Origin of the sequence: Nonomuraea sp. B1E8 (assembly GCF_039871515.1) — a bacterium.
Lineage (GTDB): Bacteria > Actinomycetota > Actinomycetes > Streptosporangiales > Streptosporangiaceae > Nonomuraea.
The window spans coordinates 1074056-1297348 of the sequence record NZ_JBDPLS010000001.1; the positions used below are offsets into that span (position 1 = coordinate 1074056).

The following is a 223293-nucleotide window of genomic DNA, read 5'->3' on the forward strand; positions in this document are numbered from 1 at the left end:
GTTTGACGTTCTTGTTGCCCTGGGTGGCGTCGTACTGGAAGCCGAAGGTCTTGGCCTGCTCGTCGCCGGCGCCGTCGATCATGCGGGCCATCAGGCCCTTGTCGGTGTAGGCGAAGGTGACCTTGCGGCCGGCGATGTCGGTGATGGACTCGACGTTGTCGATGATGTGCGGGTTGGTCAGCTTGGTGGCCTCGACGGGCTGCCAGGTGGTGTCGTCGATGTAGGTGTAGTCCTGGCCCTTGGCGTAGTAGTCCAGGGTGAGGGTGCGGCGGCCGGCGGCGTCGGTGATGTAGCGCAGGAACTTGGTGGGCTTGTTGCTGGATTTGCGGCGTTCGTAGGTGAACGACATGGTGTTGCCGTTCTTGTCGACGATCGCGGACTGGAAGCCCTCGTCGTCGAAGAAGAACTGGGTGCGGTCGGGTTTGGTGAACACCCACTGGCGCAGCGGGTCTGTTGAGCCGGTCTTTTGCAGGTACAGGTGCACGCCGCGCGGGTTCTTGTAGGCGCAGTTCTCCGTGCAGGTGGGCGGGTCGCGCTGCCACACGTGGGTGGTGCCGTCGCCGTCGGTCAGCCGCACCTGCTCGGGCCAGGGCTGGCCGGGTGGGTGGAAGGCCAGTTGCGAGCCGAGCTTGTTCAGCGTGGAGGTCTGCAGGGACCAGCCGTAGCCGAGCGAGGCGGTGCTCGTGTCGAGGCTGTTGTAGGTCATGCGGGCGAAGGTCTGCACGCCGCGGGAGGGGTTGGAGAAGGCGTTGTAGCCCCACACGACGTTGCCCGCGTAGGGGTTGGTCAGCGCGGTGCCGCCGGCGCCGGTGTTCTTGCCGGTGTAGGCGTAGAACTTCTCCAGCCCCAGCAGGTTGGAGGTCGGCGTGGTGAGGCGGATCTGTTGCGGCAGTTGCGGGATGTGGTGGCTGGCCGATTTCCATTCGTTGGTGGTGGTGTCTTGTACGTCCCACACCAGCGAGACCGCGTCGGCGAGGTTCGCACTGTTCAGCACCGGCGCTTTGACCTGGGCGGTGACGGTGACCGTGTTCTGGGGTTCCAGGTCGGTGGGCAGCGGGGTGAGCAGTTGGGTGTCGCCGGTGACGTCGCTGCCGTCGGGCAGCTTCCAGAAGTAGCCGAGCCGGGTGGAGGCGGCCGGCCAGATCTCGTCGGTGGTGTTGGTGATCGTCACCTCGATGGTGCGCTGCTCGCCGGCGCTCATGTCGGCGGGGGTGGCCTGCGCCTGATAGGACGCCGCAGGGTCGTAGTAGTAGACAACCAGCCACGGCCGTACCTCCGGCTCGGCCACCTCGCTGGAGGTCAGCGAGATACCCGCGCCGCTGGTCGCACACGCCGTGCTGTCCTCGCTTTCGGACTTCATCAGCAGCCCGTGATTGCTGGATGGATCGGCCACCCATTGCTTGACCAAGTCGCTGAACCCGTCCAGCGTGTGCCAGCTGGAGGAGTCGTGGTCGTCGTAGGGGTAGGCGATGATGCCCTCCCCGACCGAGGCGGCATCGAAGTCGCCGCCCGCCGTGGCCCATGGCACGCCGGGAGCGGCGTTGGTCCACGAGGCGTCCGCTTCGTCGAAGTCGCGGGTCAGCGGGTACAGCTCAAAGGTGGCTTCGCCACCGCGGTGGGCCACCTGATACAGCCGCAGACTGGCCCGCCCGCTGGTGACCGTCGACGGGATGATCGAGGTGTCGAATTTGAGCAGGCTGCGGGTGTTGCCGTAGGCGGCTCCACCCCATCCGGCGGACAGATTCGCCCGTTCGCCCAGCGTGTCGTGACCCGTGCCGGGCTGGCAGGACGACAGCGTGGTGTCCGCACTGGGCGGGATGGTCGCGTACGACACCCCGCCGTCGGGCAAGGCGACCCCGACCGGCCCCGACAGCGAGGTTTTCCCGTCGTCGCGGACGGCCACCACGCGGTAGTTCACCCACTCGTCGATCGGCGCCGAGGTGTCGACGTAGCTGGTCGTCTGCCCGTCCAGCGGCGCCACCAGCGTCGCCGGTGAGGGTGTGAAGGCGTCTTCCTGGCTGCGGTGCACCTGATACTCGACCACCTCGCCCGGCCCGTCATAAGCGCTCCAGGACAGCTCGGCGCCGGTGGAATGCACCACCAGCGGCCGGGCCAGCTGCACCGACGGCATGTCGTAGGTGAGCGTCAGCTTCGGCATCGGGCTCTCCGGGAACCCCGCCCCCCAGTCCCCGGCCGTATAGACCGGGCCGCCGGCGGCGACCGACTCGTTGACTGCCTTGACCATCACCCCGTGGTTCGGCGCCGACCCGCTGATCCAGCCCTGGGCCAGGCCCGTGATCGTGTAGGTGTGCCACACGTTGGCCTGCGCCGGCTCATAGGTGGCGGTGCCCGCCACCGCGCCCAGCGCGGCGTTGATCGAGTTCCAGGTCACCGTGGACGGCTCCCACGCCTGGGTGATCGCCCGCGCCTCCAGCGGTACTGAGGCGGCTGTGCCTGCCAGCGTCTGGTCGTAGTACAGACCCAGCTCGGCAACGTCCAGTTGCGCCCCTGTCGGCACCAGCGAGGCCACCTCGGGGAACTTGATCACGCCGCGGTAGACGGCGCCGCCGGACACGCCCGCGCCCAGGCGTCCGTCCCAGTCGTAGTTCACCCTGGGCGAGGAGGAGACGATCATCGCGTCGTTGGAGGTCTCGGCGTTGGACGCGACCACCACGGTCGGGTCGATGACCACCGGCCAGGCCCGCTCCGGCGCCGCCAGCCAGCCCGCGTCCGCGCTCACCGTGATCGTCACCTGATCGCCCTGCTGGCTCGCGGTCTGTGTGACCGCCGGCGAGTACCGCTTGCCATGTGGCGCGGCCGGATCCGCGGCGGCGTCGGTCATGAACGGTTTGGGGATCGTGAACACCGCCGGCCTGCCCGACGGCGGTGCGAAGGTGATCGACCCGTCCGCGTTCGTCGTGGCCCGCAGCCCGCCGGAGACGGTGACCGTGAAGGTGTAGGACGCCGGGCCCTGTGGAGCGCGGGCCAGCACGATGCTCTCCTTCACCCCGCTCGCGCTCAGCTCGTAGACCAGGTCGACGCCCTCACCCAGTGCGCCCGGGTAGGTGACCGTCGAGCCCTCCACCGTGGGGGTGAGCTGTCGTTCCTGGCCGGGCAGTCCGAGGGTGAGCCGCCGTTCGCCCAGCGAAACCTGCATCAGCTTGCCGGAGTCGTCGCCGAAGCGGGTGGAGAAGCCGTTGCTGTCGTTACCGTGGACGAACCCGTCCTGCGACATCTCCTTGATCCGGGTGTCGATCGGGCGCCAGTCTCCCTTGGCGTCCAGGTAGTGGGCCGGCTGGGCTGAGATCTCGGCCTGCACCCGGCCGTCCTCCAGCTCGTACACGCTGGCGAACCGGGACCGCTTGCCCTTCAGCTCCTTGACCCGTTTGCCGGGTGGCGCCGGCGGCTTCCGCTCGGCGACCGGGGCATCGCGCCCGGGCAGAACGACCTTCTCCTCCGACGGGCGAACCTCGCCCTTCGGCTCCTCGGCGAACCAGCCGGCCACCTGCGCGGCCACCCAGCCGGCTGCCCGGGAGATCAGGTTCGGCTCACCCGGAATCGAGGTGGCCGTCTGCGCCGTGGCGGGCGGCGCTGATGCGAGTGAGGCCACCAGGGCGAGCGTGGTGACAAGGACGACAGATCGGCGTAACCGTGTGTGACGCCGGGATCGGGGCCGTTCGGCCGGTTTCGGTCGAGGAAGGGGTAATTGCGGCACGGGCACACTCCACGACTCACGCGACCACACAGGCCGCACATAAGGCGGATCTAAAGATCCTGGGAGCAAAACATCCGCATCACGCCACAAAACGGCACATTCGGTCAATATGCACAGAAAGTGACCTACATCAGAAGTCGAACACACTGTTGAATAAGCCGCGAGACGGCACTCAAGCTGCGGGGACTCGCCTCAAGAACGAACCTCGGTCGATTTCCCTCGACAGTTACGGAAAGTGAGGGCACGTTGGCGAGACCACCACCCGGCGTAGCCGTGAGTCAATTCCCAGCAAACTCACAGCAATCGACACAGTCCGTAAACTCTCCCACCATCACGCCATCGCGCCCCTGACCTGCAGAAAGGCTCACCCAACAGTGCCACAACAGCGAATCCTCGCCAGACGGTCTTGACCACCGTCACCATCCATGTCTTGATCAATAAGGTTTGCCGTTGCCCGCCCCCGCACCCCCGGGACCACACGACATGACCGCGACCAGAACGCCCCCACGGTGACGACCCACCCCCACGAAACCACCACCGAACAGCGACACAGCCGCGGACCGGCGATCCGCATCGCCGCCGCCCTGACCGGCCTCCTCCACCTCGTCCTCGCCGCCCTCCTGATCGGCATCCCCGCCAACCACCCCACCCTCGACGAACTGCCCACCCCGCAAAACGACACCACCATCACACCCCCAGCCGCCCTCGCCGCCCACCCCACCGCCGCACCAGCCAGCCCAACCGCACACCCCCGCCCTGCCACCACGCCCACCGCCGCCCCGTCCATCACCGCCCCGCCCCCCACCGCCCCGACACGCACTCCGCCGTCGCCCCCCGCCACACGCCGACACCGCGCCACACCACCCACCGCCCCAGCCCGAATCACACCCCCTCAGCGTCAGACGACAACCGCCGCCGCGCTACCGGACACCCCCACACCAACCAAAACCGTCATCCGCCCCAGGCCACCTGACACGCAGCCAACGCCGCCGAGCGTGCCTCCCGAAACCAGCCGCGAACACACCCCGCCAGGCCAAACCAGACAACCACCAGGACAAGAGAAGAAACCAGCGCACTCAGCCACGGATGAACACCCCGCCCAGGACGTGCACACCCCACCCGGCCAGGCACGAAAGACGACCTCGCCGTAGCACAACTGATTCAGAGATGCATGGGGCACCCGGTCCGGTGTGGGACTCTGACGCGATGCGAACGAAAGCACGGCCATGACCCGTTACCTCTATCTCACCCGGCACGGCGACGCCACGCCCGACGGCGAGCTGACGGACGCCGGCCGCCGCCAGGCCGCGCTGCTCGGCGAGCGGCTCGCCGACGTGCCGCTCGCCGCCGTGCACCACGGCCCGCGCCCCCGGGCGGCCGAGACCGCCCGCCTGGTCGGCGAGCGGCTCCCCGGCGTCCCGCTGCGCGAGTCGCGGGCCGCCGGCGACTATCTCCCGTACGTCCCGGTCAGGGAGGAACTGCCGGAGGAGTACGCCGACCGCCTTCTGGGGTTCGTCGGCCAGTTCCCCGAGGACGAGCGCCGCGACGGCCCGGCGCTCGCCCGCGAGGCCATGGAGCTGTTCACGGGACCGGTGGCGCAACTCCGGCACGAGCTGGTGGTCACGCACAACTTCCTGATCGGCTGGCTCGTACGCGCCGCCATGGACGCCCCGGACTGGCGCTGGCTGGGCGTCAACCACTGCAACGCCGCCCTGACCGTCATCCGTTACGCGCCCGGCCGCCCGTCGTCTGTGCTCTTCTTCAACGACATGGCCCACCTGCCGGCGGAGCTCAGGTGGACCGGCTTCCCACCCGAGCTCCGCCTGTGATCACCGTCCGAGGTGGTCGCCCAGCAGCTTGAAGAAGACGTCGCCGCGGACGATCTCGAAGGGGTCGTCGAGCAGCGTGCCGAGCTCGGCGATGTCGCTCGGTGACCAGTTCCAGGCATTGACGGCGCCGGCGATGAACAGCGGCTGGCTCCCGTCCCACCCCTCGATGTGCTTCACCAGCGTGTCGTGGTATTCCTGGGCCCTGCCCTGCGGCATGAAGTTGCCGATCACGGGCAGGCCCGCGGGGTTGATCTGCAGGTCGCCGGTCTCCCACGACTGGATGATGCCGCGCAGGTCGGTGTTCTTCTTGTACGACCGCACGATGCGCTCGTCGAAGGCCACCCAGCCGTCGTCCTCCTCGTTGCGGTGGTTGTAGGCGTAGACGAGGTCCATGCCAGTCCTGCGCATGAAACGTCCTGACAGCTCCGTGTACGCGTCCAGCGCCTCCTTCGGCCACGACCCGGGGTAGGTGTAGCCGGCGCCCGACGGCCCGGCGATGAGCAGGTCGTTGGGCGTGGCCGTGCGCTGGAAGTAGGCGAGGATCGCGGGGCCGATCTCGGCCAGCAGGGGGCTGACGGTCCAGTTCGTGGGCACTTCGCCGCGCTTGTCGTCGTCCCAGATCTGCCGCATCCGGCGCTGGCAGTACTGGATGTTGTCGCCCTCGCCGACGGTGAGGGTGACGTAGACGCGGTTGCGGAGGGTGGCCTTCGGCCTCGGCGGCACCCGGTCGGAGACCTTGGCGCGCACGCCGGCGTGGACGGTGGCGTTCATGTAGTAGTCGGCGGGGATGACCTCGACGGCGTGCTGTGAGGCCCGGTCGACGCCGCCCCACTCGCCCGCTACGTCGTTGGAGAACCATCCGGCGTACGGCGTGGTCGGCTCGACCTTGCCGAGGATCTCGTCGAGCAGCTCGCCGGTCTGGCCGCTGGGGGGCAGCCAGAAGACCATGGCGCGCATGGCGACCGTGTAGTCGCGGAAGTAGGGGAAGGGCTCGACCCTGGTCGGCGCGGTGGTGGTGGCGGTCACCAGGAACTGGTTCCACAGGTCCACGTCGACGGTGAGCTGCTGGGTGCCTTCGGGCGCGGTGAAGCGGTAGACGAAATAGCCGCCGCCGTCGGAGAAGCGGTTGCTGTCGCCGCCGATGGCGGAGTTGAGGCCGTCGAAGAGGTACGGCGTCTCGGCGTCCGTGCCGGGGGTGAAGGAGGCGATCTCCTTGCCGTCGGCCTTGACCGTGACGGCGCCGACCGAGGCGCCCCAGCCGTCGTCGCCGAACGAGTCCTGGAAGCGCAGGTAGACGCCGTCCTCGCCGGACAGTTCCTGGCTTAAGTCGAAGGTGCGCACCTCGCGGTTGGAGGTGTCGCGGATGCGCTCGGTCTCGCGGGCGACCTCGCGCCACTGGACGTTGTCGACGCTCACCGTCCTGGTCGGCGGCAGGCCGCTGAGCAGGGCGTGGGTGCAGCGCGGGAAGAGGTTGGCGAGCTGCCACCGGTACGTGCCCAGGATGTCGTCAGGGTCGAACTTCCCGCGCAGGTCGGTGATGGTCTTGAAGCCGTGCTCGGCGGCCTGCTCGGCCGTGGCGGCCACGGCGCCTTCCAGGCCGGCGAGGGTGGTGGCGACGTTCACCGAGTCGGGGACGTCGGGGTCGTGCAGGATGGCGCCGCGGGCCTCGCGGCCGTAGCGGGCGACCAGGTCGAGGGCGTTGTCGTGGCGGGTGACGCGGGCGCCCGTGCTGTCCAGCCAGGGGACGTCGAAGTTCTCCTTGTTGTAGTTGAAGTAGAGGCGCGGGCTGCGGCGGTTGACCACTCCTTGGAGGGTGGTCAGGAGCAGCTGGTCATTCCCGTGGAGGGCACTCACGTCGGCGTAGTCGAGCCTGGTGGGGCGACCGAAGTTGGGGAGGAGGGGCCGGGTGGCTGCGGTCGTGGCGGCGGCGGGGGTGGAGAGGCTGACTCCGAGCCCGCCGGCGGCGAGGACCGCGGTGTTGGCCAGCAAGAAGTTACGTCGTGACACCATGAGCGATCTCTGCTCCTGCGAGGGGGGGACCAGGAATGACATCGTTGTCATCTGCCAGAGAACGTAACAACCTGACGTAAGGATGTCCATGGCGTAAACCGCGCAATTCCCCCAGCAGCCCCCGGTATCACGCGCACCCGGGTTCCCGCAGGAGCTCACCGCGCCCGGCTCACCCGGCCGGCAGGGCGAGCCCGCGCAGCTCCTTCCGCGACGGCAGGCCCAGCTTGCGCAGCACGCTGGAGATGTGGCTCTCCACGGTCCGCCGCGACAGGAACAGCTCCGTGGCGATCTCCTGGTTCGTCTTGCCCGCGGCGGCGAGCAGCGCCACCTCGCGTTCCCGCGCCGACAGCGCGCGCCCGTGCGAGGGCCGCCCGCCCCGCCACGGGTAGGGGATGGGCACGCCGTTCTGCCGCATCGCGCGGCACACCCGCGCGATGTCCCGGTCCGCGCCCATCGACCCGTACAGGCGCAGCGCGCTCTCCAGGCAGTCGCCGCCCGCGGCGCCGCGCAGGCGGCCCAGCCGCTCGGCGGCCTGGGCCTCGTCGTAGCGCAGCCCGGCCTCCCCCACCGTGGCACGCGCCGCGTCCAGCAGCCGGTCGGCCTCGGGGTCGTCGCCCCGCGAGCAGGCCAGGACGGCCCGCGCGGTCAGCAGCGCGGCCTGCGCGGCCGGCGCGCCGGCGCCCTCGATGCCGGCGGCCAGCTCGGCCACCAGCCCGGCCGCCTCGCCGGCCTCGCCGAGCGCGTCCATGGCGTCCACCAGGCACAGCACGGTCTCGGCGCCCCACACCCAGTTGCCCTTGGCCCGGACCAGGGCGAGCCCGGCGGTGGCCTGCTCGGCGGCGGCCGCGGGGTCGTCCAGGGTGAGCAGAAGCCGCGACAGCGCCATCCGCGCCGGGATGAGCGGCCAGACCGCGCCCACCCTCTCGGCGACGGCGATCACCTCGCCCAGGCACGCCGCGGCGTTCTCGACCGGCCCCATGGCCGCCAGCAGCGTGCCGTGCAGCAGCCGCGAGTCCAGGAACGCCGCCGCGAACGTGGCCGACGGGCCCGCCAGCCGGCGGGCGCGGGGCTCCAGCCCGTCCCAGCGTCCCGCGGCCCGGTCCACGGCGGCGGCGACCAGTTCGACGACCTCCGCCACGCGCAGGTACTCGGCCTGGTCGGCCACCCGGCGGCCCTCGGCGAGCAGGGCCTCGGCGCGGTCGAGCCGCCCGATGTGCAGTGCCCCCTGCGCCCAGTTGAGGCAGGCGCGGGCGTGCTCCCTGGGCACGGCGCGGAGCCGGTCGTCACGCAGCAGGTCGTCGATCAGCCGCCAGCTGCCCGGTTCGCCCTGTTCGAGCAGGAGCGAGGCCCGCGCGATGCGTACGGCGATGTCCACGTCGCGGTCGCCGCTGCGGCGGGCCGCCCGCTCCGCCTGGTCGCAGCGGGCGGCGTGCTCGTCAACGTGCCGGTCGGGGACGGTCTCGGGCGCTGCGAGCACGGCGAGCGCCCGTCCCAGAAGGGCGGGCCGGTCGCCGAGGTCCTCCACCGCGCCCTCGATCTGCAGGTAGCCCGCCCGCGCTTCGCCCTGCTGGCGCAGCAGGCGGCCGAGCGCGAAGCGCAGCTCGCCGCGCAGGTGTGCGGGGAGCGGCTCGGTCGCCAGCAGGCGTTCGAGAATGGGTACGGCCTCCGCGTGCGCCAGCCCGTCGACCGCGGCCCGGCCCAGCTTGACGGCCAGCCGCACGCGCACGTCGCTGGACAGCTCGCCGGTCTCCAGCGCCTGCAGCAGGAACCTCGCCGCGGTGGCGTCGTTGCCGTGGGCGAGCGCCGTGTCGGCGGCGGCCTCGGCGTTGCCGACGAAGTCCGCCGTGCGGCCCGCGAGCCGGTAGTGATGGGCGAGCCGGGCCACGGGCCTCGGGCCCGGCCCTCGTTCCAGGGCCTGCGCGGTCCTGAGATGCAACCAGCGCCGCCCGGAGACGGGCACCGACTCGTACACGATCTGCCGGGCCAGCGCGTGCCTGAACCGACAGCGGCCGTCCTCCTCGTGCAGCAGCCCGGCCGCCTGCGCCGTCGCCAGGGCCTTGGCGACCTCCTCCCCGTCGCGGCCGGTGACCTCCGCGAGCACCCGGTCGTCGGGCGTCACGCCGATGACGGCGGCGGCCCCCAGGATTCCCCGCGCCGGCTCGTCGAGCGAGGTCAGGCGCCGCACCACCACGTCGCGCAGCACGGTCGGGACCGCGAGGCCGGCCAGCACGTCGGGGCGTCCGGGGATCTCGCTCGCGGGCAGCCGCTCCAGCAGCGTGCGGAGCACCTCCTCCACGACGAACGGTATGCCGCCGGTCGTCTCGTGGAGCGGCGCGGCGAACGCAGGCGGAAGATCGGTCTTCAGGATGCCGCCCGCCAGCTCCTCCACCTCGGGCGGGCTCAGCGGCGTGAGGCTGATCGCCCGCGCGGGCCCTGACGGCGCTCTGGCCAGGGCCTCGCGGATGGGCAGCGGGCCCGTCTCGGTGCGGGTCGTGAGGATCACCGACAGCTCGCGCGGCTGGTGGGCGGCGAGGAAGGCGAGGAAGTCGTGCGTGCCGCTGTCGGCCCAGTGCACGTCCTCCAGGACGAGCACCAGCGGGCTGAGGTGGTCGAGCAGCGCGACGGCGGCGCGGAACACCCGGTGCCGCTCCGCCCGCTGGTCGGGTAAGGCGGGCAGCGGCGGCGGCAGGTGCTCGGCGATCTCGGGCAGGAGCGGCGCCAGCGCCCCGATCACCGGGTTGGCCGGGCGGGACGCGGCGAGCTCGTCGCCGGCCAGGCGGAAGGCGTCGAGCAGCGGCGACAGCGGCAGCGGCTCCTGGAGCTGCTCGCACTGTCCCACCAGCGTGCGAACCCGGGCCGATCCCCTCCTCAGCGCCCCGGCCGGCGCTCCGGGCACTTCCGGCGCGGCGAGCAGTTCTCCCACGAGCCGGCTCTTGCCGATCCCCGCTTCGCCCTCGACCAGGGCGAGGGACGGCGGGGCGGCGATGACCGTACGGAGCAGGGCGAGCTCGGCCTGGCGCCCGACGAGGACGTCGGACAGGGAGCCTGAGGGGGCGACGCGGGCCTGGCCGGAGGGCATGCTTCACCCTCCCACCTGCCCCGATGGCGATATATCAGCTTTAACAGGCTACCGGATCGAGTGATGGTCAAAAATCCGTATGCGTTACGGATGTCCCCTTCCCCGCCCGTCACTAGCGTCTCGACCGTCCGCGTGATCGGCGGCGACGCACTGAGGGGCGACGATGGACCTGTCCACATCTCCTGGATCTCCTGGATTCACGACGTTCAGACGCCGGCTGGCGGCGGCCACGGCGCTCACGGGGCTGGCACTGGCCGGAGTGACCGCGCCGGGCCAGGCCACCGCGGCGGCCGGCTCGGCTGAGCAGAAGACCTACATCGTGCAGATGACCCCCGACCCCGTGGCGACCTACGAAGGGGACGTCGCGGGGCTGGCCGAGACCAAGCCCGAGCAGGGCGAGAAGATCGACCCCGGCTCCAGCGAGGTGACGAGGTACGCCGACCACCTGCGCGGCAGGCACGACGCCGCGTTGAAGAAGGTGGGCGGCGGCACGAAGGTCTACGACTACGTCTACTCCTACGGCGGCTTCGCGGCCCGGCTGACCGAGGCGCAGGCCGCCGGGTTACGCGCGCTGCCCGACGTCGTGGCCGTGACCGAGGACAGGAAGGTGCCGGTGGCGACGTCGTCGACGCCGTCGTTCCTCGGCCTCGACAAGCGCGGCGGCCTGTGGGACGAACTCGGCGGCCCCACGGGCGGCCGGCGGGGCAAGGGCGCGGGCGACGGCCTGGTCATCGGCGTGATCGACAGCGGCATCTGGGCCGACAGCCAGAGCTTCGCCGACCCGGGGCCGGGCGGGAGGCCGTACGGCAAGGTGTCCGGCTTCCACGGCACATGCCCGGGGAGCAGTCCTGACGAGTCGTGGACCGCCGCCCTGTGCAACGGCAAGCTCGTCGCGGCGCGGCACTTCAACGCCGGCTGGGGCGGCGACGAGGGCGTCAAGCAGGCGATGCCGTGGGAATACCTGTCGCCGCGCGACTACAACGGCCACGGCACGCACACCGCCTCGACCGCGGCGGGCAACCACGGCGTCGAGGTGACCGGGCCGGCCGCGGTGTTCGGCTCGATCAGCGGCATCGCGCCGCGCGCCAGGGTCGCCGCGTACAAGGCGCTCTGGTCGGCCGAGGACGCCTCCACGGCCAACGGCTTCTACTCCGACCTGGTCGCCGCCATCGACCAGGCGGTGGCGGACGGCGTGGACGTCATCAACTACTCGGTCTCCGGCACGAGCTCGGACCTGCTCGACCCGGCCGAGGTGGCGTTCCTGTCGGCGGCCGAGGCGGGCGTGTTCGTGGCGGCCTCGGCCGGCAACAGCGGCCCGGCCGCGAGCACCGTCGCGCACCCGTCCCCCTGGGTGACCACGGTCGCGGCGGGCACGCACGACCGCGGCACGCGGGGTTCGGCCACGCTCGGCGACGGCACCACGCTGAGCGGCGCCTCGCTGGCGGCGGTCAAGGCGGGGCCCGCGCCTCTCATCGACTCCACCGCCGCGGGGCTGCCGGGCGCGGACGCGACCCGGCTGGCGCAGTGCCACGCCGCCAGGGACAACGGCGGCCAGGCGGTGCTCGACCCGGCCAAGGTCAAGGGCAAGATCGTCGTCTGTGACCGAGGGGAGACACCGCGCGCCAACAAGAGCGTCGCCGTGGCCGAGGCGGGCGGGGTCGGCATGATCCTGGCCAACACCGACGACAACTCGCTCAACGCCGACCTGCACGCCGTGCCGACGCTGCACGTCGCGCAGAAGGACCGGCAGGCGGTCAAGGACCACGCCGCCGCGGACGGCGCGACGGCCACGATCGAGCAGGCGAAGATCGTCGATGACGCGCCCGCCCCGTACGTGGCCGCGTTCTCCTCCCGGGGGCCGCTGACCGCCGCGGGCGGCGACCTGCTCAAGCCCGACCTGACCGCTCCCGGCCAGGACATCCTGGCCGCGTACGCGCCGCCGGGCGCCAACGGGTCCGCGTTCAACGTCGCGAGCGGCACGTCGATGTCGGCGCCGCACGTCGCGGGGCTCGCCGCGCTGCTGAAGGACCTGCACCCGCGCTGGTCGCCGATGGCCGTCAAGTCGGCGCTGATGACCAGCGGCTCCGACGTGCTCGACGGCCCCGGCCACGACCCGTCGGTGATCTTCGGCCAGGGCGCCGGCCACGTCGTGCCGAACAGCGCCGCCGACCCCGGGCTGGTCTACGACAGCGACATCGAGGACTGGCTGGCCTTCCTGTGCGGCTCGACCAGCGGCGTCGAGGAGCGGACCTGCGAGCACCTGGCCGGGAAGGGCCACTCGTTCGAGGCCGCCGACCTGAACGTCCCGTCCATCGCGGTCGGCCGGCTGCCCGGCACGCGTACGGTGACCCGCGAGGTCACCAACGTCGACCGCCGCACCGCCACCTACACCGCCTCCACGACCGGGCTCGAAGGTGTCGACGTCACGGTCAAACCGCGCCGGCTCACCCTGCGGCCGGGGCAGACCAAGTCGTTCACGGTGACCCTCAAGAGGACCACCGCCCCCATGAACGCCTACGTGGGCGGGCAGCTCACCTGGAAGGACCGCCGGCACACCGTACGCGTGCCCGTCGTCGTACGGCCGGTGCCCGAGGCGTGGGCGGCCGTCCACGGGGTCGCGGGCGGGGAGGACACCGCCGGGCACATCGCGCTCGACCCCAAGGGCGAGCGGGTCTACGTGTCCGGCGCGAGCTACGGCTCGCAGCCCGGCGTGCGCAGCGCGCGCATCTCGACCGTCGCCCACGACGCCGCCACCGGCGCCGAGGTGTGGAGCACCGCGTACGCGGGACCGGCCGGCACCTTCGACGAGCCGGCGGGGATCGAGGTGAGCCCCGACGGCGCCCGGCTCTTCGTCACCGGCATCAGCGCCGGCCAGGACACCGGCAACGACGCCGTCACGATCGCGTACGACACGGCCACGGGCGAGGAGCTCTGGGTCGCGCGGCACAACGGGGCGGCGAACGCCTCCGACCGCGCCGACGCCCTGACGGTCGGCCCCGACGGCACGCACGTCTACGTCACCGGCATGACCTCGCTGGGCGTGGGCGGCAAGGACGACTACGTCACGGTCGCGTACGACGCGGGCAGCGGCGAGCAGAAGTGGGTCGCGCAGTACAACGGGCCCGGCGACGGCACCGACTCCGCGCGGGTGGTCAAGACGACTCCTGACGGCTCCAAGCTCCTGGTCACCGGCCAGAGCCAGGGCGCGCCCGGCACAGGATGGTCCGACTGGGGAACCGTGGCCTACGACGCCGCCACCGGCGAGCAGCTCTGGACGGCCCGGCACGACGGCCCGGCGCACGGCTGGGACATCCCTGGCGGCATGTCCGTCGCCGCGGACGGCGGGTCGTTCTTCGTCATCGGAACCAGCGCCGGGGAAACGAAGACCGACATGACCACGATCGCGTACGACACCGCCACGGGCGGGGAGCTCTGGGCGGACCGTTTCGACGGCCCCGCGCACGGCAGCGACACCCCGCACGACGTCACGACGGGGCCGGACGGAACGGTGTACGTCACCGGCAACACCGAGGGCGAGGGGACCAGAGGGGACTTCACGACGGTCGCCTACGACCCGGCGACGGGCGAGCGGACGTGGGTGCAGCGCTACAGCGGCAAGGCGAACCACCAGGACTTCGCCTGGGACGTCGCCGTGACGCCGGACGGCGGCAAGGTCGTCGTCACCGGCCAGGGCATGAACGATCCGACGGGAACCGACGAGTTCCTGATGAAGGTCGACTACGTGACGATCGCCTACGACGCCGCGACCGGCGAGCCCGTCTGGACCGGCGAGTACGACGGCCCGGCCGGCGCGTCGGACATCGCGCACGCGCTCGCCGTGGACGCGACCGGCGACACCGGGGTGCGGATCTTCGTGACCGGATCGAGCACGACGTCCGGGGACCTGTTCTCAGGAACGGAGGTCGATTTCACCACGGTGGCCTATTTCGAGCCGTGGAAGAAGCCATGACCCGTTGACCACGCGCCCCTGACCTGCCGGGTCAGGGGCGCACTCCCAAGATCTGCCGTAAACCTCACCACCGTGGACGCCGGCACCCGGATGGGACGGTTCATGCTCCAGGACACCATCGGCAACGTGTGGAAGCCGATCTCGCGGGTCAGCTGGTGGCCGGGACTCATCGTCACCAGCGCCGTCGTCGTGGCCGCCTGGGGGTACTTCCTCTACCAGGGCGTCAACGACCCGCTCGGCGGGATCAACCAGCTCTTCCCGCTGTTCGGCATCGCCAACCAGTTGCTCGCCGCCGTGGCGCTCACCGTGGCCACCACCCTGCTGATCAAGAGCGGGCGGCTGAAGTGGGCCTGGGTGACGGCGATCCCGCTGGCCTGGGACGCCGCCGTCACGCTCACGGCCAGCTGGCAGAAGGTGTTCTCGTCCGATCCGACACTCGGCTTCTTCTCCCAGCGCGACCGCTACCAGACGGCCCTGGACCAGGGGCAGTTGCTCGCACCCGCCAAGACGCGGGGCGAGATGGAGCAGATCGTGCTCAACTCCACCGTCGACGGCATCCTGGCCGCGCTGTTCGCGATCCTCATCATCGTCGTGATCATGGACGCGCTACGGGTGTGGATCCGGGTGATCAGGAGCGGGGAGACGTTGCCGACCGCGGAGGCGCCGTACGAGGAGTCCAAGATCTTCGCACCGGCCGGTCTCATCGCCACCCGGGAGGAACGCGCGATGATGGCGAAGTCGTCACCCGACGGCTGACCGGGCCGCTGTTCCGCCCGTTCACGCCTCACCAACAACCTGGCGACTCCCGGCCAACGACAACGGCGCGAATCTCCTGAAACGCTTGAGCGGAGCGCTTCACGACGAGGGGAGGAGTGCCATGCGCACGAACGGCTGGCAGTAGGAACAGGTGAGACGACAGCACTCGGGGTCCCGTCCTCGAGTGCTGTTCACCACGCACGCAGCCGCCGTGGGCGGCGTGCACGCCTGGCCTACGAACTGTGCACTCCATGCCGTTGCCCACGGCAACGGCCGCCCAGCATGGTGAAGCCATGCCGACAACGAGAAGGCCGGCGGTCCTCGGAACCGTCGCGGCCGCGAGCGCGCGGACTGAGTGATGGCCACCTTCGCCGGCCTTTTCACGGTGCGGGAGTTTCGCTACCTCTACCCGGCCTATGCGCTCTCCTACATGGGCGACCAGCTCTCGTCCGTCGCCGTGGCCATTCTGGTGTTCGACAGGACCGGCTCACCGGCGGTCACCGCGGTCGCGTTCTCCGCGGCGTTCCTGCCGTCCGCGCTCGGCCCCGTGCTGGGTTCGCTCGCCGACAGATTTCCGCGCCGGGGCCTGCTCATCGTCTGCGACCTGGCCAGGGCGATACTGGTCGCGGCGCTGGCGCTGCCGGGCATGCCGATCGGCGCCGCGATCGCCCTGCTCTACCTCGCGCACCTGTTCACCCCGCCGTTCATGAGCGCTCGCGCCGCGTTGATGCCGGACGTGCTCAGCGGCGAGGCCTACATCGCCGGCAACGGCCTGACCAACCTCACCTACCAGATCAGCCAGGTGGCCGGGTTCGCGATCGGAGGCGCCGTCGTCCTGCTCGTCACACCCGCAGGTGCGCTGCTCGCGAACGCCGCGACATTCGCGCTCTCCGCGGCGCTCATCTGGCGGGGCATCCGGCCCCGGCCCGCGCCCGAGAGGGGGAACGCCCGCTGGTCACCCCTCAGGGACGCGGCGGCAGGGGTGCGCCACGTGTTCACCGACCCCTGGCTGCGACAGTGCCTACTCCTGGTCTGGCTGGTGCCGGCCTTCGCCTTCAGCACCGAGGCGATCGCCTATCCCCTCGCCCGCGAGCTGGGCGGCGGCCCGCCACTCGCCGGAGTGCTCATGGCCTCCATCGCCCTCGGCTACGCGGCTGGGGCGGCGGTCCTCACCCGGTGGACGCGCCCGTCCGTTCGCGACCGCGTCACGGTGCCGCTCGCCCTGCTCTCCGGGCTCGCCCTGCTCCCCATGCTCGCGCACCCGCCCGCCCCCGTGGTGCTCGCCCTGCTGTTCTGCTGCGGCCTGGGATGCTCGTTCAGCACGCCGCTCAACGCGATGTTCATTCAGCGGGTCGCGCCGGCCTACCGCGGACGCGCCATGGGAGTCGCGATCGCCGGCATCTCCGCCGGCCAGGGCGGCGGATTCCTCCTGGCGGGATGGGTCACCGAACTCGGCGTCACCGCCTCCACCACGGTGGGACTGTGCGGGATCGGCGCCCTCGCCTCCGCGGTGTGCTGCGGCGCCGCCTACACGTCCGCGGCCGCTACTCCAGTGCCGTCCGAGCCGTCCGGGACCTGAACTCCCGCGGCGACTCGCCATAGACCTTCCGGAACGTACGGCTGAACTCCGCCGGCGCGCCGAAGCCCCACCGGGCGGCGATCTGGCGGATCGGGACGTCGGCCAGAGTCGCGTCGGCGAGGTCGCGACGGGTACACCTCAGCCGCTGATCGCGTATCCAGCCGCAGACCGTGTCGCCCTGGTCCTGGAACAGCCGGTGCAGGTAGCTCACCGAGATGTGGTACGCCGCCGCGACGGAGCGCGGGGACAGCTGGTGGTCGTGCAAGTGGCGCTGGATGTAGGCACGTATCCGCCGGTCGAGGTCCTGCCGCCGGTAGCTCTCCCGCCCGCCGGGTCCGCATTCGAGCAGGCTGGAGAAGCACACCGACACGAGATCCACCAGCACCATCCCCAGCCGCTGCCCGTCGGCCGGGCTGAGCGACAGCTTCTCGTCGGACAGTGCCTCGATGAACTTCTTCAACAGCTCGTACACCCCGCCGTCGGCGGAGACGCCATGCCCGAGCACCGCGTCCACGGCCGGGGCCCGCAGCGGCAGCACCGGCTTCGGGATGGTGACCACGGCCACCTCGAGGCCGCCGCGCCCGTCGGCCCGCAGAACCATCTCGTCGAGCCGGGCGAGGTCGTGCGCGTAGAGATCGCCGGCCGTCACGGTGTCCTGCCGCCCGGCCCACGTCGCGCTCACCGTGCCGCGCACGGGCAGGACGAGCTGGATCACGTCCTCGCCCTCCGCCCTCCCCCAGCCGGCCTCTCGGCGTAGGCGTACCGGGCGGTATCTCCCCACCTCAAGCACGGCCACGCCGAGATCGACGACACGCCCGCCGATGAAGGGCGTCCCACTCCCGCGCACTCGTGTCCTCCACACGCAGCGTCACGGCACGACCCGACACCTCGACGGCTCCCACCGTGATCCCTCGCGGGTCCGCCCGGGAGGCACGCCCTGCCGGGCTGGGAACGCCTCCGCCACGCGCGGCACCCGGAGTCATGTGTAGGGCGGCGCGCGTTTCCTCAGCGTTTCGTCCTGGGACGCCCCGGACCACTCACGAGGAACGCATCAGGAAGCGCAGCAGGTCACGGAGCCCCGCCTCGAAGATCCTTGATCCAGACCTCGCGACCGGCCGAGCAACCCTGACCTATCGTTCTCCCATGACCGCAGACGCCCTCCGGCTGGTGCCGATCACCCCTGCCAACATCGAGACGGCCCTCGCCGTGCGGGTCCGCCCCGACCAGGAACGGCTCGTCGCGCCCGTGGCGAAGTCGCTGGCGGAGGCGTACGTCCACCAGCAGGTCGCCTGGCCCAGGTTGATCCTCCACGGCGATCGTCCCGTGGGATTCCTCATGGCCTTCCTCGACATCGACTGGAACGGCAAGGGGGTCGACTTCCGGTCGGGCCTGTGGCGGCTCAATGTAGCGGCCGACGCGCAGGCGCGCGGGGTCGGCCGCTTCGCCGTCGAAGCCGTGGCCGGGCACCTCAGGCGCCGCGGCTGCACGCGGATGTACGTCACCTGGCACCCCGGCGACGACGGCCCCGAGAGCTTCTACCGCAAGCTCGGCTTCCATCCCACGGGCGAGGAGAGCGACGGCGAGACGGTGGGGGTGCTGGACCTTTGACGCGGCCCTGACGGGCGGGTTCCGCGTCGTGATCGCGGCGGTTATGGTCGTGAGCCGTGACCGAGAGCCCCGACGCGCCGGTGTTCGTCCGGCCGGGCGCGTCTCCGGAGGAGATCGCGGAGGTGTCGGAGGGCGGCGTACGGCCGGTGCTGCTGGTCGCCTCGGCGCCCCGTCGCATCGCCGGACGCCTGCTCGACCTGCTCGTCCTCGTGGCGGCGTGGGGCGTCACGGTCATCACCGTCATGCTGGCACCGTCGGTGCCGGCCCACCAGATCACGGGCGGCGGGCCGATCGCCGTGCTCACCGTCGTGATCGTCGTGATCGCCGGCTCCTCCGTCTTCCTCCGGATCATCCTCGTCGCCTGGTGGGGGTGCACGGCCGGGCAGCGGATCGTCGGGCTCCGCGTGGTCCACCACCCCGGAGGGACACCTGCCCGCGGCTGGAGCACGGCGTGGCGGCGCTGGCTCAACATCCGCAGCCTGCACTCCGACCCCGTGGACGACCTGTGGACGATGCTGGAGGATCGCGACCTGCGGCGGTGCGGCCACGACGTCAGGGCCGGAACGGTCGTGGTGCGCGCCCAGGCTCCGCTGCTGCCCGGCACGTGGCCGCCGGTCCCCGACAGGTCCTGGGTGATCGCCGAGCGCCTCCGCCGCGCCGGCCTGGTCACGCTGCTCGGGCTGGCCGGGCTGGCACTCGTAGCTGTGGCGACCGTGCCCGCCGTACAGCGGCAGATCGAGGAGCTGCAGCGGCCCCCGTTCGCCCTCGCGACCTTCTACGACGAGCGCACCGAGTTCAGCGTGCGCTCCCCCACCGGCCGTTCGGGCGGCTTCCGCCGCACGGCGGGAAGGGTGCTCGACGACGAGGCCGGCTGCCAGGCGGGCGGCGCCGGCGACCAGGAGCGGCGCCTGCTGCGCCGGCTCGGCTGCCTGGGTCGTATCGAGACGGCCTTCGTCACCTCCGACGGCGTCGTGCAGGCGAGCGGTCACCTGCTCAGGTTCGCCGACGCAGGGGCGGCCCGCGCGGCGGCCGGCCGGCTTTCGTGGACCGACCTGCGCTTCGTCCCCGGCGGGCCCGCCGACCCGCCGGGGAAGGTGCGCGGCGGGCTGGTGGACCACAACGACCGCTATGTGCTGGTCACGTCGGTGCTCGCCCCGAAGGGCACCCCTCAGGAGGAGGCGAAGAACGCCCTGGTGCTGCTGCACGCGCCCACCCTGAACGTCATCGAGTTCATGTGACCACGCGCCACCCGGCGGTCCTGCGGGAACGTCGTTCAGGCACGGGTCCACTTCTGGTTGGACGCGCCGGTGCAGTCCCACAGTTGCAGCCGCGCGCCGTTGGCGGTGTTGCGGTCCACGACGTCCACACACCGGTTGGCCGCGATGTTGACGAGGTCGCCGGCCGGGCTGAGCGTGAAGCGCTGGGCACCGGTGCCGTTGCAGGTGTAGAGCTGGATCGGCGTGCCGTTGGCGGTGCCGGCCGCCGCGGCGTCCATGCACTTGCCCATCGCGCGGACCGTGCCGTCGCCGTTGATGGACCACTGCTGGGCGACCGTTCCGTTGCAGTCGTACATCTGCAGCGGGGCGGCGTCCACGGGGTCGGCGCCGGGGATGTCGATGCAGCGGCCGTTCAGGCTGGATTTGAGCGCGGTGCCGGATCCCGGCCCGCCGTCGGTCCACGCGGAGACGCGGACGTAGTCGATCAGCATCGTCTGCGGGAACGTGGTGCCGGCGTTGGGAGGGCCTGGCCAGTTGCCGCCGACCGCCACGTTCATGATCATGAAGAACGGGTGGTCGAACACCCACTGGTTGCCGCGGAGGTCGGCCGGGGTGATGCGGAAGTATTCCGAACCGTCCAGATACCAGACGATGAGGTTGGGTGACCACTCGACCGCATATCTGTGGAAGGCGTCGCCGAGCGGCCCGCCGATCGTGCGGCTGCCGCCGATCCCGCTGCCGCCGGAGTAGCCGGGGCCGTGGACGGTGCCGTGCACGGTGTTCGGGACGCTGCCGATGTTCTCCATGATGTCGATCTCGCCGTCGCCCGGCCAGTTGCGCCCGCCGAGCATCCAGAACGCGGGCCAGATGCCCTGGCCCCGGGGGATCTTGATGCTGGCCTCGAAGCGGCCGTACGTCTGGGTGAACTTCTCGGCGGTCAGGATCCGGCCGGAGGTGTACTGGCAGGTGCCGTAGTGGCACTGCAGGTTGGACGGGTTCTCCCGGCGGGCGGTGATGGCCAGGTGGCCCTGCCCGTCGTGATAGACGTTGCGGGTCGAGTCGGTGTAATACTGCAGCTCGTTGTTGCCCCAGCCCCCGCCGCCGATGTCGAACTTCCACTTGGAGCCGTCGACGGACGTCCCGGCGGCGGCGTTGAACTCGTCGGACCAGGTGACCGGGCCGATGTCGGCTTCGGCCGGTGGGGCGCCGGTAACCAGGCCGCCGGTGAGGGTGACGAGCAGGGCCGTGGCCGCGAGAAGGAGCCGGGGTTTGCGCATGGAGACCTCCGGTGTGTGGTCCTTGCCCCCCGATCAACAGGATGTAATCCCAGCGCCGTTTCGTTGTCAACAAGAAGCTTTACTTATTATTCGCCGGGCTGTCCGTGCGGCTGGACTCTCCCCCCATGGGAGGCCTCATGCTGTATCCCGGCGGGAGGGTGCGGCCGTACGCCGCGTCCGCATGAGGAGAGCGACACATGACCATCGTGAAGGGCGTCGAGGCCCGCGGCATGCACCACTGCGAGACGACCGCGCTGGGGGTGCTGTTGCGGCATGAGGGGCTCGACCTGTCCGAGCCCATGCTGTTCGGGCTGGGCTCGGGCCTGTCGTTCCTCTATTGGGACGGCAAGAGCATGGCCTTCCCCTTTCTCGCCGGCCGCGTCAGGCCTTTCGACCTCACCAGGAACCTGGCCGCCAGGCTGGGGCTGACGTTGCTGGTCAAGGAGACCGCCTCGCCGCGCAAGGCGTGGGAGAACGTGGCCGCCCCCATCGACGCCGGCCGGCCCGTGGGCCTCCAGCTCGACTCGTACCATCTTGACTATTTCCGGTCCAAGGTGCATTTCGGCGGTCACGTCGTCGCCATGTACGGCTACGACGAGCACGACGCCTACCTGGTGGACACCGACCAGCAGGGAGGAGCGGTGCGCACCAGCCGGGCCGGCCTCGCCAGGGCGCGCGCCGAACGCGGCCCGATGACCGCCAGGAACCGATCCTTCACCATCACCCTGCCGGCTCACCCGCTCGCCTGGCAGGAGCAGATCATCCCCGCCATCAGGCACTGCGCCGACGCCTTCCTCGCCGCCCCCATCGCGAACCTGGGCCACCGCGGCATCGCGAAGGCCGGCCAGAAGGTGCCCGGATGGCTGGGGCGGGCCGGCGAGCCGCGGCAGGATCTGCCGCAGGCCGCCCTGCTCATGGAGAGAGGCGGCACCGGCGGCGCCCTGTTCCGGGCCCTCTACTGCGACTTCCTCGACGAGTGCACCCGGCTGATCGACGACGACGACCTCCGCGCAGGGCACCGGCTGTACGCCGAGGCCGCCACGCTGTGGACCGACGTGTCCGCCCTGATCGCGAAGGCCGGGGAGAGCGGCGACGCCGGGCACCTCCAGCAGGCCGGCGCCATCCTGCACGATCTTTCACGCATCGAGAGGGACGCCATGCAGGCGCTGCGCCGGTTGCAGCCCGGCGGGGAGGCCGTACGAGCACGGGCGCGCACGACAGGAAGCCGGCTTCCGTCGTAGGCTCGATCGCGCACGTGACGGACGGGAGGCTGAGGTGGCCGAGACGACGGTGGGCGAGGTGCTGGCCGAACTGGCCGGGCTCGAGGACCCGAAGGCACGCGCGGTCAACGAGAGACACGGTGACGACCACGGCGTCAACCTCAGCAAGCTGCGCGCGCTCGCGAAGCGGCTGAAGACGCAGCAGGAGCTCGCGCGCCGGCTCTGGGAGACGGGTGACACCGCGGCACGACTGCTGGCGCTCCTGATCTGCCGCCCGAAGGCGTTCGAGCGTGACGAGCTTGACGTCATGATGCGGGAGGCGCGCACGCCCAAGGTGCACGACTGGCTCCTGAACTACGTGGTGAAGAAGAGCCCGCACGCCGAGGAGCTGCGCCTGGCCTGGTTCGCCGACCCGGATCCGGCGGTCGCGAGCGCGGGCTGGGCGCTGACCGCCGACCGCGTGGCGAAGCAGCCCGAAGGCCTCGACCTCCCCGGACTGCTCGACGTCATCGAGGCGGAGATGAAGGACGCCCCGGACCGCCTGCAGTGGGCGATGAACACCTGCCTGGCCCAGATCGGGATCGAACACGCCGGACTCCGCGCCCGTGCCATCGACATCGGCGAGCGCCTGGAGGTGCTCAAGGACTACCCGACCTCCCCGGGCTGCACGTCTCCGTTCGCGCCCATCTGGATCACCGAGATGACGCGCCGGGCCGGGCAGGGATCCGGCCGCGGCTGAGCGCGACCTCCAGGCGCAGCGTGGTGAAGCTGCCGGCCGGGTACGCCACCGAGGACGGCGTCGCCCTCCACTATGTGGGCACCGGGCTGCACGAGGTCGTGAGCGTGCTCCCCGACCGGAACGCATGGTTCGTCGAGCCTGACGGCGCGGGCGGGACCAGAGAAAAGGCCCTTCCCGCCCGCTGCTGGGTTCCCTGAGCATTGGAGCTGAGCCATGACCGGTCTTTCGCGTAGCGTTGCCTGCCATGACCGACTTCGTCTCCCTCCCCTTCTATGACCTGTTCCACGAGAGCGGGCATGTGCCAGGCATCCGTGAGAAGCTCCCCTCGCTTCTCACGGGGGTCCAGCGGAGCATCCTGGAGATCGGTGCGGGCAGCGGCCTGATCACCACCTCGATAGCCGACTGGACACCGGCCGAGATCTTCGCGCTGGAGCCCTCGGCCGGCATGCGCGGGATGTTGTTGTCCCGGCTGAACTCCCGTCCTGAGCTGCTCAAGCGCGTGACCGTGCTGCCCTATGACGCGCTGAGCGTGGACCTGGACGAGCCGGTCGAGGCCATGGTGATGATCAACGTGCTGTACGCCCTGGATCCGGACTACCGCAGGCGGCTCTGGCCGGTGCTGGCGACCCAGCTGGAACCCGGCGGCCTCCTGGTCTTCACCTGGCGCGACGGCGGGCCCCCGGCGCCGAGTCCCCTCGAGGAGCTGGAAGCACGGCAGGTGGGCCGGCACACGTACACCATCCTGTCGGAGATCACCGAGTCGGACGGGGAGAGGTGCGAGGCCCGCTACGTCTACCGGGTCACGGGAAACGACAAGGTCATCAGCGAAGAGGAGATCGCCGGCTACGCCTACCGGCCCGTACGGGACGTGATCGAGGCAGAACTGGTCGGCGCGGGTTTCGTCCGGGCGGACGCGCCTGACGGGCTCCTCGCCTGGCGGCTCGGGCTCCAGCAGTTCTGATCGATCTCGGCACCGCCTCCTGATCATGTGTTCCCGCCCCGGCGGAGGTCAGAGGGTCGAGGTGAGCCCTTCCGCGATCTTCTTCAGCTCGGCGCTGACGGCCTCGGCGCCGGAGAACTCCTTGGCGTACACGGGACTGAACATGATCTCGGCGCGCTGCCGGTCGCCCATCCTGAGGAAAAGCGTGGGGGTGCCCTTCATGCCGTCCTCACCCACGTCCTGGATGACCAGGTAGCCGGTGCGGTCGCCGACGGTGATCTCCTCACCGTCGTCCTCGTCGCGGTACTGCTTGATCCGGTCGTCGACCTCCTGGACGGCCGCTTCCTCGTACATGTAGATCTGGACGCAGTAGAAGCCGTTCCTGTCGCCGTCGAAGTTGTACGAGGTCGTGTACCGGTCGCCGAAGTCCAGCGACCAGTTCGACCATTTCAGCCGCTCGGGCAGATAACCCACCTTGACGTGCCCGAACTCCTTCCCGTCGCCCAGGTCTCCGAAGTCCGGCGTCGGGGAGGGGGCCGGCGGGGTGTCGTCGATGGCGGGCGGCTCCAGCGTCGCGGAGGTGGTGGGCTCCGGCACCGCGGAGATCGCGGGCTCCGGCCCGGTGGTGGCCATCGAGCCGACGGTCACGTACCCGATGGGCGCGGCGGCGATGACGGCGACCGACGCGGCCAGCGCCGCCACCCTGGTCCTCTTCCGCTTGCCGCGGGAGGAGCGCATGACCCGCTCCGCCAGGTCGGGCGCGGCCTGCAGCCTCGCGGTCTCGTCCGCCATGATCTGACGGATCTCTTCCTCAAGCGTGGGCATTCCTGATCACTCCTTCCACCGATTGACGGCCAAGCGCCGCGCGGAGTTTGGCTATGGCCTTCGACGCCTGGCTCTTGACGGTGCCGACCGAGCATCCGAGCACCTCAGCGGTCTGCGTCTCGCTGAGGTCCTCCCAGTACCGCAGCACGACCACCGCGCGCTGCCGGGGCGGCAGGGCGCGCAGCGCCTCCATGAGCACATGGCGCAGGTCGACGTCGGTCGCGCGGGCCGCTCTCTCCGGCGGGCTGTGCATCGGGATGATGTTGAGGATGGCCCGGCGGCGGGCGCGGCTGATGGCGGCGTTGATGATGACGCGGCGCACGTAGGGCTCGGGGCTGTCGTGGAGCACCCGGTCCCAGCTCCTGTACGTACGCTCCAGCGCTGTCTGCAGCAGGTCTTCGGCCTCTGTCTCGTCACCGCAGGCGAGATAGGCGACCCGCAGCAGGCTCGTGGCACGCGCGGCCACGAAAGCGCTGAATTCGTGCTCCACGCCGCTCACCACTGTCTGTCCGATTTCACGCCTTCTAGTACGCCTCGGCCGCCCCAAAGCGTTGCCCGCCGGGCGAAGAAAGGTCCACGGGCAACCATCCGGGCGGTCCCAGGCGTATTGCAGATCGTCACATCGAATCCACGGAGGAACCCTATGAAGTTCGCGACCGCACCGATCCGGCGGCTGAGTTCCCTGGGCATCGGCCTGGCCGTGGGCGCCACCGCTCTCATCGGCGCGCCGTCGGCGGCCGCGGCGGCTCCGCCCGAGGGCGCCTACTGGCATTCCCGGGCGCTGATGACGACCACCCACGCTTGGCGGTTCGGCTCCAAGCCGGACCCCTACTCGCTGGTACAGCGGCGGATCTCGGAAGACTGGCAGGCGCCCGACGGCAGGGCGTGGTTCGGATTCCGCGAGCTCGGGACAGTACCGAAGAGCGCGGCGGACAAAGAGGCGTGGCGGCGTGACGGCTCCCCGTCCACGTGGAGCAGGTCGATCGACGGCAAGGTCGTGAAGCTGTCCGCCAAGCCCAGCAACGGCAGCGTGAACCCCGTACGGAAGAAGAACTCGTTCGGGCTCGCGCAGCAGCGGCTGACGTACGACGAGGTGCAGCGCCTGCCCGCCGACCCGAACGTCCTGAAGGACTGGCTCAGGAGGGCGGGCAAGGTCAGCCGCGTGCCGGACGGCTCCCTCGACGGCTGGGTCGCGGGTTCCCTGCCGGAGATCCTGTACTCCATACCCGCCCCGAAGCAGGTTCGCGCCGCCGCCTACCAGGCGCTGCTGACGATGCCGGGCGTCCGCGCCGACGGCAACGCGAAGGACACCCTGGGCAGATCCGGCGCCGCAGTCGTGATCGACAGGACGAGCAAGGGAAAGAGCGGTACGAGCTCGTCCCGAATCAGGCTGATCGTGGACACCGGCACGATGGTGCTGCTGTCACGGGACCAGATGGTCACGCACGACGGCAAGACACTCGGGGGCAAAACGCACAACACGACGCTGGTCAAGGTCGGCTGGACCAACTCCCAGCCCGCCGTCCCAGCCCTGCCCTAGCACCCGGGCGGACACCCGCGAGCAGGGTAGGGCTCCCTGCACGAGGCGCGGCAGGGCAGGCACGAACAGCGCTTTCAACCTTGAGGTTGACGGGCTGATGCCTTCGCCTCTACAGTTTCAACCACTGAGTTGAAAGTAGAGGAGCCGATGACCACGGACACGCTGTCGCGCGTCTTCGCCGCCCTCGCGGATCCGACGCGGCGCGACATGGTGGCCCGGCTCTCGGAACGCGACGCGACCGTGAGCCAGCTGGCCGAGCCGTACCGGATGACGCTGCAGGCCGTCTACAAGCACCTGCGGGTGCTGGAGGACGCCGGGCTCGTCAGCCGGCCGCACGGGCCGCAGCCCAGGCCGGTGCGCTTGGAGGCCCAGGCCTTCGACCTGATGGACACCTGGATCGAGCGCCACCGGCGCCGCGTCGAACAGCGCTACCGCCGCCTCGACGCCGTCCTCGCGGAAATGAACGGAGACGAACCATATGAGCACGACCAAGGAGACGGCCATCGAAGCCGACCCGGGGGTGCCGATCATCCGAACGACTCGTGACTTCGCGGCAACGCCCGAGCAACTGTTCCGCGCCCACACCGATCCCGCCCTGTTCGCCCGGTGGGTGGGCCCCGACGACACCGCCACCCGGATCGAGCACTGGGACGCGCACACCGGCGGCAGCTGGCGCTACGTCTCGGTGCACAACGGCACGGAATACGGGTTCCGCGGCTGCTTCCACGAGGTACGGCCGGACCGTATCGTGCAGACCTTCACCTTCGAGGGCGACCCCGACGGAGTCACCCTGGAGACGTTGTGGTTCGAGGACCTGGGCGACGGCCGTACGCGGTTGCGGTCGCAGTCGCTGGTCGACAGCTTCGAGGGCCGCGACGCGTGGCTGCGCAGCGGTATGGAGGTCGGTGTCGATGAAGGCTACGCCAAGCTGGAAAGGATGATCATCGATGGCGCTGTCTGACCACCCCGCCGAGCGACACCGGCAGATCGCCGGGCTGTTCACCGACCGGGTCCGCGCCACCAAGTCGTGGGACGGGCCGTCCCCGGTCGCCGGCTGGACCGCCCGCGACATCGTTCGGCACCTGACCGAGTGGTTCCCCGGGTTCCTGGCCTCCGGCTCCGGCATCGAACTGCGCCGCGGACCCTCGGTGGACAAGGACCCGGTCGCCGCGTGGCACGTGCACAACGACGCTGTGCAGGCGGTGCTGGACGATCCGGAGACCGAGCACCGCACATTCACCAACCCGCACATCGGCAGCCTGCCCCTGGCGACCGCGATCGACCGGTTCTACACCGCTGACGTGTTCATGCACACCTGGGACCTGTCCAGGGCAACCGGCCAGGACGACCGGCTCGACCCCGACTTCTGCGCTCAGCTCCTCGACGGCATGGAGCAGATGGAGGAGGTTCTCCGCTCCTCCGGCCAGTACGGCGCCCGCGTCGAGGTGCCCGCCGGCTCGGACGTCCAGACCAGGCTGGTGGGCTTCATCGGCCGGGACCCGTTCTGGCAGGGACAGTGATCCGGACGCCCTCGACCTGACCGGACGCCGAAGCCACCGGCGTCCAGCAGAGATCGCGTGATCCACGTCAGCGAAACGCGAGCGACCCCGCTTCAGACCATCTGGCTCGGAGCCGGCAGCCAGCCGGTCTCGGCGGCGTCTTCCAGCTTCCTGGCCAGGTGGTGTGCCCCGGCTTCGGTGGAGTCCATTCAGATCGATCCCGGCGCAGTTCATCCACACCCTGGCCTCCTGCGAGTGGGTGAAGAAGGGCGAGCCGCGTCGGTCATGGTCGCCACTTCCCGGTGATCGCGGTCAGCGCCTGCCGGCTCGGGCCAGCGCTTCCTCGGCCTGGGCGCCCGCCTGCCGCCAGCACCGGCGCCGCCAGATCCACCACGATGGGCACGAACGGCAACGTGGACCGTCCGTGCCGGGCGCCGTGCCCGCCGGCTTCGGTGCCCTGTGCCACGATCACATCGGCGCCCAGGTCCACCGCTCTGCGGGCTTCCTCCAGGTCGGTCACCTGAATGATCAGCGCCGTGTCTCCCCTGTGGATGCGCTCCACGAACGGGCTTGGGTCGCCAAAGGACAACATCACCGCCATCGGATCGTGCTCCAACGCCCGCGCGATCACACCGTCGTCGATCGCCCACGTTTGGAAGCCGATCCCCCAGGGCTTCCCGTTGCGCTTGTCGGCCAGGACAGGCAGTTCGCGAGCCAGCCAGTCCTGGTCCCCGTTCCCACTGCCCAGCAGTCCAAGGCCGCCACCGCGCGAGACCGCCGCCGTCAGGGCGCCACCGGCCGACCCGCCCATCGGGGCCAAGGCGATCGGATGCTCCACACCGAACAGCTCCGTGAATGCTGTCGACAATCCCATGATCCCCATGCTCGCCCACCCGTCATGCCGGTCGCAGCGCATTCGACAGACTGTCGCAGGCGGCAACAGGCCGATCCCGTGAAGCGGGCTGAGCAATCAGGCTCGGTAGAGACTCGGCCACGGATCACTCACCGTGACATACGTGGCTCGCTACTTCCCCGTGGCCGCCACCCGCACCACCGTACGAACCGGCTCCCTTCGGCACCGTAACGTCCTCCATCAGAGTCTCCCGAGGGACCGTCGCCTTGAGGCCGGCGTCGAGTTGGGCGGTGCCCTCCGGTGGCTTCGGCTCGGGGAACGCGGTAGACAGGTGTGGGCACCAGACGCCAGGAGCTCCCGTCCCAATGCCGGGCGGCCGCCGTGTAACCGTCGATGACCCAAGCGTCGCAGGGGCCGAACACCTTGACGTCGGCGGTGATCCCGGTTTCCAGCCCGGGCGCGTCCTCCTGCCAGGCCAACCCGTCCCAGCGGTGCACCGCCGCGCTCTCGACCTCGAACTTCCGCCACCGCTTGGGCGTGACCAGCCAGACATTGTCCGCCGCCGAGACGGGAAAGGAAGGTGGGTGTACTCCCTGGCCATGTGCGGCATCTTCGGCACGTCAACCGGCCGGCCCTGGAGTGGACGCTTTCCCGCCTTGCCGTCGAGCCGGTCACCGAACCAAATCGCCCGCCACGCCGCGACGCTCTTGTCCGACGCCAGCCTGCACAGGCACAAGTACGCCGTCGATGCCATGCTCAGTGCCACCGCCCTCGCTGCCCCAGGCCCCATCACGATCCTCACCTCCGACCCCGACGACCTCGCCGCGCTGTGCGGCGTACGCGTCACTGTCGTCAAAGTTTGAGCCATCCCCTGTCCTGCTGGTTCCCGACAGGGCGTACGGCCCCGGGTTCGCCGTGGTACCTGCGAAGAGGAACAGAGGTCTGGCACGGCGGAGCGCGTCGTGTTCGGCGATCAGCCCGTCCACGTCGTCCAGGGTTAAGAGCTGCCGCGGCTCAACACGAACGCCTGTCCTCCGAACGTGCCTGCCAGGTTAGTCATCGCCGGAGACAACGAGACGGAGATGACTGATGGACGACGGGGTTCGCCGAGTACGTGGCACACCGCCATCTACGGCTGTGCCGGATGGCGTACCTCCTCGCCCGGGACTGGGGCACGGCCGAGGACCTGGTACAGACAGCGCTGGCCAAGGCCTGGGTGGCCTGGCGGCGGATCGAAGGCAACCCCGATCCGTACGTCTATCGCATAATCGTGAACACCCACGCCACCTGGTGGCGCCGGCTGTGGCGCGGCGAGCAGCCGGTCGAAGCGCTGCCCGAGACGGCCGACCCGCATGACCACGCCGCCGCCGTAGACGACCAGGCGGCGCTGTGGAATGGGAACTGCATCGATCACGGTCCCTGTGGCAGGGCGTTGCTGGTCGCACGGGATGTCGGCAAGGCCATGAGTGACCGTGGTTGACCGCTTGTCACCCTGCTTAATGGCCCGCTAATGGGCCCGAGGATCACGCGCTGAAGTCTTGCTTCGCGGACCTGGCCGTGGTGGGCTCTCGCCGTGAGTCACGATCGCTTCCCCGGCCAGCTCTCGCTTCCTCTCAGTTTCCCGGATCGCCGCTTCAGGCTGTGGAGCTACATGCCCTCGCATAGCGAGCTCGTAATACGGACGGAGTTCGACTCGACCGCGCCTCACATCGAGCTGCTATTCAAGCCCGTCCGCCAGATCAACCTTCCGGTGACGATGGACGGTGGACTTGTCATCGGTATCGAGGATCGCCCCCACGACAGAGTGGATGCCGTGACCTTCGCTGTCAGTAACGATCACTTCTCCGGCCAGGTCATCGCCGGCTACCTGGTCCTGCGTCAAGAAGAGCGATCAAAATACAGCCCGTTCTCCCTCTTCCACGGATACCTGCGAAGCGAGTTCACAGGTTGACGACGCGTTCGCTCGTGCCTTGATCATCCCGTCTGCCGTCGACCCGCCCGAAGGGAAAGCGGGACAAGGCCAGGGGGTCAAGGTGGAGCGCCCCACTGGACGAACGACCTTGCCCCCCTGGCCTTGGTCTGCTCGGCTTGTCCCGGGTCGGTGGCGGGCGGGATGATCAGGCTTCCACCTCAGTCATCTACGGACCTCGACCATCTCGCCGCGATCATCCCGGAGCCTGAGGCCCCCGCCGGAGGCATCAAAATTCAGCCCTCTGCCATTCACGGGCAGCCTGCGGTTATGTCGGTGCGGGCAGCCAGCACAGGCAGAACGGATGACCAGCGGGATCAGCGTAGACCTGGACTCCCCTGGGCGCGGTGCGATCGTCGGCCGCCTTGAGTAGCCGCCCGCCCAGCGCGATCACCTGTTCGTGTGCCGCGTCGAAGTCGTCGACGTAGAAGTCGAGATGGATCTGCTGCGGAGTACCGTCAGGCCAGTTGGGTGGGACATGATTTGGCGCCAACTGAACCCCGAGTTGCCACCCGCCGTCGACCCAGATGTTGTGCCATCCGTCGCCCACCTCGACGGTACCGTCCAGGAGCCCGGCCCAAAACGCGCTCTCCGCATCGATGTCGGCGGCGTCTAAGACGATCATCCGATGCCTGATCTTCACGAGGTCCCCTCCTCAGGCCTGTGTCGTACTCGTCACGTGCTCACTCTGGTCCTGACATGCGAGATCAGTCAGCACCCTCCTGAGCCCTGTTCCCTGCGCCGCAGCGACGGATCTCGCATCGCTGCGTATCTTGCCGTCGATCACTGTAAGGCGCGGCGGTGTGCCGGTGGTCGGCAAGTTCGAGGGGCGCGGCAGGGCCGCGTCTACGGCGATGCCCCGCGCGGCGACTGTGCCGCGACCGGCCCCAAGGCCGCAGCGCGGCACGGGGACGCTGGCGCGGGGCTGCGGCGGCGCGGCGCGGCGCCGCTTGATACCTAAGAGAGCTACTCGTCAATGCTCCGGTCGAACGCCGCAGCCTTGTGGGTTTCAGCGATAAGTTCGACCAGATCAGCCACGAGCGCGGGACTGGCGGCGCTCGTCGCTTGTGCGGTCATGCTGTGTGGGCTGCCGTCGAGATCGACCACTGTTGCTCCCGCTTCTCGGGCGATGATGACCCCGGCTGCGGTGTCCCATGGGTTGTTGCTGAGCATGACGTTGGCGTCGATCCTGCCGTCAGCCACCCATGCGAGATCGATCGCGGCTGAGCCGAACATCCGTGTGCGTTGGACGCGAGCGGCGAGTTCTTGGGTCAGGGCGAGCCGTGGCCGGTTGCGCTCGTCCGCGTTCTCCCCCACGGCGTAGTCATCGATCGCCACGATCGCGGTCCGCAAGTCGCGGGCATCGCTCACACGGATTTCGGATTCGTTGACGACAGCGCCAGCACCTTCGGCTGCTGAGTAGCGGAGGTTGAGGAGCGGCAGGTCGATCACGCCGAGTGTGGGCGTGTCCTTGTCGACCAAGCCAAGGGAGACACCGCAGAGCGGGATACCGTGCAGGAAGTTCGCCGTTCCATCCACGGGATCCAGCGCCCACATCAGGCCGTCGCCCGTGTGGCTGACGCCTTCCTCCTCGCCAAGGAATCCGATCTCAGGCGTTTCCCGGGACAGGGACTCTCGCACGGCATGCTCGACGGCGTAGTCCACCTCCGTCGCCATGTCGCGGTCACCCCTGGCCGTGACAACACCGGGAGCCTTGGTACGGATGATCTCGCTGGCGATCGACACGGCGCGCTCAGCAATGGGGAGAAGAGTCCGGGCGTCGATGGTCATACGGGTTTGCTCCGCTCCCACATATCGTCGTAGACGTGTAGTTCAAGGCGCTGGGCCGACATGGTGTCGAGCCGATCGCGCCACGCGATCGATGCCTTCATGTTGTGGCATCGTCGGCCGAGGCTGGCAGCATGCATCCTTATGGACGTGGACGACTTCAGGCTCTTCCTCCAGCGGTCCCGCACGCGGAGTGCAGATCATGACCGAGGATGAACTTATCGAAGCGATACGGTCAGAGGCTGGGCCCGATGTCCTACCGGTGGCTTCGTCCGAGGCGGTCGCTGAGGCTGAAGAGACCATCGGGTACCCGCTTCCTTCGCTGCTACGGCGGTTGTATCTGGAGGTGGGAAACGGAGGTTTCGGCCCTCGGGGTGGCATCATCGGTGTCCGGGGCTACGACTTCTGGAGCAGCGATATCTTCGCGGACATCACTGAATCGGCTGTGGGGTTTCACACCGGGTCCTACGGACGACGGGCAGGCATGATCCAGTTGTTGGACTGGGGGTGTGCGATCGCGTCACTGCTGGATTGCCGTGATCCTGAGGGCGCGATGTGGGGATGGGATCCCAACCTGTGCTGCTTGAATCATGCGCTCTTTCCTCAGGACATCACCTTCGCGTCGTGGCTCGCGGAGTCGATCGGCCGCGACTTCGCCGAGCCCTTCTATGACGGCTACTTCGAGGTCTCGTCGCAAGGTGACGCAGGGAGCGCGGTGAGCACCTTCGGAGAAGAGGATGAACCGTGCATGTGGGTGCCACCCGTCTGGGTGAAAGGCAGGAAGGCCGGCGTCTGGGAGCGCCGTCACCAGTCCGATCAGTGACGGGTTCGCTTCGTGGCGAGTGCGGGGCCCAGCTCCGGAGGAACGCTGCCACCAAGACCTGGCCAGGCGATCAAAGAGCCCAGGTCTCGGATCAGACCTGGACTCTCGCGCTGAGAGCGGGTGACGGGAATCGAAGCCGCGCTGTCAGCTTGGGAATCGGCTACTGATCTTGCCGTTCTGAGCTGGGAGAACGAGTGTGCAGGCCAGGGTGAATGAAGTGACCGTGAGTATCCATCAGAGACTCCCGAGGGGACCGTCTCCTTGAGGCGACGGGTGAATCGGGAGCGGGAGGGCCGTCAAGGCCCGAGCGTGCCCTGACTTGTCAGGTCCGCGCATCACAGATGTCCTTCCCGGTTTTGTCGGCGCCAGCCGGTATCGTGGTGGTGTCGTTACCGAACGTGACGGGAGGTGGGGTGTGCGCAGGTCGTTCAGATTCCTGCTGCGCCCCACGGCCCGGCAGGCGGCGGCGCTGGCGGCGTGCCTGGAGGATCACCGGCAGCTCTACAACGCCGCTTTGGAGCACCGCCGCACCGCCTATGCCAGGGCGGGGGTGAGCGTCCGGTACGGCGAGCAGTCGGCCGAGCTGAAACACATCCGCGCCGATGACCCGGAGGGGCAGGGGCGTTGGTCGTTCTCGTGCCAGCAGGCCACGCTGCGACGGCTCGACAAGGCGTTTCGCGCGTTCTTCGACCGGGTCAAGGCCGGGCGCACGCCGGGCTTCCCGCGTTTCAAGGGGCGCGGCCGGTTCGACACGGTCGAGTGGCCGAAGGACGGCGACGGCTGCCGGTGGGACTCCCAGCCCGGCCACCCCACCACGACCTACGTGCGGCTCCAGGGTGTCGGGCACGTCCGCGTCCACCAGCACCGGCCCGTGCGCGGCCAGGTGAAGACGATCAGCGTCAAGCGCGAGGGCTGCCGCTGGTTCGTGGTCTTGTCGTGCGACGACGTGCCCGCCGAGTCCTTCCCCGTCACCGGCGCGGTCGGGGGGATCGACGTGGGCGTGGCGTCGCTCGTCACGACCAGCGACGGGGAGCATCTGAGCAACCCCCGCCACCTGGCCGCCTCCGCCGGCCGGCTGGCCGCCGCGCAGCGGGTTCTGGCCCGGAAGGAACGGGGTTCCAAGCGGCGGCGTAAGGCGGTGGCCCGCGTGGCCGCGCTGCACGCCAAGGTGCGCAGGCAACGTCTGGACGGCGCACACAAGGCCGCGCTCGCCCTGGTCCGCGCCTATGACGTGATCGTGCACGAGAACCTGCGGATCGCGAACTGACCCGCTCGGCGTCCGGCACGATCGAAGCTCCCGGCCGCAACGTCGCCGCCAAGTCCGGCTTGAACCGGACGACGGATACCCTCTCAGCGTGCGCACCTCGACCGCTTCGGAGGCTCTCACCCGGCGGCCACTATCCTTCCTGCGATCAATCTGGCCCTGGCGGTCGCTTGCCTACTTACTGGCAAGCGTCGTGCCTGGGATCGCTGTTGTCGTGGCTGCGGTCTCGATATCTTTTCTGGGACCGGCACCGCTGATGACCGTCGCCGGACTCATCGTCGCGGGTCTGCTGACACCGCTCGTGGCGAGGTTCGAGCGGTGGCGGCTTCGGTTCGTCGACCTCGCTCCGCCGGTCCGAAAGAGGGCCGTGCCACAGCGAGAGACGGTGCTGGGCGTGGTCTCCTTGCTCGCGTTCTGGTGGATCGATCTGGTGGTGGCCTGCCTCGCCGTGGCGGGTCCCGCAGTATTGATCTTGTCGCCCGTTTTGCAGCCCATGGAGGAGGACTGGGCTCTTGAGGCGGCCTTGGTCGCCTCCGCGGCGGGATTGCTGCTGCTCCCAGTGGCCGCTTACATCGTGACGGCTTGGGCGGGGGCACGGGGAGCCGTGACCAGGGCGCTGATCGCCCCGGACGAGCTGGCCGAGGTGCTGCGCTCGCGTGCCCGGCTGCTGGACGCCTTCGAGACCGAACGCCGCAGGATCGAACGCGACCTACACGACGGTGCCCAGCAGCGGTTGGTCGCGCTGAGCATGAGACTGGGTCTCGCCCGGCTCGACCTTCCTCTGGACTCCCCGGCCGCGGACGAACTCGCCCAGGCGCACGAGGAGGCTCAGCGCGCCCTCGCCGAGTTGCGGGAGCTGATTCGCGGCGTGCATCCGCAGGTGCTCACCGACCGGGGCCTCGCCGCCGCCGTACGGGATGTGGCCGGCCGTTCACCCGTCCCGGTCGACGTGAACGTCCGCTCACCGCGACTGCCCGACGCCGTCGAGGCGACGGCCTACTACGTTGTGGCCGAGGCCCTCGCGAACGTCGCCAAGCACAGCCGGGCGAGCCGGGCCCGCGTCCACGGCCGCCTGGTCGGAGATGTGCTCGTCGTGGAGATCCGGGACGACGGAGTCGGCGGCGCCGACCCAGCGAGCGGCACTGGCATGGTGGGACTGGCCGACAGAGTCTCGGCGGTCGGCGGCAGACTGGCGCTGTCGAGTCCGGCGGGAGGGCCGACGACGATGAGCGTGGAGATCCCGTGCGCGTAGTGATCGCCGAAGATGCCGTCCTCCTCCGCGAGGGCATGGTCAGCCTGCTCGAGCGCTTCGGGCACGCGGTCGTTGCCTCGGTCGCGGACGCAGACGCGCTGACCGCCGCGGTGCACCAGCATGATCCGGATATCGCGGTGATCGACGTACGCATGCCGCCGAACTTCACCGACGAGGGACTGCGGGCGGCGTTGGCGCTGCGTACGGCACGGCCGGATCTGGCCGTACTGGTGCTCAGCCAGTACGTCGAGCAGACGTACGCGGCCGAACTGCTGGCATCCGGCCGCGGCACCGGAGTCGGCTACCTGTTGAAGGAACGGATCGGGAAAGTCACCGAGTTCGTCGACGCGCTCGCCCAGGTCGCAGGCGGCGGTACGGTGGTTGACCCCGAGGTGGTGCGGCAACTTCTGAGCAGGAGGCGCGACCCGCTGGAACGCCTCACGCCCCGGGAACGGGAAGTGCTCGCCCTGATCGCCGAAGGGCGGTCCAACGCGTCGATAGCACGGGCTCTGTTTGTGACCGACGCGGCGGTTGCCAAACATATTGCCGGCATCTTCACCAAGCTCGATCTCCCGCCCACCGTCGACGGCCACCGCCGCGTGCTTGCTGTCCTCGCCTACCTGCAGGCCGAGCCGGGGTAGTGCCAGGTCTACCCGGAAGGCTCGCCCTTGCGCCAATGTGCGACGAGGGTGCCACCGCTTGGATCGACGGTATGACACTCGCCTCGTTCGAATTCCCCGGTCGTTGGGTTGAAGCGGCCGGGCTGCTCCTTGGGCCGGTTCTGATGCTCGCCGGCGTCCTCCTCCGCGCGGACATCGACGACTTCTTCCCCGCACAGCTCGCTGCCTTCGCCGCCAGCCCGGCCCGGATCAGCCTGTCGTACAGTGCCTTCGCCGCCGGGAACGTTCTGCTGTGGCCCGCGGTCATCGCCCTCGTCCGGCGCGTGTGGGCGGCACAGCCACGCTGGGCGCTGTGGGGCGGCGTGCTGATCCTGCTCGGCCTGTTCGCCCGAACCTTCCACGCCGGGGTCAACCATCTCGCCTTCCAACTCGTCGACGTCCAAGATCTGCAGACGGCGCAGAAGGCCGTTGCCGACTCCTACGGCGCCTTCCACGTGTTTCATGCGCTGTCCTTTTCGATCTTTTTCGGCTGGATCGTGCTGGCGGTGGGGACGTGGCGGGCGCGCGTGCTGGGACTCACCAGATCCGTGGCCCTGGCCTCGATGAGCGCCTTGCCGATCGGCGTGCTCAAAGGCACCGGACCGATGTCCGTCGTCGCCACTGTCGGCCTGTGCGTGGCGTTGGTGCCGCTAGGGGTGCATGTTCTCAAGGACGGCCCAGCTCCGCGATGGTGGGCCTACCCTCTGGCACTCGTCATGGGCACCGCAGCGGTGCTCCTGGGCATGGCTGGTTGAGCGGGCAGCCGCCGCTTGGCCACCGACACGACGGTGGTCACTGTGCCGACAGCCCAGCCATGACACCGGCCGAAGGGAAGATCGAACCCGGCATGGAAACCGCTATCGCCTGAGCTTGAACACTGAGAGCGGGCGACAGGGATCGAACCCGCGTTGTCAGCTGGGGAATCGCAGGGATCTTGGCTCGTAGAGGCGTTGACCTGGGGCTGGGGCCGGTCGTGAGTGACCGTGGTTGACCCCTCGTTAACGCCCCTAATGGCACGGCGATCAACCTGGGACCCTAGTGTTTGCCGCGCGACGCGCGCACCCTGCCTGCCTGATCATCCCGTTTGCCGTCGACCCGCCCGCAGGGAAGCGGGCCAGGGCCACGGGACAAGGCGGAGCGCCCCACTGGACGAACGACCCTGGCCCCGTGGCCCTAGTCTGCTCGGCTTTGCCCGGGGACGATGGCGGGCGGGATGATCAGGCTTCCGCCTCAGCCGCCTACGACCTTGGAAGCGCACGTCCCGGAGCCGGAGTACCCCCGCCGGAGGCGTACGATCATCGCCTGCGCTTCCATAGCCAGGGTCTCTTCCGCCCAGGCTGAACCTGAACGTACAGAGGCGTAGCGAGGACTACACGCGTCGGCGTGAAATCGCAAGTGATGTTCGCGAGAACCTGGGCTATCCCCGTAGCTGCCCCAAATTGGCGTCGCGGATGCTCGCGTTGTGACCACGGCTTCCCGGGAGGATTAGGGGTAGGATAAGGAGCATGAGCGAGCCTACAGGCAAGTATTCGATCACCATGCCGCGCGACATCGCAAAGGCCGCCCGGTCCCGGAGCGGACCTTCTGGCTTGTCCGCCTACGTCACCGCCGCCGTCGCCCGCCAGATCGAGCGCGACAACCTCAACGAACTCATCCAGGTCGCCGAGGCCGAGCATGGCCCTATCACTGACGACGAGGTCCAGGCACTGCGGGACCAACTCCGCCAGACCCGGCAGGAACAAGCCCACGACGCCGCATGACCCGTTCTTCCGCCACTCCCGGTGGCACCCTCGTCCTCGACAGCGAAGGGCTGGCCAAGGCCGTCCTGCGCGACCGTACGGTCACCGCATGGCTTGCTCTCGCGCGTGCCGACGACCTTCGCGTCATCACCTCTGCCGCTACCCTCGTTGAGGTGGTCCACCCCCGCGTCAACCGGCCGGCTCTGGAGTGGACGCTATCCCGCCTTGTCGTCGAACCAGTCACTGAGCCAATCGCCCGCCATGCCGCCACGCTCTTGTCCGACATCGGCCTGCATGGGCACAAGTACGCCATCGATGCCATGCTCTGCGCCACCGCCCTCGCGGCCCCGGGTCCCGTCACGGTCCTTACCTCCGACCCCGAGGACCTCGCTGCTCTGTGCGGCGGACGCGTCACCTTCATCAAGGTCTGAGTCATGCTTCCCACCCTGCTTCGCGCAGATCACGTAGTCGCCAGTTGCTCCCCCGTCGTACGCCGCGCAAGGGGAGCGGTTCACGAAACCTAACCATGATCATCAGCGAAGCCCGGCGGTATTGAACGCCCTACTGCTCGACCAGGCCCGAAGCCGGCACCCGTAGCGGCAACCGCGCCCGCAGATCGAGAAGCCGTACGGCGGGGGTGGCACGCGAGAGGCTCGGGGGGCGTCCCCCCGAGCAGCACAAAAGCCCCGCCGAAGCCGACAGGATAGGTCGGCGAGCAGGGCTCTCCGAGAGCGGGTGACGGGAATCGAACCCGCGCTGTCAGCTTGGGAACTCTTTCAAGATCATGACCTTTGCGCAGGGGAAACGCTGACCTGGGCATGTGCCGGTCGAGTGACCGTGAGCCCCGTGACTCCCCGCTGGTCGCTACAAGAACGCGCACGCAGCGGGCACGGGCTTACGGCCATTCAATGCGGACAAGGTAGACCTCGCGCTGCCGGTCCAGAACCACGTACGTGGCAAGGCCGCGCTCTCCGAACGGGTGCGTAAGCATGTTCGCCCTGGGATCTGCAGAGTTGTACGGGTCTCCACTCCAAGGAGCGGTCTCCAGCAGGGCGAACAGATCCGCCAGCGGATGCAGTGCGTGATCGGGGAGCGCGGCGATCTGTTCCTCGGCTACGGGATCGATGATGAGCTTGAACACCTAGACATCGATCCCACGAGCAGCAAGGATCTCCCGCCACGGCCTCCCATGAGGAATGGGTTCGCCGGCCAGAGCCTGCTGGGCGCGGAGGTGCATCTGACGCCGCCCCTCGGGGTCCTTTGCGGCGTCACACGCGGAGATCCACCAGCGGTGCACGAAAGCGTTCAGCGCTCCAAGATCCAGGCTCACCCTGACCTCGTCGAGCACGGCCTTGAGCCCGGCGTCGAAAGCTTCGCGATCTTCTGGGATGACCAGCGCGGCACGGATGGCCCGCAGGTTCTTCTCAGGCAGAGGCGCGCCGACGGAGATGAAGTCCTGCGGTTGTGCGGTCATACCCGCTCCCTTCCTTGTCCTCTAGAGACTACAGAGGAAGGGCGACATCCTTTACGCACACGCATGGGAGGTAGGCCTGTCACAGGGGGATGAAGTGGAGCGGGTGACGGGAATCGAATCCGCGCTGTCAGCTTGGGAACTCTTTCGAGATCATGCTCTCTGAGCAGGGGAACGCTGACCTGGGCGTATGTCGGTCGGGTGACCGTGAGTCCCCGTGACTCCCCTTTGATCGCTCTGAGAACGGGCACGCAACGGGCATGTCTCGGGAGTCCGCGCTGATGACTCCGGAGGCATCTCTGATCACCGGGACCTTGGGTTTGATGTAGAGGCTGATCGGGTGATGTTGATAGTCGATTCGGTTGATCGGGGCGTGTTGGGATTGCTGGAGGGTGAGTCGCCACCCTTCCAGCTTGTTGAACATTTGTTATACGCTGGTGTCATGAGCACTCCAAGCACTGTGGGCTTCCGACCCACCAACGACGACAGTCGGATCATCGACTCACTTCGCCGCGAAGGTGAGTCCAACTCTGACGTGCTGCGCCGGGGGCTGCGCGCACTGGAGCACGTGGAGTGGGAGCGGCAGGCCCGTGCCGACATGGCGCGTCTGGCCCATGAGGGCGAGGACCTGTCGCAGCTCCCCGATGAGTGGGAATACACCGAGGACGGCGACATCCGGATCATCGACACCGGCATCGTGGTTCCGGCTCGCCGTGAGGCCGGACGGTGATCCGCGGCGGCGTCTATCCAGTTGATCTCGGCGACGCCAAGCGCGGCCACGAGCAGCGCGGCAGACGCCTCGGCATCGTCGTCAGCATCTCGCAGGACCACTGGTCCACAGTGACGATCGTGCCTACGTCGACTAGTGCCCGACCGGCTGGCTTTCGGCCCAGACTGACCATTCAGGGGCGCGAGACGTGCGCGCTGATCGACCAAATCCGCACTATCGACACCCAATATGTCCTCGGCGGGCTGTACGATCACCTGGACTCCGTCGCCATGGGACAGGTCGAGTATGCGCTGGTCCGCTATCTCGGCCTGGACGCGAACCTCGCCCTGTGGGGCAGTTGAATACCTTGCCTGTAATGCCCGACTTCTCGGCCTCGGAAGACGGAAGAAGCGGAAGCCGGAGCTGTCACGGTGCCAATCAGAGCCGAGGGTGCAAGTCGAGCGGGTAGGCGATGATGACGAGGACGACCCATCCGACATGGTTCCCGTCGAGTGATCCCGATGAGTCCTCTACCAGGTGAACCGCACAGTTGATCGTTTTGTCACACGGACCCGACGGCACGCTAATGACATGCAGAGATCACAGGCTCCGAGGAAGATCGAAGCCTAGGTACCGGATCAACCGGTCTACCTGGGCTTTCGCTATGAGAGCGGGTGACGGGAATCGAACCCGCGCTGTCAGCTTGGGAACCATCTACTGATCTTGGTGTCCTGAGCTGGGGAAACAGGGTACTGGTCAGAGCGGGCCGAGTGACCGTGAGTATCCGTGAATCACCTCGGCTGACCGTCTGTTCTGGCACGGATCTGGCACGTGGATCATGCCGACTTCAGCGCAGAGGGAGCGCCCGGACGCGGATGCCTCCGGTGGTGAAAGCCGCGATCGCGCCTGTTTGAAGGTGCTGCTCGAGAACCTCGAGATTTGCCAAGATGATGTTGACCAAGTCGGGTGGACGAAGCTCCACCAGCTCTCGCACGAGGATCACGGAGGGTTCAGTCGCTCGGGCGTGGGCCAGGAGCGCGCCGAAATCGGTGTCGGCGGAGATGATGGTTCGACCGTCCGCGACGGCGAGTTCCATGATCGTGATGTCGGGCGCGCTCGTTGCCGGAGATCGCGCACATGGACCGCATTGTGACCAGCCTTGGTCAGCAGCTCGGCAACGCGGGGTGAGAGGTTCTCATCGACCAGAAAGTTCACGCCGGCTCGCGGAGACGGTAGAAGTGGACATTCGTGGACGCTGCTGCGTACTCAAGCGCCTGCTTGATGTCCTCCCGCTCCAAGTCCGGGTAGTCCGAGAGGATCTCCTCGAAGGTCCATCCGCCGGCGACGAGCCGTACCACCGTCTCCACCGTGATGCGCAGGCCACGAACGGAGGGCTTGCCTTCGAGCTTGTCAGGCTCGAAGGCGATCCGATCGAAGTTCATGATGCCTCCCTCCCTTGCTGATACTGCCAGGTTGGCCAAGAGGGAGCGACCGAGATAACCCACAAAGGGCAGTGCGTTTTGACTCCTCGCCGTCATCATGACGACGGCATCGCATGTGGAGCGGGTGACGGGAATCGAACCCGCGCTGTCAGCTTGGGAACTCTTTCAAGATCACACGGGCTGAACTGGAGAAACACTGACCTGGGCGTATGCCGGTCGAGTGACCGTGAGTCCCCCTGAGCCTCCGTAGATCGCTCTACGAACGGGCACGCAACGGGCACGGCCACCGCCTGCCTCGCCCTGGACAAATGGTCAGGGAGACAAGCCTGGCGAGGCGTAGACTGCGAGCATGAGCGCGATGCGTGAAGAGTTGCATGCTCTGGTCGATCGGCTTCCGGATGACCGTGTCCAGCCGGTTCTTGCCCTTGTCCGCGAGAACCTCGAAACGGCTGGTCGGCGCGAGCGAGCGCTGGCCGTTATGGAGCAGGTTCAGGAGAGGATGCGCGGTGTGACGGGCGTCGACGAGGAACTGGACCGTCTCCGGGAAGGCGCGCGTGGCTGACGCGTACGTCGTGGACACTGGTGTGTTCCTACGGTGGTTCGTCGATCAACCTGGCTACGGGCATGCCCGCCAAATCCGGGACGACTTTCTGTACGGCCGGGTAAGGCTGGAGACAGCGGACTTCGCGCGGATTGAGGTTGCCGGAGTGTTGCGGAAGAAGGGCCTGCTCGCGGGGCGGCTGTCCGCAGATGAGTTCATTGCAGCCGTTCGAATCATTGACGAGCTCGGTGTCCGGGTTCATCCCGTGGACGCCGACCGGTTGGAGCGGTCCGCCGCCCTGGCGGTGCGGTTGACGTTGCGCATGTATGACGCCGTCTTCGCACAGCTTTCTCTCGATCAAGAGATTCCATTGCTGACGACCGACGCAAAACTCCACCGGGCGCTTGATGGCGTCGTCGAGACTGAACTTCTCAAAGACTCAAGCCGTCAGTGATCACCGCTGAGCGGTGGGACTGAACGCTGTCACACAGACACTGGAGCGGGTGACGGGAATCGAACCCGCGCTGTCAGCTTGGGAAGCTGATGTTCTGCCATTGAACTACACCCGCGTACGACCCGAAGTCGCGTCCCCCACTGTAGCGGAAACTTGCCCCGGATCAGCAATCCCCGCCCCTCAGACTTTCACCTCGGACGGTAGGTTGCTCTGCGTGCTGCTATCTGACCGTGACATCCTCGCCGAGATCGACGCCGGCCGGCTCGTCCTCGATCCTTTCGACCAGGACATGATCCAGCCGTCCAGCATCGATGTGCGGCTTGACCGGTTCTTCCGGGTGTTCGAGAACCATCGTTACCCTCACATCGACCCGTCCGTGGAGCAGCCGGATCTTACGCGGATGGTGGAGCCGGCCGGGGACGAGCCGTTCATCTTGCATCCTGGGGAGTTCGTGCTGGCGTCCACGTACGAGATGATCACGCTGCCCGATGATCTGGCGTCACGACTGGAGGGCAAGAGTTCGCTCGGCCGGCTGGGGTTGCTGACGCATTCGACGGCGGGGTTCATCGATCCGGGGTTCAGCGGGCACGTGACGTTGGAGTTGTCGAACGTGGCGACGTTGCCGATCAAGTTGTGGCCGGGGATGAAGATCGGGCAGTTGTGCGTGTTCAGGCTCAGCTCTCCTGCCGCGCATCCGTACGGGTCCGACAAGTACGGGTCGCGCTATCAGGGGCAGCGGGGGCCCACGCCCTCACGGTCGTTCCGCAACTTCCATCGAACGAAGATCTGACCAAAGGTGAACAGCAGATGAACAGTCGGGGAACATGTCGGTACGCGATGTGGGGGCACCCCGGGTCGAGGCGATCCGGACGGGCCGTTTAAGGTCAGCTAGAGCTGCAAAAAGCGCCCAAACTACCGGGGTTTCCGGTGTCACACAACCTGCTCCGGGTAGCCATTAGGCGAAGGGGACATGAAGTTCGTCTTTCGCCTGGCTACCCGTACCCTCTTCCACGGACCATCCCCGCACATCTGGAGAACGACGTGCGCCTGCGTCTCACGCCACGTGAGGACAGCTACTACGACCTGTTCGCCGACTCGGCGAACAACCTGGTCACCGCATCCCGGCTACTGGTAGAGATCATCAGCGACGGATCGGACAGGGAGGCCCTGGCCGAGAAGATGCGTGCCTGCGAGCACGCCGGCGATGAACGTACTCACGCGATCATGAACCGGCTCAACGAGAGCTTCATCACCCCCTTCGACCGGGAGGACATCTACCGGCTCGCCTCCAACCTCGATGACGTGATGGACGCCATGGAGGCGGCCTCCGACCTCATCGTGCTGTACCAGATCGACCACCTGCCCAAAGACGTCGTCAGGCAGGTCGAGGTGCTGGAGCGGGCCGCGGAGCTGACCGCGGAGGCCATGCCGCGGCTGCGTTCGATGAAGAACCTCAACGAATACTGGATCGAGGTCAACCGCCTGGAGAACCAGGGTGACCAGGTCTATCGGAGGTTGCTGGCCAAACTGTTCAGCGGCGAGTACGACGCCCTCACGGTCATGAAGATGAAGGAGGTCGTCGACGCCCTCGAAGAGGCCGCCGACGCCTTCGAGCACGTGGCCAACACCGTCGAGTCGATCGCGGTCAAGGAAAGCTAAGCCCGGTGGACCTCACGCTCGGCCTCGTCATCGGCGTGGTCGTCATCGCACTGGCCTTCGACTACACCAACGGGTTCCACGACGCGGCGAACGCCATCGCGACCTCCGTCTCGACCCGGGCCCTCACCCCCAGGGCCGCGCTGTTCATGGCGGCGGCCATGAACTTCATCGGCGCCCACCTGGGCACCCAGGTCGCGCAGACGGTCGGCAAAGGCATCATCGACGCGCCCGACGGCTCACATGGTCTGGTCATCGTGGCCTCGGGACTTATCGGCGCGATCGCCTGGAACCTGATCACCTGGTATTTCGGGCTGCCCTCCTCCTCCAGCCACGCCCTCATCGGCGGCCTGATGGGCTCGGCGCTGGCCTCGGCCAGCGTGGTGCACTGGGACGGCGTCCTGGAGAAGGTCGTCATCCCGATGATCTTCTCGCCCCTGGTCGGTTTCAGCCTCGCCGCCGCGATCATGATCGCAATTTACTGGATCTTCCGCAACAGCCAGCCGGGCAAGACCAACCGCGGCTTCCGCTACGCGCAGACCGTCTCGGCCGCCGCCATGGCGCTCGGGCACGGGCTGCAGGACGCGCAGAAGACGATGGGTGTGATCTTCCTGGCGCTCACCGTCGGCGGTTTCGCCGAGCAGGACGACCCCATCCCTCAGTGGGTCATCCTGGCCGCCGCGGGGGCGATCTCGCTGGGCACGTACGCCGGCGGCTGGCGCATCATGCGAACGCTGGGCCGGCGCATCATCGCGCTCGACCCGCCCCAGGGCTTCGCCGCGGAGTCGGCGGCGGCGACCGTGCTCTACGGGGCCGCCATCGGGTTCGGGGCGCCCATCTCCACCACGCACACGATCACGTCAGCGATCATGGGAGTGGGGGCCACCAAGCGGCTCAGCGCCGTGCGGTGGGGCGTCGCGGGCAACATCGTGACCGCGTGGATCCTCACCATCCCGGCCGCGGCGCTCGTGGCGGCCGTCTCCTACTTCATCCTTCACGCGATCATCGAGTAGGCGTCTCGGGAGCCGCGTGCACCGGCCTCGGGAGCCGCCGTACAGCAGTCTCAGGAACCCTGTGCGGCGGCCTCGGGAGCCGCGTACATCACGTCCACGTCCCACCGGTTGAAGCCGAGGGACTCGTACAACCTGATCGCCGCCGTGTTGGCCTCGTCCACGTACAACATCGCCTGGGCGAGGCCGCGCGCGCGGAGGTGGTGCAGGCCGGCCAGGGTGAGGGCCCTGCCGAGGCCGGTGCCCTGCTGTGAGGGGTCGACGCCGACGACGTACACCTCGCCCAGGGGCTCGTGGCCGTGCTCGGACGAGCCGTGCACCTTCGTCCAGTGGAAGCCGGCCAGCCGGTCGCCGTGGAAGGCCAGGAAGAAACCCTCGGGGTCGAACCAGGGCTCCTGCTCGCGCCGCAGCAGGTCGTCCATCGCCCACGCGCCCTGCTCGGGGTGGTGAGCGAAGGCCTCGGCGTTGACCTTGAGCCACGCCTCCTCGTCCTGGCCGGGCACGAACGTGCGCAGGGTGACGCCCGATGGCAGGTTGAGGGGATCCAGCGGGGCGAACAGGGAGCGGCGCATCTGCCAGAGCGAGCGCACCCGTTCGAAGCCGAACGCGGCCGCCAGCGCCCCCGCCCCCGGATGCCCTCCGTGGGCCCACAGGCGCGGCCTGCCACCCGTCAACTCCGTCACGGACGTCAGCAGCCGCGCGCCGTTCCCGCGCCGGCGGTGGGCGGGGTGGACGACGAGTTCCACGCTGGGGCCCTCGACCTCGTCGGTGGGGTCGACGTGGGCGTAGCCAGCCAGGGTGTCGCCCTCCATGAGCAGCAGGGAGCGGGCCTGCGGGTCGCCGCCGTACCGCAGATGGAGCATCACGTGTTCGTTGAGCGGCCGCACGCCGTCGGTCTCCGTCGCCGCCTGGACCAGGCCGAGCACGTCGGCGATCTCCTGGTCATCGAGTACTTGCCGAACTTCCACGCGCACACTCACAGAACGAACTCTAGGCCTATGACTGGCAAATAACGCCATGGGACGGCCCGGCAAATCGTTACCTTTGCGACATCGGCTGCACGGACAACGGTCGTAACGTCTTGGGCCATGACGTCTCGTTCCTTACTCCGGCTGGCGCTGGCCGGAGCCGTCGCCTCGGGAGCGGTCACGCTCGCCGCCCTTCCGGCGGACGCGAGCAGGCCATCGAGTACGGTCCCCGTACGGCTGCTCGCCCTCAACGACTTCCACGGCAACCTCGAGCCGCCGACCGGCTCCTCCGGCCGCATGGTCGACGAGCACGGCAACACGGTCGACGCCGGCGGCGCGGCCTACGTCGCGACCCATATGAAGGCCCTGGCCGACAGGAACACGATCGCGGTGGCCCAGGGCGACCTCATCGGGGCGACACCGCTGATCTCGGCCGCGTACCACGACGAGCCGTCCGTCGAGTTCCTGGGCAAGCTGGGGCTCAAGGTCGCCGCGGTCGGCAACCACGAGTTCGACGAGGGCTACGCCGAGCTGCGGCGGATCATGAAGGGCGGCTGCCACCCGGTCGACGGCTGCTCGCCCGCGGGCGAGTGGAAGGGCGCGACGTTCGACTACGTCGGCGCGAACGTCCTGTTCAAGAACCCCCATGAGAAGACCGACGCGCTGGCGGCGCTCGGCGGCGCGAACGCGGCGAAGGTCAGGCAGGCGCTGTCCGGCTGGGGCGTGCCCGCGCTGCCGCCGGTGAGCGTCGAATGGATGAACGGCGTGCCGATCGGCTTCATCGGCCTGGTCACGCAGACGACACCGGGCATCGTGTCCAGCGAGGGGATCAAGAACCTCACGTTCACGGACGAGGTCAAGGCCGCGAACGTGGCCTCCAAGCTGCTCAAGCTCGTGGGCGTCAAGGCCCAGGTCGTGCTCGTGCACGAGGGCGACCAGGTGAACCAGGGCCAGTCGCCGGACGCGTGCAGCGCGGTCCCTGGGGCGGGCAACCGCATCGCGACGCAGGTGGACCCGGAGATCGACGTGGTGCTCAGCGGCCACTCGCACCAGGCGTACGTGTGCACCGTGAAGGACCCGGCGGGCAAGGACCGGCTCTTCTCGCAGGGCGGCTCGTTCGGGCGGGTCATCACGCAGGTGGACCTGAAGGTGAACGCCAGGACGCGGGACATCGACCGCGCCTCGATCGTGGCGGACAACCACGTGGTGACCCGGACAGTCACCGCAGATCCCGAAATTTCGGCGTTCGTGGAGACGTGGAGGGACCGCGTCGCCCCCGTCGCCAACAAGGCCGTCGGCACGATCACCACCGACATCACGAACACGGCCGGCCCTTCCGGCGAGTCACCCCTCGGCAACCTCATCGCCGACGCCCAGCTCGCCGCCACCAGGACCGGCGGCAACGCGCAGATCGCGCTGATGAACCCGGGTGGGGTGCGGGCCTCGCTGTCGCACGCGTCGTCACCGGCCGGCGAAGGCGACGGGACGGTCACGTACGGTGAGGCCTTCACCGTGCAGCCCTTCAACAACCTCATGCAGGTCGTCACGCTGACCGGCGCCCAGCTCAAGACGGTGCTGGAGCAGCAGTTCACCGGCGGGCCCAACAACCAGGCGTTCACCAAGATCCTGCAGCCCTCGGCGAACTTCACCTACGCCTACGACACCAGCGCGCCCTGGGGCTCGAAAGTCTCGGACATGAAGATCGACGGGACGCCGGTGACCGACACGCAGAGCATCCGGGTCGCGGCCAACAACTTCCTGGTGGGAGGCGGCGACGCGTTCCTCGCCTTCAGGGACGGCACCGACCTGTGGAGCGGGCCGCTGGACATTGACGCCTTCGTCGACCACCTCGGCAAGGACAACCCGATCGCGCCGCCCGCGACCGACCGCATCACCGTGACCGGCTGACCGCCCGCGCCCGCCCCCGCTTCTCTGGTGGGCGGGCCCCATCCCGTACGGCACCCCCGCCGCACACGGCCGGGCCACCCCCATCCCGTACGGCACCGCCGACGTCACCCACCCGCCGCACGCGGCCGGGGGCCTCCAGGGAGACGCGATCTGACCCCGCACGGGGCCGGCCGCCGCAACGGCGCCCCGCCGGCCCGCCGGCGGCCTGACCTCTTGCCCGTCACCCGGAACCTCACACGCCGGCGGACCGGACTCGTGTCTGTCAGGGGTTGTGCACGAGCCACTTCCGGTCGATCTCCGCCGTGCGGGCTCAGGAGCCCTCGTAGCAGGGGAGGACGAGCACGAAGCGGGCGCCGGGGTAATGGTCGGCGACGGTGAGCGTGCCGCCGTGGGACAGGGCGATCTCCCTGGACAGGGCCAGGCCGAGGCCGCTGCCGCTCTGGTCCTTGGCCTTGGCGCTGTCCAGCCTGGTGAACCGTTCGAAGACCCGTTCCCTGTCCTCGGGGGCGATGCCCTCGCCGTCGTCGGTCACCGTGGTGACCACCTTGCCGTTCGTCACCGCCACCTCCAGGTCGATCCTGGTTTCGGCGTGCCGGGTGGCGTTGTCCAGGAGGTTCGTCAGGAGCCGGTCGATCTGCACGGGCGAGCCGTACACGAGGGCCGACGCGCAGAGGTCGGGGACGATGACCACCCTGGAGCCCTCACGGCGGCGTACCTGCTCGACGCACAGGCGGCACACGTCCACCACGCGTCGGGGCGCGACCGTGCCCGCGTCGAGCCTGGCCAGCATCAGGAGCTCGTCGATGATGCCGGTGAGCCGTTCGGCGGCGGTCAGCGCCACCGCTCCCGTGGCGGGCCAGTCGGTCTCGTCCGGGATGGCGTTGGCCACCTCGAGCTGGGTGCGCAGGGCGGCGATGGGGCTGCGCAGTTCGTGCGAGGCGTCGGCGACGAAGCGCCGCTGGGTCTCGGCGGAGCGTTCGAGGCGGTCGAGGGTGTCGTTCGTGGTGGTGGCCAGGTCGGTGATCTCGTCTCCCGTGTCGGGCACGGGGACGCGCCTGCTGAGGTCCTGGCCGGTGATCTCGGCCAGCTTGGCGCGGATGCGCTCGACCGGGCGCAGCGCGAACCCGACCACGAGCCACGTGATGCCCGCGACGCTCGCCAGGATCAGCGGGGTGACGACGAAGGTCTGGGCCTCGAACCATGTGATGGCGCGGTCGACGTCGGTGAGCGACGACGCGCCGTACACGGTGACGGGGCCGTCCCGGGTCGGCACGGTCATGGACATCACCAGGAAGTGGGTCTGGTCGCCGTTCTGCTCCTGCGGCGCCCACGTCTCCGACATGTAGAGCTTGTCGAGCTCGGAGGGCCGGAACGCCCTGAGCTTCCGGTCGACGTGGCGGCCGGTGGTGGCCGCGAGCACGTCGCCTTCCGGGGTGACCACCTCCAGGAAGTGCACGCGCGGCGGGGCTTCGAGGGCCGTGGACAGTTCTCCGGCTCTGGCGTCGCTCGCGACCCTGCGTACGGACACCTCGACCCTGTCCCGGACGACGTCGCGCAGGCTGCCGGGGACGGTGGCGAGCATGAAGGCGGACGTGGCGAAGAGGACCAGCGCCGCTATCGCGGTCGCGATCGCGGTCAGGCGCGCCCGGATCGAGCGGGGAAACAGTCGTATCACTAGCGTATGAACTCCCATGTCACTATGGGTGACATTTACCCGTATGAGGCAATCACAACATTCACGACCCTGATCTGCTGCTATACCCTGCCCCCACATCGATCGAACAATGATCCGGTTACGCACGGTGCAGCGGATACGCTCAGGGCGATTCCGCCGAGAGCATGACCCCCTGTCGCCCGCGGGCTCCGGCGGCCAGGGTGAACGCCATGAGAGTTCTCGTACTGGGCGGCACGGAGTTCGTCGGGCGGGCCGTCGTCGAGGAGGCGCAGGCCCTGGGGTGGGACGTCACGACGTTCAACCGGGGCACCCACGACCCCGCGCCGGGCGTGACCGCGCTGCGCGGCGACCGGTCGGCCCCCGGCGGCCTCGCGGCGCTGGCGCGCGGCGAGTGGGACGCCGTGCTCGACACGTGGTCGTGGGCGCCGTCCGCGGTGAGAGACTCCGCCTCCCTGCTGGCCGGCCGGGCGGGCCACTACGTCTACGTGTCCAGCAGATCCGTTCACACCTTCCCTGCGCCGTTCGGCGCCGACGAGAACGCGCCGGTCGTGACGGGGTCGGCCGACGACGGAGACGGCGACTACGCGAAGAACAAGGCCGGGGCGGAGCTGGCCGCCGTCGCCGCCTTCGGCGACCGGGCGCTGCTGGCCAGGGCGGGGCTCATCCTGGGCCCCTACGAGAACATCGGGCGGTTGCCGTGGTGGCTCACCAGGATCGCGCGCGGAGGGCCGGTGCTCGCTCCGGAGCCCCCCGACCTCGGGCTCCAGTACATCGACGCCCGTGACCTCGCCGTGTGGTGCCTGCGCGCGGCCGAGCAGGGGCTGGGCGGGGCGTACAACGTGGTGAGCCCGCCGGGCTTCACGACGATGCGGGAGCTGCTCGAAGCGTGCGTGAAGGTGACCGGGTCCGACGCCGAGCTGCGCTGGACGCCGGAGACGCGCATCCTCGAAGCGGGCATCGAGCCGTGGACCGACCTGCCGATCTGGCTGACGGGCGAGCTCCACGACTTCATGCACGGGGCCGACGTGTCCAGGGCGGTGGCGGCAGGGCTGCGGGTGCGCCCGGTCGAGGAGACGGTCGCCGACACGTGGGCCTGGCTGCGGAGCATCGGCGGCGTGGCGCCCATGCGGCCCGACCGCCCCGCCGTCGGCCTCGACCCCGAGACGGAGGCGCGCGTCCTGGCCGGATGAGCCCCCGAGGTCATGGGCGGCGGGCCTCCCCGCGGGTGCGGACGAGGTCGTAGGCGGCGGCCGCCAGGGCGATCACGACCGACACCAGCACCGCCGTCAAGCCGTGGCGGAAGGCGGTCGCCCAGCCCTGGCCCAGCGCGCCGAAGAACGTGGAGCCCGCCACGGCGATCCCGATCGCCGACCCCAGCCGCTGCCCCGTCTGCAGCACGCCCGCCGCGCTCCCCCCGCCCTCTGGCGGCACCTCCGACAGCGTGATCGCCTGGTTGGGCGAGATGACCAGACCGCTGCCCATGCCCGCCAGCAACAGCGGCAGCACCGTCGCCAGGCCCACCGCCCGCCCGGGCACCAGCACGCCGGTCGCCAGCATCGTCGCGCAGAGCCCGGCGATCACCATCGTCAGGCCCACCGCCACCACGCGCCGGCCGGCGCGCGACACGAGCCGCCCGCCGACCACCGAGGCCGACGCCGAGCCGAGCGCGAAGGGCGTGATCGCCAGCCCGGCCAGCAGCGCGCTGTAGTGCAGCCCGACCTGCAGGTAGAGGGTGAAGATGAAGAAGATGCCGGTGAAGCCGGAGAAGTAGAACATCGCGATGGCCGTGCCCAGCCGGTACGAACGTCTGCCGAACAACGACAGGTCCACCAGCGGCTCGCGCGGATAGCGCCGCTCCCAGAGCACGAAGCCGGCCAGCACCACCAGCGAGGCCGGGATGAGCAGCCATTTCGTGTTCCCCTCCCACTGGTGCCGCTGGATGAACGGCAGCAGCAGCCCCACCACGCCCATGCCGAGCAGCAGCACGCCCACCGGGTCCATGCTCTCGCGCCGCCCGGTCCCCGGCCGGGCCGGCAGCGCCCTCCAGGCCAGCGGCAGCAGCACGATCCCGATCGGCACGTTCACCAGGAACACCCACCGCCACCCGTGCTCTGCCCCGGCCAGGCCGACGAGCAGGCCGCCGATCAGCGGCCCCGCGGCCGTGGACACGCCGATGGTGGCGCCGAGCGCCCCGAACGCCCGCCCCCGCTCGGCCCCGCGGAACATCTGCTGGATCAGCCCCGACACCTGCGGGTTGAGCGTGCCGGCCGCCAGGCCCTGCACGAACCTGGCCGCGATCAGCACGTTCATGTTCCAGGCGAGCCCGCACGCCGCGCTGGAGGCGGTGAAGAGGGCCACGCCCGTCATGAAGATCGTGCGCCGGCTCCTGGCGTCCCCCAGCCGCCCGGCGGGAACCAGCAGCAGCCCGAACGCGAGCGCGTACCCCGACACCGTCCACTGCAGCCCGTCCTCCGACGCGTCCAGCGCTTCGCGGATCGACGGGACGGCCACGTTGACGATGCTCACGTCCAGCCCGCTCATGAACGCCGCAACCAGGCAGATGGCCAGCGCGTGCTTGCGCGGGTCACCCCCCAATGCCCTCATCACGGGAGTCTCACCGCAGACCAGCGGCGGAAACGTGCCCCCGTACCAGAGGTAAGGGTTCGTTTCTTCGCATAAGGCGAGTAACGTCCGATCATGGACACGATGGCCGTGGAGCAGAACGGCATCAACGCGGTACCCGAGTCCGAGCGGCACGGGCGTCCGAGAGATCTCTTCTGGCCGTGGGCGGGCTCGAACCTGTCGCTGTTCGGCGTCGCGTTCGGTGTCTACATCGTCGGGCTGGGCCTGGGCGTGGTGCCCGCGATCATCACCGGAGCCATCGGGTACGCGCTGTCGTTCCTGCTGGTCGGCCTGGTCGCGATCGCCGGCGCCAGATCGGGCGTGCCGACCATGACGCTGGGCCGGGCGCCGTTCGGCTACCAGGGCAACAAGCTGCCCGCGGCGTTGTCGTACCTGTCGAACGTGGGCTGGGAGATCGTGCTCGTCACGCTGGCCGCGCAGAGCGGCGCGGCCATCCTGGGCCGGCTCGCGCCCGGTGTCCCGCCCGCGACGGCCACCGCCGTGTGCTTCGCCGTCGCGGCCGTGGTGGTGATCGCGGTCGGCGTGTACGGCCACGCGATGATCATGGTGGTGCAGCGTTACCTGACGTACGCGTTCGTCGTGCTGACCGTCGTCTACATGATCCTCATGGCCCCGCGGCTCGGCGTGTCGCTGGAGACCACAGCCGGCCCGGGCGGCTGGGTCGGCGGGATCATCTTCGCCATGACCCTGCTCGGTCTCGGCTGGGTCAACTGCGGCGCCGACTACTCCCGCTACCTGCCGTCGCGATCGCGCCCGCGCTCGGTGGCCCTGTGGACGATGCTCGGCGGCGCGCTGCCGCCCATGGTGCTGCTCGTGTTCGGCGTGCTGCTGGCGGGCGGCGACCCGACGCTGGCCGAGGCCGCGGGCGGCGACCCGGTGGCGGCGCTGGCCGGGGCGCTGCCGACCTGGTTCCTGCTGGCGTACCTGCTGACCGCCATCGGCGGCTTCCTGGCCGGGGCGATCATGGACATCTACTCGTCGGGGTTGTCGATGCTGGCGCTCGGCGTGCCGATCAGGCGGCACTACGCGGTGCTGATCGACGGGCTGCTCATGGTGCTGGGCGGTTACTACCTGCTGTTCGTCTCCACCAGCTTCCTCGCCACCTTCCAGGCGTTCCTGGCGATCATCGGCGTGGTGATGGCGGCCTGGGCCGCGGTCTTCCTGGTGGACATGTGGCGGCTGCGGGAGGGCGGCCGCTCGTACGGCGGGCCGGGCGGCGCGGACCGCGAGCGGCTCCTGCGTCCCGGCGCGCCGGCGCTGCACTGGCCCGGCCTGGTGTCGCTGGTCGTGGCGTCGATCGTCGGGCTCGGCCTCATCACCTCGGCCGACGAGAACATCGCCAAGGTCCTCGGCTTCCTGATGAGCGACGAACTGCGGACCGGCACGTTCGGGGCGGCGAACATCGGCGTGGTGGTCGCCCTCGTGGTGGCCGGCGCGCTGTACCACCTGTTGACGGCGTTCACCCGGCGTGGCGGCCGCGGGACACGCTGACCCGGCGTACACCCGGCGTTACGCTGGGTGGACATGTGCAACCTTCCGTTGCGGCTGCTGCAGTGGGCGACGCACGTCACGGCGTGCGGGCTGCTGCTCATCGCCGTCGTCACCGTGCTGCGCGACGGCCTCGTGACCGTGGCCGCCGGAGGTGTGCTGCTCGGCCTCGTCTACTCCACCGGCCCGGTGATCGAACGCCGGCCCATCCCGGCGCTCGTGTGGCTGGGCGTGGTGACGGGCGGCTGGGCCGCGCTGGCCGTGACGGCGTCGCCGTTCGTGTGGCCGGTGTTCGGGCTGCTCTTCGCCTACCTGCGGATGTTGCCGCTGTGGGCGGCCATGTTCGGGGTGACGGTGCTGACGTCGGCGGCGGTCGCGGCGGCGGCCTGGCACGCGGGCGAGCTGACGGTGCCGCTGGCGCTGGGGCCGGTGATCGCGGCGGTGCTGGTGACGTTGCTGGGGCTGGCCTGCGAGGCGCTGCACGCCGAGGCGGCCCGTACGTAGCCTCAGGCCGTCACGATGGCGAAGTCCGGCACCGGCCGGTCCAGCACGGCGACCAGCCGCTGCAGCACCGCCGTGTTGCCCTCGCGTTCGACCCCTTCGACGCCCTTGCCCGCCAGCAATCCCACGAGCTGCTCCTTCGTCAGCCGCAGGGTCAGGTCGGCCGCGGCGTCGCGCGGGTCGCGCTGCTGGACGAGCACGCCGTTGCACAACGTCGTACGGTGCCGCTCCCCCAGGTCGGTCAGATGCCAGTCGATGGCCAGCCGCTCGTGCCAGGCGCGCGGCCCGTCGACGCGGATCGCGATGGAGTCGAAGATCTGCTCGACGCTCAGCGCGGCGAGCAGGTCCGGAGAGGTGACGTCCATGGTGGCGGGCACGATGCCGTCGGCCAGCTCCAGGGCGCCCATGAGGTAGAAGTTGCGCCACGTGGCGTTCTCGGCCCCGTGGCCCAGCCGGGTGTAGACCTCGGCGAGCAGGTCGCGGGCCTCCTTGTTGCCCTCGTCGGCGAAGACCGCGTGGTTGAGCAGCTGGGCGGCGAAGCGCAGGTCGTTCTCGCCGATGTAGCGCCGGGCGAACTCCACCACGCCGGCGGCGCCCCCCAGGCACTCGACGTAGCGGATGGCGCTCTCCCTGGGCGGGTGCTCCCACAGGTGGGCCGGGTTCCCGTCGAACCAGCCCAGGTAGCGCTGGTAGACGGCCCTGACGTTGTGGGAGACCGAGCCGTGATAGCCGTGGGTGTGCCAGGCCTGCTCCAGCTGGGGCGGCATGGTCATGGCCTCGGCGATCTCGGGGCCCGTCAGGCCCTTGTTGATCAGGCGCAGCGTCTGGTCGTGCAGGTAGGCGTACATGTCGCGCTGCTGCTCCAGGAAGCGCACGATGGCCTCGCCGCCCCAGGTGGGCCAGTGGTGCGAGGCGAAGGCGACGTCGGCCCGGTCGGCGAACAGGGAGACGGCCTCGGTCAGGTAGCGTGCCCACGCGCGGGCGTCGCGCACCGCGGCGCCGCGCAGGGACAGCAGGTTGTGCTGGTTGTGGGTGGCGTTCTCGGCCAGGCAGAGGGCGCGGTGGTCGGGCAGGAGCAGGTTCATCTCCGCGGGGGCCTGGGCGCCCGGCGTGAGGTGGAAGATCATACGGATGCCGTCGATCGTCTCCTCCTGGCCGGTACGCGTGAGGTCCAGCGTGGGCGGGATGAGCGACACGGTGCCCGTGGAGGCGGTCATGCCGAGGCCGCAGCCGATCTGCCCCTCGGGCGAGCGGGGCAGCGCCCTGCCGTACAGGTAGACGGCGCGGCGGGTCATCGCGTGGCCCGCGTAGACCCGTTCGGACGCGGCGTGCTCCAGGAACCCGGCGGGGGCCAGGATCGGCACGCCGCCGTCGGTGACGCCGCGTACGCCGCCGAAGTGGTCGACATGCGTGTGGGTGTAGATGACGCCGGTGACCGGGCGATCGCCGCGGTGGGCGCGGTACAACTTCAGCGCCGCGGCGGCGCACTCCGTGGAGATCAGCGGGTCGATCACGACGACGCCCCGATCGCCCTCGACCAGCGTCATGTTCGACAGGTCCAGGCCGCGCACCTGGTAGACGCCGCTGGTGACCTCGTACAGTCCCTGTCTGGCGCAGAGCCGGCTCTGCCTCCAGAGGCCGGGATGGGCCGTCTCCGGGCAGTCCTCCTGGAGGAAGTCGTAGGAGTCGCCGTCCCAGACGACCCGGCCGTCCGCCGCTCTGACCACCGCCGGGCTGAGCTTCGCGATGAAGCCGCGGTCGGCGTCCGCGAAGTCGCCCTGGTCGTGAACTGGAAGGTCTGCCATGCCGTGTGGCATGCCCGGGAATCACTCCCGATAGCTCAATAGACTTCCCTAATAGCATGAATCTCGGGCAATAAGGACATACGACAGCCGGGCTTTGCCGGTCGCCGTTCGCGTATTCTCGCGGTCGTGAGAGCTTGCGTGTTCGACCTCGATGGCGTGCTGGTGGACTCCGAGCCCGTGTGGGAGGAGGTGCGCCGGGCGTTCGTGGCCGAGCACGGCGGCGCCTGGCAGCCCGAGACGCAGTCCAGGCTCATGGGCATGAGCACCGCCGAGTGGGCCGCCTACCTGCACGAGCTCGGCGTACGCAGGCCGCCCGCCGAGATCGCCCGCGGCGTCGTCGACCAGATGGCCGCCCGCTACCGCGACGGGGTGCCGCTGATGCCGGGGGCGGTGCAGGCGGTGCGGCGCCTGGCCGAGCGCAACACGCTGGGGCTGGCCAGCTCGTCCCCGCGCACGCTGATCGACGTGGTGCTGGACGCCGCCGAACTGAAGGAGTGCTTCGCCGCCACCGTGTCCACCGAGGAGGTCGCGCGCGGCAAGCCCGCCCCCGACGGCTACCTGGAGGCGGCCCGGCGACTGGACGTCGACCCCCGCGGCTGCGTGGCGGTCGAGGACTCCAGCAACGGGCTACGCTCCGCCCACGCCGCCGGCATGCACGTGATCGCCGTACCCCACCCGCGTTACCCGCCGGCGCCCGACGCGCTCGCCCTGGCCTGGCGCGTGCTCCCCAACCTCGACGCGCTCACCCCCGAGCTGCTCTCGTGAACGCCGGGCCGGGGTGGCTAAGCTTAGGGAACCGTGCGAGACATCACGGTTTTCAGCGGCAGCGCCCACCCCGAGCTCGCGGAGGAGATCTGTGCCCACCTGGGCACTCCCCTGCACCCCGTCCAGGTCCACCGGTTCGCCAACGACGTGCTCGAAGTGCAGTTGCAGGCCAACTGCCGCGAGCGTGACGTCTTCCTCATCCAGCCGCTCGTCCCGCCGACGCAGGAGAACCTCGTCGAGCTGCTGCTGATGCTCGACGCCGCCCGCGGCGCCTCCGCCGCCCGCACCACGGTCGTCCTCCCCCACTACGCCTACGCGCGCAGCGACAAGAAGGACGCTCCCCGCATCTCCATCGGCGGCCGGCTGGTCGCCGACCTGATGGTGGCCGCCGGGGCCAGCCGGGTGCTGGCCATGACGCTGCACTCGCCGCAGGTGCACGGCTTCTTCAGCGTCCCCGTCGACCACCTGCACGCCCTGCGCGAGCTGGCCGCCCACTTCCGCCGGTACGACCTGTCCAACACGGTCGTCGTCTCCCCCGACCTCGGCAACGCCAAGGAGGCCGCCGCCTTCGCCCGCCTGCTCGGCACCGACGTCGCGATGGGCGCCAAGCAGCGCTACAGCGACGACCGCGTGGTGATCAGCTCCGTGATCGGCGAGGTGGCCGGCAAGGACGTGATCATCCTGGACGACGAGATCGCCAAGGGCTCCACGGTCATCGAGCTGCTCGACCGGCTGCGCGAGCGGGGCGTCAGGTCGGTCCGCGTGGCCTGCACGCACGGGTTGTTCTCGGCCGGGGCGCTGGAGCGGCTGGGCGAGCTGCCGGAGGTCGAGGAGATCGTCTGCACCAACACCGTTCCGCCGCCCAAGCCCTGCGACAAGCTCACCGTCCTGTCGATCGCGCCCGCCCTGGCCGAGGCCATGCGCCGCATCCACGACGGCGAGTCGGTGAGCGCCCTGTTCAACACCGGCCAGTAAGGAACGCCGGGGATCCGCCGGGGCTTCGCGGAAAGCCGTCGCCCCTGGTCCCGCGCAGCCGGAATGGACGTTCGCTGAACGTACGAGCATGCCCGCTCTGACGTGACGCCGAGGGCCGGCACGGCTCCGGCGGGGCCGGAGAAGCGAGCGCCTGTCGTCGATCTTGACGTACAGTGCGGTCGCGGTGGGCGAGGAGGAACGCGAGCGTCATGCTGATTCGAGTGCTCGGGCCGGTGGAGGTGGAGCGGTCAGGCCGGCGGCGGCCTGTGCGCCCCCCGCAGGTCGCGACGGTGCTTGCCGTACTCGCCCTGGTGCGCTGCCAGCGCCGTCGCCTATCCGCAGCGCGAGGCCCTGAAGCCGGAACGGCCGGCGCGGGGTGCGGCGATCGAGCGGTTCGACGAAGCGGCGCAGGCGCTGCGCTGGTTAGGGGAGGAGTCGGCGGCGCTGCCAGCACTGCTCGCGGAGGCTGCCGAACTCGGGCTGCATAAGCACTGCTGGCAGCTGACGTGGGGGTTCGCGGAGTTCATGCAGCGCCGCGGCTTGTGGAGGCAGACGCTACGCGCCCAGGCGGTGGCCTTGGCTGCGGCCGAACGGCTTCGCGACCGCCTGGCTCAAGCGCTTTGCCACAACAGCATCGCCCGCGCGCACGCCAAGCTCGGCCGCGACCATCAGGCCATCGAGCACTACGACCAGGCGTTGGAGCTGCACCGCGGCCTGAACGAGCCGGCCTGCACGCACATGTCCATCTGGGGCTGACCGTGTCGCTGAACAGAGCAAGGCCCGGCCGCGAGTTGGAGCACTCCCTGCGCGCGTGGGCGCTGTTCCGGCAGGCGGGCGATGCCATCGGAGAGGCGCGCGCGCTGAACAACGCCAGCTGGTGCCCCGCCGCCGAGACGTCGCTCCGCCTCGGCGAGATGCGGTTGCTGGCGGGCGACTCCACGGCCGCGCTCGACGCCTGGAAGAGGGCCGCGGAGTTCTACGATGCCCTCGGTGATGTGAAAGGTGAGGCGGTCCGCCAGCGCATGGCGGCTCTCGACCGTCCCTGACCCGTCCGTCCGCCTCCGCCGAGCTGGGCATTGAGAATTCGTTGAGGGTTCGGGCGCAGACTTCAGCTCATGGCGCGGGAGACGCACGACATCGTCGCTCACCACCTGAGCGCCGTGGTGATCGATTCGGACGGGCCGCCGCTGTGTTGCTGGATGAGGACACGGCCGCGGCCGTCGCGGCGATCCGGTGCTCCGGCCGGGCCGCGCTGGCGGAGCTTGCGCGAGCGCGCCGAGATGCTCGGCGGCACGGCACATGCGAGACCGCTCGCGACAGGCGCTCTCCGGGCTGACGCGACCCTGCGCGGGATGTGACGCGTGCCTGAGGCGATCCGCGTTCTCCTGGCCGACGGTCAGGAACTGGTGCGCACGGGAGTACGGCTGATCCTCCGCCGCGAACGCGGGATCGAGGTCGTCGGCGAGGCAGCGGACGGCCAGGAGGCACTGGACCTCCTGGAGAGCGTCGCCGCGGACGTGGTGGTGATGGATGTGCGGATGCGAGGCATGGATGGGATCGAGGCGACCCGGCGTATCTGCGCCCGGAGCGGTCCCCGGGTCCTGATCCTGACCACCTTCGACCTCGAGGAGTACGTCTACGACGCGATCAGGGCGGGAGCGAGCGGATTCCTGTTGAAGGACACCGGCCCGCGATCCCTCATCGAGGCGATCCGGGTCGTGCACGCGGGTGACGCGGTCCTCGCCCCATCCGTCACCAGGCGCTTGATCTCCCGCTTCCTGCGGGACTCCGCGTCCGGTCCGGCCCGCTCTCCCGGCCGAGGGCCGGACAAGGCGCGTGACCACCGGGCGGGCCTGCTCAGTCAGCGCGAGCGCGAAGTGCTGGCTCAGATCACCACCGGCATGTCCAACTCCGAGATCGCGGCGCAGATGTGCCTGTCCGAGGGCACCGTCCGCACTCATGTGAGCAACATCCTGGCCAAGCTCGGCCTGCGCGACCGCGTCCAGATCGTCGTCTTCGCCTACGAGAACGGTCTCGTCGGCCGGGATACGTAGCAGCCGCTCCCGGACTACGCGGATCGGCGGAGTCACAATCCGCGCTGTGGCAGATGTGCATGAAGTGGCCTTTGTCCCATGCTGTGCCTGTCTGCTGCGCGGGCAGCACTCGCTGGGGCGAAAGGTGACATCGTGGATGTGAGCCGTAGTGGCATGACGGCTGCCTCAGGCACGTCAAGGGCGGGGCGGCGGACGGCACGACGGGTGACCGTGATCGCGCGATGGATCGTGTCGCTGGTCGTCGTGCTCTCGATGCTGCCATTACCGCGGCCCGCGCTCGCGCGGGCCGGATCCGCCGAGCCGGCCGCCCGGCAGGCCGCTCAGCAGGTTGTGTCGGCTCCGGGGCAGTACCACGCGACGCGGGCCAGGGTGCTGAACAACATCGCGATCGCGGCGAACGCGACCACGACGATCAAGGTGGCCGGAGCAGGGGCGGTCCCGGAGAGCGGTGTCTCGACCGCCGCGGTGAACTTCGCCCTCAAGGGCGCGAGCGCGGCCGGAGGGGTGATCGTCTTTCCCTCCGAGTTGACCGCCGCGCCGGCGGTCACCGGTGCCCGCTATCGTTCCGGGTCCTGGGATGACCATCTGCTGATGGTCAAGGTCGGCACCGACGGCCGGATCAAGGTGAAGAACACCGGATCCGCGGCGGTGACCGTCTATGCCGACATTCATGGATATTTCACCAGCAGCGCCGCCGACGACGGCGCCTCGTACGTGCCGCTGGACACGTCCCGGATCATCAGCAACAAGAGCGTACCGGCCGGCTCCAGCGTCTCGTTCACCGCCGTGGGGATCGGCGGCATCCCGGCGACCGGAGTGGCCTTCGTGGCCATGACCCTCATCGTCAAGAGCACGGGATCGGGCAAGGTGATCGTCCATCCCTCCGGCAGCGCGCTCCCGACCGGGTCCAACATCGATTACAGACCGCCCAACTTCCTGTCCAACCTGGTGATCGTCGCCCCCGGACCCGATGGCAAGATCACCGTGAACAACAACGGCGCGGCAGCGCTGACGGTGTACGCGGACGTGGCCGGGTACTTCGCCACTCCCGGGGCGGAGACCGTCGCCACCGTCTCCACCGAGGTTGCGCTCACCCCGGCCAGGATCGCCAACAACGTCTCGATCGCCGCGGGGGCCGTTCACACGATCGAGCCGCTCGGCGCGGGCGGGGTACCGCTGCGTGGCGTGAGCGGCGTGGGGGTGAACCTGACGGCGCGGAGCACGGCCGGTGGCCTCCTGCGGATCTACCCCACGGATCAGGCCGCCATCCCGAGCGGTGGTTCCATGGCCTTCCAGGCGGGCGACTACTGGGCCAACTTCGTGCCGGTGAAGCTGGGCTCCGACGGCACCTTCACGATCAGGAACGCCGGAAGCGCGGCGGTCATGCTGGCGGTGGACACCTTCTCCTACTTCACCCCGGTCCGCGTCCCCGCGGCGCCGACCGACGTGATCGCCACGGCCGCCGGCAGCAGTGCAAGCGTCACCTGGAACGCCCCGGCCGACACCGGAACGTCACCGATCACCGCGTACACGGTGGCCGAGGTCACCACCGGCAGGACCGATACGGTGCACTCGACCACGGCTCTGTTCCCCGGCCTGGCGAACGGGCGACGCTACAGTTTCCGCGTCAGAGCCACCAGTGATGTCGGCGATTCGGGCTGGTCAGCGGTGTCCAACGTGGTCAGCCCGCAGCCGTTGCCGGTTCCCGAGCGAGCGCTCGTCACCGACGTCGATCCCGGTGATGGGAGGGTGCGGCTGTCGTGGGCGCCGCCGCCCTCGGGCGGCGCGGCGGTGGCGACGTACCGGATCACCGTCCAGCCGGGCGACCGCTCCGTGGAGGTGGCCGGAGACCTGACCACGACCGTGGTCGAGAAGCTGGACAACGGCACCGAGTACACCTTCACCCTCGTTGCGGTCAACGGCAACGGCGCGGGAGAGTCGTCCCTTCCTGCCCGGGCCACTCCGCGGCCCGGGCAGGCGCCACTGCCGCCGATCATCACGCGTACCGTCGTCGGGGACGGCCGCCTCACCCTCCACTGGCTGCCCGCCGGCGACGGCGGCGCCGCACTGACCGGATACCGGCTCTCGGCGGATCCTGACGTTCCCGCCGTGGACCTGCCCGCCGACGCGACCACGGGGACGCTGACCGGCCTCACCAACGGCACCGCGTACAGCGTGCGACTGACCGCCTCGAACGCGATAGGCACCGGCGAGGCGAGTGTCGCCGGCCGACTCACCCCCACCGCCCGCCAGGTTCCCGGTCCGCCCTCCGACCTGGAGGCGGCCGCGATCGCGGACGGACAGGTCGAGGTGACCTGGAGTCCGCCCACCGGCACCTCGAGCGGGCCGATCAGCGCCTACACCGTCGCGGCCGACCCTGGCGGCGTCACCTCCACCCAGCAGGAGTGCACCGGCGAGCGGGAACGCTGCAGCACCGTCGTCACCGGTCTCGACCCGGCCACCGAGTACACCTTCACCGTCACCGCCACCGGTGCGGACGGCACGGGTCCCGCCAGCGCCCCCACGGCACCGATCAGGCCCATGCTCCGTACGACGGGCGACGTCTGGCAGTTGTCCCCGGCGGCCGCCGGGTCCCTTACGGCAGCCGGCGACGACGGGACCCTGATCTTCGACAACGGCCCGGCGGAGATCACCGAGCTGACCCCAGGGCGATACGTCATCATTCCGGCCACCCCTGCCGCGCCAGACGGCCTCATCCGCAAGGTCGTCACCGTCAACGCGTCCGGCGACCGGGTCTCGCTCACGACCGTGCCCGCCGCGCTCACCGACCTGCTGGCAGAAGGCGACCTGGCCGGCGAGGTCGCCCTCGACGGCCAGGACCTGGCCGCCGCCTCGGCCGGGCCCGCTCCGTCCGCCCAGGCAGCCGACGGCGAGATCCCGGCGGGGCCGCCACTCCACTTCCCCCTCCATCGGAGCATCGGATCCGGTGGCCGCCTGGACGCGGACCTCGTCCTGGCCCCGAAACTGGTGTACGACCTCAAGATCCGCGCCGGATCGATCTCCGGCACCGTCGCCCTGCACAACCGGCTGAGCGGCCCCATCCGGGTCTCCGCCGCCCATCAGGCGGACCGGACCTGGGAGTTCAGCCTCGGTAAGAACACGTTCAACCGGATGGTCAAGGTCGGAAAGCTGCGCCTGCCCATCGTCGTCACCCACGTGCTCACGGCCACCGCGCGCGTCGAGGCCGACGGCGCCCTGACCCTGTCCGGAACCGCCGACATCACCTCCGGGGTGCAGGTGTCCATCGCCGGCCGCAACGGCGCCGTCAGCCCTGTCTTCTCCGACCGCTCCGCCGCCGATCCTCCGGTCCTGAACGGCTCGGGATCGGCCCGGGTCGGACTGACCGGCTCGGAGTTCGTCTCGCTGGCCGGCACCATCGGCGTCGGCGTCGAGGCGAACCCCTACCTGGCCGCCCACGCCGACGTCGCCGCGAATCCCTGGTGGCAGGTTCGCGCCGGGGTGTTGATCCGGGGCTGCTTCTCCTGGTTCGACACCTGCACTCCGGCCCAGGCGTCGAAAGACCTGTACGTCACCCTCGCGTCCGCCGACGGCCCCTTCCGCGGCATATCCGTCATCCCCGCCCACGCCACCGTCGGCCGCGACCAACCGATCGACTTCGACACGGTCACCCACAACGCCGCCGACGGCCCCGTACGGTGGGAGGTCGTCCGAGGCCCCGGATCCATCGACGCCGACGGCGTGTACGTCTCGCCCGCCGGCGGGCAGGCCGTCATCCGCGCTACCCGCACGGACGGCGGCGTGGACGACCCCACAGCGGAGGCCGGCGTCGAGGTGGACCCGTACGTCCCGGACGTTCCGGTGGACGTCAGGGCCGCCGGAGGGCCGCTGTCGGCCAACGTCAGCTGGCAGCCGCCACCCGACAGTCTCGTCGGCATCACCGGGTTCGCGGTGGTGGCCACCCCGCTCGCTCAGGACGCGCTTCCTGTGACGACCTTCGCCAGCCCTTCCGAGCGCGGCACGACGGTGTACGGCCTGGCACCCGGAGTGCCCTACGCCGTGCAGGTCCACGCTACGGGTCAGAACGCGGTCGGCCCGCCCTCGGACGCGGTCACCGTCACCCCGGCGGCAGGCCTGAACCTCGACGGCGACAGCCGCAATCTCGCCGTCGACGCCTTCGGCAACCCCGACAGCATGCGAGATTCGGCCTCCTACCAGTCGCAGATCTCAGGCGACGGGAGGTACGCCTTCTTCGCTCTGCGCGCGGGTAGCAATCTGATGCCGAGCGAGGCGTACCTGTCCGGCAGCGACGCGCTGTACCTGGTGCGCAAGGACATCGATACCGGCGAGATCAAGCTCGTCTCGCGCCGCCCGGACGGCCGCACCCCGGCTCCGGTGGACCCACTGCGAGACTACGCGGTGACCTGGGACGGTTCACGTGCGGCGTACATCACCCTGCCCGACGGCACGCCCGGCCCGACCATGCCGCCCGGATGGGACGACGACATCGACCTGATCGTCAGCGACGTGGTCGACGGCGAGACCTGGGTCGCAGAGGACGGCACGGCCGACGTAGTGCCGACCATTGTCGCCGGCATCAGCGGGGACGGCGACATCGCCCTGTTCGAAAGGGATCGGCCGGAAGTGAACGCGACCGGTGGACAGGACCTGATTCTCGCCGAAAGGGACGGAACCCGGTACACCGTTGCTCAGCGAATATACGAACCAGGGATGGAGTCCACGTCCATTGCCGGAGCCGACATATCGGCGGACGGTGAGACCGTCGTCTATGCCTATGCGAATTGGCTGGACGAGCAGGGCATATGGGCGGGCGAATTAAAGATCTTCAGCACCAGCACCCGAAAGTACAAGACCCTGCTCCGGACCGGGGACGCCGAACCGTACGACAACCTCCAATGGCCACGCATATCCCCCGACGGCACAACAGTTACCTATATGGCCCAGCAAATCCAGAACGGCCCCTTCACCTCTTTCACCAAGAAGGTCACCGCCGTGGAGAACTGGGGAACGCCCATCGCGCAGGGCGAAGCCTTCCAGGCCACGACCATGACCGCGAACGGCAGGTACATAGGATTCACCACGCGCGGTGGCCTCGGCGGCGTGTACGACACCGTCGCCGGCAGCGTCACCCGCCCCACGACCGGTGGCAGCCATTCGCTCACCTACGACGGCACCGCGGGCGTCCGCGCCAGCAGTTGCCTGGGCCAATGCACCCCAGGTGTCTGGTACCAGCGCTACGACGTGCCGGGCCTGCGCGGGAACCTGCACTCGTGCAACACACCCGACTACGGCTACATCGGTCAGCACGAACGACGCACCGGCATGCGCGTCAAGCTCTGCTCCCCCATCCCGGAAGGCACGCCGGCGGCCTCCGGCATCAAACCGCCGGGCTGGCCGGCCAAGAACGAGAAGATCCCCGGCACGGAGGAATGGCGCTATGCCCGGGGTCATCTCCTCGGCAAGCAACTGGGCGGGGCGGGCACCGACCCGCGCAACCTCGTCACCCTCTTCCAGCTCGCCAACCGTGAACTGATGGATCCGGAGGAGGACAAGGTCCGCGACACCGTCGAGGACGGCGAAGACCTCTACTATTACGTGGCCCCCGTCTACACCGACGACCCGCCGCCCGAGACCGAGCATGATCTGTCCAAGCGCATGCCCGACAAGATCCACCTCGTCGCCAGCGGGGACAAAGGCTTCTTCCTGGACGCCTGCGTCCCCAACGAGGAAGGGGGAACGGTCACCTATGACGACCCTTGCACGGCTTGAGCAGCTCATCGGGCCGCCCCGAGGCCGGTCGGCATCGGTCGACTGGGGCGAGCTGCACCGCCGCTACGGCCTGCGTTTCCCGCAGGATTACCGGGCGCTGGCCGCCCGCTATCCCGACCTGGTCATCGCCGAGTTCCTGTCCGTCTTCCACCCCGCCTCCCGCGAGACCGCCTGGAACGACCGGATGCTGGACATCCCCCGCTCGTGGCAGCCCAGACTGCTCGGCTCCTGCACCCCCGGCGAGAACGCCATCCCGGTGGACTGGACGGGCCCGTTCCTGGTCCATCCCGAGCCGTACGGCGTCTTCCCGTGGGGGATCACCGAGAACGGCGACTTCTGCCTGTGGGCGACCCGGCCTGATCCGGCCCTGTGGACGGTGCTGATCGCCGATCGTCACGAGATGTGGCATTACCGGGGGACCCTCACCGGGTTCCTCTGCCAGGTTCTCGCCCGGGAGATCTCGTGCCCCATCTTCCCCGCCGACTTCCCGCTCGGGGACGACTGGCAGGCGGAACAGGACTTCGGCGACCAGCAGTAGGCACAGCGGTGCCACCGAAACCTTCCTTCGAGGAGAACGAATGCGCTTACCCCAGGCCCTGACCCTGGCCCTCAGCGTGCTGGCCCCGCTCGCCCTGGCGGCCTCCCCCTCCGCGGCCACCGCCGTCGCCCGGGACGGCATCGCGCCCGTCGCCGACACGTACGTCGTGGCCGAGTCGCCGGACACCTCGTACGGAACCGCGACCAAGCTGGCGGCCTCCAACTGGAACACCCCCTGGCACAGCCAGGCGTACCTGCGATTCCCGGTGCCCGCCCCGCCCGCCGGCCAGAGCATCGCCTCGGTCCGGCTGGAGCTGCTCTACCAGAAGACCGACCAGCAGGCGTCGGTCACCGAACTGCGTACGGTGACCGACAACGCCTGGTCCGAGTCGATGACCTACGCCGGCCGCCCCGCGCTCGGCCCCGTCGTCGCGACCGCGGACCTGCCCGCGCCCGGCGCCACGAACCTGTCCTTCGACGTGTCCGGCACGGTCCGCGCGGCGGGCACGTACTCGTTCGCGCTGACCAATCCCACCGCCCAGTCGTCCACCGTCGTGCACTCGCGCGAGGCGGGCGATCTCGGCCCGCGGCTGGTCGTCACCTACACCGTGCCGGCGCAGGCGACGCTGTGCGGGGCGTCCTTCATCCAGGAGGGCAGCGAGACCTACCAGCAGGCGCTCGCCCGCGAGGACTCCCTGTTCGGCGGCCTGAAGGCGGTGCGGGTGTTCTACGGCGGCCTGCCGCAGAGCTGGCCGGGCAAGCTCGACGCCGGCAAGCGGCCCATGGTCATCTCGTTCAAGGCCGACCCTCGCGACGTGATCGCCGGCACCCATGACGCCGCGATGCGCGCCTGGTTCCGCGGCGCGCCGACCGACCAGGACATCTACTGGACCTTCTACCACGAGCCCGAGGACAACATCGCCGGCGGCGAGTTCACCGCCGCCGACTTCCGCGCGGCCTGGCAGCGCCTGACCGCCCTGTCCCGCGAGATGAGCAACCCCCGCCTGCACGCCACACTGATCCTCATGGGCTGGACGGTCGACCCCGCCTCGGGCCGCGACTGGCGCACCTACTACCCCGGCCGAGCCGCCCTCGACGTGCTGGCCTGGGATATCTACAACTACGACTCCAAGGCCGCCAAGGGTCAATACCTCGATGCGGGGACCCTGCTCGACGCGAGCCTCGCGGTCAACCGGTCCCAGAACCTGCCGTACGGGGTGGCCGAGATGGGCAGCCACATCGCCTCGGGCGACGACGGCACGGGCCGCGCCGCCTGGGTCCGCCAGATGACCGCCTACCTTGGCGCACGCGGCGCCCTGTGGGCACTCTACTTCGACATAGACTGGTCCACTGGCGACTACCGTCTGCGCGACGCGGGCAGCCGCGCCGCCTGGACCGATTTCTGCGCCTAAAAGAATGTCTACCAGGTTGCGTTGCTTGTAGGTCAAGGCGTCCGGACGGCCTGCGCGGCTGCCCTCACGCTTGCGTTGGCGATCCGGTCGTGGCGTTCGGGGAGGACCGCCTTGATGCCGCGCCGGCGCAGGTCGAGACGGATCTCGCGGGTGGAGTAGCCCTTGTCACCGGTCAGCGTGTCCGGGCAGGCGAGGGGTCGGCCGCCATTGGAGCGGCGGACTCGGAGCTTGGCCAGCACGACGGGTCGCCGGGTCGGGATAACGTCGATCGGAAGCGTACTGCTGGTCGCGGTGGTCGCTACAGGTTCCCGCGCAGCCGGAATGGACGGACGCCTGCACGTACGAGCATGCCCGCTCTGACGTGACGCCGCTCAGAACATCCTGACGGTCTGCCCGGTGACCCTCCTGCCCTGGTGGGAGACCAGGAAGGTGATGACCTCGGCGACGTCCTCCGGCTGCGCGACCTCCCGCAACACGCCGCTCTCCGCGACCAGCCTCTCCACCTCCGCGTTGACCCAGCCGGTGTCGGTCACGGGCGGATAGACCATGTTGGCCGTGATGCCGTACGCGCCCAGCTCGTGCGCCGCCGACATGGTGTAGTTTCCCTGGGCCGCCTTCGCCGCGCCGTAGGAGACCTCGGTGGGGAAGCCGTCGGGGCCGCCGGAGGTGAGGCCGATGATGCGGCCCCAGGTCGCGCCGCGTTCGACGTGGCGCCGCGCGAACTCCGCGATCAGCAGTGCCGGAGCCCGCACGTCGACCGCGAACTGCCGCTCGTGCGACTCGGCGTCGACCGGCCGCAGCGGACGCCCGACGGCGTCACGGCTCGCGGGGGTGAAGGTGTCACTCAGCCAGCCGCTCGCGTTGTTGACCAGGATCTCCACCGGGCCGAAGGTCTTCTCCACCTGGTCGAACAGGGCCTTCGGGGTCTCCGGGTCGGCCAGGTCGGCCTCGGCGGCCTGCGCGGTGCCGCCCGCCGCGCGGATGCGCCGCAGCACCTCGTCGGCGTCGGAGCCGCGGGCCTGGTCGTACGCGGGTGGAGTGGCCGGATCGTTCAGGGGGGCGAGCCGTTTGTACGTGAGGAAGACCGCGACACCCTCGGCGGCCAGCGCGACCGCGGTGGCGGCGCCTATGCCGTGATTGGCGCCGGTGATCAGTGCGACCTTCCCTGCGAGGCCTGGATCGATCATGTCGCCATCATGCCCGCGGCGGCCGCGCGCCCGCCAAGGTTTTTCCGGCGGCACGCACCGGCCGCACCCCTGCCGGGACACCGCTGGCCTGGGACGATGCTCATCAGCCGAAGCCGCCGTTGCTCATGAGCAGCTGGCCGTTGATCCACTGGCCCTGCGGCGAGCAGAGGAAGTCGACGAGGTCCGCGGTGTCCTGTGGCGTGCCGAGACGATTGAGCGGCGTCTGGCTGATGCACTGCTCGCGGACCTCGTCCGGCATCCACCCGGTGTCCACCGGTCCTGGGTTGACCACGTTGGCGCTGACGCCGAGGTGGGCCAGCTCGTGCGCGGCCGCCAGCGTGATGCGGTCGAGGGCGCCTTTGCTCGCGCCGTAGGGCAGGTTGCCGACGGTGTGATCGCTGGTGAGGGCGACGATCCGGCCGGTTCCCTGGGCGCCGCGGAAGCGGCGGCCGTATTCGCGGATCAGCAGCCAGGTGGCCCGCGCGTTCACCGCGAAGTGCCGGTCGAAGCTCTCCACGGTGGTGTCGAGCAGGCCCGAGTCGACCGACTCGCAGTGGCACATGACCAGCGCGGTGACGTCGCCCAGCGCCTGCTCCGCCTCGTCGAAGATCCTGGCGGGGGTGGCCACGTCGGAGAGATCCGCCTCGATCGCCACCGAGGCCGCGCCGGCGTCCGCGAGGGCCGCGGTGATCGCGTCGGTCGCGCCCGGCTCGACGCCCCAGGCCATGCGCTCGTCGTAGGGGGACCAGTGGGAGAGGGCGATGTCCCAGCCCGACGCCGCCAGCCGCCGGGCGATCCCCGCCCCGATGCCGACGGTGCGGCCCACGCCTGTGATCAGCGCGACCTTTCCTGTACGCCGTGGATCGATCATAGTGGCCATCATGCACGCAGCGACCGAACGCCTGCTGAAGGATTTTCTCGACAGGATCGAACCGGCCGTCCCTCTGGTCGCACTCTGGGCACACGGCTCGCTCGGGGCCGGCGACTACCGTCCGGGCCGCAGCGACCTCGACCTGATCGCGGTGCTCGACTCGCCCGTGACGATGCAGCAGTGGTGCGACATCAAGTAGGCGCTCGGGAGCGACCCGGTGGGCGCCGTCCGTCAGGCGCGCAACGTGCGCGCCCAGGGCGCGTCGACGGCGGCGGCGTCGATCGCCACCACGACGTTGCTGAGCAGGGCGTCCGCGAAGTAGCGGCGGATCTGCTCGTCGGAGGCGCCGGAGACGGCGCGGATGTACTCGATCTGTCTGGCGTAGCAGTTGCGCACCGCCTCGCCGATGACCGGCTCACCCGCGCAGCCCTGGGCATGCATGAGGATCATCAGCACGTCCCGGTCGGCGATGACCTCATCGTACGAGGCGGCCAGCGCTCGCAGGACCGCCTCCGGCTCGGTGCTCCGCGCCGTGGCCGCCGCGGCGGCCACGGACTCTCGCAGGCGGTCCGAGCAGTAGTCGACCAGGGCCGCGAACAGCGTCTCCTTGTCCTTGAACAGCCGGTACAGGTAGCCCTGCGAGATGCCCGCGGCCTTGGCCACGTCCATCGTCGAGGTCCCGTAGTAGCCGCGCTCGGCGAACGCCTTGATCGCCGTGCGCATGACCGTGGCCCGGCGTTCATCGGCGGTGGAACGCTGTCGTGTCCTGGTGTCCATAGAAGTAATCAACCTATCTCCAGCAGAGGCGTCAAACCGCCTTGGTCCGCTTCGGAGCCGAACGGGCCGTCCGACGCCCCCGCCGGGTGACGTACGTCTTCAGTCGTCGCTGAACGCCGAGACCAGGTCGTCGGCTACCCCGCCGAGGGCTTCGGCGGCCACCTGGGGGTTCCAGTAGTCGACGTACCGGCTGATCTTGCTGTTCTCCGTCTCGACCACGGAGATGTAGGTCTGGTTGTAGGGCCGGCCGGTCCCCAGTGCGATGCCTTCGCTCTTGAGCTCCGCGATGACCAGCGAGGGGTCGGTGGTCTCGTGGAAGCGCACGTCGGTGAACTTCACCCGGAAGTTCTCGGAGAAGCTCTTCAGGTGCCCGAGCAGGTCCTGCTTGCCCGCGACCTGGGCCGGGTAGCCCTTCGGGGCGTAGGGGAACTCCAGCACCCCGTCCTCGGTGAACAGGTCCACCCATTCGGCGAACCGCCCGGAGGACAGGTGATCCAGGTGGCTCCTGAACGTCTGCTGCGCGGCGGCCCGGACGCTGTCGGTGCTCTGCTGAGTGTCGCTCATGACTGAAACCTTCACTTCCCCTGACGTTAGCCAGACATAGAAGCGGTTGACCGCTTTCTTAAGAGGGCAGCACCTTGCACGGGAACGACAACGCACCACAGCTGGCTCCCTCTCTTGGATGTAAGTAATAGACCACTTTCATTTGAAATGTCAAGCAGGGCGGTCATGTGATCATCGCTCGGAAGCCGATTCGCGATCTCAAGGTGCTCCAGAGCCGCCCTCGTATGAGGGTGGTTCGCACATCGCTGATGGCCCCGGCCTACTCGTCCCGCTCGCCGGCTGCGCGGGCGAACCGGCGTCATCCACGCCTGTCGGGGCGATACCCGTGCATGGCCATGCCCGTGGACGGCCAGCGGACGACAGGGCGTGTGATCAAGTGACCGCCCTGCCAGCGGCTGCTGTCAGCCCTGGAGCAGGCGCTCGCTCAGGTCCCAGAACCGCCGGGCGATCCCCGCCCCGATGCCGACGGTGCGGCCCACGCCTGTGATCAGCGCGACCTTTCCTGTACGCCGTGGATCGATCATAGTGGCCATCATGCACGCAGCGACCGAACGCCTGCTGAAGGATTTTCTCGACAGGATCGAACCGGCCGTCCCCCTGGTCGCACTCTGGGCGCACGGCTCGCTCGGGGCCGGCGACTACCGTCCGGGCCGCAGCGACCTCGACCTGATCGCGGTGCTCGACTCGCCCGTGACGATGCAGCAGTGGCGCAACATCAAGGCCGTGCACCGGTCGCTCGAACAGCCTCTCGCCGGCCTGCTGCACGCCTCCTACATGCCCCGCCAGGAGCTGGACGATCTCGCTGCCGAGCATGTGACCTGGGCCCACGAGCGCATCTTCCGCCGTCCTGTCACCGCCGTCACGCGGCGCGAGCTGCACACCGCGCCCCTGCGGCTGTACGGCCCGCCACCCGGCGAGGTGCTGCCTCCGGTGTCGGACGAGGAGCTGAAGGCGTTCGTCCGGTCAGACCTGCGGGACTTCTGGCTGGCCAAGACCCGGGCGCGGCGGCGCTGGCTGCAGGACGTCTGGGTCGACCTGGGCGTGCTGACGGTCGCCAGGGCCACGGTCACCCTGCGGGAGGGCCGCCTGATCAGCAAGCGCGAGGCTTTCGACGTGCTGGCCGGGATGGACGCGCCGGAGAACGTGGTGGCCGACATCCACGCCCGCAGGTACGGCACTCCACCTCCGGTGCTGAGCCGGTTCAGGAGGGCGCGGCTGGCGCGGGCGTTCGTCAGGTCGGCCACCAGGAAGGCCCTGGCCTGAGGGCCGCAGCCGCGCACCCGGGAGCCCCTGAAATGCGGTGCACGGCTATCGTTGGCGCGTACTACCTAAATTAGGGAAAGGGCGGCAAATGGGGGAGATCAGGCAGTCCTATCTGGTGGCCGCGACGTCGGCGGTGTCGCTCCTGCGCCACCCCGCCGTGAGCACGTCGTGGGACAAGCCGAGCGCGCTGACGGAGTTCGGCGTCGCGGGACTGGCCGGGCACCTGGCTCACCAGCTCGTCAGGGTAGGCGACGTGCTCCCGGCGGACGGCGAGGTCCAGGAGCCCATCGACCTTATCGAGCACTATTCGCGCTCGCCGTGGGTGCAGGCCGGCCTCGACCACGAGAGCAACGTGGGCATCAGGCGCGGCGGCGAGGCGGCCTCGGCCTGCGGGCCCGCTGCGCTGGCGGACAAGGCTCAGGCGCTGCTCGACCACCTGGGCGCCGCGCTGCCCGCCGAGCCGGCCGACCGGGTGGTGTCGCTGCCCTGGGCCGGCTGGTGCCTGCGGCTGGACGACTTCCTGCTCACCCGGCTGGTGGAGCTGGTCGTGCACTCCGACGACCTGGCGGCCAGCGTGGGCGTGGACACGCCCGAACTGCCGCCGGCGGTCATCGAGCCCGTCGTGGACCTGCTGGCCCGCCTGGCCGTGCACCGCCACGGAGCCACCGCGGTCATCCGCACCCTGAGCCGGGCCGAGCGCGCACCGGCGGCGATCAGCGCCTTCTGACCGAGGTCGGCACGGGCGCCCTCCGGTCATGACGTGCTCCCGAGCCGGGGCGCCGCCATGACGTGCTCACAAGCAGGGCCGTGACCAGTCGCGGCCCTGCAGCGCGTTGCCCGGACAATTCATGGAATAAATCGTTCCGTTCTGGTAGCATAAGAGCAGAACGTTCCGTTCCAATGTGTGTGAAGGGGTTCGCATGACCATGCTCGTCACCGGGGCCACCGGGACCGTCGGCCGTCACGTCGTCGAGGAGCTCCTCGAGGCCGGTCAGGAGGTGCGGGCCCTCACCAGGAACCCTGCCAGGGCCGCCCTCCCCGAAGGCGTCGAGGTCGTCGCCGGAGACCTCGCCGATCCCCGCTCCCTGCACGGCGTCTTCGACGGCGTCACCGGCGTGCACTTCATCAACTTCGCGGGCGACGACTACGCTCCCCTGCCCGACGGCGCCGAGCTCGTCGCCCTGGCCGTCAAGGCGGGCGTGCGGCGGGCCACGGTGCTCGGCGGACGCGAGGACGGCAGCCTGGAGCAGGCGCTCGCCGCGAACGACCTGGAGTGGACGCTGCTCCACCCGGTCGAGTTCATGTCCAACACGCTGCGGTGGTGGGCCCACTCGGTCAGGACGGAAGGCGTCATCAAGGAGCCGTTCGGCGACCGGCTGAGCGCGCTGGTGCACGAGCGCGACATCGCCGCCGTGGCCGCGAAGGTGCTGGTCGATGGGGGACACGGCGGCAAGGCGTACACGCTGACGGGCCCCGAGGCGATCACGACCAAGGAGAAGGTGGCGATCCTGGGGAACGCGATCGGCAGGGACGTCACGTTCGTGGAGCTGACGGTCGACGAGGCCAGAACGAAGTGGGCCGCCGACGGCATGGGCGAGCAGACCATCGAGTTCCTGGTGGACGCGCTGGGCAACACCCCCGAGGTCGGCTACACGGTGGTGCCGACCGTGCGTGAGGTCACCGGGCGGGAGGCGCGCGGCTTCGCCCAGTGGGCCTCGGAGAACGCCGGCGCCTTCCGCGCGTGATCCATGCCCTCGACCGGCGCCCGCGCAGCAGGCGGGCCCCGGTCGAGGGAGCTCGGCGCCCTCTCGATCGGCGTCGGCGGTTACTACTTTCGTCGTCATACATCTCGCCGCCCGCCCCATACGCTGTGGACATGCGGTTCGTCCTGCTCGGCCCCGGTGTGTTCGCGGCCTCGCTGCTCGTGGTGCACGGGCAGGCCGGGGTGGCGTCGAGCCTGCCCCTCCCGGTGCTGGTCGCGATCGCCGCCGCCGCGGGCGTGGCCGCCTGGCAGGTCAGGCGGTCCTGGTGGCCGCTGGCCGTCGTGGGCGCCGTCGGGTACGCCTGGCTGGTGATGTGGCCGCCGCTGATGGTCGCGTCCTACTACGCGGGCCTCACGCTGAGCAGGAGCCGCGGGATAGCCGCCTACCTCGGCGGCTGCCTGGCGGTGTGCGGGATCTCCGCGCTGGTCGGCGAGTGGCAGGACGGCCCCCACCGGCTCGCCACCGCGAGCCCGGCCAACGCGGTGGCCATGGCGCTGGCCGTGATCGGGCTGCCGCTGGCGCTCGGTCTCTGGGTACGCGCCCGCCGCGAGGTCCTGGAAGCGGCCAGGGAGCGGGCCGAGCGGCTGGAACGCGAGCAGGTCATGCGCGCCGAGCAGGCCAGGGCTCAGGAGCGGGCCAGGATCGCCAGGGAGATGCACGACGTGGTCGCGCACCGGGTCTCGCTGATCGTCCTGCACGCCGGGGCGATGGAGATGCGCGCGGCCGACGACGAGACCGCGCGGTCGGCCGCCATGATCGCGGGGATCGGGCGGGAGGCGCTGGCCAACCTGCGCGACGTGCTCGGGGTGCTCCGCTCCCCTCCGCAGAGCCTGCTGGGCGCGGGCTCGCCGGGGGACTTGCGGCCGCCGCCCACGCTGGACGACCTCGACCGGCTGCTCGACCAGACCCGCGCCCTGGGCATCGCGGTGACCAGGCACGACGAGGGCGAGACGCGGCCGGTGGAGGCGACCGTGGAGCGGACGGCGTACCGCGTGGTCCAGGAGGCGCTCACCAACGTGCACAAGCACGCCGGGAACGCCGGCGCGGACGTGCGCATCCGCTTCGGGAGCGACGCGCTGGAGGTGGAGGTGCGCAACGAGGCGCCCCGGCCGCCGCACAAGGAGCCGGGGGCGCCGCACGAGGAGCTGCCCGGCGCCGGCTGGGGCCTGATCGGGCTGCGGGAACGCGTCGAGCTGCTCGGCGGCACCCTGCGCGCCAACGCCGAGGACGGCGGCGGCTTCCTGGTGAGCGCCAGGATCCCGGCATGACCCGCGGCGCATGGAGGTTCCGGTGATCAGGGTGCTCGTCGTGGACGACGAGGAGCTCGTACGGTCGGGGTTGCGGCTGATCCTGGAGGCCGCCGGTGACATCGCGATCGTCGGTGAGGCCCGTGACGGCGCCGAGGCCGTGGCGGCGGCGCGGCGGCTGCGGCCTGAGGTCGTGTTGATGGACGTGCGCATGCCGGGCATGGACGGCCTGACCGCCGCCGCCCGGCTGCTGGCCGTGCCCGACCCGCCCAAGCTGGTCATGCTGACGACGTTCGACCTGGACGAGTACGTGCACGAGGCGCTCCGCCTGGGCGCGGTCGGGTTCCTGCTCAAGGACACCCCGCCGAGGGAGCTGGCCGGCGCCGTGCGTACGGTCGCGGGCGGACAGGCCATGCTCTCCCCGTCGGTGACCAAGCGTCTGCTGGCCTCGTACGTGGATCGTGCCCCTTCACGCGCCGAGGCCGCGCGCAGGCAGCTCGCCGGGCTCACCGGACGGGAGGAGGACGTGGTCAGGGCCGTGGCCCGCGGCCTGTCCAACGCCGAGATCGGCCGCGAGCTGCGCCTGACGGAGGCCACGGTGAAGGCTCACGTGAGCCGGGTGCTGGCCAAGCTGGGCCTGGCCAACCGGGTCCAGGCCGCCATCCTGGTCCACGACGCCGACCTCGGCTAGAGCCGCCGTCCGGGCCGACCTCGGCCAGAGCCGCCGTCCTGGTCCACGAACGCCCGGAGGTCGCTAGGTGTTCGCGTAGTGGCAGGCGGCCTGGGCCCCTGGCACGGCCGGCAGGATGTCGAGGAGCTCCGAGCGGCACTTGCCGTCGACCCCGGCCTCGGCCGCCCTGCCGGAGGCGAGCACCTGGCAGCGGGCGTGGAAGCGGCAACCGCCGGGGATCCTGGTCGGGTCGGGTGGCTCGCCGGTCAGCACCACCCGCTCCGGCGACTCCGGCAGCACCGACATCAGCGCCTGCGTGTACGGGTGGCGCGGCGCGGTCAGCACCTGTTCGACGGGTCCCGACTCGACGATCCTGCCGAGGTACATGACCGCGACCCGGTCGGCGATGTTCCAGGCCAGTCCCAGGTCGTGGGTGACGACCAGCGCCGACAGGCCGAGGTCCTCCCTGAGTTTGAGCATCAGGGCGAGGATCTCGCCGCGTACGGAGGCGTCCAGCGAGGCGACCGGCTCGTCGGCGACCAGCACCTGCGGGTTGAGTGCGAGGGCCCCGGCGATCACCACGCGCTGCCGCTGTCCGCCGGAGAGCTCGTGCGGGTAGCGCAGGAAGAACCGCTCGGGCGGTCGCAGCCCGGCTCTGGACAGCGCCGAGGCGACGGCGCTCTCCTCGTCGGCCAGGCCGTGGATGCGCGGCCCCTCCGCCACCGCCTCGTAGACGGTGTGCCGGGGGTTGAGCGAGCCCGTCGGGTCCTGCAGGACGAGCTGCACCCGCCTCCGGTAGGCCTTGAGCGCCTTGGAGCCGTAGTCGAGCGCCGTGCCACCGTAGCGGACCTCGCCCGAGGTGGGCCGTTCGAGGCCGAGCAGGGTGCGGGCCAGCGTGGTCTTGCCGCAGCCGGACTCGCCGACCAGGGCCACGATCTCGCCCTCGCCGACCGACAGGTTGACGCCGTCGACCGCGCGGGCGCGCCGGCCACGCGCGACGAACTCCACGTGCAGGTCGCGGGCCTCCAGCAGGCTCGGCCCCGCCGTCGAGACCTTCTCCTTCGTGGCCTGCGTCTCCGTCATGAGGCCTCCTCCTTCGCCCTCACGTGTACGCAGGCGGCCGTGCGGCGCTCGCCGGCCGGCCACAGCTCCACGTCGAGGGTGGCGCACTCGTCGAGCGCGACCGGGCAGCGTGGGTGGAACGAGCAGCCGGTCGGGAGCTGCATCGGGTCCGGCGGGTCGCCGCCGAGGCCCTTCGGCGCCAGCCGCGCGGCCGGGTCACCCACCGTCGGGAACGCCGCCGCCAGCGCCTTGCTGTAGGGATGCCGGGCGTCGTGGAAGACCTCGCGTGACGGGCCCTGCTCGACGATGCGGCCCGCGTACATCACGGCGAGCCGGTCGCAAACGTCGGCGAGGACGGACAGGTCGTGCGAGATCATGATGAGCGAGATGCCGTTCTCGGCGACCAGGTCCTTGATCAGGGTCAGCACCTGGGCCTGCACCATGACGTCGAGCGCGGTGGTCGGCTCGTCGGCGATGATCAGGCGGGGCGAGCAGGCCAGGGCCATCGCGATCATCACGCGCTGCCGCTGCCCGCCCGACAGCTCGTGCGGGTAGCTGCGGGCCCGCCAGGTCGGCAGGCCGACCTGGTCGAGCAGCTCGGCCACGCGCTTGCGGGCCGCCTCCGGCTTGGCCTGGCCGTGGACCAGCAGCGGCTCGGCGACCTGGTCGCCGATCTTGCGCACCGGGTTGAGCCCGTGCTGCGCGCCCTGGAACACGATCGAGGCCTCGGCCCAGCGTACGGTCCGCATGCGGCCCCACTTCATGGTGAGCACGTCCTCGCCGTCGAGCAGGATCCGGCCACCGACGCGCGCGTCCCGCGGCAGCAGCCGCAGCAACGCCATGGCCAGCGTCGACTTGCCGGACCCCGACTCGCCGGCGACTCCGAGCGCCGCTCCGGAGTCGAGCGTCAGCGACACCCCGCGTACGGCCGGCACCTCGCCGGAGGCGATGCGGTAGGTCACCGAGACGTCGTCGAGTTCGAGGAGGCTCATGCGGCCTCCTTCGTCGGCCGCATGAGCCAGACTGCTGTGTCCACGGTTCGTTCGCTCCGCTCTCTCACGAAGCCCTCCTCAGCCGGGGGTTGAGCACGGCCTCCAGGGCCCGGCCGACCAGGGTGAACGCCATGACGACGGCGAGGATGGCCAGGCCGGGGATGAGGATGTACCACCAGGCGCCCTCGTTGGCCGCGCCGAAGTCGTACGAGCCGCGAAGCATGGTCCCCCACGAGGTCTTGTTGGCGCTGGCGCCGAGGAAGGCCAGCGTCGACTCGGTCACGATGGCGCTGGCCACCTCCAGCGTGGTGCTGGCCAGCAGCAGCGGCGCCACGTTGGGCAGCACGTGGCGGGTCGTGATGTGCCAGTGGCCGGCTCCGAGCGCCTTGGAGCGCTCGATGTACGGCCTGGACTCCACGGCCAGCGTCTGCGCCCTGATCAGCCGGGCGGTCGACGGCCAGGTGGTGATGCCGATGGCCATGATGATCGTGAACGTGCTGCCGCCCAGGATGGCCGCCAGCACCAGGGCGGTGACCAGCGAGGGCAGGACGAGGAACCAGTCGGTGACGCGCATGAGCACGGCGCCGAGCCAGCCGCGGAAGTGGCCGGCGGCGATGCCGACGACCATGCCGATCACGATGCTCAGCAGGGCGGCGAGGAACCCGATGAGCAGCGACGTGCGCGAGCCCCACCAGACCATCAGCAGGATGGAGCGGCCGGACTCGTCGGTGCCGAACGGGAACGCCGGGCTGGGCGCGTCGAAGTCGTCGCCGGGGGCGTCGACGACGCTGGTCACGCTCTCGTCGATGAACAGCGGCGCGACCAGCGCGAGCACCACGGCGGCGACGAGCACGACCACGCCGGCGACGCCGGCCCGGTGGCCGCGGAAATCGGCCCAGAAGCGGCTCAGCGCCTGCCGCCTGCGGGTCGTGGCGACACTGGTCATGCCGATCTCACTCTCGGGTCGAGCATGTGGTAGACCACGTCGGCCAGCGTGTTCATGACGATCACCGCCACCGTGATCAGCAGGAACGTGCCCTGCATGAGCGTGAAGTCGGGCACGCTGATCGCTTCGTAGAACAGCTGGCCGAGCCCCGGCCAGGTGTAGATCGTCTCGACGGTGACGGCGCCGCCGACCACGAACCCGACGCGCATGAACACCAGCGTCACCGTGGGCAGCAGGGCGTTGGGCACGGCGTGGCGGCGGCGTACGTCGTCGTCGCGCAGCCCTTTGGCCCTGGCCACGGTCACGTAGTCCTGGCTGACCTCCTCCAGCAGCGACGAGCGCATGACCAGGAGGTATTGGGCGTAGACCACGGCGACCAGCGTCAGGCACGGGAGCACCATGTGGGAGGCCACGTCGAGCACGTAGGCGAACCCGTCGGGCGCGTCCACGCTCTCGATGCCGCGGAACGGGAAGATGCCGGGGATCGGCCCGATGCCCACCCCGAAGACCATCATGAGCAGCAGCCCGAGCCAGAACGTCGGCACCGACCACAGCAGCAGCGACGTGCCGGTGGAGAAACGGTCGAACGCGCTGCCGCTGCGCCAGCCGGCCCGCGTGCCCTGCCAGATGCCGAGGCTGACCGCGATGACCAGGCCCGTTCCCGCGAGCAGCAGGGTCGGGCCGAGCCGCTCGCCGATCAGGTCGAGGACGGGCCGCTTGTACTCGTACGACATGCCGAGGTCGAGGCGGAGCGTGTCGCCGACGAACTTGAAGAACTGCTCGATCAGCGGCTTGTCCAGGCCGAGCCGGCTGCGTTCGAGGTCGAGCTGGGCCGGGGTCATGTTGCGGCCCTGCGCCAGGCTGCGTACGGGGTCGCCGGGCAACATCCGGAACAGGAAGAACGTGCCGACGATCACCATGGCGATGCTGAACAGCGCCCCACCGGCCTTCGACAGCGCGTAGCGCAGCGTGCCGCCGCGGGTGGGGCGCTCGTCACCAGGGCCCGCCGCCTGCGCGGCGGCGGGCTCTGCCGCTTCGAGCGGAGCGGTCATTCGCGCTCGTCTGCGACGCTCTTACGCCGCCTGCTCAGGAGGAAGCCGCCCACTCCGATGACCACCACGGCGCCGACGATACCGGCGATGACGCCGGTGTTCGATCCGCCGCCGCCGTCGCCGCCGGCTGCGCCCGCCCCCGTGGCCTTGACGTCGACGGTGTAGAACGGCCAGTAGCCGCTGCCGCCGTAGAGCAGGCCCTTGTTCTCGGGGATGGGGGTGATGCTGGTGATCCGGTCCTTGCGGTAACCCTCGAGGTCGTTCGTGTAGTAGATCGCGATGACCGGGGCGTCGGTGTAGAGGCGCTCCTGCATCTGCTTGATGATCTCGGCCCGCTTGGGCCGGTCGAGCTCCGTCAGCTGCTCCTTGTAGAGCTTCTCGAAGGTCTCGTCACAGTAGAACGACTCGGTGCCGCCGCCCTCGCCGTCCTTGGTGGGCCGGCGCGAGCACAGGTGCGTGGCCAGGACCTCCTCGGGGTCGGGGTTGACCGACCAGCCGCTGATCGCGATGTCGAACAGGCCGGTGTAGCCCGTCTCCTCCGTGAACTTGCTGGATTCGAGCTTCTTGGTGGTCAGCGTGATGCCGATCTCCTTGAAGAAGCCGGTCAGGTATTCGGCGAGCTTGTCCTCGAGCGGGGTGTCGGTGTGGATGCTGAAGCGGAACTCCAGCTTGCGGTCACCGTCGGGCATCGTGCGGACGCCGTCGGCGCCCTTCTTGTAGCCGGCGTCGTCGAGGATCTGGTTGGCCTTGGCCGGGTCGTAGGTGACCTTGGTGTCGCCGGTGGCCTCCCAGAAGAAGTCCTTGTACATCGGCGGCACGATCGAGCCGTCGGCGGGGGCGGCCAGGCCGTCCCACACCTCGTCGACCAGCTTCTGCTTGTCGATGGCGTAGTGCAGCGCCTGGCGCACCTTGACGTCCTTCAGCGCGGGGTGGCCGTCGCCGAGGGGCTTGTCGTCGGTGGTGGTGGCGCCGTGGTTGATCTGCAGGTAGGCCGCGCGCCGGCCCTGGGTGTTCCAGGCCTCGATGTTGGGGTCGTTCTGGATGGCCTTGAACTCCGGCGGGTCCAGCCGGCCGATCAGGTCGATCTCGCCCTTCTGCAGCGCGGCGATCGCGGCCTGCGGGTTGTCGTAGAAGATGACCTGCAGCTCGTCGACCTTGGCCTTGCCCCGCCAGTAGTTGGGGTTGGCCTGCAGCTTGACGTACTGGTCCTTCTTGTGCTCGGTCGCGAAGTACGGGCCGCTGCTCACCGTGGGGTACGTCTCGGCGTCGTGGTTGGCCATGTCGGTGACCGACTCCCAGGCGTGCTTGGGCACGATCGGGACGGGGTTCTCCAGCATGGACGCCTGCGGCGACTTGAGCTTGATCGTCAGCTCCTGGCCGTTGGCCGTGACGCTCTCGAAGTTCTCCACCGCCGGGCCGTTGGCGGTCTTGGCCGCCTCGTCCGTCATGATCTTGTTGAACGTCCAGGCGGCGTCCTCGGCCGTGATCGGCTTGCCGTCGGACCACTTGGCCTCACGGATCTTGAACGTCCACGTGAGGCCGTCCTCCGAGGTCTCCCACGACTCGGCCAGGTCGGCGCTGGGCTGCAGCGTCTTGGAGTCGGGGACCGTGAGGAAGCCGTACATCCAGCGGTGGATCGACGTGGAGACCAGGCGGACCGCCAGGAACGGGTTCATGGAGTCCATCGACTGCGTGGCACCGACGCGAACGATCTTCTTCCCCGCCGTCGGTTCCTGAGCAAGGGCCATTGTCGTGCCCTGACCTGCTACTAAGAGCGCGACGCCCAGCGCAGCCAGGCGTGCGAACCATTTCCTCATACGTGCCTCACCTTCAGGCGGGGGGTTCCTGTGTAGAGAAAGGCACACCATACGGAGACCGTGTGTCAACGCGTGGCGGAAAATTGTTTCATCTTCGTTTCCTTCGGCGGTGTAAATTTTCAACCCGCCGTGCACACCCGTGACCTGGCATCCCACCCTACGGCGGCCCTTCCGGGCACGCGACCGCATACATCCGAACCCACCGGATAGGGGGCGGGAAACAGCCGAAACCAAGGGGGAGATCGCATGATGCAGGGCAAGACCATCGCGTTCCTCGTCGCTCCTGAGGGAGTCGAGCAGGTCGAGCTCACCGAGCCATGGAAGGCGGTCAAGCAGGCGGGCGGCACGCCCAGGCTGATCTCCACCGCGCCCGGCCAGATCCAGGCGTTCAACCACCTGGACAAGGCCGACACGTTCGCCGTGGACTACACGGTGGACAACGCCGACGTGGGATCCTTCGACGGCCTCGTGCTCCCCGGCGGCGTAGCGAACCCCGACTTCCTGCGTACGGCGCCGCAGGCCGTGCAGTTCGCGCGGTCGTTCTTCGACGCGGGCAAGCCGGTGGCGTCGATCTGCCACGCGCCGTGGACCCTGGTCGAGGCGGACGTCGTACGCGGCCGCACGCTGACGTCCTGGCCGAGCCTGCAGACGGACCTGCGCAACGCCGGCGCCACATGGGTGGACCAGGAGGTCGTGGTGTGCACCGCCGGGCCCAACATGCTGGTCACCAGCCGCAAGCCGGACGACCTCAAGGCCTTCTGCCAGGCCTCGGTCGACGCGTTCGGATAGGAGCGCGGAACTGACGGAGAGGGAGGGCGCCGGATCCGGCGCCCTCCCCCGTCGTCGAAGCGTCGTCGAACCGGCGTCAACGCCTTGTCCCCTGGAGAGAAATGGTCTAGGTGTAGACCAAATGGGAGCGTCCTCCATCCCCCCAGGGAGACCTCAGTGACCACTGAAGAGGATTCCAGGCGACTCGCCGAACTCGGCTACAAGCAGGAGCTTGCCCGCACCTGGAGCGGATTCTCGAACTTCGCCATCTCCTTCTCGATCATCTCCATCCTCGCCGGCTGTTTCACCACCTTCGGACAGGCCTGGAACAACGGCGGCCCCATCGCCATCTCCTGGGGCTGGCCGCTGATCTCCGCGTTCATCCTGATCATCGGCTTCTGCATGTCGGAGCTGGTGTCGGCGTACCCGACGGCGGGCGGCATCTACTGGTGGGCCGCCAAGCTGGGCAAGCCGATCCACGGCTGGTTCACCGGGTGGCTCAACCTGATCGGCCTCATCGCCGTCACCGCGTCCGTCGACTACGGCTGCGCGACGTTCCTCAACATCACCATCAACCGGCTGACCGGCGGAGCATGGGAGGGCACGCTCCCGCAGGCGTTCCTGCTCTTCGTGATCGTCCTCGCGCTGCACGCCCTCATCAACATCTACAGCCACCGGCTCATCTCGCTGCTGCAGAACGTCTCGGTCTGGTGGCACGTCGCGGGCGCCGCGATCATCGTCGCCATCCTGATCTTCGCGCCGGACGACCACCAGTCGCTCGGCTTCGTCTTCGGCGGCACCAACGACAGCTCCTTCGGCACCGGCTCCGAAGGGCTGCCCTTCTGGCTGTACGTGCTGCCGCTCGGCTTCCTGCTCACCCAGTACACGATCACCGGCTTCGACGCCTGCGCGCACGTGTCGGAGGAGACGCAGGGCGCGGCCAGGAGCGCCGCCCGCGGGCTGTGGCAGTCGATCTTCTACTCGGCCATCGGCGGATGGATCCTGCTGCTGTCGTTCCTGTTCGCCGCGACGAACGTGGACGCGCTCAACGAGCAGGGCGGCTTCGTCGGCGCCATCTTCGAGACGGCGCTGTCGTCCCCGCTGGCCACCGCGATCTTCGCGATCTCCACGGTCGGCCAGTTCTTCTGCGGGATGAGCTGCGTGACGTCGATGTCGCGGATGACGTACGCGTTCGCGCGTGACGGCGCCATCCCCGGCTGGCGGCTGTGGTCGCGGGTCGACCGCAACCGCACCCCGGTCAACGCCATCCTCGGCGGCTGCGTCACCGCCGCGCTGATCACCCTGCCCGCCCTCTACGCCCCTCCCGGCCTGACCACGCCGGTCGCGTTCTACGCGGTCGTGTCGATCGCCGTCATCGGGCTCTACCTGGCGTTCCTCATCCCGATCTGGCTCCGCCTGCGCATGGGCGACGCCTTCACCCCCGGCCCGTGGACGCTCGGCAGGAAGTACAAGGCGCTGTGCTGGATCGCCTGCGTCGAGATCGTGATCGTGTCGATCTACTTCGTCATGCCGTTCTCGCCCGAGGGCGTGCCCGGCAACCCGGACTTCACGTGGACATCGGTCAACTACGCGCCGATCGCGGTGGGGGTGGTGCTGATCGGCATCGCGCTGTGGTGGGTGCTGTCGGCCCGCCACTGGTTCACGGGCCCCCGCCGTACGATCGACGAGGTCCCCGTCCCCTGACGCTCATCGTGGGTACGGCTCCCCGCGGGCCGTACCCACTGCTAGCGTCCTGCCCATGGCAGCGCTTTGACATCCTCGCAGCGCTTTCGGAGGGTCGATCCCGGGGCATCTGACCCGGTCAGGAGGCTTCGAAGGCGGCGGCCACGGCCGCGCGGACGTCGGCCATCGAGGCGGCGCCCAGTTCGCGCCTGAGCGAGGTCATGTCGACGTCGGGCATCCCGCAGGCGACCGCCCAGTTCCACGGCGTGAGGTCGCCGTCGACGTTGAGCGCGAACCCGTGGCTGGTGACGCCCCGGCTCTGCCGCATCCCGATGGAGACGACCTTGCGGCCGGTCTCGGCCGTCCAGACGCCGGTGAGCAGCTCGGAGCCGGGCGGCGTGTCGCGGCGCTCCGCCGGCAGGCCCAGCTTGCCCAGCGCCTCCACCATCCGCAGCTCCACCTCGCGGACGTAGTCGACGATGCCCTGGTCGTCGTCGAGCTTGACGATCAGGTAGCCGACGAGCTGGCCCGGCCCGTGGTAGGTGAGCTGCCCGCCGCGCCCGGTCTCGACCACGGGGATGCCGCGCGCCGGGTCGGGCAGGTGGTCGAGCGGGGTGCGGCGGCCGACCGTGTAGACGGAGGGGTGGCTCAGCAGCCAGAGCGTGTCCGGTCGTTCGTCCCGCTGGCGCTGCCCGACCAGGTCGGTCATGCGTTCCATAGCCTTGTCGTAGTCGACGAGCTCATCCTCGATGAGCGTCAGCGGCCTAGCCCTCATGGCTTCGAGGATATGCCGGGTCGCGAACGGGAAGTACACCGCCTTCCCGGCCCCCTGTCCATAACCCTGATCCGGCGCACGCAGCCCCTGGCTCGGGCCATGCGAACATCAGGACCCGTTGATCGGCTTCTCCGCCACGAACAGTCCACGGCCCGGCGCGGTGATCAGAAGGCCTTCCGCCTTGAGCACGTCGAGCGCCTTCTTCACGGTGTTCCGCGACAGACCGGTCATCTCTTCGAGCTCCGTCTGGGACGGCACCTTCCGGCCAGGCTGGAACTCGCCGGACTTGATCCGGGCGCGCAGAGCGTCCGCGAGTTGCAGGTAGGGCGCTTGCAGCCCATCCGGGTCAATCTTCACGACCAGGAGGTTAGGCGGCCAGGTTCGGGTCGAGATAGGCAGGCCCGGCCCTGGCCAGCCATGGCCTAGTTGCCTAGGATGCCGCTCGTCCACCGGACCCCCGGACCACGCGTATCGCGTCAGGAGATATGACTCATGGCCGAGCTTCCCGACTTCCACGGTCCGCATATCGGTCCTTATCGGGCCGATGCCGAGCTGGTCGACTGGCGTGACCCGTACCCACGCTTTGAGCGAGTGCGGATCAAGCGGCACACCTGCGGCTGCAAGGCACGCATCCTCGAGCTCTGCACGGCCGCAGGGCTGGCCTGGGTGCGCAAGACCGACCGGCTGGAGGCCGGTTCGCTGGTGTGGGAAACCCCTCCAGGAAGGTGGGTAACGTTGAGAAGCTTTGGACGAAGCTCCTCAACGGCCAGGCCAGGTAGCGCCGTCATCGCGCCCAAGGTCGCAGCCCTGCGGGACACCCATCCGTACCGGCAACGTCCAGCCTTGTAACCCTTCGGCCACTTCTCACCAAGCAGGGGTGTCAATCGACGAAGGGAGCATGGCCGGTGCGTCGCAAACAGCCGAAGATCGCCACGGATCCTGTGGCTTTCGAGGCCTTCTACCGGCGACATGTCGATGCCGTCACCCGCTTTCTCGCCCGCCGCGTCGACGACCCGCACACGGTCGCGGACCTGGTGGCCGAGGTGTTCATCGCGGTGCTCGACTCGGCCCACACCTACCGGGCCGACCTGGGCACGGAGATCGCATGGTTGTACGGCGTGGCCCGCAACACGATCTCAGCCGAGCGACGGCGGGCCTACCGGCAGCACCAGTTGACGGACCGCATGAGCGGCCGCCGGCAACTGGCCGCCGACGACGTCGCCAGGCTCGAGGAGCGCATCGACGCGGAGCGGGACGCCAGGAAGGCCTTCGCGGCCATGGAGGAGCTGCCGGAGGGGGAGCGCGCCATGCTGGAGCTGGTCGCCATCGACCAGCTCACGGTCACGGAGGCGGCGCACGCCCTCGGCATCCGTCAGGGCGCCGCCAAGGTACGCCTGCATCGCGCCCGCCAGACGCTACGCAACCTGTCCTTCGTCATGGATGGAGCACGATGAATTTCGAGGAGCAGTTGCTGATGGATCTGAAGACCGAGATCGCGGTCCGCGCCGACCGGCGTCGTCGCCTCACCCGCACGCGGTCCGTGCTGGGAGTGGCCGGAATGGCCGCCGTGGCCGCCGTCGCCGTACCCCTGCTGACCGGCACCGGGACACCCGCGTACGCCGTGAGCACGAACACCGACGGCACGATCAGCGTCGAGATCAACGAGTTCAGGGACGCCGACAAGCTGGAGGGCGACCTCAAGGAGGCCGGCGTCCAGGCCGACGTCAGCTACGTGCCGATCGACAAGCAGTGCGAGCCGGGGCGCGGGGCGATCGTCGGCGGGGAACCGGCCGGCATCGAGGAGTTCCGCAAGTCCGTGAGCTACAAGGCCGCCCGCGTCCGGAAGGGAGGCGTCGACATCGACCCCCGGTACGTCGCCAAGGGCCAGACCCTCGTCATGGAGTTCGCCGAGAACAAGGAGAGCTCCGGCGGGCCGAACATCACCGCGCGCTTCAAGGCTCAGGTGATCGCCGGGCCGGTCAAGCCCTGCACCCTCGTCGACTGGAACGTCACGCCGTAACGGACGCTTCACGGGAACTGCGTCGAAAGGGAGGGCCGAGGGTTCCGGCCCGGCGTAGCGGTGGCCCGGCTCCGGAATCGGGGCCGGGCCACCACGCCGTGAACGCCCGGCCGTTACTCCGGTGTTAGCGCAACCTCAGAAGACTGCCTCCTCGAAACCGGCCCCTCGGAAGGGAGCCGGACCGGAAGGAGCAGCAAGATGGAACACCTGCCCAGCGCTGAAGGCGCGGAAGTCCGTCCCAGCGGACGAAGAGCCTGGCACCGAGCGGCCCGGCTCATGAAAGATCATCCCCTCACCTGCTATTTCCTCATGACCTTCACTCTGTCCTGGTGCTGGATGGGCCTGGCGTTCGGCGTTCTGCGGCTCCCCATGATGGGAGTCGGCGGAATCCTGGGACCGCTGATCGGGCCGTGCCTGTCCGCCTCTCGGAGAGGAACCGGGGTGGCGCGGCTTCGCTCTGCCGGGCCTTCAGGACCGCCTCGGCCCCCTGCTCGGATCGCTGCTGCTCGGGGCGTTGCACGCCATCTGGCACCTGCCTGTCTTCCTGCTGGTTCCCGGCTACAACGGCAGCCCGACGGACCTGCCGGGCATGCTCGTCGTGTTCGCGTGGTTCACGGCCGGCGTCACCGCAGGGGCGGTGACCTTCACGTGGCTGTTCAACAACACGCGCGGCAGCCTGCTCATAGCGATGCTGCACCACGCGACCGCCGGCTGCGTGGGTTTCGTGGTGCAGGGCTTCTTCGCCGGCGCGGATGTACGCGACGCTCTGGGCCAGGTCCGTACGCCCTGCAGATCGCCCTGGCGCTGGTCATCATCGCGGCCACTCGGGGACGCCTCGGTTACGGACGCCACCGGCGCGAGATCGGCGCCCCCGGAACCGACGACCGGCGCTCCGAGGGCTACGCCGCCCGGTAACCCTTCGGCTCCTCGGGGACGAGGATCCACATCGCCACGTAGACCACCCAGAGCGGCCCCGGGATGAGCGAGAGCAGCAGCCAGAGGATCCGGACGAGGGTGGGAGGAAGGCCCATCTTGTCGGCGAGACCGCCGCAGACGCCGGCCAGAATCCTGTGCTCTCTTGAGCGGTACATGCTATGCCTCCGTGTGGTTACGACCTACCCGTACAACGGACGAGCGGCCCGACGGACTCCCGTCAGGAACCCTGAGAAAACCCTGTAAGGGTCAGCCACTCTTCTGCCATGCCCAGATGTCGGCTGGTCAGGCCCCGCATCGGGTCCACGTGGATGAGCAGGAAGTCGGTCAGCCCCTGACGCACCCTGAGATAGTTCTCGTCCTCTGCCCACACCTGGTCGTCGAACCACACGAACGGCCGCCGCCCGGCGTAGGCGGCCACGTGCGGGGTCTTGAACATCTCGCCGTGCTCGCTCGGGGGGTCGGTGGTCAGCGGGATGACGGGGAGCGAGGGCAGGCCGATCCTGGGCGCGATCCAGTCGTTGGCGTGCTGCTCCCACGTGGTCGCCCAGGCCAGCTCGGACCCGGTGGCGATGGCCAGGTCGAGCAGCCTGCGACCGTGCCGGGGGTTGAGGTGCACGGTGTAGACCTCGCCCCCGATCGTGCACCGGTAGCGCCGGTAGCCGGGCGTCGGCCGGCCCATCGGGTTGAGCACGCCGTCGACGTCGAGCAGCAGCAGCGGCTTCACAGCGGGGCTCCTGCCCGATGTTCCTGCGGGCTGACGCCGTGGACGCGCTTGAACGCCGCGCTCAGCGCGAACGGGCTGCCGTAGCCGACTTTCCTGGCGACCGAGCCGATCGTGGTGCCGGGCTCGCGCAGCAGGTCGGCGGCCAGGGCCAGCCGCCAGCCGGTGAGGAAGGCCATCGGCGGCTCGCCGACCAGCTCGGTGAAGCGCCTGGCGAGGGACGCCCTGGACACGCCCACCTCGGCGGCCAGCCCGGCCACCGTCCAGGGACGGGCGGGGTCGTTGTGCATCATCCGCATGGCCCGGCCCACCACCGGGTCGCCCATGGCGCGGAACCAGCCGGGCGCCTCGTGGGTGGCGAACCACGCCCGCAGCACCGCGATGAGCAGCACGTCGAGCAGCCGGTCGAGCACGGCCTCCTGACCGGGCTCGTCCTTGACGATCTCGTCGGTGAGCAGCGCGATGATCGGTCCGCCGGGCTGCTCGATCAGCCGGGGCAGCGCTTCGAGCAGCCTCCTGCTGACCGCGCCCTCCAGGTTGTAGGTGCCGGTCAGCAGGACGGTGCCGCCGTCGGGGTCGTTGCCCCACGTGCGCACGCCCAGGTCCATCGTCCCGGCGAGCGGCCGTCCGTCGGGCGTCGCGCAGTGCTGGCCGGGGTGGATGACGACCTGCGGCTCGGTGCCGGGATGGTCGGCCACGGTGTACGGCTCCGGCCCCCGGACGACCGCGACCTCGCCCGGCAGCAGGCGTGCCGGTGCGCGCCCGTCGAGCACGATCCACGACTCGCCCGACACCTGGGCGATCACCGACAGCGGGGCCTCGTCCTGGATGCGCAGCGACCAGGGCGGATCGAGGACCGAGCGGAGCAGGAAGGCGCCGCGGGCACGCGGGCCGTCGAGAAGCGCCGCGAGCTGGTCCATGGGTCAGACGATCGCATAGGGGGTTGCGCATCTCAACCACGGACAGCCGTACGGATATCGTCAGCGGACGGCCGCGGCCGGGCAACTGCTCGGCCCCCGTTTCCGCTAACCTCACCTCGTCACTCCCGCTTTCTCGGAAGGTTTCGTCGTGATCGGCTGGCTAGAAGCGGTGGTGCTGGGGCTGATCCAGGGGCTCACGGAGTTCCTGCCGATCTCCTCCAGCGCCCACATCCGTGTGGTCTCCGCTTTCGCCGGCTGGCAGGATCCGGGGGCGGCGTTCACCGCGGTCATCCAGCTCGGCACCGAGACGGCCGTGCTCATCTATTTCCGCACGGAGATCTGGGAGATCATCTCCACCTGGACCCGCTCCCTGTTCGTCAAGGAGCTGCGCGGCCACTGGGCGGCCCGCATGGGGTGGTACATCATCGCCGGCTCGCTGCCCATCGGCATCCTCGGCGTGCTGCTGAAAGACCAGATCGAGACCGTCTTCCGCGACCTGCGGCTGGTCGGCACCACGCTGATCGTCTTCGCCTGCATCCTGTGGCTCGCCGACCGCACCGCCCGCAACAAGCTCACGCTGGAAAAGCACCTGAGCCTCCCCCACGCCCTCGTCTACGGCTGCGCCCAGGCACTCGCCCTGATCCCCGGCGTGTCCCGCTCGGGCGGCACGGTCACCGCCGGCCTGCTCCTCGACTACCGCCGCGAGGACGCCGCGAAATACTCGTTCCTGCTCGCCATTCCCGCCGTCCTGGCCTCAGGCGTGTACGAACTGCGCGAGATCGGCGAAGGCCCCGCCCCCGCGTGGGGGCCCACCATCCTGGCCACGATCATCTCGTTCGCCGTCGGCTATCTGGCCGTGGCCTGGTTCCTGAGATACATCAGCACCCACCGCTTCACCCCGTTCGTGATCTACCGGATCATCCTCGGGTTCTTCGTCATCCTGGCGGTCACGTTGGGGTGGCTCCCGGCCAACGGCTGAGCGTGCGGGGATAGCGGCTGCACAGGGCGAAGACGGCGGCGAACAACGTCCAGGCGGCGACGTACGCGACGGGGTGGGCCCAGGCGTCGCCGACGAGGTCGGACAGCGCGGCGCGGCCCTCGAAATAGCAGACCAGACCGCCGATCGCGCCCGGGATCGCGCCCCACCAGCGCCGCCACCACACCTCGTGCGTGACCACCTCGAAGACCACGAGGGCGATCGGGCCGCCGAGGAGGAACCTCATCCCCGGCGGGTCCGACATGAGCGCGGCGATCACCATGACCGCCACCGCGGAGCCGGCCGTCAGCAGGACGACGGCCCCGAAGGGGGCGGGCTCGTCGCGCGGGTCGGTCTCGGGCGGTGAGGGGGCGCCTTCGGGCCGCGGGGCGCCGGCGGGCACGGACTCGTCACGGGGGTCGTTGTCGTCAGGCATGGCGACCATTCTGGCCGACGTCCCCGAGCGCCTCCGCGGGCTGCTCGCGGCCTCGCAGATGATCAGCATGGCTATGATGCGCTACATCCTCAAGGTCTGTCCGCTCGCCTCATTGCCCGCCCACCTGGTGCGGCCACGGTGGCGCCCGTCATCCTCTCCCTGGAGGAGATCACGGGGGTCGCCACGGCCCGGTAGGTGGCCAGCGTGAACAGCAGTGCCGCGAGCCCCAGCCCGGTGGACAACACGATCACGCCCGTCCTGCCGTACCAGCCGAGTGCCGCGCCGCCCGCCAGGCCGGCCACGAACAACCCGAGATACTGCGCCGACGACAGCAGGCCCAGCCCGACCGAGACGTTGTCCGGCACCGCGGCGACGGTCCTGAACTGCTGGGCGGGCGCGACCAGCCAGCCGAGCGCGCTCCACAGGAACGCCCACACCAGCGCGACGGGCAGCGCCAGGTTCGCGACGGGCACGAGGGCCAGGAAGACGGTGCCGGTCACCAGCGCGATCAGGATCATGCGGCGCGGGCCGTACGCGTCGGTGAGGCGCCCGCCGAGCGTGTTGCCGACCACGGCGCCCAACCCCCACGCCCACAACACGGCGGTCAGCGGCAGGTCGAACAGAGACCCGAGATAGGTGTAGGCGGCGAAGCTCGCGGCGAACATCAGCACGTGCGTGCCCAGCACCGCCAGCACCCGCCGGTCGGCCAGCGGCACGAACCGCTCCTTGAGCCGCCCCGACATCGGGATCGCGACGTCGGGCACCAGGGCGGCCACCCCGGCGAGCCCGGCCACCCCGAGCCCGGTGACCAGCCAGAGCGTGGCCCGCCAGCTCGTGGCGCCGCCCAGCCAGGTGCCGAGTGGCACGCCGACCGCGGACGCCAGGCTCACCCCGCCGATCACCAGCGCCAGCGCGCGACCCCGGCGTTCCGGCGGGCTCAGCGCGCTCGCCACGGCCGACGCGGTGGGCGTGAACATGGCGGCGCCCGCGGCGGCGAGCACGCGGGTGGCCAGGACCATCGCGTACGTCGGCGCCAGCGCGGTCAACGCGTTCCCCACCACGAACACGCCCATCCCCGCCAGCAGCAACGTCCTGCGGGGCAGCCGCGCGGTCAGGGCGGCGAGCAGGGGCGAGAGCACCGCGTACGCCAGCGCGAACACGGTCATGAGCTGGCCGGCCGCCGCTGTGGAGATGCCGAGGTCCGCCGAGATGGGCGGCAGGAGTCCGGCGGTGACGAACATGCCCGTACCGATCGCGAAATTTCCGGCGGCCAGCGGGTAGAGCCGTGTGCTCAAGGAAGCCTCCATCCGTACAGTTGGACGCCCATCAAACTGTCGCATTGTTTTATGGTTGTCAAACAATGCGACAGAGATAGGATGGGATCCATGCGCCTGCTCCCGCACCCGGCGACCGAGGACATCGAGCTCACCGAGGTCCTGCGGGCACTCGCCGACCCCGTCCGGCTGAAGATCGTCGCCCGGCTGGCCACGGTCGGCACGATGACGTGCGGAGAGGCCACCGACCACCTCGGCGTGCACAAGTCGACGGCCTCACACCACCTCCGGGCGCTCAGGGAGGCCGGCGTCGTCTGCACCAAGCAGGAGGGCCGGCTGAAATACATCAACCTGCGCCGCGGCGACCTCGACGCCCGATTCCCCGGCCTGATCGACTCGATCGTCACCGCCTCCCGCGACGACTCGGTCCCGGCCGACTCCGGCGACCGGCCGGTCCCCGCCGCGTCCGGTGACGACCCGACCCTCACCCCGACCCTCACCCCGACCCTCACCCCGACCCTCACCCCGACCCTCACCCCGGCCGGCGAGCGCGGCCGGCGCTGACCCGCTCGCAATGACCGGCCCCGACCTGCCCATCCGCCACGTCCTGCCCGAGCTGCTCGGCACGCTCGGCCGGCACGGCGCCACCGTCCTCACCGCCCCACCCGGCACCGGCAAGACGACGGTCGTCCCGCTCGCCCTGGCCGAGGCCGGGATGCGGGTGCTGGTGGCCGAGCCGCGGCGCCTGGCCGTGCGCGCGGCGGCCCGGCGCATGGGCGTGAGCTACACGATCCGCGGCGAGCGCCACACGGGCGCCGACCCCAGGGTCGAGGTCGTCACCACCGGCGTGCTCCTCCAGCGCCTCCAGCGGGACCAGGAGCTGGCCGGGGTCGACGCGGTCATGCTCGACGAGTGTCACGAGCGTCACCTCGACGCCGACACAGCGCTGGCGTTCCTCCTCGACGTACGCGACACGCTCCGGCCCGACCTGCGACTGCTGGCCACGTCCGCCACCGCCGACGCGGGCCCGTGGTCGCGGCTGCTCGGCGGGCCCGTCGTCGCGGCCACCGGCGCCACGCACCCGGTCGAGACCGTGTGGGTGCCGCCGCCGCGCCCGATCACCCCGCCGCACGGCCTGCGCGTCGATCCCGCCCTGCTGTCCCACGTCGCCGCGACGGTGCGCGTCGCGCTCGCGGAGCGGGACGGCGACGTGCTGTGCTTCCTGCCCGGCGTCGGCGAGATCGCGAAGGTCGCAGGGCTGCTGGCGGGGGCCGGGGTGGAGGTCCTGCAGGTGCACGGCCAGGCTCCGGCCCGCGTCCAGGACGCCGTGTTGTCGCCCGGCACCGCCCGCAGGGTGGTGCTGGCCACGTCGGTCGCCGAGTCGAGCCTGACCGTCCCCGGCGTACGGGTGGTGGTCGACTCGGGGCTGGCCCGCGAGCCGCGCACCGACCACGCCCGCGGCCTCGGCTCGCTCACCACGGTCAGGGTCTCGAAGGCGTCGGCGGACCAGCGGGCCGGGCGGGCGGGCCGCGAGGCGCCCGGCACGGTCTACCGCTGCTGGCCGGCGGCCGACCACGAGCGCCTCGCCGACCACCCGCGGCCGGAGATCGTGCTGGCCGACCTGACCGGGTTCGCGCTGCAGGCGGCCTGCTGGGGCACGCCGGACGCGTCCGGCCTTGCGCTCCTCGACCCGCCGCCGGCCGCCGCGATGTCCGCCGCCACCCGCGTCCTGGAGGCTCTCGGGGCCGTGGAAGGGCGGCGGGTGACCGGCCGGGGGCGGCGGATGGCGCTCGCCGGCGTGCACCCGCGCCTGGCCCGCGCCCTGCTCGACCTCGGGCCGCGCGCCGCCGAGGTGGTGGCCCTGCTGTCGGAGCAACCGCCGCGCGACGCGGGCGACGACCTGGTGGAGCTCTGGCGTACGGCCCGGCGCGGCGGCACCCCGTACGCGGCCCGCTGGCGCCAGGAGTCCGGCCGCCTCCGGCGCACCGCCACCACGGCCGGACCACCCACCCACAACGGAACCACCGAGCCGTCCACCCCCAACGGGACCGCAGAACCGTCTGCCCACGACGGAACCGCAGGGGCGGCCGCGCACGCGGGAGCCTCGGGGGCGGATGACGCGCTGGCCGGGGTGGCGGTGGCGCTGGCGTTTCCCGAGCGGGTGGCGCGCAGGCGGGGTGGCGGGTATCTCATGGCGTCAGGCACGCGGGCCCAGCTCGCCGAGGGTTCGAAGCTGGCCACCGCCCCCTGGCTGGCCATCGCCGTCGCCGACCGCCCGGCCGGGTCGGCCTCGGCCCGCATCAGGCAGGCGGTCGTGATCGACGAGGCCACCGCCAGGCTGGCCCACCCCGTCACCACGGAGGACGAGGTGGCCTGGCGGGTCCCGCCGGGTGAGCGCCGCGGTGACGTGTCCGCCCGCCGGGTGGAGCGCCTGGGCGCGATCGAGCTCTCCTCCACCCCGCTCAAGGACGCCGACGTCCGCGAGGCCATCCTGTACGGCCTGCGCACGGAAGACGTACTGACCTGGACGAAGCAGGCCAGGGACCTCAGAGACCGCATGGCCTTCTGCCACCGCGCGATCGGCCCGCCCTGGCCCTCGACGGACGCGCTCATCGACCTGGCCGACCAGTGGCTCGAACCCGAGCTGTCCAGGGCCCGCCGCCGCGCCGACCTCGAACGCATCGACGTGGCTTCAGCGCTGCGGCGCCTGGTCCCGTGGAGCGAGCGTCTGGAGACGGCCGCTCCCGAACGCGTCGAGGTCCCGAGCGGCTCCCGCATCCGCGTGGACTACTCGGGCGAGCAGCCGGTGCTGGCGGTGAAGCTGCAGGAGTTGTTCGGCCGGCAGGAGACACCGGAGATATCCGGTGTGCCGGTCCTGGTGCACCTGCTCTCTCCGGCGGGCCGGCCGGTGGCGGTCACGGCGGACCTGGCGTCGTTCTGGCGGGACGGCTACCGGTCCGTACGCGCCGAGCTCCGCGGCCGCTACCCCAAGCACCCGTGGCCCGAGGACCCCCTCACCGCGCCACCGACTAGACGTACGACGAGGCGCGGAGCATGAGCGACCGGCTGGCGGAGGCGGTTCGCGACAACGCCGGGTGGTGCGACCTGATGTGCCGCGCCCACGGTTCTCCCGGCACGTTCACCGGCAGGGCCTGGACGAACGCCGTCAGGACCCCGCTCTTCTATCCGGACGCCGTCACCCTCTCCCCCTCCGCGACGGCGGCCGACGTGCTCGACCGCATCGACTCCGGCCCCGGCGCCTCGGTCAAGGACAGTTACGCCACGCTCGACCTGCCCGGGTTCGACGTGCTGTTCGAGGCCCAGTGGTTGTGGCGGTCCGCTCCCGGACGGACGGACGCCAGCCGGACGGGCACCGGACCGGCGGCCCGGCGTCGCCCGGGTGCCGGAATCGGATGGGAGGTCGTCGGCGACGCGGCCACGCTCGCCGACTGGGAGCGGACGGCCTTCTCCGGCGAGGTACGCGGCCTCTTCCCGGCCTCGCTCCTCGGCCACGTGGGGATCCTCTGCGGCCGGATCGACGGTGAGGTCGTCTGCGGCTCGGTGCTCACCCCGAGCGGTGCGGTGGCGGGCGTCTCCAACGTGTTCGCCTCCGGCTGCGACCTGGACACCGCGTGGGCGGGCACGGTCGCCATGGCGGCCTCCCTGTTCCCCGGCCGCCCGCTGGTCGGCTACGAGAGCGACCACGAGACCGCCGTGAGACACGGCTTCACCCCGATCGGTCCTCTCCGGGTGTGGCTCAAGAGGTGAGCACGGCCGCCCGCCGAACCGAGGTGTACGGCGCGGGACCCTCGGCGGGCGGGGTCCCAAGGGGAGATCGGCCAGAGGGCGGTTCAGGGCAGGAGGTCGTCCAGGGTCGGGCCGGGCACGGCGGGGAAGCTCTCGGACCCCACCCCCACGTCCTTGAACCCGCTGGACGTGGCGATGCACACCACGGGCCCGTCGAAGTCGCGCCCGAGCCGCCGGTAACCGGCCACCCCCGCCGCCCCCGACAGCTCCTGCCACATCCCCTGCCGGGCCAGGTCGCGCTGCGCGGTGCGCAGCTCGTCGTCGGTCAGCAGCACCGCCTCACCGCCGCTGTCCCGCACGGCCAGCACCCCGCGGTGGCCGCCGACCGGCCCGGCGATGCCGTACGCGTCGCTCCGCCCGAGCTCGACGATCGCGGCGGGCGCACCGGTGGCCAGCGCCCTGGCGTGGGGGCCGCCCGCGGCGGTCTCGCAGGAGAACATCCGCGGCAGGGTGTCGGCGAGCCCGAGCCGCCGCAGCTCCGTGAACCCCTTCCACACCCCGTAGAGCAGCTCGGCGTAGCCGGTGGGCGCGAAGACGGCCGCGGGCGCCCGATCGAGCTGCCGGAACAGCTCGTACGCGATCGTCTTGTAGCCCTCGGGCCCGAACGGGTGCCCGGTGTGCGTCACGGTCTGGTTGCTGACAGGGTGGTAGCCGAGCCGCTCGACGACCTCCCGCAGCAGCGGCCAGCGCGCCTCGACGGGCACGGACACGACCTTGGCCCCGTACGCCCGCGCGAAGGCCTGGACGGCGGGCGGCGACGCGGCGGAGGTCAGCACGATGGCGGGCAGGCCGGCCCTGGCCGCGTAGGCGGCGGCGGAGGCGCCGTGGTTGCCGGAGGAGGCCACGACGATGCCGGGCGCGCCCGAGGCGAGGGCGGCGCTCACGGTGACCCGGTTGAGGCGGTCCTTGTGCGACCAGGTGGGGTTGCGCGACTCGTCCTTGACGTGCACGCCGTCGAACGCCACCAGCGGTGTCCCGCCCTCCCCCAGCGTGGGCGCCTCCAGGGGCGGCAGGAGCGGCGACCAGCGCGCGATGTCGGCGCCCGGCTCCTGCGCGAAGAGGCCCGGGTCGACCCGGTCGTAGTCGTAGTCGACGTCGAGGGGATAGGCGATCTCGGCGGTGCTGGTCCGAGGGCAGCCCCGGGTCAGCAGCGGGAACAGCGGATATTCCGCCGAGGGGTCACCGAGGGAACGCTGGCGGCGGGCGAGAGACGGTCCGTTCACGCGTACCGACTCTAATCAGACTCGCAACCGCATGGGAAAAGCTGCACACTCTAGTCATGTTGTGGGCAGGCAGGTCCGCTGTCGAGATCGCGACGGCCGTCAGGAGCGGGGACGTCACGGCCGCGACGGTCGTCGAGGAGCATCTCCACGCCATCTCGGAGCGAGATCCTAGATTACGGGCGTTCCGGCTGGTCCGGGAGCAGGCGCTGGACGAGGCACGGGCGTTGCAGAAGCGGCGCGACCTCGCGGAGCTGCCGCTCGCCGGCGTGCCGGTGGCGGTCAAGGACAATCTGGAGGTGGCCGGTGCTGCCATGCGCTCCGGGTCCAGGGCGACGCCGGACGTGCCCGCGCGGCAGGATCACGAGACGGTGGCGCGCCTGCGCGCGGCGGGTGCGGTGGTCGTCGGCCTGACGAACCTGCCCGAGCTGGGGCTGGTCGCGTTCGGCGACAGCGCCTACGGCATCGCGCGCAACCCGTGGGATCTGGCGCGCACGCCCGGCGGCTCGTCGGCGGGCAGCGCCGCGGCCGTGGCGGCGGGCATGGTGCCGCTGGCGCTCGGCAACGACGGCATGGGCTCGGTACGCATCCCGGCGGCGTGCTGCGGGGTGCTGGGCATCAAGCCGGGCACTGGGCTGGTGCCGCCGCCCTCCGACGACTGGGACCGGTTGTGCGAGAACGGCCCGCTGGCCCGTACGGCGCCGGACCTGGCGCTGGCGCTGTCGGTGCTGGCCGGGGACCCGTCGCTGGCCCAGGCGTGGCGGTCGGGGCGGCGGGAGGAGCCGAGCCCGCGCATGTTGCGCTCGGTCTGGGCCGACGACGACACGGTGTGGGAGCCGCAGCCGCCGTCCGACGGCCCGGAGCCGTTCGACCTGCGGGTGGCCTACGCCGCGCAGCCGCTCCCGCCGGGCCTGACCGTGGACAAGGAGTTCCAGGCCGCCGTACGCGCGGCGAGTGAGACGTTGCGCGTGGCCGGGCACACGGTGGTCGAGCACACCCGCAAGCTGCCCGGCTGGCTGGGCCCGGCGTCGGTCGCGGCGTGGCTGGTCAGGACCGCGGCGGCGGCGGACGGCCTGGACAGGAGCCGGCTGGAGCGGCGTACGCGGGCGCTGAGCCGCGCGGGCCGGGCCCTCGGCGCGCTCAAGCTGGACGGCGCGCGCGGTCGCGAGCGCTGGAGCGGCTACGGCGCCGACCAGTGGTTCGGCAACGCCGACGCCATGGTCATGCCCGCCCTGGCCGCGATCCCGCCCATGGCCGACCGCTGGGGCGGGCGCGGTTTCGTGCGCAACGCAGTGACCAACGTCAGGTACGCCCCCGCCACCGGCGCGTGGAACATGTGCGGCTGGCCCGCGATCACCGTGCCGATCGCCACGCATTCGACCGCGCTGCCCATCGCGGTGCAGATCGTCGCCCCGCCCGGCGGCGAGCCTCATCTGCTCGGCCTGGCGGCCCAGTTGCAGGCCGCCCACCCGCCGCTCCGCCCGCCGGGTCTCGGTTTCTGACGGCCGGCCCTTCCTGAGGGGCCGGTGGGGACCACGGCGTCCCCCGGCCTGGATCGGGAGACGCCGTGGGATGACGGGGTCAGATGCCGATCGGGTGCCAGACGGTCTTGGTCTCCAGGAACCGGGTCATCCGCCCGAGCCCGGGGTCGGCCGTCCAGTCCTCCGGCGCGGGCCGCAGCACGCGTTTGAGGTTCTCCGCCGCCGCCTGCTCGCACCGCAGCGCGAGGTCGGCGTCGTCGACCCCGGTCAGGTCGAGCCCGTTGACGTCCATGTGGGCGGCCAGCCAGGGGGCCAGCTCGGCCTGCGACCCGGTGAGGATGTTGACCACCCCGCCCGGCAGGTCGGAGGTGGCCAGCACCTCGGCCAGGGTGATCGCCGCGAGCGGGGACGGCTCGGAGGCCACCACCACGCACGTGTTGCCGGTGACGATCACCGGGGCGACCACCGACACCAGCCCGAGCAGCGGATCGGCGGGCGCCACCACGGCCACCACGCCGGTCGGCTCGGGCGACGACAGGTTGAAGTACGGGCCCGCCACCGGGTTGGCCGCGCCGTGCACGGCGGCGATCTTGTCGGACCACCCCGCGTACCAGACCAGCCGGTCGACCGTCGCGTCGACCCGCTCGGCCGCCGCCCGCCTGCCGCCGCCGAGCTCCTCGGCGAACTGGCCGCGCCGGCCCTCCAACATCTCGGCCACGCGGTAGAGGATCTGCCCCCGGTTGTAGGGGGTGGCGCCCGACCAGCCGGGGAACGCCTTGCGGGCGGCCACCACGGCGTCGCGGGCGTCCTTGCGCGAGGCGCGCGAAGCGTTGGCGAGGAAGTCGCCCTTGGCCGAGGTCACCGGGTAGGACCTCCCACTCTCCGAGCGCGGGAACGCCCCTCCGATGTACAGCTTGTAGGTCTTTCTGACGGACAACCTACTCATCGCCGCGCCCCCTCCACGTGGACTCCTGCGAGATCTGGACCTGCACGAAGACCTGGCCGCACCGGCTCACGCCGCAGCGGTGGGCGAACCAGCCGGTGCGCACGGGGCGCCCGACCCTGGCGAAGGCGTGCCCGTCCGCGGGCTGCGCGCGACGGGCGCGGCGCAGCCCGCACCTGGAGCCGGGCCTGCGGCCCGGTTGGTGACGCTCACACATCGAGGTACGCCTCCAGCCCGTGCAGCCCGCCTTCCCTGCCGTACCCGGACTCCTTGTAGCCGCCGAAGGGCGAGGCCGGGTCGAACTTGTTGAACGTGTTGGCCCAGACGACCCCGGCCCTGAGCCGGTCGGCCATCCACAGGATGCGCGAGCCCTTCTCCGTCCAGATGCCGGCGGACAGCCCGTACGGGGTGTTGTTGGCCTTCTCGACGGCCTCGGCGGGCGTGCGGAAGGTCAGCACGGACAACACGGGACCGAAGATCTCGTCCCTGGCGATGCTGTGCGACTGCGCGACCCCGGTGAAGACGGTGGGCGGGAACCAGAAACCCTTGTCCGGCAGCTCGCAGGCGGGCGACCAGCGCTGCGCGCCCTCGCTCTCGCCGAGGTCGCTCAGCGAGCGGATCTTCGCGAGCTGCTCGGCCGAGTTGATCGCGCCGATGTCGGTGTTCTTGTCGAGCGGGTCGCCCAGCCTGAGCGTGCTCAGCCGCCTGCGCAGCGACTCCAGCACCTCATCGTGGACGGACTCCTGCACCAGCAGCCGGGACCCGGCGCAGCACACGTGGCCCTGGTTGAAGAAGATGCCGTTGACGATGCCTTCGACGGCCTGGTCGACGGCGGCGTCCTCGAACACGATGTTGGCCGCCTTGCCGCCCAGCTCAAGGGTCAGCTTCTTGTCGGTGCCCGCCACCGCGCGCGCGATGATCCGTCCCACCTCGGTGGAGCCGGTGAAGGCCACCTTGTTCACGTCGGGGTGGCCTACCACGGCGGCGCCGGTCTCGCCCGCGCCGGTCACGATGTTGACCACTCCCGGCGGCAGGTCGGCCTGGCGGCAGATGTCGGCGAAGGCCAGCGCGGTCAGCGGCGTCGTCTCGGCCGGCTTGAGCACCACCGTGTTGCCGCAGGCCAGCGCGGGAGCGATCTTCCAGGCCAGCATGAGCAGCGGGAAGTTCCACGGGATGACCTGCCCGGCCACGCCGAGCGGCCGGGCGCCGCCGAACCCCGCGTAGGCCAGCTTGTCGGCCCACCCCGCGTAGTAGAAGAAGTGGGCCGCGACCAGCGGCACGTCCACGTCGCGCGACTCGCGGATGGGCTTGCCGTTGTCGAGCGACTCCAGCACGGCCAGCTCGCGAGCGCGTTCCTGGATGATCCGCGCGATCCTGAACAGGTATTTCGCCCGCTCGGCGCCGGGCAGTTCGCTCCAGGCCCCGAACGCCTTGCGCGCGGCCCGCACGGCCCGGTCGACGTCGTCGGAGGTCGCCGTGGCCACCTCGGCCAGCTTCTCCTCGGTCGCGGGATTGATGGTCGTGAAGGGGGTGCCGGAGCCGTCGGCGAACTCGCCGTCGATGAACAGTCCGTACGACGGCTTGATGTCGACGACGTCGCGCGACTCGGGCGCGGGGGCGTACTCGAAGATCGCCATCATCAGTCCAGGGTGAAGTAGTCGGGGCCGGCGTAGCGGCCGGTGGCCAGCTTCTGGCGCTGCATGAGCAGGTCGTTGAGGAGCGACGACGCGCCCAGCCTGAACCACTCCGGCGTCAGCCAGTCGTCGCCGGCCGTCTCGTTGACCAGCACCAGGTTCTTGATGGCGTCTTTGGTGGTGCGGATGCCGCCGGCCGGCTTGACCCCCACCTGGCGGCCGGTCGCGTCGCGGAAGTCGCGCACCGCCTCCAGCATGATCAGCGTCACCGGCGGGGTCGCCGCCGGCGACACCTTGCCCGTCGAGGTCTTGATGAAGTCGGCGCCGGCCAGCATCGCCAGCCAGGACGCCCGCCGGACGTTGTCGTAGGTGGCCAGCTCTCCGGTCTCCAGGATCACCTTCAGGTGGGCCGCCCCGCAGGCCGCCTTCACCGCGACGATCTCTTCGTACACCTTCATGTAGCGGCCGGACAGGAACGCCCCGCGGTCGATCACCATGTCGATCTCGTCGGCGCCCGCCGCCACCGCGGCCGCGGTCTCGCCGACCTTGACCTCGAGCGGGGAGCGGCCGCTCGGGAACGCGGTCGCCACCGAGGCGACCTTGACCCCGGCGCCGCCGAGCGCCCCGACCGCGACCGGGACGAGGTCGGGATAGACGCAGACGGCCGCCACCTTGGGCGCGTCGCCGCCGGGCCGCACGGCCTTGGTGCACATCGCGCGCACCTTGCCGGCCGTGTCGGCCCCTTCCAGGGTGGTCAGGTCGACCATCGAGATGGCCAGGTCGATGGCCTGCGCCTTGGCCGTGGTCTTGATCGAACGGGTGCCCAGCATGGCCGCCCGCTGGTCCGCGCCGACCCGGTCGACACCGGGCAGGCCGTGCAGGAATGCTCGCAACGCGGTGTCGGACGAAGCGACGTCCGTGAGCGAGGTAGTCACAGTTGACACCATCACAGCATCGCCGACCAGGGCCTCCAGCTCCAAACCAGACCACCTTAGGGCGATCGTGCCCCAGGTCCTAGGTACGCCTGGCGGGTCCGCGCACCAGAGATAAGGCATCCACCCGATGTGGGGTGCGGGGCCTTAGCACGAGTCTTAAAGGTGTCAGGAAGAAGCACGAAAAAGCAGGAGACACCGTGAATCCCGAGATCGAGTACGAGCTCATGAAGAACCACGCCAGCGAGCTGCGCAGGACGGCCGCCGAGCACCGGCGCGTACGCGAGGCGCAGCGGGCGAACAAGGCCGGGCGCCGGTCGATCTTCGGCAAGCGCCGTTCCTCATGACCGCCCCACGAGTGCCCGGCCACATCCTCCCTCGTGGCCGGGCCTACGTACCCCCATGAACGAGCGTAAAGACGTCGAAAGCAACCGATAAGGCATGACATGCTGGATGACATGCGGGGACGATCGGTCAGTCCCGTCTTCGTCGGGCGGCAGGAGGAGCTGAAGGCCCTCTCCGAGACGTTCGACGAGGCGCTCAAGGGCACGGTGACGGCCGTCCTCATCGGCGGCGAGGCCGGGGTCGGCAAGACCCGGCTCGTCCACCGCTTCGCCGAGCACTGCGCCGCCGGAGGCGCGCACGTGCTGTACGGCGGCTGCGTCGAGCTGTCCACGGAGGGCCTGGCCTACGCGCCCTTCACCGCCGCGCTCCGGCAACTCGTCAGGGAGCGCGGGCCCGGCACGGTGACCGGGCTGCTCCCCGACGGCGCCGAACGCGACCTCGCCCGGTTGCTGCCCGAGTTCGGGGAGTTCAACGGCGACGGCGAGACCGACGCCGGCCGCGCGAGGCTCTTCGAGCAGTTCCTCACCCTGCTCGAACGCCTCGCGGCCGGCCGTCCCACCATCCTCGTCATCGAGGACATCCACTGGGCCGACAGGTCCAGCCGCGACCTCATCGCCTTCCTCAGCCGCAACCTGCACACGCCGCAGGTCCTCATCGTCATGACCTACCGCTCCGACGACCTGCACCGCCAGCACCCGCTCAGGCCCGTGCTGGCCGAGCTGGGCAGGGTCAACGGCGTGCACCGGCTCGACCTGCCCCGCCTGTCGAGGGACGAGGTCGCCCAGCAGATGACCGGCATCCTCGGCGAGGTCCCCCAGTACGCCAAGGTGCAGAAGGTCTACGAGAGCAGCGAGGGCATCCCGCTGTTCGTCGAGGCCCTGCTGGACGGCGGCGAGGACTGCACGGTCCCCGACTCCATGCAGGACCTCATCCTCAGCGCCGTCGAACGCCTGCCCGAGGAGACCCAGCGCGTGCTCCGCGTCGCCGCGGCCGGCGGCACCAGGGTCAGCCACGCGCTGCTGGCCGCCGTGAGCAGCCTGTCCGACATCGAGCTGGAGACCGCGCTGCGCCCCGCGATCGCGGGCAACGTGCTGCAGATCGCCGACAACCGCGCCTACGTCTTCCGCCACTCCCTGATCCGCGAGGCCGTCCACGACGAGCTGCTGCCCGGCGAGCACCAGCGGCTGCACGCCAGGTACGCCGAGGAGATCTCCAAGGACCGCAGGCTGGTCCCGCCCGGCCGCGCCGCCGTCGAGCTGGCCCACCACTGGTACGGCGCCCGCAACGACCAGTGGGCGCTGATCTCCGCCTGGGAGGCGGCGCAGAAGTCGTTCAAGGCGTACGCCTACACCGAGGCCGTCCCCCTGCTCGAACGCGTCCTCATGTTGTGGGACCGCGTGCCCGGCGCGGGCGAGCTCATCGGCGCCGACCACACCGCCGTGCTGGAACGGGCCTCCGAGGCCGCCAACGCCGGCGGCGACGTCGACGCGGCACTCAAGTTCGTCAAGGGCGCGCTGTGCGACCTGGACGAGGCCGCGGAGCCGGCGCGGGTGGCCCAGCTGATCGTGCGGCGGGCCGGCATCAAGAACTCCAAAGGACACCCTGGGGTCATCGACGACCTCAGGCACGCGCTGCGGCTCGTCCCCGAGAACAGCCTCGACTGGGCCGAGGTCGTCACGCCGCTGAGCCGCCACCTCATGCTGAGAGGCGCGATCATCGAGGCGGGCGAGCTGATCGCCGACGGCCTGCGGCTGGTCAGGGAGCACGACGAACGCAGCCTCGAAGCCGACCTGCTGATGAACCTGGCGCTCGGCCACTCGCTCAACGGCGAGCTGGAGTCCACGATCATGGTCAACGAGCAGGCCCTGGAGCTCGGCAGGGCGGCGAACGCCGGCCGCATCATCACCAGGGCCATGGGCAACAACATCGACGCCCTGATGGACATGGGCCGCGACGACGATGCCCAGCGCATGGCGGAGGACGGCTGGCGGCTCGCCAAGCAGTACGGCAGGCTGCGTGGCAGCGGCCTGTTCATCCTGAACAACCGGGCCGAGGTGCTGGAGGCGCTCGGCCGCTGGGACGAAGCCATCGAGGTCGTCGAAACCGCGCTCGGCCACGGGCCCGTCCTGCGCACCCGGTACGCCCTGCTGCGGGTGCGCGCCGACATCGCGCTGGCCAGGGGCGAGCTGGAACTGGTCGAGGGCATCCTGTCGGAGATCGGCCTGCTGAAGCAGCGCCCGGAGGAGTTCGTCCAGGACATCACCAACAACGCCCGCCTGCTCATGCGCTGGCACCTCGCCAAGGGCGAGCCGGGCGCCGCCCTGGGCGTGGCCGAGGGGGTGCTGTCACGTCCCCAGCAGTCGAGCAAGGCCATGCTCGGCTGGCGGCTGCTCGCCCTGCTGCGCACGGTCTGCGACGCCGCCGAAGCCGCCGCGGCCGAGGGGGTCGCGGCCGTGCGCCGGCAGGCCGCCGAGGTCGCGGCCGAGTTGTCGGTCATCGGGCCCGTCGTGGAGGCGTACCGGCTGTCGTACTGGGGCGAGTTCGACGCCGCGGCGGCGGCCTGGGAGCGGCTCCAGCGCCCGCACAACCAGGCCATGGCGCTGCTGCAGGCGGCCGCCGTGGTGGCGCGCGGCGGCGACCGCGAGGGGGCGGCCGCGCGGCTGAAGACGGCGCTGCCGCTGGCCGAGGCGCTGCGCGCGACGCCGCTCGTCGAGGAGATCGAGACGCTGTTCCGCCGGGTGGGCGGGCTCTCGCAGGGGCAGGAGCAGTCGGAGCTGCTGACGCCGCGCGAGCTGGAGGTGCTGCGCCTGGTCACCCAGGGCCGCACCAACCGGGACATCGCGGCCGAGCTGTTCATCTCGGCGAAAACGGTGAGCGTGCACGTGTCCAACATCCTGGCCAAGCTGGGCGTGACCACCCGGGGCGAGGCGGCCGCGGCGGCCCACCGGCGGTCGCTGCTGGCGCCGTAGCCTTCCTGGGCGGCGCGGCCAGGGACACGGCTTCAAGGGGCGACTCAGGCCAGGGACACGCCTTCAAAGGGCGGCTGGGCCAGGGACACGACAGCCTCAGAGCAGCGGCTCGACCAGGAGAACAACGCCGAACACCGCGAACGCCGCGGCGGCGCCGTACCTGATGACCTTCTCGGGCAGGTGCCTGCCCATCAGCCGCCCCACGACGATGGCCAGCGCGTCCGCCGCCACCATGCCGACCGTCGAGCCGATCCAGGTGCCGACCCAGCCGTGCTGCGTCGCCAGCGTGATCGTGGCCAGCATCGTCTTGTCGCCCAGCTCGCTCAGGAAGAACGCCACCGTCACCGCGATCAGGGCGTTCCTGGTGGTGCGCCGGGCTTTCTGCGCCTCGTCCTCGGTCAGCTCGTCACCGCGCAACGTCCACACCGCGAACCCGAGGAAGGCCAGCCCGGCCACCACGGAGATGGCCGTCGTCGGCAGGGCGTCGCCGATCAGGCCGCCCACGGCGACGCTGAGCAGGTGCACGACGGTCGTGGCGATCGTGATGCCCAGGAGCACGGGCCACATCTTGAAACGGGTCGCGAACGTCATCGCCATCAGCTGGCTCTTGTCGCCGAGCTCGGCCACGAAGATGACGCCGAGACTGATCCAGAACGCTTCCAACGGTCCTCTTCCGCGCGACCGGGCCGGAAGCGAGAACCCGGGGAGACGCGGGCACGGCTTCGGCCCGGCAGCGACTTGTCGCATGCTGCCAGGCCGAAGGTCTCGTCCGCCCGTCTGAGGCCCGTGTGACCGGGCGCGGTGAAGCGCCAGTGTGTCGATCACACGATTGGGACTACTCCCCTTCGGTAATTCCGACACACCATAACAGACCGGATCGGGCCGCTATTCCCCGAGGGTGCAGCCGACCAGCACCGGCTCGTTGACCAGCGTGACCCCGAACTTCTCCCGCACCCCGTCGCGCACCTGCCTGGCCAGCGCCAGCAGGTCGGCGGTGGTGGCGCTCCCCGTGGGGTTGGTGAGGGCCAGCGTGTGCTTGGTCGAGATGCGTACGCGCCCGAGCTCGTAACCCTTCGGAAAGCCGGCCTGCTCGATCAGCCAGGCGGCGGGCACCTTGACCGAGCCGTCGGGCATGTCCCACCGCGGATGGCCGGGTGCGCGCACCGCCAGCGCTTCCGCCTGCTCGGCCGTCAGGACCGGGTTGGTGAAGAAGGACCCGGCGCTGCGCGTGTCGGGGTCGCCCGGGTCGAGCACCATGCCCTTGCCCCGCCGCAGCTCCAGGACCGCCTCACGCGCCCGGGCGAGCGGCACCCGGCTCCCCGGCTCGGCCCGCAGCCGGCCGGCCAGTTCCGCGTACGCCAGCGGGCCGGACGCCTCGGAGACGTCCAGCGCGTACGTCACCGCGAGCACCACGTGCCGCGCCAGATCCCGCTTGAAGACGCTGTCGCGGTAGGAGAAACCGCACTGCCGCGCCTCCAGGTCGACCACCTGCCGGGTGCGCCGGTCGTAGGCGCGCACGCACCTGATGGTCTGGGCGACCTCCTGGCCGTACGCGCCGACGTTCTGGATGGGGGTCGAGCCGACCAGCCCGGGGATCCCGGACATGCACTCGAGGCCCGACCAGCCCTCTGCCACGGCGCGGGCCACCAGCGGGTCCCAGTCTTCGCCCGCCTCGACGGTGACCAGCACCTGCTCGCCGTCGCGCGAAACGGTCACGCCCCGGGTGGCGACCTTGATGACCAGCCCGTCGAAACCTTCGTCGGCCACCACGACGTTGCTGCCCCCGCCGAGCACCAGGGTGGGCACGGCGTTCCTGTCGGCCTCGGCCACCAGGGAGACGAGTTGCTCCGCCGTGGACGCCTCGGCGAAATCGCGGGCGGGCCCGCCCAGGCCCAACGTGGTGTACGGCGCGAGCATCTCCATGAGCCCACAGCTTACTAACGGGCAATCCGCCCACCGGACCGCCGCTGGCGGCACGGTTTCCGCCAGGACACGGGCCGCAGCGGGACTCCCGCCAGGCCCGCCCGCAGAACCGTCAGGCGGAGGCGTGCAGGAGGCGGAGCACCCCGTCATAGTTGCGCCGCGACTCCCGCTCCAGATAGTCGCCGGGCACGTCGTGCCGGCCGAGGCGCTCCACGGGCGGCCGGTCGCGGGGCACGACCAGGGTGCCGTGCAGGGCGAGCGAGAGTTCCAGGTCGGCGTTCGTGCCGTGGCGGGCGCCCTCGGGCAGCGCTCCGAGCGCCGCCGACCGGCGTACCGCCATGAGGTCTCCGGTGAGCGCCCGCACCCGGCCCGGCCCCGCCTCGCGCCAGTTCCGGCCGTCGCCGAGCGGTTCCGCGCCCCACCAGCCGGCCGCGACGGCCCCTTCGACGATGGCCGCGACCAGCGGCGTCAGCGCGTCGCCGCGCAGCACGGTGGTCGTCTCCATCAGTACGTGGACCTCGGACGTGTCGAGCCGCAGCAGCTTGGCCCGGCTCTCGCCCCAGGTGGCGGTGCCGCCGCGCCAGTGGGGCCGCTCGGCGACGTGCCAGGTGGCGATCCGGTCGGGCCGGCGGCGGGCCAGGTCGTCCAGCACGTTGCCGGCGCCGTCGACGTTGCCCAGGTCGAGGGCGAGCACGCGAACCCTCGTGTGGTCGATCAGCGACTGCACGCACCGCTGCACGTCCTCGGGCCAGCCGTCCACGAGCAGGCCGACGCTCGTGGTGACGTCCGCGGTCTCGACGCGCTGCCGCTCGGTGTTGACGCCCAGGTCGTCGAGGCGGCTGGTGGCCAGCGAGGCGTCCCAGGTGCGCTGGGCGTGCAGCATGCCGTCGCCTTCGTCGTCGCCGTGCTGGCCGGGGTCGCCGGAGAAGCCCAGCTCGGCGGCGGGGTTCTGGCGTGCGTGCGTGCCACGCGACTTGGTCCCGGCCGTGCCGACACCGGTCGCCGTCGCGCCGGTGCCCGGACCGCCTGCGGTGTCGCGGCCGGAGCCCGAGGTGCCCGCCACGTCCTCGATGCGCGGGGGCCGGAGGTGGCCAGGGGGTTTGGCGTCGGTGACGGCGGAGACGGGGATCGATCGGACCGTGGGCCAGACTTCTCGCGCGGCTTCAGACATACCGTCACGGAGTACCCGAAAGCGGGCCGACTTATCATCCTGGCCCGCCGGGGTTCAGGCCAACTGCACCACCGCACGCGCCTTGGACAACACCTGTGCCTCGCCCGACCTGGCGACGAGCCCGACGACCACCCGCTTGTCCTCGAGCTTCTCCTCGATCACGCCGCTGACCGTGATCGTGGCGCCCTGGTCGTCATCGGGCACGACCACCATCGACGAGAACCGCACGCCGTAGTCGACCACCGCCCCGGGATCTCCCGCCCAGTCGGTGACGAACCGGCCGGCCTGCGCCATCGTGTACATCCCGTGCGCGATCACGTCGGGCAGCCCGACCATCTTGGCGAACCGCTCGTTCCAGTGGATCTGGTTGAAGTCGCCGGAGGCCCCGGCGTACATGACCAGGTTGGAGCGGCGCACGTGGTAGTCGACGGCCTCGATCTCCTGGCCGACCTCGACCTGGTCGTACTTCACCGTGGCGGTCATCAGGCGGCCCCTCCGCGCTCGACGATCGTGTTGTAGGTGACGCAGACGGGCTCGCCCTCGACGGTCGTCACGTCGCTGCGCACGGTCAGCAGTTCGTTGCTGCCGGCGGTGCGGATGTCGGTGATCGTCGCGGTCGTGACCAGCTCGTCGCCGGCGATGACGGGACGTACGTACTCGAAGCGCTGCTCGCCGTGGACCACCATGGCGAAGTTGAGCCCCAGGCCGGGATCGGCGAGCGCCTCGCCACCGCTCTGCAGGCTGAAGACGATCGGGAACGTCGGCGGCGCGATCACATCGGGGTAGCCGGCGGCCTGCGCGGCCTCTTTGTCGCGGTAGAGAGGGTTGTTGTCGCCGATCGCGGTGGCGAACTCCCTGATCTTCACCCGGCTGACCTCGTAAGGGGCGCTGGGCGGATAGCTCCGGCCCACGAAGTCACGGTTCAAGGCCATCGGTGGCTCCTCGTATGTCTCCAGCCGAGCGCTGCTGAGGGCGACGCTAACAGAACAACGTTCGGCTGTCGCGGGAGATGGCCGTGATTTTGCCGGGGTGCGAACACGACGAACCGGCGCCCTGCGAAGGGGACGCCGGCTGTGCGATGGAGCGTGTGGAGGGCCGAGGCCCCCTGCCCGGTGCGAACCTAGCGGGTCTCGCGGTGCGCGCGGTGGCAGCGGCAGTTGGGGCAGTATTTCTTCAGCTCAAGCCGATCCGGGTCGTTGCGCCGGTTCTTCCGCGTGATGTAGTTGCGGTGCTTGCACTCCTGGCAGGCCAGCGTGATCTTCGGCCTAACGTCGGTGGCAGCCACTTGGGAGTGCCTTTCTACGTTCGGGACATGGACACACCCGTGCCCAGGCCGTCGACCTGGGACTGGGCAGTAGCGGAGGCCGGACTTGAACCGGCGACACAACGATTATGAGCCGTTTGCTCTGCCTGACTGAGCTACTCCGCCTTTGAGCCGGTTAGCAACACCGGCCACCGTAGAGAATACCCGACGTGGCGAGCACATCAGCAACTCGCTCCAACGGGCGGGGTCTCCAGTATGCCTCAGCAACCCCGGCTACCGAAATCCGGAGCCCAGGAAAAAGGGGTCGCGTAGGGGCTCGTGCGTCACCAGCGACGATAGACCTCCTCCGCCCACCCATACAAGTCTGATATGTCTACGATCTCCCCGTCGTCGGCGACGACCGTGCCCCGGTAGCAGCCGAACGCCTGCGCCTCCCTGCTGCGCATGTACCCCATCCTGCGCACGTCGGACTTCCTGACATGCTCGGGGACGAACTCCAGGTCCACCCGCTCGCCTGTGACCCGCCAGGGCGCGTGCCAGTCGGAGGTGTCGTACCGCCAGACCAGCTCCTCGCTGATCTTGTGGACGCGGCCGTCCAGGATGAGCGCGTTCTCCACGCTGCCGGTGCCGTCGGTCCACTTGCCGCCGATCTGCACGGCCACGTCACGCCCGCCGGGCCGGCCGGCGGCGGCGCCCCAGTTCCAGAGGATGTCCGAGGGCCAGCGGCCCCGGCCGAGGTCGAGGGTGGCCAGCGCGTCGCCGGTCGTGAACGTGTACGTCCTGCCGTTGACGCGTACGGTGCCCTCGGCGGGCCGGCCGACGTCCTTGACGGTGTACTGGAAGCGCCGCGACGACCACGGCACGACCAGAGACAGGCTCTCCCTGTCCGGGACCCGGTGCACCAGGACGTCCGCCTCCATCTCGGCCGACTTGAGCCGCAGCCGCGTCCCCGCGGCCGTCTCGTCCACGCTGATGCGCACCGGCCCGGCGCCGATCCGCACGCTGCCCTCCCCGCAACGCTCGGAGAAGGAGACCTTCCTCGCGGGCACGAGCAGGCCCCGGCTGGCGACCTGCTCGCCGGTGCGCCGGTCCAGGAACCAGGCCGACTCGCCCGCCAGGTAGTCGAGGCTGCTCGCGCTGAACGCGAACACCTGCCCGGGGCTGGTCACGCACCAGTAGTCCCAGCGCATGGTCCGGCCCCAGCCGCGGAGGTTGGCCCGGTGCAGCGGGACCCGGCTCCAGCCGATGGCCGCCGGGTTGAGCCGCCCGTCAGGCAGGCACAGGTCGACCCGCGCGGTGATCTCCCGTTCGCTGACAGCGTGCGGACTCGTCTGCATGGTGCTCCCCGTCATCGCCCCAGCCCCACGCTGAGGTACTTGTAGTCCAGGTAGTCGGACACGCCGAGGCTGCCGCCCTCGCGCCCGTAACCGCTGTTCTTGACCCCGCCGAACGGTGCCTGGGGCGGGGCCAGCGGCCCGCCGTTCACGGTGACCATGCCGAACCGCAACTCCTCGGCCACGCGCACGGTCCTGGTCAGGTCGGACGTCCACACGTAGGCGGTCAGCCCGTACGGCGTCGCGTTCGCCCTGGCCACCACGCCCTCGACGTCCTCGAACTCGATCACCGGAGCGACCGGGCCGAACGTCTCCTCCCGGCACACGAGCATGTCGTCGGTGACCCCGGCCAGCACGGTGGGCGGGTAGAACGTGCCGGGCCGGTCGAGCGGCCGCCCGCCGGTCAGCGCCCTGGCCCCGCCCGCCAGCGCGTCGTCGACGTGCCGGGTCACCTTGGCCAGCGCGGCGGCGTCGATGAGCGGGCCCATGTCGACGCCGGGGGTGACGGCCTCGGCGTGGCCCACCAGCGCCGCGGTGAACTCCGCGGCCACGCGGCGGTGCACGAAGATACGGTTGGGCGACGTGCACGCCTGCCCGGCGTTGAGAAACTTGCTGCGCGCCACCGCGGTGGCCGCGGCGACCGGGTCGGCGTCGGGGAAGACGAGCACGGGCGCGTGCCCGCCGAGCTCCACGCTCATCCGCTTGACGTCGTCCGCGCTCTGCCTGATGAGCTCCTTGCCGACCTCGGTCGAGCCGGTGAAGGAGACCTTGCGCACCCGCCGGTCGGCCATCACCACCTCGGCGAAGCGGGCGGGTTCGGAGGTCGGCACGACGTTGAACACGCCCGGCGGCAGGCCCGCCGCGGCGAACGCCTCGGCCGCGGCGATCGCCGACAGCGGGGTCAGCTCGGCGGGCTTGAGCACCACCGTGCACCCGGCGGCCAGCGCCGGGCCCAGCTTGCGCGTGATCATCGAGACGGGGAAGTTCCACGGCGTGATGCCGGCCACCACCCCCACCGGCTCGGGCATCAGCCAGATGCGGTTGCCCTCGGCGGCGCCCGGGACCGTCTGCCCGTAGACGCGGCGGGCCTCCTCCGCGGCCCAGAGCAGGTGGTCGGCCCCGGACCGTACCTCGGCGACGGCCTCGGCGAGCGGCTTGCCCTGCTCGGCGGTCATCGTCGCGCCGATCGCCTCGGCGCGCCCGGCCAGCTCGTCCGCCGCGCGGCGCATGAGGAGGGCCCGCTCGTGGGCGGGCAGGGCGCGCCAGAGCGGCAGCGCGGCGGCCGCGGCGTCGACCGCCCGGCCGGCCAGCTCCGGTCCGCAGTCGGCGACCTCGGCGATCGCCGCTCCCGTGGCGGGGTCGTGGACGGTGAACGTCCGCCCGTCGGGCGCCGCGTGCCATGAGCCGCCGATCAGCGCGCCTCGCCTCGTGTCAGCCGTCTCCATCTGTCTCCCGCATCCCGTCGATCAGTGCTTGCATGGCGGCCTTCTCGTGTGCGTGCTGTAACTTGCTGGCCAGCGCGATGTCGCCGGCCACCAGGGCGTCCCTGATGGCGACGTGCTCGGCGTGTGAGCGGGGCAGCCGCCAGGGCACCAGCCGGAAGCCGCGCTGGGCGGTCTCCGTCCTCGCCCAGAGCCCCTGCAACATGCGGTGGGTCAGCCTGCTGTGCTCGGTGTCGCACAGCAGCGAGTGGAACCGCCGGTTGAGCGCGGCGAACGCGGCCACGTCGCCCTCACGGGCGGCCACCTCGCCGCGGGCGAGCACCTCGTCGACCTCCGCCAGCCGCGCGCCGGTCAGCCGCTCGCCGCTCAGTTCCAGCGCGAGCGCCGTCAGCGCTGCCCGCACGCTGTAGAGCTCGCGTACGTTCTCCACGGTGAACGCCGCCACCACCGCGCCCACGTGCGGCCGCTCCACCAGCCACTCTTCCGAGCAGAGCTGCTTGATGGCCTCGCGCACCGGCGTCTCGCTGATGCCGACGGCCTCCGCCACCACCCGGGTGATGATCTTCGTTCCCGGAGCCGCCTCGCCGGTCATGATCAGATGCTTGATGTGCTCCGCCGCCAGATCGGCCTTGGTACGAAAGCGGGAACGCGGTTCGGCCATGTCGACAGCCCTTCAGACCTGCTGGACGGTGAGCGGCTCGATCGCCGCGTAGTCCAGCTCTACACCGAGTCCAGGACCATCCGGAACGCCTACCAGACCGGAGGAGTCGGGCAGCAGCGGCTTGGTCAGCATCGTGTGGAAGACCTCCGGGACGATCACCGGCGGATCGTAGGGGTACTCCAGCCAGTCGCAGTTCGGCAGCGACGCGCAGAGCTGCAGGTTGCCGGCCACGCCCAGCCCCGTGGCCCACGCGTGCGGGATCACCCGCCGCTGCCTGGCCGCCGCCATCGCGCCGAAGTCCCGCAGGGCGCCGATCTCCTCGCTCTCGTTGGCGTCCGGCTGGAAGATGTCGAAACAGCCGTCCTCCAGCATGCGTACGAGCTGGCCGATGCCCCGGTTGTGCTCGCAGCCCGCGATGGGGATCGGCGAGGCGGCGGTCAGCTCGCACAGCGCCCGGTAGTCGTGCCGGGGCAGCGGCTCCTCCAGCCAGGCCACGTCCAGCGCGGCCAGCTCCCTGGCCGTCGTGAGCGCGCGTTCGTAGTCCCACACCAGACGGCTGCCGTCCGGCGCGTACCGCCAGCGGGAGGCCGCCTGGTTGGCGTCCACCATGATGGCCACATCAGGGCCGACCGCCTCGCGAACGGCCGCGACCTGCGCCACGTCCTCGGCGACGGTGGCGGCGTGCACCCGCAGCTTGATCCCCTGGAAGCCCTCCTCGACCACGCGCAGGCTGTCCTCCGCCCGCTGCTGCGGGCTGCGGACCTCGCCGAAGCTCGCGTAGGCGCGCACCGCCCCCGAGTGCCCGCCCCACAACTTGTACAGCGGCTGCCCGCAGGCCTTGCCCACGGCGTCCCACACGGCCACGCCGACCACCCAGGGCCGGGGGAAGACGTATTCGGCGACGTACCTCAGCCGGTTGGCCACGTGGGTGGTCGCGAACGGGTCGAGGCCGAGGAGTTGCGGCCTGATCCAGCCGCGGATGGCCTCCAGCATCATCGGCCCGGTGCCGTGGCCCATGTCGCCGCCCGCCACGCCCACCACGCCCTCGTCGGTCTCGACCTCGACGACGACCGCCGACATGGCGCGGTGCGCACCCTCAGGGGCCCACGACGGGACGAACGGCCTCGGGTAGGGCATCTCGATGACCCGCCCCCGCACGTCTGTGATCCTCATCTGCCCTTCACCCCTTGGTCGCGCCGTCGGCGAGACCCTTGATCAGGTATTTCTGCACGGCCAGCGCGAAGACGACCACGGGCAGCACGGTGAGCACGCCCACCGCCGCCAGCGGCCCCCACAGCCCGCCCTTCTCGGTGTCGGCGGCGATGCCCGCGATCGCGACCGGGATGGTGACGGCCCTGTCGTTGGTGAGGATCAGCGCGAACAGCAGTTCCTCCCAGGCCAGGATGATGCAGAAGATCAACGTGGAGATCAGCCCGGTCATGCTGGTGGGCACGATGATCCGGAAGAAGGCGCCGAACCGGGTGCAGCCGTCGATCATCGCCGCCTCCTCCAGTTCCGCGGGCAGGCTGCGGAAGAAGGCCCGCATCAGCCACACCACGTACGGCACCAGGAAGGTGACGTAGGCCAGGATCACGGTGATGTACTGGTCGGTCAGCCCGAGCTTCCTGGCCACCAGGAACAACGGCACGACCAGGGCGATGGGCGGCACCGCGCGGGAGGCCAGGATCAGCCCGCCGACCACGCCCGCTCCGCGCATCCTCATGCGCGACAGCGCGTACGCGGCCATCGACCCGGCCACCATCGAGATGGCCGACGCGCCGGCCGCCACGATCACCGTGTTGATCATGCGGGGCAGGATGCGGGCCTGCTCGAAATAGCTGACGTAGTTGTCGAGGGTCGGCTCGCTCAGCCAGCGCGGCGGGACCGTGAAGATGTCCTTCGGCAGCTTGAACGAGATGCTGACCATGTAGACGACGGGGAGCAGGAAGAGCAGCGTCACCAGGACGGCCCCGGCGATCGCGGCGTAGCGTCCCGCTGTTGACCTCACCATCGGTTCTCCAGGCGGTGGCTGACGCGGAACAGGACCATGGTCAGGAGCAGGGTCAGCACCAGCACGATCGTCGCCATCGAGGAGGCCGTGCCGAACTCCAGGCTCCTGAAGCCCTTCTCGTAGATGTAGAGGTTGAGCACGTTCGTGGCGTTGCCGGGGCCGCCCCTGGTGGCGGCCAGCGCGATGTCGAACATCTTCACCGCGCCCAGCCAGCGCACGATGAACGCGGCGGCCATCACCGGCACGAGCAGCGGCAACGTGATGTGACGCAGCGTCTGCCAGCGGCCGGCGCCGTCGGATCGAGCGGCCTCGTACACGTCGCCGGGCAGCGCCATGATGCCGGCCGCGGCGATGAGCACGACGAACGGCGTCCACCGCCACGTGTCGATGATGATCACGCTGGCCATGGCGAGCGTCGGGTCCCCGATCCACTCGACCGGGCCGATGCCCACGAGCCCGAGCACGTAGTTGACCACGCCCCAGAGCGGGTCGAGCAGCATGCGCCACACGCCGCCCGCCACGACGGGCGCGACGACCATGGGGACCAGGAACAACGCGCGCAGCACGCCCCGCCCCCGCCACTCGACGTTGAGCAGGAACGCGATGGCGAATCCGAGCACCATCTGCAGCGGCAGCGCGATCACCAGGTAGACGGCGGTGACCTTGAGCGACTCCAGGAAACCGGGGTCGTTCAGCACGGTCGCGTAGTTGCGCCAGCCCACCCAGCCGGTCGGCTGGAACGTGGCCAGGTCGAAGTCCGACAGGCTGACCCAGATCGTGTAGAAGATCGGGTAGAGGAGCATGCCGGCCAGCAACATCAGGGCCGGGGCCAGGAAGAACCAGGCGGTGCCCGGCTCTCCCAGCCGCACCCGTCTGGCGATCACTGCCCGTAGCCCTTGGACTTCAGCAGCTCGGTGATCTCCTGGGCGGCCTGCTGGACGGCCTGCTGGGAGGTGGCCTGGCCGGACATCGCGCGGCTGGTCTGCAGCGCCAGGATCTGCTGCACGGCGTCCGACTCGGGCAGGCGCGGACGCCACATCTGGCCCTTGCTGACGACCTCGTAGCCCGACTTGAGCGCTTCGTACACCGGCTTCGCCCACGCGGCGGGCGGGGTGCCGTCGAGCGTGGAGTTACGCGCGGGGAACGTGCCGAAGGCCTTGGCGGTGAACTTCTCGCCCTCCTTGGACGTGACCCACTGCAGCCAGGTCCAGGCGGCGGCCGGGTGCTTGGACTTCTTGGAGATGCCCGCCGTCCAGATGCCGCGGTGGGCGCCCGCGCCCGTCGTGCCCGCGGGCATCGTCGTGATGCCGACCTCGTCGGGCGAGAGCGTGGTGGTGTCCTTGTCGACGGCGGTGCCCTTGAAGACGCTGCCCCACATGAACATGGTGGCCGTCTTGCCCTGCCTGAACGCCTCCAGCGGCTCGTTGAACTGGTAGGTGCTCGCGCCGGGGGGCGCGTACTTGAGCAGGTCCACCTGCGTCTGGAGGGCCTTGACGCCGGTCTCGTCGTTGAAGGCGACCCGCATCTTGTCGTCGAGCAGCCGGCCGCCGTCGGAGTTGAGCACGGTCTGCCAGATGGTGGGGGTCAGCGGGTCCTTGGTGAAGTACGTGCCCACCGCCCACGCGTCGGTCTTGCCGTCGCCGTCGGTGTCCTGCACCAGCTTCTCGGCGTCCGCGAAATACTGGTCCCAGGTCGTCTCGGCGCTCGGCTCCTCGACCCCGGCCTTCTTGTAGAGGGTCTTGTTGTAGAACATGAGCAGCAGGTTCGACCGGACGGGCACGGCGTACTGCTTGTCCTCCCACTGCCCGGCCGCCAGCGGCGTGGGGTTGAAATCCGCCCAGTCATAGTCAGGAACGTTCCACTTGGCCAGCTCCGGGCCCTTGAGGTCGTAGAGCGCCCCGGTCTTGGCGAGCTGCGGCAGCCAGGGGTCGTCAGCCAGCACCGCGTCGTAGGTGGCCTCCGTGCCGGTGAGCTCCAGCATCGTCTTGGCGAGCTGGTCGTTGTACGGGACGCCGTCGACGGTGACCTTGATGTTCGGATATTTCTTGTTGAACTCGGGCACGAGCTGGTCCTGCCACTGTTTGGCGAACGCGTCGTTGGCGATGACGCGGATCGACACGGGGGCACCCGCGCTGCCGAGGCCGCCTCCGTCGGCCGGGATCTCCTCGGCGGGGGAGCCGCAGGCGGCGAGCGCCAGTGCGAGCGCGGAAGCCGTCGCGGCCAGCCGGATGTTCCTTGGCATGTGCCAGCTCCTTCGGGGGTGTTCGTTCCGGGGGTGAAATTTCAGGCGGCGGGATCGATCGCGAGCTTCACGATGTCCCTGCCGTCGAGGGAGTAGCCGCCGCCGAGCGCCTCCAGGGCCTGCCTGGCCCTGGCCAGCGGGAGGCGGTGGCTGACGAGCTGGTCGAAGGGCGGGCCCGCGCGCTCCAGGAGGGCGAGCGCGCTGTGATAGCGGCGCTGCATGTCGGGGCCGGCGCCGTAGACGCCGGCGATCGTGAGGTCCCGCTTCAGCAGGTCGCTGTAGGGGTTGAAGGGGACGGCGCCGCGGTCGGTGAAGTTGCCCACCTCCGCCAGCACGCCACCGTCGCCCACCAGCCCGACGGCCTCGACGAACGACTCGGGCGAGCCGGCCGTGCCGATCACGGCGTCGGCCGGGCGGCCCGCGCCGAGCGCGTCCAGGACCGCGCGCCTGCGCGCGGCCGGATCGTCCGCGCGGCCGAGGCCGACCACCTCGTCCGCGCCGAGCGCCCTGGCCAGCGCCAGCCGGGCCGGCGGCCCGCCGACCGCCACGACGCGCGCCGCGCCGGCCGCCCGGGCCGCCACCACCGCCATCAGCCCGATCGCGCCGACGCCCTGGACGACCACGGCCGAGCCGATCCTGACGCCGGCGCGCTCCACACCGTGCAGCGCCACCGACAGGGGCTCCTGGAGCACGGCCGTCTGCGGGGGCAGGTCGGTCCGGTAGAAGACGGTGCCGGCGTTGGAGGCGTGCAGGTGGGTGGCGAAGCCGCCGGTGAGGTACGGCGGGCGGTCGGCGGGCGAGGCGAAGCCGTACGAGGGGCGGCGTTCGGGGCAGCTGCCCGGCCGCCGCCGCACGGTGCACTCGTAGCACCGGCCGCAGCTCAGGGACGGGAAGACGCCGACGCGGTCGCCGACGCGCACCGCTTCGCCCGCGTGGTCGGTCGTGACGCCCTCGCCGAGCGCGGCCAAGCGCCCGACGATCTCGTGGCCGAGCAGGGCGGGGAACCGGATGCTGGCCAGGCGGCCGCGGTAGATGTGCGCGTCGGTGCCGCACATGCCGCACAGCTCGACCTCCAGCAGGAACTCGCCGGGGCCGGGCTCGGGCAGGGCGTATTCGCGAACCTCCACGGCGCCGGAGGCGCTCATGACGATCGCCGCGCGCGCCGTCCCGCTCATCCCCGCCTCCGCATTCTGGATTCTATAGAATGCAGTAGAAGGTAGTTTGTCCGGATTTGACGGTCAAGGGGTTGCGGCAATGTTTCTCAGCAGCTCATCGGCACCGCACGAAGGCGGTGCCGGGGTGTCGCTCCACCCGTTGCGCGACGGCCGGACCCCATGGGCCCGGATGAGCCGGCGAGGCCAGGGCACGAGAAACGCCCGGCTCCGCGGGTGCGGACCGGGCGTTCAGCTGTTCGGTTTGCGAGCCCCCGCACGGAACGCGCCCGGGGCTCGCCGCGATATTTGAGGACAGGCTTGGACACCCATCGTCGGGCGCCCAGCCGGTGTCCACGACCGTGCGGTACGGCCGGCGTACTACGTCATCGCCCGGCGCCTCGCGGCGCCGCACAGATCATCCGCAGTGGACGTTACGCTTGTACACAAAGGCCTTCTTGCCCGACTTACCCTCGATGTGAGCGGACACATCGATGCACTTGTTCTTGGCTGCGACGTAGACAGGACCCGCGTACCGCGAGAAGTCGCCCCAGTCGGTGTCGGCCCAGGAGCTCTTGTTGGACGAGCGAATCCGCACCGCCTTATAGTCGGATCGGCCGTAGTTCGACCCGGAGCCGTAGGCCAGCGCACAGTTCTTTCCGGCGCCGGCGTTCCACCGGATCTCAAGGAGACCGTACTTCTGGCCGCCTTGGCTGATGTTGTAGGTTCCCACGAGCTTGTAGCCGCTTCCACAGGGGGTGGCGGCACTGGCGGCACTGGCGGGAGCAGCGCTCGCCGAGATGATCCCGGCTGCGAGCATCCCAGCACTCACGACAGCCGCCACTTTGGTACGCATACGCATCTTCCCTCACCGTGTCGCATGGACGACCCGATCGCAGTTCAATGTTCGGGCCTCTGTAGCCCTGTGAGGATAACGGGTCCCCGCAGGACACATCTGGCACTTCGCCTCACAAATGTCACAAGCGACGCAGCGCAACAAAGCCACCGCAATAGGGACTAGCTGGGCATACTCGCACCGACAGCGAACAGAAGTGGCTCCGCTCAGGCGGACAGGACACGGAGAAGTCGCGGCGAGTCGGCGCTACACCACGAACGGAACACTCACAGACGCCGTCAATCTGCGGCAGTCATGCGATGCAATCACCAGCAAGGCTGGCTTCGAGATGGAGCCCCCAAACGGAATCGAACCGTTGACCTTCTCCTTACCATGGAGACGCTCTGCCGACTGAGCTATAGGGGCCTGTCCGGCGCTGCGGACAGGTGTAACCATACACGGCGCTCAGCCCTGATGCGAACTTGTTCCGGCCTCCGCGGGAACCCCCGCACGGCGCCGGGCGGGCAGCTCGACGACCTCGCACAGGTCGGCCAGATCGACGAGCCCGGCCACCTGCGCGACCGAGGTGCAATCGGCGATCACGCACCCGTGCCTGCGCACACGCAACACCTGCCGGCCGGCCCTCATGGCCGGCAGGATCTCGTAGCCGTCGAGGCCGACCCATCGCCTGTCCATAGCCGCACACATTAGCCACCGGGTCTCTCAATTTCCGGCCGCCCCACGCGTCACCGGACCGTACGCGGCGGGCGGTAGCGGTAGAAGCCGGCGAAGTCCTTCTTCTCGGCGATGTCGTCGACGCGCACGATCGCCCCGGTCTCGGGCGCGTTCATCATCGTCCCATTGCCCAGGTAGATGCCGACATGATGGGTTCTGACGGTCTTTTTGGTGATCTTTCCGAAGAACGCTAAGTCCCCCGGCTTCGGGGACTTCACCCGGCGCATCTTCCGTACGTGCGCGTCGGTGTTGCCCGGCCCCAGCACGTCTCTGCCGTGCGCCAGCGCGTACACCCATCTGGCCAGCCCCGAGCAGTCGAGGCCGCGCGTTCTGGCCGCCGGGCAGGGCTTGATCCTGCCCCGGTAACCCCTGCACGTGCCCTTCGAGGGGCCGGGCTCCTCGGCGTGGCCGCCACCCCACGAGTACGCGATGCCGTACCGCTCGATCTCGTAGGCGATCTGGACGATCCTGGGCGGCAGGGACAGGCCGAGCGGCACCGAGGCCGTGGCGGTGAGCAGGATCAGCGCCGCCGCCACAACCAACCGCCGCTTCATCCCAAACCCCCTTTAACACCAGGACTTGGGATTTATCCTGCCTTATCGCGCTTTCAGGGTGAGTTTCACTGAACCGACGGTCACGTTCATGCCGACCGTGCCCTTCGACTTCCTGGGCTTGGTGGTGAACACGAACGTCACCTTCTTCGCCCGCGGCAACTCCTCGATCCGGCACGACACCGCCGTCCCGCTGAACTTGCACGCCGGCGCCTCGACCACCCGCTGCCCGCCGAACGCGCGCCCCGACACCTTGATGTCCTTGACGGGGTGCGGGCCCGTGTTCGTCACGACGACCCGGTACGACGTCCGGCTCCTGGCCTCGCCCGAGACCATCACCTCGGCGGGCGGGTTGGCCAGCGCCTTGAGCTGGGACTCGCTGCCGTTGAACGCGTTCTGACCGCCGGCCAGCGTGCCCTTGTCCGCCGACTGCCAGAACGTGTGCCTCTTCCAGCTCTTCGGCAGCGCACCGGGCTCGCTGCCCCAGCGGGCCAGCCAGAGGGGGTTGGACGTGAAGGCGGCCGAGTTTCCCGTGCAGGTCCGCCACCAGCTCGTCGTGGTGTAGATGATCGCGTGCCGCCCGGTCGCCCTGCGGTAGCGGACGGTGAAGTCCTTGATCCAGCCGACCATGTCCTTCGTCGACAGGCCGTAGCAGGAGTTCTTGCCGTTCTTGTCTTTGTACGGATTGTCCTCCACGTCGAGGACCCCGGGCAGGGTTTGGCCGTCGCCGATCCAGTCGCCGCCATTTTGGAGGAAATAGTCGGCTTGAGTTGTCCCGTCGGATTCGTGCGGTTGCGCAAAGTGATAGGCGCCGCGGTGGAGCCCGGCCTCCGCCGCGCCGCCGAACTGCGTGCCGAAACGCGGGTTGCGGTAGTCGGCCCCCTCGGTGGCCTGCACGAACGCGAACTTCCCGCCCCCGGAGGCCACGCTCTCCCAGTCGATGTCACCGGTCCAGTTGCTGACGTCGACCCCGGGAACGCCGTCGGCGGCCTCGGCGACTCCCGTCATCCCCGTCGCCAGAATGACCGCTGATAACCACAGACGTTTCACCCCGGAGATCCTTCCGGAGCCATACACAAATGTGCAAGTCCGGCAATATCCACGCTCTTCGACGTATCAACTGAAATGACCGGCCCCAGCGCGAGCGGCCGCGCCGCCGCCGTCCACTGCCGCCAGCGCTCGTCATCGACCTCGGCGTCATGGTGGATCGTGTGCCGCACCCGGCGCTCGTACCGGCTTCTCGCCACATCGGACGGCACCTCGCACCAGACCTCGCGCACCCTCGCGGGCGGGACGCCCGCGCGGTCGAGCCCGGCCAGCACCACGGGACGCAGCGGCGCGAGCCACGGGCTCTCCAGCACCGCACCCGGCGGGGAGTTCGCGAGCAACGTCCACAGGCTCTCGCCCGCGGCCATCCCGAGGCGCCTGCTCCACTCCCGCGCCTCCACGCCGTCGGGCCTGGCGAGGACGTCGGCCAGCGTCTCCTTGAGATCGTCCTTGGAGAACACGGGCAGCCCGAGTTCGCGGCCGAGCGCCCGGGCCAGCGTGCTCTTCCCCGCTCCCGGCAGCCCGTTCACCAGCACGGCAAGTCTGCGCATGACCCGACATGCTGCCAGAACCACCGCCCCCGGACCCCCGTCCGGAAAAAACTTCTCCGCCATCCGGAAACCCGCACCTCAGAGCCCTGAAATCGCCCCTATGGGAGCGGCCGCCGAAGACGTCGTTTCCGCAGGTCAGAGCGGTTCGTGAACGTCACATTCGCGTTTGCCAAACCCGGTTTCCCCTGCGCAAACTTCTCCCATTCCGGATTTCCCGCCCCGACCAGGGGTTTCTTCGCCATGCCCAGAGGAGACCGACCATGATCCACACCCGGGGCCTGACCCGAGAGTTCAAGGTCAAGAAGGAGACCGTCACCGCCGTTCGCGGCATCGACCTCGACGTGGAGGCCGGCCGGCTCGTGGCGTTCCTCGGCCCCAACGGCGCAGGCAAGTCCACGACCCTGCGCATGCTCACCACACTGCTGCCGCCCACCTCGGGCACCGCCAGGGTGGCGGGCCACGACGTAAGCAAGAACCCGGCCGCCGTCCGCGCCCGCATCGGCTACGTCGGCCAGAAGAACAGCGCGGGCGAGAACTTCTTCGTCCGCGACGAGCTCATCACCCAGGGCCGCTGCTACGGCCTGAGCATCCGCGACGCGGCCGCCCGCGCCGACGAACTGCTGGACCTGCTCGACCTCCGGCCGCTGGCCAGGCGCAAGCCCGGCACCCTCTCCGGCGGCCAGCGCCGCCGCCTTGACATCGCCCTCGGCCTCATCCACCGCCCTGACCTGCTCTTTCTGGACGAGCCCTCGACCGGCCTCGACCCGAACAGCCGCGCCGACATCTGGCAGCACATCCTCCGGCTGCGGGAGACGTTCGGCACGACGCTCTTCCTCACCACGCACTACCTGGAGGAGGCCGACACCATGGCGGAACGTCTGGTGATCATCGACGGCGGGAGGATCATCGCGGACGGCACCGCCGAACAGCTCAAGAACGACCTCGCCGGCGACCACATCACCATCACCACCAGCACCGAGCAGGAGGCCGCGACGGCCGCCCGCATCGGCAACGGGACCGCGACCGGCACCACCGTGCGACTCCAGGTGCCCAACGCCGCCGCCGCGCTGCCCGACTATCTCCGCACCCTGGACGGATCCGGCATCAAGGTCACCACCGCCGAGACCGCCCGCCCCACCCTCGACGACGTGTTCCTCGCTCTTACCGGGAGAAGCCTCACCGATGACGACATTCCTGCGTGACACCGCCACCGTCTTCTCGCGCGAGGTCAGGCCGGCCCTGCGCGAGCCCGTCGGGCTCCTCTTCGAGATGGGGCAGCCGCTGCTGTTCCTGTTCCTGTTCGGGTCGCTGCTGGACGGGGCGGTCGGCTCGTCCTGGCAGTGGTTCGTGCCGGGGATCCTGGTCATGATGTGCCTGACCGGCCCGATGGGCGCCGGTTACACGCTGCTGGTCGAGCTGATCGGCGGCTCGACGGAGCGCCTGATGGTCACGCCGCTCAACCGCACCGCGATGCTCGTCGGCAGGACCATGAAGGAGATGATCGTCCTGCTGGCCCAGGCCGTGCTGATCATCGCGCTGGCGCTGCCCCTCGGCTTCGAACTCCATCCGGCGGGCGTGCTGGCCGGTCTGGTGCTGCTCGTGATCTTCGGGGTCGGGCTGGGCTCCCTCTCGTTCGTCCTCGCCATCAAGTCGGCGCCCGGCGGCACCCTGTTCTACATCGTCAGCCAGTCGATCCTCTTCCCGCTGCTCCTGTGCTCGGGCGTGCTCCTCCCGCTGGACACCGGCCCCGCCTGGCTGCGGGCCATCGGGTACGCCAACCCGGTCACGTACATCGTCGACGCCCAGCGCGCCCTCTTCGCCGGCCACCTCGCGAGCCCCTCCATCCTGTACGGCACCGCCGCCGCCTGCGCGGTGGCCGCGGCCGGGCTCTACCTCGGCAACCGGGCCATGCGCCGGGGCGTGTGATCGCGGGCACCATGGAGACATGACGGATTTGCTCCTGACCGGCACGGTCCCCTATGTCCCCGTGGCGCACCGCATGGACCTGATGCGCACCGCGACCCTCCCGCCGCTGGATCAGACCACGTGCGCGTTCGCGTTCGTGTCGGACCGGGCGGGCCGCACCCTCATGACGCGCGTGGACGGGCGGGGCTGGGACATCCCCGGCGGCCACCTCGAACCCGGCGAGACGGCGGCGGGCGCCGCGGTCCGCGAGCTGTACGAGGAGACCGGCCTGCGCCTGCCCTCGTCCGCGCTGTCCGTCTTCGCCTGGCAGCGCATCGAACTGCTCGCCCCGGCGCCCGACGGCTACCGCTATCCGCCGCTGGCGTACATGGTGATGTTCCGGGCCTCGCTCCCCGAGCTGGGCTCTCCGACCCGGCCGCCCGCCGGGTCGGAGGCCACCGGCGCCGGCTGGCTGGCGTTCGAGGAGATCAACCGGGTCTGCGCCGGCCGCTCATGGCTGGCCCTGGTGGACGGCGCGGGCCCGCTCTAGGTCGGCGCTGCGGTAGAGCCGCTCGGGGATCCGCGCGAGCGTGGACGGGTGCACCTGCGGACCGAGCCCGTACAACTTCTGGAAGCTCATGATCAGCGGGCGCCAGGCGTCGGGGTCGATGCGGTCGTCCGTGCCCGCCATGCGGATCTCCTCGTGCACCCAGACCCTCTGCACCCGCACCTCGAACGCCAGGATCCCGCCCTCGTCCCCCACCGGGTGGTGGCGTTCGACGACGGCCTCCATGGCGACCGGGCACTCGTCCACCCGGGGCGGCGCCACCGTCTCGGACGGGACGGCGCTCAGCCCCGCCCGCCCGAACTTGTCGGCCACGTGCCGGTAACCGCGCGCGTGCTTCCGCTCGGGCACGGGGTCGGACCCGGTGGTCAGCGCCAGCCGGTCGACGGCCGGCGCGAGCGCGTCGGACGGGAGGTTGAGCACGCATTCGCCGGTCCTGAGCATGTTCTGTGCCGTTTTGGCCCGCATCCCCAGCCCCAGCACCGCCCGCCAGCCCAGCCAGAACGCCGACGACATGGGCGCCAGGTTGGGGCTGCCGTCCTCGTTCATGGAGGAGATGAGGACCACGGGGGTGCCGAAGTAGAGGATGTTCGGCTCGATGAGGGTGTGGGTGCCGGCGACAGTGCTCATGGCGCTCTACTTTCGCGGCAGATGAGGGCCGGGCGCTGGCGGCCTTCGGACGTCACTCCCACGCGGGGTCGTCCGCCAGCTTCTCCGCGATGCGGTCGTGGAAACTCTTGCGGGCCAGGGCCTGCTCGATGTCGGCGACGACCCGGGTGAGCGGATAGGGGATCTCGGCCTCGATCTCGGCGACGGCGGCCTCGGTGGCCCGCCACTCCGCCGCCAGGCGGCCGACGACGCCGCGGGCGTGGTCGGTGAGCGTCACCTTCTTGCTGCGCGCGTCGTCACCCGGCACGGTCTCGACCCAGCCTGCCTCCCGCATGGCGGCCACCTTCTGGCTCAGCGCCGAGTGTGTCCGCCCGACCGACTCGGCGAGTTCGGTGATGGTCATCGGCCCGAGGGCGTCGAGCCGGAGCAGCTCCATCACGAAGCTCGGCTTGAGCCCGTCGATGCGCTTCTCGGTGTAGAGGCGGGCGATGTCGGCGTCCATCGACGCCTGCAGCACCCGCAGCGGCCGCCAGAGGCTCTCGCGGGTGGGATCCGGGGTGGTGGGGTCAGCCATGAGGCAACTATAACAGTTCTTATATAAGGACTGTTATTTCCTTGGCCGATCCGGGCGTCCTGCGCCCTGCACGGACGGCCGGAATCGTGCCAGACTGCCTGATCAGGGGTGCCACACGCGGCGAAGGGGGATGACCCGGGTGGGATTGCACGTCGAGAGCCGACCCTCCGATTCGCCGCACATCGAGCGGGTGTGGCGCAGCAGGAGCCATGACATCGCCCGGATGACGTCGATCGCGACCGCCCATTACGAGCTGGTGCTCTGGGAACACCGCGGTCAGGTCAGCGTGGCCGTACGGGGGCCCGAGACGGCGGCGAGCGCCGCCCCCGTGCCCGAGGACGCGACGTTCTTCGGCATCACGTTCTCGCTCGGCACGTCCATGCCCCATCTGCCCAGCGGCCGGCTCGTCAACGGCGCCGTGGAGATCCCCGGCGCGACGCGCAGGTCGTTCTGGCTGAAGGGCTCCACCTGGCGCCTTCCCGATTACGACAACGCCGAGGCGTTCGTCCGGCGGATGGTGCGCGAGGGGGTGGTGGACTGCGACCCCATCGTCGCCACGGTGCTGCGCGGCGCTGCGCCGGACGTGTCAGAACGCACCGTCCAGCGGCGTTTCATGGCGGCGACCGGCCTCACGCGCGGCGCCGCCCAGCGGATCTCGCGCGCCAGGCAGGCGGCGGTCCTGATCCAGGAGGGCACGCCGGTCGGCGACGTGATCCACCGGCTCGGTTATTTCGACCAGCCGCACCTGGCGCGGTCGCTGACCCGCTATGTCGGGCGGACCGCCACGCAGTTGAGCGCCCAGGTGCCGGACGAGCCGCTGTCGCTTCTGTACAAGACGTGAGCGGCCTCCCCGCCTAACCTTCACATCGGCGCATACGCGCCACCCCGTGAACAACTCCGACGGCTAGGGAACCGAACGATGGCTAAGATCATTTCGAGCTTCTTCATCTCCGTGGACGGCGTGGTCGAGTCGCCGGACCAGTGGCACTTCCCCTACTGGAACGACGAGATGGGCGCCGTGGCCGAGGCCGGCATGAAGAACGCGGCGGCGATGCTGATGGGCCGCAAGCTCTACGACGAGTGGTCCGCCTACTGGACGACGACGGACGCCGACCCGGAGGTGGCCGCGACGATCAACAACGCCCGCAAGTTCGTCGTGTCCAACACCCTGGAGAAGGCCGACTGGGACAACACCACCATCGTCTCCGGTGACGTCGCGGCCAGGCTCCGCGAGATCAAGGAGGAGATCAGCGGCGACATCGGGATGTCCGGCTCCGCGACGACCGTGCGGTGGCTGCTGGCCAACGGGCTGCTCGACGAGCTCCACCTGCTCGTCCACCCGATCGCCGTGGGTCACGGCCAGCGGTTGTTCGAGGACACCCCGACCCACCCGCTGAAGCTGGTCAAGTCGGAGACCTTCCAGACCGGCGTGCTCAACCTGAGGTACGTCCCCGACGCCGGCTGAGCACCTGTCACGCGGGTCAGAGCAGCCGTCGCTGCACGACGTCGGCCATGACCGTGTTCACGACCCTCTCGACGGCTCCGGCCTCCGGCGGGGCGCCCTCCTGGCCGGCGTACAGCAGGTGCGCGGACCCGATGAGAGCGAGCGCCAGCGTGTCGACGTCGGCGTCCGCGGCGATGCGGCCCATCTCGCGCTCTTCCGCGAGGTAGGAGGCGATCATGGTGGTGGCCTCGGCCAGGAGCGGGATCCCGGTGGGCAGGGTCCGGCGCAGCCGGGCCCGCAGCTCGTCCCTGAAGGTGATGAGGCCGACGATCGCCACGGCGACCGACTCGAACACGCCGGTCAGCGCTCCGGTGAGGTTGCCGGCGACGGTGCCGGTGCCGGCGGAGGCGCGCAGGGCGACCGCCTGAGCGTCGATGCGGCCGATGCGGTCGAGAACGAGCTCGGCGAGGAAGGCGTCGAAGTCGGCGAAGTGCCGGTGCAGCACGCCCTTGGCGCAGCCGGCCTCGGTGGTGAGCGCCCGGCTGGTCAGCCCGCTCGGCCCGGCCCGGAGCAGGATGCGCTCCGCGGCGTTGAACAGCTGCTCGCGCACGTCGCGCATGGCCACGCCTGTCGGCACCGCGCGTCCCTCCTCAACCGTCGCCGGGCACTCCAGGCTAGACGAGTGGGCAGATGCCCACTATGGTGGGCGCATGCCCACTATCCCGCGGGAAAACAACCAGCCCCATCGGCTCCGGCAGGTCGCCGAATCGTTCGGCACGGACGCCGAACGCTACGACCGCACCCGCCCCCGCTACCCTGACGCCCTGGTGGAGCGCATCGTCGCCGCCGCCCCCGGGCCCGACCTGCTCGACGTCGGCTGCGGCACCGGCATCGCCGCCCGCCAGTTCCAGGCCGCCGGCTGCACGGTGCTCGGCGTCGAGCCCGACGAGCGCATGGCCGCCCTGGCCCGGCGCACCGGAGTCGCATGCGAGGTGTCGACGTTCGAGGCCTGGGACGCCGCGGGCCGGACCTTCGACACGGTCACCGCCGGGCAGACCTGGCACTGGGTGGACCCGGTCGCCGGCGCGGCCAAGGCGGCGGAGGTGCTGCGGCCCGGGGGGCGGCTGGCCCTGTTCTGGAACGCGTTCCAGCCTCCGCCCGGCCTGAACGAGGCCTTCGCCGCGGCCTACCGCCAGGTGCTGCCCGAGATGCCGGGCTACGACCACACGAAGCCGGTCAAGGAGGCGTACGCCGCGATGTGCGCCATGGCCGCGGACGGCATGCGCGAGGCCGGCGCGTTCGGCGACCCGGAGCAGTGGCACGTCGACTGGGAGCACACCTACACCCGGGACGCGTGGCTCGACCAGGTACCCACGCACGGAGGCGGCACCCGGCTCCCGCCCGACACAATGGACGAACTGCTGTCGGCCATCGGCGCCGCGATCGACGCGGTGGGCGGCGCCTTCACGATGAGCTACACCGCCGTGATGGTCAGCGCGGCACGAACCGCCTGACGGCTCAGGGCCGCGCCAGGAGCCCGGCGAGAGCGTCACGGCTGCTCTGGAGCTCGTCCATACGCTGGTCCATGGTCGCCAGCTCACCGTTCAGGATGTCCCACAACTCGGCACACCACTCGATGTCCGGGCGCTCGCCCCGCGCGCACGGCAACACCGACCGGATCACCTCGGTGGACAGGCCGGCCCTCAGCAAGGCGCGCACCTGCCGCACCGTGACCACCGCGTCCTCGTCGAAGTGCCGGTAGCCGTTGGGGCCGCGGCTGGTGCCGAGCAGACCCTGCGCCTCGTAGTAGCGCAGCAGGCGGGCGCTGACCCCGGTGCGCCGCGACAACTCACCGATCAGCATGCGGTTTGACCTTTCCATCGATGTCAGGCCTTAACGTCGCCGTGGTAACGGACATTCCACCTGATGAGCATGCTGGAGCGACGTATGTCCTTCTTCGTTGTCCAACGCGACGGCCACGCGGCGAGTGCCGGCGATCTGGCGCCGCTCGCCTTCGCCGGCTACGCCCACTTCACCGCCATGCAGGTGCGCGGCGGCCAGGTGCGGGGTCTCGACCTCCACCTGGACCGGCTGCGCTCCGCCTCGCTGGAGTTGTTCGGCCGGGCCCTGCCCGACGACCGGGTGCGCGCCGGCCTGCGGGCGGCGCTCCAGGCAGGGCCGGACGACCTCTCGCTGAGCGCCACGGTCTACTCCCCGGCGGGCGAGTTCACCGTGGCGGGCCCCGAGGTGGAGCCGGAGCTGCTCGTACGCACCGGGCCCGCCTCGACCGGCCCGCTGGGCCCGCTCGCCCTGGCGGCGATCGAGCACGAACGGTTCCTGCCGGCCGTGAAGCAGGTCGGAGAGGCCGCCAAGACCTATTACCTGCGCCAGGCCGTCGGCCAGGGCTTCGACGACGCCGCCTTCGTCGACCGCCGGGGGCGGCTCAGCGAGGGCTCGATCTGGAACGTGGCCTTCTGGGACGGCTCGGCGGTGGTGTGGCCCGAGGCCGAGATGCTGGCCGGGACCACGATGGGCATCGTCCGCAGGCAGCTGGACCGCCTCGGCGTGCCCCAGCGGGTCGAGGAGGTCACGCTCGCCGGACTGCCGGCGCTGGCGGGCGCCGTGGTGATGAACTCGTGGACGCCGGGGCTCGCCGTGCACCGGATCGGCCATGTGTCCCTGCCCGAGGCGCCGTCCTTCGTGGAGGTGCTGCACGAGGCGTACGAGGCCGAACCGCTCACCGCGCCGTAGGGCCGGCGGGCTCGGCGCCGCCCGGCTGCGGGATCGCGACGACGCCGAGGGTGATCTGCCGCCGCCCTGGCCCGGGGGTGGCGTGCGCGACGGGGTCGATCAGGTCGCGCAGGCGCGCGCGGAGCCGGGCCAGCTCGTCGTCGTCCACCCACACGTGGACGGACGTGTAGGTCAGCCCCTGGGCGACCGGATCGTCCGGGTCGCCCTCCAGGTAGGCGTGCGCCTGCGCCATCAGGCCCGTGACGAAGGCGGTCACCGCCCGCTCGTGGTCGCCGGTCGACAACCTCGCGGGATCGGGCACCGCGCCCTGGACGGCGCGCTCGTCCAGCTCGTACGTGTGCTCGACCGCTCCGCGCACCTTCCGCTCGCCGACGACGCGGATGACGCCCGCGTCCACCAGCCACCGGATGTGCCGGTAGAGGCTGCTGTACGGGACGTCCGGCAACGCCTGGCGCAGTTGTGTCCCGGTGCGGGGGCCGAGGGCCAGGATCTGCGCCACCCGGATCCGGACCGGGTGCAGTACACCGACATCGCTCACGGGCATCCTCCGATCGTCCTAGGGGAAATCGTAGCGCTCCATTGACTCCATTTTTGGCTATGGTCTTAAATGTGAGATCAATCGACCTGGGAGAATCGCCATGACCATCACCGCATCAGACCTGCGCGAGCGCCTCGCCACGCTGGCCGGCCGGCATCGGGTGCCGGGCGCCGCACTCGCGGTCCTGCACGGCGGGGCCGTCGCCGAGGCGGCCACGGGAGTGCTCAACACCCGCACCGGCGTCGAGGCCACCCCGGACTCCGTCTTCCAGATCGGATCCGTCACCAAGACGTGGACGGCCACGCTCGTCATGCAGCTCGTGGACGAGGGGCGGCTGGACCTCGACCGGCCGATCCGCGACCACCTCCCGGAGTTCGCGCTCGCCGACGAGGACGCCGCCGCGGCCGTCACCCCTCGCCACCTGCTGACGCACACCGCGGGATTCCCGGGAGAGGACCTCGCCGACTACGGCAGGAACGAGGACGCCGTGGCCGCCCTCGTCGCCAACCTGTCGGGCGCGCCCAAGGTGACCGAGCCCGGCGCGCTGTTCTCGTACAACAACGCCGGTTTCGTCGTCCTCGGCCGCCTGGTCGAGGTGCTGCGGGAGGGCGCCTGGGGCGAGGTGACACAGCGCCGGCTGGCCAGGCCGCTGGGGCTGGGAACCGTCGTCACCCTGCCGGAGCAGGCGCTCATGCACCGCGCCGCGGTCGGCCACGTCGGGACGGGCCCCGCTCCCGTCTGGTCGCTCCCGCGCGCGCTCGATCCGGCCGGCGGTCTGGCCATGAGCGCCACGGACCTGCTGGAGTTCGCCCGCCTGCACCTGAACCACGGGCTCGCCCCCGACGGCACGCGCCTGCTCTCGCGCGCCGCCGTCGAGGCCATGGGCACGCCGCAGGTGACGCCGCCACCGCTGTCCGCCTTTCCCCGCTCGTACGGGCTGGGCATGGAGGTGCACGACTGGGACGGCGGCACGGTCACCGGCCACTCAGGGGCGACGATCGGGCAGAAGGCCTACCTGCGCATGGTCCCCGGAGCGGGCGTGGCCGTGGCCCTGCTCACCAACGGCGGCGCCGCCGACGCGCTCCACGCCGACCTCGTCCATCCGCTGCTGCACGAGCTGGCCGGCGTGCGCGCCCCCGCGCCGGCGAGCCCTCCGGAGGCCGGGACGCCCATCGACCCCCGCCCGTACGTCGGCGACTTCGACATGGGGCCGGCCACCATCAGGATCGGCCATGACGGGCGGAACGTGTTGACGATGACCACGATCCCGCGCTCCAGCTACGTCGAATCCCTGGTCACGAATCCGGTCGCGACGCTGGCCGCGCTCGACGGCTCCCGCTTCGCCGAGGTCGGGCAGGACGACGGGGAGCGCCGGGAGGTCGTCTTCCTCGACCCGGGAGCCGACGGGCGCTTCCGGATCCTGCACAACAGCCGCGCGATGGTGCGCATCTCCTGACGCCGCCACCGGGCCGCGGCGGCACGGTCCCTACGCCGGGGGCACGGCCTCGAGGTGGAGGAGCGCGCACTGCTCGGGGAACAGCGGCGGCACCGCGACGCCCGCGGCGGCCAGCGCCGAGCCGGGCAGCTCGGCGCCGCCGGACAGCCAGGCGGGCGCCGCCCCGCGCGAGGTCACGGGCACGAGCGGGCGGACGCGGTAGACGGTGTCCGGGTCGAGGCCAGGAAGGCGGATGAATCCCGGCGGCCAGGTGGCCGGGCGGTCCAGCACGGCGATCTCGTACAGGGCCTCGCTCGTGTCCGGGGCGACCACGCCGTGCGCCCGTACGCCTTCCGGGGTGTCGTCCAGGCGGACCATCGTGCCGGTGTGCAGCAGGTGCCGGTGCCGCTTGTGCAGGGAGACCCAGCCGGCCAGCTCGTCGAGCTCGGCGTCGTCGAGCGCGGTGAGGTCCCATTCGATGCCGTAGTGGCCGAAGAAGGCCGTCGCGGCGCGGAACGACAGCTCGTGGCGGCGGCCGGTGCTGTGCGAGCGGCCGGCGCCGATGTGGCTGCCGACCAGCTCGGGCGGCAGCAGCTGGGCGGTCCAGCGCATGATCTGCTGGCGTTCGACGGAGTCGATGCAGTCACTGGCCCAGACGCGGTCGGTGCGCTCCAGGATGCCGAGGTCGACGCGGGCGCCGCCGGAGGAGCACGACTCGATCTCCAGCCGGGGGTGCGCGGCGCGGATCTCGTCGAGCAGCCGGTAGACGGCCAGGGTCTGGGCGTGCACCGAGGCGCGGCCCTCGCGGATCGTGGACCCGGCGTCCACGAGGTCGCGGTTGTGGTCCCACTTGATGAAGTCGAGGCCGTACTCGGTGATCAGGGCGAGCAGCCGTTCCTTGATGTGGGAGTAGGCGGCGGGGTTGGTGAGGTCGAGGACCTGCTGGTGCCGGGCGGGCGGCGGGAGGCGGTCGCCGGTCTGCAGGATCCATTCGGGGTGGGCGCGGGCCAGGCCGGAGTCCGGGTTGATCATCTCGGGCTCCAGCCAGAGCCCGAACTCCATGCCGAGCCCTCTGACCCGCTCGACCAGCGGGTGCAGCCCGTCGGGCCACACGTCCGCGTCGACGTGCCAGTCGCCGAGCCCGGCGCTGTCGTCGCGGCGGCCGGCGAACCAGCCGTCGTCGAGCACGAACCGCTCGACCCCGACCCTGGCCGCGCGCTCGGCCAGGTCGAGCAGGCGGTCCAGGTCGTGGTCGAAGTAGACGGCCTCCCACGTGTTGAGCACGACGGGCCGCGGCGTGGACGGGTGGGAGGGACGGGCGCGCAGGTGGGCGTGGAAGCGGCGGGCCGCCTCGTCGAGGCCGCGGCCGTAGGTGGCGTAGACCCAGGGGCTCTGGTACGTCTCGCCGGTCCGCAGGATGATCTCGCCGGGCAGCAGCAGCTCGCCCCCGCCGAGCATGGTCCGGCCGGTGGCGGTGCGCTCGGCGTAGTGCCGGTGGTTGCCGCTGAAGCCGACGTGCAGCCCCCAGGCCTCGCCGCGCTGGAAACCGGTGCCCGCCGTGGTGGCGAGCAGCACGGTGGCCGCGTCGGCTCCGGTGCGGCCGCGCCGGTTCTCGCGCAGGTGGGTGCCGACGGTCAGGGGCCGCCGCTGCGGGATACGTTCCTTGGACCACCGTCCGGCCTGGTCGAGCAGGTCGGTGGGGTTGCCGGGCACGGGCAGGACGAGGTTGAGCGCGTCCAGCGTGTACGGCAGCCCGTGCCGGTTACGCAGCTCCGCCCGCGCGCGCAACAACCCTGAAGGGTCGAGCTCCACGGTGATCGTGAGGTCGAGCCGGGCACGGGAGTCCGTGGCGGTCGCTGTGACGCCCTGGCCCGCCCGCTCATAGGTGACGGCGGTGAAGGCGGGAGACCAGTTCTCCCCCTGGTGATGTCCGGACAGACCGGGCATGCCCATCCATCCGGTACGCCCCTCGGGGACCAGCGCTGTGCGCACCGGAACCTCCACGGTCTGGTCGGCCCGGGGCCGCAACTCGGCCGCGAGGTGCCCGAGGGCGTCCTCGCCGAGCGCGCCCAGGTCCGGCCCCCAGTACAGCAGCGCGGGCAGGGCGTCGGGCGGGCATTCCAGGACCACGGACACGCCGGCGGCTCTGAAGTGATGCAGGTGCATGAATGGCTTTCTGCTAGGCGGTGCGAAGGTCGGGCGCGGCCGCGCCCATGATCATCCTTTGAGCCCTCCGCTGAGCAGGTCCAGCCGCCAGAACCGCTGCAGGAACAACATCAGCGCGACGAGCGGGACCACCGACACGGCGGCGCCCACGATGGCCAGGCCGTAGAGGGCGGGCTCGGAGGAGCCCTTGGCCAGCAGGGTGTACAGGCCCACGGTGATCGGGAACTTCCCCTGGTCCGACAGCATGATGTACGGCAGCAGGAAGTTGTTCCAGATGCCCACGAACTGCAGCATGAAGATCGTCACCATGCCGGGGAGCATCATGGGCAGCCCGATGGAGCCGAAGATGCGATATTCGCTCGCCCCGTCGATCCTGGACGCCTCCAGCGTGGCGTCCGGCACCGACGACATGGCGTACACGCGGGCCAGGTAGATGCCGAACGGGGAGATGAGGCTGGGCAGCAGGACCGACCAGTGGCTGCCGACCAGGTTCGTCTCCGACATGATGAGGTACTGCGGGATCGCCAGGGTCATGCCGGGCACGAGCACGCCGGCCAGGATCGCGTAGAACAGCACGCTCCGGCCGCGGAAGTCGTACTTCGCCATCCCGTAGCCGGCCAGCGTGGAGATCAGGGTGGACGCGGCGGCGCCGACGCCCGCGTAGAGCGCGCTGTTGGCGGCCCAGCGCAGATACTGGCCGCCGCCGAAGGCGAACAGGTCGCGCAGGTTGTCCAGCAGCCCCGTCCCCGGCGCGAAGGTGAACGTGGAGAACAGCTCGGCGCTCGACTTGGTGGAGGCCACGATCACCCAGACGACCGGCACCAGGCAGTAGAACGCGCCGACCAGCAGCACGACGGTGGGCAGGAGCTTGGCCCGCTGGTGCGGGAGCGCGGCGGCTCTCACTGCATTCCTCCGAACGCCCGCCTCTGGGTGACCTTCAGCAACACGACCGAGACGGCGAGGGTGCCCACGGCCAGGAGGACGGAGGCGGCCGAGGCGAGCGGCAGGTCGTCGCGGACGAAGGCGTCCCGGTAGATCTGCATCAGCGGCACCCACGCCTGGGAGATCTCCGTGGTCATCGGGCTGAGCGTGGTCGGCTCGCCGTACACCTGGAGGGTGCCGATCAGCGCGAACAGGCCGGTGAGCACGAGCGCGGGCGCCACCAGCGGGATCTTGACCCGCCAGGCGATCTGCCATTCGGAGGCGCCGTCGATGCGGGCGGCGTCGTACAACTCCGCGGGGATGCCGCGCAACGACGTGAAGATGATGATCATGTTGAAGCCGACGCCGCCCCACACCGCGATGTTGGCCAGCGACGGGTAGATGACGCCCGCGCCCAGGAACGGGATCTCGCCGAGCCCCAGCTCCCGGGTGACGAAGCTGAAGGGGCTGGTCGAGGGCAGGTACATGAAGCCCCACAACAGGGAGGCGGTCACGCCGGGGATGGCGTACGGCAGGAAGATCGCCGTACGCGAGAACCGGCGGCCGCGCGCACCCGCGTAGTCGAGCAGCAGCGCGAACAGCAGCGCCAGCCCGAGCGTCAGCGGCACGCTGATCAGCCCGTAGAGGGCGAGCCTGCCGAAGCCGGCGAAGAACTCCGGGTCGGTCAGCGTCCTGGCGTAGTTGTCGAGCCCGACGAAGACCTCCTCGCGCGTGCCGAAGATGCCCTTGCCGGTCAGCCGCAGGCCGCGGACGCTGAGGTAGAGCGAGTACCCGATGGGGATCGCCAGGAAGGCCACGAACAGCAGGACGGCCGGCGCGACGAACAGGTACGGCGCCCGCGTCCTGCGGCGGGCGCCGGTGCCGGCGGTCATGAGCCGGCGACCTTGAATCCCGTGGACTTCATGTCGTCGACCACGGCCTGCTGCGTCTTCTTCAGCGCGTCGGCCAGCGGCGTCCTGTCGCGGACCGCGGCGGACACGGCGTCCTTGAACACGCTCTCGGCGGTGCTGACGTTCGGCCCCCAGCTGATGTGCGGGATCGTGCTCTGGGCGGCCTTGGCGGCGACCTGCCAGTAGTCCTTCTGACCGGACACCAGCTTCGGCGGCTCGCTGCTGCTCGTCGCCTGCTGCCCGGCCAGCGACGCCGGATATTCGCCCTCGGCGATCTGGAGGTCGTAGGCGGTCTTGTCGGTGTTCATCCACTTGGCGAACGTGGCCGCGGCCTCGACGTGCTTGGAGTCCTTGGTGACGGTGATGGCGCTGCCGCCCTGGAAGGCCACCCGGTCGTCGCCCTCCTTCCACTGCGGCAGCGGCGCGATGGCCCAGTCGCCGGCCTGCTCCTCCGCGATCCCGTACAACACGCCAGGCGCCCACAGGGCGCTCGGCCAGCTGAGGATCTTGCCCTTGTTGAGCTTGTTGTTCCACTCGGGGGTGAGCAGCGGCTCGGCCTTGACCAGGTCCTTGTCGATGAGGTCCTGCCAGAAGCCGGCCACCTCCAGGGAGGGCGCGTCGGCGATGCCGACCGTCCAGGTCGTGTCCTGGACCTTCCACCAGGACGCGCCGGCCTGCTGGGCGAGACCGGCGAAGTTGCCGAACTCGGCGGGGGCGAAGGTGGCGAGATAGGCCTCGGGGTCCTTCTTGCGCACGTCGGCGGCGAGCTTCGCGAAATCCTGCCAGGTGGCGGGCGGCTCGATCTTCAGCTCGTCGAACCGCTTCTTGTTGTAGACGAACACCATCGGCCCGACGTCCTGCGGGACGCCGTAGACGGCGCCGTCGAAGCTGGTGAGCGTCCACACCTCAGGGCTGAAGGCCTCCTTGACGTCGCCGGTGTGGGGGGCGATGTCGGCGAGCGCGCCGGCCACGATCATGGCGGGCAACGTCTGGTATTCCAGGCACGCGGTGTCGGGGGCGTTGCCCGCCCGGCTCGCCGTGACCAGCTTGGTCGCGGTGTCGGTGCCGCCGCCGACGTCGGTGAGCCGCACCTGGATGTCCGGATGGGCCTCGTTGAAGGCCTCGACCTTCTCCTTCTGGCCGGCGCTCCAGCACCAGTGTTGCAGCGTGACCGGGCCGGTCTCGGCCGCCTGCGTGCCGGCGCTCTCGTTCGTGCCTGACGAGCATGCGGCCAGGAGTACGGCCGTGCCGAGCACCGCGATCGAGCCGGAGACCCTTCTGAAACCCATCCACGCCTCCTTCGGGGCGAAGCAAAGATAGCTTCGCGACAAAGCCAACCTAGAGAACAAGTGAGGCGCATGTCACTACTTGTCCGCAAATTCGAGCACGGCAATGTGCGGAGATCGTCACGGGGTCGTCATGTTAGCTTTGTCGCAAAGTCAAGAACGGGAGGCTGGCGTTGAAGGGTGTTGCACCCCGAAGATGGTTCGACATGTGGGACGCCTTGCCCGACGCCGCACGCTCCATCGTCAAGGAGCTCATCATCCACGGCCCGCAGTCCAGGACCGCGCTGGCCAAGACCCTGCACCTGTCGACCGGCAGCCTGACCAGGCTGACCAGACCCCTGGTCGACGCCGGCCTCCTCGTCGAGGGCGACGTGGTGCACGACCCCGTCAACGGCCGGCCGACCCGCCCGCTCGACGTCGCCGCGGGCGAGCACCGCTTCCTCGGCATCAAGCTGACCGCCGACCGGATCCACACCGTCATCACCGACCTGCGCGCCGGCGTCGTCGCCGCCCGCGACGAGCCGATCGCCGACCACTCCCCCGGGGCCGTCTGTCACCAGGCCAGGCACCTGCTGGACGAGCTGACGGGCGGGACCCACGCGACCGGCGCGAGCGGGACGGGCGGGACCCACGCGACCGGCGCGAGCGGGACGGGCGGGACCCACGCGACCGGCACGAGCGGGACGGGCGGGACGGGCGGGACGGGCGGGACGGGCGGGACGCCGATCGTCGCCGCCGGGGTCACGATCGGCGGAGACGCCCGCAGCTCCGCGCCCGTCGGCCGCGAACGGCTGATCGACGCGCCGTTCCTCGGCTGGCGGCAGGTGGCGCTGGAGCCGCTGATGGAGCAGGCGCTCGGCCTCCCGTGCGTGGTCAAGAACGACGTGGCCGCGCTTGCCCACCAGCACCACTGGTTCGGCGCCGGACGCGGCCTGCGCGACTTCGCGCTGGTCACGATCGGCGCGGGCATCGGCTACGCCCTCATCGTGCACGACCACCTCGTGGCCGCGGCCGAGGCCGACCTCGGCATGTTCGCCCACCTGGTGCTGAGCCCCGGCGGGCCGATGTGCACGGAAGGTCACCGCGGATGCGCCTCGGCGTACCTGTCCAGCGACTCGATCGGGATCTCCGCCGGGCTCGGGCTGCGGCGGGAGGTGACGTACGAGGAGGTCATGCGGGGCGCCGCGGCCGGCGACACGGTGTGCCTGGGCGTGGTCCGCGAGGCCGCGCGGGCCCTCGGCAGGCTCATCGCGCACATCACGACGATCTCCATGGTGAAGACGGTGATCCTGGCGGGCGAGGGCGTCGAGCTGGCCCGCGTCGGCAAGGACGACCTCGACGCGGCGCTCACCGCGAACCGGCGGGGCGTGCCGAGCTCGGCCGAGGTGGTCATCGAGGCGGACGACTTCCGCGAATGGGCCCGCGGCGGCGCGGTGGTCGCCATCCAGAGTTTCGTGACCGGCAGCGACTAGGGCACGCCGCGGCGGGGCGTGGTGAGCGCGTCCATGACCAGGTCGAGCAGCCGACCGGCCTGCTCCCACCTGTCGCTCGCGGCCGTGGACAGGAACACCCCGAGGAGCACGTACGGCTCTGAAGCACACCAGCAGAAGAAGAGGTCGTCCGTCCAGCGGACCAGAACGGAAAGGGAACTGCAGCTCCTTTCCACTCTCAACCTATAGCGCACCCGGGGGCTTGCGGCAAGACCCGGGTCGTGCCGCACAATCGTCGGCCAAGGCCAGAACACCCTGCGCGAACGCGGGTGCCGTTGCCGGCGTACGGGTGGGTCCACGCACCCTCAGATCGGAGCAGATGACGTGAACCCGCTGACCACCAGCGCGTTTGACCTTCCCGACCACCTCGCCCCCAAGGCCGACCCGGCGCTCATCGCCGGCGACGAGCGGCACTTCGCGGCCATCGCCGAAAGCCTCGAGCAGTCGATCGCCGAACTGTCCGACCGCCTCGAAGCCGAGCGCAGGGCCCCCGGCGGCAAGGGGCGGCAGGCGCTGGACCGGGACCTGGAGATCCACCGGCTGACCGCCCGCCTGCGCGCCCTGCGCCGCTTCGGTCTGGACCTGTGCCTCGGGCACATGGTCGGCGCGGACAACCCCGAGCCCGTGTACGTCGGACGACTCGGCCTCACCGACAGCGCCGGTCGCCGGCTGCTGATCGACTGGCGCTCCCCCGCGGCCGAGCCGTTCTTCGGCGCCACCCACGCCAACCCGATGGGCCTGGCCAGCCGCCGGAGATACCGCTGGACCCGCGGCCGGATCAGCGACTACTGGGACGAGGTGTTCACCCCGGACCAGATCGACGGGCACGCCGCGCTCGACGACCAGTCCGCCTTCATCGCCAGCCTGGGCGGCAGCCGCTCGCCCCGGATGCGCGACGTGCTCGGCACCATCCAGGCCGACCAGGACGCCATCATCCGCGCCGGATCCCGCGGCGCTCTCGTCGTCGACGGCGGTCCCGGCACGGGCAAGACCGTCGTCGCCCTGCACCGCTCCGCCTACCTCCTCTACTCCGACCCGCGCCTCGGTCACCGCAGGGGCGGCGTGCTGTTCGTCGGCCCCCACCAGCCCTACCTGGCCTACGTCTCCGACGTGCTGCCCAGTCTCGGGGAGGAGGGCGTACAGACCTGCACCCTGCGGGACCTCGTCGCCGAGGGGGCCGCCGCGGCGATCGAGGCCGACCCGGACGTGGCCCGCCTGAAGTCGTCCGCGGACCTGGTCAAGGCGATCGAGCCGGCCGTCAGGTTCTACGAGAACCCGCCCACCGAGGGGATGGCGGTCACGACCCACTGGTCCGACATCTGGCTGAGCGCCGACGACTGGGCCGAGGCGTTCGAAGCGCCGGAACCCGGCACCCCGCACAACGAGGCCCGTGACCGGATCTGGGAGGAACTGCTCACGATCCTGGCCGACAAGCACGACGGCGACGTCTCCCCCGACCTGCTCCGCAGGTCGCTGCTGCAGAACAGGGAACTGCTCACGACCTTCAACCGCGCGTGGCCGCTGATCGAGGCGTCCGACCTGGTGGGAGACCTGTGGACGGTGCCGGCCTACCTGCGCAAGTGCGCCCCCTGGCTCAGCCGCGAAGAGGTCCGGCTGCTTCAGCGCGACAACGCCCAGGCCTGGACGGTGTCCGACCTGCCGCTCCTGGACGCGGCACGGCAACGGCTCGGCGACCCGGAGGCGTCACGACAGAGGCGCCGCCGGGAAGCGTCCGTCGCCGCCGAACGCGAACGCATGGCCGGCGTCGTCGACGACCTGCTCGAGGCCGACGACGACGGCGAAGGCGTCGTGACGATGCTGCACGGACAGGACCTGCGGGACGCCCTGGTCGACGAGGACGCGCTGCCCGGCACCGAACCCGATCTGCTCGCCGGGCCGTTCGCCCACATCGTCGTGGACGAGGCCCAGGAACTGACCGACGCGGAATGGCAGATGTTGCTGCTGCGCTGCCCGTCCAGGAGCTTCACCATCGTCGGCGACCGCGCCCAGGCCAGGCACGGGTTCACGGAGTCGTGGCAGGAACGGCTCGAACGGATCGGGTTCGACCGCGTCAACCTGGCCTCCCTGAGCATCAACTACCGGACGCCGGAAGAGATCATGGCCGAAGCCGAGCCGGTCATCCGGGCCGTGCTCCCGGACGCCAACGTGCCGACCTCCATCCGCAGCGGCGGCGTCCCCGTCGTCCACGGATCCACCGCGGATCTGAGCTCGATCCTCGACACCTGGCTCGCCGCCCACGCCGACGGGACCGCCTGCGTCATCGGCGACCCCACGTTCCCGGGTGCGCCCCGCGTCCGGTCGCTGACCCCGGAGCTGGCCAAGGGGCTCGAGTTCGACCTCGTCGTACTCGTCGACCCGGAGGCGTTCGGCACGGGCGTCGAAGGAGCGGTCGACCACTATGTCGCCATGACCCGGGCCACCCGGCAACTCGTCATCCTCACGAGCTCCTGACGCCTGCACGCCCATCAGGCCGGCCGAGGGATCGGCCGGCCTGCCGCCGCCGCGCCGCGCAGGACGAAGGACCGCGAGTGGGCGGCTGTCGAGGCCGTGCTGGGCGCGGGGCTGCGGTACGAAGGCTTCGAGCCGTGCGGCTGCGGGCAACAGCCGAAATACCGCCCGCGCACGAGCGCGCACGAGCGCGCAGGCGCGGGCCCGGCGCCGGATCGCGGCCCGCAAAGGGCTGGCCGACGCCCAGGCACTGGCGCTGCGCGACCCCGGCGACGCGTAAGCCAGGACGACGTGGCACGATGGCCGGACCGCGATCTCCGAGGACCCGGACCGGAGCTCATGGTCCGCCGGCAACGACCATCCAGACCGTACACCCGCAGCGGAGGAGAACCCCCGGTATGGCCGTCATCCACCGCACCGCCCTCAAGCCGACCAAGCTGGAGCTTCTCACCTCCTGGCTCCCCTCCCGGCCGTGGTATCTCGGCGGGACGGGCACACCTCATCTGTCCAAGGCCGGCGGCTTCCGGCTGGACGACCCGCAGGGTGAGGTGGGAATCGAGTTCATGGTGGTCACCGATGCCTCCGGCGCCCACCCGACCAACTACCTGGTGCCGCTCACCTATCGCGGCGCCCCGCTCGACGGGGCTGAGCACGCCCTCATCGGCACCATGGAACACGGCGTGCTGGGGCGGCGCTGGGCCTACGACGGCTGCCACGACCATGTGCTCCTCGCCCAGTTGGAGGCCCTTATCGAGGGCCGCGTCCAGGCCCAGGACCAGAACACCAGCGACACCCCCGACCGGGAGGTCACCCGGTCCTACAGCGGTGCCGGCCTCACCGGCTTCACCACCGCCACCGACGACCAGGAGGGCACCCTGCTGCTGCCCGCGTCGCGGGCTACGGCCCTCCGCTTGCACCGGGCCCTGCGTCCTTCACCGGACGACGCGTCTTCCCTTCCACCGCAGGCGCTCGGCCACGTCGCCGGCTCCTGGCGGATGCCGGACGGCTCCCGGGCCCGGGGGTTGTTTGTCGTCCTGCACCCTCGTACGTAGGTCTCCGCGCGCCGCCGGGAATGAGCGTGCCTCACGCAGCGCGGACTAGAGCTCCCGGCGCCGCCTCGCGACATGGACGGTGATGTCGGCGGCGATCTCGACCGTCGCGGGCAGCACCTGCATGATCCGGCTGAACACCTGCTCCTGCTCCACGGCCGGCAGGACGAGATAGGCCGAGACGGTCGAGAGGTAGCCGACGTAGTCGCGGGCGCTCATCGTCAACCGCCGCTCGACCACGGACTGCCGGACATCGGCGAACCACGCGGAGCGCTGGAGCTCCGTACCCGGCCACTGCATGGCCTCCTCCGGAGGCGTCCCGTCAGGAGACGGCACCTCGTCGCTGGCCAGGAACGGTGACCGTGCCACGCGAACGGCCTCCTCCACGGCCGGGTCGGCCAGCTGGACAGGACCGCCGAACGACGCGAACACGCCGCCCGGTTCGAGCAGCGCGGCCATGCGGGACCACCGCTCCTCCGGGTCCGTCCAGTGCAGCGCCGCCGCCGCATAGACCAGCCCGTACGTCTCACCCGGTCGCAGGTCCTCGAAGGCGGCCCGCGCGGTGCTGACGTTCGCCGGCACGTGCTTGCGCAGCTCGGCGAGCATGGCCTCGTCGGGCTCGGTCGCGGTGACGGCGACCCCTCGCTGAGCGAACAGGCGGGTCGCCTTGCCTGTGCCGGCGCCGATCTCGAGGGCGGTCAGCACGGGCTGCGCCGCGTACGCCATCACCATGTCGACCAGCCGCGCAGGATATCCCGGCCGGAACCGTTCGTAGGCTTCCGCCATCACCCCGAAGCTCAGTGCGCGATTGGACATGCCGAGCATCCTGGCACAATCCCCGGTGCCCGGCTGAATACCGCGGATATACCGCCGTTCCCTAGCGTGTGACCGGCCGAAGTCAATCGACCCGGCCGACCAGGCCGGGAGAAGGAGAAGATCACACGCATGCGGAAAATCGTGGGGCGCATCGCGTCCGTGGGCACCGTCGCCCTGGCGGCGTCGGCCGCGCTCGTCATGGCCGCTTCCAGCGCCCAGGCGGCGGGCTACTGGTCGAAGGACGCGCCGAGGTACGCCACAGGCGTCGGCAACCTGACGACGAAGCGCGTCACCGTCGCCAAGAGTACCTACACGCTGCAGCTTCGCTCAGGTAAGTGGGGTGCGAACACCTACATCTGGGCTCGCGTCCCGAAGAACTCGGGAGCTAACGGCAAGAATCTCTGGTTGTCGGTGTACGACCCTTCGAAGAGGAAGTGGCAGAGCTCGCCTGGCCTGCTGACGATCAAGAACACGACCTACAGCCAGGCACACCGGGCCAAGGCCAACTGGCTGTACAGGGCCTGCACGAAGCAGCCCGGCCTCGGTGGCAGCCCGGCCCAGTGCACCAGCACCTGGCGGGTGTGATCTCTTGACCCGCGAGCGGGCCTGAACGGCATGGGGGCGGGCCGCGGCTGGGCTGGAGCCGGGAGGGCTGCGGTGCTCGTAGTAGCGCAGGGTCTGCAGGTTGACCCCGGCCCGCTCGGCCACCTGGCCGCTGCGCAGGACGGCCCGTCGATGTCCTGCTTCACGCCGGCCGCCCTGCCGCGCCGGCGCGTGCCCTCAGGGCGTCCAGCACCTCGACGTGCTCGGGCGGTACGGTCACGTCCAGCGCCAGGCCGCCGCCCGCGATGGTGAGGGTGAAGGTGAAGAACGAGCAGCAGTCGCTCTCCCGCGCCGTCAGCTCGGCGGCCCGTGAGGCGTTGCCGGGGCTGAAGACGAGGTCCAGGCGTAGCCGCGTGGGCTCAGGCCGGGCCACGCTCCGCACCGCGTCGGCGAACAGGGTGTCGAACTCGGCCAGGCGTAGCGGCTGCTCCGCGGTGGGCAGCGTGCACGCCGAAGGGGCCCAGACCAGGTCGATGTCTTGTGCCATGCCTCGACGGTAAACCTGTATCTGAGTATCGGATGCAACCCCCGGCGAACAAAACGTTCCCGGCTATTGTGCGCGAATGTACGGAAGCCCGAACGAGAGGTGAACCCGGTGGGCCGCCGGCAGCGCGGTGAAGTGTGACATGACGAGTGCGTCATGTCCGTCCAGGGCCGCGCTGCTGATCGCGCGCGTCGTTCACGAAGCGAGGGTGACCGCGGCCAGCTCGCGCCAGTCCCGACGCCTGCCGTCACGGGTCGCCTCGGCGAACACGGTCTCGCCGAGGCGGTTCCGCGCCTCCGCGGCGATCCGGGAGACGTCCGGCTGCGAACGATCCGGTGTACCGCGCACGCCGTCGCTCGCCGCGAGCAGGCGCACGGCCTGCTCGTACTGTCCCTGGCGCAGCGCGAGATCCGCGATCCCGATCAACATCTCGGCGATCGTCGGTGGATAGGTGTGCTCCATGGACTGGGCCGCGCGCAACGCCCCGGCCCGATAAGCGCGGGCCTGCTCGAGATCGTCGGTGAGGTAGGCGTACAGGTGCATGGTCATGGCGCGGACGGAGCCGGCCATCTCCGCGTCGCCCAGCACCGCCTGCACCGTGGCCAGGTGCTCGCGCACGTCGTCCGGCTCGCCGCGCCAGCGAGCCAGCTGCGCCTTCGAGAGCGCCAGCTCGGCGAGCGCGTCCGGCCAGGCGATCCCGCCCGCGCACCGCTGCGCCTCCGCCATGGCGGACGTGCTGGACTGCTCGTCGCCGAGCAGCCAGTAGAGCTGGGCCAGCCGCGCCCGCACGCCGACCACGTCCTCGGTCGCGCCCACCTCGGTCAGCGCCACGACCGCCTCTTCGTAGTGCTCACACGCGCGTGCGAGCTCGCCGCGCGCGGCGAGCCGATCGGCCAGGAAGGTCAGCGCCAGCGAGATCCCCATCCGGTCGCCCAGCGTGCGGAACTCGGCGAGGGCGAGCCCGGCGTCGGTGTCCACGTCGGTCTCGTCGCCGCCGAGCGTGAGCCGGAACCGGCCACGAGTGAGCCTGGCCTGTGCCCGCACCCACGGATCGTCACCGGCGATGAGCGGCTCGAAAGCAGGGAGGAGCTCCGCCGGGCCCTGCAACGTCAGCTCCAGCACCCTCGCGAACGCGAGCAGCGGATGGCGCGACCCGCTGCGCTGGGCGAACCGGTGCGCCTCGTGGATCCACTCCCGCGCCTGATACTGGTCGCCGCTGACCCCGGAGCTCATGAACACGGACACGACGAGGCAGGCCAGCGCCCGCACCTCGTCGGCGACCTCACCGGGCAGCGAGGTCGCCGCGATGCCCAGCTCGGCGCCCTCGGCCCTGTGCCCGCTGAGGAAGTAGTACCAGCCCGCCGCCCCGGCCAGCCGCATCGCCTCCTCGGCCCATCCCGCGGCGATCGCCCCGCGCAGGGCCGCGCTGATGTTGTCGTGCTCGGCCTCCAGCGCGGACAACCATTCCAGCTGCCCGGCCCGGCGCAGGTGCGGATCGGCCGTCTCGGCCAGCTCGGTGAAGTAGGCGAGGTGCGCCCGGCGCGCCGCCTCGCTCTCGCCGGCCTCGGCGAGCCGGTCCGCCGCGTATTCCCTGATGGTGTCGAGCATGCGGTAGCGCGGCGAGCCCTCACCGTCGCCGTCCTCGGCGAGCAGCAGCGACTTCTCGATCAGCGCGGTCAGCAGTTCGAGCACCTGCTCTGCGGCGACCGCCTCGTCCCGGCACACCCGTTCGGCCGCTTCCAGGCTCGCCCCGCCGGCGAACACCGACAACCGGCGCAGCACGCCGCGCTCGGCCTCGGTCAGCAGGTCCCAGCTCCAGTCCACGACCGCGCGCAGCGTCCTGTGCCGGGCCAGCGCCGTACGGCTGCCGCCGGTCAACAGGCGGAACCGGTCATCGAGCCGGCGTGCCAGCTGGTCGACGGACATCGTCCGCAGCCGCGCCGCGGCCAGTTCGATCGCCAGCGGCACCCCGTCGAGCGCCCGGCAGATCCGCGCCATGGCGGCCAGGGTGCGCGCGTCGGAGCCGATGTCCTTGCGCACCAGATCAGCGCGGTCCCGCAACAGCCGCACCGAGGGAGAGGCGCCGGCCTCGGACGGGTCCGCATCCTTCGCGGGCAGCGCGAGCGGCTCGACCTGCCACAGCACCTCCCCGGTGATGCCGAGCGGCTCCCTGCTGGTGGCCAGGATCCGCACCCTCCGGCACTCCCCCAGCAGCCGATCGGCGAAAGCCGCGGCCGCCTCGATCACGTGCTCGCAGTTGTCGAGGACCAGCAGGATCGCGCGCTCGCGGACCGCGGTGACGAGCCGGTCCATCGCCTCCCCGCCCCGGGCACCGCCGAGCAACGGCTGTTCACGCAGGCCGATCGCGGTGAGGGCGGCCTGCGCCAGCTCCCCACCCGCGCGTACCGAGGCCAGCTCGACCAGCCACGCCCCGTCCGGCAGCTCGGAGAGCATCGTCCGCGCGGTCTCCGTGGCCAGCCTGGTCTTGCCGGAGCCGCCCGCCCCCGTCAACGTGACCAGCCGGTGCCTGGCGGCCAGCCCCGCGACCGCGGACAGCTCGTCGTCCCTGCCGACGAAACTCGTCAGCTCGGCGCGCAGGTTGGTCCTGCGGTGCTCCGCCCGCTCGCCCAGCTCGCCCCGCAACACCGCGGTGTGCAGCGCGGAGAGCTCGGCCGACGGATCGGTGCCCAGCTCCTCAGCGAGCCGCTCGCGGGTGCGCTGGTAGAGGGTCAACGCCTCGTTCCCGCGCCCGGCCTCGGCGAGCGCTCGCATCAGGGCGGCCACGAACCCCTCCCGCAGCGGGTACGCGGCGACCAACCCGGTCAGCTCGGAGACCAGCTCCGAGCCACGGCCGAGGCGGAGGTCGGCTTCCACCCGATCCCCGAGCGCGGCGACGTGGAGCTCGTCCAGGCGCGCGACGGCGGCGTCGAACGCGTCGCCGCCCTGCAGGGCGATGTCCGCCATGGGCGCGCCGCGCCACAACGCCAGGGCCGAGCGCAGCAGCTCGGCCCGCGCCGCGGGCTCGGCGGCACGGGCCTGATCCACCAGTTGCTCGAACCGGCACACGTCCACGGCGTCGGGAGCCACGGCCAGCCGGTAGCCGCCGGACTCCGCCTCGATCACGCCCTCCGGCAACGCCCTGCGCAGCCTGGACACCAGCGCCTGCAGAGCATTCACCTCGTCCGCGGGCGGCCGTTGCCCCCAGATCCAGTCCACCAGCCTCGCCCGGGTGACGATCCGGCCGGGGTGGAGGGCGAGTGCGGCCAGCAGCGCGCGCAACCGGACGCCGGGAACCTCCACGACGGCCCCGTCGCGGTCGCGCACCGCGAACGGTCCCAGCAAGTCGACGCGCACACCAGTCATTCTGCCGAACCGCGACGACCTCCCGAGCCGGTCGGCCGCGGCCTGTCAGCGGCCGTGTCAGCACGGCGACAGCCCGGTATCAGAGCGGTCGGCGAGAGTGGGACACGTTCAGCACGCGCGGCCTGCCCCTGAGAGGAACGACCATGGAACACACCGTCTCCACCATGCCGACCGCCCGTCAGCCCGGCTGTCCCTTCGACCCGCCGGCAGCGCTGATCGAGGCCCGCGAGCACGGCCCGATCAGCCGCTTCCCCTTCCCCGACGGACACCAGGGCTGGCTGGTCACCGGTTATGACCTGGTCCGGTCGGTCCTGGCCGACTCGCGGTTCAGCTCGCGCAAGGAGCTCATGCGCCACCATCCGATCATCGACTACGGCGACATCGAGGTCCCTCCGGCGCCGCCCGGCGAGTTCCTCCTCATGGACGAGCCTCGGCACAGCCGCTACCGCAAACCGCTGGTGGGCAAGTTCACCGTGCGGCGGATGCGGCTGCTCACCGAGCGCGTCCAGCAGGTCACCGCCGAGCACCTGGACGCCATGGAGCAGGCCGGGCCGCCGGCCGACCTGGTGACCGCCTTCGCCAAACCCATCCCCGCCGTCATCATCTGTGAGCTGCTGGGCGTGCCGTACGAGGACCGGGGCTCCTTCCAGGAGCACATCGACAAGTTCCTCGGCGGGGAGGCCAGTGACGAGGACCTGATCGCGGCCTACACCGCGACCCAGCAGTACCTCGCGGAGCTGGTCGCCGCCAAACGCGCCGACCCCACCGACGACGTGCTCAGCGACCTGACCGACAGCGACCTGACCGATGAGGAGCTACGGGGGATCGCCCTGATCCTGCTGTCGGCCGGGTTCGACACCACCGCGAACATGCTGTCGCTGGGCACTTTCGCACTGCTGCGCAACCCGGCGCAGCTGGCCGCGCTGCGCGCCGACCCCGCGCTCGCCGACCGGGCCGTGGAGGAACTGCTGCGGTATCTGAGCGTCGCCAAGATGTTCATGCGCACGGCACTGGAGGACGTCGAGCTGGGCGGCCACACCATCAAGGCCGGTACGGCGGTCATCCTGCAGTACAACGTCGCCAACCGCGACCCCGAACGCTTCGCCGACCCCCACACTCTCGACCTCCGCCGGCAGGACGGCGGGCACCTGGCCTTCGGCCACGGCATCCACCAGTGCCTGGGCCAGCAGCTGGCCCGGGTGGAGATGCGGGTCGCCTTCACGGCGCTGCTCACGCGCTTCCCCACCCTGCGCCTGGCCGTACCGGCCGAAGAGGTCGCCCTGCGCCCGGAGACCGCCGACATCTACGGGGTCAAGAGCCTCCCGGTCACCTGGGACGCGTAGCCGCCGGCACACCACACCGCGGCCCCGCGACCGTACGGCGCTCGCGACCGCCGCGGCCGCCCTCACGCGGGGGCCGCGGCGCGATGAGCTCGAACGGGTCTCAGTCGCAGTACTTCCACTGGGTGGAGGTGGTGCCGTAGATCCCTCCGCCGTAGATCGCCTTGATGGATCCCGTCCACCTGATGCACGTGCCGGCGGCTTTGCCGCTGGCCGCCGCGTAGTGGGCGTAGTTTCCCTCGTCCTTGATGGTCTTCATGCCCTGACGCTCCAGGACGGCCTCCGTGTAGCTGGCGACGCCGTCCGCCCGGCCGACCCTCAGGGTGACCACACAGTTCTCCTGATAGGTGCCGTTCCACAACACGTAGACCTCACCCAAGGGCATGTTGTTACCGTTGTCCCAGAGATCCTCCCTGGTGAGTTCCGTGTAGGCGCCGTTCGGCCAGCCGCACCCCTGCTCGCTGACGACGGCCTGGCTCAGGGTGTGGGCCGAGGCGGGCGAGGCCACGAACATGATCGAGGCGAGCCCAAGGCCACAAGCCACACCGGTACGCGCGAGTATGCGCCGGTACGTCCGAGACATGAAAAGTCCTCCCAAGTACGGCTACATCTACTCCGGCAGGAGCCGCCCTCCGGAGGTCGCCGCATGGGCATGGGCCGATTCCCCCGCCGGCTTGGCTTCAGCATGCCGCAGCACGTACACGCTGTCCTTAGCGGCGCCTGCACAGTTCCTTGGCGCCGGATCCACTCCGGACCGCAGGCCCCGACCCGTCACGCGCCAGGAGGCTGGTACGCCACGTCCATCCGCGTGGCATCGTCGACCTCCTCTGGCGCCAGCAGGACGACCGTCTTCGTGCGTACCGCCCCGGTCGCCGATATGGTGAGCCCCACAGCGGCCGAAGCCGCGTTGCTCGGCAGGTCGAGGATCACATACGTGTCCGTATCCCCGAACGCGAAATACATCTGCTCGACCCGGCCGCCGACGCTTTCCGCCATGCGCTCCACCGCCTGCCGACGTCCGGTGCCGCCATCTCGCAACACGCCTTTGAGGCCCTCTGCGGTATAGGTCGCCTGGATCAGGTATTTGGGCATGGTCGACTCCCTCTCCTCGTGCCGCCACCCTGCGTTGAGGCGGCCGTTGCCGTCACGGGGTCGAAGTTCTCGGCTTAGGGTGACGGTAATCCCACCCGCTGTACTGGTTTTCTCCTGTCGCAGCCGTACGCCGCACAGCGCACCTCGGCGTCAGCTTTCCGCCTGCCCCCCGGGCAGGCCACCGGCGAGGACGTGCCGGCCGAGTGGGGTCAGGCTGTGAACCACGTGCCTGCCGTTCCTGGTCGAGGCCACCAGGCCGCAGTTGCGCAGGATCGTCGTGTGCTCGCTCGCCGAGGAAAGAGACATTCCGGTACGGGCAGCCAACTGCGACGTGCCCGCCGGGGAGGTGAGCGCCCGCAACAGAGCGGTTCGCGGTTTGCCGATGAGCGCGGCGAGGTGCCGGTCGATGCCGTCGCCGCAGGTGTCCGGCTGCATCCAGTGCTGCGGCGGATCCAGGGGATAGACGAGGATCGGGTCGAGTTCGACGTTGGCCAGGGTCACCGGCGCGCTTCGGCAGAAGAACGAGGGGATCAGTGTCAGGCCGCGGCCGGCGAGGTCGACGGTGAGGTCGGCGGGGTAGGGGGCCGACAGGACGGGGGGATTCCAGCGGATGCCTGCGCCCAGGTTCCCCAGCAGGGCGTGTACGCCACCACCGGCCAGGCGTTGGGTGACGGTGCGGCGATGGGCCTCGGCCTGGTGAAGGATCTGGTCGCGGAACGGCGCCAGCGCGTGCTCGTGATACGTACGGAGGGCGGATGCCAGCCGGCGCAGGTGTCGTGGCCGGCCGGCGGCGACCCCGGCCAGCCAGGATGACCGCCGGCCCGTGCCGGTCGCCCTGGCCATCTCCGCACGCAGGCGTGCCCGCCGTACGTGTAACACGGCGTCGATGCCCTCGTCGAGGCTGACGCTTACCAGCACCGGAGTCATGAAGTCGGGAAAATACCGTTTCGGAGGCACGATCTCATACAACTCGGCTGCCGCAGGAGCGACTTTGTCGCGCGCTATCGACCGGATCCAAGCAGCCCAGTTCCGGTAGGGATCCTGACAAGAATGACGCGCACCCAACTGGTGCAGACTCAGCACGATCTCCCACATCGGATCGAGGTGTTCGGCGATCCGCACGCGTGCCACATCTTCCGGCGTGAACACAAGCCGCAGCATTGTTCTGCACCCCGCCTCGTGCACCGTTTCCTGCGGGACGGTCGCCCAGCCTAGCTGACACATAGGGCCCATATCGCATTTCGGCTGGAGCCGAAACGACTGGACCCCGTGGCGGACGGGCTCCGATTCTAAGAGGTCGGTGCTCACGGTGCCGAGTTGTGCGTACGAACGTCGAGGGGGCGTGAAGACCATGGGCAAGTGGTGATGAAGGTCGTCGTGGTGGGGGTGATCTTGCTGATCATCGCTTCCGTCATCGTGCCCCGGGTCCGCGGGCGCCGGGTGAAGACCATGACCGATCTGGCCGCGAGCCAGGGCTGGTCGTTCACGCCGGAGAACAATGAGCTGGTCCCGCTCGTACAGCTGACAGGAGATTTCTGACGACCGCCGACGACGGGGGCCACGTACAGGCCGGGCTCACCCCTCAGACGCGCCGCCTGCTCCTCGAATCCGACTTCGACGGCTGGCGCCTCGACCCGGAGTTCGGGATGCTCCTGCTGTGGACGCACTCCAGGCGCCGCGAAGGCGACCCTGGCCCAGATCCGCCGCGCCTCACCCTGACCAGGGTCCTGCGCGTAGAGCAGATTGTGCTGCCACGCAGCCAGCCACGAGTTGATGTTGTCGGCACCGAACTCGGAACTTTCCATACCGCTGCTGCCTCCGGTCGTGCACAGCGCCCGCGTCAGGGGCACACCTGCCCATCGTGAGCGAGCAGCTCACGACTTCAGCTGACCTCCGGCCCCGTCCGGGTAAGGCCCAGGCCGATGCCGACGCCGCACAGCAGCGTGTCGACCACGCGGGTGGCGGCGGCGTCGGGCTCGCACTCGCGGATCCGCGCCGCCACCCCGATCAGCGAGTAGAAGACCCATTTGACCCAGGCGAGATCGGCGTCCGCGCGCAGCACGCCGCCCTCCTGGGCCCTTTTGAGCAGATGATCGCAGCGCCGCTCCACGTCGGCATACACGCGGGCCGGCTCGCCGCCGCCCGGCCCGATCAGGTCGAGCGCGAACGGCCACTGCCGCTTGACCCGCAGCACGTTCACCGTGACCTGGTAGAGCGCGACCAGCGGCGGGGTGGTCTCGGGATGGGCGGCGTCCACGTCCGCCCGGGACCGGCCCTTAGGCCGCATCGCAGCGCGGGGATGCCGGCGCGGTCGTACGGCGGTTGACCAGGTCTTGACGCCTTCCTTGCCGACGCAGGCGGATGCCCGGATCTAACCTTGAGTTGGAAGGGGCATACCATGATCACCAATATCGTGATCGCGCTGATAGTCATGCTCACGGTCTGGCTGGTGGCCAGCGTCCGAGTCGTCAATCAGGTCGAGCGAGGCGTGGTCTTCCGCTTCGGCAAGGCCCAGCGGGAGGTCCGCCCGCCAGGACTCACCTTCCTCATCCCGGTCGTGGATCGCATGAAGAAGGTGAACATCCAGATCGTCACGATGCCGGTGCCCACGCAGGAAGGCATCACCCGTGACAATGTCTCCGTCCAGGTCGACGCCGTCGCGTACTTCCGGGTCGAGGAGCCGATGCGGGCAGCCATCGCGGTGCAGAACTACCTTTTCGCGATCGAGCAGGTAGCGCAGACCTCACTGCGCTCGATCATCGGCAAGAGCGATCTGGACGACCTGCTCACCAACCGCGAGGAGCTGAACAAGGGTTTGGCGCTGATGATCGACAGCCCCGCGCTCGGCTGGGGCATCCACATCGACCGCGTGGAGATCAAGGATGTCCATCTGCCCGATGGCATGAAGCGATCCATCGCCCGCCAGGCCGAGGCTGAACGGGAGCGCAGGGCCCGTGTGATCACCGCGGACGGAGAGTTCCAGGCCGCGCAGAGGCTCGCCGACGCTTCGGCCATCATGAACCAGGCCCCCGGCGCGCTCCAGCTGCGCCTGCTGCAGACCATGGTGGAAGTCGCGGCCGAGAAGACCTCCACCCTGGTCATGCCAGTGCCCGTGGAACTACTGCGCTTCTTCGAACGCTCCGTGAATAACGCTCCGGCCGCGAAGGCCGCCGAACAGCCCGCCGGCTCCGCGGAAGGGGGGCCTGAAAGCCAGCCGGCCGTGACGAGCTCCACCACGCGCGAACTGGCGCCGTCAGGGCGTTCCTTCGAACGATCCGCCGCGGAGGAGGCCACGGAAAACGGTGCCTCGCGCACTCCATAGACCCATCAGCTGGAAGGGCTTTCTTGACAGAGTGTGGGGCAGTGTTCCCCTAAGGAAGGAAACGCCCCGGGATGGATGCGAACGACAAGCCGCGGACCCTGTACCCGCTGAAGGATCTGGAGCTTCCCGCGCTGCTTCCCTTGGATCCGGTCGAGCCGGTGCCGGCGGAGGTCGAGCCAGCGTTGGAGGCGTACCGGAGCGGAGACCTCCGCGACGCGATGAACGCATTACGGGAGATCGCCGGGAAGGGTCGCACAGCCGTGGCCGGGCACGCGGCGGCGGCGCTGGCGGGGATCGAACTCGACGCGGGTGTGCCCTGCTGGGATGCGCTGGAGCAGGTGGCAAAAGGCGAGGACCCGTGGCTGGGGCCGCTGGCTGGGGTGCTGATCGCGGAGCTGGAGCCGAAAGAGGACGGGCGCTCGTTGCTACGCGGGGTCACCGCGCAGCTCACCGGGGACGCGGAGGCAGCACTGGCGCTCTATGCGGAGGCGGACGAGGAACTCGCCACCGTCCTGTCCGGCAATTTGCTGATCGTCAGCGGCGATCTGGTGGCGGCGGAGGAGCCGCTGACGCGGGCGCTGAGGTCGGGCAACAACATGATCGCCGGGTATGCCGGGCACCTGCTGGGCCACATCCTTATCGCGCGAAACGAACTGGAGGAGGCCGGGAACGTACTGAGCGACGCGTTCTGGCGGTCCCACCCGCGCGGAACGGGTCCCGAAGGGCTGGTGCCCTGGGTCGGCGTCCGGATCGGTGAACTACTGGCTGGGACGTCCGTGCTCGATGTGGTCGACAACCTGATGGAGGCCAGCCGCATGAGTGAGCTGTACTTCACGCGGGACTTCTTCGAGAACGCGGCGTTCTTCACCAAGTACAGCGAGCCGTCGCTCACCAAGATCGGGTTGCACCTGTTCCCGGGCGACTTCGACATCGTTCAGGGTGCGCTGGAACGGCTACGCGTGTGGAGCGACGAGCGATACGACAGGGGCCGGGCGCTTGCCGCTCTGCTGGGCAGACGGCTACTCGAAGAGGAGAACTCCTGGTCCGACAGCTACCGGCCCTTGCGAGAGTTCGTGGCAGACGTCGGCGGCGTCTGAGGCTGAGACCGTTCGAGGAGAGTGCCGGCGCCAGCGTGGGTGATCGGGAGGGCGTTACGTCAGCCCGCGGCGCGCACACCGATCATGAGGATCGCGGTCCCGGCCGCGGCTCCACCGCAGCATTCACCGCCGACGCCTGAGTCGGAACGGTCTCCCCGATCTTGGAACGTAGTCCGTGCGGCCGCCGGCGATGCCGGCTTGTGGTTACGTTGGCGCTCGGGGCGATTGACGATCTTTGCCGCGACGGTTCTCAACTGGTGGTGCTTCCGTTTTTCACGCTGACGCGGAAGTACCTGGGGTTCATCGACAGCCTATGCCGCGGCGGCGGCCGCAGCCGCTTACAGCGCGGCGAACTCCACGCGCTGTGCGAAGCGAGGACATACCGCCGACATACCGGGCCGAACTACCATCGCTCCGCCAAGGACTGCCGCTTCCGCTGCTGGTCAGATACCGCCGCCACAGGGAGAAAGTGATCACAAGCATGCGTGGGATCGCGCGCCGCGTCGCGTCCTGGGCGATCGGTGGTCTGCGATGACCCGAAGGGGGCTGCCCCAGGACATCGAGCTGTTCTGGTGGCAAGCCGTGATGCGGATCCGGGTGGTGCACCTGCTCCGTGCGTGGTGCCGGCGCGCCGCACGCCAGCACCGGGATGCCATGCAAGGCGCTCATGAGCTTGGCCCAGGAGTCAGGGGCCGCGAACGTCGGCCACCCGCAGGAAGTCCCCGCCCTGCGCGCCTTCGTCACCTCCAAGGCCGTCTGACTCCGACCACCCATAAGCCCCAGCTACGCCATTCTCCGTCCAGCAGGCCCCCCTTTGGGAAGGACTCCCGTGCGTCTCGCTCGTCCTGTTGCTGCCACCATGCTCGTGGCCGCCGCTTTGTCTGTTCCGCAGCCCGCACAGGCTGCCGGGTTCAAGCACCCCGGTGTCCTGGTCAGCCGTGCCCAGCTCGACTTCGTCAAGGCCAACCTCGACAAGGAGCCTTGGAAGTCAGCCTGGGCCGCCCTGCAGAGCAGCTCCTTCGCCTCGCTGTCCTACACGGCCAAGCCCCGCGCCGACGTGAACTGCGGCGCGAAGTCCATTCCCGACAACGGCTGCTCGGACGAGCGTAAGGACGCGATGGCGGCCTACACGCACGCCCTGCGGTGGTACCTCAGCAGAGACACCCGCTACGCCAAGAAGGCTATCCAGATCATGGACGCCTGGTCAGCCGTGATCACCAAGCACACCGGGAGCAACGCGCCGCTGCAGACCGGCTGGGCGGGCGCCAACTTCTCCCGGGCGGCCGAGCTCATCAAGCACACCTACGGCGGCGGCTGGAGCCAGGCCGGCCGGTTCGCGAGCAAGCTCCGCACCGTGTACCTCCCGACCCTGATCGCCGGACGGCCCAACAACAACGGCAACTGGGAATTGATCATGACCGATGCCGCCATCGGCATCGCTGTACATCTTGATGACCGGACCTCCTTCAACAAGGCGGTCGCAACCTGGCGCGGCAGGCTGCCCGCCTACATCTACCTCACCACCGACGGGTCGATTCCCAAGGCTCCGCCGCGCAGCAAGTACAACACCAAGGCCGAGATCATCGAATACTGGCACGACCAGACCAAGTTCGTGGACGGCCTGACCCAGGAGACCTGCCGCGACTTCTGGCACACCGGCTGGGGCCTCGCAGCCATCTCCCATGTCGCGGAGACGGCCCACCACCAGGGCGTGGACCTGTATTCGACGGCCAAACACCGGCTGCGCCGCGCGATGGACCTGCACGCCAAGATACAACTCGGCGGCTCAGTCCCAAGTTGGCTGTGCGGCGGCAAGGTCAAGGCCGACCTCGGCAACCACTACGAGGTCGGCTACAACGCGCTGCACAACCGCCTCGGCTACAACGACTTCCCCTACGCCGCCAAGTGGGTCGAGCAGAAGCGTCCCATGGGGACGTCGCACTTCCTGGGCTGGGAAACCCTCACCCACGCGCAGAACCCCGCCTCCTCCTCCAGGGAAACCGCCTCGGTTTACGGGGCGCTGCCAGACGGGAAGTTGACCTACACCGCCATCGATGCTGCTACCGGAGGGCGCACACATGGCGCTGTGGTGTCCACAGCCACTCTGGGATTCACCCCCAAGGCGATGGCGACGCTGGACTTCAATACCATCCTGGTCACCGAGGACGGGCCGGGGGGCCGGCTCTACCGGGTCGATATCAAGAGCAACAGTGACAGCCTCACCTTCGATCGGCCGGTCTATCTCGGCAGCGGTTACACCCACGACCTCCTCGCCTACGACGGCAACGGCCACCTGTTCGGCATCGCCGGCGGAACTTTGCGCCGCTACACCATCAACGCGGCCAAGCCCACGATCAGCGATATCAGCGGCAACACCAAGATCGGCGAGGGTTTCACCCTCAAGACCCTGACCGCCACCGGCCCTGGCTGGATTCTCGGCACAACGACCGACGGCAGGCTGATCTCTTACCGGATCAACGGCCCCGGCTCCTGGCAGAGGTACCAGCTTCGCGACACCACCTGGCAGGTCTTCGACCATCTCCTGTCGCCCGGCGGGGGCGTGTACTACGGCCACCGGAGCGAAGGCTCCCTCTTCCGCTACGACGACCGGAACCCCTACGACGGCCAGGGCGACGACCTCAGCAGCCAGGGCGCCGTCGACGCCAGCGGCTGGACCCAAACCCTCCTGTCCGCCCAACCCGCCACCGTCAGCTGACCGAACAACCGGCAGCCGCCGGAGAGCCCCGGGTGTCGTCCGAGGTCCTCCGGCGTGGCTCTCGATGCCTGACTCCACAGTGGCGGCATTGACGACAACGAGTTGTACCCGATCGGGGCACGCCGGACCGGTCTGAGTGTCCGGCTGACGGGCGGTTGTTCCGCAGTGAGCGAGGTGGCGTGGTAGCCTCGACGGCTTACACCGAAGTCAGGCAGGAAGCCCGTACCCTCGCGCTCACGCCCGCCCAGGTCGCCTCACCGCTCGCCCGACGCCCGTACGACCTCCGACACGCAGCCGTCTCGCGCTGGCCCGGCACACGCTGATTACGTTCGACCTTGGGCCGGGTCGCGCGGTAGCGGGCCAGCCAGCCCGGATCGCTGCTGCGCTCCCGGCCTCGGGCCAGCTGCTCCTCATGCGGGCTGATCTTGACCTCACGGCCGTCCCTGGCCGTGGTGCACCGCTCACGCAGTGGACAGCCGGCGCAGGCCGCGCCGAACCGGGCCACTGCGCTGCCGTCGCCTTGCGGCCGGGTCGCCACCGTGACCTGGCCGGGGCAGGTGACCTGCCCGGCCCTCACATCGACGGTGAAGGCGTCCTTGGACAACCGGCCACCCGGTGCACAGAGAGCATTCACGGTGCAGCACCGCGTAGATCGAGTTCGGCGCCAGCCGACCCTCGACGAAACTCACCGTGGAGGACAGCAACCCCGGCTGCATCGGAGTCTGGCCCACCGCTATCGCTCAGCCCCATCCCCACGCCCGGCGACCAACACCGATCACCCTGGCACAACAGGCGAGACCGACGCGAGATAGATCAAAAGCGCCACTCACCTAGGCGTCTCGATATACCGGCTCCATACCGGCAGTCACTACGGTCGGACCCGGATTGCGTGGGTGCCCAGTCGGGCCTGCGCAAGGATCAGATCGTGCGAGACAGGGAGTGATCGACAATATGAAGGTCAGGTCTATGGCGGCGGCCGCGGCGGGGGCCGTGGTGGTTCTCACGGGATTCGCAATCAATGCTCCGGCGGCGTCCGCGGCGCCCACGGTGTCGGATTGCAAGGCGAAGGGCTATTCCTTCGCGAAGGCGATCACCGGCGCGGAGATGAAGGGCGTGATCAAGCGCAGGTGCACGGTGAAGTCCGGCGGGAAGACCTACTACGACCAGGACTACATCAGCTTCAGCACCAAGGACACGAAGTGTGACAACTATGGGCCTAAGGGCTACGTTGAGCCGGGCGGACAGAGCAAGAACGACAAGGGATGCAGGGGCGGGTGGCAGACCAGCTGGGTGACGAGCGGCTACCAAACGAGGAAGCACTTCAGGTACATGCTGCGCACGATGAACAGCAAGGGCACTGCGAAGAGTTCCGGCTGGATCTCGCTTAACTGACCTTGCTCGCGTGAGTCTCGCGGCGCCGATGGTCTTCTCTCGAAGGTGTAGAAGCCGGGCCTAGAACGTCTATCAGCGGAACGCCAGCGGCTCGTTCAAGGGCGCGCGGCGACCGTACGACCTTCGGCATGCGGCCGTCTCGCTCTGGCTCAACAGCGGCGTACCGGCCCCAGAGGTGGCGGGCCGTGCCGGTCATGAGGTGAACGTCCTGCTCAGGGTTTATGCCAAGTGCATCGACGGTCAGGAGGAGATCGTCAACCAGCGGATCGCGGACGTACTGACCGCATGAGATCACGAGCGCCACTCCTCGAAGGGCTCCGGGCTTCCCCCGGGGCCTTTCGGCGTTACAGCGGCGTGTCATCCCGCGCATGCTCCGGATCATGGGCGTCTACCTGGAGAAACACCGCAGAATCCATCCCGCGTATATCCCGTGACCACCGACGAACGACCGCTCAGAGCCGCATCTGGCTGCACCCCTGAAATGCAGAAGAGGCCCCGTAGGGCCTCTGAGCTGCACTTTCTGCTAGTGGCAGGTGCAAGGTTCGAACTTGCGTAGGCTGAGCCGACGGTTTTACAGCGCGTGACCTTTCCCAGCTGTTCCGCACCACTGGCCTGGGAATCAGCTCTCCCGTTCGCCTGCGACCACGAAGATCATTACACGCATATTGCACGGTAGGGAACCGACTGCATCCGGCTCGTGAAGCTCCGAATCGATGGTCGCCGCCAACCTCCTGCCGTCCGCGATCGCGTCGTAAACTCGACAGCATGACGGCACCGCAGGAAGAATACGAAGATCTTCACCGGCTGGTCGACCAGCTACGGCCAGATCAGGTGCATGAAGAGCGTGCGCGACTCCTCCAGCTGGTCCACTCCCGCGCCGAGGAACCGGAACTCAGCCGCGACGGCCTGCCGACTCTCTTCGGTGCCTTCCAAGCGGGTCGTAGCGACGCCTCAGAACGGGTGGAAGAAATCCTTGAGGAGGGCTACGGTCACGAAGCGTGATCGTAGTCGACACCGGCCCGATCGTGGCCGCGACCTTCCGAGACGACAAGAACCACGAGCGCTGCGTACAAGAGTTCATGCGGCTCCGCAACGCCGGCCATCCGCTGCTCGTCCCCAGCTTCGTTGCCGGTGAGAGCTGCTACATGATCGGCAAGCTTGGTGGCGCAAAGGCGGAGGCTGCGTTCCTCCGGCTACTTGAATCCGGCTGGTTCCGGCTCGTCGACCTCGCTGAGTCCGATCTTTCAAGAATCGCGGTCCTCGTCGAGCGGTATCACGACCTTCCCTTGGGCGCCGCCGATGCCTCAGTTGTAGCCGTGGCGGAGCGGATGCGGGTTACCGAAGTGATGACGATCGATGTCCGCGACTTCTCCGTCGTCCGTCCGGCTCATGTCCCGGCCCTCACCCTGCTCCCCAGATAGATCGCTTTACCCCGAGGTCCTGATCAGCCAGCAGCACCGCAGCAATCGGTGGACCAGCGACAACGGGGCGCTCTTGGCAGCATCCGGCTGCATACCCCTGAAACGCAGAAGAGGCCCCGGAGGGCCTCTGAGCTGCTCTAACTGCGTGTGGCAGGTGCAAGGTTCGAACTTGCGTAGGCTGAGCCGACGGTTTTACAGACCGCTCCCTTTGGCCACTCGGGCAACCTGCCGTGTCTTCCGCTCTCGCGGCGACAGACAGAAGGATAGCGGACTTCCGAGGTGTACGTGACACCGGTTTGTCCCGGGCCGGGTCCTGGTTGCGTGCCACACCGGCGCTGGCCGGTCCTTCGGCGCGTGCAACATCCTCCGTACGCGGTCGTGTCGTGTCGGGATGCTCCGGGAAGGCCGTCGCGGCGCTCCGCGAAGGGCCTCGGGATGTTTTTCGGCAGGGCTGCGGGGACGTTCCCAAGAGGGTGGGGAAAGTGTCGCTGCGAGTGCATGAACCTTCGTGGTCACGGCGGCGTGGACCTCCGTGGCGACGTGCCACGTGAACCTGCGTGGGGAGCTACGGGTTGGGGGCCTGCATGGCGGGCCGATGCTGGCTAGGCTCGTGCGCTGGGTCCGCGCCTTGGCGTACGCCGTGCCGGCGGGATCTGCAGAGTGCTTTCGCAGCTGAGAGGATGGGTGTTTTGGCTGATTCGTCGTTCGACATCGTCAGCAAGATCGACCGGCAGGAGGTCGACAACGCTCTGAACCAGACGGTCAAGGAGCTCGGGCACCGCTTCGACTTCAAGGGCACCGGGGCGGCCATCAGCTGGTCCGGGCAGGAGAACATCGAGGTCAAGGCGAACAGCGAGGAGCGGGCCAACGCCGCACTCGACGTGTTCAAGGACAAGGTGGTCAAGCGGGGCCTGTCGCTGAAGATTCTCGATGCGGGCGAGCCCAAGCTGTCGGGCAAGGAATATCGCCTGATGGTCGCCCTGAAGGAGGGCATCGACCAGGAGAACGCCAAGAAGATTTCGAAGATGATCCGCGATGAGGGGCCGAAGGGGGTCAAGGCGCAGATTCAGGGTGAGGAGCTGCGGGTCAGTTCGAAGAAGAAGGATGACCTTCAGGACGTCATCGCGCTGCTCAAGGGCAAGGACCTGGACATCGCCCTGCAGTTCGTGAACTACCGCTAGTTCGCGGGCGTGGAAGCGCGACGGCTCGGGAGGTGGCTGAGGGGCATCCGGGGCACATGGCCGGGCGCGGCGTTCTCGTACGAGGGCGACGTGGCCCCGCCTGTGCCTCGGGTCCGGCCCGCCTATGCTCGGTTGTCGTGACGAAGATCCCCCTGCGCCGCTTCACGGCACGTGCCCTGCCCCTTGATGACCAGGATCGTGTTCTGCTGCTTCACGGTTTCGATCCTGCTCGCCCTGATCAGCCGTTCTGGTTCACGATCGGCGGGGCCGCCGAGGGGGGCGAGACGTTGCAGGAGGCGGCGGCGCGGGAGTTGTTCGAGGAGGTCGGGATCCGGGCGGATGCGAGTCAGTTCACCGGTCCGTACGGATCCAGCGTGATCGAGTTCGAGTGGTCCGACTACGCCATCACGCAGGATCAGACGTTCTTCGCGATCAGGGTCGGATCCGACGCGGCGGTGTCGTTCGAGCACATGGAGCAGATCGAGAAGGACACGACGACCGCCTACCGGTGGTGGAGCGTGGCGGAGCTCGAGGGCACCCGCGAGGTGTTCTTCCCCGGGAATCTCGCGGAGATCCTGCGGAAGATCACTGCGGGCGGAGGACTCGCGTAGCGCCCGCGATCAGCGCCGTCGCCAGGATCCAGCCGCAGACGATCAGCCCGTACGCGAGCCACTGCGTCCAGCCCGCCGGGTCGAACATCTCCCGTTGCCCGAACGCCGGGAGCGGGAGTAACAGGTCGAAGCTGTAGGCGAACGAGTTGAAATCGGGGCTCTCGGCGGGTTTGAGGGCCCTGGGCGGGTTGAGTGCGAAGACGGCCGTTCCGACGGCCAGCAGGAGCGTGAACCACATGCCGGCCAGCCATGGCCGGTAGCCGTACCCGACGGCGGCGTCGAGCAGCCGCCCCCACGTCCGGCCGCCCAGCCCCTGCGTCTGCCGCCTGGCGCGCAGCTTGGCGAGTTGGGCGCGGCGGGCGAGCGCGTCGTTGCCGTCGCTGAGGTACCAGGCGGCCAGTTGTTCATACGGCTGCGGCCGGAACCCCTCCGGGTCGCGCGTCACCCACTCGATGCGCCGGGCCACGCCGGAACCGCGCAGACGGTCGTACGTGAGGCCGTTGAGGCGGAGCTTGTCCGGCCAGGTGTCGGGGCTGTCGTGCAGGGTGCCGACCGTGGTGTGGGCGAGGGTGACGACGCCGTCGATGGGCTCCGACGGTGTGAGTGACAGCTCGCGCACCTCCATGTGGCTCGCGTGGAGTGCGTAGCGGGTGTCGGGGCTGCTGAGGACGCCGCCGAACGCGAGCGTGCCGTTGACGCGGGCGCCGCGTAACCGGACGCAGCCGGATGCCTGGAATCCGCCGGTGCAGCGCATGCTGTCTTCGACGACCATGTTGTCGGCGGTCAGGGCGTCCTTGCCGGGGTTGCGGAGATTGGCGCCGTCGAGGAAGAACCCCCCGTTCAGGCGGGAACCGACCAGGCTGACGCCGCCGGTGAGGTCGGCGTTGCGCATGTACATGCCGGAGTCGACGACGATGGAGTTCGCGTAGAGCGCCCACTCGCCGTCGTCGGACACCACCTTGGTGCCGCCCAGCCACAGGCCGCTCTCGAACTGGGCCCGGCTCACGCGGACGGTGCCGGTGATGTGGGAGCCCGAGAGGCTGAGGTGTCCTGCGACCCGCATGCCGCCGCCGCTGAGGCCCGGGAAGTGGCAGTCGGTCAGGCGGATGGTGCGGGTGGCGGAGCCGGTGAGCTGGATGGGTTCGTCCAGATGGCAGCCGCTCAGGATGAGTTCGTACGGGATCGTGCCGCCGACGATCGACAGCCGGCCGGTGATCCTGGCGCCGCGCAGGCGCAGGGCCGGCGCGGCGCCCCCGCCGTCGTCACGGGCGCCGAGCAGCAGCCGGGTGATCACCTCGGCCCTGATCGTACGGTCGGGGCCCCAGGTGTGGCCGTCGGCGGGCGCGTTCGCCCCCGCCGGGCGGCCGGCACTGATCTCCAATGGGCTCAGCTCGACGAGCCGGCCCGTGGGGAAGGCGTCCCAGAGCTTGCGCTCCGCCTTGGTCAATCGTGGAAATCGGCCCATCGTCAACGACGATATCCGGCCATGCGCTCAAGTCGGGCAACTCGCTCGGAGGTGGGCGGGTGGGTGGAGAACAGGCGGCCGAAGCCTGAGCCGCTGAACGGGTTGGCGATCATCATGTGGGAGGCCGAGGTGAGGCGGCTGTTCTCGGGAAGTGGGAGTCGGCGGGCGCCGAGCTCGATCTTGCGGAGCGCCGAGGCCAGCGCGAGCGGGTCGCCTGTGAGCCGGGCGCCCGACTCGTCGGCCTGGAACTCCCTCGCGCGCGAGATCGCCATCTGCACCATTCCGGCCGCGACCGGCCCGAGCACCATCATCAGCAGAGCGCCGAGGAAACCCGGCCCCTCGTCGTCATCCGACCCGCCGAAGAACACGGCCACATAGCTGAGCCAGGTGATCATCGTGGCCAGCGCCCCGGCCACCGAGGAGACGAGAATGTCGCGGTTGTACACGTGTGACAGCTCGTGCCCGATCACACCGCGCAGCTCCGCCTCATCGAGCAGCTGGGTCAGTCCGTACGTCACGCACACCGCGGCCTTGCGCGGGCTCCGACCCGTCGCGAACGCGTTGGGCTGCACGGTCGGCGAGATGTACAGGCGCGGCATCGGCTGCCTGGCCTGCGTCGACAGCTCGCGCACGATCCGGTAGAGCGTGGGGTGCTCGACCTCGCCGACCGGCCGGGCACGCATGGCCGACAGGGCGATGCGGTCGGAGAAGAAGTAGGCGACGCCGTTGGTCGCCAGGGCGAGCACCAGCGCCATCCGCACACCGGTGCCGCCGCCCAACCACGCGCCCACCGCCACAATGAACGCCGACAATCCGCCGAGCAGAACGGCGGTGCGCAGACCGTTGTGGTGCAAGGCTCCCCCTTTCGTGCCTGGGTTCACCTCAGTCCAACGATGAAGACCCGGTTCTTCGTTCCCCGGCGTGCTCAGCTGAAGGCAGAGCGCGACCTTTCACCCGCGTGTCATCGCGCGTCAACCGAACGCGGACAGAGCGGTGACGTCGAGAACCAGCTGCGGCGCGACCGAGAACAGCACGGCGACCGCCACGGCGATCCCGATGGCCGGCAGGGTCGCCGGGAACGTGCGCCGCGACGCGGGCTCCGGCTCTGGGACCGGCTCTGGGGCCGGGGCGAACAGGCGGGCCGTCCAGACGGCGTAGTAGTAGAGGCCGATCACGGTGTTGACCGCCATGACCAGCGCCAGCCAGCCGGAGCCGCCCTCGACGAGCTCGCGGAAGACGAACACCTTCGCGAAGAGCCCGGCCAGCCCCGGCGGGAGCCCCGCCAGGCAGATCAGGCAGAACGCCAGCGCGAGCCCGGCGGCGGGACGGCGGAACACCAGCCCGCGGTAGTCGTCGAGCTCGTTGCGGGGGGTGGTCTTCGAGACGAGCATGACGACCGCGAACGCGCCCAGATTCATCGCGGCATAGATCACGAGGTAGGCCATGGACGCGCCGATCGCGGTGACGCCGTCGGCGGTGACCGTCACGGCGAGCGGGGCCAGGATGTAGCCGGACTGCGCCACCGACGACCAGGCCAGCAGGCGCACGGCCGAGCGCTGGCGCAGGGCGAGCAGGTTGCCCGCGGTCATGGTCAGCGCGGCGAGGACCGCGACGATCGGGACCCACGTGGCGGCCTGCCCGGACAGCGCGGCCACCAGGACGAGGATCAGGCCCGCGAACCCGGCGGCCTTGGAGATGACCGAGAGCAGCGCGGCCACGGGCACGGGCGCGCCCTGGTAGACGTCCGCCGCCCACGAGTGGAACGGCACGGCGGCGATCTTGAACGCGAATCCCGCCATGACGAGGACGACGCCGACCGTGCCGACCGCGGGCAGCTCGCCCTGCACGAGCGCCACGCCGGGCGCCTGGGCCTGGCCGCCGAAGACGGCCTCCAGGCGGGACAGGAAGACCGTGCCCGCGATGCCGTACAGCAGGGAGACCCCGAACAGCATGACGGCGGTCGACACCACCGACACGACGAACAGCTTCACCGCGGCCTCGGAGGAGCGGCCGTCGTAGCGTTTGAGCGCGGTGAGGGCGAAGACCGGGAGCGACACCAGCTCCAGCGCCACCACGAGCATGATCAGATCGCGGGAGGCCGGCAGGGTGACCGCGCCGGCGAACGTGCACAGGAGCAGGAAGTACCACTCGCCCACCGGGATGCCGCCGCCGGCCAGCTCGGTCATCGACAGCAGCACGACGACCACGGCCGCGACCAGCACCATGCCCGCGAACACCAGCGTGAACCGGTCGGCCACGAACGAACACTGCGCCGTCGCCGGGTCCGCGAGGCTCGGCGGGACGCAGAACGTCGACCGCGGCGTGCCGCCCCCGGCCGCCTGGGCGACCACGAAGCCCAGGGAGACCAGCACGCCCGTCAGGGTGACGAGCCCCAGCACGCCCCGCGTGCGCGGGCGGGCCGGGAGGAACGCGTCGAGCAGCAGCACCAGGCCGGCCGCCAGCGCGAGGACCAGCGGGGGTGCGATGACGAAATAGTCGATCTGCTGGATCACGAGGCGCCTCCCAGCAGGATCTGCACGGCCGGGGTGGTGAGCGACAGCAGGAGGCCCGGCCAGAGCCCGAAGAGCAGGATCAGCACCACGAGCGGCGTCCAGGCCAGCAGCTCGTGGGTGCGGACGTCGTCCGGCTGATCCCTGATCGCGGCCGGTCGGCCGCCGGCGTCGAGCGGCGCCACCGGGCGCTCGTCGGGGGTGTCATGGGCGTCGCCATCCGGTGCGTCAGGAGTGCCCGCCCCCGGTGACGGACCGCCCGCCCCCTGGAGGACCCGCTCCGCCGGGCGGGCGGGGCGGCCGTGGGTGACGCGGGACAACATGACCAGGAAGTACGCCGCCGTCAGCACCGCGCCCAGGCCGCCGATCACCATATAGGTGAGGAACAGCGGGCGCGGCAGGACGTTCGCCGGCTGGAAGGCGCCGAGCAGCGCCAGCATCTCCCCCCAGAACCCGGCCAGGCCCGGCAGCCCGAGCGAGGCGATCGACGCGAACGTGAGCACCGAACCCAGCCGGGGCACCGCGGCCAGCAGGCCGCCGCCCAGCGACGGCATGTCGGCGGTGTGGTAGCGGTCTTTGACCGCCCCGGCCAGGAAGAACAGCAGGCCGGTGATCAGGCCGTGGGCGACGTTGGCGAAGAGGGCGCCGTTGATGCCCACGGGGGTCAGCGTGGCGAAGCCCAGCAGGACGAAGCCCATGTGGCCGACCGAGCTGTAGGCGATCATGCGTTTGAGGTCGCGCTGCGCCAGGCAGGCGAGGGCGCCGTAGACGATGCCGACGACGGCGAACGCTCCGAGCCACGGCGCCACGGCCACGGCCCCCTCGGGAAGGATGGGGACGGCGATCCTCGCGAAGCCGTACGTGCCCATCTTGAGCAGCACCCCGGCGAGCAGCACGGAACCCACGGTGGGAGCCTCGGTGTGGGCGTCGGGCAGCCAGGTGTGCAGCGGCCACATGGGTGTCTTGACCGCCAGGCCCACCCCGATCGCCACGAACGCCAGGATCTGTACGGACCTCGCCATGCCGGCGCCGTGGGCCGCGGCCAGCGCCTCGATGTCGAGCGTGCCGGTCTGCGCCCACACGAGCAGCAGGCCGAGCAGCATCACGACCGAGCCGAGCAGGGTGTACAGGATGAACTTGACCGACGCCGCTCCGCGCCCCTCGCCGCCCCAGATGCCGATCAGGAAGTACATCGGGATGAGCACGACTTCGAAGAACACGAAGAAGAGCAGCAGGTCGAGGGCGAGGAACGTGCCGATCATGCCGACTTCGAGCACGAGCAGCGTGAACACGAGCGCTCTCGGCCGCGCACTCATGAGCTGCTCGCCGGCCCGCGCGCGGCCCCAGCAGAGGTAGACGAAGCACAGGAACGTCAGCAGAGCCGTCAGCGCGACCAGCGGCAGCGAGATCCCGTCGACGCCGAGGTGGAAGCGGAGCCCCAGCCCGGCGATCCACGGCTGGTCGATCTCGAACTGCGGGCGCGCCGCCTGGCCGTAGTCGAACGCCGCCACCAGCAGCACGGCCAGCGCCAGCGTGACGCCGGACAGGACCAGCCCGTACGCGCGAAGACGGGGACGGAGCGCACGCGGCGCGAGGAGCAGCAGGAGCGCGCCGAGCAGCGGCACGGCCAGCAGCGCGACGGGAAGCCAGCCCATCATGTGAACACCACCGCCCCGACCGCGATCAGCAGGACACCGGCCAGCAGCCCGCTCACGTAGAGCTGCACGTTGCCGTTCTGGGCGAATCTCAGCGCTCCTGACAGGCCACGCGCCGACCTGCCCGACCCGCGCACCGCGCCGTCCACGATCCGGTCGTCGGTGCTGACCACGAGCCTGGCCAGCGCCATGACCGGGCGTACGAGGAGCGCGGCGTAGAGGCCGTCCACGTAGAACGCCTGCTCGCACGGCACCCGGAACGGCCCCAGCAGGCGGGCCGGGTCGGCGCCGGGGTCGATGCGCCAGAACGCGTAGACCACCCCCGCCCCGAGCAGGGCGAGCACGACGCTGGTCGCCGCCACGCCCAGGGCGAGGTGCGGCTCGACGGCGAAGCCCAGCAGCAGGGCGGGAAGGGCGAGCAGGGCGACGGGCACGAGCATCGAGCGCGGGGCCTCCCTGCCGTCCACGACGTGGGCGGTGCCGGGCTCGGGCTCGGGGAGCGCCGCGGGTGTCGCCTCGCCGAAGAACGTACGGAGCCAGGCCCTGGTGGCGTACGCGCCGGTGACGGCCACGGTCGCGAGTGCGCACGCGTACAGGAGCAGTGCGGCCGCGTCGGTGAGCACCCCGGTCGTGAGCGCGCCGTCCATCGCCACGAGAAGGCTGTCCTTGCTGAAGAAGCCGCTGGCCGGCGGGAGGCCCATCAGCGCGGCGAACCCGATCGTCGTCGCCACGAACGTGACCGGCAACTCCCGGCGCAGACCGCCCATACGCGACATCAGGTTGGAGCCGACGTGGTGGATGACCACGCCAGCGCAGAGGAACAGCAGCGCCTTGAACGCTCCGTGCGTCACCAGGTGGAAGACGGCCGACGTGTCGGAGCCCGCGGCGAGCCCGCCGGCCATGTAGGCGAGCTGGCTGACCGTGGAGTAGGCGAGCACACGTTTCAGGTCGTCCTGCGCCAGCGCGGCCAGCGCGGCGCCCAGCATGCCCAGCGCGGCGATGACGGCCAGCACGTCGAGCGTGGGCCGGGCGGCCAGGAACGCGGGGAAGAGCCGGGCCACGATGAAGATCCCGGCTGCGACCATGGTCGCGGCGTGGATGAGGGCGCTGATCGGCGTCGGACCGGCCATCGCGTCGGGCAGCCAGGTGTGCAACGGCACCTGGGCGCTCTTGCCCGCCACCCCGGCCAGCAGCAACATCGTGGCCGTCACCAGGGTGGCCGGCGACATCTCCGGCACCTTCGCCAGCACGTCGGCGACGCGGAAGCTGCCCGCGGCCAGGCCCAGCACGAAGATGCCGAAGAGGAAGCCGACGTCGCCCAGGCGGGTGACGAGGAACGCCTTGACCGCCGCGCGCGAATTGCCGCGGTCTTCCCACCAGTGGCCGATGAGCAGGTAGGAGCAGAGGCCCATGATCTCCCAGCCCACGTAGAGGACCAGGAGGTCGCCCGCGTAGACGACCAGCAACATCGCGCTGGTGAAGAGGCTGATGAACGCGCTGTAGGAGGGGTAGCGCGGGTCGTCTTTGAGGTAGCCGACCGAGTAGATCTGTACGGCCAGGGCGACGAGGGTCACCAGGACGCCGAGGATGCCCGACAGGTTGTCGGCCTGCAGGGTGAGCGAGATCGGCACGCCGCCGGTGACGATCGTGCCGTAGGTCTGGCCGGTGGGCGGCGATGGGGTGGCGCCTTCGCCGTCGAGGAAGGCGAACCCGGGGCCCCAGGCCAGCCCGATGGCCAGGACGGCGGAGGCGGCCGTGGGCAGGACGGCGATCCAGGCCGCCCTGGTGTTCGCCCGCGCGCCCGCCGCTCCTGCCCTGAGGGCTTCGGTTGCCGGTCCTCGGTTGTGGGGCAGGCGGGAGAGCAGCAGGCCCGCGAAGGCGGCGAGGAACGGCAGCAGGACCGCCAGCAGGGGGAACGTCGTCATCGCCTGCCCCCTCGCGGGTCGGTGGACGTGCGTGGCGCAGTCCGTAGTGCGTCGCCGGTGGGCATGCCCGGCGCGGCCTGCGGGCCGTCGGTGGGCGTGGCCGGCACGGTCTGCGGGCGCTCGGGGTCGTCGGCGGGCTCGGCGAGGTCGCGGAGGTGGTCGATGTCGACGGTGCGGCGGTTGCGGTAGAGCGCCAGGATGATGGCCAGGCCCAGGCCCACCTCCGCGGCGGCGATGACGATGACGAAGAGGGTGAGCACCTGACCGCTGTGCAGGCGGTCGCCCAGCCACACGTCGAACGCGACGAGGTTGAGGTTGACGGCGTTGAGCATCAGCTCGACCGACATCAGCACCAGGATCGTGTTGCGCCGGGCGAGCACGCCGTAGACGCCCACGGAGAACAGGAGCGCGGAGACGACCGCCGGGTAGACGATGTGCACTAATGACCCCCGGTCTGCTCGGGTGGCGTGCTGCCCGTGGTCTGGCCGGACGGCGAAGTGTTCTCAGACCCGGCCGGGGGGCTGCTCGGAGGCGGGGAGTTTCCTGGCCGGCCGGAGGGCTGAGCGCTCGCGGGCTCGGCGGGTGGGCCGCCGGGGATGTCGGTGCGGGACAACACGATCGCGCCGATCAACGCGGCGAGCAGCAGCACGGACAGCGCCTCGAAAGGCAGCACCCAGGTGGCGAACACGCTGGCGCCCAGCTCTTTGGCGGCTCCCTTGCCGGGGTGCAGCGGGGCGTAGGCGGTGCGGAAGCCGTCGATCACCACGGTGACCAGGAGGGCCGCCGTCGCCACCGCCACCACGGCGGCGACCACCCGGTTGCCGCTGTCGAGATCCGCGGAGGGGCCGATGGGAGCGCGGGTGAGCATGATGCCGAACAACATCAGCACGACCACCGCGCCGACATAGATGAGGACCTGGACCCATGCCACGAACTCCGCCGTCAGCACGAGATAGCCACCGGCCAGCGCGCCGAAGCAGACCACCAGCCAGAGGGCGGCGTGAACGAGTTGCCTGGTCGTGACGACGAGCAGCGCCGATCCGACTGCCACCGCGCCCAGCAGCAAGAAGACGATCTCTTGCCCGGTGGGTGACAGGTAGGAGGGCACCGCCTCGGTCACGACTCCTCCTCGGACTCCCCTGTGTCGTCAGGACCGAGCCGCCCTGGCGGACGGATGGACCGTGGGTCGGCCATCCTCCGCTTGCGGGGGCTCGCGGGTGAAGTCTGCTCCGGCGAGCCGGGCTCGGGTTGCGGCTGACTCGAAGCTGTGGACAACGTGTCCGGCGACGGCCGGCCTGTGGATGAAGCCGGTCCCCGAGGGTGAGCTTCCGACTCCTCGGAGCGGTCTGTTGAGCGTCCGGTGTCCTCCGCCGATTCCGGCTCGGAGTCCTCAGGGCCGGTCGGGGGAGCCGCCGGTCCGCCGGTGTCCGCCGGGTCACGGCCTTCGGCCGGCGCGTCGCTCCGAGCGCCGGACGGAAGGGCTCCAGGGGGGCGGATGGCCCGTACGTCGGCCACTGACCGGCGGGGACGCTCGCGCCCCCCGGCGGGCGCGGGATCCGCTGTGCCTTCGGGATCGGGTGCGGTCGCGGGGTCCGCTGCGCCCTCAGGAACCGTTGTGCCCGCCGGGGTGCCGGCTCTGGAGCCGGGCGTAGCGGTCGTACGCCCGGCCTGGTCGCTTGGCGCGGTGCCGGACGCGGGTTTCGGTGCGGTGGGCTGCCTGCCGGACGGTGTGGTGCGGGAGGCGCGGTCGGCGGCCGGGCGGCGCGGAGCGGCCGTGCGTTCCTTCGGTGGCTCGGCGCCGGGGTCGTGGGCGGGAGGCGGCGGTACGGTCTGGGTCCAGGCGGCCAGCTTGTCCTTCTCGTGGAGGAGGTTGCGGATGTCGCCCTCGGCGTACTCGAACTCCGGCGACCAGAAGAGGGCGTCGAACGGGCACACCTCGATGCAGATGCCGCAGTACATGCACAGGGAGAAGTCGATGGCGAAGCGGTCGAGGACGTTGCGCTGGCGGGCGCGGCCGCCCTCGGGTGCCGGGATCGTCTCCTTGTGCGAGTCGATGTAGATGCACCAATCTGGGCATTCTCGGGCACAGAGCATGCAAGAGGTGCAGTTTTCCTCAACCAGGGCGATAACGCCCCGGCTCCGCGGCGGTAGAGCAGGCTTGACCTCGGGATACTGCTGCGTGACCGATTTACGCAGCATGTGGCGAAGGGTGATGGACAGCCCTTTTGCCAGTCCGACTCCCGGTATCCGCCCCATGTTCAACATCATGACGCACTTGGCCTCGCAGGTGAATGAGCCAGAGCATTGTCCCCAGTTTTTCCACAGCTATCCACAGGCTGAGAGGCGGTTATCCACAACCTGTGCACTCGCCCGATATGAACCGGTACTTGAACGATAGTCTCTCCGCCATGCACCACAGCCATGCAGTCCGTCCCAGTGGCGGGAGGTGGGCGGCCGCCGTCTTGTGGGCCTGCCTGCCCCTGTTCACCTGCGGTCTGGCGACCCCGTTCAGCATCGGGTTCGCGGCTTACTGGTTGCGGAACGTCTGGCACTTCGTCGCCGCGTGCGTCTACCTCGTCGGCATCGGCTCGTTCACGATCTCGGCCCTCGCGTACGCCGACTTCGAGGACGTCCCGCAGCCCCTGGCCGTCATGGTCACGCTGGGGCTGCTGCTCAGCTGGGGCGGAGGGGTCATCCATGCGGGCATCCTCGTGCCCCAGATGGTGCGCGCCCGCCTCAGAGCGACACCCCTTCCTCCACACCGGCCGATGGACGTGCACAAGCGCACCACCTCCCCCAGCCCGCCGCACCGGCAGCGTCGTGGGCAGCCCGAGTGGGTCGGCCACTACCGGGTGCTCCGGGAGCTCGGGCGGGGCGGGCAGGGGGCGGTCTACCTGGCGACGGCGCCCAACGGGACGCGGGTGGCGGTGAAGGTGCTGCATGACCTGGTCGACGAGACGGCGCGGAAGAGGTTCGCGCGAGAGGTGGACGCGGCCCGGCGGGTGGCGACGTTCTCCACGGCCCGCCTGCTCGATGTGAACATCTCCGGCCAGCACCCCTACATCGTCAGCGAATACGTCGAGGGCCCGTCGCTCGAGCAGCTGGTCAAGAAGCATGGGCCGCGCGACGAGGACGGGCTGACCCGGCTGGCGCTGGCCACGGCCGGGGCGCTGGCGGCCATCCACAAGGCGGGCATCGTCCATCGCGACTTCAAGCCGAGCAACGTGCTGATCGGGCACGACGGCCCCCGGGTGATCGACTTCGGCATCGCCAAGGCGCTCGACCAGGTGACCATGACGACGGGGAAGATGGTCGGCACGCCGCCCTACATGTCGCCCGAGCAGCTCTCCGGAGAGACCGTGGGGCCGGCCTCCGACGTGTTCAGCTGGGCATCGACGATCATCTTCGCGGCCACGGGCCGGCCCGCGTTCGGGGAGGACACGGTGCCTGCCGTGTTCAACCGGGTGCTCACGATTCACCCTGATCTGTCGCCGCTGCCGCCCGCCTTACGAGGGATCGTGGGCGCGTGCCTCAACAAGCGCCCGGACGAACGCCCCTCGGCCTCCGACGTGATGCTGGCCATCGTTCACTGACGCTCGGGCAGCGGACCGTGCGGCTCAGCGCGGGTAGGGCCGGTTGAAGCGGGGTGGGCGGAACGAGACATACCGAGGGGCGGGGTCGGATCCCAGCGCCGCCGCACGGGCATTCATCGCCCGGGCGGACGTCGCGGGCCAGTGACCGCTCCGCAGCCGGTCGAGCATCGTCGTCAGCGCGGCCTGCTGCTCCGCCGGCGAGAAGTCGCAGTGGCCGACGGTCTCCGTGTACGTCTGGCGCAGCAGGGAGTTCGCGCCTGCCCGGCGCACCTTCTCTCCGTAGGACTGCTGCTGGGCGACGGTGGAGATCTGGTCACCGGTGCCGGACAGGGTCAGCACGGGCATCCGCAGTTCGCCGTCCAGGACGATGCCGCGGGAGAACCGCATGACGGCGTCCGGGTCCGCCGCGATGCGAGGTGCGGCGGCCAGGTTCTTCAGGTCGGCCGCGAGTTCCAGGCCTGCCGCCCTGTACAGTGCGCCGACGGCATGCCGGAGGGCTGGATCGGCCAGACGCAGCTGCTTCGTGTAGTCCACGCCGGTGTTCCAGGACGGGTTTCCGCCGACCACCGCCATGATCTGGCGCCGGCTGCTCATGGCCTGCCCGACGTAGGGCAGGGGCCCACCGGCGAGCGCGAGGTAGGCGCCCTGCTCCAGCGCGCCCGCGTCCCTGCTGTCCGGAGGCGGCGGCGTGGACCCGTCGGGGTTCCGGCCCCAGGCGGGCAGCTGGCCGATAGCGGCGGCCAGTGCGATCCGGGCCCGGCCCTCGGGAGTCTGCTGTGCCGCGGCGAGGGCGTCGATCCACGCCTTCCTGGCCGACTCGATGTCCTCCGGGATGTCGATGACCGGCAGCCCCGGTGCGATCAGGCGCTCGAGCACGAAGAGCGTGTCGAGCTTCTGGTTCCACTGAGCGACGGATCCGCCCAGTCCGCCGCACATCGGGACAGCCGCGTCGAAGGCGTGGGGGTGGACCTGCGCGGCGCCTGCGGCGACGAAACCTCCCATCGAGGTCCCGGAGGCGATCGCCTCACGGGCCGGGCCGTAGGCCTGCTCGAAACGGGCCAGCGCTTCGGCCTGGTTGTCGATGGCGGATCGGATGTCCCAGCCGGTGATCGCCCGGCTCGTCCCGCCGCGGGCCACGCCGTCGGCCAGCAACCGCGCGGTCAGGGGCTCGTCCGGGCCCGAACCGGCGAAGTCGAGGGCGACCACCACGGTGCCGTTCCAGCGGGCCGGGACGACGAACTCGTAGGGCGTACCGTCAGCGAGGGTGCCGCTGACGCAGCTGGGGCGGGCGGGAGAGTCCGGCAGGCACGGTGTGCCGCCGGAGGGCCTGGCGGAGGCGGCGCCGGCGGTTTCGCTCCCGCCGGCGGCCGCCGTCGTGCCGGCAGTTCCGCCCCCCGCGGCGGCCGTCACCGCGTCAGCGGCTCCACCGCTGACGGTGGTCGCCGCCGCGACGGCGGTTCCGCTCCCGACAATGGTTCCGCTCCCGACGGTGGTCGCCGTGGCGACGGTCGCCACGACGGCCAGGCGTGCGAGCGTTCGGCGGCGGGTCACAGCGGCAGTCCCTTCGACTCGATCGTCCAGCCGTCCTCGGTGCACAGTCCGCAGTCGGGGCCGACGAAGCGTGCCCCGGCAGCCCGGTCCCCGCGCAGGACGTAGTCGAACCAGTCCGCGGCCACCTGCCAGCCCATGGTCGCCTGCAGTCCCGCGATCAGGCCGACGTGGCCGGCCGCCGCGTCACTGGCCAGGACGGCGGGAACGTCGAGCAGGGCGTAGTTCTCGATGCTGTTCTGATGGGCGACGTCGTCCGGACCGCCGTTGACCAGGAGCGTGGGGGTGTGCAGGTCGGCGAGACGGTCCCGCCCGTAGCCGCCGAAGCTCGGCTCCGCGAAGTAGCCGGTGTTGAATCCGGCGACCGCGTCGATCATGGGGTCGGTCCCGGCGGCGAGGGCCTCGATGCCGCCGCAGCTGTGGCCGAGCACGCCGACCCGCGTCGTGTCCACCCGTCCGTCGAACTGCTTGCGGGCCCGCTTCGACTCGGTGGCCCAGCGGGCGGCCGCGAGGAGCGCCTCGGGGTGCGCCGTCGTCTGGTCGGGGGTGCTGGGGACGGGGAACTCGTCCACCCCGCCGTTGGCCACGACGATGTATCCCTGGGAGGCCAGACCGGTGAGGAACGTGATCCCTTCGAGGTTGCTCGTCGCGCAGGCGCCGTTGCCGTGCACGATGACCGGCAAGCTGCCCTTGCGCAACGCTTGGAGATCGGCCGGGCGGTAGACGGTGTGCCCGGGTAACCCGTCGGCGGCCTCCCTGACCGTGGGCAGCACGGCCGGCGTCGAGCCGCCGGCCGTGGAGGGCATCCGTGGTGGCGGACTCTGAGCGAACGACGCTTCGGCGGACGACACTGCGGCGGGGCCGGGGACGGTGAGGACGGCTGCCGCCACGGTCACCGCCAGCAGGGTCCGCGCGGTCATGGAGCGGGCGAACATGTTGCGTTTCCTCCACGGTTGATGGACGGGGAAGGGGTGTTGAGGGCCCGCCGGACGGCGGCCCAGGAAACGGGCTCAGCCCCGGGGGACCAGGCGTAGCGGTGCCGATCTCGGCCCGAACTCCAGCCAGTTGAACATCTCCACCTCGCCGTCGGGTTCGACGCGGGTGGTGCCGGCGAGCAGCTCGCCCAGCGCGGCCGTCATTTCCAGCCGGGCCATCGCCGCACCGGGGCAGCGGTGCGCGCCCCGGCCGAACGCGAGGTGCCGGTTGGGCCGCCGCTCAAGGTCGAGCCGGTCGGCGTCGTCGAACACCGCCTCGTCCCGGTTCGCCGAAGGGAAGATCATCGCGATGGCCTCGCCGGCGTGCACCGTGCGGCCGCCGAGTTCGACGTCCCGGGTGGCGGTGCGGGCGAACACCCGGTAGGGGGCGTACAACCGCAGGAGTTCCTCGATCGTCGCCGGCAGCAGCCCGGGGTCGGCGCGCAGCCGGTCCTGGAGGTAGGGGTCGCGGGACAGGTGGACGGCCGCGCTGCCCAGCACGGCGTGCGGCGCCCCGATGCCGGCCACGACGGTCTGCCGTACGGTGGCCACGACCAGGTCGTGCGGGATCGGCCGCTCCGGGTCGCCGGACGCCCGCAGCAGGCTGCTCACCAGGTCCTCGTCCGGGTCACGGGGGTCGGCCCGGCGGTTCTCGACGATGGCCCGGGCGATGGCGTACAACGCGTCACTGGCCGCCATGATCCGGGCCCGGTCCATCGCCTGGATGGCGAAGCTGTACTCGACGCCGATCCGGCGGATCTCCAGCACCTGGTCGACCGGCAGGCCGAGGAAGATCGCGAAGCACTGCGCCGCGTACGGCAGCGCGAACTCCTGGGAGTAGTCGCCGCCGCCGCGGGCCAGCAGCGGCTCCAGCAGTTCGCGTGCCGCCCGCGCGAAGGCCGGTTCGAGACGCCGTACCACGCCGCGGCGCAGCACCCGGTCCATCGGGGCGCGGTAGATCCCGTGCTCGGGCGGGTCGAAGTGCAGCGGCGGCCGGCGCTGGACGCGCGGCACGTGCGGGACGACGTTCTGCACCGCGGTGCTGAACGTCTGGCTGTCCCTGGCCACCCGCACCACCTCCGCGTAGCGGGTGGCGGCCCAGAAGCCGCCGAAGGCGTCGCTCCACGGCACCGGGCAGCGCCGCCGCAGCTCGGCGTAGACCTCGTGCGAGCTGTCGAAGGTCTCCGGTGCGGTGGGGTCCCAGTCGGAGGCGCGTCCGAGGCCGGTGGTCGTCATGGTGAATTCCCTTCGTTCACAGCAGATGCCTGCGCGCGATCCGGGCGAGCGTCTCGATGGCGTACACGACGACGGCGATCGCGATGACGATCGCGGCGGTGGTGTCGTACCTCAGCGTGGCGATCGACTCCTGCATGAGGTAGCCGACGCCGCCCGCGCCGGCGATGCCGAGCACGATCGACTCGCGCAGCGCCAGGTCGGCCACGAACAGGCCGTTGCCGGTGAACGACGGCACGAACTGCGGCCAGATCCCGGCGGCGAACGCCTGCCACCGGCGGGCGCCGACCGAGGTCAACGCCTCGTGCGGCAGCGGGTCGAGCTGTTCGAGTGAGTCGGCGAAGAACTTGGCCGCCAGCGCGGTGCAGGAGATCCACAGGGCCAGGAAGCCGGCGAACGGGCCGAGCCCCAGCGCGGCCACGAACAGCAGCGCGTACACCAGGTCGGGGATGCCCCGGACCACCACCAGCAGCACCCGGACCACCACGGACAGCGGCCGCCAAGGGGTGGTGTTGACGGCGGTGAGCAGGGCCAGCACCAGCCCGCACGCCGCGCCCACCGCGGCGGCGCCCAGCGCCATGAGCAGGCTTTCCAGCACCGCCATGAGCAGCTCGCCGGAGAACGCGGGCGGCCACATGCCGGCGAGGACGCCGCGCAGGTTCGTCCAGGCTCCGGACAGCCGGCTCAGGTCGGGGTTCAGAGACCACAGCGACACGAGAAAGACCACCCCGGTGGCGACCGTGCCGGCCACCCGCAGCACCCGGCCGCGGTCCCAGCCGACGTCGTGCGGGGCACGCCCGGCGGGCAGCGCGGCCGTACCCGTCGAGCCCCCGGCGGACCGGCCGGCTCTGGTGCGGCGGCGCACCGCCACCGACAGCAACTCCAGCAGCAGCACCAGGGCGATGATCACGCAGATGATGCCCGCCGCCCGGTGGTAGTTGAGGCTGCCCAGCGCGGTCTGCAGCGCCACACCGATGCCGCCGGCCCCGACGACGCCGAGCACGGCCGACGTCCGGATGTTGATGTCCAGGCGGTACAGCACGATGGCGGTCAGCGCGGGGAACACGCGGGGCAGGACGGTGGAGACGGCCACCTGCACCTCGCCGGCCCCGCACGCGCGGGCGGCCTCGGCGGGGACGGGGTCGGCCTCCTCGACGGCGTCGGCCAGCAGCTTGGCGATCATGCCCACCGAGTGCACGGCGACGGCGAGCGCGCCGGCCAGCGGACCCAGGCCGAAGATCCGTACGAACAGGATCGCGAAGGCCAGCGTCGGCACGGCCCTGGTCAGCACGACGGCCACCCGGGCGGCCGGCCGCAGCCAGCGGGGCCCGCGGTAGGTGCGCGCGGCGGTGAAGGCCAGCGGCACCGAGGCCAGCACCGCCAGGCCGGTGCCCGCCACGGCGATGAGCAGCGTCTCGACGATCATCCAGGCGACGTCGCCGGCGCCGGACAGGTCGGGCGGCCACATCCGGCGCAGCAGCCGCGCGGTGTCGTCCAGCCCTGCGGCCAGAGTGGCCGGGGACAGGCCGATCCACCAGAACGTCAGCCAGGTCACGGCCACGGCCGCGACGAGCAGCCCCGCCGCGACCAGGGCGCGGGCGCTCCACGGTGGCCGCAGCGGGCCCGGGTCCGCCGCGGCCGGGGCGTGCGTGGCGGAGGTGGTGCTGGTCATCAGCCGGACTCCCGGGAAGCCGCCGCCGGGTCGTAGATCTCCCGCAGCCGCTCGGCGGTGAGGCCGGCGGCCGGCTCGTCCAGCACCAGCCGGCCGCCGCGCAGGGCCACGACCCGGTCGGCGGTGGAGAGCGCGAACTCGACCTGGTGCAGGCTGCACACGACGGAGATGCCGTCCTCGGCGCTGATCCTTCGGAGGATCTCCAGCACCAGTACGCTCGCCGCCGGGTCCAGCGAGGCGACCGGCTCGTCGGCGAGGATCAGCTCGGGACTCTGCAGCAGGGTCCTGGCCACCGCGACCCGCTGCTGCTGCCCGCCGGAGAGCGTGTCACAGCGCTGGAACCGCAGGTCGGCCAGCCCGACCCGGTCCAGGTGCTCCACGGCGCGGACCCGCAGCGCGCGCGGGTAGCTCATCACCCCGTACCTGGGCAGCCGCAGGGTGGCCAGCGACCCCATCAGCACGTTCTCGAGCGCGGACAGCCGCCCGACGAGGCCGAACTGCTGGAAGACGAACCCGACTCCGGCTCGCAGGGCGCGCAGCCGGCTGCGGGAGCAGGCGGCCGGGTTCTCGCCCAGGGTGCGCACGGTGCCGGTGTCCGGCAGGTGCATGCCGTTGACCAGCCGCAGCAGGGTGGACTTGCCGGCTCCGGAGGGGCCGACCAGGGCGACGAACTGACTCCGCGGGACGTCCAGCGAGATGTCGTCGAGCACGGTGACGCCGTGGAAGCCCTTGCCGACCTCCGACAGCCGCAGCACGGGGTCGCCGATCACGGCGGGTTCCTCAGCCACCGGACGTGCATACCTCGGCCTTGGTGATCTCGCAGATGCGCGTGATCGGCTGGTAGGTGGCGTCGGTGGCCTTGACGAACGTCCAGGCGGTGGAGGTCCCGAGGGTGCAGGCCGTGGCGTCGGCGTACTGGCCCCAGTTCTTCGGCCCCTTGATCTCGTTGCCCTTGCACAGCCCGGCGGAGGCCGCGCCGGTTGCGGTCAGGCCGGTCACCGTCTTGGAGATCTTGTCGCGGACGTCCCGCGGAAGCCACGTGCCGACCACGATCGGCGGCCCGGGGATGAGCGGCGAGGTCCACACCTTGGTGACCTGCCCCGGCTTGAGCTGGCCGCGGGCGGGCAGCAGCTGGTCGATGAACACGTCGCCGACGAAGGCGATGTCGCAGTCGCCGGCCAGCAGCGAGGCGACCGCCGTGTCGTGCCCGTGGGTGAACACCGTCTTGACGTCGTTGTCCACATCGACGCCGGCTTCCCGCAACGAGGCGAGGGGCTGGAGATAGCCGGTGGTGGAGCCGGGGTCGGTGAAGCAGACGTCCTTGCCGGCGACGTCCTTGAGCGAGGCGATGCTCTTGTCGTCGCCGCGTGTCACTCCGTAGGCGTGCGCGCCGGGGTCGCCGTCCGGGACGGCCAGCGGGACGGCGACGGGCTCGACGTCGGCGCGGCTGCGCGCCAGGTAGTAGCTGAAGGCTCCGTAGACGGCGACGTCCACCCGCTTGGCGACCTGGGCCTCGACGACGGCGGCGTTGCTGGTGACGGCCTGGAACCGCACCGGTACGCCGAGGTCCTTCCGCAGCGCGGAGACGATCGGGGCGAACGACGCCTCCAGGTTGTCGCTCTGCTCCGACGGGATGGCGGCGAAGACCAGCTCGCCGGGGCTGCCACCGTCGGCGGATGCGCTGCGGGTGCTTCCTGGACCGGCACCACAGGCGGGCAGGAGTGCGATCGCGGCACCCGCCGCGATGACGCCCAGAGCTGACTTTCGGAACATCGCGGCTCCTCACATGCAGGTGGTCGGGCCAAAGTAAGCAGGTCCACGAGCATTGTCAACGGTTCTGTGACGACCGTAGGATTACTGTCTAACATAATGAGCGGCTAAATCTCGACGATCGTCCAACTAACTGTTGGCTATCTTGACCGCAGCAGCTTCCCACCCATGGAGGCGGACATCAATCCCCGTTCAGTGATGAATCGGGCGACCCGTGCCGTGACGGTGCTCACGGCCACGGCCTTCGCCCTCGCCCTCCCGCCGGCCGCCGGGCACGCCTCGGCGACGCCCGGCCGGGCCGGTCCCATCAGCGTCACGGGCGTCCACCCGAGCGGCGCCACCTACGCGATCGAGGTGCCGCGCGACTGGAACGGCACCGTGCTGGCGTTCAGCCCGGGCTACGGACAGGGAGCCGGCCCGCAGCACCTGCCGGCCGACCTCGGCGGCGACACCGCCGCGCGGAACCGGCTGCTGGCCCACGGGTACGCCCTGGCCGGCACCCGGCCCTACGGGGACGGCTGGGCCGTCGAGGAGACCTTGCGTGCCTCCGCCGACACGCTCGCCACGTTCGCCCAAGTCGCGGGGAAGCCTGCGGTCACCCTGGCGTGGGGAGCCTCGATGGGTGGCGCCATCGCGGCCGGCCTGGCCGAACGCCGGCCCGACCTGATCGACGGCGCGCTGCCGTACTGCGCCTCGGTCGCCGGGCCGGTGGCGATGCTCAACCAGTCGTTCGACGCGGCCTTCGTGTTCAAGACGCTGCTGGCCCCCGGCGACGACGCGGTCAAGCTCGTCCGCCTGGCCTCGGCGGAGGAGGAGGCACGGAGCACCACGGCCGCCCGTGCCGTCCTGGACGCCGCTCAGCAGACTCCGGCCGGCCGGGCCCGCATCGCCCTGGCCGCGGCCTTCGCCCAGGTCTCCACCTGGTCGGTGCCCGGCACCGCCGAACCCGCGGCGCGCGACTGGGCCGCGCAGCAGGCCCAGCAGTACGCGGCGTTCATGGCGACCGTCTTCTCTCCCCGCCATCCGCTGGAACAGCGGGCGGGCGGCAACTTCTCCTGGAACACGGGCGTGGACTACCACCGCCGGCTACGGCAGTCGGGGCGCATGGAACAGGTGCGCGCCCTCTACGACAGCGCGGGCCTGGACCTCCACGCCGACCTCGCGGCCCTGGCGGCGGCGCCGCGCGTCTCCGCCGACCCCGGCGCCGTCACCTACATGGAGGACTACTTCACCCCGCGCGGCACGATCGGCGTCCCCGTGCTGACGATGCATGAACGCGGTGACAACTACCCCACCGTCACCCAGGCCCGCGCCTACTCCGACGTGGTGCGGCGCGCCGGGAACGGGGCGATGTTGCGCCAGGCGTTCGTCGACCGGCCGGGCCACTGCCGCTACACCGGAGCCGAGTTCGTCGCCGCGGTGCGGACCCTGCGGAGCCGGGTCACCACCGGCCGCTGGACGGGCGTCGACGCCCGTCAGCTCAACAGGCTCGCCGCACGCCTGGCCGCCGAGGACCCGGCCCTGGGCGGCGCGGAGTTCGTCCGCTACTCCCCCGGCCGGTTCCTGCGCCCCCACGTGCCGCGGTGAAGCAGACATGTCACGCGGTCGTCGGCCCCGGGCCGGGCCACGCCGGGAAGAGCCCGTACGCCGTAAAATTCATCCAGGTCGAGCCCGGTACGCCCGCCCGTGATCCGGACGTGGCCGGCTGGGGCCCCACACCGGCTGAGGAGTCTGACGATGGAGGGACGCCAGGTGGCCGCGTCGCCGGAGCCCGGCTCCCTGCCCAGGGCCCGACAGGGGGCCGAGCCACAGCGGCTGCTGACCACGCTGCTGGGCGACTACTGGTTCTGGCGGCAGGAGCACATCCCGTCGGCGGCGCTGGTGCGGTTGCTGAAGGAGTTCGGCATCACCGCGGCCAGCGCCCGCGCCGCCCTGCGGCGGCTCACCTCGCGGGGGCTGCTGACCAGCTCCCGCAACGGTCGCACCACCGCGTACGGGCTGCCGCCCCGGGCCAACGACGTGATCGTGGCGCACATGCGCCGGCTGCTGACGTTCGGCGCCGTCACGCCGCGCTGGGACGGGGAGTGGACGGTCGTCACGTTCTCGGTGCCCGAGGACCAGCGGGACACCCGCCGCGCGCTGCGCGACGGGCTGCGCCTGCTGCACTTCGGCATGGTCTTCGACGCGGTGTGGGTGTCCCCGCACGACAGGACGGACGACGTCGTCGCGCTCGCGCGAAGGCTGGGCGTGCGCGGGGTGGTCGTGTTCCGGGCCCGCAAGGTCGCCGACGACGACCTTGACCCGGTGCCGGCCCGCGCTTTCGACGTCACCGCGCTGCGCGAACGCTACGTGCGTTTCATCGACACCCACCGGCCGGTCGCCGAGCGGCTGGCGAGGTCCGGGCCGTGCCCCACCGAGGCGCTGCGGCTGCGGACCGCGATCATGACCGACTGGCGGGTGTTCCCCACGCTCGACCCCGACCTCCCCGCCGAGCTGCTCCCCGCCGGCTGGCCACGCGACGAGGCCAGGCGGCTGTGCGTGCAGATCTACGACTCGCTCGGGGAGCCGGCGGAGCGGCGGTTCCGCGAGATCCTCGCCGGGTTCGACCCCGAACTGGCCGGGCTGGCCGCGCACCACACCTTCACCCAGGTGTCCGGCCTGGAGTCGCCGGTGACCCGCCGTCACACGAGCTTCGACGAGACGACCGACCGCGACCGCCTCGACCTCCTCGCCGGCGGCGACCTGGCCGGCGCGTGGCAGGAAGACGGCGGAGCCCGCTGACAGCACGCATCGAGGGCCACCCCAAGAAGCATGACATTCCTATAACGAGCGCATGTTCAAGCGTTGTCAATATACTCCTGCTGTGAATGATAGTGAGCTGTCCGAGGCAGGGGACGTCGACTTTCCGCGCTTCCAGGTCGGCGCACCACCGCAGCACCTGATCACGACGCTGCTCGGGGACTACTGGATCAGCCGGCCCGAGCAGCTGCCGTCCGCGGCCCTGGTGCGGCTGGCCGAGGAGTTCGGGGTCTCCGCGGTGGCGGCCAGGGCCGCGCTCAGCCGCCTGACCAAACGGGATCTGCTGGAGTCGTCCAAGTCCGGGCGGCGCACCTATTACCGGCTGACCGACCGGGCCGCCGCGGTGATGCTGGAGGGCAGGCAGCGGATCATGTCCTTCGGCCTGGAGCAGGGCGCCTGGGACGGCAGATGGGTGATGGCGGCCTTCTCCATCTCCGAGGAACAGCGCGACCTGCGCCACGCGCTGCGCGCGAGGCTGCGCTGGCTCGGCTTCGCCCCGCTCTACGACGGGCTTTGGGTCTCGCCGCGGGCGAACGCCGACAGTGCGGCGGCGGTGCTCACCGAGCTGGAGATCCCGATGGCGACGGTCTTCCGCGCCGAGGCCCTGGATCTCCCGGGCATGCGCACCCCGCAGGAGGCGTGGGACTTCGATCAGCTCCGGCGCACCTACGAGGAGTTCGTGGCCCGGTACGCGCCTCTCCTGGAACGCGTCCGCAAGGGCGCGGTCGGCGCGTCCGAGGCGCTGGTGGCGCGTTCGGGGATCATGGACACCTGGCGGACGTTCCCCAACCACGACCCCGACCTGCCGGCGGAGCTGCTGCCCGCCGACTGGCCGCGCGCCGCGGCCAGGGATCTCTTCGTGGAGATCTACGACACCCTGGGGCCGCTCGCCGAGTTCCGCGTCAGGCAGATCGTCGCGGAGTTCGAGCCCGGGCTGGCCGGGCTGGTCGCCCACCACCGGACCAGTTTCACCCTCGCGCCCACCTGATCCTCCCCGCCGCACAGCCACCTCTTGACAGGTGTGCACCCTTACATGTGACACTTGGCCCAACGACCGCACAACAAACTGCAGCATTAGCCGGTCGCGGGAGGACCACCATGAGACTGCCCAGGACCATCCTCGCGAGTGCGGCGGTTCTGACTCTCGCCAGCGCCGCAGCTTGCGGCGGCGGAGGCGGCGGTGAGACACAGCGGCCGGCCGGCGCGACGGCTCTGTACGACGCCCTACCCGATGCCATCAAGGAAACGGGCGTCATCCGATTTGCCGGAGACTCCCACCCGCCCTACCGGATCGTCGCCAACGACGGCAAGACCGTCACGGGCATCGACAAGGAGTTGCAGGACGCCCTCGGCAAGGCGCTGGGGGTCCGCACCGAGATCTCGATCGTCAGCGGCCTGCCCGCGGCGCTCTCCGGCATGCTCGCCTCCCGGTACGACGCCTTCAACGGCCCGGTCAAGGACACCGCCGAGCGTGAGAAGCAGTTCGACGCGATCGTGTGGATGGTCACCCGGACCTCCTACCTCATCCCCAAGGCCGGGTCCGCGGCCATCAAGAGCTCGGGCGACCTGTGCGGCAAGCGGGTCGCCGGCACCGCGGGCAGCATCGTCGAGGACCAGGCCAGGCGCCTGACCGAATGGTGCGCCAAGCAGGGCAAGCCGCAGATCGACTTCATCGGCTTCGCCGACACGAACGGCACCATCCTCGCCGCCACGTCCGGCCGGGCCGACGCCGCGGGCATGACCGAGAGCGCGGCCCTCGACGTGCTGGCGAAGCAGAAGGACGCCTTCACGTACGTCACGCAGACCGACGAGCAGGGCGCCGGCGTCGACCGGCTGGCGATGCTCGTGCCCAAGTCCAGCGGTCTCGGCCCGGTCATGCTCGACGCGTTCAAGGAGATCTTCAAGAACGGCGAGTACAAGAAGATCATGGACAAGTACGGGCTCCAGAAGGTGGCGGTGGAGGAGCCCGAGATGAACACAGCGGCGGGGCAATGAGCTCGGCACCGCAGGTCGTGGACGTCGCCTCGGCCCGTCCTCGCATCCGCCCCCTGCGCTGGGTGGTCGGAGCCGTGCTGCTCGTGCTCGTCGCGCAGTTCGCCTGGTTCCTCGTGACCAACCCGCGGTTCGCTTGGCCAGTGGTCGGCACCTACCTGTTCGACCCGAACATCCTGCGCGGTCTGGGCATGTCGCTGCTGCTCACCGTCATCGGGATGGTGCTGGGCAGCCTGCTCGGGGTGCTTCTCGCGTCGGGCAGGCTGAGCGGCTTCAAGCCGGTGTCCTGGGCCTGCGGCGTCTACGTCGCGGTCTTCCGCGGCATACCACCCCTGGTCCAGCTGATCTTCTGGTTCAACCTCGGTTACCTCCTGCCGCGGATCTCGCTGGGCGTGCCGTTCGGACCGACCTTCGTCTCGTGGCCGACCAACTCCGTGATCAGCTCGCTGACCGCCGCCGTCATCGGGCTCACCCTGCACGAGGCGGCGTACATGGCCGAGATCGTCAGGGCCGGCATCCTGGCCGTGGACGGCGGGCAGCGTGACGCGGCCCGCGCGATGGGCTTCACGTCCAGGCAGAGCTTCGTCAAGGTCGTTCTTCCGCAGGCGATGCGGGTGATCGTCCCGCCCACCGGCAGCCAGTTCATCAGCCTGCTCAAGGGCACCTCCCTGGTCAGCGTGATCGCGATGGCCGACCTGCTGTACTCGGTGCAGGTGATCTACAACAGGACCTACGAGATCGTGCCGCTGCTGATCGTCGCCTGCGTCTGGTACCTGGTGGTGGTCACCGTGCTGTCGCTCGGCCAGCGGCGCCTGGAGCAGCACTTCGGAAGGGGGCAGCGGTGAGCGACACCCCGGTCCTGCACGTCCGTGGCGTGCGCAAGCGGTTCGGCGACCACCTGGCGCTCGACGGGGTCGACCTGGACGTGCACGAGGGCGAGGTCGTCACCGTCATCGGCCCGTCCGGGTCGGGCAAGTCCACCCTGGTCCGCTGCGTCCACCAGTTGGAGAGCATCGACGGCGGGGCGATGTACCTCGACGGGGAACTGCTCGGCCACGAGATGCACAGGGGCCACCTGCGCCCCCTGCCGGACCGCCGCGTGGCCGCCCAGCGCGGCCGCATGGGCATGGTCTTCCAGCAGTTCAACCTGTTCCCGCACTGGAGCGTGTTGCGCAACGTCGTCGAGGCGCAGGTGGCGGTCCACGGCCTCGGGCAGGAGGAGGCGCGTGCGGAGGCGCTGCGGTTGCTGGAGCGGGTGGGGCTCGCCGGCAGGGCGGACGCCCATCCCCGGATGCTCTCCGGCGGCCAGCAGCAGCGCGTCGCCATCGCCAGGGCCCTGGCCACGCATCCGAGGATCATGCTCTTCGACGAACCCACCAGCGCGCTCGATCCCGAGTTGGTGGACGAGGTGCTGAGCGTCGTGCTCGATCTGGCCCGGGGCGGCATGACCATGATCATCGTGACGCACGAGATGAGCTTCGCCCGCGAGGTGGCCGATCGCTGCGTCTTCATGGAGGAGGGCCGGGTGGTCGAGACCGGCACTCCCGAGGAGATCTTCGACAACCCCGCCTCACCCCGTCTTCGAGCCTTCCTGTCGCGCTTCTCCGGACGCGCGGCGCCGACCCCTGACGAACGCGCGCTCGAGGAGGAGACCACCTCGTGACCTGCACGGTAATGGCCGTCGGCGACCTCGTCGTCGACGAGCCCGACCCCGCGTCCTTCTTCGTCCCGGCACGGGAGACGCTGGGCCGGGGCGATGTGGTGATCGGCCACATCGAGGTGCCCCACAGCACGTCCACCGCTCAGGTCAGCACCGACGTGCCCGCGCCGCCCGCCGACCCCGCCGCGCTCTCCGCGGTCGCCGGGGCCGGCTTCCACGTGGTGACGCTCGCGGGCAACCACGTCTACGACGCCGGCGACCAGGGAGTGGCCGACACGATCAGGTACGCGACCGACGCCGGGCTAACCACCGCCGGCGCCGGCCTGACCCTCGGCGCGGCCCGCCGCCCCGCGGTCATGGAACACGACGGGCTGCGGATCGGCGTGCTGAGCTACAACTGCGTCGGCCCGCGCGAGTCCTGGGCGACCAGCCGCAAGCCGGGCTGCGCGTACGTCAAGGTGCTGACCCACTACGAACTCGACCACGCCAGCCCCGGCGGACCGCCCGCCGTCTACACCTTCGCCGACCCCGCCTCCCTGGAACGGCTGGCCGCCGACGTGGCGGCCCTGGCCGCCGAGGCCGACGTCGTGCTGGTGTCGCTGCACAAGGGCGTCGGCCACACGCCCGCCGTGCTGGCGATGTACGAGCGGCCCGTCGCCCATGCCGCCGTCGACGCCGGAGCGCACGCCGTGTTCGCCCACCACGCCCACATCATGCGAGGCGTCGAGATGTACCGCGGCAGGCCGATCTACCACGGGCTGGGCAACTTCGTGACCGTCACCCACGCGTTGACGCCCGCGACAGGCGACGAAGGCGAACGGGCCGCGTGGGCGCGCCGCAGAGTCGAGCTGTACGGCTTCGCCCCGGACCCGGACATGCCGTACTACCCCTTTCATCCCGAGAGCCGGAACACCGCGATCGCGCTCTGCCGCTTCGACCGCGACGGCCTGGTCTCGGCCGGTCTCGTGCCCTGCTGGATCGACGGCGCCGGCCGGCCGGTGCCGCTCGGCGACGACGAGGAGGGACGGCGGGTCGTGGCGTACATCGAGCGCATCACGCGGCAGGCGGGCCTGGAGACGGAGTTCGGCTGGGAGGGGGACGAGGTGGTGCTGCGTGGCTGAACGCCCGCTCGCCGGCCGTACGGTGATCGATCTGACCACCGCGCTGTCCGGCCCGTACGCGACCCTGTTGCTGGCCGGGCTCGGCGCCCGCGTGATCAAGGTGGAGAATCCGCTGACCGGCGGCGACAGCTCCCGCAACAACGCCCCCTATCTCGGTGCCGACGGGCTGGCCCTGGCCCGCGGCGGGGACGACGACATGTCCGTGTCGATGCTCCTGCGGGGCCGTAACAAGCAGAGCGTCACGCTCAACCTGAAGCATCCCCGGGCCCGCGACCTGCTGGCCGGGCTGGTCCGGGTGTCGGACATCATGATCGACAATTACAGCGCCGGCGTCACGGAGCGGCTCGGCATCGGCCACGACTGGGCGAGCACGATCAACCCCCGCATCGTGTGCACGTCGATCAGCGGTTTCGGCGCGCAGGGCGGTCCCGGCTCTGGCAAGGCGATGGACACCATCATCCAGGCGCTCAGCGGCGTGATGATGACCGCGGGCGCGCCCGGCGAACCGCCTGTCCGCTTCGGGCTGCCGGTGGGCGACCTGGTCGCGCCGCTGTACGCGGTGATCGGCACGCTCGCCGCGGTCCTGCGGGCCGACGCGACCGGCCAGGGCCAGCACGTGGACGTGTCCATGCTCGGGGCGCTCACCTCGCTGGTCGCGTGCGAGCCCTTCGACGCCTACGAGAAGCTGGGCCTGCCCATGCGCACGGGGACGACCGTGCCCAGGCTGGCGCCGTTCGGCACGTTCCCCGCCGCGGACGGCTGGTTCGCGCTGTGCGGCCCGACCGACGCCTTCGCCCGCGGCCTGTTCGCGGCGATGGGACGCGACGACCTGGCCGCGGACCCGCGCTTCGCCTCCCGGGACGCGCGCGTGGCCAACTCCGCAGAGCTGCACGAGCTGGTGGGCTCGTGGGCGGCGGACCGGCCGCTCGCCGTGGTCCTCGACCTGCTCACCCGGCACGGCGTGCCCGCCGCCGAGGTGCGTGAGCCCGGCGACGCCGTACGCGACCCGCTCGTGCTGGAGCGCGAGGAGGTCGTGCCCCTGGAGCATCCGCGCCACGGCCGCCACGCGGACCTGTACGGGACCGGCGTGCCGATCCGCTTCTCCGCCTCGGAGGCGGCGCTCGACCGGCCGGCGCCCGGCCTCGGCGAGCACAACGCCGAGATCTACGGCGGGCTGCTCGGCTACTCCGGCGCCGAGCTTCAGGCGCTGGCCGCGGAAGGGGTGATCTGACGTGCCTACGGCGCTGGCGGCGCTGGAGGAGGCGTACACCCGGCGCGGCTCGAAGGACCGGGCCGACGCCCGGGCCCCGGTCGTCGGCCCGGTCGTCGGCCCGGTCGTCGGCTACGTCGGGGCGGACGTGCCGGTCGAGCTGCTGACCGCCGCGGGAGTGCGCGCGTTCCGCCTCACGGGCGACCCGGAGTCCGGCTTCGCGCTCGGCGACCGATACCTGGGCCGCGGGGTGGACCCGGTGGCCCGTTCGGTGCTCGCCCGGCTGCTCGCCGGGTCCTTCGGCGACCTGGATCGCATCGTGGTCTCGCACGACTGCGAGGCGTCCCTGCGGCTGTTCTACGCGCTGCGCGAGCTGGGCCGCGTGGAGCCGGGCTCGGGAGTGCCAGAAGCGTACCTGGTGGACATCCTGCACCTGCCGCACCGCACGACCGCCCGGTACAACCGGCGCAGGATCGGCGAGTTCGCCGCCCGGCTCGAAGCCTGGACCGGCCGCCCTCTCGACCTGGCCGGGGCGGTGGCGGCGCACGACGAGCGGCGCCGGCTGCTGGCCGCCGCCGCCGAGCTGCGCACGGCCGTGCCCGCCCGCCTCACGGGGCGGCAGTTCCTCGCGGTGGCCAATGCGGTCCTGCCCGCCGACGAGCACGTCGCGCTGCTGGAACGGCTGCTGGCCGAGGCGGATCAGCTCGCGGAGCACACGGGGCGGCGCGTCTTCCTGAGCGGCAGCGACCACGACACGCCGCACGTGTACGAGGCCATCGAGTCCGAGGGCCAGGTGATCGTCGGCGAGGACCACTCCTTCGGCGGCCTCTTCATGAACGAGCCGGTCGGCGCGGGCGGCCTCGACGCGCTGGCCGAGCGCTACCACCGCAGCGGTCCGACCGCCCACCGGGCCACGGCGGGCGAGCGCGCCGCGCACGCGGCGGCTGCCGTACGACACTGCCGGGCCGAACTCTTCGTCGCCTACTGCAGAGCCGGGGACGAGGCCCCCGCCTGGGACTTCCCCGCGCAGCGCGCGGCGCTGGACATCCCCGCCGTGCTGCTGGAGCGCCAGGAGTACGGGCGTGCCGATCTGACCGCCCTGCGGAAGGAACATCCATGCCCGACGTGAGATCGCGCAGTGTGAAATCCCTCGGCACGGCGGCCGAGGCGGGCAGGCACCAGCGCGAGTGGTTCGCCGACCTGCGCGGGCGGGTCGCCGCCGGCGAGCCGTTCGCCCTGCTGAACGCGGACGTCCCCCACGAGATCTTCCGCACGATGGACATCCCGTACGCGGTCAGCCAGTGGTGGGCTTCTCTGGTGACCGCCAAGCAACGGTCGGGACACTACCTGGAGTTGGTGCGGCAGCGCGGTTACCCCGACTACTCCGAGCAGTACAACGCGGTCACCCTCGGCTCCGCGTTCGACCCGGAGCCGGAGGCGGGCCCATGGGGCGGCCTGCCCAGGCCGGACATCGTCGTCGGCGACGCCTCCGGCGACGTCACCCGCAAGATCTTCGACATCTGGGGTCACGAGCCGGGGGTCACCTTCTACCCCCTGGAGAGCGCCGCCGAGAACGAGGTCCCCGCCAACTGGTGGGAGCTCATGCCGCACCGGTGGGAGGAGGCCGTCGGCCCGGCCAGGCTGGACCTGCTCACCGCGGAGCTGGAGAACCTCGTCAGGTTCCTGGAGACCACCACCGGCAGGCGGTTCGACGAGTCGCGCTTCCGTGAGGTGATGGCCCTGGCCAACGAGCAGGAGGAGTGGAACAGGAAGGCGCGTGCCCTCATCGCCCGCGCCAGGCCCGCGCCGCTCAGCGTCGTCGACAGCATCCCCAGCGTCATGCTCCCGCAGTGGCACCGCGGCACCGAGTGGGCCCGCGACCTCGCCAGGCGCTTCTACGAGGAGGTGCGCGACCGGGTCGACGCGGGTCAGGCCGCGTGCCCGGGCGAGCGGGCCCGGCTGATGTGGATCGGCCGCGGCCTCTGGTACGACATGGGCTTCTACCAGCGCTTCCAGGAGGAGCACGGTGCGGTCTTCGTCTGGTCGATGTACCTCGCCATCGCCGCCGACGGTTACATCCGTTACGGCGACGACCCGATGAGGGCGCTGGCGGCGCGTTTCGCCGCTTTCAGCGACCAGCTCTACACCCCGCCGTGGTCGAGTGAGTGGTACGTGAAGGAGGCCCGCTCGCACGGCATCGACGGCGTGGTGCATCTGGTCTCCGACGACCCCCGGGGGAGCTACTTCACCGCCAGGGCGCTGGAGGCGGCCGGGTTTCCCGTGCTCGAGATCCATGCCGACAACGTCGACACCCGCACCTTCGCCGACGACGTGGTCGTGCGCGTCGGTCAGTGGCTGGAGGACGTCGTCATGGCGTGACCTGGGTGAAGACCCGTCACCGCGGGTCATGCCGTACGCCGAGGTGTCGAGGATCTACCGACACACATTCGCACTCATCCGCCTCACACTTCAGGGGGAATTCATGGACCTGTCCGGCAAGGTCGCCGTTGTCACAGGTGCGGGCCGCGGGCTCGGCCGCGCATACGCCGAGGCGCTGGCCGCGGCCGGAGCGGCGGTGATCGTCAACGACGTGGACGCCGCAGCGGCGGCGCAGGTCGTCGCGGCCATCACCGGGAGCGGCGGCCGCGCACGCAGCGTCGAGGCCGCCGTCGGCTCCGCCGAGGTGGCCGACCGGCTGGTCGCCACGGCGGTCAAGGAGTTCGGCCGGCTGGACGTGATGGTCACCAACGCCGGCATCCTGCGCGACCGGGTCCTGTGGAAGATGTCGGACGACGACTTCGACGCGGTGATCGACGTGCACCTGCGCGGCACGTTCACCTGCGCGCGGGCCGCGGCGGTCCAGATGCGCGAGCAGGGCACCGGCGGCCGGCTGATCCTGATCTCCTCGCCGGCGGGCCAGCGCGGGAACTTCGGGCAGACCAACTACGCGGCGGCCAAGGCCGGCATCGTGGCGATGGCCAGGACCTGGGCGATGGAGCTGGCCAGGGCGAAGATCACGGTGAACGCGGTCGTGCCGGTGGCGGCGACGGAGATGACCAAGACCATTCCCGTGTTCGCGCCGATCATCGAGGAGTCCGAGCGGACCGGCCGTCCGCTGCCCGGCTGGCTGCGCAAGGACGAGGGTCTGGGCACGGTCGAGGACGTGGCGGGGCTCGTCGTGTTCCTCGCCTCCGACGCCTCCGCGGAGGTGACCGGCCAGGCGATCGGGATCGGCGGCGACCGCCTCGCCCTGTGGTCGCACCCCGGCGAGAAGGCCGTCGCCCTCGCCGACGGGGGGTGGACGGCCGAGGCCATCGCCGCCTCCTGGCACTCGGGTGTCGGCGCCGAGCCGGAGACGTACGGGGTGCCCGCGCCCAAGGTCCCCGCCTCGGACGGGCAGGGGGCCTGACGTGGCGGCCATGAACGTCGCCGAGCTGGTCGCGGTCGACGTGCACACCCACGCGGAGATCTCCAAGGACGGGCACGGCTCGCTGAGCCCGGAGCTGTTCGGCGCCTCGGAGGACTACTTCAAGGCCCACGGGCACCGGCAGCCGGCCATCCCGGAGATGGCCGCGTACTACCGGGAGCGGAAGATGGCCGCGGTGGTGTTCACCGTGGACGCCGAGCACGCCACCGGGCACCCGCGCATCTCGAACGAGGAGGTCGCGGAGAGCTGTGCCGAGCACGCCGACGTGCTGATCCCGTTCGCCAGCGTCGACCCCTGGAAGGGCAGGGCGGGCGCGCGCGAGGCGCGGCGGCTGGTCGAGGAGCACGGGGTGCGCGGGTTCAAGTTCCACCCGAGCATCCAGGGCATCGCCCCCAACGACCCCGTGGCCTACCCGTTGTACGAGGCGATCGAGGAGCTGGGCGTCCCGGCGTTGTTCCACACCGGGCAGACCGGCATCGGCGCGGGTGTCCCCGGCGGGGGCGGCATCCGGCTCAAATATGGCAATCCGATGCTGGTGGACGACGTGGCCGTGGACTTCCCCGAGCTGCGGATCATCCTCGCCCATCCGTCGTTCCCGTGGCAGGACGAGGCGCTGGCCGTGGCCACCCACAAGCCGTACGTCCACATCGACCTGTCGGGCTGGTCGCCGAAATACTTCCCGCCGCAGCTCGTGAGGTACGCCAACACGCTGCTCAAGGACAAGGTGCTCTTCGGCTCCGACTACCCCGTGATCACCCCGGACCGCTGGCTGGCCGACTTCGACAAGCTCGAGATCAAGCCCGAGGTCCGCCCGAAGATTCTGAAGGACAACGCCGTACGCCTGCTCGGGCTCGGCACCCAGGAGAGGACGGCAGACGCATGACCACCACGGCGTACGGGCTCGACGAGATCAGGGCGCTGGCCGGCGAGTCCCTCGGCCACAGCGGCTGGCTGGAGATCGCCCAGGACCGGGTGAACACCTTCGCCGACGCCACCGGCGACCACCAGTGGATCCACGTCGACCCCGGCAGGGCCGCGGGCGGGCCGTTCGGCGGCACGATCGCCCACGGTTACCTGACGTTGTCCCTGGTCATCCCGCTGTTCAACGAGCTGCTCGACATCCAGGGCGTCAAGATGAGCATCAACTACGGCCTGGACAAGCTGCGATTCCCCAGCCCGGTCAAGGTGGGCGCGCGGATCCGCCTGGCCGCCACCGTCGCCTCGGTCGAGGACGTGCCCAGCGACGGCGTGCAGATGCACCTCGACTTCGTTGTCGAGATCGAGGGGGCGGACAAGCCGGCCTGCGTCGCCCGCGCCATCTACCGGCACTACGCCTGACGTCCCGGTTCGTGCTGCCGTACCTGCTTCCCTGACCCCCCGGCTGACAGGAGGCCGAACACCGATGCGCAACGCCGGACTGGGAGGGTGGCCCGCCCGCAGGGCCCGGATGACACCGGACCGGACCGCGTTCGTCTTCGCGGACCGGCCCGTCACCTACGCCGAGGTCCATGAGCGGACGACGCGGCTGGCGTCGCGGTTGCGCGCGTCGGGGGTGCGGGCCGGTGACCGGGTCGCCTACCTCGGCCGCAACCACGTCGCCCTCGTCGAGACGATGTTCGCCGCGCACCTGCTCGGAGCGATCTTCGTGCCGCTGAACTTCCGTCTGGCCGCGCCCGAGATCGGATACATGCTGGACCACTCGGGGGCCGGCGTCCTGATCTACGCGCCCGAGTGCACCGAGGCGGTCCGGGCCCTGCCGGGCACCGCGGCCCACCTCCGGGAGATCGTCGCCCTCGGCGCTCCGGGACCGGGAGAGCGGCACTACGAGACCTGGCTCGCGCAGGGCGATCCCGCCCCGATCGACACGCCCGTGCGGCTGGAGGACACGGCGCTCATCCTCTACACCTCGGGGACGACCGGGCGGCCCAAGGGCGCGATGCTCACCCACGGCAACCTCGTGTGGAACTGCTTCAACCTCCTGCTCGGCGTCGACGTCGCCAGCGACGAGGTGACGCTGATCAGCGCGCCGCTGTTCCACGTCGCGGCCCTGGACCAGACCCTGCTGCCGACCTTCCTCAAGGGCGGCTGCTCGGTGATCATGCCGTCGTGGGACGTGGACGAGTGTTACGACCTCATGGAGACGTACGGGGTCACCTGGATGTTCGGCGTCACCACGATGTTCGCCGCGTTCGCCCGGTCGCCCCGATGGGCGGGCGCGGCCCTGTCATCGTTGCGCCATCTCATGGCCGGCGGCGCGGCGATCCCCGCAGCCCTGATCCGCACGTACCAGGAACGGGGGCTGGTGTTCTGCCAGGGGTACGGGCTCACCGAGACCGCTCCCGGAGCCACCTTTCTGGAGGCCGGTCAGAGCGTGCGCAAGGTGGGCTCGGCGGGCGTGCCCGTGTTCTTCGCCAACGTGCGGGTCGTCCAGCCCGACGGCACGGACGCGGCGGCGGGCCAGCCGGGCGAGGTCCTCATCCAGGGGCCGAACGTGACCCCTGGCTACTGGCGTGACCCGGAGGCGACCGCCGCCGCGTTCGCCGACGACGGCTGGTTCCGCTCCGGCGACGTCGCCGTCCTGGACGAGGACGGCCACCTGTACGTCGTCGACCGGGTCAAGGACATGTACATCTCAGGCGGGGAGAACGTCTACCCGGCCGAGGTCGAGGCGGCGATCTTCGAGCATCCGGCCGTCGCCGAGGTCGCCGTGCTCGGCGTGCCCGACGCCGAATGGGGCGAGGTCGGCCGCGCGTTCGTGGTCCTGCGCCCCGGCGCGAGTGTCACCGCGGCCGAACTGCGCGACTTCCTCGTCCCTCGCCTGGCCAAGTACAAGATTCCCAGCTGTTTCGACGTCACGGACGACCTGCCGAAGACGGGCTCAGGGAAGATCCAGAAGAACCGGCTGCGGCGCCTGGCCCGCCTCGAGGGCTGAGCAGCGGTCAGGGGGCGTCAGACGATGACCTTGACGACCCCGGTGAGCGCCAGTTGCACGAGCGCCAGCGGGACCAGCCCGGCCCAGGCGAGCTTCTGCAGCTGGTCCTCGCGCAACCGCGGATAGGTCACCCGCAGCCAGATCACCACGAACGCCAGCGCGAACACCTTGACCAGGGTCCACAACCAGCCGGGCAGGAACGGCCCGTGCCAGCCGCCCAGGAACAGGACGGTGGTGAGGAACGACAGGACCACGATCCCGACATATTCGGAGAGCATGAACAGCGCGAAGCGCATGCCGGTGTACTCCGTCATCGGGCCCATGATGATCTCGGACTCGGCGATCGGCATGTCGAACGGCGGGCGCCGCAGCTCCGCGAGCCCGGCCACGAAGAAGACGACGCCCCCGATGGCCTGCCATGGCAACCACCACCACTGCCACGCCTCGACGATGCCGGGGATCGACAGGGTGCCCGCGGCCATCGCCACCGACGAGGCGGCCAGCACGAGGGGCAGCTCGTACGCCATGAGCTGGGCCGCCGAGCGCATGCCGCCGAGTACGGAGTACTTGTTGGCCGAGGCCCACCCGGCCATGATCGCGCCCAGCACGCCCACACCCATGACGGCGAGCACGAAGAAGAGGCCGAGGTCGAGGTCGACGGCCACGAGGCCGCGGTCGAGGGGGATGACGATCAGCACGAGAAGGTAGGGCACGAGCGCCACACCGGGGGCGATCATGAAGATGCGGCGGTCGGCCGCGGCCGGGACGACGTCCTCCTTCTGCGCGAACTTCACCCCGTCGGCGATGAGCTGCGCCCAGCCGTGGAAGCCGCCCGCGTACATCGGGCCCAGCCGCGACTGCATGTGCGCCATGACCTTGTGCTCGGTCTGCCCCACGATCAGCGGCAGCACCAGGAACACGAGGAGGATGACGGCGAAGCTCAGCACCACGTCAAGCATCGGGCGGCCCCCAGTCGGCTGGAACTCCTGGCGGAAGCGTCTTGCGGCGGCTCGGGGCGCCGTGCCCCGACTCGCCGGGTTCCTTGGCGCCGGGCCACGCCTTGGCCACGCGGGCGGCCAGGACGAAGTCCTTACGCAACGGATGGCCTTCGAAGCCGTCGGGCAGCAGCAGCGGCACGAGGTGGGGGTGACCGTCGAAGATCACCCCGAACATCTCGTACGTCTCGCGCTCGTGCCAGTTGGCGCCCCTGTAGACGTCGACGGCGCTGGGCAGGTGGGGGTCGGCGCGCGGGACCCGGGTGCGCAGCAGCAGGCGGGTGCGGGCGTCGGGGTTGCAGACGTGGGCCACGATCTGGAACGTGTCCGGCGGGTCGTCGACGCCGGTCAGCCAGTCGAAGAAGGTGTGGCCGAGTGCGTCGCGGACGAACGTCAGCAGCTCGATCCAGTCGGCGGGGGCGACGTCGACGGTGACGTCGCCGTACGACTCGGTGATCTCCGCGCGCTCGCCGAACCGTTCGGCGATCCGGGTGGTCACGCCTCCTCCGGCGAATGGGCGCGTGACCAGACGTAGCGGTCGCTGAGCTTCTCCCCGGCGATCTTCTCCTGGAGCTTGGTGATGCCGTAGAGGAGCGCCTCCGGCCTGGGCGGGCAGCCGGGGACGTAGATGTCCACGGGGATGATCTGGTCGACGCCGTTGGTCACGCAGTAGGAGTCCCAGTAGGGGCCTCCACTGTTGGAGCAGGCGCCGAACGAGATCACGTATTTCGGGTCGGGCATCTGCTCGTAGAGGCGCTTGACGGCGGGGGCCATCTTGTCGGTGACCGTGCCGGAGACGATCATGAGGTCGGCCTGCCTGGGGCCGTTCGCGAACGGGATGACGCCGAAGCGGATGAAGTCGTGGCGGCTCGCCGACGTCGCGATGAACTCGATGGCGCAGCAGGCCAGCCCGAAGTTGAACACCCACAGCGAATAGCGCCTGCCCCAGTTGAGCACGAAGCGCATGGGTTTGGGGGCCAATCTGGAGATCGGCCCCACTGTGGGCATCGGGAGGTCCGTTGCTGCCATATGCCCATTCTTACGCGCATCAGGGGGAACGCAAAGAGATCTTCCCTGGCGTGGACAGCCGTTGGGCTGAGCCTGATGCCCCCGCGCGGTCAGTGGTAGAGGGCTGATTGCGCGTTCTCCCTGATGGCCCGTGCCACGCGGCTCGCCGCCGCGTCGAGCTCGGCGAACGCGCCCCATCCTCACGTCCAGGTGAGTACGCGCTTGCGCCAGGCGTAGACGATGCCGAGGGCGATGAACCCCAGGAACACGAACATCTCGACGAGCGTGGCCAGCCCGTAGCCGGGGGCGTCGAAGACGGTCGCCCAGGGGAACAGGAAGACGGCGTCCACCGCGAACACCACGTAGAGGTACGTGAAGACGTAGTAGCGGACCTGGGACTGCGCCCAGCCCTCGCCCACCGGGTCGACCCCGCACTCGTACGTGGTCAGCTTGTCGGGCGTGGGCCTGGACGGGCGGAGCAGCCGGTTGGCGAGCAGGGCGCCGGCCACGATGGCGACGCCGATGGCGAGCAGCGCGGCGACGAGCACGTACGACCCGAAATAGCCGTCCATGACGGGATGGTAACTCAGGGGAGACGCAAACCGGGAGACGGTCAAAAGTCAGCACCTGATCATCCCAAATCAGGGTAAATGGGAAGATCGCCCACATACCCTGACATTCATGCGCAAAAAGCGATTCTCTCCAGGAATCGCTCTGCTGGCCCTCTCGGTGTCCGGTTGCGGCATGGCCGCCACCGTGCCCGACAGGGACATCGTGGTCCCGGCAGAGCCGACGTCGATCGACTTCGTCGACCCCACGACCGTGGTCGGCCTGTCCACCAGAACGCTCACCGACGGCGACTCCGGCAGCGGCACATACGCGCACATCACCTACCCCGAGCTGGACGAGGCCCCCGCGCTCACCCGGACGCTGCGCGAGCGGGCACGCGCGCAGTTGCGCGCCTTCCGCGAGCGCGCGAAGACGAGGGCGGCCGGCCCGCGGGCCGAGCTGAACGTGAACTGGCAGCTCGCCGCCGCCTCCCCCGAGGCGGTCGCCGTGCGGATGCGCACCGGCGAGAAGCTGAAGGCGGGCTGGCACTACTCCACGCGGACGTACTGGTTCGACCCGAGCGACGGCAGGGCGGTCCGCTCCTCCGCGCTGCTCGCGGGCGAGGACGCGCTGCGCAGGCTGGGCGTGCTGGTCAAGCGGCACCTGATCCAGGAGCGCGGGTCGCAGATCGCGGCGGGCGGGATCGTCGCGGACGCCGACCGGTTCGACTCGATGGCCTTCAACCGCGACGGGGACCTGGTGGTCGAGTTCGACGACTGCCAGGCCGGGCCGTGCCGGCTGGGCCGGGTGGCGGCGGCCGTCCCGGCGGACGACGTGACGCCGCTGCTGTCCGGCCTGGGGGCGCGGGCGCAGGACGGCGTCAGGGCGGCGGCGCGGAAGGCCGCGAAGGAGTGGAACGGCCCCCCGCCCACGGACAACACCGAGGCCGTCAGGAACCTGGCCGTGACCACCGACTGCGCCGAGACCAAGTGCGTGGCGCTGACGTTCGACGACGGTCCCGGTCCCCACACCGGCGCGCTGCTCGACAAGCTCCAGGAGGGCCGGGCGCGGGCCACGTTCTTCCCGCTCGGCGCGAACGCCGCCGCCGACCCCTCGCTGGTGCTGCGGATGAGCGCCGAGGGGCACCTGGTCGGGACCCACGGTTGGACGCACAGGAACCTTTCCGACCTGCCCACCAGCAAGATCGCCGACTCGCTGAGGCAGGCCGGGAACGCGATCTCCGCCGCGACCGGGCGGACGCCGACGCTCGTGCGGCCGCCGTACGGGGCCGTGGGCCCGCGGTTGCGCGCCGTCGCGGCCGAGCAGGGCGTGTCTCTGGTCACCTGGGACGTCGACACCCACGACCACAAAGGCGGGAAATCTGCCGACATCGCCGAACGAGCGGTGCGTGCGGCGCATCCAGGTGCGATCATTCTCATGCACGACATCCATCGGGAAACCGTCGATGCGGTTCCGGACATCCTCCAAAGGTTGCGCGGGAAGGGTTACAGCTTTGTCACCGTTCCTGAGTTGTACGGCGCTGCGGGGATGCAGGCCGGACGCATGTACAGGTCAGGAGCGAGCAGCCCCTGACATAGCGCGCGTGTAGGGGGACGTATAGTTGGCGCACGTGACCCGAACCGTCCTGTTCGCCCGCCTGCATGTGGACCTCTGCAGGCTCGCATCCGGGCTGTGTCGTCGTTCTCCCACCTCACCCTGACCCCGGCCGCGCTACCCGCTCCCGCGGCCCGCAAACGCGTGACCTTCCGAGGATCTAGCATGGAAACAGAGAACGCGCCTACATCAACCGCGCCTTGGCGCGTCGAGGAGGACTGAGCTGTGACGAAGCAGGTCCAGCAACTCGACCGCGTGATCATCAGATTCGCCGGAGACTCCGGCGACGGCATGCAGCTCACCGGCGACCGTTTCACGGCGGGCACGGCGGAGTTCGGCAACGACCTGTCGACCCTGCCCAACTTCCCCGCCGAGATCCGCGCGCCCGCGGGCACGCTGCCCGGCGTCTCGAGCTTCCAGCTGCACTTCGCCGACCACGACATCCTCACGCCCGGCGACGCGCCGAACGTGCTCGTGGCGATGAACCCCGCCGCGCTCAAGGCCAACCTGGGCGACCTGCCCAAGGGCTCCGACATCATCGCGAACACCGACGAGTTCACCAAGCGCAACCTGCAGAAGGTCGGCTACGCCGCCAGCCCGCTCGAGGACGACTCCCTGAGCGAGTGGCGCGTGCACGCGGTCCCGCTGACCTCGCTGACCGTCAAGGCGCTCGAAGACTTCGACCTGTCGAAGAAGGACGCCGAGCGGTCGAAGAACATGTTCGCCCTCGGCCTGCTGTCCTGGCTCTACCACCGGCCGACCGAGCACACCATCAAGTTCCTCGAGCAGAAGTTCGCCAAGAAGCCCGACATCGCCAAGGCCAACATCGCCGCCTTCCAGGCGGGCTGGAACTACGGCGAGACGACCGAGGGCTTCTCGGTGAGCTACGAGGTCAAGCCCGCGCCGCTGGCTCCGGGCGTCTATCGCAACATCTCCGGCAACCAGGCGCTCGCCTACGGCCTGATCGCCGCCAGCGTGCAGTCGAAGTTGCCGCTCTTCCTGGGGTCCTATCCGATCACCCCGGCGAGCGACATCCTGCACGAGTTGTCCAAGCACAAGCGCTTCGGGATCCGCACCTTCCAGGCCGAGGACGAGATCGCCGGTGTCGGCGCGGCGCTCGGGGCCGCGTTCGGCGGGTCGCTGGGCGTGACCACCACGTCGGGTCCCGGCGTGGCGCTGAAGGCCGAGACCGTCGGCCTGGCGGTCACCACCGAGCTGCCGCTGATCGTCGTCGACGTGCAGCGCGCGGGGCCGAGCACCGGCATGCCGACCAAGACCGAGCAGACCGACCTGCTGATGGCCCTGTTCGGCCGCAACGGCGAGTCGCCGGTGCCAGTGGTGGCGCCGATGTCGCCGAGCGACTGCTTCGACGCGGCCATCGAGGCGGCCAGGATCGCCGTCAAATATCGCACGCCGGTCATGTTGTTGTCGGACGGCTACCTGGCCAACGGCTCGGAGCCCTGGCGCCTGCCCGAAATTTCCGATTTGCCGGACATCTCGCAGGAATTCACCACCACCCCGAACGGCGAGGACGGCACGTTCCTGCCCTTCAAGCGTGACACCGAGACCCTCGCCCGCCCGTGGGCCATCCCCGGCACTCCCGGCCTCGAACACCGCATCGGCGGCATCGAGAAGGCCGACGGCACCGGCAACATCTCCTACGACCCCGCCAACCACGACCTGATGGTCCGCACCCGGGCCGCCAAGGTCGCCGGCATCGACGTGCCCGACCTCGAGGTCGACGACCCCGACGGCGACGCCAGGGTGCTCGTCATCGGGTGGGGCTCGACGTACGGCCCGATCGCCGCCGCCGTGCGGCGCATCAGGAAGGGCGGCGGCAAGGTCGCCCAGACCCACCTGCGCCACCTCAACCCGCTGCCCGCCAACACCGGCGAGATCCTCAAGCGCTACGACAAGGTGCTGCTGCCCGAGATCAACCTGGGCCAGCTGGCCCTGCTGCTGCGGGCCCGCTACCTCGTCGACGTGATCAGCTACAACCGCGTGCGCGGGCTCCCGTTCAAGGCGGAGGAGCTGGCCGGAGTCATCCAGGACGTGATCGACAGTGACTGAGCTAGTCAACGGGAAGGGCCTCTCGCTCGTTCCCAAGACCGACGTGAAGCAGACCCTGAAGGACTTCAAGTCCGACCAGGAGGTGCGCTGGTGCCCGGGCTGCGGCGACTACGCGATCCTGGCCGCCGTGCAGAGCTTCCTGCCCGAGCTGGGGCTCAAGCGCGAGAACATCGTGTTCGTCTCCGGCATCGGGTGCTCGTCGCGGTTCCCGTACTACCTCAACACCTACGGGTTCCACTCCATCCACGGCCGGGCGCCGGCGATCGCGACCGGGCTGGCCGCCTCGCGTCCCGACCTGTCGGTGTGGGTGATCACCGGTGACGGCGACGCGCTGTCGATCGGCGGCAACCACCTGATCCACGCGCTGCGCCGCAACGTCAACCTCAACATCCTGCTGTTCAACAACCGGATCTACGGTCTGACCAAGGGCCAGTACTCCCCCACGAGCGAGGTCGGCAAGATCACCAAGTCGACGCCGATGGGGTCGCTGGACAAGCCGTTCAACCCGATCTCCCTGGCCATCGGCGCCGAGGCGTCCTTCGTGGCCAGGACCATCGACTCCGACCGCAAGCACCTGCAGTCGGTGTTGCGCGAGGCGACCGCGCACCACGGCACGTCGCTGGTCGAGATCTACCAGAATTGCAACATTTTCAACGACAACGCCTTCGAGCAGCTCAAGGACCCCGAGGTCCGCGACGACATCACGGTGCGGCTGGAGCACGGTCAGCCCATCGCGAGCGCCTCGAAGGCCGTCGTACGCGCCGCGAGCGGGGGCATCGAGGTGGTGGCCCGCGACAGCGTGAGCGACGACCAGATCCTCGTGCACGACGCGCACAACCCCGACCCGTCGGTGGCCTTCGCGCTCAGCAGGCTCGACGAGCCGGCGTTCGAGCACGTGCCGATCGGCATCTTCCGGCAGGTCGCCCGCCCGGCCTACGACACGCTCATGGCCGAGCAGCTCGACGAGGCCGCGGCCCGCACGGGGGCCGGCGACCTGAGCGAGCTGCTGCTGGGTGGCGACACCTGGCGCATCGGCTGATTTTTCGCGAATATGCCAGGGTGGCGAAGACGTGGTCGTATGTCATAGCCGCGGTCGCCGCCCTGGCCCTGGCCGTCACGGTCGCCCAGCAACTCGGCGAGCCCGCGGGCCAGGCTTCGGAAAACCCGGTCACGCCCGGGAGCCCGCCCCCGGAGACCGGCGGGCCAGGCCCTCCCGGCTTCCCCGACGCGGCCTCCACGGGTGTCCCGCCAGGCACCGCGCTCACCGTCGTCACCGGTGACCAGACCTTCGCCAAGGACGGCGAGGTCGTCGAAGGCAAGATCTTCGACGGCTTCGTGGTGGTGACCGCGCGTGGTGTCACGTTCCGCAAGTGCGTCTTCCGCGGCGCGGTGACCACCGACGTGCGGCCGCTGCTCGACACCGAGCACGGCAAGGACACGGTGGTGGAGGACTCCGAGTTCCGCCCCGCCCATCCCTCGCCCTCCATCGACGGCATCTGGGCGGCCTCGACGAAGATCTACCGCTCGGAGTTCCGCGGCACGGTGGACGGCGTCAAGGCCCACACCGCCACCCTGGTCCAGGACTCCTACATCCACGACCTGAGCTGGTTCGCCCACGACCCCGACCAGGGCGGCGGGCCCACCCACAACGACGGCGTCCAGGCCTTCGCCGACCAGAGCGGCGTCACGCTGCGGCACAACACGATCGACCTGTCCACCACGCGCGACCCGAACGCGGCCGTCCAGTCCTCGGCCGACGAGTTGCGGGTGGAGGACAACTACCTCGACGGCGGCGGCTGCATCGTCAACATCGACCACACACCGCTGGAGCGCCCGCTGACCGGGCAGCGCGTCACCGGCAACCGGTTCGGGCGAGGCTCCGCGCACGACTGCCCGATCCTGCTGAGCACCCGCGCCGAGCTCGCCGCCAAGGGCGGCAACGTCTGGCACGACACGGGCGACCCCATCCCGTCACCGGAACAACACGACTGACCGGAGGCCGTATGTCAGCCTGGCAGGGGACGCGCACGCTGGTCACCGGCGCCACCGGATTCATCGGCTCCCACCTGGTCCGCCGCCTGTCCTGGCTGGGCTCGCGAGTGCACGCGGTCAGCCGCCGCCCGCCGGCGACCACCGGGCACGGCGAGCGCTGGCACGCGGCCGACCTGCGCGACGCCGCCGCGACGGCCGCCCTGGTGGCCGCGGTCCGGCCGGAGGTGGTCTTCCACCTGGCCGGCGAGGTCACCGGCGCCCGCGAGCCGGAGACGGTGGCGCCGACGCTGGCGGGCAACCTGGGCGCCGCCGTCAACCTGCTGACCGCCGTGGCCGCCGTCCCCGTCCGCAGCGTGGTGCTGGCGGGCTCGGTGGAGGAGCCGCGCGACGGGCAGGCTCCGGGCTCGCCGTACGCGGCGGCGAAGGCCGCGGCGACGGGGTACGCCCGGATGTTCCACGCCCTGTGGCAGGTCCCGGTCTCGGTGCTGCGCGTGGCGATGGTCTACGGGCCAGGGGATCCGAACGCGGCCAGGCTCGTGCCGTACGTGACCACGTCGCTGCTGAACGGGGAGCCGCCCCGGCTCACGTCCGGCGCCAGGCTGGTCACCTGGGTGTACGTCGAAGACGTGGTGGACGCGTTCGTCCTGGCGGGGGCGGGCGGCGGGGCGGCCGGGCACGTCCTCGACATCGGCACGCCGCTGCCGGTCTCCATCCGCGACACGGTGGAGTTGCTGGCCCGCGTCGTGGGCGGGGCGGCCAGACCCGAGTTCGGGGCCGTCACGGCCAGGCCGCTCGACCGTACGCAGCGCTCCGACATCGGGCCCGCCGAGCGCGTGCTGGGCTGGCGGCCGGCCACCACGCTCGAAGCGGGGCTGCGCCAGACCGTCGCCTGGTACGCAAAACGGATGTAACGGTCCAACTTGGGGCGCGATAACTCTCCTGGTGACCTTCTGACCAGGGGGCAGGATGCGTGCGGTAACCAACCTGACCGTGCACGGCATCGGCGAGACGGCCCGCGCGCTCGAACGCGGCGAGGACGCCACGTGGGTGACGATCGAGCAGTTCGAGCAGGTGGTCGACGCGGTGGCCGGCCGCCCCGACGTACGGCTCACGTTCGACGACGGGAACGCCTCCGATGTCGAGATAGCCCTTCCCCGGCTGGTGGAGCGGGGACTGCGGGCGGAGTTCTTCGTCCTGGCCGGGCGGCTCGGCGAGCCCGGCAGGCTCGACGCCGACGGCGTGCGCGAACTGGCCGGCGCCGGCATGCGGGTCGGCTCGCACGGCTGGGCGCACCGCGACTGGCGCACGCTGGACGGCCCGCAGGTGGCCGAGGAGCTCACCCGGTCCAGGGCCGTGCTCTCCGGGCTCGCCGGCGCGCCGGTGTCGCGGGTGGCCATCCCGTTCGGCTCCTACGACCGCCGGGTCCTGCGCCGGCTGCGGATGGCCGGGGTGACCCGTGCCTACACCAGCGACGGCGGCCGGGCCAGACCGGGCTCCTGGCTCCAGGCCCGTACCAGCCTCAGGCACGACCTCGACGGCGCCTGGATCGGGCGGGTGCTCGACGGCAGGGCGCCGCTCGCCCGGCGCGCGGGCAAGCTCGGCATGCGCCTGTACAAGCGGGTGCGCTGATGAGCCGGGTCGCCGTCGTGATCGTCACCTACAACAGCGCCTCCGTGCTCGGAGGCTGCCTCGACTCGCTGGCGCGCGGCGCGGAAGGGGTCGAACTGGCGGACGTGGTGGTGGCCGACAACGCCTCCAAGGACGACTCCGTCGCCGTCGCCGAGCGGGCCGGGGTCACGGTGGTCCAGGTCGGCAGGAACGCCGGGTACGCCGCCGCGATCAACGCCGGGACCGCCGTGCTCGACCTCGACGGGCTCGACGGCGTCTACGTGCTCAACCCCGACTGCCGGCTGCGCCCCGGATCGATCGCGCCGCTGCTCGGCTGCCTGCGCGAGCCCGGCCGGGGCATCGCGGTCCCCTACATGGTCAACCCCGACGGCACGCTCCAGCCGTCGCTGCGCAGGAGGCCGACCGTGGGCAGAGCGCTGGCCGAGGCGCTGGTCGGCGGAACGCTGGCCGGGCGCGTCGGCGGACTGGGCGAGCTGGTGACCGATCCGCGCGACTACGCGCGGCCCGGCGCGTACGCCTGGGCGACCGGTGCGGCCATGCTGCTCGCGCCGCGGGTCATCCGCGAGGTGGGCGCGTGGGACGAGTCGTTCCTGCTCTACAGCGAGGAGACGGACTACTGCCTGCGCGCCGCCGACCTGGGATGGACGACGTGGTACGAGCCCGCGTCGGTGATCGAGCACATCGGCGGCGACTCGGGCGTGAATCCGGCGCTGGCGGCGCTGCTCGTCGTGAACAAGGTGCGCCTGTACCGGCGGCGCCACGGGCCGGCGTCGGGGGCCGCGTACTATCTGGCCGTGCTGGCCGGTGAGGCGGTGCGGGCGCTGGCCGGGCGGCGCACGTCGCGGGCCTGCGTGGCGGCCCTGCTGCGGCCGTCACGCCGGATGACGGCGCTGCCGCAATGAGCGGGCTGCGCGTGGCGCCGTTCACCGCGCTCACCCCGGCCGAGCTGGAGTCCTGGCACGCGCTGCGGGCGGCCAACCCGGCCCTGGACAGCCCCTACTTCCATCCGGGTTTCGCGGCGGCCGTGCACGCCGCCGGGCGGCCCGTCCACGTGGCGGTCGCGCGCGGCGGCGGCACGCCCGTCGCGTTCCTGCCGCACCACCGCGAGGGGCGGCTGCTGCGCCCGGTGGGCTGGCCGGGCGCGGATTTCCAGGGCCCGATCCTGGCCGCCGGCACCGGGTTCCGGCCGCTCGACCTGCTCGGGAACGGGGCCGCCGCTTTCGCGTTCGACCACCTGGTGGAGGAGGCTCCCGGGTTCGAGCGGTGGGTGGTCTCCCGCAGGCCGTCACCGTACCTGGACGTGACCGGCGGGCTGGCGGGCTATCTGGGCCGGGCCTCGCGCAGCGGCAAGGAGAACATGGGGCAGGCCAGGCGGCGGGCCGCGAAGGCGGGGCGTGAGCTCGGGGAGCTGCGGTTCGTGGCGGCCTCGTCTGACGCCAGGGCGCTGGCGCGGGTGGTCGAGCTCAAACGGGCGCAGTACGCCGCGACCGGCGCCAAGGACTACTTCGCCGAGCCGGACCGGGTGCGGCTGCTCGACTGCCTGCTGCGCGCCCGAGACCCCGGTTTCTGCGGCGTGCTGTCGACGCTGCACGCCGGGGAGCACCTGCTCGCGGCGCACTTCGGGCTCAGGTCGGGTGGGGTGCTGCACTGGTGGTTCCCGGTCTACGACCCGGCCTTCGCCCGGCTGTCGCCCGGCTGGATCCTGCTGCGCGAGCTGGTGGCCGCCGCCCCGGCGCTCGGCGTCGCCCGCATCGATCTCGGCAGGGGCGAGGACGAGTACAAACGGCGGGCGAAGACCGGCGAGAGCGTGGTCTGCCAGGGCGTCGTCACGAGGAATCCGGTACGCCGAGCCGTCGCGTCGGCGCTGTCGGAGGCGAGATCGATCGCACGATCGGTCAGGTCGCGGAGAAAACCGTAACGTTCCAACGGACATGCCCGACATATCGGTGGAGGCGGGGGAAATCGCGCGCTGCCCTCCAGACGGCGGTCCACAGCAGACGGTCCCAAACGGAGGCGGCTGTGCGAATTAGTGTCTTCGGACTCGGTTACGTCGGATGCGTCTCGGCGGCCTGCCTGGCCTCCATGGGACACCAGGTCGTGGGCGTCGACGTCAACCAGGCCAAGGTCGATCTCATCAACGACGGCCGCGCGCCGATCGTCGAGGAGCGCATCGGGGAGCTGGTCGCGACGTCCGTCGCCGGCGGCGCGCTGCGCGCCACCACGGACGCCGCCCAGGCCGTCAGGGACAGCGAGGTGTCGCTGGTCTGCGTGGGCACCCCGTCGGCGCCCAACGGCAGCCTGTCGACGACCTTCCTGGAGCGGGTGGCCGAGCAGATCGGCCGCTCGCTGGCCCCGGGTCACGTGGTGGTCTTCCGCAGCACCATGCTGCCGGGCACCTGCGCCGACCTGCTCGTCCCGATCCTGGAGCTGTCGTCGGGGCTGCGGGCGGGAGTGGACTTCGGGGTGGCGGTCAACCCCGAGTTCCTGCGCGAGGGCACCAGCGTGCGCGACTTCTTCGCTCCGCCCAAGACGGTGATCGGCGAGTCGGACGAGGCCGCGGGCGACGTGGTCGCCGCGCTGTACGACGGGCTGCCCGGCGACGTCTTCAGGGTGCCGATCCCTGTCGCCGAAATGGCCAAATATGCGGACAACGCCTTCCACGCGGTGAAGATTGGCTTCGCCAACGAGCTGGGCGCGATCTGCCAGGCCATGGACCTCGACTCGCACCGCGTGATGGACGTGTTCCTGGCCGACCGCAAGCTCAACATCAGCCCCGCCTACCTGCGGCCCGGCTTCGCCTTCGGCGGCTCCTGCCTGCCCAAGGACCTGCGCGGCCTCGTCTACGCGGCCCGCAAGGCAGACGTGTCCGTCCCGCTGCTCTCCCACGTGCTCCCCGCCAACGAGGCGCACCTCCAGCGCGCCTTCGACCTGGTCATCGCCGCCGGCCGGCGCAGGATCGGCCTGTTCGGGCTGTCATTCAAACCCGGCACGGACGACCTGCGCGAGAGCCCTCTCGTCGAACTCGCGGAACGGCTCCTCGGCAAGGGCTACGACCTGCGCATCTACGACGCCAACGTGACCCTGTCGCGGCTGGTGGGCGCCAACCGCGCCTACATCGCCGAACGCCTTCCCCACCTGGGCGAGCTGCTCGCCGACTCGGTGGACGAGGTGCTCCGGCACGCCGAGGTGTGCGTGATCGGATGTGCGGACCCCACGGTGCTCGACGCGCTGAGCCGCGCGGGCGAGCGAAGGATCGTCGATCTCGTACGCGTTCCTGACGCGGAGACCCAGCGGGGCAGAAGGGACTACACAGGCATTGCGTGGTAGAGCGCTCATCCTCGTCGAGAATCTGTCCGTACCGATGGACCGGCGCGTCTGGCAGGAGTGCACGGCCCTGCACCAGGCCGGCTGGGAGGTGCACGTCGTCTGCCCGCGGGGCGTCAAGCAGGACACCGAGCCCGAGGCCGTCATCGACGGCGTCCACATCCACCGCTACCCGCTGCGCGCCGCCACCGGCGGCCCCCTCGGCTACCTGCGTGAATACGGCTCGGCGCTGTGGCACACCGTCCGCCTGGCCAGGCGGCTCGGCACGTTCGACGTGGTGCACGGCTGCAACCCGCCTGACCTGTTCTTCCTGGTGGCACGGGCCATGCGGGGCAAGGGCACGCGGTTCGTCTTCGACCAGCACGACCTGGTGCCCGAGCTCTACCTGTCCCGCTTCGACCGGGGCGAGGACCTGCTGTACCGGGCGGTGCGCCGGCTGGAGCGGATGACGTACCGGGCCGCGCACGTGGTGATCGCGACCAACGAGAGCTACAAGCAGGTGGCCCTGTCGCGGGGCGGCAAACGTCCCGAGGACGTCTTCGTGGTGCGCAGCGCCCCGGCGGTCGAGCGGTTCCGCCAGGTGCCGCCCGACGAGAGCCTGCGGCGCGGCAAGCCGTACCTGCTGTGCTACCTGGGCGTGATGGGGCCGCAGGACGGCGTGGACTACGCGCTGCGCAGCCTGGCGCGGCTGCGCGACGAGCACGGGCGTACGGACTGGCACGCGGTGTTCGTCGGCGGCGGCGACACCTTCGACGCGATGGTGGCGCTCTCCCGCGAGCTGGGCCTGGCGGACGCCGTCGAGTTCACCGGCAGGATCCCCGACGAGGACCTGCTGCGTTATCTGTCCACGGCCGACGTGTGCCTGTCGCCCGACCCGCTCAACCCGCTCAACGACGTCTCGACCATGAACAAGATCATGGAGTACATGGCCATGGCCAGGCCCATCGTCTCGTTCGAGCTGCGCGAGGCGCGGGTGTCGGCGGGCGAGGCGGCCCTGTACGCGCCCGCGAACGACGAGTCGGAGTTCGCCAAGCTGATCGCGCGCCTGCTCGACGACCCGGACGAGCGGCGGCGGATGGGCGAGATCGGCCGTGCCAGGGTCGCGGGCCCGCTGTCCTGGCAGCACTCGAAGGCGGCGTTACTGGCGGCCTACGAGGCCGCCGTGGGGTCGCGGTGACGGCTGCCGGCGTCGGTGCCCCAGCTCGTCCTGCCGCCGCGGAGCCTGGTGAGCAGCCGGTCCAGGGCCAGGACGGCCAGATAGCAGGCGGCGTCGAGCGGGCCGACCGTACGCGAGGCCAGCAACGCGCCCAGGGCACGCGGGCGCAGCGGGCGGGCGGGCACGCCCAGCCCGGCGAGTTGCCGGTTGCCCTGCCTGACCCTGACCCGCCGGCGCAGGTGGGCGCGGACCGTGCGGGCGGGACGCACGACGGAGCGTGCCCGCGCCACCACGACCCGTTCGTCGCCGGTGAAGCAGCCGTCCACCCAGCCGTCGTCGGAGATCACGTCGGGCAGCGGGAAGGCTCTCGCGTGCCCGCGCTCGTTCAGCACGTAGACGCCGACGCCCGCGAGCGCCCTGGCCGGCGCGATGAGCCGGTCGTGCACCCGGTGCACGCGACGGACCACGGGGCCCGTACCGGTCAGGTCCCACTCCGGCGCGGGCGCGCAGGCGAGCATGCCCGGCCGGGCGGCCGCGGCGGCGAGCGCCCGCACGGAGCCGGCGTCGATCCGCACGTCCGCGTCGAGGTAGACGCGCGGGAAGGTCGCGCACGCCGCGTCGCCCAGCCGCAGCGCGTGGGCCTTGCCTGGGGTCGCGGTCTCCAGGACCCGCACGCCCGGCCGGGCCGCGGCCCGCGCGGTGCGGTCGGTGCAGGCGTTGGCCACCACGACGACGTCGAACTCGCCGGGCGCGGTCCCGGCGAGCAGCAGGTCCAGCCCTTCCGCGATGACCGGCTCCTCGTTGTGCGCCGGAATGACGACGCTGACCACCGGCTTCATCGGACCGCCTCCAGGAAGGTCGACACATGAAAGCAGAGCAGGGCGAGCTCGACGGAGTCGTGCTGTTCAGGCCGACGCCGCACCACGACAGCCGCGGCCTGTTCACCAGGACCTTCGACGCGGCCGTCGCCGCCGGGGCCGGCCTGGCCCCCGAGACCTTCGTCCAGGACAGCCAGTCGCGCTCGCGGCGCGGCACCGTACGCGGCCTGCACGGGCGGTCGGGCCAGGGTGAGGCGAAGCTCGTCAGGTGCGCCCGCGGCGCGGTCCACGACGTGCTGGTGGACATCAGGCCGCATTCGCCGACGTTCGGGCGCAGCATGGCGGTGCGGCTCGACGACGAGGACTTCGTCACGCTGTACGTGCCCCCGGGCCTGCTGCACGGTTTCCAGGCGCTCACCGAGCCCGCCGACACCTGCTACCGCATCGACAGGCCGCACGATCCCACCGAGGACCTGGCGGTCCGCTACGACGACCCGGATCTGCGGATCGCCTGGCCGCTGCCCGTCACCGAGGTCAGCCGGCGCGACCAGGAGGCGGGCTCGTGGGCCGGCCTGCTGCGGCGGCTGGGCGGCTGAGCGATGCGCAAAGCTCTCCGCCTGCCGCTGGCCGTGATCGTGCCGGCCGTGATCGTGCTCGCCACGGCCTGCCAGGCCGCACCCGCCGAGCCGCCGCCGAGCCCCACCCCCACGCCGAGCATCACCAGGTCCGACGGCTCGTCCTGCCCCGACCATCCCACCCCGGCCTGCACGGGCGCGCCCCGCGGGATCAAGCTGACCAGGATGCGGCTCGACACGGAGAACGTCGCCTACCGCGTCAGAAAGCCCGGCACCGTGCTCGACGGCGTCCACGTGCCCGGCCACCTGCTGATCCACGCCGACGACGTGACCGTCAGGAACAGCGTGATCGACGGTGACGTGATCAACTCCGACGGCCCCGAGTCGTTCCGGTTCGCCATCGCCGACACCACGGTGGGCACCACGGACAAGTGCGAGCCGCTGCCCGGGATCGGCTACGACAAGTACACGGCGACCAGGGTCCTGGTGCAGGGGCACAGCGACGGCTTCCGGGTCTCCGGCGACGACGTCGAGATCCGCGACTCGTTCGTGAAGCTCTGCTCGAACCCCGGCGACCACTCCGACGGCATCCAGGCCTACAACGGCGGCAAGGGGTTGTTGTTCTACCACAACACCGTCGACCAGCGCGAGGCGAAGCACATCACCGCGCCCGTCTTCCTGGTCGACGAGAAGTCGCAGCACGTGGTCGTCACCGACAATCTCATCATGGGCGGCACGTTCAGCCTCCAGGTGCGCAACGCCCGCGGCAAGCAGGTCGTACGCGGCAACAAGCTGGTCGACAAGTCGTGGGTGTACGGGCCGGTCGACTCCGAGTGCGGCAGGACGGAGTGGTCCGGCAACGAGCTGGTCACCATCGACGAGAGCTATCGGGTCACCTCGATCGTCGGCCCGCTGGCCTGCGAGGGTGAGAGCTGATCGGCCCGCGCGGCCCGCAGCAGCGCGCCGGCCGCGCCGACGAGCACGAACGCGATCCCGGTCACGGTCGCGAACGACAGCAGGTCGAAGGTGAACGACCCGGCGAGCGGCACGAGCAGGCAGGCGGCGACGGTGAGCCCGAGGTCGCGGTCGCCGGGGTCGGCGCTCAGGTGCCGGGCCCGCAGCGCCGCGTAGCAGGCCACCACGAACACCGACGCGTACGCCACGGTTCCGATCAGCCCGGTCTCCACCATCGACAGGATGTACTGGTTGTCGAAGATCTGGTGCTTGGGGGCGTACCACGTGCCCAGGCCGCGGCCGAGCCAGAAGTGCCGGCCGATCTCCTGGCCGGCGACGGCGTAGTCGTGGGTCCTGTACTGGATGCTCTCGTCGTTGCCGAGGTCGGTGAACAGCCCGGCGATGGCCCCGAGCAGGCCGGGCACCGCGATCCAGATGACCGCCACGAACCCGGCGCCCGCCAGCAGCGCCCGCAGCCGCTGCCGCGCGGGCCAGCCGATGAACAGCACCACGCCGGCCACGAACAGGCTCAGCATGGCGGAGCGCGACACGGAGAACATCAGGCCGAGCCCGATGAGGAGCGTGCACGCCCACCAGCGCAACGCCGGCTCACCGCGCAGGCGCGCCTTGACGGCGAGGTGGGCGGCCAGCGGGAGCAGCATGGCGCAGGTGACGCCGAACTCGATGGGGTGGCCGGTGGTGGCCGCGACGCGGCGCAGGTCGGCCCGCTCCAGGACGAACGAGTCGCCCTCTGTGCTGTAGCGCAGGATAGGCAGCTCCATGAACCTGGTCAGGTCCACCGAGAACAGGAACTGGAAGGCGCCGATCACCGAGATCACCGCGCCGGCCACCACCAGCGTCTTCAGCACGAAGTCGAGCCGGCGCAGGCCCCGCACGCCGTCGCAGACCGTGAGCGCGATGCCGACGGTCGCGATCACCAGAACGAAGGAGTGGTCGCTCAGGTTCAGCTCGTCGGAGTCCATGTGCCCGTACGTGGTGAACCCGAAGGTCGCCAGCATCGCGGTGAAGTAGGCGAACAGGACCGTGCGCACGGGGTTGCGCCCTTTCGCGACGCCCAGGGTGAGCGTGAGCTGCGCGCACAACCACAGCAGCGCCGCCGCGATGCTGACCACGTTCGCGGGGGTGAGGGAGAGCGGCAGATACTTGAGCACCAGCCGGGCGGGCACGACCAGCAGGACCACGGTGAAGACGGCGGCGACGGTGGCGCCGTCGGCGCGCCCCGGCAGCGGCGGGGCGCCGGAGGTCGCGGCGGCCACCGGCTACGACCCCGGCTTCCTGGCCGTGACCGGTTCCTGCCCGCCGCCGGCCGGTTCGGGGTCCCGTTCGCGGCGGGCTCCCGGCAACCGGGGGAAACCTGCCCTGCGCGCCGCTGAAAGGCTTTCCGCGGCGAACGCGGCGCACAGGGCGGCGATCATCCCCAGACCGAGCGCCGCGGCGGCGGAGCGCAGCTTCCTGCCCTGCTGCGGCACAGGCGTGGTGGGCGGCACCGTCTCGCTGATCGTGATGTAGGTCTCGGGTGGCGCCTGCACCTGCCGCTGGCGCACGTCCAGCTCCTGCCGGACCCGCTCGATGACGGCGCGGGCCATCCGCGTGGCCGCCTCGGGCGTACGGCTCTCACCCTCGACGAAGACCAGGGGGCCCGTCGCCAGCGACTCCAGGTTGTTGGTGCCGTTGGTGACGGCGTAGGTGGTGTCGCCGTCGGGGCGCACGCCCATCTCGGCCACCATGTCCGGCGTGCTCATGACGTTGATCAGCATCGATGCGGCGACGTCGAGCCCGTGGCCGAAGTTGAGCAGCGGGTTGACCTGCGGGACGGGCTGGCCGGGGTCGGGTGGCACGGTCCCGCCGCTGGTCGGCGCGGTGAGCACGAGGACCGCGGAGACGGTGTAGGTGACGGGGATCGTGGAGTAGGCGTAGAACGCGGCGCCGACGGCCAGCAGGAAGGCCGGGATCGCGACGAGCCGGCGTCGCGCCAGGACGAGGACGGTCCCCCAGAAATCCACGTGCCCTCCCTGCGAGTCCTGCCTCATGGATGTCGCCGCGAATGGGGTGGAGCGTTACATAACCGTGTAACACCGCCTCTGGCTGCCCGATAAGGGAAGGCAGAGGCGTTTCACGATGGGAGTCGGCCCGTGAGCAAGCTGGCGGTCATCACGCCCTCCTACGCCCCCGACGCCGCCCTCTTCGCCGACCTGCACCGGTCCGTGCTCCGCCACACCTCGGACGACACCGTCCACCACGTCTTCGTGCCCGCCCGCGACCGGCGGGCCTTCGCCGGGTTCGAGGGCCCGCGCTGCCGCCTGTGGCTGCGCTCGGAGCTGCTGCCCCGCAGGTACGTCCGCGTGCCCTTCACCGACGTGCACGTCAACTGCCGCCGCCCGTGGCCCCCGCTGCGCGGCTGGGTCATGCAGCAGACCGTCAAGATCGCCTCCGCCGGCCTGATCGACGCCGACGCCCTGCTCATCGTCGACTCCGACGCCGTACTCGTCCGCCCGACCACGGCCGAGTCGTTCAGCGTGGACGGGCGGCTCTGCCTCCACCGGGTCGAGAACGCCGTGACCGCCGACATGGAGCGGCACCTCCTGTGGCACCGGGTCGCCCGCGAACTGCTCGGACTGCCGCCTCCGCCGCCCCCGCCGCTGCCCGACTACGTGACCGCGCTGACGTTCTGGGACCCGCACATCGTGCTCGCCATGCGGCGCCGCGTCACCGAGGTCACCGGCCGCGACTGGCTCGACGCGTTCAACGGGCGGCTGCACGTCTCGGAGTTCGTGTTGTACGGCGTGTTCGTCGACGAGGTGCTGAAGGCGTCGCCGCCCGTCAACACGACGATCTGCCACCTCAGCTACCACCACGAGCCGTGGGACGAGGCCCAGGCGGTCGCCTTCGCCGACCGGCTGCCCCCTGACGCGGTGGGCATGATGATCTCCGCCAAGTCACGCACCCCGCACGAGGCCAGGATGGCCGCGATCCGGCGGTGTGCTCAGGTCGTCGAGTCGACCTGAGCGTCCTCCCGCTCGATTTCAGGGACGGGTTCGGTGACGGGCTCAGACGTGTGCTCGGCGACGGGCTGCGGAGGGCCGGGCTCGGCGGCGCGGCGGGCGGCGCGCAGGCGCTGGACGCCGTAGGCCACGCCCAGCCCCGCCACCACCCCGAGCAGGCCGCCCGAGGCCGCGCCCAGCAGGCGGTCCGTCACGACGAGCCGGGGCACCGAGGCGGGCATCACGTCGAGGATCCCGATGTGCGTGCTCACCGGCGCGCCGAGCGCCGTCTGCCGCCTGGCCAGCTCCACCCTGATGCGCAGCCGCGCCTTGCGCATGACCTCCCTGACCACGGCCGGAGAGGTGCTCTCCACCTCGACGTAGACGAACGGCCCGTTGGTGCTGATGCCGAGCAGGTCCGGGTTGGTACGCCCGTCGTTGACGGTCAGGACGGTCGGGCCGTCCTCCGTCACGCCCAGCTCGGCGGCGACCTCGGGCGTGTTGGTGGACAGGATGAGAATGCCGGCGGTCGTCCGCAGGGCGTCGTTGAACTGCAGCAGCGGGTTGGTCAGCCCGGGCCGCTGCTGGGGGCCGGTCTCCAGCGTCCCGCCCGTGGCGGGCACGGTGAGCACCATGGAGGCCGTGGAGACGTAGCGGCTCGGGACCAGGAAGTACGCGGCCAGGGCGAGCCCGATAGCCACGACGGCGACAGGCGGCCCGATCATCTTCTTCCTGGCCAGACTCCAGACGGTTGTCCAGAAGCGCACTATTTCCGCCCCCGTCGACTTTTGTACCGTTGCAAAGTGGAAATCGCCCTTTTCACGAACGCCGTTACACCAACCGGGCCATGGACAGCAGCTTGCGGCTCCGGTGGGAGATCGTCCGGCGCTGGCGGCGGACGTACATGCGCAGCACCGCGGAGCGCGCCCGGCGGCGCTCGTCGCCGGTGAGGCCGGCGTCGCGCACCCATCGGAGCAGTTCCCCGCACTGCAGCGTGTTCGCCGCGTGCGACTGCCAGGACGGCACGTCGAGGCGGCGGGCCAGGCCCGAGATGCGTTCGAGCCGCCAGTTGCGGTGCGACAGCACCTCGGGCACGTGCGCCCAAGGCCCGGCCAGCGCCAGCTTGGCGGCGAACACCTCATCCTCGCGCAGCATGTTCCTGCGCGGGATGCCGACCGCCGGCGCGCGGCGCAGCAGGCCGTAGAGCGGATCGATGAGGAACGGGCTCTCGTTGAGCAGCCTGAGCATCTCGGTGAACCGTTCCACCGGGTCGTCGGAGCCCAGGCCCCTGCCTTCATAGGCGGTGGTGGTGAGCGTGCCGTCCGGCCGGCTGTAGGAGACCTGGTTGGTGACCAGGATGATCCGCTCGTCGGCCGCGAACGCCGCCATGGCGCGCGAGACGCAGGCGGGCTCCAGCCGGTCGTCGTCGCCGATCCACCGGACGTACGCGCCGCGCGAGATCCGCGCCGCGTGCGTGAAGTTGGCGAGCAGGCCGACGTCGTGCGGATGCCGGTGGTAGACGATCCTGGGGTCGCCGGCCGCCAGGTCGCGGCAGAGCTCCTCGGTGCCGTCCGTGGAGGCGTTGTCGGAGACGACCAGCTCGATGCGCGGATAGTCCTGGGCCAGCACCGAACCGATCACGCCTTCGAGCCGGTCGGCGCCGTTGCGCACGGGCAGGGCGATCGAGACGAGTTCAGGTTCCGGCATGTGCTCTCCCTTGACGTACGAGTCGCTCCAGCACGGCACGCGGCACCGCCACGAGCACGAAGACCAGCAGCCCCGCGCCGCCCGCCAGGCACAACTCGGCGAACGCGCCGTCGACGAGCGCGGACAGCCCGGCCATGACGAGTCCGGCCGGCACGGCGGCCGCGAGCGGGCGGGCCAGCCCCGCGCCGAAGAGCCGCAGCGGCACGCCGGACCGGTGCAGCGCCACCCCCAGCAGCGGCAGCGCCACCACCACGGCGATGACCGCGTGCGCCACGGCGGCGCCCGCGATGCCGCCGAGCCGGGCTCCGGCCATGAGCGCGGGCACGAGCGCGAGCGCCCAGGCCAGGTTCACCCACATGGGCGACCTGGTCGAGCCGGTCGCGGCCAGCACGTCGGTGATCAGCAGGGTCAGCATGCGCACGGCCATGACGACCGCGAGGAAGCGCAGCACCTCGGCCGACGGCGACCAGCGGGCGCCGTAGAGGAATTCCACGATGGCGGGAGCGAGCGTGCCCATGAGCACGGCGACCGGCAGCACCAGTGTCGCCAGCAGCGGCACCGCCTGCCGCACGCCGGCCCGCAACGGCTCGGCGCCCTCTTCGGCCAGGCGCGAGAAGCTGGGCAGCGCGACGTAGCGGATGGCCGTGCCGACGAGCCCGGGGACCCAGCTGGAGATGTTGAAGGCCAGCAGGTAGAAGCCGAGCAGCGCGGGCCCGAGCATGTCGCCGACGATGACCGCGTCGACGTTGAGCAGCAGCCCCTCGATGCCGAGGCCGGCGCAGAGCGGCAGCCCGAAGCGCAGCAGCCTGCCGGCCACCGCGCGGTCGAAGCCGAGCTCGAACCTCACCCCGGCCAGGACGGCGACCAGCACTCCGGTGAGCACCGCCCCGCTGAGCTGGCCCCAGGCGAAGCTGTAGGCGCCGGCGCCGTTCGCGGCCAGGGTGATGGAGACGCCGGCGTTGGCGGCGAACCCGGCGAGGTTGGCCCAGGCCAGCCTGTCCTGCCGGAACGTGCGCATCAGTGCGGCGCTGCGGACCGCGGTCAGCCCGTAGACGAGGTTGGTGGCCATGAGGATGCGGATCACCCAGGTGGCGTCCTCGCTGCCGGCCAGCCGGGCGTAGAACGGCGCGATGACCCAGAACAGCGCGTACAGGCCGGCGCTGGACAGGATGGCCACCACCGTGGCCGTGGGCGCGACCTCCTCCAGCCTGCCGCGCCACTGCACGATCGCGGAGATCACCCCGGCGTCGTTGACGTAGATGACGAACTGGCCGGCGGCCAGGGCGATGGCGAACACGCCGAAGTCCTCGGGCACCAGCAGCCTGGCCAGGACCAGGCTCATCACGAACGAGCCCGCCTTCATGACCAGGTTGCCGAGCAGGCTCCAGCGCAGACCGCGCCCCGCTTGCCTGCCGATCTCGCCGGCCTCGCTCATGGGCGTCCCCGTCGCCCGGCGCTCATGGGGCGTCCCCGTCGTCCGGCGGCAGCCTCTCCAGCCAGATCTCCCGCCAGAACGGCACGAACTCGCGCGGGCAGTTGGCGTTGTAGACGCCTTCGCAGACGAGGTCGTCGAGGACGATGCACGGGCTCTTCATGCTGAGCATGCGGCCGGTCCGCTCGTCCAGGCAGCGCTCGACCCGGGCGCGCACCCGTGCCGTCCTGCCGCAGTAGCGGGCCATCTCCTCCTCGAAGCCCAGACCGCGGTTGAGCAGGTCGGCGTTGAGGGTGCCGAGGATCTCCTCCTTCGACCGGATCCTGACCAGCTCGCCCGGCTTCAGGTCGAGTTCCTCTGTCGGAGTGACCCGGCCGGCCCGTCCCTCGACGAAGCCCCAGCGCAGCCCGCGCCTGATCCACAGGCGTCGCGGCAGGACCTTCTTGCTGAGCTCCTGGAACCGGTTGAACAGCCCGACGAGGAACGCGCGCGCCACCGCCGCCACCCTGGCGTTGCCGCTGCGCACGTCGGTGACGTACTGGCCGAGGTCGCGGAACGGCAGGCAGGACGGCGCCGCCCTGAGCAGCTCGGTGGCCTGGCAGGAGTAGTGGCCGGCGTCCTTGCGGGTGTTGATCCGCAGGAGCGGCAGCAGCTCCGGCTCGGGCCTGGACGGGGCCTGCGGTTCGTCCGGTTCCACCCGTTTGAGCCAGGCCTCCTTCCAGTACAGCGAGCAGGCCGTCTGGCAACCGCCGTGCGCCCCGCCGTCGCAGCGTGCTCCGGTCAGGTGCACGGCCCTTTCCATCCGGCGCATGCCGCTACGGCTGATCGTGTCGCAGAGCTTGTGCGCGACCTTGTGCACCGTCATCCGCCGGCCGCAGAAGCGCGCCATCTCCGGCATGAACGGCAGGCTCTCCAGCTCGCCCCGCTCGTCCAGCGTGGCCAGGATCTCCGCCTCGCTGCGCACCTCGACGAGATCGCCCACCCGCAGGTTCACGCGTCCTCCCTCTTCAGCAGCCCTGCCGCCTCCAGAGCCCCCGCCGCCTCGGCCACCACGCCGAAGGGCAGCCCTGACCGGTCGGCGACGTCCAGCAGGCTGTGCGCGCCGTCCGACAGGTTCAGCACCCAGAGCATCGCCAGCTGCGCCTGTTTCGTGTCGCTCCGCCCGCCGAGTGATCCGTACAGGCCGCGCCTGCCGAGCTGCGGCTCGCCGTACGGGCTCAGGTTGAGGTAGCGGCCGTCGCCCTCCAGCACCTGCACGGCCGACCACAGCGCCTCCAGCGTCCCCGCCATGGACTCCGGCGAGACGAAGCCCAGGTCGTCGCCCGAGGTGTGGTATTCCGGATAGCCCGCGTACGGCGTCCTGGTGAGGCTGCCGACGGGCAGGTCGAAGCCGGGCGAGCAGTATTGGCGCTCGTCGTAGCCGTACGGCGAGAAGTCCGTGATCGTGTGCGGCCGGTCCCGCAGCACGTGCGCCATCACCCGGTCGATCCCGGCGTCCCCGCGCCTGCTGCGTTTGTAGGTCAGCGGGCCGCGGTCGCCCGCGCAGGCCAGCGTGAGCCCATGCCTGATCCTGGAGACGCGCTCGCGGTTGCGCGCCAGCCAGGTGATGGCGCCGATCGTGCCCGGCGCGAACACGAAGCGGTACGTCAGGCGCGGCCGCTCCAGCCGGGAGGCCAGCGCGGTCGCCACGGCGATGGCGGCGAGATTGTCGTTGGCCAGCGACGGGTGGCACGTGTGGCACGAGATGAGCACCTCGTCCGTCGTGCGCCCGCGCACCACGTGCTCGGCGTACGTCAGGTGTCCGTCGGCCAGCGTCGAGTCGATCACCACCGTGTACGGCCCCTCGCCGAGGCCTTCGAGCGTGCGCTGACTGAGGCAGAACCCCCACGTCTCGGCGTAGTAGCCGGTCCGGTAGGGGACCAGGTCGGGCTGCTCGGGCAGCGTGTGCAGGTGGGGCCGCAGCTCCGCCAGCGTCATCGTGGCCGACACGGGGACGCTGTAGCCGACGACGTGCAGGTTGGAGCGCCGGAAGTCGACGACCCTGTGGCCGGCCGCGTCCATGACGTACGCGTCGCGGATGTTCCACTCCTTGGGGACCGTCCAGTCGAGCACCGGCGTGCCGGTCGGCACCTCGTGGACGTCCAGGTCCAGGTGCTCGCCGAGGATGGCGAGCGTGGCGCGCACCCCGTCGCCCGTTATGGAGCGGCACAGCGGGTAGAGCCGCGCCACGAGGGCGTGCATCTCCTCTCCCGTCACGGCCGCAGCTCCGCGGAGACCGTGCCGGCGGCCCGCCGCTCGGCCAGCCAGGCGAGCCGGGTGAAGCGCCGCTGGAAGCCGGCCTCGGTCAGCCCGTGGGCCCGGTAGGCCTCGGCCAGTTCGACCGCGCCCGCCTTCACCGTCCAGCGGGCGTGGAAGCCGGGCAGCGCCTGCCTGATCCGGGAGAAGTCCACCCGGTACGAGCGCGGGTCGGCCCCGGTCTCGCCCGTGATGAGCAGCCGCGAGCCGGGCACCGCCTCCACGACGTGCCCGGCGATGTCGGCCACGGTGAGGTTGTTCTGCTCGCCGCCGACGTTGAACGCCCTGGCGTGCACGGCCTCGCGAGGGGCGTCGAGCATGGCGGCGAAGGCGTCGGCGATGTCGGCCACGTGCACGAGCGGCCGCCACGGGGTGCCGTCGGACAACACCCGCACCTCGCCGGTCAGGTGGGCGTGGCCGACGAGGTTGTTGAGCACGATGTCGGCGCGCAGCCGCGGCGAGAACCCGAACGCGGTCGCGTTGCGCAGGAACACCGGGGTGAAGCGGTCGTCGGCCAGTTCCACCAGCTCGTCCTCGACCCGGACCTTCGACTCGGCGTAGGGGGTGACGGGCCGGAGCGGGGCGTCCTCGCCGAGCAGCTCGTCCCCGCCTGATGCGCCGTACACCGAGCACGTGGAGGCGTACAGGAAGCGGCGTACGCCGGCGTCGCGGGCCAGTCTGGCCAGCCGTACGGAGGCGTGGTGGTTGATGGCGTGGGTCAGCTCGGGCGCGAGCGCGCCGAGCGGGTCGTTGGAGAGCGCGGCCAGGTGGATGACCGCGTCGACGCCTTCCAGCAGCTCGGCTCGTACGTCGCGCAGGTCGAGGCGGTGGCCGGGCGGGTCGGCGGGCTCCGGGCCGAGCACGCAGGTGGCGAACAGCCCGGAGTCCAGGCCGGTCACGTCGTGGCCCGCCGCGGCGAGTCGCCGGGCCATGACGGTGCCGAGGTAGCCCTGGTGCCCGGTGAGCAGAACACGCATGTCGTTTCAGCCTCCTGCTAGGTCGAGCGAGAGTTTGTCGAGGTAGAAGGCCTCGGCGTAGCGTGCGTGGCATTGGACGCCGCGGATCCTGGCGAGACCGAGGAACGCCTCCCTGTCGAACCAGGTGCGCCGGCGCTGCGACGGATAGTGCTCCTGCAGCAGGGCGACCTTGCGCTCGGCGAGCGCGAGGTCGAGCGGCTGGTACGCGTTGGGCCGGCCGAGATCGCCGTCCCATTTGAGGATCTCGTAGCCGAGCGTGAGGTGGTCGCGGAAGGCGGTGGGCACCAGTCGCGCCAGCCCTCTGTGGTCCTGGTGGGCGTCGCCGGCGTGGGGCGCGAGGATCAGGTCGGGCTCGGTGCGCAGGCGCAGCTCCTCGACCGCCGTCTTGGCCTCGTCCCAGTGGGCCGGCAGCCGCCCGTCGGGCACCTTGGCCACGGTGATCCGCAGGTCCGCGCCGGGACAGAAGGCGGCCAGCGCCGCGCGCTCCTCGTGCTCGCGCTCGGTGCCGCCGCCCGACAACACCAGGACGTCGACCTGCACGCCGGGGTGCGACGTGCAGATGGCGAGCAGGGTGCCGCCCGCGCCGATGGCGATGTCGTCGCAGTGCGCGGCCAGCGCGGCGACCCGGCGCAGCCCCGCGGGCACGAGCCGGTTCACGTCGTACGCTCCCACAGGGCCCACGGGCGGTCGCCGCGCGCGTAGGCGCGGTCGAGCTCGATCCGCTGGTTGACGGTGTCGGTGGGCCGCCAGTAGCCGCGGTAGGGGTAGGCGAGCAGCCGTCCGCGTTTGGCAAGCTCCTTGCACCCGTCGACGAGCAGGTCGCCGTTCTCCGGGATGTGGTCGAAGATTTCCTGGCGTAACACGAAATATCCGCCGTTGACCCATAACGGCATCTCGGTGACCGCCGTGATCTGGTCGACCAGCCCGTCCGGGGTGATCCCCACGCAGTGGAAGGTCCCCGGCGGCGGCACGGCCATCAGCGAGCCGCCCGCGTCCGACCCGGCGAACCTGTCGATGATCTCCGGCAGCGGCGCGTCCGTGAGCACGTCCGCGTAGTTCGCCAGGAACATCTCGTCCCCGCCGAGGTGGTCGCGCACGCGGCGCAGCCGCTCGCCGATCGACGACTCGATCCCGGTGTGCACGAAGGAGACCGTCCAGTCGGAGATGTCGCTGCCCAGCAGCTCGATGTCGCCGCCGCGCAGCACGAAGTCGTTGGAGGCGGTCTCCTCGTACGTGAGGAAGAAGCTCTTGATGTGC

The 223293-nt window shown here is 70.5% G+C and carries 217 protein-coding genes, 4 tRNA genes and 2 pseudogenes (2 of these 223 only partly in view); 111 read left to right on the top strand and 112 right to left on the bottom strand.

Annotated features, from left to right (window positions below; genetic code table 11):
- A protein-coding gene (locus ABGA98_RS05090) for a DNRLRE domain-containing protein (RefSeq protein ID WP_347616970.1) crosses the window boundary here: on the bottom strand, window positions 1-3610 show its 5' end (the start). 4742 nt of this gene lie to the left of the window's left edge; only the first 3610 of its 8352 coding nucleotides appear in the window; the start codon lies at window positions 3608-3610; its stop codon lies beyond the left edge, outside the window.
- A 1331-nt stretch (window positions 3611-4941) separates the two neighbouring features.
- Between ABGA98_RS05090 and ABGA98_RS05095 the strand changes: the two genes are divergently transcribed.
- Window positions 4942-5544 carry a histidine phosphatase family protein gene (locus ABGA98_RS05095; protein ID WP_347616971.1) on the top strand — a complete coding sequence of 201 codons (603 nt, stop codon included), beginning with the start codon at window positions 4942-4944 and terminating at the stop codon, window positions 5542-5544.
- On the opposite strand, the gene ABGA98_RS05100 is transcribed toward ABGA98_RS05095, so the two are convergent.
- Complete coding sequence (locus ABGA98_RS05100; RefSeq protein WP_347616972.1) at window positions 5545-7554, bottom strand: GxGYxYP domain-containing protein; 2010 nt, start codon at window positions 7552-7554, stop codon at window positions 5545-5547.
- 169 nt (window positions 7555-7723) lie between these two features.
- Window positions 7724-10633, bottom strand: coding sequence for an AAA family ATPase (locus ABGA98_RS05105; RefSeq protein ID WP_347616973.1), 2910 nt, complete (start codon window positions 10631-10633; stop codon window positions 7724-7726).
- Window positions 10634-10796: 163 nt separating this feature from the next.
- Between ABGA98_RS05105 and ABGA98_RS05110 the strand changes: the two genes are divergently transcribed.
- From ABGA98_RS05110 to ABGA98_RS05120, 3 genes are all read left to right on the top strand, one after another.
- A complete protein-coding gene (locus ABGA98_RS05110) occupies window positions 10797-14603 on the top strand; it encodes a S8 family serine peptidase (protein ID WP_347616974.1) in 3807 nt (1268 codons plus the stop codon).
- 18 nt (window positions 14604-14621) lie between these two features.
- On the top strand, window positions 14622-15359 hold the full coding sequence (locus ABGA98_RS05115) for a carbon starvation CstA 5TM domain-containing protein (protein ID WP_347617709.1): 738 nt from the start codon (window positions 14622-14624) through the stop codon (window positions 15357-15359).
- A gap of 358 nt (window positions 15360-15717) precedes the next feature.
- Complete coding sequence (locus ABGA98_RS05120) at window positions 15718-16938, top strand: MFS transporter (protein WP_347616975.1); 1221 nt, start codon at window positions 15718-15720, stop codon at window positions 16936-16938.
- Here ABGA98_RS05120 and ABGA98_RS05125 read toward each other — a convergent pair.
- Window positions 16904-17785, bottom strand: a complete 882-nt coding sequence (locus tag ABGA98_RS05125; protein WP_347616976.1) for a helix-turn-helix domain-containing protein — start codon at window positions 17783-17785, stop codon at window positions 16904-16906. The two genes, ABGA98_RS05120 and ABGA98_RS05125, sit on opposite strands and share 35 nt — an antisense overlap.
- A gap of 296 nt (window positions 17786-18081) precedes the next feature.
- On the opposite strand from ABGA98_RS05125, the gene ABGA98_RS05130 reads away from it, so the two are divergent.
- Window positions 18082-18546 (top strand): GNAT family N-acetyltransferase, encoded by a 465-nt coding sequence (locus tag ABGA98_RS05130; RefSeq protein ID WP_347616977.1) that lies wholly within the window; start codon window positions 18082-18084, stop codon window positions 18544-18546.
- Window positions 18547-18602: 56 nt separating this feature from the next.
- Window positions 18603-19784 (top strand): RDD family protein, encoded by a 1182-nt coding sequence (locus tag ABGA98_RS05135; RefSeq protein ID WP_347616978.1) that lies wholly within the window; start codon window positions 18603-18605, stop codon window positions 19782-19784.
- Between the two features lie 35 nt (window positions 19785-19819).
- Here the strand turns inward: ABGA98_RS05135 and ABGA98_RS05140 are convergent, their stop codons facing one another.
- A complete protein-coding gene (locus tag ABGA98_RS05140; RefSeq protein WP_347616979.1) occupies window positions 19820-21040 on the bottom strand; it encodes a family 16 glycosylhydrolase in 1221 nt (406 codons plus the stop codon).
- A 197-nt stretch (window positions 21041-21237) separates the two neighbouring features.
- On the opposite strand from ABGA98_RS05140, the gene ABGA98_RS05145 reads away from it, so the two are divergent.
- From ABGA98_RS05145 to ABGA98_RS05160, 4 genes are read left to right on the top strand one after another with little or no spacing between them, the layout of a single operon-like run.
- Complete coding sequence (locus tag ABGA98_RS05145; protein WP_347616980.1) at window positions 21238-22281, top strand: BtrH N-terminal domain-containing protein; 1044 nt, start codon at window positions 21238-21240, stop codon at window positions 22279-22281.
- 34 nt (window positions 22282-22315) lie between these two features.
- Window positions 22316-22999 (top strand): DNA alkylation repair protein, encoded by a 684-nt coding sequence (locus ABGA98_RS05150; protein ID WP_347616981.1) that lies wholly within the window; start codon window positions 22316-22318, stop codon window positions 22997-22999.
- 20 nt (window positions 23000-23019) lie between these two features.
- The gene (locus ABGA98_RS05155) at window positions 23020-23196 is read left to right on the top strand and encodes a hypothetical protein (RefSeq protein WP_347616982.1); all 177 of its coding nucleotides are present in this window, start codon (window positions 23020-23022) and stop codon (window positions 23194-23196) included.
- Between the two features lie 47 nt (window positions 23197-23243).
- Window positions 23244-23960, top strand: coding sequence for a class I SAM-dependent methyltransferase (locus ABGA98_RS05160; protein ID WP_347616983.1), 717 nt, complete (start codon window positions 23244-23246; stop codon window positions 23958-23960).
- Window positions 23961-24008: 48 nt separating this feature from the next.
- On the opposite strand, the gene ABGA98_RS05165 is transcribed toward ABGA98_RS05160, so the two are convergent.
- On the bottom strand, window positions 24009-24764 hold the full coding sequence (locus ABGA98_RS05165) for a hypothetical protein (protein WP_347616984.1): 756 nt from the start codon (window positions 24762-24764) through the stop codon (window positions 24009-24011).
- Complete coding sequence (locus ABGA98_RS05170) at window positions 24751-25254, bottom strand: SigE family RNA polymerase sigma factor (protein ID WP_347616985.1); 504 nt, start codon at window positions 25252-25254, stop codon at window positions 24751-24753. The genes ABGA98_RS05165 and ABGA98_RS05170 overlap by 14 nt, the downstream gene beginning before the upstream one ends.
- A 153-nt stretch (window positions 25255-25407) precedes the next feature.
- On the opposite strand from ABGA98_RS05170, the gene ABGA98_RS05175 reads away from it, so the two are divergent.
- The 4 genes from ABGA98_RS05175 (at window position 25408) to ABGA98_RS05190 (ending at window position 27824) form a co-directional block, all read left to right on the top strand.
- On the top strand, window positions 25408-26304 hold the full coding sequence (locus tag ABGA98_RS05175) for a hypothetical protein (protein WP_347616986.1): 897 nt from the start codon (window positions 25408-25410) through the stop codon (window positions 26302-26304).
- A gap of 147 nt (window positions 26305-26451) precedes the next feature.
- A complete protein-coding gene (locus tag ABGA98_RS05180) occupies window positions 26452-26850 on the top strand; it encodes a metalloregulator ArsR/SmtB family transcription factor (protein WP_347616987.1) in 399 nt (132 codons plus the stop codon).
- Complete coding sequence (locus ABGA98_RS05185; RefSeq protein WP_347616988.1) at window positions 26783-27265, top strand: SRPBCC family protein; 483 nt, start codon at window positions 26783-26785, stop codon at window positions 27263-27265. Before ABGA98_RS05180 ends, ABGA98_RS05185 begins: the two co-directional genes overlap by 68 nt.
- Window positions 27252-27824 carry a TIGR03086 family metal-binding protein gene (locus tag ABGA98_RS05190; protein ID WP_347616989.1) on the top strand — a complete coding sequence of 191 codons (573 nt, stop codon included), beginning with the start codon at window positions 27252-27254 and terminating at the stop codon, window positions 27822-27824. Before ABGA98_RS05185 ends, ABGA98_RS05190 begins: the two co-directional genes overlap by 14 nt.
- 262 nt (window positions 27825-28086) lie before the next feature.
- Here the strand turns inward: ABGA98_RS05190 and ABGA98_RS05195 are convergent, their stop codons facing one another.
- A complete protein-coding gene (locus ABGA98_RS05195; RefSeq protein ID WP_347616990.1) occupies window positions 28087-28719 on the bottom strand; it encodes a nitronate monooxygenase in 633 nt (210 codons plus the stop codon).
- A gap of 521 nt (window positions 28720-29240) precedes the next feature.
- On the opposite strand from ABGA98_RS05195, the gene ABGA98_RS05200 reads away from it, so the two are divergent.
- From ABGA98_RS05200 to ABGA98_RS05210, 3 genes are all read left to right on the top strand, one after another.
- Window positions 29241-29519 carry a hypothetical protein gene (locus ABGA98_RS05200; protein ID WP_347616991.1) on the top strand — a complete coding sequence of 93 codons (279 nt, stop codon included), beginning with the start codon at window positions 29241-29243 and terminating at the stop codon, window positions 29517-29519.
- Between the two features lie 251 nt (window positions 29520-29770).
- A complete protein-coding gene (locus tag ABGA98_RS05205; RefSeq protein ID WP_347616992.1) occupies window positions 29771-30136 on the top strand; it encodes a sigma factor in 366 nt (121 codons plus the stop codon).
- A 93-nt stretch (window positions 30137-30229) separates the two neighbouring features.
- On the top strand, window positions 30230-30607 hold the full coding sequence (locus ABGA98_RS05210) for a hypothetical protein (RefSeq protein WP_347616993.1): 378 nt from the start codon (window positions 30230-30232) through the stop codon (window positions 30605-30607).
- 286 nt (window positions 30608-30893) lie between these two features.
- On the opposite strand, the gene ABGA98_RS05215 is transcribed toward ABGA98_RS05210, so the two are convergent.
- On the bottom strand, window positions 30894-31268 hold the full coding sequence (locus ABGA98_RS05215) for a VOC family protein (RefSeq protein ID WP_347616994.1): 375 nt from the start codon (window positions 31266-31268) through the stop codon (window positions 30894-30896).
- Window positions 31269-31591: 323 nt separating this feature from the next.
- Window positions 31592-32416 (bottom strand): inositol monophosphatase family protein, encoded by an 825-nt coding sequence (locus ABGA98_RS05220; protein ID WP_347616995.1) that lies wholly within the window; start codon window positions 32414-32416, stop codon window positions 31592-31594.
- Window positions 32417-32615: 199 nt separating this feature from the next.
- On the opposite strand from ABGA98_RS05220, the gene ABGA98_RS05225 reads away from it, so the two are divergent.
- The 7 genes from ABGA98_RS05225 to ABGA98_RS05255 all read left to right on the top strand — a co-directional run bounded on the left by ABGA98_RS05225 (window position 32616) and on the right by ABGA98_RS05255 (window position 38581).
- Window positions 32616-33236, top strand: a complete 621-nt coding sequence (locus ABGA98_RS05225; RefSeq protein WP_347616996.1) for a hypothetical protein — start codon at window positions 32616-32618, stop codon at window positions 33234-33236.
- Window positions 33237-33651: 415 nt separating this feature from the next.
- Window positions 33652-34503, top strand: coding sequence for a transposase (locus ABGA98_RS05230; protein WP_347616997.1), 852 nt, complete (start codon window positions 33652-33654; stop codon window positions 34501-34503).
- Window positions 34504-34867: 364 nt separating this feature from the next.
- Entirely contained in the window at window positions 34868-35752 is an 885-nt protein-coding gene (locus tag ABGA98_RS05235; RefSeq protein WP_347616998.1) for a sensor histidine kinase, read from the top strand.
- Between the two features lie 35 nt (window positions 35753-35787).
- The gene (locus ABGA98_RS05240) at window positions 35788-36393 is read left to right on the top strand and encodes a response regulator transcription factor (RefSeq protein ID WP_347617710.1); all 606 of its coding nucleotides are present in this window, start codon (window positions 35788-35790) and stop codon (window positions 36391-36393) included.
- A gap of 71 nt (window positions 36394-36464) precedes the next feature.
- On the top strand, window positions 36465-37166 hold the full coding sequence (locus ABGA98_RS05245; protein ID WP_347616999.1) for a hypothetical protein: 702 nt from the start codon (window positions 36465-36467) through the stop codon (window positions 37164-37166).
- 750 nt (window positions 37167-37916) lie between these two features.
- Window positions 37917-38171 (top strand): CopG family transcriptional regulator, encoded by a 255-nt coding sequence (locus tag ABGA98_RS05250; RefSeq protein ID WP_347617000.1) that lies wholly within the window; start codon window positions 37917-37919, stop codon window positions 38169-38171.
- A complete protein-coding gene (locus ABGA98_RS05255; protein ID WP_347617001.1) occupies window positions 38168-38581 on the top strand; it encodes a PIN domain-containing protein in 414 nt (137 codons plus the stop codon). The genes ABGA98_RS05250 and ABGA98_RS05255 overlap by 4 nt, the downstream gene beginning before the upstream one ends.
- Window positions 38582-39045: 464 nt before the next feature.
- Here the strand turns inward: ABGA98_RS05255 and ABGA98_RS05260 are convergent, their stop codons facing one another.
- On the bottom strand, window positions 39046-39291 hold the full coding sequence (locus tag ABGA98_RS05260) for a hypothetical protein (RefSeq protein WP_347617002.1): 246 nt from the start codon (window positions 39289-39291) through the stop codon (window positions 39046-39048).
- Window positions 39292-39624 carry a DUF6247 family protein gene (locus ABGA98_RS05265; protein WP_347617003.1) on the bottom strand — a complete coding sequence of 111 codons (333 nt, stop codon included), beginning with the start codon at window positions 39622-39624 and terminating at the stop codon, window positions 39292-39294.
- A gap of 439 nt (window positions 39625-40063) precedes the next feature.
- Between ABGA98_RS05265 and ABGA98_RS05270 the strand changes: the two genes are divergently transcribed.
- Window positions 40064-40351, top strand: a complete 288-nt coding sequence (locus ABGA98_RS05270) for a hypothetical protein (protein ID WP_347617004.1) — start codon at window positions 40064-40066, stop codon at window positions 40349-40351.
- Complete coding sequence (locus tag ABGA98_RS05275; RefSeq protein WP_347617005.1) at window positions 40348-40692, top strand: type II toxin-antitoxin system PemK/MazF family toxin; 345 nt, start codon at window positions 40348-40350, stop codon at window positions 40690-40692. Before ABGA98_RS05270 ends, ABGA98_RS05275 begins: the two co-directional genes overlap by 4 nt.
- A gap of 485 nt (window positions 40693-41177) precedes the next feature.
- Here ABGA98_RS05275 and ABGA98_RS05280 read toward each other — a convergent pair.
- Window positions 41178-41438, bottom strand: a pseudogene (locus ABGA98_RS05280) (DUF5615 family PIN-like protein); the annotation flags it as partial.
- 103 nt (window positions 41439-41541) lie between these two features.
- Window positions 41542-41772 (bottom strand): DUF433 domain-containing protein, encoded by a 231-nt coding sequence (locus ABGA98_RS05285; RefSeq protein WP_347617006.1) that lies wholly within the window; start codon window positions 41770-41772, stop codon window positions 41542-41544.
- Between the two features lie 349 nt (window positions 41773-42121).
- Between ABGA98_RS05285 and ABGA98_RS05290 the strand changes: the two genes are divergently transcribed.
- Both ABGA98_RS05290 and ABGA98_RS05295 read left to right on the top strand, forming a co-directional pair.
- Entirely contained in the window at window positions 42122-42334 is a 213-nt protein-coding gene (locus ABGA98_RS05290) for a hypothetical protein (RefSeq protein ID WP_347617007.1), read from the top strand.
- Window positions 42327-42767: a type II toxin-antitoxin system VapC family toxin gene (locus tag ABGA98_RS05295; RefSeq protein WP_347617008.1), complete on the top strand. Its 441-nt coding sequence runs from the start codon at window positions 42327-42329 to the stop codon at window positions 42765-42767. The genes ABGA98_RS05290 and ABGA98_RS05295 overlap by 8 nt, the downstream gene beginning before the upstream one ends.
- A 41-nt stretch (window positions 42768-42808) precedes the next feature.
- On the opposite strand, the gene ABGA98_RS05300 is transcribed toward ABGA98_RS05295, so the two are convergent.
- A tRNA-Gly gene (locus tag ABGA98_RS05300) sits at window positions 42809-42882 on the bottom strand.
- A 99-nt stretch (window positions 42883-42981) separates the two neighbouring features.
- On the opposite strand from ABGA98_RS05300, the gene dcd reads away from it, so the two are divergent.
- From dcd to ABGA98_RS05315, 3 genes are all read left to right on the top strand, one after another.
- Window positions 42982-43557, top strand: coding sequence for a dCTP deaminase (gene dcd, locus ABGA98_RS05305; protein ID WP_347617009.1), 576 nt, complete (start codon window positions 42982-42984; stop codon window positions 43555-43557).
- A 251-nt stretch (window positions 43558-43808) separates the two neighbouring features.
- Window positions 43809-44426 (top strand): DUF47 family protein, encoded by a 618-nt coding sequence (locus ABGA98_RS05310; RefSeq protein ID WP_106243913.1) that lies wholly within the window; start codon window positions 43809-43811, stop codon window positions 44424-44426.
- A gap of 5 nt (window positions 44427-44431) precedes the next feature.
- Entirely contained in the window at window positions 44432-45436 is a 1005-nt protein-coding gene (locus tag ABGA98_RS05315; protein ID WP_347617010.1) for an inorganic phosphate transporter, read from the top strand.
- 50 nt (window positions 45437-45486) lie between these two features.
- Here ABGA98_RS05315 and mshD read toward each other — a convergent pair whose 3' ends face one another.
- Complete coding sequence (gene mshD / locus ABGA98_RS05320) at window positions 45487-46413, bottom strand: mycothiol synthase (RefSeq protein ID WP_347617011.1); 927 nt, start codon at window positions 46411-46413, stop codon at window positions 45487-45489.
- A 108-nt stretch (window positions 46414-46521) separates the two neighbouring features.
- Here mshD and ABGA98_RS05325 point away from each other — a divergent pair, with 108 nt between their 5' ends.
- Window positions 46522-48309 carry a bifunctional metallophosphatase/5'-nucleotidase gene (locus tag ABGA98_RS05325; RefSeq protein WP_347617012.1) on the top strand — a complete coding sequence of 596 codons (1788 nt, stop codon included), beginning with the start codon at window positions 46522-46524 and terminating at the stop codon, window positions 48307-48309.
- Window positions 48310-48619: 310 nt separating this feature from the next.
- Here the strand turns inward: ABGA98_RS05325 and ABGA98_RS05330 are convergent, their stop codons facing one another.
- Window positions 48620-49984 (bottom strand): HAMP domain-containing sensor histidine kinase, encoded by a 1365-nt coding sequence (locus ABGA98_RS05330; protein ID WP_347617013.1) that lies wholly within the window; start codon window positions 49982-49984, stop codon window positions 48620-48622.
- Between the two features lie 209 nt (window positions 49985-50193).
- Between ABGA98_RS05330 and ABGA98_RS05335 the strand changes: the two genes are divergently transcribed.
- A complete protein-coding gene (locus ABGA98_RS05335) occupies window positions 50194-51174 on the top strand; it encodes an NAD-dependent epimerase/dehydratase family protein (RefSeq protein WP_347617014.1) in 981 nt (326 codons plus the stop codon).
- 10 nt (window positions 51175-51184) lie between these two features.
- Here the strand turns inward: ABGA98_RS05335 and ABGA98_RS05340 are convergent, their stop codons facing one another.
- Entirely contained in the window at window positions 51185-52588 is a 1404-nt protein-coding gene (locus ABGA98_RS05340) for an MFS transporter (RefSeq protein WP_347617015.1), read from the bottom strand.
- A 93-nt stretch (window positions 52589-52681) separates the two neighbouring features.
- On the opposite strand from ABGA98_RS05340, the gene ABGA98_RS05345 reads away from it, so the two are divergent.
- Window positions 52682-54118, top strand: a complete 1437-nt coding sequence (locus ABGA98_RS05345; RefSeq protein ID WP_347617016.1) for a cytosine permease — start codon at window positions 52682-52684, stop codon at window positions 54116-54118.
- Between the two features lie 33 nt (window positions 54119-54151).
- The gene (locus ABGA98_RS05350; RefSeq protein ID WP_347617017.1) at window positions 54152-54619 is read left to right on the top strand and encodes a hypothetical protein; all 468 of its coding nucleotides are present in this window, start codon (window positions 54152-54154) and stop codon (window positions 54617-54619) included.
- A 2-nt stretch (window positions 54620-54621) separates the two neighbouring features.
- Here the strand turns inward: ABGA98_RS05350 and ABGA98_RS05355 are convergent, their stop codons facing one another.
- On the bottom strand, window positions 54622-56421 hold the full coding sequence (locus ABGA98_RS05355; RefSeq protein WP_347617018.1) for an alkyl sulfatase dimerization domain-containing protein: 1800 nt from the start codon (window positions 56419-56421) through the stop codon (window positions 54622-54624).
- A gap of 126 nt (window positions 56422-56547) precedes the next feature.
- Here ABGA98_RS05355 and ABGA98_RS05360 point away from each other — a divergent pair, with 126 nt between their 5' ends.
- The 8 genes from ABGA98_RS05360 (at window position 56548) to ABGA98_RS05395 (ending at window position 67933) form a co-directional block, all read left to right on the top strand.
- The gene (locus tag ABGA98_RS05360) at window positions 56548-57186 is read left to right on the top strand and encodes an HAD family phosphatase (RefSeq protein WP_347617019.1); all 639 of its coding nucleotides are present in this window, start codon (window positions 56548-56550) and stop codon (window positions 57184-57186) included.
- A 33-nt stretch (window positions 57187-57219) separates the two neighbouring features.
- Entirely contained in the window at window positions 57220-58161 is a 942-nt protein-coding gene (locus tag ABGA98_RS05365) for a ribose-phosphate diphosphokinase (RefSeq protein ID WP_347617020.1), read from the top strand.
- Window positions 58162-58455: 294 nt separating this feature from the next.
- On the top strand, window positions 58456-58917 hold the full coding sequence (locus ABGA98_RS05370; protein WP_347617021.1) for a tetratricopeptide repeat protein: 462 nt from the start codon (window positions 58456-58458) through the stop codon (window positions 58915-58917).
- Between the two features lie 2 nt (window positions 58918-58919).
- Window positions 58920-59207: a hypothetical protein gene (locus tag ABGA98_RS05375; RefSeq protein WP_347617022.1), complete on the top strand. Its 288-nt coding sequence runs from the start codon at window positions 58920-58922 to the stop codon at window positions 59205-59207.
- Between the two features lie 315 nt (window positions 59208-59522).
- Window positions 59523-60215, top strand: coding sequence for a response regulator transcription factor (locus ABGA98_RS05380; RefSeq protein ID WP_347617023.1), 693 nt, complete (start codon window positions 59523-59525; stop codon window positions 60213-60215).
- Window positions 60216-60425: 210 nt separating this feature from the next.
- Window positions 60426-65984, top strand: coding sequence for a fibronectin type III domain-containing protein (locus ABGA98_RS05385; protein ID WP_347617024.1), 5559 nt, complete (start codon window positions 60426-60428; stop codon window positions 65982-65984).
- Complete coding sequence (locus ABGA98_RS05390; protein WP_347617025.1) at window positions 65962-66522, top strand: hypothetical protein; 561 nt, start codon at window positions 65962-65964, stop codon at window positions 66520-66522. Before ABGA98_RS05385 ends, ABGA98_RS05390 begins: the two co-directional genes overlap by 23 nt.
- 40 nt (window positions 66523-66562) lie before the next feature.
- A complete protein-coding gene (locus ABGA98_RS05395) occupies window positions 66563-67933 on the top strand; it encodes a DNRLRE domain-containing protein (RefSeq protein ID WP_347617026.1) in 1371 nt (456 codons plus the stop codon).
- A gap of 32 nt (window positions 67934-67965) precedes the next feature.
- On the opposite strand, the gene ABGA98_RS05400 is transcribed toward ABGA98_RS05395, so the two are convergent.
- The 3 genes from ABGA98_RS05400 to ABGA98_RS05410 form a co-directional block, all read right to left on the bottom strand.
- Entirely contained in the window at window positions 67966-68172 is a 207-nt protein-coding gene (locus ABGA98_RS05400; RefSeq protein ID WP_347617027.1) for a hypothetical protein, read from the bottom strand.
- A 132-nt stretch (window positions 68173-68304) separates the two neighbouring features.
- Complete coding sequence (locus ABGA98_RS05405) at window positions 68305-69120, bottom strand: SDR family oxidoreductase (RefSeq protein ID WP_347617028.1); 816 nt, start codon at window positions 69118-69120, stop codon at window positions 68305-68307.
- Between the two features lie 103 nt (window positions 69121-69223).
- Complete coding sequence (locus ABGA98_RS05410) at window positions 69224-69991, bottom strand: SDR family oxidoreductase (protein WP_347617029.1); 768 nt, start codon at window positions 69989-69991, stop codon at window positions 69224-69226.
- A gap of 10 nt (window positions 69992-70001) precedes the next feature.
- On the opposite strand from ABGA98_RS05410, the gene ABGA98_RS05415 reads away from it, so the two are divergent.
- Window positions 70002-70190 carry a nucleotidyltransferase domain-containing protein gene (locus ABGA98_RS05415; RefSeq protein ID WP_347617030.1) on the top strand — a complete coding sequence of 63 codons (189 nt, stop codon included), beginning with the start codon at window positions 70002-70004 and terminating at the stop codon, window positions 70188-70190.
- 32 nt (window positions 70191-70222) lie between these two features.
- Here ABGA98_RS05415 and ABGA98_RS05420 read toward each other — a convergent pair whose 3' ends face one another.
- The 3 genes from ABGA98_RS05420 to ABGA98_RS05430 all read right to left on the bottom strand — a co-directional run bounded on the left by ABGA98_RS05420 (window position 70223) and on the right by ABGA98_RS05430 (window position 71856).
- Window positions 70223-70768 carry a TetR/AcrR family transcriptional regulator gene (locus ABGA98_RS05420; RefSeq protein WP_347617031.1) on the bottom strand — a complete coding sequence of 182 codons (546 nt, stop codon included), beginning with the start codon at window positions 70766-70768 and terminating at the stop codon, window positions 70223-70225.
- Window positions 70769-70867: 99 nt separating this feature from the next.
- Window positions 70868-71332 carry a nuclear transport factor 2 family protein gene (locus ABGA98_RS05425; RefSeq protein WP_347617032.1) on the bottom strand — a complete coding sequence of 155 codons (465 nt, stop codon included), beginning with the start codon at window positions 71330-71332 and terminating at the stop codon, window positions 70868-70870.
- Window positions 71333-71733: 401 nt separating this feature from the next.
- Complete coding sequence (locus tag ABGA98_RS05430; protein WP_347617033.1) at window positions 71734-71856, bottom strand: hypothetical protein; 123 nt, start codon at window positions 71854-71856, stop codon at window positions 71734-71736.
- A 10-nt stretch (window positions 71857-71866) separates the two neighbouring features.
- Here ABGA98_RS05430 and ABGA98_RS05435 point away from each other — a divergent pair, with 10 nt between their 5' ends.
- From ABGA98_RS05435 to ABGA98_RS05455, 5 genes are all read left to right on the top strand, one after another.
- A complete protein-coding gene (locus tag ABGA98_RS05435) occupies window positions 71867-72595 on the top strand; it encodes a nucleotidyltransferase domain-containing protein (RefSeq protein ID WP_347617034.1) in 729 nt (242 codons plus the stop codon).
- Window positions 72596-72683: 88 nt separating this feature from the next.
- A complete protein-coding gene (locus ABGA98_RS05440; RefSeq protein WP_347617035.1) occupies window positions 72684-73322 on the top strand; it encodes a maleylpyruvate isomerase N-terminal domain-containing protein in 639 nt (212 codons plus the stop codon).
- Window positions 73323-73515: 193 nt separating this feature from the next.
- Entirely contained in the window at window positions 73516-74340 is an 825-nt protein-coding gene (locus ABGA98_RS05445; protein WP_347617036.1) for an NmrA family NAD(P)-binding protein, read from the top strand.
- A gap of 131 nt (window positions 74341-74471) precedes the next feature.
- Window positions 74472-75626, top strand: coding sequence for a histidine kinase (locus ABGA98_RS05450; protein ID WP_347617037.1), 1155 nt, complete (start codon window positions 74472-74474; stop codon window positions 75624-75626).
- Between the two features lie 22 nt (window positions 75627-75648).
- Window positions 75649-76296, top strand: a complete 648-nt coding sequence (locus tag ABGA98_RS05455; protein ID WP_347617038.1) for a response regulator transcription factor — start codon at window positions 75649-75651, stop codon at window positions 76294-76296.
- A gap of 63 nt (window positions 76297-76359) precedes the next feature.
- Here the strand turns inward: ABGA98_RS05455 and ABGA98_RS05460 are convergent, their stop codons facing one another.
- From ABGA98_RS05460 to ABGA98_RS05480, 5 genes are all read right to left on the bottom strand, one after another.
- Window positions 76360-77358 carry an ABC transporter ATP-binding protein gene (locus tag ABGA98_RS05460; protein ID WP_347617039.1) on the bottom strand — a complete coding sequence of 333 codons (999 nt, stop codon included), beginning with the start codon at window positions 77356-77358 and terminating at the stop codon, window positions 76360-76362.
- Window positions 77355-78329: an ABC transporter ATP-binding protein gene (locus ABGA98_RS05465; RefSeq protein WP_347617040.1), complete on the bottom strand. Its 975-nt coding sequence runs from the start codon at window positions 78327-78329 to the stop codon at window positions 77355-77357. The genes ABGA98_RS05460 and ABGA98_RS05465 overlap by 4 nt, the downstream gene beginning before the upstream one ends.
- Before the next feature lie 64 nt (window positions 78330-78393).
- On the bottom strand, window positions 78394-79275 hold the full coding sequence (locus ABGA98_RS05470; protein ID WP_347617041.1) for an ABC transporter permease: 882 nt from the start codon (window positions 79273-79275) through the stop codon (window positions 78394-78396).
- On the bottom strand, window positions 79272-80327 hold the full coding sequence (locus tag ABGA98_RS05475) for an ABC transporter permease (protein ID WP_347617042.1): 1056 nt from the start codon (window positions 80325-80327) through the stop codon (window positions 79272-79274). The genes ABGA98_RS05470 and ABGA98_RS05475 overlap by 4 nt, the downstream gene beginning before the upstream one ends.
- Entirely contained in the window at window positions 80324-82003 is a 1680-nt protein-coding gene (locus ABGA98_RS05480) for an ABC transporter substrate-binding protein (RefSeq protein WP_347617043.1), read from the bottom strand. Before ABGA98_RS05480 ends, ABGA98_RS05475 begins: the two co-directional genes overlap by 4 nt.
- A 387-nt stretch (window positions 82004-82390) precedes the next feature.
- Between ABGA98_RS05480 and ABGA98_RS05485 the strand changes: the two genes are divergently transcribed.
- A complete protein-coding gene (locus ABGA98_RS05485; protein ID WP_347617044.1) occupies window positions 82391-82933 on the top strand; it encodes a type 1 glutamine amidotransferase domain-containing protein in 543 nt (180 codons plus the stop codon).
- A gap of 156 nt (window positions 82934-83089) precedes the next feature.
- Window positions 83090-84616 carry an amino acid permease gene (locus ABGA98_RS05490; protein WP_347617045.1) on the top strand — a complete coding sequence of 509 codons (1527 nt, stop codon included), beginning with the start codon at window positions 83090-83092 and terminating at the stop codon, window positions 84614-84616.
- A gap of 118 nt (window positions 84617-84734) precedes the next feature.
- Here the strand turns inward: ABGA98_RS05490 and lipB are convergent, their stop codons facing one another.
- Entirely contained in the window at window positions 84735-85370 is a 636-nt protein-coding gene (gene lipB / locus ABGA98_RS05495) for a lipoyl(octanoyl) transferase LipB (protein WP_347617046.1), read from the bottom strand.
- Window positions 85371-85478: 108 nt separating this feature from the next.
- On the bottom strand, window positions 85479-85727 hold the full coding sequence (locus ABGA98_RS05500; RefSeq protein WP_347617047.1) for a winged helix-turn-helix domain-containing protein: 249 nt from the start codon (window positions 85725-85727) through the stop codon (window positions 85479-85481).
- A 135-nt stretch (window positions 85728-85862) separates the two neighbouring features.
- Here ABGA98_RS05500 and ABGA98_RS05505 point away from each other — a divergent pair, with 135 nt between their 5' ends.
- From ABGA98_RS05505 to ABGA98_RS05515, 3 genes are read left to right on the top strand one after another with little or no spacing between them, the layout of a single operon-like run.
- Window positions 85863-86219, top strand: coding sequence for a hypothetical protein (locus tag ABGA98_RS05505; RefSeq protein WP_347617048.1), 357 nt, complete (start codon window positions 85863-85865; stop codon window positions 86217-86219).
- 56 nt (window positions 86220-86275) lie between these two features.
- On the top strand, window positions 86276-86824 hold the full coding sequence (locus tag ABGA98_RS05510) for a sigma-70 family RNA polymerase sigma factor (protein WP_347617049.1): 549 nt from the start codon (window positions 86276-86278) through the stop codon (window positions 86822-86824).
- The gene (locus tag ABGA98_RS05515) at window positions 86821-87390 is read left to right on the top strand and encodes a hypothetical protein (protein WP_347617050.1); all 570 of its coding nucleotides are present in this window, start codon (window positions 86821-86823) and stop codon (window positions 87388-87390) included. Before ABGA98_RS05510 ends, ABGA98_RS05515 begins: the two co-directional genes overlap by 4 nt.
- A gap of 558 nt (window positions 87391-87948) precedes the next feature.
- On the opposite strand, the gene ABGA98_RS05520 is transcribed toward ABGA98_RS05515, so the two are convergent.
- The 4 genes from ABGA98_RS05520 to ABGA98_RS05535 all read right to left on the bottom strand — a co-directional run bounded on the left by ABGA98_RS05520 (window position 87949) and on the right by ABGA98_RS05535 (window position 89967).
- Window positions 87949-88074, bottom strand: a complete 126-nt coding sequence (locus ABGA98_RS05520; RefSeq protein WP_347617051.1) for a hypothetical protein — start codon at window positions 88072-88074, stop codon at window positions 87949-87951.
- Window positions 88075-88289: 215 nt separating this feature from the next.
- Complete coding sequence (locus tag ABGA98_RS05525; protein WP_106243857.1) at window positions 88290-88481, bottom strand: PspC domain-containing protein; 192 nt, start codon at window positions 88479-88481, stop codon at window positions 88290-88292.
- Window positions 88482-88543: 62 nt separating this feature from the next.
- Window positions 88544-89050, bottom strand: a complete 507-nt coding sequence (locus tag ABGA98_RS05530; protein WP_347617052.1) for an HAD domain-containing protein — start codon at window positions 89048-89050, stop codon at window positions 88544-88546.
- Window positions 89047-89967, bottom strand: coding sequence for an AraC family transcriptional regulator (locus ABGA98_RS05535; RefSeq protein ID WP_347617053.1), 921 nt, complete (start codon window positions 89965-89967; stop codon window positions 89047-89049). Before ABGA98_RS05535 ends, ABGA98_RS05530 begins: the two co-directional genes overlap by 4 nt.
- Window positions 89968-90115: 148 nt before the next feature.
- Here ABGA98_RS05535 and ABGA98_RS05540 point away from each other — a divergent pair, with 148 nt between their 5' ends.
- Window positions 90116-90946: an undecaprenyl-diphosphate phosphatase gene (locus ABGA98_RS05540; protein ID WP_347617054.1), complete on the top strand. Its 831-nt coding sequence runs from the start codon at window positions 90116-90118 to the stop codon at window positions 90944-90946.
- On the opposite strand, the gene ABGA98_RS05545 is transcribed toward ABGA98_RS05540, so the two are convergent.
- Both ABGA98_RS05545 and ABGA98_RS05550 read right to left on the bottom strand, forming a co-directional pair.
- On the bottom strand, window positions 90915-91379 hold the full coding sequence (locus tag ABGA98_RS05545; RefSeq protein ID WP_347617055.1) for a hypothetical protein: 465 nt from the start codon (window positions 91377-91379) through the stop codon (window positions 90915-90917). The two genes, ABGA98_RS05540 and ABGA98_RS05545, sit on opposite strands and share 32 nt — an antisense overlap.
- 89 nt (window positions 91380-91468) lie before the next feature.
- Window positions 91469-92674, bottom strand: coding sequence for an MFS transporter (locus tag ABGA98_RS05550; RefSeq protein WP_347617056.1), 1206 nt, complete (start codon window positions 92672-92674; stop codon window positions 91469-91471).
- Between the two features lie 90 nt (window positions 92675-92764).
- Between ABGA98_RS05550 and ABGA98_RS05555 the strand changes: the two genes are divergently transcribed.
- From ABGA98_RS05555 to ABGA98_RS05565, 3 genes are read left to right on the top strand one after another with little or no spacing between them, the layout of a single operon-like run.
- A complete protein-coding gene (locus ABGA98_RS05555; protein WP_347617057.1) occupies window positions 92765-93217 on the top strand; it encodes a metalloregulator ArsR/SmtB family transcription factor in 453 nt (150 codons plus the stop codon).
- A 10-nt stretch (window positions 93218-93227) separates the two neighbouring features.
- Window positions 93228-95711, top strand: a complete 2484-nt coding sequence (hrpB, locus tag ABGA98_RS05560) for an ATP-dependent helicase HrpB (protein ID WP_347617058.1) — start codon at window positions 93228-93230, stop codon at window positions 95709-95711.
- Complete coding sequence (locus ABGA98_RS05565) at window positions 95708-96421, top strand: hypothetical protein (protein ID WP_347617059.1); 714 nt, start codon at window positions 95708-95710, stop codon at window positions 96419-96421. Before hrpB ends, ABGA98_RS05565 begins: the two co-directional genes overlap by 4 nt.
- A gap of 83 nt (window positions 96422-96504) precedes the next feature.
- Here ABGA98_RS05565 and ABGA98_RS05570 read toward each other — a convergent pair whose 3' ends face one another.
- On the bottom strand, window positions 96505-97683 hold the full coding sequence (locus ABGA98_RS05570) for a pyridoxal-phosphate dependent enzyme (RefSeq protein ID WP_347617060.1): 1179 nt from the start codon (window positions 97681-97683) through the stop codon (window positions 96505-96507).
- 56 nt (window positions 97684-97739) lie between these two features.
- Between ABGA98_RS05570 and ABGA98_RS05575 the strand changes: the two genes are divergently transcribed.
- Window positions 97740-99182, top strand: coding sequence for an amidase family protein (locus tag ABGA98_RS05575; protein ID WP_347617061.1), 1443 nt, complete (start codon window positions 97740-97742; stop codon window positions 99180-99182).
- A 79-nt stretch (window positions 99183-99261) separates the two neighbouring features.
- Here ABGA98_RS05575 and ABGA98_RS05580 read toward each other — a convergent pair whose 3' ends face one another.
- The 4 genes from ABGA98_RS05580 to deoC are packed head-to-tail and all read right to left on the bottom strand — an operon-like array spanning window position 99262 to window position 102673.
- The gene (locus ABGA98_RS05580) at window positions 99262-100107 is read right to left on the bottom strand and encodes an aldehyde dehydrogenase family protein (RefSeq protein ID WP_347617062.1); all 846 of its coding nucleotides are present in this window, start codon (window positions 100105-100107) and stop codon (window positions 99262-99264) included.
- Window positions 100100-100321 carry a hypothetical protein gene (locus ABGA98_RS05585; RefSeq protein ID WP_347617063.1) on the bottom strand — a complete coding sequence of 74 codons (222 nt, stop codon included), beginning with the start codon at window positions 100319-100321 and terminating at the stop codon, window positions 100100-100102. The genes ABGA98_RS05580 and ABGA98_RS05585 overlap by 8 nt, the downstream gene beginning before the upstream one ends.
- On the bottom strand, window positions 100314-101741 hold the full coding sequence (locus ABGA98_RS05590; protein WP_347617711.1) for an aldehyde dehydrogenase family protein: 1428 nt from the start codon (window positions 101739-101741) through the stop codon (window positions 100314-100316). The genes ABGA98_RS05585 and ABGA98_RS05590 overlap by 8 nt, the downstream gene beginning before the upstream one ends.
- Before the next feature lie 2 nt (window positions 101742-101743).
- Entirely contained in the window at window positions 101744-102673 is a 930-nt protein-coding gene (gene deoC, locus ABGA98_RS05595; protein ID WP_347617064.1) for a deoxyribose-phosphate aldolase, read from the bottom strand.
- Window positions 102674-102870: 197 nt separating this feature from the next.
- Between deoC and ABGA98_RS05600 the strand changes: the two genes are divergently transcribed.
- Window positions 102871-103017 (top strand): hypothetical protein, encoded by a 147-nt coding sequence (locus ABGA98_RS05600; RefSeq protein WP_347617065.1) that lies wholly within the window; start codon window positions 102871-102873, stop codon window positions 103015-103017.
- A 111-nt stretch (window positions 103018-103128) separates the two neighbouring features.
- On the top strand, window positions 103129-105984 hold the full coding sequence (locus tag ABGA98_RS05605; protein ID WP_347617066.1) for an AAA family ATPase: 2856 nt from the start codon (window positions 103129-103131) through the stop codon (window positions 105982-105984).
- A 96-nt stretch (window positions 105985-106080) separates the two neighbouring features.
- Here ABGA98_RS05605 and ABGA98_RS05610 read toward each other — a convergent pair whose 3' ends face one another.
- From ABGA98_RS05610 to ABGA98_RS05710, 21 genes are all read right to left on the bottom strand, one after another.
- Complete coding sequence (locus ABGA98_RS05610; protein ID WP_347617067.1) at window positions 106081-106647, bottom strand: TMEM165/GDT1 family protein; 567 nt, start codon at window positions 106645-106647, stop codon at window positions 106081-106083.
- Window positions 106648-106869: 222 nt separating this feature from the next.
- Window positions 106870-107907, bottom strand: coding sequence for a UDP-N-acetylmuramate dehydrogenase (locus ABGA98_RS05615; protein ID WP_347617068.1), 1038 nt, complete (start codon window positions 107905-107907; stop codon window positions 106870-106872).
- A 112-nt stretch (window positions 107908-108019) separates the two neighbouring features.
- Window positions 108020-109078: a hypothetical protein gene (locus ABGA98_RS05620; protein ID WP_347617069.1), complete on the bottom strand. Its 1059-nt coding sequence runs from the start codon at window positions 109076-109078 to the stop codon at window positions 108020-108022.
- A 54-nt stretch (window positions 109079-109132) separates the two neighbouring features.
- Window positions 109133-109561, bottom strand: coding sequence for a MaoC family dehydratase (locus ABGA98_RS05625; RefSeq protein WP_347617070.1), 429 nt, complete (start codon window positions 109559-109561; stop codon window positions 109133-109135).
- Window positions 109561-110010: a MaoC family dehydratase N-terminal domain-containing protein gene (locus tag ABGA98_RS05630; RefSeq protein ID WP_132593008.1), complete on the bottom strand. Its 450-nt coding sequence runs from the start codon at window positions 110008-110010 to the stop codon at window positions 109561-109563. The genes ABGA98_RS05625 and ABGA98_RS05630 overlap by 1 nt, the downstream gene beginning before the upstream one ends.
- A gap of 188 nt (window positions 110011-110198) precedes the next feature.
- Window positions 110199-110363, bottom strand: coding sequence for a 50S ribosomal protein L33 (gene rpmG / locus ABGA98_RS05635; RefSeq protein ID WP_019632658.1), 165 nt, complete (start codon window positions 110361-110363; stop codon window positions 110199-110201).
- A 70-nt stretch (window positions 110364-110433) separates the two neighbouring features.
- Window positions 110434-110507: transfer RNA gene (locus ABGA98_RS05640), tRNA-Met, on the bottom strand.
- Window positions 110508-110665: 158 nt separating this feature from the next.
- Complete coding sequence (locus ABGA98_RS05645) at window positions 110666-111679, bottom strand: DUF2804 domain-containing protein (protein WP_347617071.1); 1014 nt, start codon at window positions 111677-111679, stop codon at window positions 110666-110668.
- 11 nt (window positions 111680-111690) lie between these two features.
- The gene (locus ABGA98_RS05650; RefSeq protein ID WP_347617072.1) at window positions 111691-113121 is read right to left on the bottom strand and encodes an NAD-dependent succinate-semialdehyde dehydrogenase; all 1431 of its coding nucleotides are present in this window, start codon (window positions 113119-113121) and stop codon (window positions 111691-111693) included.
- Window positions 113108-113779 (bottom strand): GntR family transcriptional regulator, encoded by a 672-nt coding sequence (locus tag ABGA98_RS05655; RefSeq protein WP_347617073.1) that lies wholly within the window; start codon window positions 113777-113779, stop codon window positions 113108-113110. Before ABGA98_RS05655 ends, ABGA98_RS05650 begins: the two co-directional genes overlap by 14 nt.
- Window positions 113780-113791: 12 nt before the next feature.
- On the bottom strand, window positions 113792-114952 hold the full coding sequence (locus ABGA98_RS05660; RefSeq protein WP_347617074.1) for a mandelate racemase/muconate lactonizing enzyme family protein: 1161 nt from the start codon (window positions 114950-114952) through the stop codon (window positions 113792-113794).
- A gap of 7 nt (window positions 114953-114959) precedes the next feature.
- Window positions 114960-115790: a carbohydrate ABC transporter permease gene (locus tag ABGA98_RS05665; RefSeq protein WP_347617075.1), complete on the bottom strand. Its 831-nt coding sequence runs from the start codon at window positions 115788-115790 to the stop codon at window positions 114960-114962.
- A complete protein-coding gene (locus ABGA98_RS05670) occupies window positions 115784-116674 on the bottom strand; it encodes a sugar ABC transporter permease (RefSeq protein ID WP_347617076.1) in 891 nt (296 codons plus the stop codon). Before ABGA98_RS05670 ends, ABGA98_RS05665 begins: the two co-directional genes overlap by 7 nt.
- Complete coding sequence (locus tag ABGA98_RS05675; RefSeq protein ID WP_347617077.1) at window positions 116671-118032, bottom strand: sugar ABC transporter substrate-binding protein; 1362 nt, start codon at window positions 118030-118032, stop codon at window positions 116671-116673. Before ABGA98_RS05675 ends, ABGA98_RS05670 begins: the two co-directional genes overlap by 4 nt.
- A 41-nt stretch (window positions 118033-118073) precedes the next feature.
- Entirely contained in the window at window positions 118074-119207 is a 1134-nt protein-coding gene (locus ABGA98_RS05680) for an alcohol dehydrogenase catalytic domain-containing protein (protein ID WP_347617078.1), read from the bottom strand.
- A 394-nt stretch (window positions 119208-119601) separates the two neighbouring features.
- A complete protein-coding gene (locus tag ABGA98_RS05685) occupies window positions 119602-120039 on the bottom strand; it encodes a hypothetical protein (RefSeq protein ID WP_347617079.1) in 438 nt (145 codons plus the stop codon).
- A gap of 329 nt (window positions 120040-120368) precedes the next feature.
- Window positions 120369-120444 (bottom strand) — tRNA-Thr (locus ABGA98_RS05690).
- 39 nt (window positions 120445-120483) lie between these two features.
- Window positions 120484-120714 (bottom strand): transposase, encoded by a 231-nt coding sequence (locus ABGA98_RS05695; RefSeq protein ID WP_347617080.1) that lies wholly within the window; start codon window positions 120712-120714, stop codon window positions 120484-120486.
- A 50-nt stretch (window positions 120715-120764) separates the two neighbouring features.
- Window positions 120765-121307, bottom strand: a complete 543-nt coding sequence (locus ABGA98_RS05700; RefSeq protein WP_347617081.1) for an NlpC/P60 family protein — start codon at window positions 121305-121307, stop codon at window positions 120765-120767.
- Between the two features lie 42 nt (window positions 121308-121349).
- On the bottom strand, window positions 121350-122312 hold the full coding sequence (locus ABGA98_RS05705; protein WP_347617082.1) for a lysozyme: 963 nt from the start codon (window positions 122310-122312) through the stop codon (window positions 121350-121352).
- A gap of 38 nt (window positions 122313-122350) precedes the next feature.
- A complete protein-coding gene (locus ABGA98_RS05710) occupies window positions 122351-122902 on the bottom strand; it encodes an AAA family ATPase (protein ID WP_347617083.1) in 552 nt (183 codons plus the stop codon).
- A 260-nt stretch (window positions 122903-123162) separates the two neighbouring features.
- Between ABGA98_RS05710 and ABGA98_RS05715 the strand changes: the two genes are divergently transcribed.
- The 3 genes from ABGA98_RS05715 to ABGA98_RS05725 are packed head-to-tail and all read left to right on the top strand — an operon-like array spanning window position 123163 to window position 125357.
- Complete coding sequence (locus ABGA98_RS05715; RefSeq protein WP_347617084.1) at window positions 123163-124104, top strand: ATP-binding cassette domain-containing protein; 942 nt, start codon at window positions 123163-123165, stop codon at window positions 124102-124104.
- Complete coding sequence (locus ABGA98_RS05720) at window positions 124085-124828, top strand: ABC transporter permease (RefSeq protein ID WP_347617085.1); 744 nt, start codon at window positions 124085-124087, stop codon at window positions 124826-124828. The genes ABGA98_RS05715 and ABGA98_RS05720 overlap by 20 nt, the downstream gene beginning before the upstream one ends.
- Window positions 124829-124847: 19 nt before the next feature.
- On the top strand, window positions 124848-125357 hold the full coding sequence (locus ABGA98_RS05725; protein WP_347617086.1) for an NUDIX domain-containing protein: 510 nt from the start codon (window positions 124848-124850) through the stop codon (window positions 125355-125357).
- On the opposite strand, the gene ABGA98_RS05730 is transcribed toward ABGA98_RS05725, so the two are convergent.
- Both ABGA98_RS05730 and ABGA98_RS05735 read right to left on the bottom strand, forming a co-directional pair.
- A complete protein-coding gene (locus ABGA98_RS05730; RefSeq protein WP_347617087.1) occupies window positions 125319-126002 on the bottom strand; it encodes a flavin reductase family protein in 684 nt (227 codons plus the stop codon). The genes ABGA98_RS05725 and ABGA98_RS05730 overlap by 39 nt on opposite strands.
- A 52-nt stretch (window positions 126003-126054) precedes the next feature.
- A complete protein-coding gene (locus tag ABGA98_RS05735) occupies window positions 126055-126555 on the bottom strand; it encodes a MarR family transcriptional regulator (RefSeq protein ID WP_347617088.1) in 501 nt (166 codons plus the stop codon).
- Between the two features lie 139 nt (window positions 126556-126694).
- On the opposite strand from ABGA98_RS05735, the gene ABGA98_RS05740 reads away from it, so the two are divergent.
- Together ABGA98_RS05740 and ABGA98_RS05745 are read left to right on the top strand one after the other, a co-directional pair.
- Entirely contained in the window at window positions 126695-127396 is a 702-nt protein-coding gene (locus ABGA98_RS05740; RefSeq protein ID WP_347617089.1) for a helix-turn-helix domain-containing protein, read from the top strand.
- Window positions 127397-127474: 78 nt separating this feature from the next.
- Complete coding sequence (locus tag ABGA98_RS05745; RefSeq protein WP_347617090.1) at window positions 127475-128020, top strand: dihydrofolate reductase family protein; 546 nt, start codon at window positions 127475-127477, stop codon at window positions 128018-128020.
- Between the two features lie 16 nt (window positions 128021-128036).
- On the opposite strand, the gene ABGA98_RS05750 is transcribed toward ABGA98_RS05745, so the two are convergent.
- On the bottom strand, window positions 128037-128636 hold the full coding sequence (locus ABGA98_RS05750) for a TetR/AcrR family transcriptional regulator (RefSeq protein WP_347617091.1): 600 nt from the start codon (window positions 128634-128636) through the stop codon (window positions 128037-128039).
- A gap of 73 nt (window positions 128637-128709) precedes the next feature.
- Here ABGA98_RS05750 and ABGA98_RS05755 point away from each other — a divergent pair, with 73 nt between their 5' ends.
- Window positions 128710-129513, top strand: coding sequence for a methyltransferase domain-containing protein (locus ABGA98_RS05755; RefSeq protein ID WP_347617092.1), 804 nt, complete (start codon window positions 128710-128712; stop codon window positions 129511-129513).
- A 4-nt stretch (window positions 129514-129517) separates the two neighbouring features.
- Here ABGA98_RS05755 and ABGA98_RS05760 read toward each other — a convergent pair whose 3' ends face one another.
- Window positions 129518-129862 carry a MerR family transcriptional regulator gene (locus ABGA98_RS05760; RefSeq protein WP_347617093.1) on the bottom strand — a complete coding sequence of 115 codons (345 nt, stop codon included), beginning with the start codon at window positions 129860-129862 and terminating at the stop codon, window positions 129518-129520.
- Window positions 129863-129946: 84 nt separating this feature from the next.
- Between ABGA98_RS05760 and ABGA98_RS05765 the strand changes: the two genes are divergently transcribed.
- A complete protein-coding gene (locus ABGA98_RS05765) occupies window positions 129947-130750 on the top strand; it encodes an aminotransferase class IV family protein (RefSeq protein WP_347617094.1) in 804 nt (267 codons plus the stop codon).
- Here ABGA98_RS05765 and ABGA98_RS05770 read toward each other — a convergent pair.
- A complete protein-coding gene (locus tag ABGA98_RS05770) occupies window positions 130737-131288 on the bottom strand; it encodes a helix-turn-helix domain-containing protein (protein WP_347617095.1) in 552 nt (183 codons plus the stop codon). The two genes, ABGA98_RS05765 and ABGA98_RS05770, sit on opposite strands and share 14 nt — an antisense overlap.
- 100 nt (window positions 131289-131388) lie before the next feature.
- Here ABGA98_RS05770 and ABGA98_RS05775 point away from each other — a divergent pair, with 100 nt between their 5' ends.
- Window positions 131389-132744 carry a serine hydrolase domain-containing protein gene (locus tag ABGA98_RS05775; protein ID WP_347617096.1) on the top strand — a complete coding sequence of 452 codons (1356 nt, stop codon included), beginning with the start codon at window positions 131389-131391 and terminating at the stop codon, window positions 132742-132744.
- Between the two features lie 30 nt (window positions 132745-132774).
- Here the strand turns inward: ABGA98_RS05775 and ABGA98_RS05780 are convergent, their stop codons facing one another.
- The 4 genes from ABGA98_RS05780 to ABGA98_RS05795 are packed head-to-tail and all read right to left on the bottom strand — an operon-like array spanning window position 132775 to window position 138010.
- A complete protein-coding gene (locus ABGA98_RS05780; protein ID WP_347617097.1) occupies window positions 132775-134889 on the bottom strand; it encodes an alpha-galactosidase in 2115 nt (704 codons plus the stop codon).
- Between the two features lie 51 nt (window positions 134890-134940).
- Complete coding sequence (locus tag ABGA98_RS05785; protein ID WP_347617098.1) at window positions 134941-135792, bottom strand: carbohydrate ABC transporter permease; 852 nt, start codon at window positions 135790-135792, stop codon at window positions 134941-134943.
- Window positions 135789-136703, bottom strand: coding sequence for a sugar ABC transporter permease (locus ABGA98_RS05790; RefSeq protein WP_347617099.1), 915 nt, complete (start codon window positions 136701-136703; stop codon window positions 135789-135791). The genes ABGA98_RS05785 and ABGA98_RS05790 overlap by 4 nt, the downstream gene beginning before the upstream one ends.
- Window positions 136700-138010 (bottom strand): sugar ABC transporter substrate-binding protein, encoded by a 1311-nt coding sequence (locus ABGA98_RS05795; protein ID WP_347617100.1) that lies wholly within the window; start codon window positions 138008-138010, stop codon window positions 136700-136702. Before ABGA98_RS05795 ends, ABGA98_RS05790 begins: the two co-directional genes overlap by 4 nt.
- Window positions 138011-138213: 203 nt before the next feature.
- Here ABGA98_RS05795 and ABGA98_RS05800 point away from each other — a divergent pair, with 203 nt between their 5' ends.
- On the top strand, window positions 138214-139479 hold the full coding sequence (locus ABGA98_RS05800) for an ROK family transcriptional regulator (protein WP_347617101.1): 1266 nt from the start codon (window positions 138214-138216) through the stop codon (window positions 139477-139479).
- On the opposite strand, the gene ABGA98_RS05805 is transcribed toward ABGA98_RS05800, so the two are convergent.
- On the bottom strand, window positions 139476-139673 hold the full coding sequence (locus ABGA98_RS05805) for a hypothetical protein (protein ID WP_347617102.1): 198 nt from the start codon (window positions 139671-139673) through the stop codon (window positions 139476-139478). The genes ABGA98_RS05800 and ABGA98_RS05805 overlap by 4 nt on opposite strands.
- 148 nt (window positions 139674-139821) lie before the next feature.
- Here ABGA98_RS05805 and helR point away from each other — a divergent pair, with 148 nt between their 5' ends.
- Window positions 139822-141969 (top strand): RNA polymerase recycling motor ATPase HelR, encoded by a 2148-nt coding sequence (gene helR, locus ABGA98_RS05810; RefSeq protein WP_347617103.1) that lies wholly within the window; start codon window positions 139822-139824, stop codon window positions 141967-141969.
- 395 nt (window positions 141970-142364) lie between these two features.
- Window positions 142365-143018 carry a 1,4-alpha-glucan branching protein gene (locus ABGA98_RS05815; RefSeq protein WP_347617104.1) on the top strand — a complete coding sequence of 218 codons (654 nt, stop codon included), beginning with the start codon at window positions 142365-142367 and terminating at the stop codon, window positions 143016-143018.
- A gap of 45 nt (window positions 143019-143063) precedes the next feature.
- Here the strand turns inward: ABGA98_RS05815 and ABGA98_RS05820 are convergent, their stop codons facing one another.
- A complete protein-coding gene (locus ABGA98_RS05820) occupies window positions 143064-143831 on the bottom strand; it encodes a class I SAM-dependent methyltransferase (RefSeq protein WP_347617105.1) in 768 nt (255 codons plus the stop codon).
- A 129-nt stretch (window positions 143832-143960) separates the two neighbouring features.
- Between ABGA98_RS05820 and ABGA98_RS05825 the strand changes: the two genes are divergently transcribed.
- Window positions 143961-144416, top strand: coding sequence for a hypothetical protein (locus tag ABGA98_RS05825; RefSeq protein WP_347617106.1), 456 nt, complete (start codon window positions 143961-143963; stop codon window positions 144414-144416).
- Window positions 144417-144576: 160 nt separating this feature from the next.
- Here the strand turns inward: ABGA98_RS05825 and ABGA98_RS05830 are convergent, their stop codons facing one another.
- The gene (locus ABGA98_RS05830) at window positions 144577-144921 is read right to left on the bottom strand and encodes a hypothetical protein (protein WP_347617107.1); all 345 of its coding nucleotides are present in this window, start codon (window positions 144919-144921) and stop codon (window positions 144577-144579) included.
- 192 nt (window positions 144922-145113) lie between these two features.
- The gene (locus ABGA98_RS05835; RefSeq protein WP_347617108.1) at window positions 145114-148281 is read right to left on the bottom strand and encodes a BTAD domain-containing putative transcriptional regulator; all 3168 of its coding nucleotides are present in this window, start codon (window positions 148279-148281) and stop codon (window positions 145114-145116) included.
- A 143-nt stretch (window positions 148282-148424) separates the two neighbouring features.
- Here ABGA98_RS05835 and ABGA98_RS05840 point away from each other — a divergent pair, with 143 nt between their 5' ends.
- Window positions 148425-149624 (top strand): cytochrome P450, encoded by a 1200-nt coding sequence (locus ABGA98_RS05840; RefSeq protein ID WP_347617109.1) that lies wholly within the window; start codon window positions 148425-148427, stop codon window positions 149622-149624.
- 100 nt (window positions 149625-149724) lie between these two features.
- On the opposite strand, the gene ABGA98_RS05845 is transcribed toward ABGA98_RS05840, so the two are convergent.
- The 3 genes from ABGA98_RS05845 to ABGA98_RS05855 form a co-directional block, all read right to left on the bottom strand.
- Entirely contained in the window at window positions 149725-150204 is a 480-nt protein-coding gene (locus ABGA98_RS05845; RefSeq protein WP_347617110.1) for a hypothetical protein, read from the bottom strand.
- A gap of 188 nt (window positions 150205-150392) precedes the next feature.
- Window positions 150393-150713, bottom strand: a complete 321-nt coding sequence (locus ABGA98_RS05850) for a GYD domain-containing protein (RefSeq protein ID WP_347617111.1) — start codon at window positions 150711-150713, stop codon at window positions 150393-150395.
- A 150-nt stretch (window positions 150714-150863) separates the two neighbouring features.
- Window positions 150864-151874: a winged helix-turn-helix domain-containing protein gene (locus tag ABGA98_RS05855; protein ID WP_347617112.1), complete on the bottom strand. Its 1011-nt coding sequence runs from the start codon at window positions 151872-151874 to the stop codon at window positions 150864-150866.
- 204 nt (window positions 151875-152078) lie between these two features.
- Between ABGA98_RS05855 and ABGA98_RS05860 the strand changes: the two genes are divergently transcribed.
- The gene (locus ABGA98_RS05860) at window positions 152079-152252 is read left to right on the top strand and encodes a hypothetical protein (protein WP_347617113.1); all 174 of its coding nucleotides are present in this window, start codon (window positions 152079-152081) and stop codon (window positions 152250-152252) included.
- A 343-nt stretch (window positions 152253-152595) separates the two neighbouring features.
- Here ABGA98_RS05860 and ABGA98_RS05865 read toward each other — a convergent pair whose 3' ends face one another.
- A complete protein-coding gene (locus ABGA98_RS05865) occupies window positions 152596-153000 on the bottom strand; it encodes a hypothetical protein (protein WP_347617114.1) in 405 nt (134 codons plus the stop codon).
- 111 nt (window positions 153001-153111) lie between these two features.
- Here ABGA98_RS05865 and ABGA98_RS05870 point away from each other — a divergent pair, with 111 nt between their 5' ends.
- From ABGA98_RS05870 to ABGA98_RS05880, 3 genes are all read left to right on the top strand, one after another.
- Window positions 153112-154035: a slipin family protein gene (locus tag ABGA98_RS05870; RefSeq protein ID WP_347617115.1), complete on the top strand. Its 924-nt coding sequence runs from the start codon at window positions 153112-153114 to the stop codon at window positions 154033-154035.
- A gap of 71 nt (window positions 154036-154106) precedes the next feature.
- A complete protein-coding gene (locus ABGA98_RS05875; protein ID WP_347617116.1) occupies window positions 154107-155132 on the top strand; it encodes a hypothetical protein in 1026 nt (341 codons plus the stop codon).
- A gap of 829 nt (window positions 155133-155961) precedes the next feature.
- Window positions 155962-157848 carry an alginate lyase family protein gene (locus tag ABGA98_RS05880; RefSeq protein WP_347617117.1) on the top strand — a complete coding sequence of 629 codons (1887 nt, stop codon included), beginning with the start codon at window positions 155962-155964 and terminating at the stop codon, window positions 157846-157848.
- A 196-nt stretch (window positions 157849-158044) separates the two neighbouring features.
- Here ABGA98_RS05880 and ABGA98_RS05885 read toward each other — a convergent pair whose 3' ends face one another.
- Window positions 158045-158452, bottom strand: a complete 408-nt coding sequence (locus tag ABGA98_RS05885) for a transposase (RefSeq protein ID WP_347617118.1) — start codon at window positions 158450-158452, stop codon at window positions 158045-158047.
- Window positions 158453-158799: 347 nt separating this feature from the next.
- On the opposite strand from ABGA98_RS05885, the gene ABGA98_RS05890 reads away from it, so the two are divergent.
- The 3 genes from ABGA98_RS05890 to ABGA98_RS05900 all read left to right on the top strand — a co-directional run bounded on the left by ABGA98_RS05890 (window position 158800) and on the right by ABGA98_RS05900 (window position 160661).
- On the top strand, window positions 158800-159240 hold the full coding sequence (locus tag ABGA98_RS05890) for a hypothetical protein (RefSeq protein WP_347617119.1): 441 nt from the start codon (window positions 158800-158802) through the stop codon (window positions 159238-159240).
- Between the two features lie 765 nt (window positions 159241-160005).
- Window positions 160006-160242: a hypothetical protein gene (locus tag ABGA98_RS05895; RefSeq protein WP_347617120.1), complete on the top strand. Its 237-nt coding sequence runs from the start codon at window positions 160006-160008 to the stop codon at window positions 160240-160242.
- On the top strand, window positions 160239-160661 hold the full coding sequence (locus tag ABGA98_RS05900) for a PIN domain-containing protein (protein ID WP_347617121.1): 423 nt from the start codon (window positions 160239-160241) through the stop codon (window positions 160659-160661). The genes ABGA98_RS05895 and ABGA98_RS05900 overlap by 4 nt, the downstream gene beginning before the upstream one ends.
- A gap of 148 nt (window positions 160662-160809) precedes the next feature.
- Here the strand turns inward: ABGA98_RS05900 and ABGA98_RS05905 are convergent.
- A tRNA-Tyr gene (locus ABGA98_RS05905) sits at window positions 160810-160891 on the bottom strand.
- A 450-nt stretch (window positions 160892-161341) separates the two neighbouring features.
- Here ABGA98_RS05905 and ABGA98_RS05910 point away from each other — a divergent pair.
- Both ABGA98_RS05910 and ABGA98_RS05915 read left to right on the top strand, forming a co-directional pair.
- Window positions 161342-161842 (top strand): YajQ family cyclic di-GMP-binding protein, encoded by a 501-nt coding sequence (locus ABGA98_RS05910; protein WP_347617122.1) that lies wholly within the window; start codon window positions 161342-161344, stop codon window positions 161840-161842.
- Window positions 161843-161979: 137 nt separating this feature from the next.
- A complete protein-coding gene (locus ABGA98_RS05915) occupies window positions 161980-162453 on the top strand; it encodes an NUDIX domain-containing protein (protein ID WP_347617123.1) in 474 nt (157 codons plus the stop codon).
- On the opposite strand, the gene ABGA98_RS05920 is transcribed toward ABGA98_RS05915, so the two are convergent.
- From ABGA98_RS05920 to ABGA98_RS05955, 8 genes and pseudogenes are all read right to left on the bottom strand, one after another.
- The gene (locus tag ABGA98_RS05920; protein WP_347617124.1) at window positions 162428-163918 is read right to left on the bottom strand and encodes a hypothetical protein; all 1491 of its coding nucleotides are present in this window, start codon (window positions 163916-163918) and stop codon (window positions 162428-162430) included. The genes ABGA98_RS05915 and ABGA98_RS05920 overlap by 26 nt on opposite strands.
- Before the next feature lie 2 nt (window positions 163919-163920).
- Window positions 163921-164772 carry a zinc metalloprotease HtpX gene (htpX, locus tag ABGA98_RS05925; protein ID WP_347617125.1) on the bottom strand — a complete coding sequence of 284 codons (852 nt, stop codon included), beginning with the start codon at window positions 164770-164772 and terminating at the stop codon, window positions 163921-163923.
- A 117-nt stretch (window positions 164773-164889) separates the two neighbouring features.
- Complete coding sequence (locus ABGA98_RS05930) at window positions 164890-166431, bottom strand: NADH-quinone oxidoreductase subunit N (RefSeq protein WP_347617126.1); 1542 nt, start codon at window positions 166429-166431, stop codon at window positions 164890-164892.
- A complete protein-coding gene (locus ABGA98_RS05935) occupies window positions 166428-168083 on the bottom strand; it encodes an NADH-quinone oxidoreductase subunit M (protein ID WP_347617712.1) in 1656 nt (551 codons plus the stop codon). Before ABGA98_RS05935 ends, ABGA98_RS05930 begins: the two co-directional genes overlap by 4 nt.
- Window positions 168083-170008 (bottom strand): NADH-quinone oxidoreductase subunit L, encoded by a 1926-nt coding sequence (locus ABGA98_RS05940; RefSeq protein WP_347617127.1) that lies wholly within the window; start codon window positions 170006-170008, stop codon window positions 168083-168085. The genes ABGA98_RS05935 and ABGA98_RS05940 overlap by 1 nt, the downstream gene beginning before the upstream one ends.
- A gap of 125 nt (window positions 170009-170133) precedes the next feature.
- A pseudogene (nuoK, locus tag ABGA98_RS05945) lies at window positions 170134-170448 on the bottom strand (NADH-quinone oxidoreductase subunit NuoK); the annotation flags it as partial.
- Window positions 170448-171128 carry an NADH-quinone oxidoreductase subunit J gene (locus ABGA98_RS05950; RefSeq protein ID WP_347617128.1) on the bottom strand — a complete coding sequence of 227 codons (681 nt, stop codon included), beginning with the start codon at window positions 171126-171128 and terminating at the stop codon, window positions 170448-170450. The gene ABGA98_RS05950 and the pseudogene nuoK, both read right to left, overlap by 1 nt.
- Window positions 171125-172276: a 4Fe-4S binding protein gene (locus ABGA98_RS05955; RefSeq protein ID WP_347617129.1), complete on the bottom strand. Its 1152-nt coding sequence runs from the start codon at window positions 172274-172276 to the stop codon at window positions 171125-171127. Before ABGA98_RS05955 ends, ABGA98_RS05950 begins: the two co-directional genes overlap by 4 nt.
- A gap of 140 nt (window positions 172277-172416) precedes the next feature.
- On the opposite strand from ABGA98_RS05955, the gene ABGA98_RS05960 reads away from it, so the two are divergent.
- Window positions 172417-173601 carry a serine/threonine-protein kinase gene (locus ABGA98_RS05960; protein WP_347617130.1) on the top strand — a complete coding sequence of 395 codons (1185 nt, stop codon included), beginning with the start codon at window positions 172417-172419 and terminating at the stop codon, window positions 173599-173601.
- Window positions 173602-173625: 24 nt separating this feature from the next.
- Here the strand turns inward: ABGA98_RS05960 and ABGA98_RS05965 are convergent, their stop codons facing one another.
- The 6 genes from ABGA98_RS05965 to ABGA98_RS05990 form a co-directional block, all read right to left on the bottom strand.
- Window positions 173626-175152, bottom strand: a complete 1527-nt coding sequence (locus tag ABGA98_RS05965) for a hypothetical protein (protein ID WP_347617131.1) — start codon at window positions 175150-175152, stop codon at window positions 173626-173628.
- A complete protein-coding gene (locus tag ABGA98_RS05970) occupies window positions 175149-176084 on the bottom strand; it encodes a hypothetical protein (protein ID WP_347617132.1) in 936 nt (311 codons plus the stop codon). The genes ABGA98_RS05965 and ABGA98_RS05970 overlap by 4 nt, the downstream gene beginning before the upstream one ends.
- A 75-nt stretch (window positions 176085-176159) precedes the next feature.
- Window positions 176160-177359 carry a cytochrome P450 gene (locus ABGA98_RS05975; RefSeq protein ID WP_347617133.1) on the bottom strand — a complete coding sequence of 400 codons (1200 nt, stop codon included), beginning with the start codon at window positions 177357-177359 and terminating at the stop codon, window positions 176160-176162.
- A 16-nt stretch (window positions 177360-177375) separates the two neighbouring features.
- A complete protein-coding gene (phnE, locus tag ABGA98_RS05980) occupies window positions 177376-179028 on the bottom strand; it encodes a phosphonate ABC transporter, permease protein PhnE (protein WP_347617134.1) in 1653 nt (550 codons plus the stop codon).
- On the bottom strand, window positions 179028-179816 hold the full coding sequence (locus ABGA98_RS05985) for a phosphonate ABC transporter ATP-binding protein (RefSeq protein ID WP_347617135.1): 789 nt from the start codon (window positions 179814-179816) through the stop codon (window positions 179028-179030). The genes phnE and ABGA98_RS05985 overlap by 1 nt, the downstream gene beginning before the upstream one ends.
- A complete protein-coding gene (locus tag ABGA98_RS05990) occupies window positions 179809-180801 on the bottom strand; it encodes a phosphate/phosphite/phosphonate ABC transporter substrate-binding protein (protein WP_347617136.1) in 993 nt (330 codons plus the stop codon). Before ABGA98_RS05990 ends, ABGA98_RS05985 begins: the two co-directional genes overlap by 8 nt.
- 195 nt (window positions 180802-180996) lie before the next feature.
- Here ABGA98_RS05990 and ABGA98_RS05995 point away from each other — a divergent pair, with 195 nt between their 5' ends.
- The 14 genes from ABGA98_RS05995 to ABGA98_RS06060 all read left to right on the top strand — a co-directional run bounded on the left by ABGA98_RS05995 (window position 180997) and on the right by ABGA98_RS06060 (window position 195939).
- Entirely contained in the window at window positions 180997-182385 is a 1389-nt protein-coding gene (locus ABGA98_RS05995; protein ID WP_347617137.1) for an alpha/beta hydrolase, read from the top strand.
- A gap of 150 nt (window positions 182386-182535) precedes the next feature.
- Complete coding sequence (locus ABGA98_RS06000) at window positions 182536-183579, top strand: PaaX family transcriptional regulator C-terminal domain-containing protein (RefSeq protein ID WP_347617138.1); 1044 nt, start codon at window positions 182536-182538, stop codon at window positions 183577-183579.
- Window positions 183580-183661: 82 nt separating this feature from the next.
- On the top strand, window positions 183662-184585 hold the full coding sequence (locus tag ABGA98_RS06005) for a PaaX family transcriptional regulator C-terminal domain-containing protein (protein ID WP_347617139.1): 924 nt from the start codon (window positions 183662-183664) through the stop codon (window positions 184583-184585).
- Window positions 184586-184695: 110 nt separating this feature from the next.
- Complete coding sequence (locus ABGA98_RS06010) at window positions 184696-185592, top strand: transporter substrate-binding domain-containing protein (RefSeq protein ID WP_347617140.1); 897 nt, start codon at window positions 184696-184698, stop codon at window positions 185590-185592.
- Window positions 185589-186434: an amino acid ABC transporter permease gene (locus ABGA98_RS06015; protein WP_347617141.1), complete on the top strand. Its 846-nt coding sequence runs from the start codon at window positions 185589-185591 to the stop codon at window positions 186432-186434. The genes ABGA98_RS06010 and ABGA98_RS06015 overlap by 4 nt, the downstream gene beginning before the upstream one ends.
- Window positions 186431-187252, top strand: coding sequence for an amino acid ABC transporter ATP-binding protein (locus ABGA98_RS06020; RefSeq protein ID WP_347617142.1), 822 nt, complete (start codon window positions 186431-186433; stop codon window positions 187250-187252). The genes ABGA98_RS06015 and ABGA98_RS06020 overlap by 4 nt, the downstream gene beginning before the upstream one ends.
- Window positions 187249-188370 (top strand): CapA family protein, encoded by a 1122-nt coding sequence (locus ABGA98_RS06025; protein WP_347617143.1) that lies wholly within the window; start codon window positions 187249-187251, stop codon window positions 188368-188370. The genes ABGA98_RS06020 and ABGA98_RS06025 overlap by 4 nt, the downstream gene beginning before the upstream one ends.
- Entirely contained in the window at window positions 188363-189601 is a 1239-nt protein-coding gene (locus tag ABGA98_RS06030; RefSeq protein ID WP_347617144.1) for a CoA transferase, read from the top strand. Before ABGA98_RS06025 ends, ABGA98_RS06030 begins: the two co-directional genes overlap by 8 nt.
- A gap of 1 nt (window position 189602) precedes the next feature.
- Window positions 189603-190709, top strand: coding sequence for a 2-hydroxyacyl-CoA dehydratase family protein (locus ABGA98_RS06035; protein WP_347617145.1), 1107 nt, complete (start codon window positions 189603-189605; stop codon window positions 190707-190709).
- Window positions 190697-191959, top strand: a complete 1263-nt coding sequence (locus ABGA98_RS06040) for a 2-hydroxyacyl-CoA dehydratase family protein (RefSeq protein WP_347617146.1) — start codon at window positions 190697-190699, stop codon at window positions 191957-191959. Before ABGA98_RS06035 ends, ABGA98_RS06040 begins: the two co-directional genes overlap by 13 nt.
- Window positions 191960-192062: 103 nt before the next feature.
- Entirely contained in the window at window positions 192063-192989 is a 927-nt protein-coding gene (locus ABGA98_RS06045; RefSeq protein WP_347617147.1) for an SDR family NAD(P)-dependent oxidoreductase, read from the top strand.
- Between the two features lie 10 nt (window positions 192990-192999).
- Entirely contained in the window at window positions 193000-193890 is an 891-nt protein-coding gene (locus ABGA98_RS06050) for an amidohydrolase family protein (RefSeq protein WP_347617713.1), read from the top strand.
- Window positions 193887-194345 (top strand): MaoC family dehydratase, encoded by a 459-nt coding sequence (locus tag ABGA98_RS06055; protein WP_347617148.1) that lies wholly within the window; start codon window positions 193887-193889, stop codon window positions 194343-194345. The genes ABGA98_RS06050 and ABGA98_RS06055 overlap by 4 nt, the downstream gene beginning before the upstream one ends.
- Window positions 194346-194409: 64 nt before the next feature.
- Entirely contained in the window at window positions 194410-195939 is a 1530-nt protein-coding gene (locus ABGA98_RS06060) for a long-chain fatty acid--CoA ligase (protein ID WP_347617149.1), read from the top strand.
- Between the two features lie 17 nt (window positions 195940-195956).
- Here ABGA98_RS06060 and nuoH read toward each other — a convergent pair whose 3' ends face one another.
- The 4 genes from nuoH to ndhC all read right to left on the bottom strand — a co-directional run bounded on the left by nuoH (window position 195957) and on the right by ndhC (window position 198514).
- On the bottom strand, window positions 195957-196898 hold the full coding sequence (gene nuoH, locus ABGA98_RS06065; RefSeq protein WP_347617150.1) for an NADH-quinone oxidoreductase subunit NuoH: 942 nt from the start codon (window positions 196896-196898) through the stop codon (window positions 195957-195959).
- Entirely contained in the window at window positions 196891-197433 is a 543-nt protein-coding gene (locus ABGA98_RS06070; RefSeq protein ID WP_347617151.1) for an NADH-quinone oxidoreductase subunit C, read from the bottom strand. Before ABGA98_RS06070 ends, nuoH begins: the two co-directional genes overlap by 8 nt.
- Window positions 197430-197900 carry an NADH-quinone oxidoreductase subunit B family protein gene (locus ABGA98_RS06075; RefSeq protein WP_347617714.1) on the bottom strand — a complete coding sequence of 157 codons (471 nt, stop codon included), beginning with the start codon at window positions 197898-197900 and terminating at the stop codon, window positions 197430-197432. The genes ABGA98_RS06070 and ABGA98_RS06075 overlap by 4 nt, the downstream gene beginning before the upstream one ends.
- A gap of 242 nt (window positions 197901-198142) precedes the next feature.
- The gene (ndhC, locus tag ABGA98_RS06080; protein WP_347617152.1) at window positions 198143-198514 is read right to left on the bottom strand and encodes an NADH-quinone oxidoreductase subunit A; all 372 of its coding nucleotides are present in this window, start codon (window positions 198512-198514) and stop codon (window positions 198143-198145) included.
- Window positions 198515-198623: 109 nt separating this feature from the next.
- Between ndhC and ABGA98_RS06085 the strand changes: the two genes are divergently transcribed.
- The 10 genes from ABGA98_RS06085 to ABGA98_RS06130 all read left to right on the top strand — a co-directional run bounded on the left by ABGA98_RS06085 (window position 198624) and on the right by ABGA98_RS06130 (window position 210297).
- Complete coding sequence (locus tag ABGA98_RS06085; protein ID WP_347617153.1) at window positions 198624-200084, top strand: polysaccharide deacetylase family protein; 1461 nt, start codon at window positions 198624-198626, stop codon at window positions 200082-200084.
- A gap of 246 nt (window positions 200085-200330) precedes the next feature.
- On the top strand, window positions 200331-202175 hold the full coding sequence (locus ABGA98_RS06090; protein ID WP_347617154.1) for a 2-oxoacid:acceptor oxidoreductase subunit alpha: 1845 nt from the start codon (window positions 200331-200333) through the stop codon (window positions 202173-202175).
- Window positions 202168-203214 carry a 2-oxoacid:ferredoxin oxidoreductase subunit beta gene (locus ABGA98_RS06095; RefSeq protein ID WP_347617155.1) on the top strand — a complete coding sequence of 349 codons (1047 nt, stop codon included), beginning with the start codon at window positions 202168-202170 and terminating at the stop codon, window positions 203212-203214. The genes ABGA98_RS06090 and ABGA98_RS06095 overlap by 8 nt, the downstream gene beginning before the upstream one ends.
- Before the next feature lie 20 nt (window positions 203215-203234).
- A complete protein-coding gene (locus ABGA98_RS06100; protein WP_347617156.1) occupies window positions 203235-204167 on the top strand; it encodes a hypothetical protein in 933 nt (310 codons plus the stop codon).
- A gap of 11 nt (window positions 204168-204178) precedes the next feature.
- A complete protein-coding gene (locus ABGA98_RS06105; protein ID WP_347617157.1) occupies window positions 204179-205078 on the top strand; it encodes an NAD-dependent epimerase/dehydratase family protein in 900 nt (299 codons plus the stop codon).
- 55 nt (window positions 205079-205133) lie between these two features.
- A complete protein-coding gene (locus ABGA98_RS06110; protein WP_347617158.1) occupies window positions 205134-205796 on the top strand; it encodes a polysaccharide deacetylase family protein in 663 nt (220 codons plus the stop codon).
- Window positions 205796-206698: a glycosyltransferase family 2 protein gene (locus ABGA98_RS06115; protein WP_347617159.1), complete on the top strand. Its 903-nt coding sequence runs from the start codon at window positions 205796-205798 to the stop codon at window positions 206696-206698. Before ABGA98_RS06110 ends, ABGA98_RS06115 begins: the two co-directional genes overlap by 1 nt.
- Entirely contained in the window at window positions 206695-207714 is a 1020-nt protein-coding gene (locus ABGA98_RS06120) for a GNAT family N-acetyltransferase (protein WP_347617160.1), read from the top strand. Before ABGA98_RS06115 ends, ABGA98_RS06120 begins: the two co-directional genes overlap by 4 nt.
- Window positions 207715-207815: 101 nt before the next feature.
- Window positions 207816-209123: a nucleotide sugar dehydrogenase gene (locus ABGA98_RS06125; RefSeq protein WP_347617161.1), complete on the top strand. Its 1308-nt coding sequence runs from the start codon at window positions 207816-207818 to the stop codon at window positions 209121-209123.
- Window positions 209113-210297 carry a glycosyltransferase family 4 protein gene (locus ABGA98_RS06130; RefSeq protein WP_347617162.1) on the top strand — a complete coding sequence of 395 codons (1185 nt, stop codon included), beginning with the start codon at window positions 209113-209115 and terminating at the stop codon, window positions 210295-210297. The genes ABGA98_RS06125 and ABGA98_RS06130 overlap by 11 nt, the downstream gene beginning before the upstream one ends.
- Here ABGA98_RS06130 and ABGA98_RS06135 read toward each other — a convergent pair.
- Window positions 210270-211115, bottom strand: a complete 846-nt coding sequence (locus ABGA98_RS06135; protein WP_347617163.1) for a glycosyltransferase — start codon at window positions 211113-211115, stop codon at window positions 210270-210272. The genes ABGA98_RS06130 and ABGA98_RS06135 overlap by 28 nt on opposite strands.
- Window positions 211116-211141: 26 nt before the next feature.
- Here ABGA98_RS06135 and ABGA98_RS06140 point away from each other — a divergent pair, with 26 nt between their 5' ends.
- Together ABGA98_RS06140 and ABGA98_RS06145 are read left to right on the top strand one after the other, a co-directional pair.
- On the top strand, window positions 211142-211690 hold the full coding sequence (locus tag ABGA98_RS06140) for a dTDP-4-dehydrorhamnose 3,5-epimerase family protein (protein WP_347617164.1): 549 nt from the start codon (window positions 211142-211144) through the stop codon (window positions 211688-211690).
- Window positions 211691-211693: 3 nt separating this feature from the next.
- A complete protein-coding gene (locus tag ABGA98_RS06145; RefSeq protein WP_347617165.1) occupies window positions 211694-212605 on the top strand; it encodes a hypothetical protein in 912 nt (303 codons plus the stop codon).
- Here ABGA98_RS06145 and ABGA98_RS06150 read toward each other — a convergent pair.
- Window positions 212554-213900, bottom strand: coding sequence for an O-antigen ligase family protein (locus tag ABGA98_RS06150; RefSeq protein WP_347617166.1), 1347 nt, complete (start codon window positions 213898-213900; stop codon window positions 212554-212556). The two genes, ABGA98_RS06145 and ABGA98_RS06150, sit on opposite strands and share 52 nt — an antisense overlap.
- Window positions 213901-213903: 3 nt before the next feature.
- Window positions 213904-214647 carry a hypothetical protein gene (locus ABGA98_RS06155; RefSeq protein WP_347617167.1) on the bottom strand — a complete coding sequence of 248 codons (744 nt, stop codon included), beginning with the start codon at window positions 214645-214647 and terminating at the stop codon, window positions 213904-213906.
- 129 nt (window positions 214648-214776) lie between these two features.
- Between ABGA98_RS06155 and ABGA98_RS06160 the strand changes: the two genes are divergently transcribed.
- Window positions 214777-215649 (top strand): DUF6492 family protein, encoded by an 873-nt coding sequence (locus ABGA98_RS06160; RefSeq protein ID WP_347617168.1) that lies wholly within the window; start codon window positions 214777-214779, stop codon window positions 215647-215649.
- On the opposite strand, the gene ABGA98_RS06165 is transcribed toward ABGA98_RS06160, so the two are convergent.
- The 8 genes from ABGA98_RS06165 to ABGA98_RS06200 all read right to left on the bottom strand — a co-directional run.
- Window positions 215628-216392: a hypothetical protein gene (locus tag ABGA98_RS06165; protein ID WP_347617169.1), complete on the bottom strand. Its 765-nt coding sequence runs from the start codon at window positions 216390-216392 to the stop codon at window positions 215628-215630. The two genes, ABGA98_RS06160 and ABGA98_RS06165, sit on opposite strands and share 22 nt — an antisense overlap.
- A 64-nt stretch (window positions 216393-216456) precedes the next feature.
- Complete coding sequence (locus ABGA98_RS06170; RefSeq protein ID WP_347617170.1) at window positions 216457-217332, bottom strand: glycosyltransferase family 2 protein; 876 nt, start codon at window positions 217330-217332, stop codon at window positions 216457-216459.
- Window positions 217319-218767 (bottom strand): oligosaccharide flippase family protein, encoded by a 1449-nt coding sequence (locus tag ABGA98_RS06175; RefSeq protein WP_347617171.1) that lies wholly within the window; start codon window positions 218765-218767, stop codon window positions 217319-217321. Before ABGA98_RS06175 ends, ABGA98_RS06170 begins: the two co-directional genes overlap by 14 nt.
- A gap of 22 nt (window positions 218768-218789) precedes the next feature.
- The gene (locus ABGA98_RS06180; RefSeq protein ID WP_347617172.1) at window positions 218790-219758 is read right to left on the bottom strand and encodes a hypothetical protein; all 969 of its coding nucleotides are present in this window, start codon (window positions 219756-219758) and stop codon (window positions 218790-218792) included.
- On the bottom strand, window positions 219755-221020 hold the full coding sequence (locus tag ABGA98_RS06185) for a DUF4910 domain-containing protein (RefSeq protein WP_347617173.1): 1266 nt from the start codon (window positions 221018-221020) through the stop codon (window positions 219755-219757). Before ABGA98_RS06185 ends, ABGA98_RS06180 begins: the two co-directional genes overlap by 4 nt.
- Window positions 221017-222036, bottom strand: coding sequence for an SDR family oxidoreductase (locus ABGA98_RS06190; protein WP_347617174.1), 1020 nt, complete (start codon window positions 222034-222036; stop codon window positions 221017-221019). The genes ABGA98_RS06185 and ABGA98_RS06190 overlap by 4 nt, the downstream gene beginning before the upstream one ends.
- 6 nt (window positions 222037-222042) lie before the next feature.
- On the bottom strand, window positions 222043-222693 hold the full coding sequence (locus ABGA98_RS06195; protein WP_347617175.1) for a PIG-L deacetylase family protein: 651 nt from the start codon (window positions 222691-222693) through the stop codon (window positions 222043-222045).
- On the bottom strand, window positions 222690-223293 hold the 3' portion of the coding sequence (locus ABGA98_RS06200; RefSeq protein WP_347617176.1) for a glucose-1-phosphate cytidylyltransferase. 176 nt of this gene lie beyond the right edge of the window; the window shows 604 of its 780 coding nt (coding positions 177-780); its start codon lies beyond the right edge, outside the window; it ends in the stop codon at window positions 222690-222692. Before ABGA98_RS06200 ends, ABGA98_RS06195 begins: the two co-directional genes overlap by 4 nt.

Excerpts from the sequence above, each read along its gene's own strand:
- ABGA98_RS05095 (WP_347616971.1), top strand. The coding sequence starts at position 4,942 with ATGACCCGTTACCTCTATCTCACCCGGCACGGCGACGCCACGCCCGAC.
- ABGA98_RS05100 (WP_347616972.1), bottom strand. The coding sequence starts at position 7,554 with ATGGTGTCACGACGTAACTTCTTGCTGGCCAACACCGCGGTCCTCGCC.
- ABGA98_RS05105 (WP_347616973.1), bottom strand. The coding sequence starts at position 10,633 with ATGCCCTCCGGCCAGGCCCGCGTCGCCCCCTCAGGCTCCCTGTCCGAC.
- ABGA98_RS05110 (WP_347616974.1), top strand. The coding sequence starts at position 10,797 with ATGGACCTGTCCACATCTCCTGGATCTCCTGGATTCACGACGTTCAGA.
- ABGA98_RS05120 (WP_347616975.1), top strand. The coding sequence starts at position 15,718 with ATGGCCACCTTCGCCGGCCTTTTCACGGTGCGGGAGTTTCGCTACCTC.
- ABGA98_RS05130 (WP_347616977.1), top strand. The coding sequence starts at position 18,082 with ATGACCGCAGACGCCCTCCGGCTGGTGCCGATCACCCCTGCCAACATC.
- ABGA98_RS05140 (WP_347616979.1), bottom strand. The coding sequence starts at position 21,040 with ATGCGCAAACCCCGGCTCCTTCTCGCGGCCACGGCCCTGCTCGTCACC.
- ABGA98_RS05145 (WP_347616980.1), top strand. The coding sequence starts at position 21,238 with ATGACCATCGTGAAGGGCGTCGAGGCCCGCGGCATGCACCACTGCGAG.
- ABGA98_RS05160 (WP_347616983.1), top strand. The coding sequence starts at position 23,244 with ATGACCGACTTCGTCTCCCTCCCCTTCTATGACCTGTTCCACGAGAGC.
- ABGA98_RS05165 (WP_347616984.1), bottom strand. The coding sequence starts at position 24,764 with ATGCCCACGCTTGAGGAAGAGATCCGTCAGATCATGGCGGACGAGACC.
- ABGA98_RS05175 (WP_347616986.1), top strand. The coding sequence starts at position 25,408 with ATGAAGTTCGCGACCGCACCGATCCGGCGGCTGAGTTCCCTGGGCATC.
- ABGA98_RS05180 (WP_347616987.1), top strand. The coding sequence starts at position 26,452 with ATGACCACGGACACGCTGTCGCGCGTCTTCGCCGCCCTCGCGGATCCG.
- ABGA98_RS05185 (WP_347616988.1), top strand. The coding sequence starts at position 26,783 with ATGAGCACGACCAAGGAGACGGCCATCGAAGCCGACCCGGGGGTGCCG.
- ABGA98_RS05190 (WP_347616989.1), top strand. The coding sequence starts at position 27,252 with ATGGCGCTGTCTGACCACCCCGCCGAGCGACACCGGCAGATCGCCGGG.
- ABGA98_RS05195 (WP_347616990.1), bottom strand. The coding sequence starts at position 28,719 with ATGCGCTGCGACCGGCATGACGGGTGGGCGAGCATGGGGATCATGGGA.
- ABGA98_RS05220 (WP_347616995.1), bottom strand. The coding sequence starts at position 32,416 with ATGACCATCGACGCCCGGACTCTTCTCCCCATTGCTGAGCGCGCCGTG.
- ABGA98_RS05225 (WP_347616996.1), top strand. The coding sequence starts at position 32,616 with ATGACCGAGGATGAACTTATCGAAGCGATACGGTCAGAGGCTGGGCCC.
- ABGA98_RS05240 (WP_347617710.1), top strand. The coding sequence starts at position 35,788 with ATGGTCAGCCTGCTCGAGCGCTTCGGGCACGCGGTCGTTGCCTCGGTC.
- ABGA98_RS05245 (WP_347616999.1), top strand. The coding sequence starts at position 36,465 with ATGACACTCGCCTCGTTCGAATTCCCCGGTCGTTGGGTTGAAGCGGCC.
- ABGA98_RS05250 (WP_347617000.1), top strand. The coding sequence starts at position 37,917 with ATGAGCGAGCCTACAGGCAAGTATTCGATCACCATGCCGCGCGACATC.
- ABGA98_RS05255 (WP_347617001.1), top strand. The coding sequence starts at position 38,168 with ATGACCCGTTCTTCCGCCACTCCCGGTGGCACCCTCGTCCTCGACAGC.
- ABGA98_RS05265 (WP_347617003.1), bottom strand. The coding sequence starts at position 39,624 with ATGACCGCACAACCGCAGGACTTCATCTCCGTCGGCGCGCCTCTGCCT.
- ABGA98_RS05270 (WP_347617004.1), top strand. The coding sequence starts at position 40,064 with ATGAGCACTCCAAGCACTGTGGGCTTCCGACCCACCAACGACGACAGT.
- ABGA98_RS05285 (WP_347617006.1), bottom strand. The coding sequence starts at position 41,772 with ATGAACTTCGATCGGATCGCCTTCGAGCCTGACAAGCTCGAAGGCAAG.
- ABGA98_RS05290 (WP_347617007.1), top strand. The coding sequence starts at position 42,122 with ATGAGCGCGATGCGTGAAGAGTTGCATGCTCTGGTCGATCGGCTTCCG.
- ABGA98_RS05325 (WP_347617012.1), top strand. The coding sequence starts at position 46,522 with ATGACGTCTCGTTCCTTACTCCGGCTGGCGCTGGCCGGAGCCGTCGCC.
- ABGA98_RS05335 (WP_347617014.1), top strand. The coding sequence starts at position 50,194 with ATGAGAGTTCTCGTACTGGGCGGCACGGAGTTCGTCGGGCGGGCCGTC.
- ABGA98_RS05340 (WP_347617015.1), bottom strand. The coding sequence starts at position 52,588 with ATGAGGGCATTGGGGGGTGACCCGCGCAAGCACGCGCTGGCCATCTGC.
- ABGA98_RS05345 (WP_347617016.1), top strand. The coding sequence starts at position 52,682 with ATGGACACGATGGCCGTGGAGCAGAACGGCATCAACGCGGTACCCGAG.
- ABGA98_RS05350 (WP_347617017.1), top strand. The coding sequence starts at position 54,152 with ATGTGCAACCTTCCGTTGCGGCTGCTGCAGTGGGCGACGCACGTCACG.
- ABGA98_RS05355 (WP_347617018.1), bottom strand. The coding sequence starts at position 56,421 with ATGGCAGACCTTCCAGTTCACGACCAGGGCGACTTCGCGGACGCCGAC.
- ABGA98_RS05390 (WP_347617025.1), top strand. The coding sequence starts at position 65,962 with ATGACGACCCTTGCACGGCTTGAGCAGCTCATCGGGCCGCCCCGAGGC.
- ABGA98_RS05395 (WP_347617026.1), top strand. The coding sequence starts at position 66,563 with ATGCGCTTACCCCAGGCCCTGACCCTGGCCCTCAGCGTGCTGGCCCCG.
- ABGA98_RS05405 (WP_347617028.1), bottom strand. The coding sequence starts at position 69,120 with ATGATCGATCCAGGCCTCGCAGGGAAGGTCGCACTGATCACCGGCGCC.
- ABGA98_RS05410 (WP_347617029.1), bottom strand. The coding sequence starts at position 69,991 with ATGATCGATCCACGGCGTACAGGAAAGGTCGCGCTGATCACAGGCGTG.
- ABGA98_RS05415 (WP_347617030.1), top strand. The coding sequence starts at position 70,002 with ATGCACGCAGCGACCGAACGCCTGCTGAAGGATTTTCTCGACAGGATC.
- ABGA98_RS05420 (WP_347617031.1), bottom strand. The coding sequence starts at position 70,768 with ATGGACACCAGGACACGACAGCGTTCCACCGCCGATGAACGCCGGGCC.
- ABGA98_RS05425 (WP_347617032.1), bottom strand. The coding sequence starts at position 71,332 with ATGAGCGACACTCAGCAGAGCACCGACAGCGTCCGGGCCGCCGCGCAG.
- ABGA98_RS05430 (WP_347617033.1), bottom strand. The coding sequence starts at position 71,856 with ATGATCGATCCACGGCGTACAGGAAAGGTCGCGCTGATCACAGGCGTG.
- ABGA98_RS05435 (WP_347617034.1), top strand. The coding sequence starts at position 71,867 with ATGCACGCAGCGACCGAACGCCTGCTGAAGGATTTTCTCGACAGGATC.
- ABGA98_RS05440 (WP_347617035.1), top strand. The coding sequence starts at position 72,684 with ATGGGGGAGATCAGGCAGTCCTATCTGGTGGCCGCGACGTCGGCGGTG.
- ABGA98_RS05445 (WP_347617036.1), top strand. The coding sequence starts at position 73,516 with ATGACCATGCTCGTCACCGGGGCCACCGGGACCGTCGGCCGTCACGTC.
- ABGA98_RS05450 (WP_347617037.1), top strand. The coding sequence starts at position 74,472 with ATGCGGTTCGTCCTGCTCGGCCCCGGTGTGTTCGCGGCCTCGCTGCTC.
- ABGA98_RS05460 (WP_347617039.1), bottom strand. The coding sequence starts at position 77,358 with ATGACGGAGACGCAGGCCACGAAGGAGAAGGTCTCGACGGCGGGGCCG.
- ABGA98_RS05465 (WP_347617040.1), bottom strand. The coding sequence starts at position 78,329 with ATGAGCCTCCTCGAACTCGACGACGTCTCGGTGACCTACCGCATCGCC.
- ABGA98_RS05470 (WP_347617041.1), bottom strand. The coding sequence starts at position 79,275 with ATGACCAGTGTCGCCACGACCCGCAGGCGGCAGGCGCTGAGCCGCTTC.
- ABGA98_RS05475 (WP_347617042.1), bottom strand. The coding sequence starts at position 80,327 with ATGACCGCTCCGCTCGAAGCGGCAGAGCCCGCCGCCGCGCAGGCGGCG.
- ABGA98_RS05480 (WP_347617043.1), bottom strand. The coding sequence starts at position 82,003 with ATGAACCCGTTCCTGGCGGTCCGCCTGGTCTCCACGTCGATCCACCGC.
- ABGA98_RS05485 (WP_347617044.1), top strand. The coding sequence starts at position 82,391 with ATGATGCAGGGCAAGACCATCGCGTTCCTCGTCGCTCCTGAGGGAGTC.
- lipB (WP_347617046.1), bottom strand. The coding sequence starts at position 85,370 with ATGAGGGCTAGGCCGCTGACGCTCATCGAGGATGAGCTCGTCGACTAC.
- ABGA98_RS05505 (WP_347617048.1), top strand. The coding sequence starts at position 85,863 with ATGGCCGAGCTTCCCGACTTCCACGGTCCGCATATCGGTCCTTATCGG.
- ABGA98_RS05515 (WP_347617050.1), top strand. The coding sequence starts at position 86,821 with ATGAATTTCGAGGAGCAGTTGCTGATGGATCTGAAGACCGAGATCGCG.
- ABGA98_RS05520 (WP_347617051.1), bottom strand. The coding sequence starts at position 88,074 with ATGAGCAGGCTGCCGCGCGTGTTGTTGAACAGCCACGTGAAGGTCACC.
- ABGA98_RS05525 (WP_106243857.1), bottom strand. The coding sequence starts at position 88,481 with ATGTACCGCTCAAGAGAGCACAGGATTCTGGCCGGCGTCTGCGGCGGT.
- ABGA98_RS05535 (WP_347617053.1), bottom strand. The coding sequence starts at position 89,967 with ATGGACCAGCTCGCGGCGCTTCTCGACGGCCCGCGTGCCCGCGGCGCC.
- ABGA98_RS05545 (WP_347617055.1), bottom strand. The coding sequence starts at position 91,379 with ATGCCTGACGACAACGACCCCCGTGACGAGTCCGTGCCCGCCGGCGCC.
- ABGA98_RS05555 (WP_347617057.1), top strand. The coding sequence starts at position 92,765 with ATGCGCCTGCTCCCGCACCCGGCGACCGAGGACATCGAGCTCACCGAG.
- hrpB (WP_347617058.1), top strand. The coding sequence starts at position 93,228 with ATGACCGGCCCCGACCTGCCCATCCGCCACGTCCTGCCCGAGCTGCTC.
- ABGA98_RS05565 (WP_347617059.1), top strand. The coding sequence starts at position 95,708 with ATGAGCGACCGGCTGGCGGAGGCGGTTCGCGACAACGCCGGGTGGTGC.
- ABGA98_RS05575 (WP_347617061.1), top strand. The coding sequence starts at position 97,740 with ATGTTGTGGGCAGGCAGGTCCGCTGTCGAGATCGCGACGGCCGTCAGG.
- ABGA98_RS05580 (WP_347617062.1), bottom strand. The coding sequence starts at position 100,107 with ATGAGTAGGTTGTCCGTCAGAAAGACCTACAAGCTGTACATCGGAGGG.
- ABGA98_RS05585 (WP_347617063.1), bottom strand. The coding sequence starts at position 100,321 with ATGTGTGAGCGTCACCAACCGGGCCGCAGGCCCGGCTCCAGGTGCGGG.
- ABGA98_RS05590 (WP_347617711.1), bottom strand. The coding sequence starts at position 101,741 with ATGGCGATCTTCGAGTACGCCCCCGCGCCCGAGTCGCGCGACGTCGTC.
- ABGA98_RS05605 (WP_347617066.1), top strand. The coding sequence starts at position 103,129 with ATGCGGGGACGATCGGTCAGTCCCGTCTTCGTCGGGCGGCAGGAGGAG.
- ABGA98_RS05615 (WP_347617068.1), bottom strand. The coding sequence starts at position 107,907 with ATGGAGATGCTCGCGCCGTACACCACGTTGGGCCTGGGCGGGCCCGCC.
- ABGA98_RS05620 (WP_347617069.1), bottom strand. The coding sequence starts at position 109,078 with ATGTCTGAAGCCGCGCGAGAAGTCTGGCCCACGGTCCGATCGATCCCC.
- ABGA98_RS05625 (WP_347617070.1), bottom strand. The coding sequence starts at position 109,561 with ATGACCGCCACGGTGAAGTACGACCAGGTCGAGGTCGGCCAGGAGATC.
- ABGA98_RS05630 (WP_132593008.1), bottom strand. The coding sequence starts at position 110,010 with ATGGCCTTGAACCGTGACTTCGTGGGCCGGAGCTATCCGCCCAGCGCC.
- ABGA98_RS05645 (WP_347617071.1), bottom strand. The coding sequence starts at position 111,679 with ATGCAGACGAGTCCGCACGCTGTCAGCGAACGGGAGATCACCGCGCGG.
- ABGA98_RS05650 (WP_347617072.1), bottom strand. The coding sequence starts at position 113,121 with ATGGAGACGGCTGACACGAGGCGAGGCGCGCTGATCGGCGGCTCATGG.
- ABGA98_RS05655 (WP_347617073.1), bottom strand. The coding sequence starts at position 113,779 with ATGGCCGAACCGCGTTCCCGCTTTCGTACCAAGGCCGATCTGGCGGCG.
- ABGA98_RS05660 (WP_347617074.1), bottom strand. The coding sequence starts at position 114,952 with ATGAGGATCACAGACGTGCGGGGGCGGGTCATCGAGATGCCCTACCCG.
- ABGA98_RS05665 (WP_347617075.1), bottom strand. The coding sequence starts at position 115,790 with ATGGTGAGGTCAACAGCGGGACGCTACGCCGCGATCGCCGGGGCCGTC.
- ABGA98_RS05675 (WP_347617077.1), bottom strand. The coding sequence starts at position 118,032 with ATGCCAAGGAACATCCGGCTGGCCGCGACGGCTTCCGCGCTCGCACTG.
- ABGA98_RS05680 (WP_347617078.1), bottom strand. The coding sequence starts at position 119,207 with ATGAGCGGGACGGCGCGCGCGGCGATCGTCATGAGCGCCTCCGGCGCC.
- ABGA98_RS05685 (WP_347617079.1), bottom strand. The coding sequence starts at position 120,039 with ATGCGTACCAAAGTGGCGGCTGTCGTGAGTGCTGGGATGCTCGCAGCC.
- ABGA98_RS05695 (WP_347617080.1), bottom strand. The coding sequence starts at position 120,714 with ATGGACAGGCGATGGGTCGGCCTCGACGGCTACGAGATCCTGCCGGCC.
- ABGA98_RS05700 (WP_347617081.1), bottom strand. The coding sequence starts at position 121,307 with ATGAAGCGGCGGTTGGTTGTGGCGGCGGCGCTGATCCTGCTCACCGCC.
- ABGA98_RS05705 (WP_347617082.1), bottom strand. The coding sequence starts at position 122,312 with ATGACGGGAGTCGCCGAGGCCGCCGACGGCGTTCCCGGGGTCGACGTC.
- ABGA98_RS05710 (WP_347617083.1), bottom strand. The coding sequence starts at position 122,902 with ATGCGCAGACTTGCCGTGCTGGTGAACGGGCTGCCGGGAGCGGGGAAG.
- ABGA98_RS05715 (WP_347617084.1), top strand. The coding sequence starts at position 123,163 with ATGATCCACACCCGGGGCCTGACCCGAGAGTTCAAGGTCAAGAAGGAG.
- ABGA98_RS05720 (WP_347617085.1), top strand. The coding sequence starts at position 124,085 with ATGACGACATTCCTGCGTGACACCGCCACCGTCTTCTCGCGCGAGGTC.
- ABGA98_RS05725 (WP_347617086.1), top strand. The coding sequence starts at position 124,848 with ATGACGGATTTGCTCCTGACCGGCACGGTCCCCTATGTCCCCGTGGCG.
- ABGA98_RS05730 (WP_347617087.1), bottom strand. The coding sequence starts at position 126,002 with ATGAGCACTGTCGCCGGCACCCACACCCTCATCGAGCCGAACATCCTC.
- ABGA98_RS05735 (WP_347617088.1), bottom strand. The coding sequence starts at position 126,555 with ATGGCTGACCCCACCACCCCGGATCCCACCCGCGAGAGCCTCTGGCGG.
- ABGA98_RS05745 (WP_347617090.1), top strand. The coding sequence starts at position 127,475 with ATGGCTAAGATCATTTCGAGCTTCTTCATCTCCGTGGACGGCGTGGTC.
- ABGA98_RS05755 (WP_347617092.1), top strand. The coding sequence starts at position 128,710 with ATGCCCACTATCCCGCGGGAAAACAACCAGCCCCATCGGCTCCGGCAG.
- ABGA98_RS05760 (WP_347617093.1), bottom strand. The coding sequence starts at position 129,862 with ATGCTGATCGGTGAGTTGTCGCGGCGCACCGGGGTCAGCGCCCGCCTG.
- ABGA98_RS05765 (WP_347617094.1), top strand. The coding sequence starts at position 129,947 with ATGTCCTTCTTCGTTGTCCAACGCGACGGCCACGCGGCGAGTGCCGGC.
- ABGA98_RS05775 (WP_347617096.1), top strand. The coding sequence starts at position 131,389 with ATGACCATCACCGCATCAGACCTGCGCGAGCGCCTCGCCACGCTGGCC.
- ABGA98_RS05780 (WP_347617097.1), bottom strand. The coding sequence starts at position 134,889 with ATGCACCTGCATCACTTCAGAGCCGCCGGCGTGTCCGTGGTCCTGGAA.
- ABGA98_RS05790 (WP_347617099.1), bottom strand. The coding sequence starts at position 136,703 with ATGACCGCCGGCACCGGCGCCCGCCGCAGGACGCGGGCGCCGTACCTG.
- ABGA98_RS05795 (WP_347617100.1), bottom strand. The coding sequence starts at position 138,010 with ATGGGTTTCAGAAGGGTCTCCGGCTCGATCGCGGTGCTCGGCACGGCC.
- ABGA98_RS05800 (WP_347617101.1), top strand. The coding sequence starts at position 138,214 with ATGTGGGACGCCTTGCCCGACGCCGCACGCTCCATCGTCAAGGAGCTC.
- ABGA98_RS05815 (WP_347617104.1), top strand. The coding sequence starts at position 142,365 with ATGGCCGTCATCCACCGCACCGCCCTCAAGCCGACCAAGCTGGAGCTT.
- ABGA98_RS05820 (WP_347617105.1), bottom strand. The coding sequence starts at position 143,831 with ATGTCCAATCGCGCACTGAGCTTCGGGGTGATGGCGGAAGCCTACGAA.
- ABGA98_RS05825 (WP_347617106.1), top strand. The coding sequence starts at position 143,961 with ATGCGGAAAATCGTGGGGCGCATCGCGTCCGTGGGCACCGTCGCCCTG.
- ABGA98_RS05830 (WP_347617107.1), bottom strand. The coding sequence starts at position 144,921 with ATGGCACAAGACATCGACCTGGTCTGGGCCCCTTCGGCGTGCACGCTG.
- ABGA98_RS05835 (WP_347617108.1), bottom strand. The coding sequence starts at position 148,281 with ATGACTGGTGTGCGCGTCGACTTGCTGGGACCGTTCGCGGTGCGCGAC.
- ABGA98_RS05840 (WP_347617109.1), top strand. The coding sequence starts at position 148,425 with ATGGAACACACCGTCTCCACCATGCCGACCGCCCGTCAGCCCGGCTGT.
- ABGA98_RS05845 (WP_347617110.1), bottom strand. The coding sequence starts at position 150,204 with ATGTCTCGGACGTACCGGCGCATACTCGCGCGTACCGGTGTGGCTTGT.
- ABGA98_RS05850 (WP_347617111.1), bottom strand. The coding sequence starts at position 150,713 with ATGCCCAAATACCTGATCCAGGCGACCTATACCGCAGAGGGCCTCAAA.
- ABGA98_RS05855 (WP_347617112.1), bottom strand. The coding sequence starts at position 151,874 with ATGCTGCGGCTTGTGTTCACGCCGGAAGATGTGGCACGCGTGCGGATC.
- ABGA98_RS05860 (WP_347617113.1), top strand. The coding sequence starts at position 152,079 with ATGAAGGTCGTCGTGGTGGGGGTGATCTTGCTGATCATCGCTTCCGTC.
- ABGA98_RS05865 (WP_347617114.1), bottom strand. The coding sequence starts at position 153,000 with ATGCGGCCTAAGGGCCGGTCCCGGGCGGACGTGGACGCCGCCCATCCC.
- ABGA98_RS05870 (WP_347617115.1), top strand. The coding sequence starts at position 153,112 with ATGATCACCAATATCGTGATCGCGCTGATAGTCATGCTCACGGTCTGG.
- ABGA98_RS05875 (WP_347617116.1), top strand. The coding sequence starts at position 154,107 with ATGGATGCGAACGACAAGCCGCGGACCCTGTACCCGCTGAAGGATCTG.
- ABGA98_RS05890 (WP_347617119.1), top strand. The coding sequence starts at position 158,800 with ATGAAGGTCAGGTCTATGGCGGCGGCCGCGGCGGGGGCCGTGGTGGTT.
- ABGA98_RS05895 (WP_347617120.1), top strand. The coding sequence starts at position 160,006 with ATGACGGCACCGCAGGAAGAATACGAAGATCTTCACCGGCTGGTCGAC.
- ABGA98_RS05910 (WP_347617122.1), top strand. The coding sequence starts at position 161,342 with ATGGGTGTTTTGGCTGATTCGTCGTTCGACATCGTCAGCAAGATCGAC.
- ABGA98_RS05920 (WP_347617124.1), bottom strand. The coding sequence starts at position 163,918 with ATGGGCCGATTTCCACGATTGACCAAGGCGGAGCGCAAGCTCTGGGAC.
- ABGA98_RS05935 (WP_347617712.1), bottom strand. The coding sequence starts at position 168,083 with ATGGGCTGGCTTCCCGTCGCGCTGCTGGCCGTGCCGCTGCTCGGCGCG.
- ABGA98_RS05940 (WP_347617127.1), bottom strand. The coding sequence starts at position 170,008 with ATGACGACGTTCCCCCTGCTGGCGGTCCTGCTGCCGTTCCTCGCCGCC.
- ABGA98_RS05955 (WP_347617129.1), bottom strand. The coding sequence starts at position 172,276 with ATGATGTTGAACATGGGGCGGATACCGGGAGTCGGACTGGCAAAAGGG.
- ABGA98_RS05960 (WP_347617130.1), top strand. The coding sequence starts at position 172,417 with ATGCACCACAGCCATGCAGTCCGTCCCAGTGGCGGGAGGTGGGCGGCC.
- ABGA98_RS05970 (WP_347617132.1), bottom strand. The coding sequence starts at position 176,084 with ATGTTCGCCCGCTCCATGACCGCGCGGACCCTGCTGGCGGTGACCGTG.
- ABGA98_RS05975 (WP_347617133.1), bottom strand. The coding sequence starts at position 177,359 with ATGACGACCACCGGCCTCGGACGCGCCTCCGACTGGGACCCCACCGCA.
- phnE (WP_347617134.1), bottom strand. The coding sequence starts at position 179,028 with ATGACCAGCACCACCTCCGCCACGCACGCCCCGGCCGCGGCGGACCCG.
- ABGA98_RS05990 (WP_347617136.1), bottom strand. The coding sequence starts at position 180,801 with ATGTTCCGAAAGTCAGCTCTGGGCGTCATCGCGGCGGGTGCCGCGATC.
- ABGA98_RS05995 (WP_347617137.1), top strand. The coding sequence starts at position 180,997 with ATGAATCGGGCGACCCGTGCCGTGACGGTGCTCACGGCCACGGCCTTC.
- ABGA98_RS06000 (WP_347617138.1), top strand. The coding sequence starts at position 182,536 with ATGGAGGGACGCCAGGTGGCCGCGTCGCCGGAGCCCGGCTCCCTGCCC.
- ABGA98_RS06010 (WP_347617140.1), top strand. The coding sequence starts at position 184,696 with ATGAGACTGCCCAGGACCATCCTCGCGAGTGCGGCGGTTCTGACTCTC.
- ABGA98_RS06015 (WP_347617141.1), top strand. The coding sequence starts at position 185,589 with ATGAGCTCGGCACCGCAGGTCGTGGACGTCGCCTCGGCCCGTCCTCGC.
- ABGA98_RS06040 (WP_347617146.1), top strand. The coding sequence starts at position 190,697 with ATGCCCGACGTGAGATCGCGCAGTGTGAAATCCCTCGGCACGGCGGCC.
- ABGA98_RS06045 (WP_347617147.1), top strand. The coding sequence starts at position 192,063 with ATGGACCTGTCCGGCAAGGTCGCCGTTGTCACAGGTGCGGGCCGCGGG.
- ABGA98_RS06050 (WP_347617713.1), top strand. The coding sequence starts at position 193,000 with ATGAACGTCGCCGAGCTGGTCGCGGTCGACGTGCACACCCACGCGGAG.
- ABGA98_RS06055 (WP_347617148.1), top strand. The coding sequence starts at position 193,887 with ATGACCACCACGGCGTACGGGCTCGACGAGATCAGGGCGCTGGCCGGC.
- ABGA98_RS06060 (WP_347617149.1), top strand. The coding sequence starts at position 194,410 with ATGCGCAACGCCGGACTGGGAGGGTGGCCCGCCCGCAGGGCCCGGATG.
- nuoH (WP_347617150.1), bottom strand. The coding sequence starts at position 196,898 with ATGCTTGACGTGGTGCTGAGCTTCGCCGTCATCCTCCTCGTGTTCCTG.
- ABGA98_RS06075 (WP_347617714.1), bottom strand. The coding sequence starts at position 197,900 with ATGCGCTTCGTGCTCAACTGGGGCAGGCGCTATTCGCTGTGGGTGTTC.
- ndhC (WP_347617152.1), bottom strand. The coding sequence starts at position 198,514 with ATGGACGGCTATTTCGGGTCGTACGTGCTCGTCGCCGCGCTGCTCGCC.
- ABGA98_RS06085 (WP_347617153.1), top strand. The coding sequence starts at position 198,624 with ATGCGCAAAAAGCGATTCTCTCCAGGAATCGCTCTGCTGGCCCTCTCG.
- ABGA98_RS06105 (WP_347617157.1), top strand. The coding sequence starts at position 204,179 with ATGTCAGCCTGGCAGGGGACGCGCACGCTGGTCACCGGCGCCACCGGA.
- ABGA98_RS06110 (WP_347617158.1), top strand. The coding sequence starts at position 205,134 with ATGCGTGCGGTAACCAACCTGACCGTGCACGGCATCGGCGAGACGGCC.
- ABGA98_RS06115 (WP_347617159.1), top strand. The coding sequence starts at position 205,796 with ATGAGCCGGGTCGCCGTCGTGATCGTCACCTACAACAGCGCCTCCGTG.
- ABGA98_RS06120 (WP_347617160.1), top strand. The coding sequence starts at position 206,695 with ATGAGCGGGCTGCGCGTGGCGCCGTTCACCGCGCTCACCCCGGCCGAG.
- ABGA98_RS06135 (WP_347617163.1), bottom strand. The coding sequence starts at position 211,115 with ATGAAGCCGGTGGTCAGCGTCGTCATTCCGGCGCACAACGAGGAGCCG.
- ABGA98_RS06140 (WP_347617164.1), top strand. The coding sequence starts at position 211,142 with ATGAAAGCAGAGCAGGGCGAGCTCGACGGAGTCGTGCTGTTCAGGCCG.
- ABGA98_RS06145 (WP_347617165.1), top strand. The coding sequence starts at position 211,694 with ATGCGCAAAGCTCTCCGCCTGCCGCTGGCCGTGATCGTGCCGGCCGTG.
- ABGA98_RS06170 (WP_347617170.1), bottom strand. The coding sequence starts at position 217,332 with ATGCCGGAACCTGAACTCGTCTCGATCGCCCTGCCCGTGCGCAACGGC.
- ABGA98_RS06175 (WP_347617171.1), bottom strand. The coding sequence starts at position 218,767 with ATGAGCGAGGCCGGCGAGATCGGCAGGCAAGCGGGGCGCGGTCTGCGC.
- ABGA98_RS06190 (WP_347617174.1), bottom strand. The coding sequence starts at position 222,036 with ATGCGTGTTCTGCTCACCGGGCACCAGGGCTACCTCGGCACCGTCATG.